At 55.9% G+C, this 230,686-nt stretch carries 171 protein-coding genes, 4 tRNA genes and 2 rRNA genes (1 of these 177 only partly in view); 73 read left to right on the top strand and 104 right to left on the bottom strand.

What is annotated here, in order from left to right; translation table 11 throughout:
* Nucleotides 1-62 precede the first annotated feature (62 nt).
* From RB_RS18375 to groL (RB_RS18340), 8 genes are all read right to left on the bottom strand, one after another.
* On the bottom strand, nucleotides 63-1,700 hold the full coding sequence (locus RB_RS18375; RefSeq protein ID WP_164922193.1) for an L-serine ammonia-lyase, iron-sulfur-dependent, subunit alpha: 1,638 nt from the start codon (nucleotides 1,698-1,700) through the stop codon (nucleotides 63-65).
* 250 nt (nucleotides 1,701-1,950) lie between these two features.
* Nucleotides 1,951-2,757, bottom strand: coding sequence for an MBL fold metallo-hydrolase (locus RB_RS18370; protein WP_007337436.1), 807 nt, complete (start codon nucleotides 2,755-2,757; stop codon nucleotides 1,951-1,953).
* A 130-nt stretch (nucleotides 2,758-2,887) separates the two neighbouring features.
* Nucleotides 2,888-3,166, bottom strand: coding sequence for an FmdB family zinc ribbon protein (locus tag RB_RS18365; RefSeq protein WP_007325406.1), 279 nt, complete (start codon nucleotides 3,164-3,166; stop codon nucleotides 2,888-2,890).
* Nucleotides 3,167-3,262: 96 nt separating this feature from the next.
* Nucleotides 3,263-3,865, bottom strand: a complete 603-nt coding sequence (locus RB_RS18360) for a nucleotide exchange factor GrpE (RefSeq protein ID WP_007337437.1) — start codon at nucleotides 3,863-3,865, stop codon at nucleotides 3,263-3,265.
* Nucleotides 3,862-5,037: a molecular chaperone DnaJ gene (dnaJ, locus tag RB_RS18355; protein WP_011122091.1), complete on the bottom strand. Its 1,176-nt coding sequence runs from the start codon at nucleotides 5,035-5,037 to the stop codon at nucleotides 3,862-3,864. Before dnaJ ends, RB_RS18360 begins: the two co-directional genes overlap by 4 nt.
* 169 nt (nucleotides 5,038-5,206) lie before the next feature.
* Entirely contained in the window at nucleotides 5,207-6,829 is a 1,623-nt protein-coding gene (groL, locus tag RB_RS18350) for a chaperonin GroEL (protein ID WP_007330146.1), read from the bottom strand.
* Nucleotides 6,830-6,874: 45 nt separating this feature from the next.
* On the bottom strand, nucleotides 6,875-7,180 hold the full coding sequence (gene groES, locus RB_RS18345; protein ID WP_007330007.1) for a co-chaperone GroES: 306 nt from the start codon (nucleotides 7,178-7,180) through the stop codon (nucleotides 6,875-6,877).
* A 78-nt stretch (nucleotides 7,181-7,258) separates the two neighbouring features.
* The gene (gene groL, locus RB_RS18340; protein ID WP_007330006.1) at nucleotides 7,259-9,241 is read right to left on the bottom strand and encodes a chaperonin GroEL; all 1,983 of its coding nucleotides are present in this window, start codon (nucleotides 9,239-9,241) and stop codon (nucleotides 7,259-7,261) included.
* A gap of 371 nt (nucleotides 9,242-9,612) precedes the next feature.
* On the opposite strand from groL (RB_RS18340), the gene RB_RS18335 reads away from it, so the two are divergent.
* Entirely contained in the window at nucleotides 9,613-11,601 is a 1,989-nt protein-coding gene (locus RB_RS18335; RefSeq protein ID WP_011122088.1) for a hypothetical protein, read from the top strand.
* Between the two features lie 113 nt (nucleotides 11,602-11,714).
* Here the strand turns inward: RB_RS18335 and RB_RS18330 are convergent, their stop codons facing one another.
* The 6 genes from RB_RS18330 to RB_RS18305 form a co-directional block, all read right to left on the bottom strand.
* Nucleotides 11,715-12,446 (bottom strand): hypothetical protein, encoded by a 732-nt coding sequence (locus RB_RS18330; protein ID WP_011122087.1) that lies wholly within the window; start codon nucleotides 12,444-12,446, stop codon nucleotides 11,715-11,717.
* A gap of 104 nt (nucleotides 12,447-12,550) precedes the next feature.
* Complete coding sequence (locus tag RB_RS18325; RefSeq protein WP_011122086.1) at nucleotides 12,551-18,742, bottom strand: hypothetical protein; 6,192 nt, start codon at nucleotides 18,740-18,742, stop codon at nucleotides 12,551-12,553.
* Nucleotides 18,743-18,915: 173 nt separating this feature from the next.
* Nucleotides 18,916-20,130 carry a DUF1559 domain-containing protein gene (locus RB_RS18320; RefSeq protein WP_231845768.1) on the bottom strand — a complete coding sequence of 405 codons (1,215 nt, stop codon included), beginning with the start codon at nucleotides 20,128-20,130 and terminating at the stop codon, nucleotides 18,916-18,918.
* Between the two features lie 59 nt (nucleotides 20,131-20,189).
* Entirely contained in the window at nucleotides 20,190-20,390 is a 201-nt protein-coding gene (locus RB_RS18315) for a hypothetical protein (RefSeq protein WP_037197948.1), read from the bottom strand.
* Between the two features lie 289 nt (nucleotides 20,391-20,679).
* Complete coding sequence (locus RB_RS18310; protein ID WP_164922192.1) at nucleotides 20,680-22,275, bottom strand: aldehyde dehydrogenase (NADP(+)); 1,596 nt, start codon at nucleotides 22,273-22,275, stop codon at nucleotides 20,680-20,682.
* A 148-nt stretch (nucleotides 22,276-22,423) separates the two neighbouring features.
* Nucleotides 22,424-22,771 (bottom strand): ArsR/SmtB family transcription factor, encoded by a 348-nt coding sequence (locus RB_RS18305; protein ID WP_011122082.1) that lies wholly within the window; start codon nucleotides 22,769-22,771, stop codon nucleotides 22,424-22,426.
* Between the two features lie 85 nt (nucleotides 22,772-22,856).
* On the opposite strand from RB_RS18305, the gene RB_RS18300 reads away from it, so the two are divergent.
* Nucleotides 22,857-24,539, top strand: a complete 1,683-nt coding sequence (locus RB_RS18300; RefSeq protein WP_011122081.1) for an FAD-dependent oxidoreductase — start codon at nucleotides 22,857-22,859, stop codon at nucleotides 24,537-24,539.
* A 24-nt stretch (nucleotides 24,540-24,563) separates the two neighbouring features.
* Here RB_RS18300 and RB_RS18295 read toward each other — a convergent pair whose 3' ends face one another.
* The gene (locus RB_RS18295) at nucleotides 24,564-25,778 is read right to left on the bottom strand and encodes an NAD(P)/FAD-dependent oxidoreductase (RefSeq protein WP_011122080.1); all 1,215 of its coding nucleotides are present in this window, start codon (nucleotides 25,776-25,778) and stop codon (nucleotides 24,564-24,566) included.
* Nucleotide 25,779: 1 nt separating this feature from the next.
* A complete protein-coding gene (locus tag RB_RS18290; protein ID WP_011122079.1) occupies nucleotides 25,780-26,589 on the bottom strand; it encodes a TIGR04282 family arsenosugar biosynthesis glycosyltransferase in 810 nt (269 codons plus the stop codon).
* Nucleotides 26,590-26,882: 293 nt separating this feature from the next.
* Here RB_RS18290 and RB_RS18285 point away from each other — a divergent pair, with 293 nt between their 5' ends.
* Genes RB_RS18285 through RB_RS18275 form a run of 3 tightly spaced genes read left to right on the top strand, consistent with a single transcriptional unit; the run spans nucleotide 26,883 to nucleotide 31,064 of the window.
* Nucleotides 26,883-28,382, top strand: a complete 1,500-nt coding sequence (locus tag RB_RS18285; RefSeq protein ID WP_231845767.1) for a serine/threonine protein kinase — start codon at nucleotides 26,883-26,885, stop codon at nucleotides 28,380-28,382.
* Entirely contained in the window at nucleotides 28,379-29,605 is a 1,227-nt protein-coding gene (locus RB_RS18280; RefSeq protein WP_007337450.1) for a lysophospholipid acyltransferase family protein, read from the top strand. Before RB_RS18285 ends, RB_RS18280 begins: the two co-directional genes overlap by 4 nt.
* A 34-nt stretch (nucleotides 29,606-29,639) precedes the next feature.
* Nucleotides 29,640-31,064: a cytochrome c gene (locus RB_RS18275; protein WP_011122077.1), complete on the top strand. Its 1,425-nt coding sequence runs from the start codon at nucleotides 29,640-29,642 to the stop codon at nucleotides 31,062-31,064.
* A 195-nt stretch (nucleotides 31,065-31,259) separates the two neighbouring features.
* On the opposite strand, the gene RB_RS18270 is transcribed toward RB_RS18275, so the two are convergent.
* Together RB_RS18270 and RB_RS18265 are read right to left on the bottom strand one after the other, a co-directional pair.
* Nucleotides 31,260-33,047, bottom strand: coding sequence for an aspartate kinase (locus RB_RS18270; protein ID WP_007329990.1), 1,788 nt, complete (start codon nucleotides 33,045-33,047; stop codon nucleotides 31,260-31,262).
* 78 nt (nucleotides 33,048-33,125) lie between these two features.
* A complete protein-coding gene (locus tag RB_RS18265) occupies nucleotides 33,126-34,367 on the bottom strand; it encodes a cofactor-independent phosphoglycerate mutase (protein WP_011122076.1) in 1,242 nt (413 codons plus the stop codon).
* A 436-nt stretch (nucleotides 34,368-34,803) separates the two neighbouring features.
* On the opposite strand from RB_RS18265, the gene RB_RS18260 reads away from it, so the two are divergent.
* Complete coding sequence (locus RB_RS18260; RefSeq protein ID WP_011122074.1) at nucleotides 34,804-35,985, top strand: acyltransferase family protein; 1,182 nt, start codon at nucleotides 34,804-34,806, stop codon at nucleotides 35,983-35,985.
* A 230-nt stretch (nucleotides 35,986-36,215) separates the two neighbouring features.
* Here the strand turns inward: RB_RS18260 and leuS are convergent, their stop codons facing one another.
* Together leuS and RB_RS18250 are read right to left on the bottom strand one after the other, a co-directional pair.
* Entirely contained in the window at nucleotides 36,216-39,068 is a 2,853-nt protein-coding gene (gene leuS, locus RB_RS18255) for a leucine--tRNA ligase (RefSeq protein WP_011122073.1), read from the bottom strand.
* Nucleotides 39,069-39,311: 243 nt separating this feature from the next.
* A complete protein-coding gene (locus tag RB_RS18250; protein ID WP_011122071.1) occupies nucleotides 39,312-40,253 on the bottom strand; it encodes a hypothetical protein in 942 nt (313 codons plus the stop codon).
* A gap of 135 nt (nucleotides 40,254-40,388) precedes the next feature.
* Between RB_RS18250 and RB_RS18245 the strand changes: the two genes are divergently transcribed.
* Together RB_RS18245 and RB_RS18240 are read left to right on the top strand one after the other, a co-directional pair.
* A complete protein-coding gene (locus RB_RS18245; RefSeq protein ID WP_164922933.1) occupies nucleotides 40,389-41,042 on the top strand; it encodes a phosphoribosylanthranilate isomerase in 654 nt (217 codons plus the stop codon).
* Nucleotides 41,043-41,117: 75 nt separating this feature from the next.
* Nucleotides 41,118-41,202 (top strand) — tRNA-Leu (locus RB_RS18240).
* A gap of 380 nt (nucleotides 41,203-41,582) precedes the next feature.
* On the opposite strand, the gene RB_RS18235 is transcribed toward RB_RS18240, so the two are convergent.
* The 8 genes from RB_RS18235 to RB_RS18200 form a co-directional block, all read right to left on the bottom strand.
* Nucleotides 41,583-43,265 carry a Na/Pi cotransporter family protein gene (locus tag RB_RS18235; RefSeq protein ID WP_007329982.1) on the bottom strand — a complete coding sequence of 561 codons (1,683 nt, stop codon included), beginning with the start codon at nucleotides 43,263-43,265 and terminating at the stop codon, nucleotides 41,583-41,585.
* A 574-nt stretch (nucleotides 43,266-43,839) separates the two neighbouring features.
* Nucleotides 43,840-44,661: a glycosyltransferase family 2 protein gene (locus RB_RS18230; RefSeq protein ID WP_011122067.1), complete on the bottom strand. Its 822-nt coding sequence runs from the start codon at nucleotides 44,659-44,661 to the stop codon at nucleotides 43,840-43,842.
* Between the two features lie 110 nt (nucleotides 44,662-44,771).
* Nucleotides 44,772-45,788, bottom strand: coding sequence for an NAD-dependent epimerase/dehydratase family protein (locus tag RB_RS18225; protein WP_231845765.1), 1,017 nt, complete (start codon nucleotides 45,786-45,788; stop codon nucleotides 44,772-44,774).
* Nucleotides 45,789-46,438: 650 nt separating this feature from the next.
* Nucleotides 46,439-48,031: a FlgO family outer membrane protein gene (locus RB_RS18220; protein ID WP_011122063.1), complete on the bottom strand. Its 1,593-nt coding sequence runs from the start codon at nucleotides 48,029-48,031 to the stop codon at nucleotides 46,439-46,441.
* 269 nt (nucleotides 48,032-48,300) lie between these two features.
* Entirely contained in the window at nucleotides 48,301-49,266 is a 966-nt protein-coding gene (locus RB_RS18215) for a hypothetical protein (RefSeq protein WP_007330175.1), read from the bottom strand.
* A 124-nt stretch (nucleotides 49,267-49,390) separates the two neighbouring features.
* Nucleotides 49,391-50,578: a sialidase family protein gene (locus RB_RS18210; RefSeq protein ID WP_164922191.1), complete on the bottom strand. Its 1,188-nt coding sequence runs from the start codon at nucleotides 50,576-50,578 to the stop codon at nucleotides 49,391-49,393.
* A 346-nt stretch (nucleotides 50,579-50,924) separates the two neighbouring features.
* The gene (locus RB_RS18205) at nucleotides 50,925-54,932 is read right to left on the bottom strand and encodes a PVC-type heme-binding CxxCH protein (RefSeq protein WP_164922932.1); all 4,008 of its coding nucleotides are present in this window, start codon (nucleotides 54,930-54,932) and stop codon (nucleotides 50,925-50,927) included.
* 501 nt (nucleotides 54,933-55,433) lie between these two features.
* The gene (locus RB_RS18200; RefSeq protein WP_007339980.1) at nucleotides 55,434-57,017 is read right to left on the bottom strand and encodes an alkaline phosphatase D family protein; all 1,584 of its coding nucleotides are present in this window, start codon (nucleotides 57,015-57,017) and stop codon (nucleotides 55,434-55,436) included.
* A gap of 396 nt (nucleotides 57,018-57,413) precedes the next feature.
* On the opposite strand from RB_RS18200, the gene RB_RS18195 reads away from it, so the two are divergent.
* The 3 genes from RB_RS18195 to RB_RS18185 all read left to right on the top strand — a co-directional run bounded on the left by RB_RS18195 (nucleotide 57,414) and on the right by RB_RS18185 (nucleotide 60,721).
* Nucleotides 57,414-58,859, top strand: coding sequence for an alkaline phosphatase PhoX (locus RB_RS18195; RefSeq protein WP_007324618.1), 1,446 nt, complete (start codon nucleotides 57,414-57,416; stop codon nucleotides 58,857-58,859).
* Nucleotides 58,860-59,223: 364 nt separating this feature from the next.
* Complete coding sequence (locus RB_RS18190; protein WP_011122054.1) at nucleotides 59,224-60,273, top strand: DUF1559 domain-containing protein; 1,050 nt, start codon at nucleotides 59,224-59,226, stop codon at nucleotides 60,271-60,273.
* Between the two features lies 1 nt (nucleotide 60,274).
* Nucleotides 60,275-60,721 carry a hypothetical protein gene (locus tag RB_RS18185; protein ID WP_164922190.1) on the top strand — a complete coding sequence of 149 codons (447 nt, stop codon included), beginning with the start codon at nucleotides 60,275-60,277 and terminating at the stop codon, nucleotides 60,719-60,721.
* Nucleotides 60,722-60,754: 33 nt separating this feature from the next.
* Here RB_RS18185 and RB_RS18180 read toward each other — a convergent pair whose 3' ends face one another.
* Complete coding sequence (locus tag RB_RS18180) at nucleotides 60,755-61,717, bottom strand: hypothetical protein (RefSeq protein WP_164922189.1); 963 nt, start codon at nucleotides 61,715-61,717, stop codon at nucleotides 60,755-60,757.
* A gap of 7 nt (nucleotides 61,718-61,724) precedes the next feature.
* On the bottom strand, nucleotides 61,725-62,663 hold the full coding sequence (locus RB_RS18175) for a hypothetical protein (protein WP_011122051.1): 939 nt from the start codon (nucleotides 62,661-62,663) through the stop codon (nucleotides 61,725-61,727).
* A gap of 516 nt (nucleotides 62,664-63,179) precedes the next feature.
* Here RB_RS18175 and RB_RS18170 point away from each other — a divergent pair.
* Entirely contained in the window at nucleotides 63,180-65,534 is a 2,355-nt protein-coding gene (locus RB_RS18170; RefSeq protein WP_164922188.1) for a CHASE3 domain-containing protein, read from the top strand.
* A 41-nt stretch (nucleotides 65,535-65,575) separates the two neighbouring features.
* Here the strand turns inward: RB_RS18170 and RB_RS18165 are convergent, their stop codons facing one another.
* From RB_RS18165 to RB_RS18145, 5 genes are all read right to left on the bottom strand, one after another.
* Nucleotides 65,576-66,391 (bottom strand): MIP/aquaporin family protein, encoded by an 816-nt coding sequence (locus tag RB_RS18165; RefSeq protein WP_011122047.1) that lies wholly within the window; start codon nucleotides 66,389-66,391, stop codon nucleotides 65,576-65,578.
* Nucleotides 66,392-66,453: 62 nt separating this feature from the next.
* Nucleotides 66,454-67,209, bottom strand: a complete 756-nt coding sequence (locus RB_RS18160) for an SDR family NAD(P)-dependent oxidoreductase (protein ID WP_011122046.1) — start codon at nucleotides 67,207-67,209, stop codon at nucleotides 66,454-66,456.
* Between the two features lie 54 nt (nucleotides 67,210-67,263).
* On the bottom strand, nucleotides 67,264-68,394 hold the full coding sequence (locus RB_RS18155) for an Mrp/NBP35 family ATP-binding protein (RefSeq protein ID WP_011122045.1): 1,131 nt from the start codon (nucleotides 68,392-68,394) through the stop codon (nucleotides 67,264-67,266).
* Between the two features lie 38 nt (nucleotides 68,395-68,432).
* Nucleotides 68,433-69,770, bottom strand: coding sequence for a hypothetical protein (locus RB_RS18150; protein ID WP_011122044.1), 1,338 nt, complete (start codon nucleotides 69,768-69,770; stop codon nucleotides 68,433-68,435).
* Between the two features lie 305 nt (nucleotides 69,771-70,075).
* Nucleotides 70,076-70,279: a hypothetical protein gene (locus tag RB_RS18145; protein WP_011122042.1), complete on the bottom strand. Its 204-nt coding sequence runs from the start codon at nucleotides 70,277-70,279 to the stop codon at nucleotides 70,076-70,078.
* A 292-nt stretch (nucleotides 70,280-70,571) separates the two neighbouring features.
* Here RB_RS18145 and RB_RS18140 point away from each other — a divergent pair, with 292 nt between their 5' ends.
* The 9 genes from RB_RS18140 (at nucleotide 70,572) to RB_RS18100 (ending at nucleotide 79,811) form a co-directional block, all read left to right on the top strand.
* On the top strand, nucleotides 70,572-72,044 hold the full coding sequence (locus tag RB_RS18140; RefSeq protein ID WP_007324631.1) for a prolipoprotein diacylglyceryl transferase: 1,473 nt from the start codon (nucleotides 70,572-70,574) through the stop codon (nucleotides 72,042-72,044).
* An 81-nt stretch (nucleotides 72,045-72,125) separates the two neighbouring features.
* The gene (locus tag RB_RS18135) at nucleotides 72,126-73,124 is read left to right on the top strand and encodes a 2-hydroxyacid dehydrogenase (RefSeq protein WP_011122039.1); all 999 of its coding nucleotides are present in this window, start codon (nucleotides 72,126-72,128) and stop codon (nucleotides 73,122-73,124) included.
* Nucleotides 73,121-73,876, top strand: coding sequence for a class I SAM-dependent methyltransferase (locus RB_RS18130; protein ID WP_007339994.1), 756 nt, complete (start codon nucleotides 73,121-73,123; stop codon nucleotides 73,874-73,876). Before RB_RS18135 ends, RB_RS18130 begins: the two co-directional genes overlap by 4 nt.
* Nucleotides 73,876-75,222 carry an NAD(P)/FAD-dependent oxidoreductase gene (locus RB_RS18125; RefSeq protein ID WP_164922187.1) on the top strand — a complete coding sequence of 449 codons (1,347 nt, stop codon included), beginning with the start codon at nucleotides 73,876-73,878 and terminating at the stop codon, nucleotides 75,220-75,222. Before RB_RS18130 ends, RB_RS18125 begins: the two co-directional genes overlap by 1 nt.
* Complete coding sequence (locus tag RB_RS18120) at nucleotides 75,219-76,322, top strand: type III polyketide synthase (protein ID WP_011122037.1); 1,104 nt, start codon at nucleotides 75,219-75,221, stop codon at nucleotides 76,320-76,322. The genes RB_RS18125 and RB_RS18120 overlap by 4 nt, the downstream gene beginning before the upstream one ends.
* Nucleotides 76,323-76,406: 84 nt before the next feature.
* Complete coding sequence (locus RB_RS18115; protein WP_011122036.1) at nucleotides 76,407-77,270, top strand: fumarylacetoacetate hydrolase family protein; 864 nt, start codon at nucleotides 76,407-76,409, stop codon at nucleotides 77,268-77,270.
* Nucleotides 77,257-78,207 (top strand): hypothetical protein, encoded by a 951-nt coding sequence (locus RB_RS18110; protein ID WP_164922186.1) that lies wholly within the window; start codon nucleotides 77,257-77,259, stop codon nucleotides 78,205-78,207. The genes RB_RS18115 and RB_RS18110 overlap by 14 nt, the downstream gene beginning before the upstream one ends.
* On the top strand, nucleotides 78,204-78,890 hold the full coding sequence (locus RB_RS18105; protein ID WP_164922185.1) for a class I SAM-dependent methyltransferase: 687 nt from the start codon (nucleotides 78,204-78,206) through the stop codon (nucleotides 78,888-78,890). The genes RB_RS18110 and RB_RS18105 overlap by 4 nt, the downstream gene beginning before the upstream one ends.
* A 72-nt stretch (nucleotides 78,891-78,962) precedes the next feature.
* On the top strand, nucleotides 78,963-79,811 hold the full coding sequence (locus RB_RS18100) for a hypothetical protein (RefSeq protein ID WP_164922931.1): 849 nt from the start codon (nucleotides 78,963-78,965) through the stop codon (nucleotides 79,809-79,811).
* Between the two features lie 72 nt (nucleotides 79,812-79,883).
* Here RB_RS18100 and RB_RS18095 read toward each other — a convergent pair whose 3' ends face one another.
* Complete coding sequence (locus RB_RS18095) at nucleotides 79,884-81,716, bottom strand: AAA family ATPase (RefSeq protein WP_011122032.1); 1,833 nt, start codon at nucleotides 81,714-81,716, stop codon at nucleotides 79,884-79,886.
* 198 nt (nucleotides 81,717-81,914) lie between these two features.
* Here RB_RS18095 and gyrA point away from each other — a divergent pair, with 198 nt between their 5' ends.
* Nucleotides 81,915-84,890: a DNA gyrase subunit A gene (gyrA, locus tag RB_RS18090; RefSeq protein ID WP_164922184.1), complete on the top strand. Its 2,976-nt coding sequence runs from the start codon at nucleotides 81,915-81,917 to the stop codon at nucleotides 84,888-84,890.
* Between the two features lie 114 nt (nucleotides 84,891-85,004).
* Here gyrA and RB_RS18085 read toward each other — a convergent pair whose 3' ends face one another.
* Nucleotides 85,005-85,289, bottom strand: coding sequence for an acylphosphatase (locus RB_RS18085; RefSeq protein WP_011122030.1), 285 nt, complete (start codon nucleotides 85,287-85,289; stop codon nucleotides 85,005-85,007).
* A gap of 34 nt (nucleotides 85,290-85,323) precedes the next feature.
* On the opposite strand from RB_RS18085, the gene RB_RS18080 reads away from it, so the two are divergent.
* A complete protein-coding gene (locus RB_RS18080) occupies nucleotides 85,324-86,343 on the top strand; it encodes an alkaline phosphatase family protein (RefSeq protein WP_164922183.1) in 1,020 nt (339 codons plus the stop codon).
* Nucleotides 86,344-86,347: 4 nt separating this feature from the next.
* Here RB_RS18080 and RB_RS18075 read toward each other — a convergent pair whose 3' ends face one another.
* From RB_RS18075 to RB_RS18060, 4 genes are all read right to left on the bottom strand, one after another.
* Nucleotides 86,348-88,210 (bottom strand): alkaline phosphatase D family protein, encoded by a 1,863-nt coding sequence (locus tag RB_RS18075; RefSeq protein ID WP_011122028.1) that lies wholly within the window; start codon nucleotides 88,208-88,210, stop codon nucleotides 86,348-86,350.
* A 76-nt stretch (nucleotides 88,211-88,286) separates the two neighbouring features.
* Entirely contained in the window at nucleotides 88,287-89,282 is a 996-nt protein-coding gene (locus tag RB_RS18070) for a cation diffusion facilitator family transporter (protein ID WP_011122027.1), read from the bottom strand.
* Between the two features lie 23 nt (nucleotides 89,283-89,305).
* Complete coding sequence (locus tag RB_RS18065; RefSeq protein WP_007324646.1) at nucleotides 89,306-90,259, bottom strand: ZIP family metal transporter; 954 nt, start codon at nucleotides 90,257-90,259, stop codon at nucleotides 89,306-89,308.
* Nucleotides 90,260-90,298: 39 nt separating this feature from the next.
* Nucleotides 90,299-91,870, bottom strand: a complete 1,572-nt coding sequence (locus RB_RS18060) for an ABC transporter permease (RefSeq protein ID WP_231845760.1) — start codon at nucleotides 91,868-91,870, stop codon at nucleotides 90,299-90,301.
* A 95-nt stretch (nucleotides 91,871-91,965) separates the two neighbouring features.
* Between RB_RS18060 and RB_RS18055 the strand changes: the two genes are divergently transcribed.
* A complete protein-coding gene (locus RB_RS18055) occupies nucleotides 91,966-93,672 on the top strand; it encodes an ABC1 kinase family protein (protein WP_164922182.1) in 1,707 nt (568 codons plus the stop codon).
* Between the two features lie 109 nt (nucleotides 93,673-93,781).
* A complete protein-coding gene (locus RB_RS18050) occupies nucleotides 93,782-94,900 on the top strand; it encodes a membrane protein (protein WP_011122024.1) in 1,119 nt (372 codons plus the stop codon).
* On the opposite strand, the gene RB_RS18045 is transcribed toward RB_RS18050, so the two are convergent.
* Complete coding sequence (locus RB_RS18045) at nucleotides 94,891-95,340, bottom strand: nucleoside deaminase (RefSeq protein WP_164922181.1); 450 nt, start codon at nucleotides 95,338-95,340, stop codon at nucleotides 94,891-94,893. The genes RB_RS18050 and RB_RS18045 overlap by 10 nt on opposite strands.
* A gap of 119 nt (nucleotides 95,341-95,459) precedes the next feature.
* Here RB_RS18045 and RB_RS18040 point away from each other — a divergent pair, with 119 nt between their 5' ends.
* Nucleotides 95,460-96,449, top strand: coding sequence for an alpha/beta hydrolase (locus RB_RS18040; protein WP_164922180.1), 990 nt, complete (start codon nucleotides 95,460-95,462; stop codon nucleotides 96,447-96,449).
* A gap of 215 nt (nucleotides 96,450-96,664) precedes the next feature.
* Here RB_RS18040 and RB_RS18035 read toward each other — a convergent pair whose 3' ends face one another.
* Nucleotides 96,665-97,465 (bottom strand): response regulator, encoded by an 801-nt coding sequence (locus tag RB_RS18035; RefSeq protein WP_164922179.1) that lies wholly within the window; start codon nucleotides 97,463-97,465, stop codon nucleotides 96,665-96,667.
* Between the two features lie 484 nt (nucleotides 97,466-97,949).
* A complete protein-coding gene (locus RB_RS18030; RefSeq protein ID WP_007330213.1) occupies nucleotides 97,950-98,705 on the bottom strand; it encodes an RNA polymerase sigma factor in 756 nt (251 codons plus the stop codon).
* Nucleotides 98,706-99,515: 810 nt separating this feature from the next.
* On the opposite strand from RB_RS18030, the gene RB_RS18025 reads away from it, so the two are divergent.
* Together RB_RS18025 and RB_RS18020 are read left to right on the top strand one after the other, a co-directional pair.
* On the top strand, nucleotides 99,516-100,424 hold the full coding sequence (locus RB_RS18025; RefSeq protein WP_011122014.1) for a ComF family protein: 909 nt from the start codon (nucleotides 99,516-99,518) through the stop codon (nucleotides 100,422-100,424).
* On the top strand, nucleotides 100,421-101,656 hold the full coding sequence (locus RB_RS18020) for a DUF502 domain-containing protein (protein ID WP_011122013.1): 1,236 nt from the start codon (nucleotides 100,421-100,423) through the stop codon (nucleotides 101,654-101,656). Before RB_RS18025 ends, RB_RS18020 begins: the two co-directional genes overlap by 4 nt.
* A gap of 35 nt (nucleotides 101,657-101,691) precedes the next feature.
* Here RB_RS18020 and RB_RS18015 read toward each other — a convergent pair whose 3' ends face one another.
* Entirely contained in the window at nucleotides 101,692-102,186 is a 495-nt protein-coding gene (locus RB_RS18015; RefSeq protein ID WP_007330217.1) for a 6-pyruvoyl trahydropterin synthase family protein, read from the bottom strand.
* 196 nt (nucleotides 102,187-102,382) lie between these two features.
* Between RB_RS18015 and RB_RS18010 the strand changes: the two genes are divergently transcribed.
* The 4 genes from RB_RS18010 to RB_RS17995 all read left to right on the top strand — a co-directional run bounded on the left by RB_RS18010 (nucleotide 102,383) and on the right by RB_RS17995 (nucleotide 107,490).
* Entirely contained in the window at nucleotides 102,383-103,237 is an 855-nt protein-coding gene (locus tag RB_RS18010) for a hypothetical protein (RefSeq protein WP_231845758.1), read from the top strand.
* Between the two features lie 131 nt (nucleotides 103,238-103,368).
* Nucleotides 103,369-104,757, top strand: a complete 1,389-nt coding sequence (locus tag RB_RS18005) for a Gfo/Idh/MocA family protein (protein ID WP_231845757.1) — start codon at nucleotides 103,369-103,371, stop codon at nucleotides 104,755-104,757.
* Nucleotides 104,758-104,941: 184 nt separating this feature from the next.
* Complete coding sequence (locus RB_RS18000) at nucleotides 104,942-105,865, top strand: dihydrodipicolinate synthase family protein (protein WP_164922178.1); 924 nt, start codon at nucleotides 104,942-104,944, stop codon at nucleotides 105,863-105,865.
* A complete protein-coding gene (locus tag RB_RS17995; RefSeq protein WP_011122008.1) occupies nucleotides 105,862-107,490 on the top strand; it encodes a sodium:solute symporter in 1,629 nt (542 codons plus the stop codon). The genes RB_RS18000 and RB_RS17995 overlap by 4 nt, the downstream gene beginning before the upstream one ends.
* Here RB_RS17995 and RB_RS17990 read toward each other — a convergent pair.
* A complete protein-coding gene (locus RB_RS17990) occupies nucleotides 107,457-108,152 on the bottom strand; it encodes a GntR family transcriptional regulator (RefSeq protein ID WP_011122007.1) in 696 nt (231 codons plus the stop codon). The genes RB_RS17995 and RB_RS17990 overlap by 34 nt on opposite strands.
* Nucleotides 108,153-108,355: 203 nt before the next feature.
* Between RB_RS17990 and RB_RS17985 the strand changes: the two genes are divergently transcribed.
* The 5 genes from RB_RS17985 to RB_RS17965 all read left to right on the top strand — a co-directional run bounded on the left by RB_RS17985 (nucleotide 108,356) and on the right by RB_RS17965 (nucleotide 116,531).
* On the top strand, nucleotides 108,356-109,711 hold the full coding sequence (locus tag RB_RS17985) for a DUF3748 domain-containing protein (RefSeq protein ID WP_011122006.1): 1,356 nt from the start codon (nucleotides 108,356-108,358) through the stop codon (nucleotides 109,709-109,711).
* 54 nt (nucleotides 109,712-109,765) lie between these two features.
* Nucleotides 109,766-112,111 (top strand): FG-GAP repeat domain-containing protein, encoded by a 2,346-nt coding sequence (locus RB_RS17980; RefSeq protein WP_231845754.1) that lies wholly within the window; start codon nucleotides 109,766-109,768, stop codon nucleotides 112,109-112,111.
* A gap of 165 nt (nucleotides 112,112-112,276) precedes the next feature.
* Complete coding sequence (locus RB_RS17975) at nucleotides 112,277-113,920, top strand: ribulokinase (RefSeq protein ID WP_164922177.1); 1,644 nt, start codon at nucleotides 112,277-112,279, stop codon at nucleotides 113,918-113,920.
* A gap of 20 nt (nucleotides 113,921-113,940) precedes the next feature.
* Complete coding sequence (locus tag RB_RS17970) at nucleotides 113,941-115,569, top strand: L-fucose/L-arabinose isomerase family protein (protein WP_011122003.1); 1,629 nt, start codon at nucleotides 113,941-113,943, stop codon at nucleotides 115,567-115,569.
* Nucleotides 115,570-115,703: 134 nt separating this feature from the next.
* Nucleotides 115,704-116,531: an endonuclease/exonuclease/phosphatase family protein gene (locus RB_RS17965; protein ID WP_164922929.1), complete on the top strand. Its 828-nt coding sequence runs from the start codon at nucleotides 115,704-115,706 to the stop codon at nucleotides 116,529-116,531.
* A gap of 86 nt (nucleotides 116,532-116,617) precedes the next feature.
* Here the strand turns inward: RB_RS17965 and RB_RS17960 are convergent, their stop codons facing one another.
* The 4 genes from RB_RS17960 to rho all read right to left on the bottom strand — a co-directional run bounded on the left by RB_RS17960 (nucleotide 116,618) and on the right by rho (nucleotide 120,908).
* Nucleotides 116,618-117,733 carry a Gfo/Idh/MocA family protein gene (locus RB_RS17960; protein ID WP_007329925.1) on the bottom strand — a complete coding sequence of 372 codons (1,116 nt, stop codon included), beginning with the start codon at nucleotides 117,731-117,733 and terminating at the stop codon, nucleotides 116,618-116,620.
* 154 nt (nucleotides 117,734-117,887) lie between these two features.
* Nucleotides 117,888-119,321 carry an L-serine ammonia-lyase gene (locus RB_RS17955; RefSeq protein ID WP_164922176.1) on the bottom strand — a complete coding sequence of 478 codons (1,434 nt, stop codon included), beginning with the start codon at nucleotides 119,319-119,321 and terminating at the stop codon, nucleotides 117,888-117,890.
* Nucleotides 119,322-119,438: 117 nt separating this feature from the next.
* Nucleotides 119,439-119,521 (bottom strand) — tRNA-Ser (locus tag RB_RS17950).
* Between the two features lie 52 nt (nucleotides 119,522-119,573).
* On the bottom strand, nucleotides 119,574-120,908 hold the full coding sequence (rho, locus tag RB_RS17945) for a transcription termination factor Rho (protein WP_007330229.1): 1,335 nt from the start codon (nucleotides 120,906-120,908) through the stop codon (nucleotides 119,574-119,576).
* Between the two features lie 842 nt (nucleotides 120,909-121,750).
* Between rho and RB_RS17930 the strand changes: the two genes are divergently transcribed.
* From RB_RS17930 to RB_RS17885, 10 genes are all read left to right on the top strand, one after another.
* A complete protein-coding gene (locus tag RB_RS17930) occupies nucleotides 121,751-123,370 on the top strand; it encodes an SPFH domain-containing protein (RefSeq protein WP_231845751.1) in 1,620 nt (539 codons plus the stop codon).
* Entirely contained in the window at nucleotides 123,367-124,959 is a 1,593-nt protein-coding gene (locus RB_RS17925; RefSeq protein WP_007340030.1) for an SPFH domain-containing protein, read from the top strand. Before RB_RS17930 ends, RB_RS17925 begins: the two co-directional genes overlap by 4 nt.
* Before the next feature lie 276 nt (nucleotides 124,960-125,235).
* Complete coding sequence (locus RB_RS17920; protein WP_007330234.1) at nucleotides 125,236-126,279, top strand: AAA family ATPase; 1,044 nt, start codon at nucleotides 125,236-125,238, stop codon at nucleotides 126,277-126,279.
* Between the two features lie 3 nt (nucleotides 126,280-126,282).
* Nucleotides 126,283-127,158 (top strand): DUF58 domain-containing protein, encoded by an 876-nt coding sequence (locus RB_RS17915; RefSeq protein WP_007330235.1) that lies wholly within the window; start codon nucleotides 126,283-126,285, stop codon nucleotides 127,156-127,158.
* A gap of 41 nt (nucleotides 127,159-127,199) precedes the next feature.
* Nucleotides 127,200-128,201 carry a hypothetical protein gene (locus tag RB_RS17910; RefSeq protein WP_164922928.1) on the top strand — a complete coding sequence of 334 codons (1,002 nt, stop codon included), beginning with the start codon at nucleotides 127,200-127,202 and terminating at the stop codon, nucleotides 128,199-128,201.
* A complete protein-coding gene (locus tag RB_RS17905; RefSeq protein WP_011121996.1) occupies nucleotides 128,198-129,271 on the top strand; it encodes a vWA domain-containing protein in 1,074 nt (357 codons plus the stop codon). Before RB_RS17910 ends, RB_RS17905 begins: the two co-directional genes overlap by 4 nt.
* Nucleotides 129,272-129,273: 2 nt before the next feature.
* Complete coding sequence (locus RB_RS17900; RefSeq protein WP_164922174.1) at nucleotides 129,274-131,409, top strand: VWA domain-containing protein; 2,136 nt, start codon at nucleotides 129,274-129,276, stop codon at nucleotides 131,407-131,409.
* A gap of 8 nt (nucleotides 131,410-131,417) precedes the next feature.
* Complete coding sequence (locus tag RB_RS17895; RefSeq protein ID WP_231845749.1) at nucleotides 131,418-134,378, top strand: BatD family protein; 2,961 nt, start codon at nucleotides 131,418-131,420, stop codon at nucleotides 134,376-134,378.
* 10 nt (nucleotides 134,379-134,388) lie between these two features.
* Nucleotides 134,389-135,507: a DUF1349 domain-containing protein gene (locus RB_RS17890; protein WP_011121993.1), complete on the top strand. Its 1,119-nt coding sequence runs from the start codon at nucleotides 134,389-134,391 to the stop codon at nucleotides 135,505-135,507.
* 197 nt (nucleotides 135,508-135,704) lie between these two features.
* Nucleotides 135,705-136,802 carry a DUF1349 domain-containing protein gene (locus RB_RS17885; RefSeq protein WP_011121992.1) on the top strand — a complete coding sequence of 366 codons (1,098 nt, stop codon included), beginning with the start codon at nucleotides 135,705-135,707 and terminating at the stop codon, nucleotides 136,800-136,802.
* Nucleotides 136,803-137,001: 199 nt separating this feature from the next.
* Here RB_RS17885 and RB_RS17880 read toward each other — a convergent pair whose 3' ends face one another.
* Genes RB_RS17880 through aroH form a run of 6 tightly spaced genes read right to left on the bottom strand, consistent with a single transcriptional unit; the run spans nucleotide 137,002 to nucleotide 142,239 of the window.
* Nucleotides 137,002-137,919: a dihydroorotate dehydrogenase gene (locus tag RB_RS17880; protein ID WP_007332287.1), complete on the bottom strand. Its 918-nt coding sequence runs from the start codon at nucleotides 137,917-137,919 to the stop codon at nucleotides 137,002-137,004.
* 6 nt (nucleotides 137,920-137,925) lie between these two features.
* Entirely contained in the window at nucleotides 137,926-138,582 is a 657-nt protein-coding gene (locus tag RB_RS17875) for a phosphopantothenoylcysteine decarboxylase domain-containing protein (RefSeq protein WP_011121990.1), read from the bottom strand.
* Nucleotides 138,579-139,019 (bottom strand): tellurite resistance TerB family protein, encoded by a 441-nt coding sequence (locus tag RB_RS17870; RefSeq protein WP_011121989.1) that lies wholly within the window; start codon nucleotides 139,017-139,019, stop codon nucleotides 138,579-138,581. The genes RB_RS17875 and RB_RS17870 overlap by 4 nt, the downstream gene beginning before the upstream one ends.
* Entirely contained in the window at nucleotides 139,016-140,821 is a 1,806-nt protein-coding gene (locus RB_RS17865) for a sigma-54-dependent Fis family transcriptional regulator (protein WP_007325003.1), read from the bottom strand. Before RB_RS17865 ends, RB_RS17870 begins: the two co-directional genes overlap by 4 nt.
* A gap of 4 nt (nucleotides 140,822-140,825) precedes the next feature.
* Nucleotides 140,826-141,809, bottom strand: a complete 984-nt coding sequence (locus tag RB_RS17860) for a hypothetical protein (RefSeq protein WP_193427741.1) — start codon at nucleotides 141,807-141,809, stop codon at nucleotides 140,826-140,828.
* 4 nt (nucleotides 141,810-141,813) lie between these two features.
* A complete protein-coding gene (gene aroH / locus RB_RS17855) occupies nucleotides 141,814-142,239 on the bottom strand; it encodes a chorismate mutase (protein ID WP_007325001.1) in 426 nt (141 codons plus the stop codon).
* A gap of 668 nt (nucleotides 142,240-142,907) precedes the next feature.
* On the opposite strand from aroH, the gene RB_RS17850 reads away from it, so the two are divergent.
* Entirely contained in the window at nucleotides 142,908-143,405 is a 498-nt protein-coding gene (locus RB_RS17850) for a DUF4430 domain-containing protein (protein WP_231845748.1), read from the top strand.
* 600 nt (nucleotides 143,406-144,005) lie between these two features.
* Here RB_RS17850 and RB_RS17845 read toward each other — a convergent pair.
* From RB_RS17845 to RB_RS17775, 14 genes are all read right to left on the bottom strand, one after another.
* Entirely contained in the window at nucleotides 144,006-145,082 is a 1,077-nt protein-coding gene (locus RB_RS17845) for a sugar kinase (protein ID WP_007338792.1), read from the bottom strand.
* 144 nt (nucleotides 145,083-145,226) lie between these two features.
* Entirely contained in the window at nucleotides 145,227-146,036 is an 810-nt protein-coding gene (locus RB_RS17840) for a D-mannonate oxidoreductase (protein ID WP_007332279.1), read from the bottom strand.
* 393 nt (nucleotides 146,037-146,429) lie between these two features.
* Nucleotides 146,430-148,229 (bottom strand): single-stranded-DNA-specific exonuclease RecJ, encoded by a 1,800-nt coding sequence (gene recJ, locus RB_RS17830; RefSeq protein WP_007338790.1) that lies wholly within the window; start codon nucleotides 148,227-148,229, stop codon nucleotides 146,430-146,432.
* A gap of 39 nt (nucleotides 148,230-148,268) precedes the next feature.
* Nucleotides 148,269-148,433 carry a 50S ribosomal protein L33 gene (gene rpmG / locus RB_RS17825; RefSeq protein WP_007324504.1) on the bottom strand — a complete coding sequence of 55 codons (165 nt, stop codon included), beginning with the start codon at nucleotides 148,431-148,433 and terminating at the stop codon, nucleotides 148,269-148,271.
* Nucleotides 148,434-148,614: 181 nt separating this feature from the next.
* Nucleotides 148,615-149,304, bottom strand: a complete 690-nt coding sequence (locus RB_RS17820) for a transposase (RefSeq protein ID WP_231845747.1) — start codon at nucleotides 149,302-149,304, stop codon at nucleotides 148,615-148,617.
* Between the two features lie 74 nt (nucleotides 149,305-149,378).
* Entirely contained in the window at nucleotides 149,379-150,236 is an 858-nt protein-coding gene (locus RB_RS17815) for a DUF1559 domain-containing protein (RefSeq protein WP_164922172.1), read from the bottom strand.
* Nucleotides 150,237-150,318: 82 nt separating this feature from the next.
* Nucleotides 150,319-150,645, bottom strand: coding sequence for a hypothetical protein (locus tag RB_RS17810; RefSeq protein WP_231845746.1), 327 nt, complete (start codon nucleotides 150,643-150,645; stop codon nucleotides 150,319-150,321).
* A gap of 299 nt (nucleotides 150,646-150,944) precedes the next feature.
* A complete protein-coding gene (locus RB_RS17805) occupies nucleotides 150,945-151,484 on the bottom strand; it encodes a hypothetical protein (RefSeq protein WP_011121976.1) in 540 nt (179 codons plus the stop codon).
* The gene (locus RB_RS17800; RefSeq protein ID WP_164922171.1) at nucleotides 151,481-151,906 is read right to left on the bottom strand and encodes a type IV pilus modification PilV family protein; all 426 of its coding nucleotides are present in this window, start codon (nucleotides 151,904-151,906) and stop codon (nucleotides 151,481-151,483) included. Before RB_RS17800 ends, RB_RS17805 begins: the two co-directional genes overlap by 4 nt.
* The gene (locus tag RB_RS17795) at nucleotides 151,906-152,979 is read right to left on the bottom strand and encodes a type II secretion system F family protein (protein ID WP_011121974.1); all 1,074 of its coding nucleotides are present in this window, start codon (nucleotides 152,977-152,979) and stop codon (nucleotides 151,906-151,908) included. Before RB_RS17795 ends, RB_RS17800 begins: the two co-directional genes overlap by 1 nt.
* A complete protein-coding gene (locus tag RB_RS17790) occupies nucleotides 152,976-154,064 on the bottom strand; it encodes a type II secretion system F family protein (protein WP_011121973.1) in 1,089 nt (362 codons plus the stop codon). Before RB_RS17790 ends, RB_RS17795 begins: the two co-directional genes overlap by 4 nt.
* On the bottom strand, nucleotides 154,061-155,269 hold the full coding sequence (locus RB_RS17785; protein ID WP_164922170.1) for a hypothetical protein: 1,209 nt from the start codon (nucleotides 155,267-155,269) through the stop codon (nucleotides 154,061-154,063). Before RB_RS17785 ends, RB_RS17790 begins: the two co-directional genes overlap by 4 nt.
* On the bottom strand, nucleotides 155,266-155,742 hold the full coding sequence (locus RB_RS17780; protein ID WP_007338782.1) for a hypothetical protein: 477 nt from the start codon (nucleotides 155,740-155,742) through the stop codon (nucleotides 155,266-155,268). Before RB_RS17780 ends, RB_RS17785 begins: the two co-directional genes overlap by 4 nt.
* The gene (locus tag RB_RS17775) at nucleotides 155,735-156,307 is read right to left on the bottom strand and encodes an RNA polymerase sigma factor (RefSeq protein ID WP_231845745.1); all 573 of its coding nucleotides are present in this window, start codon (nucleotides 156,305-156,307) and stop codon (nucleotides 155,735-155,737) included. Before RB_RS17775 ends, RB_RS17780 begins: the two co-directional genes overlap by 8 nt.
* A 339-nt stretch (nucleotides 156,308-156,646) precedes the next feature.
* Between RB_RS17775 and RB_RS17770 the strand changes: the two genes are divergently transcribed.
* Genes RB_RS17770 through RB_RS17760 form a run of 3 tightly spaced genes read left to right on the top strand, consistent with a single transcriptional unit; the run spans nucleotide 156,647 to nucleotide 159,875 of the window.
* Entirely contained in the window at nucleotides 156,647-157,042 is a 396-nt protein-coding gene (locus RB_RS17770; RefSeq protein WP_011121968.1) for a GntR family transcriptional regulator, read from the top strand.
* Complete coding sequence (locus tag RB_RS17765; protein WP_011121967.1) at nucleotides 157,039-158,034, top strand: ABC transporter ATP-binding protein; 996 nt, start codon at nucleotides 157,039-157,041, stop codon at nucleotides 158,032-158,034. Before RB_RS17770 ends, RB_RS17765 begins: the two co-directional genes overlap by 4 nt.
* Complete coding sequence (locus tag RB_RS17760; protein WP_011121966.1) at nucleotides 158,031-159,875, top strand: hypothetical protein; 1,845 nt, start codon at nucleotides 158,031-158,033, stop codon at nucleotides 159,873-159,875. The genes RB_RS17765 and RB_RS17760 overlap by 4 nt, the downstream gene beginning before the upstream one ends.
* Nucleotides 159,876-160,028: 153 nt before the next feature.
* Here RB_RS17760 and RB_RS17755 read toward each other — a convergent pair whose 3' ends face one another.
* The 4 genes from RB_RS17755 to RB_RS17740 form a co-directional block, all read right to left on the bottom strand.
* Nucleotides 160,029-162,437, bottom strand: a complete 2,409-nt coding sequence (locus RB_RS17755) for a serine hydrolase (RefSeq protein WP_011121964.1) — start codon at nucleotides 162,435-162,437, stop codon at nucleotides 160,029-160,031.
* 58 nt (nucleotides 162,438-162,495) lie between these two features.
* On the bottom strand, nucleotides 162,496-163,545 hold the full coding sequence (locus RB_RS17750; RefSeq protein WP_164922169.1) for a dipeptide epimerase: 1,050 nt from the start codon (nucleotides 163,543-163,545) through the stop codon (nucleotides 162,496-162,498).
* The gene (locus tag RB_RS17745; protein ID WP_011121962.1) at nucleotides 163,542-164,621 is read right to left on the bottom strand and encodes a DUF1611 domain-containing protein; all 1,080 of its coding nucleotides are present in this window, start codon (nucleotides 164,619-164,621) and stop codon (nucleotides 163,542-163,544) included. Before RB_RS17745 ends, RB_RS17750 begins: the two co-directional genes overlap by 4 nt.
* A 153-nt stretch (nucleotides 164,622-164,774) precedes the next feature.
* Nucleotides 164,775-165,149: a hypothetical protein gene (locus RB_RS17740; RefSeq protein ID WP_164922168.1), complete on the bottom strand. Its 375-nt coding sequence runs from the start codon at nucleotides 165,147-165,149 to the stop codon at nucleotides 164,775-164,777.
* 231 nt (nucleotides 165,150-165,380) lie between these two features.
* Between RB_RS17740 and RB_RS17735 the strand changes: the two genes are divergently transcribed.
* From RB_RS17735 to RB_RS17725, 3 genes are read left to right on the top strand one after another with little or no spacing between them, the layout of a single operon-like run.
* On the top strand, nucleotides 165,381-166,724 hold the full coding sequence (locus RB_RS17735; protein ID WP_276665344.1) for an MBL fold metallo-hydrolase RNA specificity domain-containing protein: 1,344 nt from the start codon (nucleotides 165,381-165,383) through the stop codon (nucleotides 166,722-166,724).
* Nucleotides 166,721-168,154: an NAD(P)/FAD-dependent oxidoreductase gene (locus RB_RS17730; protein ID WP_011121958.1), complete on the top strand. Its 1,434-nt coding sequence runs from the start codon at nucleotides 166,721-166,723 to the stop codon at nucleotides 168,152-168,154. Before RB_RS17735 ends, RB_RS17730 begins: the two co-directional genes overlap by 4 nt.
* Nucleotides 168,155-168,177: 23 nt before the next feature.
* The gene (locus RB_RS17725; protein ID WP_011121957.1) at nucleotides 168,178-169,065 is read left to right on the top strand and encodes an RAD55 family ATPase; all 888 of its coding nucleotides are present in this window, start codon (nucleotides 168,178-168,180) and stop codon (nucleotides 169,063-169,065) included.
* A 97-nt stretch (nucleotides 169,066-169,162) separates the two neighbouring features.
* Here RB_RS17725 and RB_RS17720 read toward each other — a convergent pair whose 3' ends face one another.
* Nucleotides 169,163-171,103 (bottom strand): TlpA disulfide reductase family protein, encoded by a 1,941-nt coding sequence (locus tag RB_RS17720; RefSeq protein ID WP_007325434.1) that lies wholly within the window; start codon nucleotides 171,101-171,103, stop codon nucleotides 169,163-169,165.
* A gap of 278 nt (nucleotides 171,104-171,381) precedes the next feature.
* On the opposite strand from RB_RS17720, the gene RB_RS17710 reads away from it, so the two are divergent.
* The 4 genes from RB_RS17710 to rrf all read left to right on the top strand — a co-directional run bounded on the left by RB_RS17710 (nucleotide 171,382) and on the right by rrf (nucleotide 175,531).
* A tRNA-Ile gene (locus RB_RS17710) sits at nucleotides 171,382-171,455 on the top strand.
* 77 nt (nucleotides 171,456-171,532) lie between these two features.
* Nucleotides 171,533-171,605, top strand: a tRNA-Ala gene (locus RB_RS17705).
* A gap of 818 nt (nucleotides 171,606-172,423) precedes the next feature.
* Nucleotides 172,424-175,315 (top strand): 23S ribosomal RNA (locus tag RB_RS17695).
* Nucleotides 175,316-175,422: 107 nt separating this feature from the next.
* Nucleotides 175,423-175,531 (top strand): 5S ribosomal RNA (gene rrf / locus RB_RS17690).
* Nucleotides 175,532-176,368: 837 nt separating this feature from the next.
* Here the strand turns inward: rrf and RB_RS17680 are convergent.
* From RB_RS17680 to RB_RS17670, 3 genes are all read right to left on the bottom strand, one after another.
* Nucleotides 176,369-176,629, bottom strand: coding sequence for a hypothetical protein (locus RB_RS17680; protein ID WP_007328183.1), 261 nt, complete (start codon nucleotides 176,627-176,629; stop codon nucleotides 176,369-176,371).
* Nucleotides 176,630-176,758: 129 nt separating this feature from the next.
* Nucleotides 176,759-178,240, bottom strand: coding sequence for a DUF58 domain-containing protein (locus RB_RS17675; RefSeq protein WP_011121952.1), 1,482 nt, complete (start codon nucleotides 178,238-178,240; stop codon nucleotides 176,759-176,761).
* Between the two features lie 248 nt (nucleotides 178,241-178,488).
* On the bottom strand, nucleotides 178,489-179,112 hold the full coding sequence (locus RB_RS17670; protein WP_007328180.1) for a peptidylprolyl isomerase: 624 nt from the start codon (nucleotides 179,110-179,112) through the stop codon (nucleotides 178,489-178,491).
* A gap of 274 nt (nucleotides 179,113-179,386) precedes the next feature.
* On the opposite strand from RB_RS17670, the gene RB_RS17665 reads away from it, so the two are divergent.
* Nucleotides 179,387-179,866, top strand: a complete 480-nt coding sequence (locus tag RB_RS17665; protein ID WP_007328179.1) for a DUF6960 family protein — start codon at nucleotides 179,387-179,389, stop codon at nucleotides 179,864-179,866.
* Between the two features lie 39 nt (nucleotides 179,867-179,905).
* On the opposite strand, the gene RB_RS17660 is transcribed toward RB_RS17665, so the two are convergent.
* A complete protein-coding gene (locus RB_RS17660) occupies nucleotides 179,906-180,385 on the bottom strand; it encodes an EVE domain-containing protein (RefSeq protein WP_007332253.1) in 480 nt (159 codons plus the stop codon).
* Between the two features lie 474 nt (nucleotides 180,386-180,859).
* Nucleotides 180,860-182,239 (bottom strand): PQQ-binding-like beta-propeller repeat protein, encoded by a 1,380-nt coding sequence (locus RB_RS17655; RefSeq protein WP_011121949.1) that lies wholly within the window; start codon nucleotides 182,237-182,239, stop codon nucleotides 180,860-180,862.
* Nucleotides 182,240-182,355: 116 nt separating this feature from the next.
* Here RB_RS17655 and RB_RS17650 point away from each other — a divergent pair, with 116 nt between their 5' ends.
* Nucleotides 182,356-182,862, top strand: a complete 507-nt coding sequence (locus RB_RS17650) for a SixA phosphatase family protein (protein ID WP_231845742.1) — start codon at nucleotides 182,356-182,358, stop codon at nucleotides 182,860-182,862.
* A complete protein-coding gene (locus tag RB_RS17645; protein WP_164922165.1) occupies nucleotides 182,859-184,085 on the top strand; it encodes a metallophosphoesterase in 1,227 nt (408 codons plus the stop codon). Before RB_RS17650 ends, RB_RS17645 begins: the two co-directional genes overlap by 4 nt.
* 128 nt (nucleotides 184,086-184,213) lie before the next feature.
* On the opposite strand, the gene RB_RS17640 is transcribed toward RB_RS17645, so the two are convergent.
* From RB_RS17640 to RB_RS17620, 6 genes are all read right to left on the bottom strand, one after another.
* Nucleotides 184,214-185,602: a class-III pyridoxal-phosphate-dependent aminotransferase gene (locus tag RB_RS17640; protein ID WP_007338764.1), complete on the bottom strand. Its 1,389-nt coding sequence runs from the start codon at nucleotides 185,600-185,602 to the stop codon at nucleotides 184,214-184,216.
* A gap of 512 nt (nucleotides 185,603-186,114) precedes the next feature.
* The gene (locus tag RB_RS28385; protein ID WP_315851300.1) at nucleotides 186,115-186,459 is read right to left on the bottom strand and encodes a Uma2 family endonuclease; all 345 of its coding nucleotides are present in this window, start codon (nucleotides 186,457-186,459) and stop codon (nucleotides 186,115-186,117) included.
* A 9-nt stretch (nucleotides 186,460-186,468) separates the two neighbouring features.
* Nucleotides 186,469-186,774 (bottom strand): PDDEXK family nuclease, encoded by a 306-nt coding sequence (locus tag RB_RS28380; RefSeq protein WP_011121942.1) that lies wholly within the window; start codon nucleotides 186,772-186,774, stop codon nucleotides 186,469-186,471.
* 104 nt (nucleotides 186,775-186,878) lie between these two features.
* A complete protein-coding gene (locus tag RB_RS17630) occupies nucleotides 186,879-187,349 on the bottom strand; it encodes a hypothetical protein (protein ID WP_011121941.1) in 471 nt (156 codons plus the stop codon).
* Nucleotides 187,346-188,407 (bottom strand): hypothetical protein, encoded by a 1,062-nt coding sequence (locus RB_RS17625; protein WP_231845741.1) that lies wholly within the window; start codon nucleotides 188,405-188,407, stop codon nucleotides 187,346-187,348. The genes RB_RS17630 and RB_RS17625 overlap by 4 nt, the downstream gene beginning before the upstream one ends.
* Entirely contained in the window at nucleotides 188,394-190,589 is a 2,196-nt protein-coding gene (locus RB_RS17620) for a carboxypeptidase regulatory-like domain-containing protein (protein ID WP_231845740.1), read from the bottom strand. The genes RB_RS17625 and RB_RS17620 overlap by 14 nt, the downstream gene beginning before the upstream one ends.
* Before the next feature lie 232 nt (nucleotides 190,590-190,821).
* On the opposite strand from RB_RS17620, the gene RB_RS17615 reads away from it, so the two are divergent.
* Entirely contained in the window at nucleotides 190,822-191,652 is an 831-nt protein-coding gene (locus RB_RS17615) for a phosphoribosylformylglycinamidine synthase subunit PurQ (RefSeq protein ID WP_164922163.1), read from the top strand.
* Complete coding sequence (locus RB_RS17610) at nucleotides 191,640-192,521, top strand: class I SAM-dependent methyltransferase (RefSeq protein WP_011121937.1); 882 nt, start codon at nucleotides 191,640-191,642, stop codon at nucleotides 192,519-192,521. Before RB_RS17615 ends, RB_RS17610 begins: the two co-directional genes overlap by 13 nt.
* Before the next feature lie 326 nt (nucleotides 192,522-192,847).
* Here RB_RS17610 and ccsA read toward each other — a convergent pair whose 3' ends face one another.
* The 11 genes from ccsA to hpf form a co-directional block, all read right to left on the bottom strand.
* Nucleotides 192,848-196,501 carry a cytochrome c biogenesis protein gene (gene ccsA, locus RB_RS17605; protein WP_164922162.1) on the bottom strand — a complete coding sequence of 1,218 codons (3,654 nt, stop codon included), beginning with the start codon at nucleotides 196,499-196,501 and terminating at the stop codon, nucleotides 192,848-192,850.
* A 67-nt stretch (nucleotides 196,502-196,568) separates the two neighbouring features.
* Nucleotides 196,569-197,801 carry a hypothetical protein gene (locus RB_RS17600; protein ID WP_164922161.1) on the bottom strand — a complete coding sequence of 411 codons (1,233 nt, stop codon included), beginning with the start codon at nucleotides 197,799-197,801 and terminating at the stop codon, nucleotides 196,569-196,571.
* Between the two features lie 408 nt (nucleotides 197,802-198,209).
* On the bottom strand, nucleotides 198,210-200,405 hold the full coding sequence (locus tag RB_RS17595) for an FdhF/YdeP family oxidoreductase (protein ID WP_011121932.1): 2,196 nt from the start codon (nucleotides 200,403-200,405) through the stop codon (nucleotides 198,210-198,212).
* 21 nt (nucleotides 200,406-200,426) lie between these two features.
* A complete protein-coding gene (locus RB_RS17590; protein WP_164922160.1) occupies nucleotides 200,427-201,764 on the bottom strand; it encodes a sulfatase family protein in 1,338 nt (445 codons plus the stop codon).
* Between the two features lie 34 nt (nucleotides 201,765-201,798).
* Nucleotides 201,799-203,364: a sulfatase family protein gene (locus RB_RS17585; RefSeq protein ID WP_007332236.1), complete on the bottom strand. Its 1,566-nt coding sequence runs from the start codon at nucleotides 203,362-203,364 to the stop codon at nucleotides 201,799-201,801.
* A gap of 5 nt (nucleotides 203,365-203,369) precedes the next feature.
* Complete coding sequence (locus tag RB_RS17580) at nucleotides 203,370-204,974, bottom strand: Rne/Rng family ribonuclease (RefSeq protein WP_007328924.1); 1,605 nt, start codon at nucleotides 204,972-204,974, stop codon at nucleotides 203,370-203,372.
* Between the two features lie 111 nt (nucleotides 204,975-205,085).
* On the bottom strand, nucleotides 205,086-205,787 hold the full coding sequence (locus tag RB_RS17575; RefSeq protein WP_011121928.1) for a TIGR03936 family radical SAM-associated protein: 702 nt from the start codon (nucleotides 205,785-205,787) through the stop codon (nucleotides 205,086-205,088).
* Nucleotides 205,784-207,604 carry a phosphoenolpyruvate--protein phosphotransferase gene (gene ptsP, locus RB_RS17570; RefSeq protein ID WP_007328922.1) on the bottom strand — a complete coding sequence of 607 codons (1,821 nt, stop codon included), beginning with the start codon at nucleotides 207,602-207,604 and terminating at the stop codon, nucleotides 205,784-205,786. Before ptsP ends, RB_RS17575 begins: the two co-directional genes overlap by 4 nt.
* A 344-nt stretch (nucleotides 207,605-207,948) precedes the next feature.
* Nucleotides 207,949-208,296 (bottom strand): HPr family phosphocarrier protein, encoded by a 348-nt coding sequence (locus RB_RS17560; protein ID WP_007332233.1) that lies wholly within the window; start codon nucleotides 208,294-208,296, stop codon nucleotides 207,949-207,951.
* Nucleotides 208,297-208,435: 139 nt separating this feature from the next.
* Entirely contained in the window at nucleotides 208,436-208,915 is a 480-nt protein-coding gene (locus RB_RS17555) for a PTS sugar transporter subunit IIA (RefSeq protein WP_007328918.1), read from the bottom strand.
* An 84-nt stretch (nucleotides 208,916-208,999) separates the two neighbouring features.
* The gene (hpf, locus tag RB_RS17550) at nucleotides 209,000-209,341 is read right to left on the bottom strand and encodes a ribosome hibernation-promoting factor, HPF/YfiA family (protein ID WP_007328917.1); all 342 of its coding nucleotides are present in this window, start codon (nucleotides 209,339-209,341) and stop codon (nucleotides 209,000-209,002) included.
* Nucleotides 209,342-209,601: 260 nt separating this feature from the next.
* Here hpf and RB_RS17545 point away from each other — a divergent pair, with 260 nt between their 5' ends.
* The 8 genes from RB_RS17545 to RB_RS17500 all read left to right on the top strand — a co-directional run bounded on the left by RB_RS17545 (nucleotide 209,602) and on the right by RB_RS17500 (nucleotide 218,429).
* Complete coding sequence (locus RB_RS17545; RefSeq protein ID WP_007328915.1) at nucleotides 209,602-209,892, top strand: hypothetical protein; 291 nt, start codon at nucleotides 209,602-209,604, stop codon at nucleotides 209,890-209,892.
* 104 nt (nucleotides 209,893-209,996) lie between these two features.
* Nucleotides 209,997-211,007 carry an agmatine deiminase family protein gene (locus RB_RS17540; protein WP_231846501.1) on the top strand — a complete coding sequence of 337 codons (1,011 nt, stop codon included), beginning with the start codon at nucleotides 209,997-209,999 and terminating at the stop codon, nucleotides 211,005-211,007.
* Between the two features lie 522 nt (nucleotides 211,008-211,529).
* On the top strand, nucleotides 211,530-213,281 hold the full coding sequence (locus RB_RS17525; RefSeq protein ID WP_164922158.1) for a hypothetical protein: 1,752 nt from the start codon (nucleotides 211,530-211,532) through the stop codon (nucleotides 213,279-213,281).
* A gap of 87 nt (nucleotides 213,282-213,368) precedes the next feature.
* Nucleotides 213,369-214,286 carry a sugar phosphate isomerase/epimerase family protein gene (locus RB_RS17520; RefSeq protein ID WP_007328910.1) on the top strand — a complete coding sequence of 306 codons (918 nt, stop codon included), beginning with the start codon at nucleotides 213,369-213,371 and terminating at the stop codon, nucleotides 214,284-214,286.
* Nucleotides 214,287-214,307: 21 nt separating this feature from the next.
* Nucleotides 214,308-214,691: a group I truncated hemoglobin gene (locus RB_RS17515; RefSeq protein ID WP_011121923.1), complete on the top strand. Its 384-nt coding sequence runs from the start codon at nucleotides 214,308-214,310 to the stop codon at nucleotides 214,689-214,691.
* Nucleotides 214,692-214,821: 130 nt separating this feature from the next.
* Nucleotides 214,822-216,453, top strand: a complete 1,632-nt coding sequence (gene gpmI / locus RB_RS17510) for a 2,3-bisphosphoglycerate-independent phosphoglycerate mutase (protein WP_011121922.1) — start codon at nucleotides 214,822-214,824, stop codon at nucleotides 216,451-216,453.
* A complete protein-coding gene (locus RB_RS17505) occupies nucleotides 216,453-217,772 on the top strand; it encodes a glycosyltransferase family 87 protein (protein WP_011121921.1) in 1,320 nt (439 codons plus the stop codon). Before gpmI ends, RB_RS17505 begins: the two co-directional genes overlap by 1 nt.
* 84 nt (nucleotides 217,773-217,856) lie before the next feature.
* Nucleotides 217,857-218,429: a hypothetical protein gene (locus RB_RS17500; protein ID WP_011121920.1), complete on the top strand. Its 573-nt coding sequence runs from the start codon at nucleotides 217,857-217,859 to the stop codon at nucleotides 218,427-218,429.
* A gap of 29 nt (nucleotides 218,430-218,458) precedes the next feature.
* Here RB_RS17500 and RB_RS17495 read toward each other — a convergent pair whose 3' ends face one another.
* The 7 genes from RB_RS17495 to RB_RS17465 form a co-directional block, all read right to left on the bottom strand.
* The gene (locus RB_RS17495) at nucleotides 218,459-219,994 is read right to left on the bottom strand and encodes a hypothetical protein (RefSeq protein ID WP_231845738.1); all 1,536 of its coding nucleotides are present in this window, start codon (nucleotides 219,992-219,994) and stop codon (nucleotides 218,459-218,461) included.
* A 14-nt stretch (nucleotides 219,995-220,008) separates the two neighbouring features.
* The gene (locus RB_RS17490; protein ID WP_231845737.1) at nucleotides 220,009-221,535 is read right to left on the bottom strand and encodes a serine/threonine-protein kinase; all 1,527 of its coding nucleotides are present in this window, start codon (nucleotides 221,533-221,535) and stop codon (nucleotides 220,009-220,011) included.
* Between the two features lie 7 nt (nucleotides 221,536-221,542).
* Nucleotides 221,543-222,178 (bottom strand): RNA polymerase sigma factor, encoded by a 636-nt coding sequence (locus RB_RS17485; RefSeq protein ID WP_011121917.1) that lies wholly within the window; start codon nucleotides 222,176-222,178, stop codon nucleotides 221,543-221,545.
* 130 nt (nucleotides 222,179-222,308) lie between these two features.
* Nucleotides 222,309-223,304 carry an NAD-dependent epimerase/dehydratase family protein gene (locus RB_RS17480; RefSeq protein WP_164922157.1) on the bottom strand — a complete coding sequence of 332 codons (996 nt, stop codon included), beginning with the start codon at nucleotides 223,302-223,304 and terminating at the stop codon, nucleotides 222,309-222,311.
* 210 nt (nucleotides 223,305-223,514) lie between these two features.
* Nucleotides 223,515-224,867: an acetyl-CoA carboxylase biotin carboxylase subunit gene (gene accC / locus RB_RS17475; protein ID WP_007332220.1), complete on the bottom strand. Its 1,353-nt coding sequence runs from the start codon at nucleotides 224,865-224,867 to the stop codon at nucleotides 223,515-223,517.
* A 3-nt stretch (nucleotides 224,868-224,870) separates the two neighbouring features.
* The gene (gene accB / locus RB_RS17470) at nucleotides 224,871-225,371 is read right to left on the bottom strand and encodes an acetyl-CoA carboxylase biotin carboxyl carrier protein (protein ID WP_007328900.1); all 501 of its coding nucleotides are present in this window, start codon (nucleotides 225,369-225,371) and stop codon (nucleotides 224,871-224,873) included.
* A gap of 91 nt (nucleotides 225,372-225,462) precedes the next feature.
* Nucleotides 225,463-226,569 carry an aminopeptidase P family protein gene (locus RB_RS17465; RefSeq protein ID WP_011121913.1) on the bottom strand — a complete coding sequence of 369 codons (1,107 nt, stop codon included), beginning with the start codon at nucleotides 226,567-226,569 and terminating at the stop codon, nucleotides 225,463-225,465.
* A gap of 222 nt (nucleotides 226,570-226,791) precedes the next feature.
* Here RB_RS17465 and alaS point away from each other — a divergent pair, with 222 nt between their 5' ends.
* Entirely contained in the window at nucleotides 226,792-229,629 is a 2,838-nt protein-coding gene (gene alaS, locus RB_RS17460) for an alanine--tRNA ligase (protein WP_011121911.1), read from the top strand.
* Nucleotides 229,630-229,695: 66 nt separating this feature from the next.
* Nucleotides 229,696-230,686 carry the 5' portion of a nucleoside monophosphate kinase gene (locus tag RB_RS17455; RefSeq protein WP_011121910.1) on the top strand. Its footprint extends 47 nt past the window's final position, so 991 of the gene's 1,038 nt are visible here — the first part of the coding sequence; its start codon is at nucleotides 229,696-229,698; the stop codon falls past the right edge of the window.

Genomic DNA, 230,686 nt, shown 5'->3' with positions numbered 1-230,686 from the left:
TCCGAGGCTAACGTCCATCGGCTTATTGTTGTCATTCGGTATGCGACTGAATCAACAGGCTGCTAGGTCGACACAGTCGCCTTGGCATTTAGCGCCACCGGCTGTGCCGCACTGCATCCGCATCCACTGCCGCATTGTTGCAGTCGTTTTTCGATTTGCAGCGATGTCGGCGTGGTGGCCAAACCGCCCAATGCCGTGCAGCGATGTTCTCGCGGCATTCGCTCGGAGACTCGGCGTGCCGCGTCGATGGTTTCGTCCAGTGGAATGACGGGATCAAATCCTGCCAAACACATGTTGGCACATGAAATCGCGTTGCTGGCGGCGATCACGTTCTTGCCCAAGCATGGGACTTCCACACGATTGGCAACCGGGTCGCAAATCAGACCCAGCATGTTTTGCAGTGCCATCGATGCGGCGCCGGTGGCTTGCGTGGTCGTCCCTCCTGCCATCGTGACCAAGGCGGCTGCGGACATCGCCGCGGCTGAACCACCTTCGGCTTGGCATCCACCGACTTCGGCAGCAAAGCTCCAGGCGGTCGCGATGAACACGCCGATCAATCCAGCTGCGAGAAACGCTTTGGCGATCTCTTCATCGGAGAGTGACAGCGTTTCGCCCATCGCCAAGCAAGTTGCTGGCAACGCGGCGCAGGCTCCCGCAGTGGGTGCGGCGATGATCACGCCCATCGAACTTTTCACTTCCATCATCGCGGTCGTGTAAAGCACGATTTGATTGAGTGCACCCGCATCAAGCAATTGTCCCGATTGCAGCTTGTCTCGGAAGCCGCCGGACTGGTATCCGAGCACTCGGTCGGCATACTCGGTTCCGTTCAAACCAGACTCAATGCTGGTGCGAGCGATTTGGACGATCTCGATCATGCGGTCCAAAACTTCTCGCTCGGTCAGTCCGCCTCTCTGCATTTCGTATTCAACCGCCCACTTCCAGAGTGGCTTGGAATCGACGTCCGCTTGCGATGTCAGTGTGTTGCAATCTTGGAATGGAATGTCTGCGTTGGGACGCGAGCGGATGGGCAGAACTGGTGCCAGACGAACAATTGGCTCAGGGCTGTCCCATGGAAGTGCTCTTTGTAGCGTCGAGGGTTCCAGTCGTTGACTGGATTGAATCTGCAGCATCACGTTTTGATCGGATGTCCGGACATGGACATGATCTGCCAGCAGTTCTTTCGCGAGCGATTCGCAATCCAGGGTTTGGATCGTATCGTCCGAGGCGGGTTCATTGAGACGAACCAGGGTCTCGTCGAAGCCACCGTCCATGGAGACATCAAAGTCGTCGATCGAGGTGACTTCGATCATGCCGCCGCCGGTGGAGATCGCAATCAGCGTGTGTGATTCTTGTTCGCCGCAAACGGTCAGGCGATACGTATTCGGGTGAGCGTCACCGTAGTCGCCGTATTCGAATTCAAACGCGATCCCATTGTCGATCAGATGCTGTCGCGAATTTGGTAAGCGTTCGTCGTGGGCTTCCCATCCGAGCAGCCCGCCGAACAATCCCATGTCGGACCCTTGGCTAGTGTGGGTCGCGGGAAGCGATCCCGATTCATCGAACTGAATCAGCACATGTTGCAGGTCGCCACCCACCAAGTCGCGGGCCAGACGTCCGATTCGCAGAGCCGCTGCGCAGTGCGAACTGCTGGGACCACGCATCACTGGGCCGATGACGTCATTGAAGATGCTGACGGTCATGGGATCGCTCAAATGCAGCAAGAAGTGAAAAGGAGGAAGCGGTGACTCTGACTCAATTGACTTGCTGCGTCAAATTAATCATGGAAAACCGAATGCGGAAGGAAGCTTGTTCGCCCTAACGGATTGATTCGGGAGTCGTCGGCGTTGTGCGTTTGGTTCTCGCACGCAAAGCCAATTGAAGCGGCGGAAATGCCATTTCGTCGAGATGTCACGCAAACCGATGATTTGTGCGAAAAATGCCCCGGCCGCTCTAGAAGAACATCTGCTGGGTGAGTTTCTGGTTCTTCGAAGGGGAGACCCGAAGTGGTTGCGTCGCTAGATGGCGGTCGGCACAGATCAGGTGCAGTCGATCGCCCAGACACTGGCGGTGGGTTCGCAGGGCGACGTCCGGATCATTGTTTTCATCAGACAGGTGAGCCAAACAGGCCCACTGCAGATGGTCGCTCGCGTGCGAGATCACTTCGGCGGCTTCGCGGTTGGAGATGTGCCCGCCGGATCCCGAGATGCGGTCGCGAAGAAATTCAGGGTAGCCCGAAGTGGCCAACATGTTTTCGTCGTAGTTGCTTTCAATGAACAAGGCATCGAGCGTGTTGACGCTGGCGAGCATGTCATCAAAGACGCATCCCAAGTCCGTCCACAATCCAAACCGAGAGCACCCGTTGTCGAGCGTGAAGGCGGCCCCGTCGACACCATCGTGTGGCGTCGGCATCGTCTCGATCGCGGTCTCACCGATCGTGAACGTTTCGCCAGGAACGAAATGTTGGATGTCGTGAACGGGGCCGAGTGGAACGCGACGCTCAGTTGATCGCAAGGTTCGGCGGCTGATGTGAATCGGCACGTTGAGCTTGCGATTCAGGACGCCTAAACAGCCGATGTGGTCGCGGTGATCGTGGGAGATCACGATGGCGTCAATTTCTGATGCGTCGCGTCCGGCTTCGTTCAGCCGAGTTTGCACTTTTCGGAAACTGATTCCCGCGTCAAAGAGCACGCACTCCGAGCCCGTGTCGACGAAGACACAGTTGCCGCTGCTTCCTGATTGCAAACACAGAACATCCATGCGAGCAATCGTAACAGGTTCTCAAGCGACGCAGGAGCGCTGTTTGTTGCCACCACGGTCAAAATCAACCGAGTGGTTTTAACGGGCCGTGGTTCGTTGCCGCACCGCCGGTGATTGTGGCGAACTTTCGTCAGTCCTTGGACTTTGGCTTCGACTTTTTCGCTTTGCTATCGCTCTTGGGTTCCGACTTGGGTTTGTCGGCGCTCTGTCCCTTTTTGTAGCTCTCGCTGCGATAGTCGGTTTGGTAGAAGCCGCTGCCTTTGAAGACGATCGCAGCCCCGGTTCCAAACTGACGTTGCAGTTTGTTCTTTTTGCATTCCGGGCACTTCTTCAGCACTTCGTCGTTGATGCCTTGGAACACTTCCAACTCGTGACCACAAGCTTCACACAAATAATCGTAAGTCGGCATAGGAAAGGATGAAAAGAAGAAAGGTGGAGGTGAAAAACGAAAGACGATTCAGGTGGGGTCCGTCGATTGATTAAGGCCGTCGACTGAGGTGGTGGGTTACGCCGAGCCATCGCCGGTGCTGACGACGACTTGAGCCGGACGCACAACGCGGTCGTGCATTTGGAATCCAGGCGTCGCCACGTGAGCGACCATGCCCGATGCAATCTCGGGGTGAGGCATCTGCGAAATGGCTTCGTGGAAGTTCGGGTCGAACAGTTCGCCTTCGGCGGGGATCTCTTTGATCGCGTGTTTGGCCAACACGTCATCGAGCTGTTTGCGAACCATCGAAACGCCTTCGACCAATCCGGCCGCCGATTCGCCGTCACCGGCGGTGGTTGCCGCCTCGATCGCCCGCAGCAAGTTGTCGCGGACTTGCAGGATATCGGTAACCAGTGGCATTCCAGCGAACTTCAATTGTGCTTCGGTGTCGCGGCGCAGGCGTTTGCGAAAGTTCTCCGCTTCGGCTTGCGCTTGCAAAACGCGTTTGCTGGCTTCTTCGACTTCACCACGCAGACGCGTCATTTCTTCGTCGCGAGTTTCTTCGCCGGCTTCCGCGAACGCTTCGTCGTTAGCCGCCGTTTCGCCTTCAAAGGAAACGGTTTCCTGCGGGTCGAATTGTTCGTCTTCGGATTGAAGTTCTTCGTTGGGTTGTTCGTTCATGAGTCTTTCTCCGTGTCGGTCGAGCCGGTGCCGGCTTCTTCCGGTTCGGGGTCAAAAAAGTGACGAAGTTTGTCGAGAAACGAGGTGCGTTCGGGAAGCACCGAATCGTGATCGAGTTCGGCCAGTTCGCGAAGCAGTTTTTGTTGTTTGTCGCTGAGCTTTTTGGGGACTTCGATGAAAATCTGAACCAGCAAGTCGCCGGTGCGTCCACTGCGAGGATCAACGATGCCTTGCCCGCGAACGGTGAAGACGTGACCGGTTTGTGTGCCGGCGGGAACGGTTAATTCGTGCGGCCCATCAAGAGTCGGCACGTTGATTGTTGCCCCGAGCGCGGCTTGGGCGTACGAAATGGGCATCTGCAAAATCAGATGCTGGCCTTCGCGTTTGAACAGGTTGTGTTCTTTGACGGAGATGAAGCAGTAGCAGTCGCCATTGGGGCCGCCATCGGGGCTGGGTTCGCCTTCGCCCTGCAAGCGGACTCGCATGCCGTCGTCGACCCCGGCAGGGATCTCGACGTTCATCTCGGCTTTTTCGTTTTGCGTTCCAGTGCCGCGGCATTTACCACACGGTTCGCCGATTTGTTTGCCGGCACCTTTGCAGGTTGGGCAAGTCGTTTGGACACGCAAGATGCCCGCTGACTGGATGACTTGTCCTTGTCCGCCGCACATGGTGCAGGTGACCGGTTCGCTGCCCGCGGCGGCACCGCTGCCGTCACAGGTATCGCACGAAACGCGGCGACGGAACACGATGTCTTTGTGGCATCCGCGGGCGGCTTCTTCCAGCGTCAGTGTGACGTCGCATCGAACATCGGCACCGCGTCGAACGCGACGTCGTCCGCCGCCACGACGGGAGCCTCCGCCAAAGAAGTCACCAAAGCCGCCGCCGAACAGATCGCCGAAAGCTTCGAAGATGTCTTCGACGTCGCCGTATTGTTGTGTGGCGCCTTCGACCCCGGCATGACCGTATTGGTCATAGCGAGCTCGTTTGTTCGCATCGCTGAGGACTTCGTAGGCTTCGGTTGCTTCTTTGAATTTCGCCGTCGCGGATCCGTCGTCTCGATTGCTATCGGGGTGATACTTGATAGCAAGTTTGCGATACGCGCGATCGACCTGCTGCTTCGTGGCCGTTCGTTCGACCTTCAGCACTTCGTAGTAGCAGGTTTTGGTGGCCATGAGAAATCAAACAGTGGAGTGTTCGTGGTCAGTGATCGCCTCGGCGTCGGTTGTTTCGCCGGTCCATTTGGGACCTGGCGAACGGACGCTTGGAGGGTCATGAAAACGGGCCGCTCACCGAAGGCGAACGGCCCATTAAAAATATGTCGTGCGAAGTTAGGTTCAGCGATTAGCTGACCATGCCTTCGACAGGACGCTTGTCTTTGTCTTCTTGCTCGAAGTTGGTGACCAAGGCTTCGGTCGTGAGCAACAAGCCTGCGATGCTGGCAGCGTTGGTCAATGCGGTGCGAACCACTTTGACGGGATCGATGACGCCAGCTTTGACCATGTCGGTGTATTCGCCCGTGTGAGCGTTGAAACCGATTTTGGGGTCATTCTTTTGCAGGACTTCGTCGACCACAACGCTGCCGTCGATGCCGCCGTTGTCGGCGATTTGACGCATGGGAGCGTCCAAGGCACCCAAGACAATGTCGACGCCGATCTTTTCGTCGCCCTTGGCTTTCTTCTTGGCAGCTTCCACCGCTTCGCGGCAGTGAACCAAAGCCACACCACCACCGGGCAGAATGCCTTCTTCGACTGCAGCACGGGTTGCGTGCAAAGCGTCTTCCAAGCGAGCCTTGGTTTGCTTCATTTCAGCTTCGGTTTCGGCACCGACGCTGATGACAGCCACACCGCCGGCCAACTTGGCCAAACGCTCTTGGAACTTTTCCTTATCGTAGTCGCTGTCCGTTTGCTCGATTTGAGCGCGGATTTGAGCGACACGTTTGTCGATGTCTTCGCGTTTGCCAGCACCTTCGACGATGGTCGTGTTCGACTTGTCGACGGTGACTTTCTTCGCGCGACCGAGGTGTTCCAAGGTGACGTTCTCGAGCTGCATGCCGAGGTCTTCGCTGATCAGCGTTCCGCCGGTCAGAGTTGCGATGTCGCCCAACATGGCTTTGCGGCGATCGCCGAAACCAGGAGCCTTGACCGCACACACGTTCAGCGTGCCACGCAGTTTGTTGACCACCAGCAACGTCAATGCTTCCGCGTCGACGTCTTCAGCGATGATCAGCAAAGGCTGGCCGGTTTGAGCGGTCTTTTCGAGCAACGGCACGAGGTCGCGAATGTTGCTGACCTTCTTTTCGTACAGCAACACGAGTGCGTCTTCGAGGCTCGCTTCCATCGTGCTGGAATCGGTGATGAAGTAAGGCGAAACGTAGCCTTTGTCGAACTGCATCCCGTCGACGTATTCGACTTCGGTGTTGCGGCTCTTGCCTTCTTCGACCGTGATGACGCCGTCTTTGCCGACTCGTTCCAATGCGTCAGCGAGCAATTCGCCGATCACGTTGTCGTTGTTGGCCGAGATTGCACCGACATGAGCGACTTCTTGTTTGCCGCTGACGGGGCGTCCCATTTCAACCAGTTGATCGCAAGCGGCTTCGACAGCCTTTTCGATCCCGCGACGAATCGCGGTTGGGTTGCTACCGGCAACGATGTTTCGCAGACCTTCTTTGAAGATCGCACGAGCAAGCACGGTTGCGGTGGTGGTTCCGTCGCCGGCCAAGTCGCTGGTCTTTTGAGCGACTTCGATGACGAGTTTCGCACCCATGTTCTCGAAGCGGTCTTCGAGTTCGATTTCCTTGGCGACGGTCACACCGTCTTTGGTCACGGTTGGACCGCCGAAGGATTTATCGATGATCACATTCCGGCCGGTAGGACCCATCGTCGTTGCGACGGCCTTGGCCAGTTTTTCCACGCCGGCCAACATGCGGGCCCGAGCGTGATCCTCAAAAAGCAATTGTTTTGCCACGACTGAATTCCTCGTAGATGTTTTGGGGTGAAAGAACGAACCGGATCAGCCGATCTTGGCCAAAATGTCACTTTCACGAAGAATCTTCATTTCGTGTCCGTCGACTTCGATTTCGCTTCCGCCGTACTTGCCGTAGATCACGACGTCGCCGACCGAAACGCTCAGTTCACCGCGGTTGCCGCTATCGAGCAATTTGCCAGGTCCAACAGCGACGACGGTGCCGCGTTGTGGCTTTTCTTTTGCCGAGTCGGGAAGCACGATGCCGCCAGCGGTGGTTTCTTCGGCTTCGCTGGGTTGAACCACAACGCGATCATCGAGAGGACGCAGGTTGATTTTTTTGGCAGTGGCCATGAGTTGATTCCTGTGAGTTGAAAGTTGATTTGAAATTGGGTGTGGGAAAAGGATTGAAAGAGGGACGCGGAAAGCGGCTTACATCATGCCGCCCATTCCACCCATGCCTCCCATTCCTCCCATGCCACCCATTCCCATGCCGCCCATGTCTGGCATTCCGCCACCCATGCCGTGATCGTGATGATCGCCACCGGCTGGTTCTTCTTCGACGGGGATTTCGGTGACCAAAGATTCGGTGGTCAACAACAAAGCGGCAACCGATGCTGCGTTGGTCAGCGAGGTGCGAACCACTTTGGCGGGGTCAACGATGCCGGCAGCAACGAGATCGCAGTACTTGTCTGCGTTGGCGTCGTAGCCTTCCGTCTTGCCCTTCATTTGAAGCACGCGGTTGACGACGACGGCTCCGTCGAGGCCAGCGTTGTTGGCGATCGCACGCATTGGCTGGTCGAGCACGTTGCGGATGATTCGCACGCCGAGTTTTTGATCGCCTTCGGTTGCTTTTTCCAGTTTTTCAACAGCAGCACGGCATCGAAGCAGTGCGGTTCCGCCGCCGGGGACGATGCCTTCTTCGAGTGCAGCTTGTGTTGCGGCACGAGCGTCGTCGATGAGTGCTTTGCGTTCCTTCATCTCGGTTTCGGTTGCGGCACCAACGTTGATTTGAGCCACACCGCCGGCGAGTTTCGCCAGACGCTCTTGCAGTTTTTCGCGATCGTAATCGCTGTCAGTCGCTTCGATTTCGCGACGGATTTGAGCGACACGGCCTTCGATGTCAGCTTTCTTGCCAGCACCGCCGACGATGGTGGTCGCTTCGCTGGTGATGCGAATTTGTTTGGCACGACCGAGGTCGGAAACCTTGACGCTTTCCAGGTCGATGCCGAGGTCCTTGAAGATCGCCTTGCCGCCGGTCAGGGCAGCGATGTCGCCCAAGATGGCTTTGCGGCGATCGCCGTAGCCAGGAGCCTTCACAGCACAAGCCGACAGGATGCCACGCATCTTGTTGACAACCAAAGTGGCGAGAGCCTCGCCTTCGGTGTCTTCGGCGATGATCAGCAATGGCTTCTTGGCTTTGCTGATGGCTTCCAGCAACGGAATCATCTTCTTGTTGTTGCTGATCTTTTCTTCGAACAACAGGATGTAGCAGTCATCCAGTTCAACGGTGACTTCGTCTTGGTTGGTGACGAAGTGAGGCGACAGGAATCCGCGATCGAATTGCATGCCTTCGACAACGTCGACGTAAGTCTCGTTGCTGCGGCCTTCTTCGACCGTGATCACGCCGTTCTTGCCGACCTTGGTGAAGGCGTCAGCGAGGACGTCACCAATTTGTGGGTCGTTGTTACCAGCGATCGTGGCAACTTGCTTGATGTCGCTCTTGCTCTTTTCGTTGATCGGGGTCGCCATTTTGGCGATTTGAGCGATCGCGGTGTCGACAGCTTTTTGAATGCCGCGCGAGAGTGCCATTGGGTCGGCACCGGTGGCGACCATTTTCAGGCCTTCGCGGAAGATGGCTTCGCTGAGCACAGTGGCGGTGGTGGTGCCGTCGCCAGCGACGTCGTTGGTCTTGCTGGCGGCTTCTTTGACCAATTGAGCGCCGAGGTTTTCGAATGGATCGTCCAGTTCGATGTCTTCGGCGACGGTCACGCCGTCCTTAGTGACTTTGGGCGAACCCCATCCTTTGTCCAGAACGGCGTTACGGCCGCGAGGGCCAAGTGTGCTGCGGACGGCACGGGCCAGCTTGCTGACTCCGGCAAGCAATGGGCCGCGTGCGTCATCGTCGAAAACGATCTGCTTTGCCACGATGTAGTTCTCCTGAGGTGGTTTGGATCCGAGAGGCTCGCGGTTGATGGGCGGATCGCAAAGGTGCGAGCCCGAGGCGGCCACGGATTCGATGCCAAGAGGGAAAGAGACGGGGGAATGTGTTCGGGTCGAGCGAACGTGTTCGGCACGTGTGCCGCACGATGAGGAACTGAGTCGATGGATCCAGTTCGGCCATTCGGGCATGAACGCGTTCGTTGGGGCTCGCAGGTAGCAATCGCCGTACCGCAGGCTTGTTTTTTGTTGCAAGTGTCGATTTCAGAAAGAGTTAGGCGAATTGTCGGTTTGTCGGCCGATTGTCGCTTGGCTCGATCGATGAGCGTTGGTTGCCAACGTGGCAGGGGGCATTCCGCGAGCGTGAAATCTCCACGTGTCCGGTCAGGATCTTTCCCAACCGATGCAATCGTTTCGACCGGCAGCTGACGGCCCGAAATGCTTGCCAAGCGAATAACTGCAGCTCAAGAATCATTGACCTTTTGGCTTTCAAAACCTTCACTTGTGGCAACTGCGCGTCGTTGCGTGGTGTTCGAAGAGTTGTGTTCGTGACTGTTCCGGTCCGCAATCTGCGGTGGCTTCAGTCCGTCCCGCCCAAAATGATTCAAACCTGATTGGTTGTGCCGATGCGTTGGTGTCATCGCCGATATGTCCTCCCGTTTGTCGTCCTGAGCCAGTTTGTGGGCTCGTTTGCCACGCCCTCTGTCAACGCTTGTTGTTTGACGGATTGGCTGTATGGCAAACAACCCGCTTACGTCGCCGGCTACGCACCGGTTGTGGGTGCGCCTGTCACGACGATCACGACCACACCCGGAATCACCACGGGGGCTCCCGCGATTGCGCCGCCTCCGGGTTACGCGGCCAACTACCCGGGCTACACCGCCGGTTACACGCCTCTGATGACTGCCGCACCCAATTCTTCGGTGTTACCGCTGAATCCTGCCAGCATCTACGCGCCGTCTCAGCCTTATTCATTGCAGCGACCTGCCTACGGAGCTGTTCCGCTGGACAACCCCTCGGTGTACACGGGACTGCCGACAGTGAGCTCGCCAGTCGTCGCCGGCTATCGCGGTGCGGTCTCGACCGGAAGTCCGTTCTTGGGAACGGGCAATGTGTATCCAAACAGCAGCTACGCGACGAATGTCGCTGGTGTCCAGCCTGTCACGGCCTACCGACCAGCAGCCGGCTATCCAGCGACAACCGGCTATCCGACTCCGATCCGAAGCGGTTTGTCTCGATTCTTCAATTCGTTGCTCGGCACCGGCTACCGCAGTTCGTATTACACCGCACCGATCACTTACTACCGGCCCGCCACGACTTTGGACCCCGTCACCGGGACTACCGTCACTGTCCAGCGTGCTTGTGAGTCGACGGTTCAGCAATTGCAACGAACGCCGTACACAACCTTCCAAGGCTTGGCATCGCAACCCGCCATGGTGCCGTCCACCACGATTGATCCGTGCATGACCACAGTCGATTCGTGTGGTGTCGCAACTTCGGCTGCACCGGTGACCAGCCCCTATGGCGCATCGCCTTATGCTGCTTCGCCATACACGCAGTCGGCACCTATCGATTCTTACGCGGCACAGCCAAGTTGGGGCAGTCCCTCCGCTTCTTCGATTCCGAGTTCGATCGATCCGGGTGGCTACGGCGGAGTGGCACAAACCAGCGACTTGCAACCAATGGCACCGCCGGTTTCGACTCCATCGAACTTGCAACCATTCGATGCTCAGCAACAAACGCTTTCTCCATTGACGGGTTCGCCCTATGCAAGCGAAGCTCCATCGGAGTCCCAGTCTTCGCCATCGGATCAGCCTCCGGCAACGCAGTATCGTTACAGCATTGAACCGCCCGCTCGGTCCAATAATCAGGCGGATGAACCAAGCCAAGCCGAAGACAACTATCCAAACGATGTCTACGACAGTTATCGCTATCAGCCTGAGCCAGAAGAGCAGGGCGATGCTGAAGAGAGCGAACAAAATTCGCTGGATGACTACCTCAGCCGAAGCCGACAAGAGGTTCTTCGCGATCGCGAAGATCTGCGTCGATTGACGTCTGGAAACGTTTCCGCAGATCCATCCGCCGCACCACGCGTGCGTCCGATCCCAGCACCGGAAGGTTACCGTCACGCATTCGATGACCGCAGCATGGATTCCGCTGCACCGGTTGCTCGTCCGAGCACCGCACCGGTTCGTTCGATCCCATCGCTGTCGCCACCATCGACTTCGGAAACGGGGCAGTTGCGAGCACCAGATTTGTTGCCAGCTTTGCCACCGCCGCCACGCACTGGTGGCGGAGCCTACGAACAGGCCCAATCGCGGCTGGATTCTTCGATGGAAGACGAAGGGCCGGTCCAGTGGGGATACAAAGTTCGCGAAGCTTCGTTGACCGAGCGTCGACCATCGATGCCAAAGACCGCTGCTTTGACAGAAACTGTTGGTGACTATCAACCTGTTCGTCAGCCCGTCCGTCAACCGACGCAGGAACGCCCTACTCGCGTTCAAACACGTCGACCTGCCATGGCGCCAGTCAACGCAGCACCCCGAGTTCAGCAGCCTGCTAAGCCAAAAGCTACTCAGCATCAAGAGTCGGGTTGGCACGCGCTGGATCGCTGATCGTCCGATGCGATGGTCTGGTTTGTTGATGGTGCAAACCGGATCATTCGCTTGCGAATCAATCGACCAGCGAATGTGAAGTTTGGTTTGGTTTTGGCAATCAGATCAGAGATTCACTCGGCGGAATCGAGCCGCACGATCGAGCTTTCTTCATCGAGCTCGATCTCTTCATCCAGCTCGAAGTCATCGAAGCTCTGGGCCCCCGACGTGGCCATTGCGAACTCAAAGTTGCCTTCGCCGAGGGTGTTGAGCATGCGGTTGTAGATCTGAGTTTGCCGGCCCATGTCGTCGTACGGGCCCGCGATGTAGGTCGGTTTCCCGTCCATGCCAAAGGAGATTGCATCTCCCACCGATGCGGGTTCGATGTTGTGCCAAAGTGGCGCGTACTTGCTGTAGTCGGGGTGCGGTTGCAGACCGCATGATTCGGCGTACGCGATCGCGGCTTCCACCACCCCGCGAGCGAATTCAGGCTCGCACGGTTGCAGCATCTGACGCGACTGCATGTCCGTGATCACATCGCTGTATTCGGTCAGGGTGCGGTAGTTCCCGGCCACGTCTTTAACGCCCATGCAGCCCAGGTCCACCAGGAAGAACGCCGTGGCGATTTGGCTGCCGGGGGCAATTCGCGAAAGCATCACGTGCCCAATCGCGGGAGTGGTTGGGTTTTGCATCAGCAGGTTACCGCTGATCATGCAGTCCTTGATTGTCCCGGTGGCGGCGGCTCGCATTTTGCCTGCCATCGACGCCATCATCTGCTGCTGGCGAGCGAGTTCCTTCTTTTTGCGTTGCTCTTTGGCTTTCTGTTTGGCCAGCTTCTTTTGCTTTTGTTGTTCTGATTTTGCCATCGTTGATCCTCCGTGTTTGAGCAGGTTTTTTTCACTCGTTCGAGCGCGCCGCTAGTCTAGCGAACTTGACTCGCCAGACGAGAGACCTGTTTTGCCTGATTGGACTAACTTTCCCAACTCGCCAGTTGGTTCGCCCATTGGTTCAGTCGCGGTCGATGCTTCTCGATCATCGCCAACCCCGTCAGCAGTAGCAGTCCCGTTGTGATTCCAAACGCCCACCAAGGCCAAACGGCATCGATCGCTTGAGTCGAATGCCAAACCATGCTGGTCACGCCGAGGAACACAAAGATCGTGCCCAGGTAGAGGAAAGGTTTGACTCGCAGAATCACGCCGAGTGCCATCCCCGCCAGTGCAAGCAGCACCAAAATCACCGGTCCCCAAAGCGAACGACCAACTTCCGATAGCAGCATGTCAGCCGTGCTGCTGAGATAGATCACCAAGGTGCACGCATATCGGATTGCCGATCCCATGGCCGCTTCCAAGCGATCGCGTTGCAAATGAGCGACCAGCAAAACGCAAACGGCAGGCGGAATCAGCCAGGCTTGCGGGTGAGTGATGAAGTCCCAGCCTGGCACCTGGGTCAACGTGACCCACAGCGCCGCGTTGGCGAGCACCACCGTCGCGACTCGCGGCAACCCGTTCTTCCACAGCAGCGACATCATGCCGTAATAAATCGCACCGACCAGCAGCAAGCCTTGATAGGAAGTCGTGCCTCGGAAGAAGGTCCACGACCAAGCTTCCGACTGTGTCACCACCGCGTACGAACCGCTCAGCCAGAACCCGACGACCGGAATCATCGGCAGGAACATGGAGGTGCGACGCATCACGTCGGCCAGCACTTGGTCGCCTCGACGGATCGCCCACTGAGTCAGGCCAACGCTGGCAAATGCGATCACCATCACCACGTATGGCCAGACTTGCCGCAGTCCCAAGAACGCGATTCCGGTTCGGCAGAGAAACAGATGCAACCAAGTCGTCGCTGCGACTCCTTGTGCGACATACAGCAACCATTTGCGTTGTGAGTCGGTGAGTCGCACGTTTTGGATTGCGTTTGGCAATCGTGAATTGGGGCCGGTCAAAACCGCCAACACGCCCGCCATTGCCGCCAGTCCGCCCAGCGTGATCGCGACCGCAATCACGACTGGCATGCTGATTCCAGGAATGCCAACCACCGATTTGCGAACCGCGGTTTCCAAAGCCAGCATGATGATCAGTGATCCGATGGAGACGATGCCTGATATCAACCCACCGCGGGTTGTCGCTTCGCTCCAGCGGTCCATGAACGGACCTTTGAACAACTTGGGAATCGCCAGCAGCAACACAGCCACCATCAAGACACCCGCGATCAGCAAACGCATCACGGCAATCAGGGCAGGGTGCTTCAGAGGCAGTCCAGTCAGCACGGCCATCAACGCGACCGACCAAAGCACGATGCCAACGGTGATGTGACGGCGTCTGGCAGTGGTCGCTGGATCGCTGGCGAGGTTCCTTTCCGACAATTCGAAGAACACCCACGCCAGGGCTCCCGTCGTGAGGATGCAAATGCGCGGCCATGGTTCGCTGATGTGGTCGACCAACAACCAGCACGCCAGCAGCGAACTCAAGCCGACCCAGATCAAAGTCACTCGTTCGAGAGAACCAGCCAACTGCAGGCGAGCTTGTCCGATCAGCGATGACCCATACGTCCAAGCCACCAATGTGGCCGAGACGGCCAAGTGAGTCACCGCGAAACCGAGGTTGGTCGTCAGGCCGGCTTGTGATCCGATCCAGAGAGCCACTTCGCTGACCGCAATACACGAAAGGACCAAACTGACAAACCAAACTGTGCGGCCGCGAGGACGCAGCCATGCCGAGGCGGTCACCAATCCAAGCGAAGCCAACGTCAGCGTGCCGCTGGTCACGCCAATCCAACCGGAACCAGCAAAGGCTGAACGGGGCAGTGCCAGGTGAGACTCGATCCAACACAACGCCGCGATCGGAATCATCGCACAAGCGGTTTCGATGTCGGCCAGTGGAGCCGAGCGATCGTTTCTCACGCTTCGCCAAACGATCACCCACAATGCCATCCAAGCCAACCAGATCGAGGTCGGATCAAACTTGGCCACCGCGACGATCGGATCCAAAGCGGTGTTCCAAAGCAAGAACCCGCCAACTCCAACCGTTGTCCATCCCAGCAATCGTGGCAAGACGAATCGCCAGTTCCATCCGGCCAAGGAATTGACCGAACCGATCGTTTGCCAAGAGAAGCGTCGTGGTGGGGTGGTGTCGGTTTCGGACTCTTCGTCGCTTGCGATCGTTCGTCCAAATCGTGTGCATGAAATCCCCGCAACGGCAAGGCCGACGACGGCGAGCGAAGACAGTGCCCATGGTGCGGTGTCGTTGTCGAACAAGCCGACCCAAGCCATCGCGAACGTTAGCAACGTCATGTGCCAAGCGTGCAACGGGATGTTTCGGATCCAGTGAAGGACTGCTGAGCCGATCGATGCGACGAGCCAAATGCTGCACAGCAGTGTCAGTGCCGAATCAGGATGAATCCACTGCATCCAGACAACCAAAACGGTTGCGTGTCCGGACAGCAGACTGATCGCGAATGGCCATGAATCACGAGCGGGAGTCACGTAACATCGCATCGCCACCATGACCGCGATGAGCGACACCAACCCACCAATGGGTAGCGTCCACAACGAGAACGGAGATTGCAGCATCGTTCCCGTCGACGAGTACGCGATGGATCCTGAGACAATGCAACACGCCAAGCCAACAACCAGGATCCAGACCCGCGAAAGGTGGGCACCGATGATGAAGCGTGAGGGAGTGTTGGCAACTGAGCCCGAAGCCTTGCTGACCAACCGTTCGAGCAGCCACCATACAAGCGATCCAAACACTGACATCTGCACCCACACCAAGGGCTGATTCACGAAAGGAACTCGCGTCGCAATCGCCGGGGTGGCAATGCCAACCGCCGCGGGAAGCAAGACGCTGGAAAATAATGAGTTGGATTTGGTTTCGCGTGCGGAGTCTGGCTTGGACCATAGCAATCCGATCGATGCGATGACCCACCAAGTTGCCACCGCGAGGGTGCTGAACCGATCAGGTGATTGGTTGTTCGACAGCGGTGCCAGCCAGCCCGTCCCGAGTAAGACCAATGATGCTGCGGCCACCAATCCTGCGATCATCGAGTGGATTGCAAATCGCTCTGACTGGCTCGGTGACAGGAACGTGAGCCATGGCTGAGTGGTGATTCGTGAGCGGAATTTCCAGGCGAACAAGAACGCACAGGCGAGCGTTGTCGTGATGACCAAGCACGTTGCAGCGGTGTCGGTCCATGCCAATCCAAGTTGGCTCGCCAGGTACAGACTGGCTGCCCCGAGCAAACCCAAGAACCAATCTTGCCAGTCGTTTTCTGACCAGAGCGAGTCTTCGGTGTGGCTTCGCGAAAGGACGAACAACGCGGAGGTGCCGGCGACCAATCCCAGGCACGCCGCTGATTCAAACCAAGCAAAGTTGGCCGCTGCGATCCAGTCGTTGGTGGACCACTGAGCGATCCCTTCCAAGGGCCCCGCCACGATCGCGGCGTACTGGCGAGCGACGGTGAAGACGATGGTGCCTGTCGCCAACATCGCGAACAAACCATCGGGCATTTGAGGCCAGTTCAGATGAGCTGTTTGGTGTTTGTTGCTCGGGAACCACGTTCGCAGTGGCGCGGTTGTTCGAACGAGCATCCACAGCGCCGATGTTGATGCGAAGATCGCCGCGACCCACCACGTCGCAATCCCGCCCAGCCAAGACTCCGAATGCCAAACCGTCACGCCCAAGAAAGCGGTGAGTGTGGTCGCGACCGTGATCGCGGACAGGCCCATCGAAGTTTGCAGCCAACCGCGTTCTCGCAACAGAATCGCGACTCCAAACAACGATCCAACGAGCAGCCAAAGTTGGCCGCTGGTGGACCACCACCCCGGCGCTTCGAAGCCGCCGGACGAGAGTGAAAACAAAGCGATCCCACCCAGGGCCGCGGCGGACAAACACGCCGTCACTCCCGCCGATGAAGCATGGCGTCGCATCGACTGATCCGCAGTTCGCGAAAGCGAGCTTGATCGTTCGAGGAAGCCAGGGCGTTCGAGAAGGCTAGATCGTTCGCCAGAGGTTGATGGACGATGAAGCAGGAATTTTGCGAGACCGGCAGCAACCATCAATGACATTGTGACCGCGAGCCCGATCCAAGGTGTCAGCGTGAGGTCCGCGTGAAGGCGACCGTCCGGCCAAGTCAACAATCCCAGTACGGAAGTCCAGAACGCGATCAGAATCACCGGTGTTGCCAGTGAGGCTCGCGAATCTTTGAAGGATCCCAGGATGCATCCCAAAGCGGATAGGCCCAACACCACATCGATCAACACCGGCGGCACCTGACCCAGCCAAGCGACCGGTGCAACGCTGAGTACCAACGCTTGGACAAACGCGAGTGCTCCCCACGCACAAGCAGCAAACCAGCTCGACGCGACGAATTCGCGAACCCACGTTTTCTTTTTCGCGATTTGGTTCAGGGTAAATCCGATGCCACCAAGCAACGCGGCGATGCCAAGCGATGTGACCATCGGTTCGCCACCCAGAACCAGACGCCATAGCGGCAGGTCGCCCCAGTTGATATCGCCCATCCAAACGGGCGACGACAGCATCGCGGCGATCCCAAGCGGCAGCGTCGCGCCGATGATGCGTGAAGGTTGTCGCAGTGCGATCGATGCCGCGAGCCATGAGGCCGCCGCAACCACCGCGTGCATCCACATCCAGTCCAGCCTGCGAAGCGAAGCGGGAAGGATCGCCAACACCACGCCCATCGATAGCAGCATCAAAACAGTTGCGATCAAGTTCGAGTTGGCCATCCAGCCACGTTTGTTCGAGAGCGACTCTGTTTGGCGAAGTTTCGTCGAGTCGTTGTGGCAGCTCGACGCAATCGCGATCCAAAACGGAATCGATGCGATCGCGATCTGAATCCAAGCGGCCTGAACCGCGAATTCGTTTTCGAGATCACTCAACAGGAACGCGGCGTAGACCAAAACACTGACCATCGCGGAAGAAGCGATCCCAAGCGATAACCAACGATTCTTCCAGTGCCTTCGGCCGCCAACCGAGTTTGTGCGTTCGTGCGACTGAAGATGTGTTTGTCGCGTGCGTTGGGGCCAGAGCAACGCTGCGGCCACACAGATCGCAGGGACCAAAACCGCCAGCCCGGCGTTGGGGCCAAGCAGCCGTGCGGCGGTGGGAAGCAGTGGCAGCGCCAGCGTGGGCGCAATGACGCTGGCCGTCATCGGCAATGCGTCAGCACGACCAACCAAGCTGCGAGACGATTGAAGCAGCAGCCAACCGCAACCGGCCAACCCAGCCACGATCGTGCCCAGCGTCGCTGGATCGGAAAGCGTGACTGAATCCAATCCGGCACCCGCCGCGGCCATGCCTGCCAGCACGCACAAAGGGACCAGCAGCGTCGCGATGATCAACACCGAGCGGCTGGTGTGTCGCAGTTTCCATCGCCGCACCGTGTACAGGCCGGCTGCAAAAATTGCCGCGTCGGCGGACATGAAGATCAACGAGGGCACGACTCGGTGGGCGGACGTCAACGTGTTCCAGAGACTGACGACCAAGCCGATCGAGCAGACCACGACCAAGAGCCCCGCAACCAGTTCGCCCCAGCGAATGTTGTTGCGAGCCAGGAACGAGGTGATGACTTCCGACAACGCTCGCTGGGGCGTCGTTGGGGCAGGTGAATCGTAGATGGCTTCGGCGGCAACCACTTCCGCAGTGACCGCTTCTTCTGCGATGGGGAGGGGAGGCGTGGGGCCGAGTTCAGTTCGCGACGTTGCGGTTGGATTTGCTTTGACCGGGACCACTGAATCCACGGTTGGTGGGGAACTCGCAACGGTTGTCGTGGGAGGCACCACGTCGACAACCGGATCGACGCTTGCCGGTGTCGAGGTCCGGGCCAGGTCTCGAGCGGACGCTTTCAGTTGGCTGGCGGTTCCTGCATCGACTTGGTCGTTGGCGGTCAGCGCATCCATCATTCTCGAAAACGCGGCCAAGTCGGCGGAGGCCGATGGTCGTTCGTCGGAAGCTGGCGAGCCTTGCTGGTTTTGGGTGGGAAAGCGTTGGGTTTCCGGTGTCTCGACCCGTGACGGCGGTGGCGGGTAGAGCGTTTTAGGAGCGAATGCCAGGCGAAAGATGGTCGCGAAAACGACCCAGGTCAGGTGGCCGGCCATCGTGACGATCAGCCACCCGATCGCGATGAAAAACAGCACTTCCATCATGGAAACCGCAGAGAAAAAGCAAGCGAAGGACCGAGATTGACGCGGTCGAGACCGACCAATCTAGGCCAAAGGATTCCCCACTAGAGACCGTCAGAGGGGAAACGCTTCGGGTTCGCTTGATTTTTGTGCGGAAGAGAATTCGCAAGCGACCGTTTGATCGGCCGCTCATTCGTTCAAAGTTCGGCTTCGTTCGCCCTCGTCTCTTGAGAGCTGGACGTGCCCAAAGCTCCCCAGACACCGAAGGGACTTTCCGAGCCGGCTGGGTGGACGGGCCCCGGGGCATAGCGTGTGACGGTCGTGTTGGAGTCCACGCCTTTGGTTGCTGAATCAATCGAGTCGGTCACAAATTTGATCGAACCATCGGTCATCAGGATGTGCGCGCCTCCCGGGTGACGGCTGGTGACGGTGTAGACGCCGCCATACCAGTCCGAGCCTGGTCCGGTGCTGTAGGTGCAGCTGACTCGATTGGGGGCAAAAATCGTGTTGACCGCAGTGTTGCACGCGATCGGATCCGTCCACCAACGCCCTCGGTTGGATTGGCCAGCAAAGTTGCCGAAGCCGATCAGTTCTTGTCCAGGCTTATAGAATTGCGGACGTTCAGGATCATAAGTGCTCGCACACTGTTGAAGGTCGGTTTGAAATTGCCGGTCATCAAACACCGCTGCGGTCCCGATGATCGAGCGGTCATCCAAGAATGTCGCCATCTCGCCCATCAGCATCGTTTGGCTGGTTCCATCCTTGCAGTCGCGAAATCGTTTTCTTTTATTCCATGTGAACATGCCGCGGTCGACGGCCTCGTCACCTAACCAGTCGTAGGCGGGGTCGGAACGATTTTGATCGGGATGAAACCAATAGAAGGAAATGTAGCGAGCCGCATCGCCGTAGCAGAACCCATAGTTCAAACGACCAATCGTTTCGTTTTCTGCTGGATCGGAAGGGCAACGAAGCGAAGGGATTTGGATGCGGTTGGGCGTGTAGTCTGCCGTCCAAGGAAAACCACCAAATGCGACGTATTGGTTGCCGCTGTCGCTGGTATGAGGATGAGAGATCATCTCCCAAGCGGCTTGTTGTTCCATGAACGGAAGCATGCCAACGACCGGACCATAGCCACGCCAGTTCGTGTCATTGACGATGCGGCTATATGGGAAGTTGTTGTAGGCGGCGTGGTAGTTATGGAGTGCCAACCCCAACATTTTGAAGTTGTTGTTGCAGTTCATTCGCCGAGTTGCTTCACGAGCCGCCTGGACGGCCGGTAGCAGCAATCCGGCCAGGGCGGCAAGAATCGCGATCACGACAACCAGTTCGACCAGCGAAAATGCTTGCCGATTGAGACGTTTTGGTGAGCGTCGCGAGCGTGCGTGCTCAGGTAGCGGAGTGGAAGCGAACATGAGGACACCTTGAGATGTTTGGCCAACGGGCAATGAAAGGTTTCTAGGTGATGCTGTGTTCATTTGAAATCACATTCACCCGGCAACTGAGTCACCGCTGTGTTGGCTCGTCCCATGGTTGCTTCGATAGATGCCTGCTCTTCATCCATTGATGCGAGCGGAATGATCTTCGGTTGGGGGACGCCGCAACCGGTCAATGCCGAGAGAAGCAGACCGGCGGTCATCCATTTGCCCACTAGGCCTAATCGTGCAGTCATCATTTGGTCCTATAAGGTGATAAACCAAATGGCCGGCAAGAGTTTGAATGCTCCGCCGTTCTCTTACTCAGCCACTGCAATGACCATAGGCACTTTTTTCAGGGCGCCAAATATCAAACGCGATGGGGACAAAGCCCCCATCGCGAAAATTGACGGAACCGGTGCATGGTGACAAACTCAACTGTCGGCATGTTTCCGGAAACGAGAGCGAAGGGCGGGTTCCTAGACACTGGCCTTTTTGAGATTTTTTTGAAAAATCTTGAGATTCAGGCCAGGGAATTCGTTCTCTTCTTTAAGAAATCGCGTCTTTTGTCCAAGCTCCGTCTACCAAACGCCATGTGTCAGCGGTTGGTGGAGTGGATTGCAACAAAGCGGGAAGGCGAGATTCTCGGACGTTGTCGAAACTGGTGAGCTTTCCAAATCGGATCAACGATCCGGGGACTCCCACGGCGGTGAAGCCCGGGTGACCAGTCGCGGGATAAGGACCGCCATGATTCATCGCGGCACTCACCGCGACTCCGGTTGGCATTTTGTCATTCAGCATTCGACCTACTTTGGGTTCCAATTCAAACGCAATTTGTGAGTATGCGTCTTCGTCGCCGCCGTTGGTCGAAGTGTAGACACAGCCGGTCAGGTTGCCTTCCAGATGACGGATGGATTCACAGAGCTGATCAAGGTTGTCTGCCACCACGATCAAGGATGCGTTTCCAAAGGCTTCGGTTTGGAAACCTTCTGGGTTGCCGAGGAAGTCCGTGCCACTGGTTTTGAGAAGAGTGTTGGCCATCGCACATCGGTCCGATTCGGCTTCGCCACCGCCAGCTAGCAGTTCGGCACCGAATCCAACCAATTGTTCGATGCTTTTTCCGAGGGAAGATGCCACGGCGGGAGACAGCAACGTTCCGGCCGGAGCGGCAGTGAAGCGTTCCTTCACTGCGGCAATGAACTTGTCCGTCGCTTCACCTTTGACGAGCATCACCATGCCGGGATTCGTGCAGAATTGACCCGTTCCCATCAGAACACTGGTGATGAACTCGTCGACAATGGCATCGCCACGTTCTTCGAGTGCCGCGGGGGTGATGACCACGGGATTGACGCTGGACAGTTCCAAGTAGATTGGCTTTCCTGCTTTGTCCGCGGCGGATTTCAGCGTCAGTCCCGCACCGCGACTGCCCGTGTAGCCGGTCGCACCGTTACGCGGATCGGAAACCAGTTTCTCGCCATCGGCGTGGCTGGTTCGATAAATCAACTGCACCGTTGCGGCGGGGAGTCCGGTTTCGGTGAGGGCTTCGAGTGCCAATTCTGCAAACAAACGTGTTGTGTCAGGATGCGAACTGTTGGCTTTGCCGATCACCGGGTTGCCGGCTGCGATGGCTGCAGCAAAATCGCCACCGGAAACGCTGCCGAATGCGAACGGAAAGTTGTTGGGACCGAACACGCAAACGGGGCCCAGTGGTCCCAGGCAGGAACGGATGCCCGTTTGAGTGTCGATGGTTGGCATGGCCCAGTTGCCGGTCCGGCATGCTTTGGCAGCCGCACGCAATTGATTGCTGGTCCGAGGCAATTCGACATCGGCCAAACGTGGTGAACGAGCCAAACCGGTTTCGGCGAATGCGGTTTCAACCAATTGATCTTTCGCAGCATCAATCTTATCCGCGTACGCTTCCATGAAATCAGCGATTTTGGCCGGGCCGAGTTTGCGAAGTTCAGCGGCGGCTTCCACGGCGGCGTCGAGTGCTTCGTCGCAATCTTTCCAACTGCTGACGGGAAACGCAGCGTCGAGTTTTTCGTTGCGATTGGGATCCGTGGCCTGGAAGGTGGACTCGGCGTTGGCTTCACGCCAAGTTCCAGCGATCAAAACAGGGTGCGTGGCGGGAGAAGCGATGGACATAGCAGGCAATCTTTCTGCGACGAGGTGGGACGGACGCGAAGGAACTCCATTGAGTTCGACCTGTATCGTCAATCATTCTCCCAGATGCCTCAAGCGGTCACGCATCAGTTGTCACTTGGGATTTCCTGGCAAAGTCACTTGTTCGGAATCATTCGCCGGTCAGAAATCTCGATTCAATGCACGCCATCAATTGGCTCAGATGCGGCTCGACCACCTGATAGTAAACGCGGCGACCTTCTCGTTCGCTGTCCAAAAAACCACATCGCTGCAGCAAGCGAAGGTGCTCAGACGCCAAGTTATCCGCGATTTCGCAATCCGCGGCGATTTCTCCGACCGTGTAACGACTGTGCAGAAGCAATTGCACAATCCGTAGTCGAACCGGGTGGGCCAGTGTCTTCAGGCATTCCGCAGCCTCGGAGAACGATTGCACGCCCCCGGTCGGTTTGCTGGGTTCTTCCGGGGCACGTTTGCTGGTGCGAGGTTTTGGAGAGGCCATTGCGAAGGAGCAGTTGCACTGAAGAGGGGGAATCGATATTTATGTGTCGTGATGTTACGAGGTAACGACTGAAAAGGAAAGTCAAATGTCGGTGGAACACAATGCACCCGTTCGCTTAGTCATCGTCGGCGGTGTCGCGGGAGGAGCTTCGGCGGCCACTCGAGCCCGACGGATGAACGAACAAGCAGAGATCATTCTGTTTGAAAAGGACGAGGATGTCTCCTTTGCCAATTGTGGTCTGCCCTATCACATCGGGGAAGAGATTAAAAATCGGGACGCCTTGGTGGTCGCTTCGGCTGATTTTCTTCGGCGACGTTTTCAGTTGGATGTGAGAACCCGCGAGGAAGTCGTTTCAATCAATCGTGAAAAGCGATGTGTGACCGTCGTCCGACATGGTGCGACCTCGGAAAAAGACAAGACGTACGAGCAGCCATACGACAAGCTGATCTTGGCACCGGGAGCTTCTCCAATCGTCCCGGCGCTACCGGGCGTAGATGCCAGCAACGTGTTGACCCTGCGCAACTTGGTTGACATGGACCGGATCAAGGCCCGCGTGGATTCCGGATCGGTTCGCCGAGCGGTCGTGGTGGGTGCCGGTTACATCGGATTGGAAATGGTTGAGCAACTGCGGCGTCGCGAGATGGATGTCGATCTGATTGAGCTTCGCGAGCAGGTGTTGCCGTTGCTCGATCACGAGATGGCTCGGCCGATCGAGGACGCACTGCGCCGAAACAATGTTGGTATCCACCTGGGCGTCGGGTTGGAATCCATCCAGCTTGATGGTGACCGGGCGACTTCGGTTCGGTTGAGCGATGGAACGGAACTGTCAACTGATTTGGTGATTTTGGGGATCGGTGTTCGCCCCAATTCGGAACTGGCCAAGGAAGCTGGTTTGGAGATTGGAAGCACGGGTGGGATCACCATCGACGAGTTTTCACGCACGAGTGATTCCGATATCTATGCGGTCGGTGATGCATCCGAGCCCGTGTACGGTCCGACGGGAACGCCTATGCGAGTTCCGTTGGCTGGCCCGGCCAACCGATCCGGTCGATTGGCGGGTGAGCATGCCGTGACCGGCCAATCTGCTGCCGCGACGCCCGTCTGGGGAACCAGTGTCGTGCGAGTGTTCGATGTCTCGGTTGGCATGACTGGTTTGACGCGAGCCTCTGCGAAGCGGTTTGGAAAAGATGCCACCAGCGTGACGATCGTCGCGAAGCATCACGCGGGATACTTCCCCGGTGCGGAGGTGATGACGCTAAAGCTGGCCTTCGAACCAGCCACCGGCAAGGTCTTGGGGGCTCAGTGCGTCGGTGGTGAAGGCATCGACAAACGCATTGATGTGATCGCAACGGCGATGCACTTTGGCGGCACGGTTCGCGATTTGGCTGGGTTGGATTTGGCTTACGCACCCCCGTTTGGTTCGGCCAAGGACCCGGTACATATGGCCGCATTCGCAGCGTGCAACGCGCTGGACGAAATCGAGTCGTTTCGCGATTCGGACGATTCTTTGGACGAAGTCCAGGTTGTCGACGTTCGTGGTGCCGGCGAGATTGAGAAGACTCCCCTTCGCGAAGCATCGGGGGCGATTCATATTCCGGTCGATGAGCTTCGAGAGCGATTGAGTGAACTGGATCGTTCCAAGCCCACGGTGGTCAGTTGTGCCGTTGGCGTCCGCGGGCACATCGCCGCTCGGATTTTGCGTCAGAACGGATTCGATGTTCAGAACCTTTCCGGTGGGGCAACGGTTCGCAATCGCTGTTTTGAGTGAGTCGCGGCTTCAACGCGAAACAGATCAGCGCGGAACGGTTTGTTGCTTGCCGACGGAGAAGTCAGACAGTTCCATGAACGATCGTTTGCCTTCGATCACGTCGGCCATTGCAACAGCGGTTCCGGATGCCAAGTGAATTCCGCTGCGGTAATGGCCACCGGCAACGAACACGTTTCGTTGATCAGGCACGCGTCCGATCATCGGAAACCCGTCGAATGTCATGGGACGGTGCCCTGACCACTGCGACGCGACCGTCGCTGATTCCAGTTCTGGGCAGACGCGATTTGCAAAGCTTCGTAGGCCGTCAATGACATCGTCGGTAGTGCCTTGTTCAAAGCCAACTTCTTCTTCGCAAGATCCGACCAGCACGTTTCCATCGCCGCGAGCAACCAAGTAACGGTTGCCAACATTGAGAACGATTGGGTCGGTGAACGTGTCACTGTGCAGCAGCAGGATCTGGCCTCGAATGGGTATGACGGATGATTCCAAGCGGATCTCTGGACAAATGCTGCCGATCGCCGCGCCACCGCAAAGGATCGTCCGGTCACTGCGTAAGCAATGTTCCACCGCATCCCGAGTCAACGTCTTCGCGGTGCATCCGGAGTTGTCGGACGAGACATCGAGGATTGTCGTGTGCGGCAATAGTTCCACGCCCAGGCTTTGGCACGCCGTGGCCAATGCCGTCAGCAATCGAGATGGACGGATTTGATATTCGTCGGGTGTCCACCAAGCGGCGCTGTCTGGATGCGACTGAATCCAAGGATTGGTTTGCGACCATTCTGTCAGTCGAGGTTGCCGACAAAGCAACTCCGTCAATTCGATGCGTTGGCATTCCACGGCAAGGTCGTCCCAGTATGACATCATGCCGGTCAGGGCGGACGCCTCTCCAACCGTTTCGGCCAGGTAGTAGCCACCGCATCGGATCAGCCCGGGATCGATACCGGTTTGATCCACGAGTTGTTTGCACCACAGGGGCCACAGCGTATGGCTGAATCCGCGAAGGCGATCGATTGGGTCGGTTGCACGATCAAAGTTCGCGGGCGGAAAGATTCCGGCGGCCGCCCAAGACGTTCCGTGCGCGATCGGGCCACGGTCGATCACGGTTACTTTTTCGCCTCGACGAACCAATTCCCAAGCGATGGAAAGTCCGATTGCTCCACCCCCCACAACCAGCGTGCCTGTGGACTCTTGGTGAGGTTGGCTGACGCGATCGCTGGTGCAAGATGGAGGGACGGACAATTCAGATCATGGGTTGAGATAGGATGCGGCGAATGTCTCGAGCGAGTTCAATGTGATCAGAGGACACGTCCGTATTGTCGACTGGATGTTCAATTTGATGAAGGAGGGCAGTCAGATCCTCTTCTGTGTCGACATCCGAACGGACTGGAAGCATGCCGATCCGCAGCCCAATCGCTTCGGCCGCCGCCACCGTGCGATCGAAAACCTCATCCGTGCTCCAGGGGATGTCGTTCCACAGGGTGTTCAAAATTGTGCGGGACGGGAGCGTGGCCCGGTTCGGGGGATTGTTTTCGTTCGGCGAATCGGCGGGCACAGATAGCCCGATTAGGTAGTAGCCACCATCAGTCGCGGGGCCCAGTACCAGGTCGCAATCACGAAAGAGTCGATCGGTCTGGTCCATTTCTGCGGGACTCAGCAGAGGACAGTCGGCGCCTATCAGAATCGCATGGGTGCGGGGCAGGGCAGGGTGGCTGAAGGCGTGGTTGGCAAACCATCGCCGCATCCGATCGCCCAAATTTCCTCCACCTTGGTCAATGATTTGCCAATAGGAGCTTGCTTGGGGCGCCGTCTGCGAAATGGATTCGATGGGGGAGACGACCCAGTGCCGCTCATCGCCCCAATGTTGGAACACCTTGAACAGATGATCGAGGAATCGCTGGTGAATCTGGGCTGATTTGTCGAAACCAATGGTGTTGCCGAGCCGTGTTTTGACCTTGCCCTCGGTCGCAACTTTGGCCATCACGCCAAGCTTGCGGATCGGCGAGGCAGAAGCGGTGAGCGGGCGAAGCGGAGTCTTCGACGAGTTGGGCATGAAAAATGATTCGACGGAGTCAGGAAACGGCCACGCATGCGACCACTCAGCGATGTCGGATTCGTTTACAATTCCGCCCTTGGCGTTCGGCAATCCAGCAATTTCGTTCTGTCGAACGCGAAGTTTTGGTTAAACTTAATTGAGCGGGCGATCGCGCGGGGATACCTTCGCCGCGTCGCTCACTTCCTTTGAAAGGCGTCTCTTCCACCGAGATGTTCAGCAACGGACTTGTCTTCTAGCGGGATTTCTTTCCACACGCCATGGCTTCGATCACATCGGAACGATTTGTCGAGATGGTTGCACGTAGCAACTTGGTCGACGAAGCCACGCAGGAACGGTTCCTGAAAAAGGTCCGTGAGAAGTGCGAAGGCAACCTACCGGCCAGTTCGAAGAAGTTGGCGTTGGCCTACAAAAAGGCCGGCCTGCTGACGGATTGGCACATCGAGAAGTTATTCACCGGGAAGTACAAGGGATTCTTCCTCGGCAAATACAAACTGCTCGGTCACATCGGTTCGGGCGGGATGAGCAGTGTTTATCTGGCCGAGCACATTGGCTTGGGAGACAAGCGTGCGATCAAGGTGCTGCCGAAGAAACGCGTCAACGATGCTTCTTATCTGGCTCGCTTCAAACTGGAAGCGAAAGCGATCGCGTCGCTGAACCACCCGAACATTGTGTTGGCGCACGACATCGACAACGACGGCGACGTTCACTACATCGTGATGGAGTACGTCGACGGAGTGGATTTGCAGGTGTTGGTGCGGCGAGACGGACCGCTGGATTTTTCAACCGCCGCTGAACTCATCTCTCAAGCCGCTCGCGGATTGGCGCACGCGCACAATCGCGGCGTGGTGCATCGTGACGTTAAACCAGCCAACTTGTTGATCGACAGTGATGGCCGCGTTCGATTGCTGGACATGGGATTGGCGCTGGTTTCAAAAACCGGTGACGATGAATCACTGACCGTCGCCAACAACGAAAATGTTCTTGGCACGGCCGACTACTTGGCACCTGAGCAAGCTCTGAACAGTCACACGGTCGACCACCGTGTCGATATCTACGGTCTTGGTTGCACGTTGTATTTCTTGTTGACCGGTCGTCCGCCATTTGCCGAAGGCACGCTCGCCCAACGCATCGCGAAGCACCAAAACGAAATGCCAAAAGCGATTCGAGAATTGCGGCCGGAGTGTCCCGGCGAACTCGAAGGCATCGTGGTGAAGATGATCCAAAAGGATCCTCGCTATCGCTATCAAAACGCCACCGACGTGGCCGAGGTTTTGGAAAAGTTCGCAGCCGCGGTACCCAAGGGCGAAGCGATTCGAGTCGGGTTGGGCGAAGGTCCGGATGAAGACAGCAGTTTGTCTTCGATGGATTTCGATAGCAGTTCGGGGTCGATGGTCACGCAGTCCAACCAAGACACTCTGACGAACAAAAACGACGACACGCTGGCGAGTAGTCGTTCGAAGCTGATTCGAGAGCAGAACCAAGCGGCCAGCGAGAGCGGTCGATTGGTGAAGGTCGGTTCGATGGGAACACCCGCCGATATGTTGGAGGGAAGTTTTCTCGATCTGGAAGTCGAGTCCGGGTACAAGGGACCGACGGCACGGGCTCCCAGTTCAGGAAGTCGACGCGGGGTCGGTTCGGGCATCGATCGCGGCAAGCCTTCAGACACTCGCACACAACTTGCTGACAACCGGAGCAAGGGCATCGATCCGGTCTTGTTGGGCACCGTGGTGACTTCGCTATTCGTCGCCGCATTGGCACTGGGATATTTTCTCGCGAAAGTGACGTCTTGACTGTAGTTCTTGATCGGCCCTACGAATTTGTCCCGCCCTATCGCGGAAATCTTTGGCCCACCGCGATTCAAAACTTTCGCTTGATCGATTGGCACCTTCGAACGAAGGAGGCCGTTCTTAGTGGCGAGTGTCGCAATGCGGAACGATTTGCCGAATCGTTGAAGGCCGGTCACGGGATCATCCTCGCGCCCAACCACTGCCGCTACGCCGATCCAATCGTGCTGGGGTGGTTGGCTCGTCAGGTCCGCACGCATTTGTATGCGATGGCATCTTGGCATTTGTTCAACACGAACAAGTTCGAGCAGTTTGCACTTCGGCGGATGGGGGCCTTCAGCATTTTTCGCGAAGGCAATGATCGCAAGGCTTTGGAAACAGCGATCGATATTTTGGTCAGTGGCGAACGACCGTTGGTTTTGTTCCCCGAAGGCACGACCAACCGGACCAACGACATTTTGAAACCTTTGCTCGACGGCGTTTCATTCATCGCTCGATCCGCCGCGAAGAAACGAGCCAAGCAAGAGAAGGGGCAAGTTGTCATTCACCCGGTTGGATTGAAGTATTTGTGCTTGGAAGACGCTCACGAATGGGCGCATGTGCAATTGGCCGAACTCGAGCGAACGCTGAGTTGGCAACCGGCTTTCAACCCGGGATCGATCGGCAAACTGATTGAACGATTGCTGCGAGTTTCGCAGGCCTATTTGGCACTCAAAGAGATCGAGTTCACCGGACACGCCTCTTCGGGCGAACTCAGTCCTCGACGAGATCGGTTGATTGAGCAGTTGCTTGTGCAGGCGGAAGAACGGTATAGCTTGGTGGCGAAGCCCACTGAGGATGTGCGGGAACGCGTGCGTAAAATTCGCGCCGCGGTGTCCGCCACTTACTTCGCGACCGATGATGCGGATCGTGACCCTGCGACTTTTCGTCGCGACGCGGAACGCGCGGACCTGGCACAGTTTCTCCTTTCGTTTCCCGATGAATACTTAACACCGGGGAAAATCACCGACACTCGCATCGTGGAAACGATTCAACGCATCCAAGAAGCGATTTTTGGGAAAGCGAAGGAGTCTCTTTCGATGAAGGTTGTCATCGATGTCGGAGAAGCCATTCCGGTTCCGGTCGGCCGGCCACCTCGTGGAGAAGCCGATCCGGTGCTTTGCCAATTGCGGGAACAACTGCATACAATGGTGACATCGTTGTCCCAAGAGGCCAAATTGTTGGCCTGAGTCGCATTTCAACTCATCTCACGCCAACACGATCATGCCGTCCAAATTTCTTCATTGCCTGAAATCCTTTTCACCTTTGGCCGGGGCGTTCACGATCGCGGCAGGTTCGGTATTCATCAGCGGTTGCAGCGAACCGAAACCGATGACGTTCGAACCCAACCTCGTGCATTCAATGAAGTACGAGTTGAAGGAAGGCATCGAAATGGAACAAGCTTCCAAAGATGCGTTTTGGATCGTGACTGAAATGTTTGGGACTCCGGAGCAACCCAAGTTGCCGGAAGTCGCCATGGAAGACGAGGACTTTGCATCGCTTGTGTCGCTCGACAACCTGATGATGGCATCAGGGCCTGCCGACGCCGAAGGCCGTGGGCTCTATCAAAAACACTGTGCCATTTGTCACGGGATCAGCGGTGATGGACGCGGTTCATCATCGGCGATCTTGAACCCGTATCCTCGCGACTACCGCAAGGGTATTTTTAAGTTCAAATCGACAGAACGTGGTGAGAAACCCACGCGACAAGACTTGGCCACGCTGATCAAAAACGGCATCCAAGGGACTGCGATGGTTGCTTTGCCCAAGCTGACCGACGAACAAATCGAAGCCCACATTGGCAAAGCGATCGATACGCTCAGCGACGACGAAGTCGAAGCGATCAACGAAGAGGTAATCGATCAACAAACCGAAGCTTTGACCGACTACGTGATCTATCTTTCGTGGCGAGGTGAGTTGGAACGAACTTTGATCGACGACGCAATCTTCGAGTTGGACTTGGAGGGTGGTGATCGGGTCATCAATCCTGCTCACAAGAACTCCGCCGACGAAGAAGAGAAGGAACTGTTCGAAGAAGGTTGGGAGATTGCCGAAGACTACGCGCTAGAAATTGCCGACGCTTGGTTGGCCGCTCCTGATGCAATTGTCGAAGTTCCTGAGCCACCCGCGGACCTGCCTGTCGCTGACAATTACGAGGAATTCGTCGCTTTCCAAAACGGTGAGCAAGCCGAGGCTTTGGCTGAGTCGATCAAGCGAGGACAAGAGCTATACGTTGGCAAGATCGCCCTGTGCAGCAAGTGTCACGGAGTCAACGGATTGGGCGATGGTCAGACGACCGACTTCGACGATTGGACAAAGGAGTGGACGCTCGGCATTGGCATCAAACCTGAGAACCGCGATGCATTGATTCCCTTGCTCGCTCGCGGAGCATTGCCACCCATCAATGCCAAGCCACGAAACTTCACCACAGGATTGTTCCACGGTGGTGGAACCGCGAACGATTTGTACATCCGGATCACGCAAGGCATCGAAGGTTCACCAATGCCAGCGGCGACGTTTGTTGATGGCGAGTTCGAAGACGACGACGTGTGGCACTTGATCAACTACTTGCGTTCGTTGCAAACGCCACCGGAACCGGAAGAAGAGTCCACCGAAGAGCCCAAGCCAACCGAAGTTGCCATCCGGTAATACGTAGGCCAAGTCACACCTGGCCGGGTAAAATGCGAGGCGGTGATGCGGACGCGAGGGATTTTGGGTCGCACGTCTCGCTTTGTTCCAAAGCATCGTGCGTGGTTGCCAGGTACAAGCTGGCCTACGAATCGGGATGAATGGGCGTAGCCGAATTCGCCGGAACTTCGACGTTGGCCATCAATCGAAATGACTTCAGTGCAGAGCTTCGGCGAAGGCTTGCTTCAATCTCGTAGCGGCGTCGCCGGCTTGGTCGCTTTGGATGACCACGTTCACCTGAAGTTCGCTCGTCGCAATCATTTCGACGTTGATTCCGGCGCTGGCCAATTGTTCAAACAGCACCGTGCCGACTTGCGTGTGGCTTCGCAATCCGATCCCACTGACGCTGAGTTTGGTGATTCCTGATGCACCGCGGACGTCTCGCATCGAGTGCTTGCCGCAAATCTCGCGAGCAACCTTTTGTGCGGCATCCAGGTCGGCTTGTTCGACCGTGAAGCTGACGCTCGTGCTTCCATCTTCGCCGTCGTAGCCTTGCACGATCATGTCGACGAAAATGCCGGCTTCACCGATCTGTTCGAACATGTCCGCTGCCACGCCGACTTGGTCGGGCACACCATCGAGGGTCACGCGGGCTTGAGCGGGAACGATTGAAATGTCGGTGAGCGTGAGAGCTTCCAACGCATCGTTTTGCAGACGTGCGACGACATCGGCCACATCGGCTTCCTTCGCGTTGCTCGCCTTGATCTCGTTCCATGTTTTCGCATCACTTGGCCGTTGGTCCAACGAGAACGCTTCGTGAACCGCCCGCAAAGCTTCGTTCGCTTGATCGCGAGGGACCAAGCACGAAATTTTGATCTCGCTGGTTGTGATCATGTGGATATTCACGTTGGCTTCGGCCAAAGCACGGAACATGCTGGCGGCGACGGCCTTTTGGTGAGCCATGCCCAAACCAACGACGCTGACCTTGGACACTTGATCGTCATGAGTAACGCCGTCGGCACCGAGCGAATCCAAGATTCCTTCGAGTGCAGCGAGAGTCTTTTTCAGTTCGCCGCCGGCGACGGTGAACGAGACATCGGCTTTGCCTGACGTCCCGACGTTCTGGACCACCATGTCCACGGCGACTTTCTGAGCAGCGATTGCCGAGAAAATCTTTTGGCTCATGCCGGGAACATCCGGGACGCCCAGCACGGTCACGCGAGCCTCATCTCGGGTCAGTGCAGCGCCCGATACCGGAGCGGTTTCCGATTCGGGTTGGGCGACGATCATCGTGCCGTCTTGGTCCGAGAAACTACTGCGAACGTGAATCGGCACCTCGAATTTCTTGGCGAATTCGATGGATCGCGAGTGCATCACTCCGGCACCCAGAGATGCCAGTTCCAACATTTCGTCGTAGCTGATCACGTCCACGCGACGAGCTTCGGCCAACAGTCGTGGATCGGTGGTGTAAACGCCATCGACGTCGGTGTTGATCTCGCAAGCGTCCGCGCCCAGAACAGCAGCCAGCGCCACCGCGGTGGTGTCGCTGCCGCCTCGTCCGAGCGTCGTGATGTTCAGGTCATCGTCGATGCCTTGGAAACCCGCCGCAACAACGATGTTGCCTGCGTCGAGCAGGCGTTCGATGCGACCGGTGTCGATCGATTGAATCCGTGCCTTGCTGAAGCTGTTGTCGGTTTTCAATCCGATTTGGCCGCCGGTCAGACTGACCGCTTTGGATCCCATGCTATGAATCGCCATCGCGACCAATGCGACGCTGACCTGTTCGCCCGTGCTGAGCAACATGTCCATTTCGCGTGCCGGTGGTTCATCACTGATTTGCGACGCCAGATCGAGCAAAGTGTCGGTGTTCTTGCCCATTGCGCTGACAACCATCACGACTCGATGGCCGGCTTTTTGAGCACGAATTGCCTTCCGAGCCGCGGCGCGAATCTTTTCGGTGTCGGCAACGGACGTACCGCCAAATTTTTGAACGATCAGGGACATGGAAGTGACGAAGCGAAACGGAAGGAAGCGGAGTGGGGAAGGGGATAAGCAATCGACGTTGCACTCGAACCCGGTGAATCAGCCTTTTTGAATGTAGGCGTCCATCATGGTCCAACCGGGATCGAACACCCATCCCGATGCATTGGCGGAAACCTCGTCAAAGGTGGTCGCCGAATCAGATTCGATGCCGGTACCGGCCATGGTCAGTGGGACCGGACCGTGCGTGTGTTTCTTGGTTCGGCAGAACGTTGGGTGATCGGGCAAGATCAACATGCGGTGTTCGTCGTACTTGGAAAGGGCTTCCCAAAGCGGAGCGACGATGTGCTGGTCGATTTGCTGGAGCGCTTCGATCTTGGCTTCGACGTTGCCCTCGTGGGACGCTTCGTCGGGAGCTTCGATGTGGACGCAGACGAAATCATAGTCAGCGAGAGCTTGGATTGCCGCTTCGCCTTTGCCCGCATAATTCGTATCGAGGTATCCGGTGGCTCCTTCGACTTCGATCCGTGGCCAACCAGCCAGGGCACCGATTCCGCGAAGCAGGTCAACGGCAGTGATCATCACGCCGCGAATCCCATAACGTTCCTCGAACGTCGACAATTTGGGTGCTCCGCCCGAGCTCCACAACCAAACATGAGTCGCGACGTCTTTGCCGGCCGCTTTGCGAGCGACGTTGATCGGATGTTTGGCCAGAATATCGGCCGACGCGTTCATCAGATCGACCAAGATCTGGCTGCCGGGACCACGCGGGAAATCGTCCATCACGCTTAGATCGGTCAAGTCGTGCGGGGCGCTCGACCGTGTCGCGGTGGTGAATGGCGACGGATGATCCGCGTCGCCGCGATACAGCATCAAATTGCGATAGCTGACTCCGGGGACAAATTCCAATCGGCCGGCCAAGTCGCTGTCGCTGAGCGGTCCGTTTTCGCCGAACAATTCCTTCGACAGATCTTCCAGCAATGTCGTCGCTTCTTCGGTGCTGATGTGATCGGCGGTGAAGTCGATCATCGTCTGGTCGCGAATGGTGACCAGATTGCATCGCACGGCGCAATCGTGAGGCCCCAGCTCGATGCCCTGGGCAGCGGCTTCCAAGGGAGCTCGGCCGGTGAAGCAAACGTTCGGATCGTATCCCAACAGGCACAGGTTGGCGATTTCGCTGCCGGCGGGAAAGTCAATGGGCGTGTTGTCGGTCACCCCAACACGACCCCGCGAAGCGATTTGATCCATCGCAGGCAGATTCGCGGCTTGCAGCGGTGTGCGGCCGTTCAGTGATTCGAGGGGCTCGTCGGCACAGCCGTCGGGAATGATCAGGACATATTTCATGGCGAAGGCTCCGCCTGGATGGTCGAAAGAATTGCGGCAGTTTCGTTGAACGCCCGCGAAAACGAAAGGGCCCGATAGAAACCAGCGTCGCAAGAACCGGCAAAATTGATCCGATTGGCGTCATCGTTGACTTCGGACTGATCCATGCAGTCTTCCACGCAGAGGATCGGAGTTTGACCAGACGAGTAAAAATTGATGGTGCAGAGGGAGGGGCTGACCCATCCTTGAGCGGACACAGAGATCCTCTTCGTTCCCGGTCCATTTTTAAACGATGCAATCTGCCCCATCCCCATCGGATTCCGACTCGGCGAATGGCCCTTTTTCAGGTCATTTTCCGCCTGAGCATGCATGGGACAATCCGCCCGTTCAGGAAACCTGGGAAGAACCGTCTGCACCGATACTGCCCGCCGTCCGGTCCTCTTTAGAGGTTCGCCAGTTGGCACGTGCGGTTCGCAAAGGCCGTGATGTGTCTCTCGCTGGTTTCTCGCCGGCAGATTCTGATCAAGACACGAGCGAGGCTGACGCCGTCGAAACGCCGTCCACCCTGAAGCCGCATCGCCGGATTTTAGAGCTGGACGCATTGCGAGCGATGGCAGCCATCAACTTGGTGCTGTTTCACTTCACGCACGTCTATGCGGTCAAGTTTGGCTTCTCCAGTCCGCTGGGCGGGGAGTGGCCTTATGGTGCCTACGGAGTCGAGCTCTTCTTTATCCTCAGCGGTTTCGTCAACAGCATGTCGCTGATGCGTCGTGGCAAGCCTGTTGATTTCGTGGCTGCTCGATTGATTCGAATTGTGCCACTGTTCCTGATGGTGATCTTCGCGAACCTTTGGATCGTGACGTTCGCTCCGCTGAACGGCCAGCCCGTTTCGACGCAGCAGTTCCTGGCTAATTTGACGTTGATGCCACGTGTCTTTGGATACGAATGCATCGATCCGGTGATGTGGACCTTGCAAGTCGAGATGATGTTCTACTTCGTCTTGGTGACGCTGTTCTGCAAAGGCTACTTGCATCGCTACTTCGTTGGTTGGGGATCGTTGTTGGCCGCGTCCTTGGTATTGTGCCCGGCATTGGATGCGGCACAGGCCAGCTATGGACACACATCATTGTTCGCCGCACTGTCTGCGGTCAGACATTTGCTGGTACTCGATTTCGTTCCATTGTTCGCGATCGGGTTCTTGCTCTACATGATCAAGACCGGAGTCGGTCCAAAGTGGAAGAACTTGCTCGGCATCGTGGTTGCCGCGGGTGTCTTCCACAGCATTGATCACGGCAAGCACAACCCAGCCGCGACGGCGCTGATCATTGGTCTGGTCACGATGGCCGCGTACGGAAAGATTCCCGTCCTGCGATTGAAGCCTTTCGTGACTATCAGTGCGATCTCGTACGCGTTGTATTTGTGTCACAACAACCTGGGCTGCGTGTTGTTGAACACGTTCGATCAAGCCGGCCTGCCACCGTTGGCATGTTTGGCGATTGTGATCGTGTTCTCGTTCGCATTGGCGTTGGTAATTACCAACCGGATCGAGCAACCGATCACAAAGGCTTTGCGTCGTTTGTATGCGAAGGTGTCCGAACGAACGCGACGACCATCAGTCGCTGAAGCCGTGGCCGGTTAAGTTGTTCGCCTCAGAAACGATATTGCCGAATTCGCCAAAATTCGGCCATCAACCTGTAGCTCGGTGGTCCCCCACCGAGAGCTGATTCTCATTCACGGCGGAGACCGCCGTGCTACAGGAGGTTATTTGCCGAGCAGGTTCGCCAGAATGCGGCCATCAACCTGTCGCTCGGTGGTCCCCCACCGAGAGCTGATTCCCATTCACGGTGGAGACCGCCGTGCGACAGGAAGTCACTTGACGACCAGGTTCACCATGCGGCCGGGGACGGCGATCGTTTTGACAACCTTCTTGTCGCCGATCGCGTTTTGAACCGCAGGATCTGCGAGCGCTGCTTCGCCCATCTCGTTCGGTTTCGCATCGGGTGACAACGAGATCTTCGCCTTCACCTTCCCGTTGATCTGAACCGGAATCTCGATGCTGGACTGGACCAATGCGGCTTCGTCCCACTTCGGCCAAGGCTGTAGCGAAATCGATTCGTTGTGACCGAGATGCTTCCACAGTTCTTCGCACATGTGAGGTGCGTAGGGAGCCAGCAAGATTAAGAACGATTCCATCGCTTCACGCGGTCGCGTTTCGCAGCGTGTGAAGTGGTTGGTGAATTCCATCATCTTCGCAATCGCGGTGTTGAAACTCATCGCTTCGTTGTCTTCGGTGACCTTGCGAATCGTTTGGTGCAGCACGCGAAGTTGTTCTTCATCGCAGGCCGTGTCCACCACCGCGTCGGAAACCTTCAGCTCGTCCTCGGGCTCGTCGATGATCATCCGCCAGACGCGATCGAGGAAACTGCGAACGCCTCCGACGCCGTTCATCGCCCAGGGCTTGGTCGCCTCCAGGGGGCCCATGAACATCTCGTACAAACGCAATGAGTCCGCGCCATAGTCGCGAACGACTGAGTCCGGGTTGACCACGTTGCCGCGGCTCTTACTCATCTTAAAAGCGCGACTGTCGACCTTGATCGAGGCGTCCGATGCCAAGACAAAACCTTCGCCTTTCTTGACGACTTGTTCTTCCGTCAACGAAACGATCTCGACTTGTTCGCCGGTGGCCTTGTGAACGCGGTTGCCCTCAGCGTCTTTCTTGACGTCTTTCGTGGAGACATGTTTGCCGGACGGATCCACGAAGCTGGTGAATTCAACCTCTCCCAGAATCATGCCTTGATTGACGAGTTTGCCAAACGGTTCGGGGCAAGTCACATGGCCGCGATCGAACAGGACTTTGTGCCAGAACCGTGAGTACAGCAAGTGCAACACAGCGTGCTCGGCACCACCGACGTACAAGTCGACCGGCATCCAATCCTTTTCCTTTTGCGGATCGATCAATGCGTCGCTGTTCTTGGGATCGATGTATCGCAAGTAGTACCAGCACGAACCGGCCCACTGCGGCATCGTGTTGGTTTCGCGGCGGTAGCGTTTGCCGTCGAGCTCCACGATCAACCAATCGTCGTCGGCTTTCGCGAGCGGTGGTTCGGGGCGTCCGTGAGGTTTGAAGTCCGCGAGTTCCGGCAACGTCACCGGCAATTGATCGTCGGGGACCAAGCGACGCACACCGGTCGCGTTGCCTTCGGAGTCAATTTCGTGCAAGACGGGAAACGGTTCGCCCCAGAAACGCTGGCGGCTGAACAACCAATCCCGCAGCTTGTAATTGACGGCTTCGCAGGCCAAGCCTTGTTTGGCCAATTCAGCGGTCAAAGCGGCTTTGACTTCCGCGGTTGTTTTGCCATCGTATTCACCGCTGTTGATCGCAACGCCTTCCGCAGCGAAGCAAGCTTTGCCAGCCAAAATCTCTTCGCGTTGCTTGTGGTCCGCGGGAGGATCGACGACCGGGATGACAGGCAAATCAAACGCCACGGCGAATTCAAAATCGCGTTCGTCGTGAGCGGGGACGGCCATGATCGCGCCGGTTCCATAACCTGCCAACACATAGTCCGCGACCCAAATCGGGATGCTGCGTCCGTCGGCAGGGTTGATTGCGTACGAGCCCGTGAAGACGCCCGTTTTGGCTCGATCGCCATCGGTTCGTTCACGGTCGCTTTTGAACGAAGCCTTTTCGCGATAGGCGTCGACTTCGTCTTTCTGTTCGGGTTTGACCAACACATCGATCAACGGATGTTCGGGCGCGACCACCATGTAGGTCGCTCCGAACAGTGTGTCGGGACGTGTCGTGTAAACACGCAAGCAATCCTTGCCGGGATCGGTTGGAAAGCCTTCACTTTCGCGAGCTCGCTTGAATGCAACAAACGGACCGGTGTCGTCGCCGGCGGCACCGCGTTGCAAGTAGAAGTCGACTTCGCCACCGGTGCTGCGGCCAATCCAATCGGACTGCAATTTCTTGATGCCGGTTGGCCAATCGAGATCGTCCAAACCGTCCAGCAAACGTTCGGCGTAATCTGTGATCCGCAACATCCATTGCCGCAGGGGAATCCGTTTGACCGGGTGCCCACCGACTTCACTTTTGCCATCGACCACTTCTTCGTTAGCCAACACCGTGCCGAGTTTTGGGCACCAGTTCACCAAGGCGTCATCGAGGTAAGCCAATCGCTTTGAATCGCGATACTGCTCGATTTCCAACTCGCCTTCCGCGGTGACTTCGGCAGGGATCGGCAACTCCGAGATCGGCCGGCCTTTTTGTTGGTCGTGGTCGAACCAGGTGTCGTACAGCACGCCGAAGATCCACTGCGTCCAGCGGAAGTACTCTTCGTCGGTGGTCGCCAAGACTCGGTCCCAGTCGTAGCTGAAACCGAGCATCTTCAATTGGCGAGTGAAGTTGTCGATGTTGCGTTGAGTTTGAACGCGAGGGTGCTCGCCCGTCTTGATCGCATGCTCTTCGGCAGGCAATCCAAACGCGTCGAATCCCATCGGGTGCAAAACCGATTCCCCGCGAGCCCGTGCGAATCGCGAAACGATGTCGGTCGCCGTGTAGCCTTCTGGGTGCCCGACGTGCAATCCGTCACCACTGGGGTAGGGGAACATGTCCAGCACGTAGCGCTTCTTTTTGCCGACTTTTTCGGGCGTGGCGAAAGTGTGGTGTTCGTCCCAGTAGGCTTGCCAGCGAGGTTCGATTTCGTTGGGGTTGTAGCGGACCATGTCGTCTTAGCGATGCGGGGAAGGGCAGGGCAGAGCGGGGCAGGGCACTAGCAATGAAAAAGCGACCACTCCGCGTTGCAAACAGGTTCCCTCAGAGGGCGTTTTCGGGCAAGCGGTCTGGTGTGGGAGCTGGTCTGGCAAGCTCGCTTGCGTTGCCAACTTCCTGTCAAATGACGTCTGTGCATTTGTCCAAGTAGGCCGGATCAAGCCGCTTCGGCGCTGCTCCGGCAAGTCCGCTGCCTGCTAAACAATGCCAAGCACGCGGACGGCAACCAGAAGGCTCGCCGCGATGACCAGGCATACGGCAGTCGTTCGCCGCAACCAGACTCCCACGGGTTGGGTCACCGCGACCCATTCGGCTCGAAACGCCATCTCCGTCCAATTCTCGCCCTCGTCTTGGGCCCGCGACGCTTCTTCTTTCTGTTCGCTGATGCCCAGCGACGCCAGTTCCAACCGACGGGCAGGGCAGGTCTCGATCCAGGTCCAGCCCGTGATGGCGACCATGAGAGCCACGCCGATCGCCCAGGTCCAGGCGCGAATCGGCCACGACATTGGCAGCGCGCTCACCTCGATGGAGTTCGCAAACATCGCGATGCGATCCGCGTTGGCCCGCTCGTATCCGGCCAACCATTCGTTGGTGCGTGCCGTTTCGCTCTGCCAAAACGCGATCCACTTGGACGCCGCGGTGGACTTTTCTAAAGACTGCTCAGCCGACGAATCGGGCATCGAGTGGCTGGCCAACCGAAGTGGTGATTCCCGATCGCTCTCTTTCAAAGCGACTCGGTTCTGTTCGGCTTTCGCGTAAAAGGCTGCCACTTCGCTTCGCCAACGCACCCATCCCACATTGGCTGATGCTTTGGGTTGTTGAGCGTCCAGCAGACGATTGCGAAACCCATCCACATTATCGCTGGTCACAATTCGGTGCGACCATTCGGTAGCATTGAGATCAGCCGCCGACGTTTCGTTGCGAACCGCCTGCGGATAAGAAACCCGATGCTGGGTTGGCCTCGGCGGCCAGATTGCCATCACCAATGTGAAACTGGCGATCGAAGTGACCGCGATGCCGACGTGCGGGTTGCGTGTTAGGATTCTCAATGCAGCGAACTTGCCAGACACGAAACGATGCCACTGAAAATGCGAGGGATCGGCGGTTTGAACGTGCCCGAAGATCTCGAGACCGTCCATCTTGATGATCGGTCAGTTCCACTTCGGTGATCCAGGAAACTTGAGACAATTGTGACAACCTTGCCTCCCGTCGGCCCCAGCGATCCCCCCACCACGCAGCCATTTCGGTCGCCGTTTGCGATCAAAATCTGCGGCATGCGAAGCGTGCAGGATGTGCGATCCGTTGCCGATGCCGGAGCCGACGCGGTGGGATTGAACTTCTACGAACCCAGCGTCCGTTCGCTCAACCCCGATGCGGAGGAAACCATCCGAATCAACGAAGTCGCTCGAGAAGTGGGGCTGACGCGAGTTGGATTGTTCGTCAACCATGACTTGGAGTTCATCCAGCGGGTGGCTGGTTCGTTGCAGCTCGATTGGATCCAGTTGCATGGTGATGAACCTGTGTCGTTGGCCGAAGATCTGGTGCGAGCTGGCCAAAGTATCTTGCGAGCGATTCGGTTGCCCCGCGGGAAACTCAAGCTGGGACAGATTGATGATGTCATCGGCAAGTGGAATGAGGTGGATGTCTCGTACTTGCTCGACGCGGACGCGGGAGCCTCGTTTGGAGGAGGCGGTCAGCCTTTGGATTGGCCGAGCATACGAGCGTGGGCGGATCGTCGAGGTGATTCGGCGGCAGGATGGGTGTTGGCCGGAGGTCTCAATCCCGAAAACGTACGAGAAGCGATTCAGGTCAGCGGGGCGACCGGCGTTGATGTCGCCAGCGGGGTCGAGCAGCCCAAAGGTCGCAAAAACGCCGAGAAAATCCGCCAATTCGTCGCAGCCGTCCAGCCCGGTCAAGCGACTCGATGATTCCAGCATGACTGGGCGTTGACGCCAGACAGATTTGTGCCAAACTTTCCCGTCCAGCAAAGACCAACACAGCTCGCGGCCGTGGCGGAACTGGCAGACGCGCTAGGTTGAGGGCCTAGTGGGAGTTAATCCCGTGGAGGTTCGAGTCCTCTCGGCCGCATCCAAAGAACCCCGTGATTCACGGGGTTTTTTCATGCGCGGACGGAATTTCCCGTCGTCGGCATTCCCAGCAGAATGGTCAGGAATGGACCCTGATTTACCACGGTTGCCTGAATCAGGTGCAACCAGTGGTGCAACCGTTCATGTGATGGTGGGTTTCGTTCGAGATTCTGTGGCCACCAGGTCTTCCCCGCCAAGCTCGGTGGTACGAGGTGTCGCGCTGGATCCGAGACGAGGTAGCGTTCGACAACATCTCCTGTTCGTCGAGCGTCGTCTTGCTTCTGTGGTCGGCGGACAGCGACGATGAACCGGACGCCAGTGCGTTTCGGCTGATGGGGGTGAGTGGCAGCATCCGCTGTTCTGAAGTGCGTCTGACCAAGATCACTTTTCGAGAGCGATTGTCTCGGCGATATTTCTGGCGTGGTCTCGAACACGAATGTATGCATTCAGGGCGGCCATGAATGCGACGCTGACCACGGGCGGGATCGTGCCAGCGGAAAGTTCTTCCAAATGTTTCCGACGTAGAGCCTTCACCTGATCTCGGATGCGTTTGCCGCTGGCATCGGTGCTGGTCAAGATGTTGGGGTTGGAAGCTGATAAAGCCTCGTGAATATCATGGGTGTAGGTTTTCACGTGGCGATTGAGTGTTTCCAAGTCCGCTCGCTGAGACTCGGTGAAACGAAATCCGTCGCGTCTTAGCTTTCGGTCAAACTTGTCTAAGTTGACGATGTAGTCACTGATGGATTCGTATTCATCGGCCAGTCGCAATTGCCGGCGTCCCTCTTCCGCCGTCGCGTGCGAGACGTTCCCAGAGAGCAAGTTGGTGATGAACGCAGCGACTTCGTCTTGGACCGAATCCAACACTCGTTCGCGTTGTCGTAGTCGGTCGCCGAGTTGCTTGTTGGGTTCGTCGGCTTGCATCAGTTCCAAATGCCAGTCGAGCATTTTTAGGCAACCGTCGCCCATCTTGAGGATCTCTTTGCGGGATTGCTCGATCGCGAGAAGTGGCGTTTCCAAGATACGGATGTCTAGATCCGTTAGACGCGGTTTTTCTTTGTAAGACAGCGACGGAATGATCCGTTCCAGGAAACGCACCATCGGCGTCAAGAATGGCATGAACAACAGTGTGTTGCACACGTTGAAAACGCTGTGTGTCGCCGCGATGGCTGCGACCGTATTGGGATAGGTTTCGTTCCCATCGACCAGGACTGATTCAGTTACGTCGACACCGACGATGCCTTGAATCAGTTGGATGTACCACTGGAAGATCAACGTGATCCAGAACACGCCAATCAGATTGAAGATCACGTGAAAGTATGCGGCACGTTTTGCATTCGTAGTGGTTCCTAGCGACGCTAGAAAAGCTGTGATCGTTGTTCCGAGGTTTTCACCCAAGATCAAAGCAGCGGCGGTCGGGTACGAGATCACGCCCTGGGTCGCTAGCGAGATTGTGATGCCGAGCGTCGCGGAAGAGGACTGGACCAACGTCGTGAGGACGCAGCCGACGAGAGCGCATTTCAGAACACCCACGTACGTGTCGGCTTGGAAACGTGCGAACCAAGCTTCGAAGTCAGGCATCTCTTTGATGATTGAACAAGCGTCCTTCATCACTTCAAGCCCAAAGAACACCATGCCGATGCCCATCACAAACATCGCCCAGTAACGCCAGCGATCGTTGCGGGTGAACAGGTACATGAATGCCGCAAAACCCAGCAGCGGCAACCCGTATTTGCCGATCTTCAAAACCAGAATCCAGCCGGTGATCGTCGTGCCAATATTGGCTCCCATGATCACGCCGACCGCCTGTGACAAACTCATCACGCCACTGTTGACGAATCCGACAACCATCACCGTTGTGATCGAGCTGGATTGAACGATACAAGTCACGATAATGCCGACGGTCGTGGCGAAAACCCGATGGTTCGTGACCGCGCCGACCAAACGACGAAGGCTGTTCCCAGCGACGGCCTGCATTCCGTCGGACATGTGCTTCATGCCCAACAGAAAAATGCCTAGGCCGCCGGCCAGTTCGAAAATCATCTTGATCAGCGTGGAAGAATCCAAGGGTTTCCCGTTCCAAATCTTCGGAATTGGACTGTTAAGATCGCGTGAAGACGCGGCGATGCGGCGGGATTGTAACCTGATAGACCACTTTTGGGGTGCGTTCGATTGAATTTAACGGCGAGCGTGAAGGTGGGTGGTTGCCCCGGAATAGCACTGCCAGCCGGCGCTGTACCGCAAGAATTGCCACCGCCGAATCAGCTGATTCGATTTGCTTTCAATATCCGCACCGCCGCCTAGACGCGGCCTTTTCATTTGTTGCGGTGTCAAAAGCGAGGGCTTAGTTCTTGTTTGGTCGATTCGATGGACCGGCCCCGCTCTAAGCGAAGGGCACCAGAAGGTTGATTGGCAAACGTTTCAGTGTGCCGAGAATCTCGCACCTGTGGCTCGCCGGTTTTGCGTGTCAACCAATGTGTCGTTTTCCATCGCAGCGAAGCCGATTCGAGGCTGGGGATTTCAGCTCGATCATGCTGCCATGATTGGTTCATATGCTAGCGTAGGCAGGCAGCGCGGCGGCCGTTTTGTATTTCATCGGGGGCGTTCTTCGGAAAGCAGAAGAGTTGGCGAGGACCCGCGTCTACGACTTCTCTGCTTTCACATAGTCGCCACGGCTGAAGTATTTCTCGAGCCAAACGTACGCAACGATGAAGAAGTAGCGACTTCCCATCTCTCGGACTTTAAGTTTCGCCAGTCCAGTGCGTCGATTCCGCCATGTAATAGGAATGACAGTCCATGAATAGCCACGTGCGATGGCCTTCAGTGGTAATTCGACAGTCAGATTGAAATGAGGCGAAAGAAATGGTCGGCATCCGTCCAGCGTTGTCCGCCGATATGCTTTGAAGGCATTTGTGGTGTCGTTCAGCTTGATTCGAAAAAGGAAGCGGATCAAATGATTGGCTGTTCGATTCAAGAACAATTTCAGCCAGGGATAATCGACAACACCCCCACCTTTCACGAATCGACTTCCGAAGACGGCATCGAAACCTTCGTTCAATAAGTTCCAGTAGCGGACGACGTCACGGCAATCATCGGATTCATCGGCCATCATGATGACAACGGCATCGCCTTCGGACTGATCAATTCCATACCGAATTGCAAGTCCGAAGCCGTGTTCGCCAACGTTTTGCACGGGCTTCAAAGCGGGGAGCGTATTTGCCATTTCGGATAGAATTGCCCAAGTTCTGTCTGAGCTTCCGTCATCGACGACGACAATTTCGTGAGGTACCTCTTTGAGTCGTAGTTCCAAATGCAGGTGTTCGACACTGGAGCGAATGCAGCCTTCTTCGTCTCGAGCAGGAATAACAACCGAAAGAAGCTTCAATTCGTCTACGCCTTTGTCCGGAGAGGCACTTTCCATCTCAGGGCCTGGGATCGCTTGTTCTTTTTGTTCTTCGGGCACCGGGTTAAACCACTTTGTTTCGCATTGATTCCACGGGTGAATCTATCTGAGGTCGTGATTGAGGGACAGGAAGATGGATTCGTTGCAGTGTGAGGCATGGCTGCAGGCTGTCATGATGAGATGTCAAGCCAGTCAGGGTTTTGCTCCGCATAGTCCGCGATCTCCGCGAAAATTTCCTCTTTCTCTGTTTCCGGACGCCATCCCCAAGTCTCTTTCGCCAGCTTATTGTCTAGTACCACCCAAGGGAGGTCGAAAGGCCGATTGGTATGCTGAGATGAGACGGGGTGAATGCCAAAACGCCTGTCGCACCAAGCGGTGAGTTGCTGCAAAGAGACTGCTGATTCGACCCCACCGGAAACGTTAGTAATCAAGGGCATCCCATGAAGTTCCGATTGCATTTGACGAGTAATGAGTGCCAGCAAGTCGCGTGGGTGGAGGCAATCACGAACCTGATGCCCGAGCGCGTCGAAACCAGTGTAGTGCAACGAACGACGGGCCTGATGGCTGTGGATCCAGAACGCGATGATTCCTTGGTCCGGCCGTCCAAATTGTCCAGCTCCCGCCAAAATGCCGCAGCGATTGACCAAACAAGGAAATCCAAAAGTCGCCGCGTATTCGAGTGCGATCTGTTCGGAGGCACGCTTGGTCGATCCATAAAGTGATACGGGTGGAGTGGTCGAGAAGCTTTCGCTGATACCAGCCTCGGTCATACCTTTGGGGAACGGTAGCTTGGGAACGTACGCACCGTCTCGAATTTCGATCGAAAGTTTCGCTAGTGGATGGATCGAATAAACACGACTGCTGCTTAGCAAAACAAGACCGGCCTGCGAGCGTTTGCAAAGCTCCAGCACGTTGAGTGTGCCAATCAGATTGTGCTCGACAAGCTGTCGACTGCTTGTTTGGCCATCAACACCAGCTAAGACGGAGGGCTTGGCCGCCGCATCGATCACCCAGTCGATGTCCCCAATGCAATCGAGGTCGGACGAGTTTCGTAAATCGCCGTGCACCACGTTGATACCACGCGACATCAAATCGCGACGATTGATGTCGCTTCCTGGACGAGCGAGGTTGTCGATCCCTGAGATTTCCCAATCCAGGTTATGTTCCGCGGCCAGTTTGGCGAGCATGTTCCCAACGAAACCACAGATCCCTGTGATAAAAACTCGCGTCGCCACTCGATTCTCCCAATCCCAAAAAAACTTCGCACACATGTCCGAGCAACCGATCGCCTTGGTTCCATCATAGTCTGCAAGCGATAGCGAGGGCGATGCGGCTTAATGAGTAATCAGCCGGCACGGATCGTCAGTTGAGGCAGTGTTCAATTCGATTTGAAACAACAGCAAGCGAATGAAGACGGTGAGAAGCTCGTTTACGCGGCGGGCGGATTGTTCGTCACGGTTGCTCGGCAAATGAATAGCTGCCGACGATCATCGACTAAGCGGAATGCCTGGTGCATTAGAGGCTGATTTGGAAGAGACGATCGTAGAGATTGGGATATCAATTGGACCGTGGGGGGGGGCTGTTGGCTATGCATTGCCGACGCACGAGTCGGGGGAAGAGTTTGGGCGGGCGTCGCGAAATATTAACGGCGTGATCTATTGCGGGGAACCATTCGCTTCACGGGGTGGGTCCGGGAAAACGAAGGAACATGCGAACGCAATCGGCTGAGGCGGCCTGTTGCCTTTCCGCTTGTTTCCCCCTCTCTGGCAGCGTCGCGTAGGACACCAGAGTTTAAGAGGGCGATGATTGGTGACTCAGTGACCAATCTGTTGGTGGTTCACTTTGAAAGCGAAACGCGGATGTATTCTCCAGCACCTGCAAAGAACAGAGGGGAGTTTTTCGAATGAAGGAATGGTGCAAATTCTTCAATGTCGGCGATGGTGGTCTCGAAGTCATCGTCGGTTGGACCGTCGTTGCCTGAGTCCACTTGGAATGTGACCGTGTTGCCTTGTTTCGTGATTCGTACCAGGTGCGGACCCGCGGTGGCCAATTCTCCAACGTTCTCCTCTCCTAGCTTGAAGCGATTCAGTTCGACCAAGCCCGGTTCAATTCGCATGTACGGTGAATGCAGCCGCAAATAAACAGAGTCTTTCAATCCGTTGTAACTGCGGTCGGCGACTCCGTATCCAATCCCAATGTTTGCCACCATGTCCTCGGGGCCGAATTGAAGAACCGTTTCGAAAGTGAAATCTCGAGATACACAACCGATGTCTTTGGTGAAGATGACACCCTGGTTTCGATATGTGAATTCATCGTATCCCTGAATGCGAATGCCGCCCGCTTCGCCTTTTTGGTAGCGAGATCGGGTTGTGAGAAATGATGGCAGTGCCCGTGACTCACCCAAGGTCTTGCCGTTTCGGGGCATCTGAGCTGGACTCGGACGTCTCGACGCAAGACCGGGTTCCGTGTCTGCCATCGTACGAGGCAGGCTGATTGAGGTGGAAGTTGCAACGACGATTCGTCCGGTTTGTACATCGATCAATCGGACGTAAACGATGCCCCGCGTGCGGCCATTGGCGACGATTTTGCCCGCCACAACATGAGTTGCTCCTGACAATTCGCCAAGCTTTTGAGCGGTTTTCGGATCGAAAAGAATGGAGTTTTGTGCGAGCAATTCATCCAAGACTGATCCCAGTGATTCGCGATCGACGACAGGGACTCTTCGGTTGACCAGCCTGGTCGTGAGATCTTCGGCCATGACAAGTGTCTCATCAGCCGTGTTTCCGTTCTGGTCACGAATGGGGCAAACCGCGATTCGCAGATCGAGATTGGGTTCGACCTCGTCGCCGACTTGCAGATCGGGTTCTAGGTTTCCGACTAGTTTCGCTTTGCAGTACTTTTCGTGAGTCTCGACGACCTGGATCTCTGCGATCTTAGGACGTTCGACTGCAATCACCTCGCCGCTCACGGGATCTTTGATTTCGCCTTCATTGCGGAAGACGTCTAGCTTGGCGTCTTTGCGAATGCCGCTGTTGGTACCAAGCGTGACATAGATGACCTGCGACGACACCTTGGCGATCCGGCCTGGTTGTTTCCTTTGCGACGCAATTTGTGCGACCTTCCAGCTCAGCATTTCTGCCAGCCCGATTGATTCCACCGCATCATCAAAGGCAAATGGTGTGACCACCTCTTTGACATTGCTCCGCTCGAAATTGACATCCGTCTTGGTGTAAATGTCTCGGATCGTCACGTTGTTTGGGTCTTGGTCGAGGAGCGTTCCGATAATGGGATTGGAGTTGTCCTTTAGAAGGACTTTGAACAACGGTGGCGATGAAACCTGTGCTGAGACCGATGAGCAGGCAAAGGTTCCGAAGATAACAACGAACAGATATCGGCTGAACGCAAGCGAGCGGATGGTTTGAGGAACCATGGAGCGATTGACTTATCAGAGCGAATGAAATGGAGGGCATCTGAGACGACTAGCGATTCAATTGCAGAATGTCCGCCATGGTAATCCCAGATAAAATCCGGTTTCGGGACGAGCGGGGGTCATCGTACCAGCGTGGTTGGGAACGTCAAATTTGCTGATGATGCGGAGAGATTGACGAGTGCCGGATTGGCATTTTCTGGCATTCCCAGGTCTCTTTGAAGCCAATCTCGCCTGGATGAATCAGACGCGAAGTCGCGAAAGGCGAAAAGCTATATCTGCTCGGCGAATTGTTGTTGCATCGTGTCGAGAAACTTCTGCAGTTGGTCGGCAGGAAGTTGGTTGATGCCAGCTGCAGCTTTGCGGCCGCCTCCGGTTGGGAATTGTCGGACCAGTTCGTCGGCACCGGTCTTGGTGGTCAAAGGAGCGCGGACGCTGACGAGGTAATCGCCCGAAGGCAGTTCGCTGAGCAACGCATGGGCTCGGTTGGGATTTTCACGGGCGAGTTGGTTGCTGTAGACGCCGCTGACTCGCCGTGAAAAGGAATCGTTGGGAAACAGGAACGCGGCGCAGGATTCGGTCGCCATCTTGGGTTCGATCGAAGCGGCTCGCTTCATGTCGCTGTCGAAACCATCGCGAAGTGTTTCGAATGTGGTGTCCGCCGCGATGAACTCAAACGGATCCGCATAAGGTTGGACCTTGCGATACAGTTTGTCAGGAGCGAAGTAAAGATCGTCGAGCGTTCCCCCATAGCCGTTGTAGTTGAGCAGCGTGCCGAGTTGTTCCAGTTCTGCCAGTTGCGAGTCGCTGAGTTGAAGTGGTTCGGCGGCGGATTTGGCCGCATCGTGCAAGTTGTCGCCGTACAAAGCGGTGACTGCCCAAGGCAAGAATTGACTACTCAGGAATTGATTGACGAGCAGTCCAGTGCACACGTCGCCGGCCGTGTCGATGTGAGTCGACAGCAGAGGCGACGAAGGAATGTCGCCAGCGAAATGATGGTCGAAGTAGGTGACAGGGACATCGGCAGCCAAAATGCGGTGGAGCTCATCGCGGTTCTTGTCGAGCGAGACGTCGAGCACGGTCACAGAATCGCCCGAGCTCGCGGGGACTCTTTTGAGCAGGTTGATGTCCCGTTTGACGCCAGTCACCAGCGTGCTGTCTTTGGGGTCTGCCAGCCGCAGTTGGTGCAATGCGCAAATGCCATCCGCATCGCCATTGAAAACGTCAAAATGAGTCACGTCGGTATCTCAGTGAGAGTGGTGGGTGGAGGCCGCGAGCGATTGAGGCTGTGAGACTCTTTGCTCGTCAGATTTGATTCTAGTTCCACATCCCGAAAGCGAAACCGTGCCTGGGGTGCAAGGCTCAAAGCCCCAGTTCATCCAGTGCGATGGTTTGGAACTCCAATTCGGCCCGGGAAGACTCGTAGAGGATTCCGAGGGTCGTGTCGTCGACCATCACGAGCGAGCTGTAGGCGCCGCCGTCGTTGTCCAAGACGACCTGTCGATTGGACGGCCATGTCAAACCGTCATCCAGGCTGGCTCGCACGGTCATGTTGGCACGTCGGGTTTTGTGATGTGGGTTGCTGAAGATCAGAGCACGGCGGCCATCGGTCAATGAGTTTGAGATCAGACTGGCCATGCAAACGGGTTCAGGTAGTGCGCCATGATCACTTGGGTGAATCGTCCAGTTTTGGCCCAAGTCGCTCGTCACGCTGATGGCTCGTCCATTGGTGTCGGATTTGTCCTTGCGATTTCGGTTGTCTCTCATGTTCAACATCAGAGAACCGTCGGTCAACTCGGCAACGGCACACTCGGTCGTGTCGGAGCGTGCCGGATTGGAAACGGTCCAAGTCTTTCCGTGATCGCGGGAGTAGATGACGTTGGAAAAGGGAAGCCCAGTTTGGTCGCGGCCCTGCGTGGGGATCACCAACGTGCCATCGGTCATTGTGATTCCGTTGCCTGGCGCGGGAGCGAACAGGTACCACTTGGGATCCTTGAGTTGCTTCGTCCAGTTCTCGGGTGACGACCAAGTTTGACCGTCGTCGTTGGAACGGACGGCGAGGAATTGGGTGGAGGTGGCAATGTCCAGTCCAGGTTCAGATCCATTGCCTCGCCATTGATGCGTGCCTGGTTTGCCGTGAGTCCAGACGGCGGTGACGATGATTTCACCAGTTTGTGTGTCGACCAAAATGTTGGGATCGGAGCATCCGTTTTGGTTTTCGGGCAATGCTCCGTGGGTGCCCATGTCCATGATCGGACGCGGGGCGGCCCAAGTCTTTCCGCCATCTGTAGATCGCGAGAGTCCGATGTCCATGTGACCTTGAAGATCGCGACGACTGTCATATCTCATGTCGTAAACCGCCAGCAGAGTTCTCGCGTTGGAGCGAGCGATCCCGGGAATGCGAAATGTATGGCAATCGTGTTCGCCTTGGCGGTGAAGGAGCACCGATGTTCGTTCGTCCGCCTTGGCAATGGATGCGAGCAAACAAGTCAAAAAGATCGAAGTCAGGAGCGTTGCGACGCAACGTGGGGAGATAAAACGCTGGGACATGGGAGGGAGCTTGGCGGGGCGGTTTTGGCGGGAGGCAAATAAAAAAGCCGACGCGAAACTTGATGGCAAGTTTGCGTCGGCTTCAAGATAGTCGGCTTTGCAGCCTAGGAGTTGCTGGTGAAGGTGGCTTCTGAGCTCGTTTACCCCTCACCCCGAGTCCCTCTGCCCAAGGGAGGTCGTGCAGTTTCTAAATTGCCGTATTGCAACGCGTTTATCATCACCCTCCGAAAGGGAGGGTAAAGTGAAACTGCATAACCGCCGAGGCGGGGCGAGGGGAGTCTGTTGTTATTTGGAAACGAAAGTTGCTTCCGAACGGGGCAGGGCCCCAGACGAACTTCCTTCCGGATCAGTTCTTGATCTTCGCTTTCTTCTTCAGCTGATTCAGCGTCTTCGCACCGCCTTGGTTGACGTCGAAGATGAACTTGGCGAGATCCAAGAACTCTTGTCGATCCTTCAGCATGTTGACGAGGCCGGGTGGCATGGTCGAGTTTTGCGACTCGAGCACGTCTTCGACATCGTCAATTGCGATGGTGCGGGGTTTGCCTTGATCAGCCGCGATGCTGAGTGTGATCTTGTCATCGGTTTCTTCCACGAGGAAGCCGGAAAGGATGGCGCCGTCGACTGTGATCACGTTCACCGTCTGGTAACCTTCCAAGATCTTCTCGGATGGTTTCAGGATCGATTCGATCAAGTGCTCATGCGTTATGTCCTCACGTGTTTTGGTGAGGTGGGGGCCAAGTTGATAGCCTTCGTTGACGTCGTGGCAAGTCGCACATGCGGTCTTGGAACCGTAGAAGTACGTGGCACCACGAATGGCATCACCCTTTTCATGAGCGTCTCGAACCAAGTCGCTGAGTGATTCCGCAAGCAGTTCGGTTTCGAGCTGGTTGTTTGCCGGTTCGTCTTCGATCATCTCCGGGCGGCTGTCCTCGGGGAACGGATGCATTTCGATCAGTTCCTCGGGGCTGTAGAAACGTTGGCGGTCTTCCGTCGCGGCGCGAACGCGTTTGACTTCGTCCGGTTTGATTTCGCTGGCGTCATTGCCCCAGCTGTTGCGAGCATAGGTCAGCGCTGCAGCGATTTCCGCATCGGAGAACATGTTGCCAATGGCGGTCATTGGCGGCACACCTTGAGTCGGTTCAAAGACTTTGCCACGAACGCGAATTTTTCCCCAGATGCCGTGAAGGGTCAGCTTGATCAGCCGCTCTGAGTCACCGGTGACCCATTCACTGCCGGCCAACGGTGGATAGATCCGTGCGATGCCTTCACCGTTTTCACGGTGGCAAGCGTAGCAGGAGCCTTCTTCGAAAAAGACTTGCTGGCCCAGGTTGTAGGTCTGAGCAAATGCTTTGTTCTTGAACTTGTCGGACTTGGTTCGGTAGTCCTTCGGTTTGGCCGCACCTTCCAATTTGCCGGCGAGCAATTGCTTGTACTCCACCAACAAGTTGTCTGGATCAAACTCTTTGGCCTGAATCTCTTTCTCAACGTCTTCTTTGAGCAGCGGCATGGCACTGTTGAGTGCGTTGCGAATCCAGCGGTCGGTCTTGTGGGAGGCAACGGTTAGCAACACTTTCGCACCGGATTGGCCGCCCAGCCATGAACCGGCTGAGAGAGCTTCCAAGCGAACGCGTGGGTGTGTGTCCGCAGCAGCGGTCAACAAGTACGTCTCGGGATGGTCGAGCAAGTGCAGGCAATGCCGGACGACTCGAACCGCTGCGGAGCGGACCCGGTGATCTTCGGCTTGCAAGCATTGGTTGAGCAATTCGGTGGACGGTTCTTGATGACCCCAGGTTGCCCAAAGAGCTTCCAAAACCAAGCGTTCGTTGTCTGCGTTTTCACTGGCGAATTTCATCGCAGCAGCAACCACGGCTTGTTTGTCACGACCACGCAATTCGAGGTGCGAACGTTTGCGAGCGTTGAGTTCGGGCAGCTTCATGTTCTCGAACAGTTGCTCGATATCAGCCCCGGCAACGGTCGGTGGTTCGACCAAGTCGCGGTCCGCGTAGGTGATGCGATAGATGCGACCGTATTCTGAATTCCGCATCGGGTCACGAGCACTGTGTTGCATGTGACCGATCAGCGTGTTGTGCCAATCGATGAAGTACAAACTTCCATCGGGGGCGACTTCTAAGTCACAGGGGCGGAAGTTTCCGTCGGAGGACTGGATCAAGTCTTGGCGGAATTTGCCTTTGATCTCAACTCCATCTTCAACGGTCTTGTACTGTTTAATTCCCAAGAAGCCAATCGTGTTGGCGTACATGTAGTCGCCTTGGACTTCATCGGGGAAGTGACGGCTGTAGAGGAACTCCGATCCCGAAGTGGGGCGAGCATGGTGTTCGTAGTTGAACTTCGAAACCTTTGGGATTTCTTTCGAATGCGGGACCTTGATCGAGTAACCCAGCATCCAGTACTGGGCACCACCGGAGGCATCGTTGACGAACGTTTGGCCATATTCGTCATGAGCGACACCCCATGGGTTGTTGACGTCAGATTGCATGACGCGTTCCACCTTCCATGACTTTGGATCGAAACGCCAAATGCCACCATCGGTCATGCGTTCGGGGCCCCACGGGGTTTCGACTTGCGAGTGAAGGAAACGGCCTTCGCACATGTAGATGCCAGCACCATGGTCGACATCAAATGCTGAGATGGCGTGGTGGGTGTCGTGGGGATCGAAACCGTCGAGCAAGACTTCCATCTTGTCAGCATGATCGTCGCCGTCGGTGTCCTTGAGCAGCACCAAGAAAGGTTCTTGCGAGAGGTAGACTCCTTCGGGGGCCAATTCGAAACCGATCGGCATGTGCAATCCATCGGCAAAGACGGTTTCTTTGTCCGCGCGTCCGTCGCCGTCGGTGTCTTCGTAGATCAGGATCATGTCGTTGGGTTTGGAGTCACCCGGTTTGTAGTGTGGGTAACTCGGCAGGGTCGAGACCCACAGACGACCTTTGTTGTCAAATCTCATTTGGGCTGGGTTGCCCAGGTTCGGGAAGTCTTGCTCGGAAGCGAACATGGAGACTTCGTAGCCTTCCGGCAACGTGAACGTCTTGAGAGCTTCTTCCTCGGCTTTGAGATAGTCCGGATTGCCGTTCTTCTCGCTCATGCGAAAGTTCGTTTCGACCGACGACAAAGGCCGAGTGATCGAATCGTCGACTTCGAGGGTGGACGATTTACCTTGTGCGATTGCCCAAATGTTCCGGTCACGCAAGACCGTCATCTGACGGATCTTCTCGATTTCTTCTGGATAGTTGAAGTTTCCGTAGGGAGCCCAACGCCGACCGTAAGCGTGCACGCCGTTGAGCATGCGGAAGTCATTGCGCCAGAACCACGCTTTGTCTTGGACCGCCGCGTGCAACAACGAATCCCTCGGGGCGACACCGGAGTCGGCACCGAACAGTTGTTGCATGATGACAGGAGCAAGCTTGCGATAGCCCTCTTCGGACAGGTGCACGCCGTTGATCGTCAAAGCTTCTTTGGAACTTTGGAACCATTCCAAGGTCGGTGTGTAGAGATCAACGAAGCCAACATGCTTTTCATCGGCGACCGCACCGACGGCGTCCGCGTACGCCTTCAAAATCGCGTTTCGATCATCCGCATTCGGAAGATTGAACTCGGGATGCTGCTCCATCGCGATCGGAGTTGCCAAGACGAGGCGAGGTGGTTTGGATGCGTCACGTTCGTAGGAACGCGAGAGGGTGTGATCGACGAAGGCTCGCAGTTCGTTCTTGAAATTTTCGACTCCGTCCATGCCGTCGAAGGATTCGTTGAACCCGAAGAAGGCGACAATCGTGTTGGCTTTGACGATCGTCAACCATTCGTCTGGTTTCGGATAATGGCCTTCGCCGTAGTGGCCTTGGATTTCGGGACGAAACTTTTCGGCACCGGGAAATGCCCAAGGATCTTTCTTGCCAGCTTCTGGACGATAGGCCGGGGTGTGGCCCGGAAATCCCATGTTGCGGAACGTCAAATCCTTCTCAGGAAACTGCTGGTAGAGTGCCGTTTCAAAGGCATTGAACAGTTCCATTCGCGAAGCCAGGCCATTGCCGAGGAAAGCGATCGTTTCGCCTTGGGTCGGTTTCAGCGGCAGCGAGGTGGCGGGAGCATCGCCATCCACTTCGACGGGTTGCAAGTATTCCGGACGAACTCGTTTGGTTTGCTGAATTTCGTTGTCGGTGACGGTCGTGATGACTTCGGGGGCAACGGTTTCGTCGGCGGACTTGTCATCCGCGTGCGATCGCGAAAGTCCTCCGGCGAGCAGTAGAGTGGCACAAGCGAGGCCAACGCGAGTCAGTTTCGACGTTGAGAGTCGCATTTGATTTGCTGGCAGTCGCAAATTGTTTTTGGCTAACAGTTTCATTTTGAGGCAGGTTCTTAGCAGCGAGTTTTGCTCGCCGAAGAAGGTGAGAGGTGGGGAGGTGGGTGAACGTCGCATTCTAGTTCATCGTCTTAGCTTATGGATCATCGAAGCCAGCGGTAGTCCGACGATTTGTCGCATTTGCCGCGTCCATAGACCTTCGACGTCTATGGAGTGAGATCGGTTGCTTGATCGGTTGCAATCGGTCCTGGGCCTCAGAAGCCGAGACGTCATCTGCTCCATCGGACGTGGGGAACTACCGTCCGGCGGCTTCAGGTCTCGATCGCTACACGCGGGGCCTGTGTTCTATCCCGCGACTACGTTGGTGAGGCAACTGCAAAGGATTTCAGGTTCAATTGCACAACCATGTAGATAGAGCCAATCGGGCGGCTCGTGAGGTGATCGCTAAACCTCTCACAAGAAAGTGACCGCGGCAAAGCATCAAGCGATCGGCCGGTGACTGTTGAAGTCACCGGCGAGAGTGCGAAAAGATCATCTCAGTGGTCAGGCTTGGTTCAGTTTGGGTGAGCCTGATTCGACAACGAAGGAATTGCGAGTGAATGTTTTGCCGCCTGGTTTCAGCACGTCATCCACAACCATGTAATCGGACTTCCAGCTATTCGGTGTGACGTCGCAGCGGATGTAGCCGCGTTCGGTGTTGTGCCATTTGACGCAAGCGTTTTCTGCCAGCACCGCGTCGAGATTCTTGGGTTTGTCTGGACCGTTTCCTCCACTGGATAGCGAAGTGGCAACAAACTCAGTGGCAACGAGACCTTGTTCGGTTTGTCGGTCGTCAACGCGAAGTTCGTTGGCCCAGTTGGAATGAATGTCGCCGGTCAAGACAACGGGATTGCTGACTTGTCGATCTCGAATGTAGTTCAACAGTTCCATCCGTTCGTGGGAATAGCCGGGCCATTGATCCATCGAGAACTGATGGTTGTCGGGGTCGCCGGAACGGTTGACCATTCCCATCATGACTTGCTGTGCCAGCACATTCCAAGTGGCGGTTGATCGGATCAGGTTGCGAGACAACCATCCGCGCTGCTTCGTTCCCAACATCGACTGAGTTGGATCCAAGGCAGCTTCGTTCAGTGGGCTTTTGCGATCGCCGTTGGGTTGGTCGGTTCGATACTGGCGAGTATCCAAGATCGAGAACTCGGCCAGTCGTCCAAATTGAGCCGAGCGATACAGACGCATGTCGCTGCCGCGGGGAATCTGACGCAATCGAAGCGGCATCATTTCGTAATAGGCTTGGTAGGCGTTGGCTCGTCGCGAAAGGAATGAAAGTGAGTCGACGCCTGACTCTTCTGAGATGTCGCAAGCGCAGTTGTTGTCAAACTCATGATCATCCCATGTCAGCCACCATGGACACTGAGCGTGCATGTTTTGCAGCAACGGATCGGATCGATACTGAGCGTGGCGGACGCGATAGTCACCCAGTGACATGATTTCAGATCCATGATGAGTTCGGACCTTCCCATTGCGACCGGCTTCGTATTCGTAGATGTAGTCGCCTAAGTGAAAGACCATGTCGACGTTGTCAGCCGCCATTTGCTCGTAGGCGGTGAAGAGACCCTGTTCGTAGTTTTGGCACGAGGTCACGGCAAAGCGAACTTGGTCGGGCAGTTGATGCGGCAGTGGCATGGTGCGGGTGCGACCGATAGTGCTTTCAGCGTCGCCGCATCGGAATCGATACCAATACCAACGGTCGGACTCGAGTTGGTTCAGTTCGACATGGATGGAGTGACCAAGTTGAGGGGTGGCCAGTTGAGTGCCGGATGCGACGACGTTTCGCATCGAGTCATCCGTTGCGACTTCCCAAGTCACTTCAACGGTTTGGGCAGGCATACCACCATCGGGAAGCAACGGTGAAGGTGCCAAGCGAGTCCATAGGACCATCCCGCGGTGATCGGGATCTCCAGAAGCGACGCCTAGGCTGAATGGATTGCTTGAAAAAGAAATCTTGCCGTCGGCCCAGGCGTGTTGAGTCGACAGCACGTAGGCGGGCAGCGCGCCGGTAAATGCTAGGAACCGTCGACGATTCCAGGCGGTGGAAGTGACTTGGTCAGCGTGAGTTGGTCGTGACATGGTTGGCTCGTTGTGTGTCAGGCGGGATCGGCTAAACGAAATTCAAATGGCATCGCGTCAGCCGGTGAGGACAGGAAGGCAAGCTCGATCGCTCCCGCGGGCTCTGGCGGCCATTTTGCGGGAAGTGTATCGACCGCTCATTTTGAACCAATGTGATCCGTGGTTGCATGCTCAGATTTCAAGAAAACTTCACAAATTTGGACGGCGGCATTTATGAACAAACCATGAAGTTTGTTGCTGGATGCAAAACAGTGAGATGCGTTTGAACACAAATTCGATACTCTGTCGCGAAATCTGCCTTGGGCAATCAAGCATTCCGGGGCCGTGTTCCATTCAAGCCAGTTTCATTGGATCGATCGGGCTGATTCGCCTCAATTCGATCCCTCTTCTATAGGAGTGGTCTGCATCGTGACCGATCGCAATCGTCGACAATTTCTAAGCGACAATTTTTCAGCCTTGGGGTCTTTCGGTGTGACCGCTGCTTTGGCGGGATTGGGGCAACGCGTGGTTCGAGGCGAGCAGCCCGATGCGGCATCGACCTTACGACCGACATCGGATGACACGACCGGATTGCCGCTGTTGCGACTGCCGGAAGGTTTCCGGTACCGCACGTTTGGTTGGACCGGTGACATCATGGCCGATGGAACTCCAACCCCGGCCGCTCATGACGGGATGGGGGTGATCTCCAGTCAGGGCGATGTGTTGACGCTTTGCCGCAATCACGAAATCAGTGACGACGGTCGAGCGATCGCAATCAAATCGGGACGTGCCTATGACAATCGAGCTCAAGGCGGTTGCACCGAGTTGCGGTTTGACAGTGCCAAAGGTGAATGGCTCGATAGCCGTGTGGTGTTCTCCGGATCCAGTCGCAACTGTGCCGGTGGCGTCACACCGTGGGGAACGTGGTTGACCGCAGAAGAGACCGTGCTCGGGCCTCTCGATGCAGACCATTACAAAGCGGACAAGGTTCGTACATTCGAAAAGACTCACGGTTGGGTATTCGAAGTTGGCCACACCGATGCCGATGGCAACCCGGTTCCTTTGAAAGACATGGGACGCTTTGTTCACGAAGCCGTCGCGATCGATCGAAACAGCGGCATCGTGTATCTCACCGAGGATCGTTCCACATCGGGCTTCTATCGTTTCTTGCCCAACACGCCCGGCAAATTGGCGGATGGCGGACGTCTGGAAATGGCGGAAGTCGTCGGGCAGTCTGACCTGCGGGGTGGCTTTCAAAACGGAGCCCAGTTCGATGTGCGTTGGCACTTGATCGATGATCCAACATTGGCCCACAGTCCCGAGTCGCTGAAGAACGTTTCGAAAGAAGGCGCAGTCGGTGACGAGTTGGGTGTCTTTCAACAGGGACAGAAGAAAGGTGGGTCGACCTTTTCGCGGCTCGAAGGATGTTGGTTCGGCAATGGCGTGGTGTACTTCGACGCGACCAGTGGTGGTGCGGCGGAGGCGGGGCAGATCTGGCAGTTCGATCCAAAGCAGCAAACGTTGACGTTGTTGTTCGAATCGCCCAGCAAGCCGACTTTGAACATGCCCGACAACTTGTGTGTCAGTCCTCAAGGTGGTTTGGTGCTGTGCGAAGACAATGACTATGGAGCCAACGAGTACCCGCAGCGTGCCTTCACGCTATCGCAAGATGGGCGATTGAAGTTGTTGGCTGAAAACAATGTCCAGCTCCATGGAGAAAAGAACGGCTTCCAAGGTGACTTCCGAACCAAAGAGTGGGCCGGAGCGACGTTCAGCCCTGACGGAAAATGGTTGTTCGTCAATTTGCAAAGCCCCGGCATCACTTGTGCCATCACAGGACCCTGGAAAGACGCTTTCGCCTAAGTCCCCAGACGTGGTGGCGAAGTGAGATGTCCTGATTCGAATGGTTGATCTCGGCTGGTCTCGCCAGCCGGTGCGATCAATTGCGTCGTGTTCTTCCTCCTTTGAGGACGGCAATGTTTCTCGGGACTCCATTTCGGTGGCGGAGTTGGATTTTCGCGTCTTTTGAGCTTCGGGGGGCCCCAAGGCGGTGTATTCTGAGGTCTCTTCATGGTTTTTCACCTTGAACATCGTAGGCATCAGAACAACGAGGCTTCCAGGGTTCGCGACGCTAGTATGCGCGCGGCTGGGGTGCTTTCGGAGGGTGAGTGGCGTTTGCGATCGTCTGTGGTGAACACATAGACACATTGCAGACAGGCACGAGGCAATGAGACGAACGACACAGCCGATTGGCAGCACAGATGGCGAGAACACTGGCGACGTAGCGAGGCCATCGCGTCTTGGATTCACGCTGGTGGAGTTGCTGGTCGTCATCGCGATCATCGGAATGCTGGTGGGGCTGTTGTTGCCCGCGGTCCAGGCAGCTCGCGAAGCAGCTCGTCGAGCTGATTGCAGCAATCGATCGCGGCAGCTTGCCCTGGCAATTCACAATTACCACTCGGCATATCGCAAATTGCCAAGAGCGTGGTGGTTGGAGACTCCACCCAAGGCGTTCAACGGTGGCAACTGGATGATGTCCATATTGCCGCAGTTGGAACAACAAGGACTGTATGACCAAATCGATCGAAGCATTTTGCCGGTCGATCAACTCAGTCCCGACAACGTGGCCGCTTTGCAAACGCCGATGTCGTTGTTCATCTGCCCGTCCTCGCCCGGTGGGATTGAATCGCGACGCTACTTGTTCGATTCCAATCCGGCTGGACTGCCGTTCACGGCGACGAACTTGGCCCCGGCGGATTTCTCGCCGACCACGGGTGTGCGTGGCACGTATGCCAACTTCGCCTATGGCGCGACGTTGAGTGGCGGCCGCGAAGGCGCTTTGCAGGTCGTCAGTCCAATTTTCGGTGGCGATCAAGATGGCCGTTTTGCGGACATCTTGGATGGATTGTCTCACACAACTTTGTTTGGCGAACGCACGGGCGGCAACGTTGTCTACAGCGCCGGTCGCGAAGACCCGGTCGCCACTGCCGCGTTGATCGGCGTTGAAGGTGGAGGGTGGGGAGATCTGCTCAACGGCGAACATTGGCTACAAGGTTCGCTGCGAAGTGGCTTGAGTTGGCCGCCGGTTGGCGGGCCTTGCGCGATCAACTGCACAAACGCTCGTGGGTTCGGATTCCACAGCTTTCACGCAGGTGGATGTCACTTTGCATTCGCCGACGGATCCATTCGCTTTATCAACACCAGCATCGAACCGCTTGTGTTTTCGTCCAACATCACGCGACGTGGCCGGGAAGTGATTGCTGAAGATGGAATTTAGGTTGTTAAAACGGCGAAGGATCGTGATGACGGCGATTGGTCAACAGTTGGGTTTGGTTTTGCTGCTCGGGCTAATGGTTGGTTGCACCGGCAAAAAACCAGACGATGGAATGGTTCCGGTCAGCGGTGTCGTGGAAGTGGACGGCGAGCCAGCGGTTGGCGTCGTCATTGAGCTGCATCCTCCATCCAAAGCACCATCGCTCGCAATGGGAATCACATCGGAAGGTGGGCGTTTTGAAATCAGCACGCTGACGCAAGGTGATGGGGTGAAGCCGGGAACCTACGACATCACCTTCGTATGGAGCGAGTTCAACATTGTCACGCGTTCTCAAGAAGGCGATCGATTGAACGGACGCTATGCGAAACCGGACCAGGCGTCTATTCAGTGGACGGTGCCGGACGAAGAGTCCTGGGACGCCGGTACAATTCAATTGTCCAGCGAAAAGTGACTGCTCTCCAAATCGACGCCAATTGTGTCGATGTCACTGCGCTGCGGCCACTACCACCAAAAACAACAATGCCAAGGCGATCGCACCGCAGATCGTGAGCACGATTTTTGCCGTGGAGTAGGGGGCGGTTCCCGTTAGGTCTTGTGCGTTTTGTCCGCTAATGACGACCCGGTAAAGCTGGTCGTGGTAGCGATACGCCATGACATAGGCGGGCAGCGACAATCGCCGAGTGGTCAGCCCTTTCACGACGGTTTCGACGTGAACGTTGCGAAAGCTTGAACCGGGGATTTGAGTTTCCTCGACGTGCTTTTTTGCCATCAAACGCAAGGCGTCACGGACTTGCCGTCGAGCCTGAGATCGCTGGACGTCAAACTGCTCTCTCGTCACACCGTCTTCGCGGTTGGGAGTCGCTCGCGCGGTGCGAAGATCCAGTCGCCGGCTGACGGTAACTGCTTCCGGTTGCGACAGTCCACGTGATGCGGACACGAGGATGTTTTGAAACACCACGTCGGTTTGTCCGGAATGAGGTGCCCAGCTTGATCTTCGCGAATTGGCGTTGGAGTCCGCGGCCCAACTGATTTTGCACTCGGTGTCGAAGACCCATGCGACCCAGTACAGCGGATGCAGGTCATCCACGTGCGAAGCGGAGGTCAGATCGCTGGGGCGGAACCAACCAAGTGAACCAAGCCATTGCCGAAGTGCACGCTGAGCATCATCGGGAGTCAGCAGAAAGGGTAGGTAGGCTTCGGTTTGTTCCATCGGGTCGACGATGGTTTCGATCTCTACAATTCCGTCGCAAAACGAACATCGCAGGGCTTGATGCTCTGGGTCGAACGCGACCGCAGCACCGCAACCTTTGCAACGAAGGATCTTCGCGGAGACGTTCTGTTTTGTGGTTTCGTTTGGAGGTGACGATTGACCACAGATCGAGCATCTCAAGTCACCGTGTTCGAGCGGCGTGTCGCAGCGAGAGCAAACGGAAATGATTTCAGGCATCGTCAGCTCACTGCATGGCGGAAAGAAGAACGATGAATGCAATGAACAATAGCACGGCACCGACAACCAACGCGATTTTGGTGGTCGATGTGGGCACGCTGCCGCCGACTCGCCCCGTTTGTCCGTTGACCAAAATTTGCACCGGAGGTTGGTTTTCGTCGTAGCGGACGGCGAAACACCAAATGGGCAAAAGCACGAGGTCGATCACTTCGCGAGAGAGTTGCGTGCGATGTTCCAGGTTCCGATGGGAGTCGCCGGGCATGAAGTTTTTCAGTTGCGAACCAACTTTCGCGATTGTTTCACCATGTGCCAACTGAAAACAAGTCGCTTGGTCTCTGGACGGGAGCTCCGCCAGCCACCCCGTGATGATCGATGGCGAATACCGACGAAGCGCTCGCAGGTCAAACGGTTCGATCGCTTCTAGGGAATCATTGTCGGTGCCTTTGGATGCGGTCACGATTACATCCAGGACATAACACGAGTGTTGCCCGGTGAGACTCCGCCACTCGGTTTTTGTGACAGTTCGAGTTCGTGTGACTTGTTTGCCGTTGGAGTCGGTCGTCGTATAGGTTTCCGTCTCCGTGTAGTTCTCGCCGATGCTGGCGGAATACTGTGTGTCGGCAACCGCGCCGTACAAATACGCTGGAAGATACACCCCGCGAGTGCAGTTTGGTGCGGCTCGTTTGAAATCGGAGCGAGCGAACCAGTGGGCTCGACCGATCCATTGTTTGACGAGCTCGGTGGCTCGTTCTTGGTCCACGACAAAGCCGATTGCGAATGTCGGCGTGGGGCGGTTTTTTGACGGCGGACGTTGGATCACCGATGGTGAGGCACAGTACGGACAAATTGTCGCTAGCATGCCCGACAGACCCGTCAACGCAGCACCGCATGATTGACACGCAATCTCCTGCAGTTCAGGTTCGGTCGTCAATTCCGCGGTAGGCATTCCGGACAGGTCTCGCTTTGTCTAATAAGGTCGTCGGTGAAGAGGTCGCCAGTGGACAGGCGAGTTCTTTCGTGGATCGGGGCGCAGGATGTCTGCTTTGATAGCAACAAAAACCGGCTCGATCGACACGAGAGCTCTCCAGGTGTCGCGGTCGGCTGTGCCGGGAAGGTGTACATGCTTATGGCGGTTCATCAATGCTTTCGCGAATGACGGCTTGACGATCAGCTTGAGAGGATACACTCAAAAGGACTCGTGGTTTTCGAAGCGGTCCATTGTCCATTCGATGCAATGGGTCAGCGGAATTGACCAAACTGCGAGGATGGATTTCAATTCCTTTCTGACAAGGAAGACAATCTAAGTAAGTTCCACTGGATGGGGAGCGGAAGAGTTTTTTAGCTTCCGCCGGTAAGCTGTGTCCCTTGTCTCCGCATTGAAGTGGCAAACAGTCGGTGACATCGACGCATCGTGGCCCGTCTCGGTGACGCCGCCCATTTCGAAGCGCTCTTTCACGCGAGGATGGAAGCACGGGTGAATTCGACCGCAACGACCGAAAATCAACGAAGCCTGACTCGCAGTTTGGTCAACCCGCTCGCGGTGGCCGTGGTGATGATCGTGTTGATCATCAGTGGGGTGATCGCATTTCATAACATTCGTGAACTGCAGGAAACGCGACTGAAGGTCGGTTTGACGCTGAAGGTCTTGGCTTCTTTGGCTGAGATTGAGGGTGCCGTGATGGATGCCGAACGTGGGCAACGGGACTACTTGATCACGGACGATCAGCGGCATTTGGAGCCTTTCAAGGAAGCCGTCAAACGCACCAGGGAGAGCCTCGATCAATTCGAGAAGCTGACTCAAGACCATGCGGTCCAGCGAGCCAAGTTCAACTATCTTCGAGAGAACGTCGAAGAACGAATCAAGCATCTCAATGCCGTGTTGGATATTCGAGCTGAAGAAGGTCCCGAGGCCGCTCGCGCCGCCGTGATCCAGAATTTGGACCAGAACTTGATGGGGAAAATCGACGATCTGGCCATCTCGATGCGGAAGATTGAAGAGGACCTGTTGGTTGTTCGCGAAGCGATGGCGACGCGAGCCTATCGCAGCGGGATCGTAACCTCGGTGTCATCCACTTTGATTGGTCTGATTCTCGTCGGCAGCGTGCTGTATCTGTTGGAACGCAATCGCCGCAAGGCGGAACGGGATGCGTTGATGTTGAACGCGACTCGAGAACGAGTTCAGTTGGCATTGGATGCGGCAGAGATGGGAGCATGGAACATCGACCCCGAGACGAACACCCTGCAAACCGATGAACGGTACCGCCGAATTCACGGTGTCGAACAGGAAGAGATGACGTTTGAGGATTCTTTGAAACGAATTCACCCGGATGATCGAGCGAGGGTTCGACAAGCCGTGCGAGCATCGATGTCACCGTTGGACCCATCGCCCTATTCGGTTGAATACCGGGTCGTTCACCGGGACGGGTCTATCCGCTGGGTATCGAGCAAGGGGATCGCTCGAGCCAGTCGCCGCCGCGGGAAAGCGGTGCTGACCAGTTTCGATGGCACGGTTGCGGATGTGACCGAACGCAAACGCCAAGAGGAACGCTTGCAACGCAGTGAGCAAATCGCGTTGGCGGCCAATCAATCCAAAAGTGAGTTCTTGGCCAACATGAGCCACGAAATTCGGACTCCCATGGCGGCAATCCTCGGCTACGCGGACGTCTTGCTCGGCCATTTGGAAGATCCCGACAATCGCAATTGCGTGATGATCATCAAACGCAACGGCGAGCACTTGTTGTCATTGATCAATGACATACTCGACTTGTCTCGCATCGAGGCGGGCAAGCTCAGCGTGGACGCAGAGTCGGTTCCATTGCCCCGGTTGGTGGGCGATATCCAGTCTTTGATGCAGGTCCGAGCGGACGAGAAAAACGTCGACTTTCAAGTCGAGTTCGAGGGCCGCGTGCCACAGTCGATCGAAACTGATCCAACTCGCCTGCGGCAGGTGTTGATCAACTTGATTGGCAACGCGATCAAGTTCACCGACGAAGGCAGCGTGAGATTGAAAGTTCGTTTTATGAAAGGTGCCGATCCTCCGGTCGTCGAGTTCTCGATTGTCGACACCGGAATCGGGATCAGCAAAGAACAGCAGGATCGGTTGTTTAAACCGTTTTCGCAGGGCGACGCTTCCGTGACCCGAAAATACGGCGGCAGTGGTTTGGGGCTGGCCATCAGCCAGCGTTTGATCGAGATGATGGACGGCGAGATGTCGCTGGAAAGCGAACTCGGCGAGGGGTCGACATTTTTTGTCCGGTTGCCCGTTCATTCGGTCGAAGGCATCGAGTTGGTGACACCCGACTTGGTCAAACAACCATCGCGGCCGGAAGAGTTGCTAGCGGAAATTCCAAAGTTGGACTGCCGTGTTTTGGTGGTTGATGATCGCAGAGATGTCCGTCACATCAGTCAGCACTTCCTCGAAAAAGCGGGAGCGAAAGTTGATACGGCAGAAGACGGCCAGCAAGGCGTGGATGCTGCCATCCAGGCTCGTGACTCGGGGCATCCATACGATTTGATCGTGATGGACATGCAGATGCCCGTCGTTGATGGGCTGCAAGCGACCGCGTTGTTGCGATCGGCTGGGATTGATTGGCCAATCATTGCCCTCACCGCTGACGCGATGAAAGGTGACCGTGATCGGTGCCTCAACGGCGGGTGCGACGACTATCTGTCCAAGCCCATCGATCACATTCAATTGGTCAGCATGGTGGCCAACTACACCCACGAAATGGATGTGAGCGAGTTGGTTCAACGCCGGCATTTGCGTGCGGATCAGTTGCAAGAAAAGATCGAACGCGAGGACCGGTCACGGTCCTGATGGCGATACCAACATTGCCGCGACGATTGGCTCGCGGTGGTCTACAAAAACGAGTTGACGACAACGGCCAGGGCGGCACCGGTGAGCGGACCAAGCACGGGTACCCAGGCATAGGACCAATCGCTTCCTTGTTTCCCTTTGATTGGTAGCAAGGCATGAATCAATCGCGGGCCGAGGTCTCGGGCCGGGTTGATCGCGTAGCCGGTTGTTCCTCCCAGCGACAAACCGATGCCGAAGACAAGCAAACCGACGGGTAGCAACCCGATCGAGCCCAGTCCGAGCACGGGGTCAGTGTCGACCGGTTCCGGTCCAGAGCTGAAACCGGGGGCAACCATCAAGAAGATAGGCAGGATCAATGCGAACGTGCCAATCATTTCACAGACAAACGCTTGCGGAAGTTTGCGAATGCTAGGTGCTGTGCTGAAACAGGCCAACATGCCATCCGGGTCGTCCGACGCTTCTCGAAAATGTTCGCGGTAAAAGACGTAGACCAACGCTGCCCCAGCCATTGCACCCAACATTTGAGCGCCGATGTACCCGCCACTGTCCAGCAGACCGAATTCTGTGTCCGCCCAGTACATCGCGAAGGTGACGGCAGGATTCAGATGTGCCCCACTGAATTCGCTGGCACAGAACGCTCCGATGAAAACGGCGATGCCCCATCCCGCGGCGATCACGATCCAGCCACCATTGTTCCCGTTGGTCTTTGGCAGAACGACGTTCGCGACCACTCCATTGCCAAACAAGATCAGGAACATCGTCCCAACAAACTCTGCGACGTACGGATGCATGGTTCCACCTTTCTTCAGTATTCGTTTGACCGCCAAGACGCTGGAATGCGCGGACTTGGTCGCCAAATCGCATCACCTCCAACGGTTCACTGAACGAGAGGCCGCCTCAGGTTTTTGGTGAACAGGCACTAACCTAACGTTTGGCCGCCATCGACGGGGAGAAGCTGGCCGGTTGTCATGCTGGTTCCCGTCGCAAAAAACAGCACCGCGTCGGCGATATCTTCTGGCTGAGATGCCTTGGGAATCGGGTAATCCGCGACCATTTCCTCAAGATCCCAGTTCGGATTGCCCTGTCGAATCCAACGGCTGTCGATTGGGCCGGGGCAGACGGCGTTGACGCGAATTTTGGGGGCGAGAGCACGGGCCAGCGATTTGGTGAGCGTGTTCAATCCACCTTTGCTGGCACAGTACGCAATCGACGAACCCGAACCGGTGATTCCCGCAACGGAACTCACGTTGACGACGGAGCCACCTTCGCCCTCGCGAAGCAATTCGGCGGCGGCTCGTGTGACAAAGAAGGGACCTTTCAAATTCACGCCGAGGATGCGGTCCCACATCGGTTCGGTGAGCGTTTCGAGTTCAGAATGTTCAATGAACTCGGTGGTAGCCGCGTTGTTGATCAGGCAATCCAGCCGTCCAAAGGTTTCGCCAATCTGATGGATCATCGCGCGGACATCTTCATCGATCGACACATCACATCGGACCAACATGGATTTCGCGCCGAGGGCTTCCACGTCGGCGGCTGTTTGTTTGGCCTCTGCTTCACTGCGTGAATAGTTGACGATGACATCGTGACCTTGCCGGGCCAGTCCGATTGCGCAGGCTCGCCCCACACCAGTGGCGGCGCCAGTGACCAAAGCAACGGGACGTGATGAAGAAGACATCGAGGACTCGGTGGGGAATGGAAAAAGGTGGTCGAGTTCAATCAGCCCGTTGGACTACAGCGTCGGCAGCGAAGCTTTAGGCGGTGCCGAAGCGGCTTTCGCGGCCAGATTGCGAACCAATGAACGAGCGACTTGGTCAAACGGTGCGCGGGCGCGATGATCGTTCGCGAGAACCTCGGCCAATTTGCCCGCGTCACCGGCTTCACGAAGTGTGATGTCGATGGGCAATCCACCTAGATAAGGAACGGTGAGTTCTTCGGCTTTGTCGCGAGCACCACCACGACCGAAGATGTCGTAGGTCTTGCCACAATCCGGGCAAGTGAATCCGCTCATGTTTTCCACCATGCCCGCGATCGGAATGTTGACTTTGCGGAACATGCTGATGGCTTTGACCGCGTCCAGCAGGGCGACTTCCTGTGGGGTGCAAACCACGACAGCACCCGTGATTGGGATCGCTTGCGACAGCGTCAATGCGATGTCGCCGGTGCCCGGTGGCATGTCAATGACCAAGTAATCCAGTTCGCCCCAGGACGTGTCACGTAGGAATTGTTGGATCGAACCGTGCAGCATCGGACCACGCCAAATCACGGCTTGGTCCGGTTCCAGCAGGAATCCCATCGACATGACGGGCATTGCGCCTTCGGTTTCGGGTGGGACTCCTGATTCGCCATTGGGGCCGAGGCGAATCGGTTCAATTTTTTTGTCTTCGGAGATCGCGGGACGACCGGACAATCCCAGTAAATGCGGGACGCTGGGGCCGTAAACATCGGCGTCCATGAGGCCGACAGTCGCACCCAATCGGCGAAGTGTCAGTGCCAAAGACGTTGCCACGGTGCTCTTGCCAACGCCACCTTTGCCGCTGCCGACCAGGATCACGCTTTTGGCTTTCAAGCCAACCTGACCCAGTCGAGCTGGTGGGCGAGCATGAACAGGTGTTTGCACCTGGATGGTTTTTCCCGGTGCCACCGTCAAAGCCAGATCGCGAATCGTGTCCGCGATCTCGTCGGCGATGGGTTGGCAGTGGGACGTGATTCCCACAGACAGTTTGATCGTGTCGCCATCCAGCGTGATTTCGCCCAATTGCCCGGTGCTTTCGATTGGCCGTCCGGTTTCAGGATCCGGGTGTTGGCCGATTCGTTCGCGAAGAGAGGCGATCAGGGCGTCGGGTTCGACGGGAGTCGTCATTTCAAAAACCAGGGGCGATCAAGACCAGGGAAGTGGTGTCACGAGTTGGCATCCAGCAATTCGCCGATGTCCAGCAAGTGAACTTGGCGTCCGCCTTCGTTCTGGTCAACCGCGTGCGGGCTGTCGATCGCAACTGTACGTCCATCAGGGCTGCATCGTGGGTGCGTGTCGCAACGCCATTCGCCGGTGTAGCGTTTGGGCGATGGGAAATGCCCAAGATCAAATCGTCGGTCGCTGGGAGCGTGATACAGGTAAACCGTTTGACGTCGGGACTTGCTCGGGTAGGTATCGTTGAGAATCCAATCCCCGTAGTCGCCCGCCAGGTAAGTGTTGTGCCCGTTGGTTGGCATCTTGCCGGCGCCAACCGGACGAACAGCATCGGTTTGATCGTCAAAGACATAGAAACCATTGGGTTTGCCGGCGGGCCGGGTCCACATGGTCACGGCATCGTCGCCTTTCCAAATGAAGTGCGATGTGTAGCCGGATGGATCGAGCACATGCAGATCCGAGCCGTCCATGTTGGCGGTCAACATACGCGTGACAAAACCGCCTTTGTACTGCAGTGTCGACGGATCGAATTCAGGACGATACCGGTGCAGCACAATGAAGCGGGTGCCGGATGGGTTGATCAGAAGGTGATTGAAATAGTGCCACGCGTCGGCATGTTTGTCGCCATCGGGCCAAGGCAATTGAGCGACCTGGGCCAGGGACAAAATCAGTTCGCTGCGGCCGGTTTGCAGGTCCACTCGCCAAACGCCGGATGCCTCCGGGGCTCGCTCGTCAACGTGCGGATCAGCAAGTCCGGAATAACCGTAGCCAGGTCGAAGGTTGTTGATCCGCCGGAAATCAGCGGACAAACCAGTCCGTCCGTCTTGGCTGATCGTGTAGATCGGTCGATCAATCGTTTTCGTCTGGCCCGACGTCAGGTCACGGATGCGGCACACAAACCGATCGCCATCTTGGTCGTTCCAAAGAACGCGTTTGCCGTCTTGGCCGACGAACTGCAGCATGCATCCTTGTTGCCACCCCCAAGCCTGACTGGTGCCCAACGGGATCCATTGATTGTCGTTGGCGGTGTCCACGTATCCAACTCCAATGCGATCCTCGGCGTTGGGGCTGCGGCCTTCAAAGTCGACTTCGTTGGACAGCACGAAGCGGCCGGTGGGATCGAATTCTTGTTTGTCGTAGTAGCCAAACCAGTGAAATTTGGGCCCGTGAGTGATCGTTCGCGCCGGAACAAAGGTTTCTAGCGGACCGGTTTCGCTCGCGGTTTCCTTCGCGAAAGGCAGCGAGGAGGAACTCGCAAGCAAGGCGGATCCGGCGGCGAGATTGGTTGCGAGGAATTGGCGGCGGGGGAGCGGATTGAAGCGTGGCATCGGAGCGACTCCGGTGGGGAGGGTGGGGGAGGGAGCTGAGGCGGGAGATGGGCGGCGCGATGAGCCGAGGCGATGCGAGGGCCCAAGCCAACGAACCGGCCCAGCAGTTTAGTTGATTGGCGGTCGCCACCGTGGCGTGATCGCTCGGGTCAGCGAAGACTCGAGCGTGCAGCAACACGGGGCTGCAACAACGCGGGCTACGTTAATCGCGGAGCCAGCCGCGAGACTAATGCCTTAGCCACGAGCGTTTCCTAGAACGACTCGGACGAAATCGGCGGACAAAAGACGTCGCCGAGGGGGCTTCGCTACCGCTGTTCGCGGTAGGTGGTGAAGCTGAGGAAGGCCAGCAAACCAGAGAAAATGACGAAACCGAGGTTCATCAGCATGCTGGCGGATCCGAGCGGAGCCATGTCGCTCATTCCAGCCACGCCCAACAGCAAATCGGCTCCAAATAGCACCAACAGCAAGATGGACGCCACAAGGCTAACTAGACAAAGAGCCTTGGGCATGGACGGGAACCTCGATCAATTTCGGAGAATCAGGATGCAATTGGAGCGGGACACAGGTCCCGGTTTGGGCGAGACGATCCGCTCGCGTGGCAAGGATAACAAACTCGCCTTCTAGGTTTGGCCGTCAGTATAGTTCAACCAAAAGAAAATACCCAAGTTCCCGTGATTTCGCCATTTCCCCGCGGCACTTCGGTCGGTCTGGACCGGTTGGAACAGTTGTCACGAGCCAATTCGCCTATCGTTTCAGGCCGAACGATGCGACGATAAAGGCAAGTGCCACCGGAATTTGGAAGTGGCGAGAACCGTGCGAATTCCGCACGCATTTGACGGACTGACCCTCTCTCGACAGGCAACCATGCGTCGGACGCTGTTTTTGATCCCTCACGAATTCGCGGGCTGGCCCATTTTTGGGATTGGTTGGGCGTTGCTGTTCTTGTTGATTGCCGTTTTGGCCTATGTCGGCTGGGAATCCCGCCGCGGTGGTTTGGGTGCTTCCACCGCCATTCGTCAGATCGCAGGCTTTGCCGTGATGGCCGCGGTGATTCTGGTGGTCGTGGTCCCGAGAACCGAGTTGGTCAACACTTTGGGCGATCCGGTCGGTGTCGCGGTCCGTGGCTACGGAATGTTCTTGATGCTGGCCGCGATTGCGTCGGTTGGCTTGGCGGCTTGGCGAGCCGAGCGTGCCGGGTTGGGAGCCGACTCGATTCTGCAATTGGCGCCCTGGACGTTCATCGGTGGGCTTTTGGGGGCTCGTGTTTTTTACGTCACGCAGTACTACGAAGATTTCCTGCGGCCGACCTGGGGTGAAACCCTGATGGCAATGGCGGCGCTAAACCAAGGCGGATTGGTCGTCTATGGCGGATTCATCGGTGGGTTCATTGCATCGTTGATCGCGTTGAAGCGACATCAAACGCCGATCTGGCGAATCGGAGACGTGATCATCCCTTGCGTGTTCGTAGGGTTGCTGTTTGGTCGATTGGGGTGCTTGATGAACGGATGCTGCTACGGTGGCGCGTGCGAAGCGGGACCATTGGCGGTTCAATTTCCGGCGGGCTCACAGGTCCATGCTGAGCAGTTGTTGTCGGGCGAATTGCTGGGCATCGAAGGGCATCCGGTCGTGTCGGACGAGGAGCCACCCGCCGGTCAATCGCAGATGGTTGTGGATTCGGTGCGTCCAGATTCGTTGGCCAACCAAGCGGGAGTGAAGAAGGGCGAAACGCTGACGATCGCCCTGGATCCATCCTATCGGGACCAAGTGCCGTTGGATCGGCCCGCGGAAGAAGCTTTACCAGGCGTTGTCGTGCTAAGAGATGACGAAGTTGTGGCGAGATTTTCGCCGCGTGATTTGCCCTCGATTGCGGATCCCGTTTGGGGCACGCAAATTATCAGTTCCGTGTTCGCCGCCATCATGTTTGTTGTTTTGCTGATTGTGGAACGAATCCTGCATCGGCCGTCCAAGCAAACGGATGACGCCGTGACGGAGCGAGCTATCACGGGAGGACGTCGGCCGGGTGTTCTGATGCTGGTCGGCTTCATCGCCTACGGTGTGCTTCGAATCGTGTTGGAGTGGATTCGCGTCGACGAGAAGGGTCAATTTGGCACTTCGTTGTCGATCTCGCAGTGGGTCAGTTTGGTCGTTATCGCGGCCAGTTTGGTGACACTGTTCATTCGTTGGCGTGGTGTGGACTCGACGTCGGAGCAAACTCCTGGTGGCGGGAACACGAACGTGGTTGGCGGATCGGATGCGGCGGCGGCCGGATTGTGATGAGTCGACGACAGACTGTTTTTCGTCCTCATCGAAACCCATTTAGATTGATTGAGATACTTTGAATATTGAGAGCGGTTCATGAAGATCGCCTGCTTCAGCACCAAGCCCTACGACGAGCAGTTTTTGTCAGCGGCTTCGGAAAAGTTCGAGCATGAATTTGTGTTCCTGGAACACCGGTTGGATGCGTCGACCGTGGTGTTGGCGGAGGGATGCGATGCCGTGTGTGCCTTCGTCAACGACACGTTGGATGCTTCTGTGCTCCAGCGAGTCAGCGAGGTTGGAATCGGCTTGCTCGCCATGCGATGCGCCGGCGTCAACAATGTCGACTTGGACGCCGCCGCGAAGTTTGGTGTTCGCGTTGTGCGAGTTCCTCGTTATTCGCCGTATGCGGTGGCGGAGCATACGATCGGATTGATTTTGACTTTGAATCGGAAGATTCACAAAGCATACAACCGAGTGCGTGAGAACAACTTTTCGATCGATGGGTTTTTGGGTTTCGATTTGCACGGCCGAACGTTTGGCGTGATCGGTACCGGTGCGATCGGTCGTACGCTGGCTGGGATCGTGGGCGGTTTTGGTTGCCGCGTGTTGATGTACGATCCTTATCCGAATGACGAGGCCAAAAAGCTTGGCGAATACGTTGATCTGGATCGATTGCTGGCCGAGTCTGATTTGGTTTCTCTGCAGTGCCCGCTGACCCCGGACACATATCATTTGATCGATGCCGAACGACTGAGCAAAATGAAACGCGGTGCGATGTTGGTCAACACATCGCGAGGTGGATTGGTCGATACTTCTGCGGCTATTGAAGGTTTGAAGTCCGGCCAGTTGGGCGGGTTTGCCTTGGATGTCTACGAAGAGGAATCAGGCGTGTTCTTTGAAGATCTGTCACAGCAGGTCATGCAGGATGACGTGCTTTCGCGTTTGATGACATTTCCAAATGTCTTGATCACTTCTCACCAAGCCTTCTTCACACGAGAAGCACTGGAAACCATTGCGGAAACGACGCTTCAAAGCATCGATGCGTTCAGCCGCGATGAAGAGTTGGTCAATGAGGTGGTTGCCACACCATCATGACCTTTGCACGCATTCGCAGTGATGAGTGGATGGACGATCCCGGTTTGGATCCAGATCGACATCGGCAGGCTTTGGCTGGATTGGCTCGGTTGAACCGAATCAGTTTGGTCTCGCGTGTGTTTTACCCTCGGTTGGTTCGATTGGCGTCGCAGCAACCGCGTCGACCTCTGCGCATTTTGGATGTTGCCAGCGGCAGCGCGGACCTGCCGATCGATTGGTTGTGCCGGGCCAAGCGACAGGGCATCCAGATGGAGGTCACCTCGCTGGATCGCAGTGAAACCGCCATGGATTTTGCTTTGGAGTCGGCCAAGGCTGCTGGCGTGACCTTGGGCACTGTCGTGCGGGATTGCTTGGTGGATGGATTGCCGTCTGGATTTGATGTCGTGACCAATTCCTTGTTCATGCACCATTTAGAAAACTATCAAGCGGTCCGGTTGATCCAGGAAATGTGGCGCGTGAGTGAACGCTCGGTGCTGATCTGTGACCTGGATCGATCATCGGTGAACCTTGCTTTGGTCGCCGCCGCATCGCGGTTGGTCTCGCGCAGCGACATCGTTCACCACGATGCAACGGCCAGTGTTCGAGCTGCGTACAGTCGCCCTGAGTTTTCGTCGCTTCTTCGACAAGCGATGGGATACGACATTCCCGTCCGCATTTCTTTTCCCTGCCGATTCCTTGCAGCGATCGATCAAGCCTGCGTGGCAGAAAGGGTGGGGGCACCTTCACCAATTCTGTCGGGTGCCATTCCGTGATGAGCCTCGCCGAATCAGGTTCCTCGATTGAAACTCGGGACTTGGGCAAGGTCGCAATCATTGGTGCGGGCGTGGCAGGTTGTGCTGCGGCAATTCGGTTTGCGCAACGTGGTGCCAAGGTCACCTTGTTCGAGCGATCGGTTTTTCCTCGCGAAAAAGTTTGCGGGTGTTGTTTGGGGGCTGCGGGATTGGCTGCGCTGGATGCAATCGGTGCCGGCGAATCAGTTCGCGATCTCGGGCTGCCGACCAAGTTCTTTCGTGGCTACTTTCAAGTGACGAAAGCTAGCTCAGCGGTGACACAGATGGTGGGCGAGAAAGCGTCGCGTGTTCCCCCGGTACGTATTCCAATTCGTGAGGGCATCGCACTTTCGCGTGCGGAATTGGATCAGCATCTTTTGACGTTGGCGATCGAGGCCGGTGTGGAAGTGCGGCAGCCATGCGAAGCCACCATCGTGGCGGAGTCCGACAAAAGCGTTTCAATCGACATCGGAACGGGATCGCCAGAGGCTTTTGACTTGATGGTTGTTGCGGCGGGGCTGACCGGACGTTTTCGGCAACGCGATGTGGCGGATCTTCGGTGGGTTGAAACGCCCAATGGCCCAATGGGTTTATCCGCTCATATGAGTCGCGATGACGCAAATCAGATTGATTGGATTTTGGAATCTGGTGAAATCCAAATGCACTGTGGGCATGACGGCTATGTCGGGATCGTCTGTCTTCCGAACGGAAATCTTGACATCGCTGCCGCTGTTCATCCCGGCAAGAAGGGTGCCTCTGGAGAGGGGGTTGGTAGGATGGCGATCCAAATGCAAACGCTGGCATTGTTATTGGATTCGGGGCTGTTTGATTCGTCACAGTCGCGAAAACTGGAGCATTGGTTTGCGGAAGCGGCACGCTGGCAAACCACCCCACCGCTGAGGCGAAGAAGGGTGAGCGGCCGAGGCCGTGTTGTCGCGATTGGGGATGCGGCAGGCTATGTTGAACCGCTGACGGGCGAAGGAATGACGTGGGGGATTGAGAGCGGTTTGGTGGTGGCTGATTTGTGGGCTTTGTATCGGTTGGGGCAGATGACGCCTAACGGTGAAGCCGATTTTGGTGCAAACTGGGATCGTCGAGCAGTGAAGTTTCAAACCCGCCGTCGGCATTTATGTCGTTGGGTCACCGGGATGGTTCGGTATCGTCCGGCTCGCTGGTTAGCATGTCATGGTCTACGACGTGCTCATTGGTTGGCGACTCCTTTCACTCGTAGTCTCGCAAACGGACCGCGTTTCGACGCAACGTCCTCCATCCATCGCACCGCAATGAGCTTCGCGGACGCTTCTCTTCGGACTCACGTCTCTTCATGACTGCCCAGATCTTATCGATTGCGACGGCTCAGCCAACGCACAAGGCCGACCTTGCGTTCTCAACTCACTGCGCCCAAAGCATGTCATGCGAGGACGAATCGCAGGCTGTGAAATTGGCCAAGCTGTATCGTCGAACCGGGGTCGATACTCGCGGAAGTGTGTTGGTTGAAAAAGGCGATGCAGGCGAGCTGACTCAATCTTTTTATCCACCCATGCAAGATGGTTGCGATCGTGGCCCGACGATGGCCACTCGCAACGAACGCTTTGCTGAGGAAGCACCCGCACTAGCGTGCCGAGCCGGGCAGGGAGCGCTCGATGGCAGCGGTATATCGTCGGACGATGTCACGCACGTGGTCACCGTCACTTGCACCGGGTTCACCGCGCCGGGGATCGATGTGCAATTGATTGACAAGCTCGGTTTGCCGATCACGACCCAGCGAATTCAAGTCGGGTTCATGGGCTGTCACGGTTTAGTCAACGCGCTCCGGACCGCACGCGGTTTGGTCGCGGCCGACTCCGACGCGGTGGTGTTGATCGTTTGCATCGAACTTTGCAGTCTGCACTATCAGTACGGATACGATGCCCAGCGGATCGTGTCAGGATCTTTGTTCGCCGATGGTTCGGCGGGTTTGATTGTTGCCGGCGATGATTGCCCCGCATCAGGTGTCGATACACCGCTGGGTGAAATCGTCTCGGTCGGTTCGTGTTTGATTCGCGACAGTCATGACGCCATGACTTGGCGGATCGGCGACAACGGATTCATCATGACGCTTGAAGCCAGCGTGCCTGGTTTCATCGAAACGAACCTTCGTGAGTTTCTCGTGCCGTGGTTAGCCAAGTCAGGATTGGATTTGGATTCGATCGGTGGTTGGGCGGTGCATCCCGGCGGCGTTCGGATTTTGCAGTCGGTTGAAACCGCGTTGGAATTGCCTTCGGGCGCTCTCGATGTTTCGCGGGAAGTGTTGCGAGAACACGGCAACATGTCGTCAGCCACACTCGGGTTTGTTCTGCAGAAATTCCAGCAGCGAAACGTTCCTGGTCCTTGGTTGATGCTTGGATTTGGCCCGGGGCTCGAAATCGAAGTCGCGGTCGTCCGCTGAGTGGTCTTGGTCGATTTTTCTGCAAGGATGTCTTTTGCCCCCTGAGGTCTTCTGACGGGGCGTGAGGGCGGTTATCTTGTCGACATGAATATCACCAAATGCATTGATTCAGCCGGCCAAACTCGCGTTGCTTTGGTCGAAAACGACAGTTTGGTTCCGTTGCAGATGACAGCGGAGCTTCCGACTTTGTCGGCCATTCTTGCCGCAGAGAATCCCTTGGCCGCGGCAGACTCGCTGGGACGCGACCAACCCATCGCCATCAATGATTCGACGCAGTGGTTGCCGCCGATCGATCAGCAAGAAGTCTGGGCGGCAGGTGTGACCTACAAACGCAGCCAAACGGCTCGAATGGAAGAGTCCGAAGCAGCCGCCTCCTGCTACGACCAGGTGTACAACGCCGATCGGCCGGAGATCTTTTTCAAGGCGACGCCTTCGCGCGTCAGCGGCCACCATCAACCGCTTCGCATTCGAACCGATGCCAAGTGGAATGTGCCGGAGCCCGAGATCACGTTGGTGCTCAGTCCCTCTTTGAAAATCGTCGGATTGACGGTCGGCAATGACATGAGTTCGCGAGACATTGAGGGCGAGAACCCTTTGTATTTGCCTCAAGCGAAGTGTTACGACCAGTGTGCGGGGTTGGGGCCTTGGATCACATTGATGGATGAACTGCCTTCGGTCGATGCCATCACCGTGGATCTGAAGATTGTCCGAGATGGAAACGTCGTTTTCGATCAGGCCACATCAGCGGCTGAGATGGCCCGGAAGTTTGAAGATTTGGTGCAGTGGTTGGGGCGTGACAACACGATGGCCGACGGGGCATTTTTAATGACCGGGACCGGGATTGTTCCCACCAGCGATTTCACGCTGCTTCCTGATGACGTTGTGAACATCACCATCGGTGGCGTGGGCACGTTGTCCAACCGGATTGTTCAAGGTGCGGCCTCCTGAATCGAACTCGCAGGTTGAATCAGCACCCACGCCGGTTCGGCAGTCGGAAACGCCGGTTGAGCGATTGCCGCTTGCGTGTTGGTTGAATGTGCTGTCGCTGGATGCGGTCTTGGTCGCGTTGCTTTGGCAGTTCGTTTTTGTTTTCTCTTTTTGTGGTCGTGCGCCGCGCTGGTACGAATCCTTTGTTTTGGCGTCGGTCGTTTGGTTGATTTACGTCGCCGACCGGTTGCTTGATGGGGCGCGATTGGATCTGTCGAAACCACACTTGGTTCGGCATCGAATGCATCACCAATTCGCGCCCATTTGGGTGACGGCTTGGATCGTGGTTTTGTTAATCGCCAGTTCCGTCGTGGTGCTTTGGATGGACGCGGCCGTGATCCGGATCGGGTTGCTCATTGCTGCCTTGGTTTTGGCATATGGTGCTGGCGTTCACTTCTGGCCGGGACGTGCCACGGTCAGACATGTTTTCGCGAAAGAAGTTCAGGTCGGTGCAATCTTCGCGGCCGGCGTGAGTTTGATCGCTTGGTCGGAGGCCCCCAGTGTTTCGTTGGGATTGGCCTGCGTCGCTTCGGCAACGCTATTCACGGTGAACTGCTGGGCGGTGGCGGAGCGAGAATCGGTCGCAGATCAGAACTACGATGCGTCTCGAGCCGGAAAGCCTCGTCGTGAACTGATGGCAATATGGAGCGTGGCGGTGGTGGCCGGAATCACTGGAATGACCGGTTGGTTGCCTGGGTTGGTGGTGGTTTGCTTGATTGGCGGTTCGATGGCCCTGTTCGCGACAACTTGTTTTTGGAGATGGAATGGGAGGGCTCTGATCGAATGGAGTCGTTTGGCATCGTCGGCTGATGTGCGACTGCCTTGTTTTGAACGATTGGTTCCGATGGCTGATTGGTCGTTGATGTTATCGCCGATGATCTGTTGGGCTGTCGTTTGAGCGACTCAGCCCAAGGTTATGACCGATTGGCTCGGTGGTATTGGTTGCTGGAAAAGCCGGTCTTTCGCAACGACCTGCAACTCGCTCGCACGGCTCTGCTGCCTGAGTTGCCTCCGGTCCATCAAATGTTGATCCTGGGCGATGGTGATGGGCGTTTGTTGGCGGAAGTCTTGCGGGTGCAGCCGCAGACGCACGTGACCAGTGTCGAGCAAAGCCCGGAAATGATTCGGCTCCAGCGAGAGCGGGTGAGCCAGATGGGTGCCTCTGCTCAGGTTACCTTCGTTTGCGCAGATGCAACGCGTTGGGATACCGGCGGAAAAACGTTTGATTGTGTCGTTGCGGCGTTCTTCTTGGACTGTTTCACCGAAGCGGAATTGCGACTTCATTTACCGCGATGGTTGGATTGGGTCGCACGGCGAGGTTGGTTCTATCACGTTGATTTTGTGATGCCCGCGTCAGGATGGCGGCGGAAGAGAGCAGCGTTTTGGAGCCGGGTGATGCATGTTTTCTTCGCCTGGCAAACCGGTCTTTCATCAAAATCTTTGGTCGCGGTGGAGCCGTTCTTGGACTCCGACCAGTGGAAAGTTCATCGAACCAAGTTCCTCAATCATGGTTTTCTCCAATCGCGGCTGTATCGACGTTTGGCGGTCGACGACATGGAGGAAGACACCGGGATCGCGTAGTCGTCGGAATTGGACGTTGAGGATTGCCACTTGCGAGTTTGCGACTCAGCCCCGACGATACGCGACCGCTGGTTGGCGGGATGTGAGTCCTTTTTGCTTTCGAAACGCTTTGTTTTTGCCGAGAACCGGCACGTGTTCATGAATGATTCCACCCTTGATCCTCCTGGTTCTATCGTTGTGATTGGCACCACGGAGTTGGGGATTGAAGCGGCTTTGTATGGTCGTTTCCTCGGGTACGATGTGACTTTGGTCGGCGGCGCCGATGCGTGGGCGGACCGTCCCGACGCGGATGGTATGGTTCGCCGAATCGGTCCGACCTTCCGGCGCGATTGGTTTGACCGACATTGGTTGGACGGTCGTGAATTGGCGGAATGTTGGGACCTTGCATCACCCATGCTGCCCGATCGCAGTTTGTCTTCTTTAGCGTTCAACGCGATCGCGGCCCAGCGTGGCGACGAGATTCCCGCGGCTTTGCCGGTGACGATTGGCGAATGGATTCAAGACGGCTTGCTCGCGGTGACCCGTTCGGACTTGCTGCGAGGTCGTGTGTGGCCAAACGTCATGGTGACTTCCGTCGAAACAGTGGACGTTGTCGAGGAGCCCGATGAAGAGGCGGAAGCCGATGACGAGCTGGATGGTTCGATCCCGCCTGATTACCTGTTGCAGTATCAGAACGTTGGCGAAGCGGATGACAACGCACCTGAATCGCAGCAATGCGAATGTGTGATTGTGGCTGGGTTGCCGGAGAGTGCTCGTGGCTTCAGCAAACCCGCCGCGGATGAGTATTGGTTTGAGCTGACAGAGCCGGAAACCAACGATGCGGAAGAGATGTTGCGGGAAGGCCGACGCCAGATTGCCGCCATCTATTCGCAGTTGATGGGCCGTGAAGAGTTGGATCTGTATCGCCCGCTTCGCGGCTGATCGGTCGCGGATGGCTGCTTTGATCGACGCGAGTCGTTGGTGCGGCCGTTGGTTTGCAGAGCCGTTTCGACGTTAGCTTGGGCTATCCTGCTCGGGGTTTGATTCGGCGGGGGCTTTCAGGTCGATCACCGGGCTGCCCCATTGGACTTCCATCGGTTCGCTGCAGGAATTGCAGTTGGTCGTTGTGCCCATCAGGGTGTCTTCGATCACCTGAGGCGTGTCGCAGTGTGGGCAGGTGACTCGGATCATCCCGCTTGGTTCGGTCATCGCATCGAGCTGCGCGTCCGTCAGATCTGGGATCTCGATGTCAGATGGCTCAAGCGTTGTCAGCAATTCTCGCGTGATTTCCGTCGAACCCGCGATGCGGTTTGCCAGTCTCCGGACGCTGCGTTCAAACGAGTTGCGAGACGTTCGGCCGTTGCCGAAGTGCCGATCGCGATTGAAGTAGAGGTGCGTGAAGCCTCGCAGTAGTCGTCGTCGGCTTTCGGTTGGAATGACGTACTGAGCCTTCGCGGCAATCAGTTCAAAGATCCGGCACAGGGCCTCGGGATCGTAATCGTCGAAGTGCATCGTGGTGCCGACCCGAGAGCTCAGTCCCGGGTTGCTGCGGATCATCTTGGTCATTTCTTTGGGATAGCCCGCCAAGATCACGACCAATCGATCGCGTTGGTCTTCCATTCGTTTCAGCAGCGTTTGGATCGCTTCGCGGCCGTACTGGTCTTGGCCGCTTTCATCGATCAGCGTGTAGGCTTCGTCGATGAAGAGAACACCATCGAGTGCTTCATCGATTTTGGCATTTGTTTTGGGACCGGTTTGGCCGGCGTACTCGGCAACCAAGCCGCTGCGATCGGTTTCGACCAAGTGGCCTTTTTCGAGCACGCCCAGTCCGCCGTAGATTTCGGCGATGATTCGTGCGACGGTGGTTTTACCGGTTCCCGGGTTTCCAACAAAAGCCATATGCAGGCTGGGTTTGGTCGTTGGCAAACCTTCTTTGGCGCGGTGGCGTTCCATTGCCAGGAAGTTTGCAAGCGTTTGGATTTGATTCTTGATCGCGTCCAGTCCGATCAAGCGATCCAGTTTGGCTCGCGCTTCGGCCAAGCGTTCTTCCGGGGTGCGATCGTCTTGCTCAGCGGTTTCTTTGGTGGACGGTTTGGCTGGCTCGGTGGATGCGGGGGATCCACCGCCGGCGCGGGTGGGTGTGGGCTTGTTTGCGGCGTCGTGGCCGGTTCCTTCCCGCAGTCGTTTGGCTTCTGAACGCAACCACGAAATCGCTTCACGTGCGTTGTCCAGGTCGGCTTGATGATCCACCGTCGGTGAATCGGATGGCGAGGTCGGCGCGGTGACGCTGGTAGGTGACTTGGCGACCTGTTTCGCGTTTTCGAGCCCGTCGAGCATCGATTGCAAACGCGAGCGTTCGACGCTGCTGTCGTCGCCGTCGACCATCGCGATCAAGTGCGCCATGCGGGTGGCGGCGGTGATGACTTCACCCCATCGATCGCGAAGCGAAGGCAGTTCCAGGAACGGCCGTGTGACTTCGTACCAGGAGAAACCTTCGGCGGTGGTGATCAGCCAATCGATCGCTTCATGCAGTTTGCTGCCTTGGACGGTTTCGCCCCAAACGTGTTCCAGCAGGATGCGACCGAGCTGTCGTTGTTCCAAATTTCGAGCGCTGCTGGCGGGCACCATCGTTGCGAAAACCTTCATCACGAATCCTTCGTGCAGGTCGGCCATCTGTTGTGGCATGTTGCGGTTGTCGACGGACGCGGAGGCATTCTCGCCGGCCAGCCAACCGTAGCTGCCTTCGGCGATTTCACCCGATTCGACGAACAGATTCAGCGTTTGCTGAAGGGCTTCGCGATACAGCCGAATGGATTGCAGGATCGCGTCGTCGCTGGGGGAACTCATGGCTGGAATCCGAAGGGGACAAGGGCATCAAAAAGACCGTCGTAAGTATTTGGAAAACAATGGCTTGCGTCAATGTTCAGAAAGCCTCGCGGCGTTGTGAAAAACGCGTGAACGAGGTAAAATGGACATTCCAATTTTGGGCCTTCGTATCATCGATCCGTCTTGGCCCGCTTCCCCCGTGATAAACGAGCAAATCCCTTGGCTGAAGACGGCGAAAATCAGGAACCAGGCGACGAAAACGCGGGCGAAGTGAACGGATCCACCGGGGATAACAACGGCCAAGAAAACGGGACCGAAAACACCGAAACCGGTGCTGGTGGCGGGGCGCAGGTTCCTCCCGGTGGCGGCAAACCTCCCGGTGGCGGCAAACCTCCCGGTGGCGGCAAACCTCCCGGCGGTGCGGAACCACCATCGGGTGGCGGTCCCACGGGCGGTTCGGGCAATCCCGATCCCCACGGAGGCCATGGAGCACTTCGGATGGTGGATCTACCAATCGAAGACGAGCTTCGTGAGAGCTATCTGACCTACGCGATGAGCGTGATTGTCAGCCGTGCATTGCCCGATGTGCGTGACGGATTGAAACCGTCGCAGCGTCGGATCTTGGTGGCGATGAATGACCTGAACCTCGGCCCAGGCAGCAAGCGGGTCAAATGCGCCAAGATTTCCGGTGACACCTCGGGTAACTATCACCCTCACGGTGAAAGTGTGATTTATCCGACGCTCGTTCGGATGGCCCAAGAGTGGAACATGCGATGCTTGTTGATCGACAAGCAGGGAAACTTCGGTAGCGTCGCGGGTTTGCCTCCGGCTGCTATGCGATACACGGAAGCTCGAATGGGGGCCGTCGCAGCAGCAATGCTAGACGACCTCAAACTTGACACGGTCGATTACATTCCGACGTACGATGAAGCGAGAACCGAACCAACGGTCTTGCCCAGCAAGTTCCCCAACCTGCTCATCAACGGTTCGGGCGGTATCGCGGTCGGGATGGCGACCAGCATCCCGCCTCACAACCCAACCGAAGTTTGCGATGCACTGATCAAGCTGATTGAAGAACCAGACACGTCGATTGACGAGTTGTGCGAGATCATCCCCGGTCCTGACTTCCCAACCGGAGGCATCATCTGCGGCCGCGCCGGTGTGCGTCGAGGTTACAAGACCGGACGAAGCACGATGGTCGTGCGTGCTCGTTGCCAAATCGAAGAGATGAAGGGCAACCGGCATCGCATCGTTGTCACCGAAATTCCGTACCAGCAATATCGTGACCGGATCATCGAAAAGATCGCGGCGCTCGTGAATGGAGACCGAATCAAGGGAATCTCCGGAATTCGCGATGAAAGCGATTTGAAGGAACCCGTTCGGTTGGTGGTGGAACTGAAGCGTGGCGAAGATCCCGATGTGATCTTGAACCAGCTGTACCAGTTTTCGCCGCTGCAAGACACGTTCTCACTGATCTTCCTGGCGCTCGTCGACGGCAAGCCTCGCGAGTTGACGCTGAAGGAGATGTTGGCCGAATTTCTGCGTCACCGCGTGACCGTGATTCGTCGCCGAACTCAGTTCTTGTTGGCCCGAGCACGTCGTCGCAAGCACACCGTCGAAGGGTTGCTGCTGGCACTCGCCAACATCGACGAGATCATTCAAACGATTCGCACCAGCCGCACTCAACCCGAAGCCAAAGAACGCTTGATGGGCATCGCCTGCCCAGCATCGATGATGCAGCGGGCTCTTGGCGACGAAGGGTTCAAGCAGTTCCAATTGGAACGCGGCGAAGCCGATTCTTACACGCTGACGAGCGTCCAAACCGACGAAATCCTTCGCATGCGTTTGGGGCAATTGGTCAACCTGGAACAGGAAAAACTCTCCGGCGAGCATGCTGAATTGCTGAAGGAAATCATCGACTACATCGATATCCTCGGCAGCCCAAGCCGCATCAACGGCATCATCAAAGAAGATCTCGAAGAGATGAAGCGTCGCTTCGGTGACAAGCGTCGAACCGAGATCAGCCACGAAGAACTTGGCAACATCGACCTGGAAGATCTGATCACGGAAGAGACGATGGTGGTTTCCATCAGTCACCGTGGTTACATCAAACGCACACCGACCAGCGTTTACAACACGCAGCGTCGTGGTGGAAAAGGCATGAAGGGTGCCAAGAGCGATAACGAAGATCCAATCGAACACTTGTTCGTCGCCAGCACGCACGCTTACCTGTTGTTCTTCACAACGGCAGGGAAAGTTCGTTGGCAAAAGGTTTATGACATCCCGCAGCTCGCTCGCGATGCCAAAGGCCGTGCGATCGTGAACCTGTTGCAGATGGAAGAAGGCGAACAGATTGCCGAGTGCTTGGCCGTTCGCGATTTCAACCAGCCCGGTCATACGATTGTGATGACAACCAAAAGCGGCTTGGTGAAGAAGACTCCGCTGGAACAGTACAGCCGACCGAAACGGGGTGGCATCATCGCCATCAAACTTCGCGAAGGCGATGAGTTAGTCGATGCCGCCGTGGTTGGTCCTGGTGATGAAATCATCATGGTCACGTCCGATGGCATGGCGATTCGTTTCCGCGAATCAGATTCTCGCCCGATGGGCCGCAACACGTCCGGCGTGAAGGGAATCTCGTTGGTTGGCGACGACGCCGTGGTGGGAATGGTTGTGACCGATCCCGAAGCGACTTTGCTGACCGTTTGTAAAAATGGTTACGGCAAACGCACGCCGTTCGGACCCAATTTGGCGGATGTTTCCGAAACCGACGCGGACGAGTCCAGCGAAGGTGGAGACGACGAAGCGGCAACTGCCAGCGGTTCGGCTCGCTACCGCACGCAGAAACGCGGTGGTAAAGGGTTGCGAGACATCAAGACCAGCAAGCGGAACGGCAAGGTGATCGGAATCGCTCGCGTCAACGATGATGACGAGTTGTTCTTGATGACCGCAAAAGGCAAACTGCAACGAATCAGTGCCGGCGACATCAACGTGATTGGTCGTAACACGCAAGGTGTTCGCATCATGAACGTGGACGAAGGCGATGAGCTGATTGCCGTTGTCCGCGTGCCAGCCGAAGAGAACGCAGAAGAAGCGGCGGAAGCCGAAGCCACCGCAGTCGCGGAGCCAGTTGCCGAAACGGATGCCAGCCCTGAAGCAGACGCGGGATCCGAAACTGACGCTGCTCCAGAATGAGGTAATTCAGGTCCCATCTGACAGGCTTCAGCTTTGTCAGATGTTGCTGTCATCGACGGGCTTGGATATCCGTCGCGTGGTTGTCCGGCACCCAAGGTGTGTGAAGCGGATGAACTAATACCGGATCGAGAATTTTTCTCGGTCCGGCAGTGGCTCTCGTTCGTCGATCAATGTCTCGTTGATCTTTCTTTCCATCGAGCTGCCGATCCGTCGTAGCAGTTCCTTGAGGTCGTTTGTCGGCCCTTGCACGTCTAGAAGGACGTCTCCATCGGGCTCGTTGCGTACGAAGCCTTTGATGTTGAGGCCACGACCCTGGTGAATTGCGTTGGCTCGGAATCCAACTCCTTGCACGTCTCCACGATATCGGACGACCTTTCTGGTTTGTTTGATAGCATTCATTGGATTATGGTGGCGGCCGCGTTCAATTTCGACAATGCAGATCACACCACACGGTCGCTATATGAGTTGGTTTCGTTTGAATTCGGTTGGCGTTGTTTGGGTTTGTTTGGCATCCATATTTGCGTCGACCGCAAATGCGGGCGAACCCAAGGTGTTGACGATTGGCATTGATGGTTTGAGGCGAGATGCATTTGTTGCTGCTAACACACCTCACATGGATTCGCTCGCTGAGAACGGCACGTTGTGTTTGGAGACCCGAGTGACGTCCGATGATGTTACTGACAGTGACACTGTCAGTGGACCGGGATGGACCACTTTTTTAACGGGTGTTTGGGCGGATCGACACGGCGTGCTCGACAACTCGTTCAAAGGCCGCGATGCAAAGGCCGCACCACACGGTTTCGCATTGGCCAAGCAAGTCAAACCGAATCTGAGGACTGCGTCGTACCTGTGTTGGACACCGCTGAGAACTCACGTGACAACGGACGCCGACATCGATGTTGTTGTCACGCCCGGCAAGAACGCCACGGCCTCAACGGTTTGGAAGGCAGCCGACCAATCATTGGCCTGGTCAGCGATCCCTGTCTTGCGAAACGATGACGTGGATTGGACGTTCATCTACTTTGGGTCGACCGATGAAACCGGTCACTCCTACGGTTTTCATCCTAGCGTGCCGCCTTACGTCGCAGCCATCGAGAACGTAGATCGAATGGTGGGTGAGTTGATCGCTGCGGTCAAAGAGCGGGAGACTTACGCCGATGAAGATTGGCTGGTTCTCATCAGCACCGATCATGGTGGCGAAGGAACTGGCCACGGCGGAGGCCGTGAAAATCCGAACGTCTTCACGGCGCCGATGATTGTCAGTGGAGATGCTGCGATGAAGAGTGACGGAATCGAACGGGCCAAAGGATTATCATCACCAGCGACGGTGGATTTGGTCACCGTCGCGTTGACTCATCTTCAGATCCCAATCAATCCGAAGTGGCAACTGGCCGGCAGTGCGGATGGTTGGCTAGAGACAACGCCCACGACTGCCGAAGCCAAATCCGAATGATGGATCATTCCCGCGGCAAGGAAACAGACTCAGCGTAAGCCAGTTCGCCAGTCCAGCCGTCGTAGTACTGGAAAACAACCTGCGGATGCGGGTAGGCGACCAGCCGTTTGTCGCCTTGCTTGATCGGCATGTTGAAGACGTTGTTGACCTGCACCACGCAGAAATGTGGGTACAGTCGTTCCAAGCGTGGCAGGTCGGCCAGCACGTAACTGCTCCAGCGGATGTCGCATTCCCGTGGCCCAAATTGAAATCGTCCGGTCGCCGGTCGATTGCTTTCGTCAAGTTCAGGCACGTGATTGACGCTGTTGTGAGGCCCGCAGCAGAATTCCCAAACGTTGTCGGTCACACGAATTGCGAAACTGTTGTGAAGATCGCCGGTCATCACGAAGACTTGTTTGTCCATTTCGTCCCAGGCATCGATCAGTATCTCTCGCTCGTCGAGAAAGCCCGTCCAGGCTTCTTCTTTGTTGGCGTCGTCGGCTTCGAATCCACCGGCGCCACTGTGCGGGATCATCATCGGGACGCTTGAAATCAGAAACGTAAATTTCGCGTCGCTGGCTCGCATCTCACGCAGCAGCCATTCGCGTTGATGTTTGCCGAGCATCGAAACGCCCGGTTTGTCTCGCTGCGAAACATCGTGCATGTCGCGGTCGCCGCGCGTGTCGAGCAAAAAGAAGTCGCAGTTGGAGACACTGAATTTGCCATAGCTGCGTTGGCCGATGGAGTAGCTGACTTGGCCGTCCGCCTTGGCAGGCATGTGAAGTCGAACCGTGTGTTCGTCCACCACTTCCACGATGTCATAGACGTATGAGTTGGCTTCCCCGTCGTCGGTGTCGTAAATCATGTCGTTGACGCCAGCGGTATCAGTTCCCCAGTGAACGTGCAGGTTCAGCATCTCATTCAATGGCAACTGTCGAAAGTTGGTTTGGCGATCAACCAGCAGATCGCTGCCGGCGGTTAGCTTCGCAGTTCCAACGTGCAAACGTTGTTTGGATTCGAATGGGTTGGCCCAGCCGAGGTAGTCGTTCCAGGCATAGGTTCCAATGTCGCGAAAGACAGTTCGACGGTGGCGTTTGCCCGCTTCGGAGGCTCCCCAGATGTCGTTGACCAACTCGTGGTCATCGAAGGTGAACAGCGACGGCACGTTGCGATGCCAAGTCGAGAGGGCATGGTTGCGGGTGAGATAGAGTTTGTAGTTTTCCCACACACCGGTCACGGTTGGCATGGTTTGGACCACTTGTGGCAGTTCATCGATGCCTTGGGTGAGTCGCCATGCTTCGGCTGGGTATTCTCGCAGTTCTTCGTACAACCAGTCACCATTCATGATGTGGAAGTGAACTTTGTCCGCCCAATCTTGATTGAGGTGTTTGTACGTGGGGCTGTCGTGTCCGATTCCATGCAGTGGGTTTTGGTTGGCACAGGAACCAATTTGAAATCGAAAGTTGAACAGTCCATCAGGATTGTGTTCTGACTTGGATCCCGCTTCATCGGGCAACGTGCGGAACGTTCCCGGTTCACCCTGAGGACGATCGTTCACATAGATTCTGTAGTGATAACGCGTGTCGGGTTTGAGATCGCGTAGGAGCGTCACACCGGTGTTGTCGTGTTCGATGCGTGTTTGTCCCGGTTCGCTGACGTGGTCCGACAAATCCCCGCCATGGTTTTCGGGTGGACGGGTTCCATAGTGAACGGTGAACTCGCCGGCGTCCGATGTGCGAGCCCAGACGGCGACGCTGGTGGACGACGGTTGACCCAACATCGGGCCGTGGGTCATTCGATTGGGGTCGCGTTGGGCGAATGCGGTCGACGAAATTAAGGCCAGAGCAACAAGTGCGAAGGCAAACGCGGTCGATGGGAATCGTGTCATGGGGCAATGCGTGATGATGGTCGGAAGGATAGTGGGGGTTCCCCAGTGTACCTGCCGTGCACGCCGCTAGTGGCTTCTATGAGCAGCCGTCATGGATCAGATTGCCGTCGGAATCATGGCAGTCCGATGTGCCAGCGAATTCAAATTCCAGCGTGGAATGACGGATGTTGTGTTCGCTGGTGAGATACAACTTGATCTCGCGTTTAATTGTTTCAAGATCCTCAAACCGTGTGGGCTCAATCACGACATGCGCTTCCAACGCCCGATGTGATTCATCCAGTTCCCAAAGATGGACGTGGTGAATACCCGATACGCCATCCATCCCACCGAGATCGGCCATCATTTCATCGAAATGGAAGTTGGCGGGGGCACCTTCCATCAGAATTCGAGTTGCTTCTGGAAGCATCTGCCAGACTTGATAGAGAATGTAGGTCGCAATCAACAGCGTCAGAATCGAGTCCACCCAAAGCCATTTCAAATAGATCACGGCTGCGGCCCCGATGAGCACCGCAACGCTGCCCGCAGCGTCGACCAAGTTGTGAATAAAGGCGGCCCGGACGTTCAGCGAACCTTTGCTCATCGCCCACAGTAGAAACGCAGTGCCAAGGTCGACGACCAAAGCGACCGCAGCAGTCACCGCCATCAGCCAGCCGATGATCGGTTGTGGGTCAAAGAAGCGATGGACCGCTTCATAGACCAGGTAACAACCGACGACGGCTAGAAGTGTGAGATTGATCGTGGCCCCGATCAGTTCGGCTCGGCGGTAACCAAACGTGTAACGCTGGTTTGCTTCCTTGCGGGCAATCCGCCGAGCGATGTAGGCGATCAGCAACGAGTTAGCATCGCTGAAGTTGTGGGCCGCATCGGACAGCAAGGCAACACTGCCTGACAGAATACCGGCGATGACCTGGGCAACCGTAAGGGCTTGGTTTAGCAACACCGACCAAAGCAATCTTGAATCACTGACCGAGTCAAATTGACCGGCGGAGGTCAGGCCATGATGATGCAAGCCTCCACAGTTTTCATGATTGTCCGCCGAATTTTCGGAGTGATTTTGATCGCAACTTCCCATGAGATTGATCTTGGGTAAGTGGACTAGGGATTCGCGTTTGGCACGTTGCTGCTATCGACGATCGGGGCAGGTTGCCCAAGTGGAGTGATTGAATGGTTGTGCCCAGGCAGACTTTCGATTCCAACGGCCAGGGCAACGCCGAGCAAAAGTGCGGTGGTCAACTTCAAACGATCGTGGTCATGAAACGCGACTTCAGGAAGCAAGTCCGACAGCGATATGCAGATGAAGAATCCAGCTGAAAGTGCCAGGCCCCAACCAAGCAATGCTTCGGTGTTGGCAAATTGAGTGGCACCAAAGTAAAACGCGATCGCGCCAATCGGGCAGGCCATTGAAAAGGTCAGGTTCACCATCGTGCGTTGGGCGGATGTCCAGCCGCCCTTGCTCATCACGGATGTGATCGCGAACGCGTCCAATGGCTTGTGAAGCGCAACGGCGAGGAACGTGCCCAATCCTGCCAACCCCAACCAAGGCGAGTGTTGGGACTCGGCCGCGATACTGGCCGCCAAAGCGACTCCGTCCATCAGTGTGTGAAGCCCTAAGCCAAACAGCATGCCGAGCCAACCGAGTGGTTTGCTGCTGACGCGTTTGGCATTGGTATGGGAGTGCGGGTGGCTGTGATCGTTGGGGTGTTTGTGGTCCTTCGAATGGTCATGGTCGTGCTCATGAGCATGGTGATGATGATCATGCGATTCGCCGTGGCCGTGCACGTGCGTGTGGAACGCGCGGAGCAGAATGAACATCGTGATGATGCCGACCAAGACGCCTCCGCCAGCCTGGGACGCGGAACTGATCTTGTGCAGCGAATGCGGCAACAAGTGCAGCATCGCGATCCCCAGCATCAACCCGGCGACAAAGCTCATCAAAAGCTGAGTTCGCAGGTGGGTCATCCGCACCAAAGATGGCAACCATCCACCACTGACCGAGGCCGTGATGATGAGTACGCAGTACACCGCGAGCAGGGATTCGGGGACAAACAAGGCAATTGCCGAAGCGGGGTACGGACGCGGCGAAACGTTTCAATCTACGCCTTTGCTTGAACGACGCAAGTGGAGTCGCATGGCCGAGATCACCCCGCACAGCAGGATCACCATTCCCGTGTGAACGATTGCCAGCGATGCCTCCTGGTATCGGGCTCCGCTGTGAAGCAATCCGAACAATCGCGTGCCCGTCGTGGTCACGCCGGGGGGCAAAACCGGCATCGCCGCCGGCACGTCGCCCGCCGAAACGATCGCAACCGCCAATGCCGCAATACCCAATCCGCGTCGCAGCAAGGGGATCTCCAGGTGCCACCAACGCCAAGCGACCGAACCATCCATTTGCCCGGATCGCCAAGTGGCATCATCAATGCCGTCATAGGCATTACGCAAAATCGCGTAGGAGACAAGAACGCTTCGCACGCCAACGGCGAGCAATGTCGGCACCAAGGTATGCGTTGCGAGCCGATCCAGTCCCGTCAACGGTAGGCGGAAAAATGCCGCGACCGTCATTCCAATGACCGGTCCGGGGACAAGGAATAACATGGTTCCCAAGACGTCGATGACGAGGCCAGACGCTTTGGACGAGCGAGCCAGGCGAGCCAGTCCCATCGCAATGGGCAGTGACAGGATGATGGAGAAAAAAGCGAGCTGAACGGTCCAGGCGATCTCTTCGCCAAAGAGCTTGGGAGCCTCGGCGATTGCTCGGACCGATGCCTGCCAACGGAAGGTCGCTTGCCGTTGACCGTCCACCACTTCGACCGCGTGGCCGGTTTGGACAATCAATCCGGCGAGTGGCAGGATCAACAACAGCGTGCAAGACATCACGGCCGCCATCGCGGTCAGGCGAATTCCGCTCGTCGCTGTATCAGTCGTTATCGATGGTGCGTCCACGGGCTCAGCATCCCAGTCGGACGCGACTTTCCATCGGCGACGTTGCAACCAAAACCACAATAAAGTTGGGATGCCTCCGACCAACATCGGGACCAACGTCGACACCAACACGGACGTCGTGTTTGGATCCACCGAATAGAAAAGATAAAACTGATCGGCGACGGTTCGGACGCTGTGCAAATCCGCGACGCTCATCTCGGTCGACGCGAGTACCATTACGCCGATGGCCGACGCAATGATCCATGGCAATGCGATCGGCAATCGCACACGCCACCAAATTTGGCAGGGCGAAAAGTCTAAAGCGGCTTGTTGAATCGCAACCGGAGAAATTCGACGTGTTGCCCAGACCGTTGCCAGTGACACCAAAGCAACACCGTGCATCCCATGAATCCATCCAACCCAACCCAGGTTGCCTCCCGTCATGGTCGTAACCAACCATCCAAATTTGCCAGCGGTTGATTCCCAGGCTGCCGCCAACAAGATCAATGGCATTGCCAAAGTCACGAACGCGAAGAACGTCCAGATTCGGACCAACCAATGATTCGGTCGCAATTGGCTGACGAAGAAAGCCGTGGGCACGCCAATCAGAACCGCGATTCCGGCGGACACCAGTATCAGCTCAATCGTCGTTGTGATCGCTGTTGCCCAATCGTCGGCAAATGTCGGATCGGGGGCCGGCAATCCGGGCGGAACCAACGCTGCGAGCGGAATATTGGGCATAAAGGGAAGGTTTTCGAGGCCGAAAATTCGTCCTGCTCGACGATTTGCCAAGCCAGCGATCACAATGGAGCGACCAACCACCTTCACGGAATCTCATGAAGCTGACATCGATCCCCCAGTTGTACCGCAATCTGCGTCGAGGACGCGAGATCCTGAGGGTGCTGCGCCGGTACGGATTGGCGGACTGGATCAGTCGCACGAGGCGTTTGCCGCTGCAGAACTGGATCAAGGATCGTTCGGGCGTTCCGCTGACGCAATACACCCGGTCGCAACGGATTCGGATGGCGATCACCGAGCTGGGCCCCACATTCATCAAGGTGGGTCAAGTCCTGGCGGCACGGCCTGACCTCGTCGGCAACGAAATCGCGGAAGAGTTGAAACAGCTTCGCAACGAAGTTTCGCCAGACAGCATGGAAGTCGTCGAAACAACGCTCGCAGAAGAGCTCGGCCCGAACTTCCGCAAACACTTCCGTCACATTGAACCGATGCCGCTTGCGACCGCATCGATTGGGCAAGTCCATCGTGCTGAGTTGATGGACGGCCAGCGAGTGGTGCTGAAGGTCCAACGTCGCGGCATCGAGAAAATGATGCGCGAGGATCTGGATGTTCTCGAGGGATTGGCCCAATGGGCTGATCATGTCGAGTCGCTCGCTATCTGGGGACCATCGGACATGGTTCGGCAATTGATGCCGATGATCCTTCGCGAGCTGGACTTCAATCGCGAACGCAGCAACCTGAAGCAGTTCGCACAAATTTTGGAGGCGGACAAAGCTGAAATCGTCATTCCGTCCGTGTTCGACCAATTGTGCACGCGGCGTGTTTTGGTGATGGAAGAGATGGTTGGCGAACCATTGGCAAAAGTTTTTGAGCGTGATGTTCACTCGCCCTCTCGTGAGACAGGCGAGATGACTCGTGCGGACCTGCCTCCGGAACTTGGCCGAACGCTTGCTCGAACCTATCTGCGAATGGTGTTCGAGGACGGGTTCTTTCACGCCGATCCACACCCGGGCAACCTGTTTTGCTTGCGAGACGGTCGCTTGGCGATTCTTGACTTCGGGATGACCGGCCGCATTGATGAAGCGATGCGTGAGTCGATCGAGGAGATGTTGGCGGCCATCAACGCGGGAGATTGTCGACGGCTGACCCGATTGATTCGTCGCGTGGGCAACCCGCGAGTCGACTTGGATCAGTCGGCTTTGGAAATCGATGTGGCTGATTTTGTGGACACCTACGGCCGACAAACGCTGGACCGCTTTGATTTGTCGGGGGCGTTGAATCAGCTCAGCGAGATTCTCCACCGGCACGGGATCGGTTTGCCCAATCAGTCGGCTCTGCTGTTGAAGATGTTGATCTCGCTGGAGGGAACTTTGCGAGAAATCGGTGTTGGATTCGATTCACTGGACATTGTCCGCTCGTATCTTCGCCGAGTGATGATCCGCCGTTTAACTCCGGCAAGACGACTTCGGCAGGCCCGACGGATTTACCTGGAGAGCGAAGCGTTCATGGAGAACGCGCCGGAGCAGTTGCTGTCGCTGATGAACCAAGCCCGACTGGGGCAGTTGCAGGTGCGTTTGGAACCCAAACGATTTGCGCCAGTGGTCAATCGCTTGGTCGTTGGGTTGATGACCAGTGCGGTGTTCCTCGGGTCGGCGCTGATGCTGTCCTATGAAGTCTCGCCGGTGTTGTTCCCCGATCAGCCAATGTTCGGGATTCAGCGAGTCAGTATCCTCGGATTGGTGGGATTGATCGCCAGCTTCAGCGTGATGGTCGCTCTCTGCCTCGCGATTTTGCGAAGCGAATGACGCGATGCCTCGTCTAGATCTAACTTCGCGGGATTTTCGCGAAGAATCTCGAAGGAGTGGGCTCTACGCTTAAGAGGGCACCCACCAACATTCGACTCGAGGCGAATCAATGAAAACGAAGAAACATCGCGGATCGTTCGTGCTTCGATTCATGGTCTTTGGGTTCAGCGTCGCGGTAGGGCTGCTCGCATTTTGGTTGCTTGGCTACATCGTTCGCGACATTGATCGCGTGCAAGGACCGAACTACAGCCAGATGTTGGAGGAAGGGTTGCCACAGGAGTTGCAGGACGAACGCCAGACGCTCGCCGCGCAGCTGTTGGATTTGAAACAGCAGATCGCGTCGACCGAACGACGCCGGCAACTGACGGGGCAAACGACTCGCGATTCGCAGCAAACAATCAACCAGTTGCTAGAACTCAAACGCAACGCGGATGAGAACGCGACGTCTTTGAGCGATGAGCAGAAGTTGGCACTCACGGATAGTTTGCAGTTGTTTTTGGCGAATCAAAGCCAGACGCAAACGCTCAACGCTGAACTTTCCAATCTCAATGACCAACTGGACGATGTCGAGCGACAACAACGGGAGAATGAAGAAGCTATCACGCGTGTTAGTCGCCCAATTGCGGATGAGTACGAAGAACTTGCGGAACAGCATCAATGGAAACTCGCTGCGTACAAGCTCGCATTGTTGATCCCTTTGTTGCTTGTTTGCGGATGGTTGTTTGTGCGTCACGCTGGTGGCACCTATGCGATGCTCGTGTATGCACTCAGCGGTGCCGTGGCCGCTCGCGTATTGCTTGTGATGCACGATCATTTTCCCGCGATCTACTTCAAGTACATCCTGATCTTGTTGTCTTTGGCCATTGCGACGGGAGTCCTGGTGCGGTTGCTGCGTCTAATTGCCAAACCCAGTCGCGATTGGTTGCTTCGTCAATACCGGGAAGCTTACGCTCACTTCTTTTGCCCGATATGCGATTATCCGATTCAGCGCGGGCCCCTGAAATTCGCGGTGTGGACGCGGCGAAGTCTGAAGAAACGTACGCCCGTCACGGTCGATGGGGATGCGGCCACATTCGACCAGCCTTATACATGCCCGTGTTGCGAAACGACGCTTTTCCACGCATGCAAAAAATGCGGTGGAGTCCGGCATTCGCTCTTGCCCGCTTGTGAAAAGTGTGGCGCTGGATCGGTGCTTGAGCAGGAGGCTGCGACGGGAAGTCAGGATTGAGTTGGTAGGCCGATGTCTTCGTTCCAAAGCGTCGGGTTGTTTTGAATGAAGGCACGCATCAGCTCGATGCAATCCGGATCATTGACGATCTGCAGATCAACGCCCCGGCTGCGGACGTAGGACTCCGGTCCTTGAAACGTTTGATTTTCTCCGACGATGATTCGTGGGATTTTGTAGAGCAGGGCGGCACCACTGCACATGTCACAGGGTGACAACGTCGAGTACAGCGTTGATCGAGAATAGTCGTTCGCGGTCAGGCGGCCGGCACGTTCCAAACAATCCATTTCGGCGTGCAGGATCGAACTGCCATTTTGAATGCGGCGGTTGTGACCACGGGAAACGATCTCATTGTCGATCACCAACACCGAGCCGATCGGAATTCCGTGTTCGTTGAGCCCCAGGCGTGCTTCATTCAGAGCGGCTTGTAAGAACGGATCCATCGTTAAGACGCTTGGTCGTGGAAGGAGATGTGAAGAGGGTGTCGTGTTAAACAACGGTCGCAGCTTGGAATAGTATAGTGGCGTATCCCCACCGAATCTCCCCGCCCTGGACATTGCTCATGCGTCACGTTGTCTGTTTGGTTCTCAGTGTATCGTTGCTCGCGGGAACCGTCTCGTTCGCGGGATCACCTCAGACGCAGTCCGGGGATAAGTCGACATCGGAAGCTAACAAGAAGAACGCATCGCGAAAGACGAAGAAGAAAAAGCCGGCTCCGTTCGCGTGGGTAAACCCCATTCCAAAGCAACGGGAACATCCATCACTCAAACACGCAACGTTTCAAAGCCCATCGCTGAATTGCGACGTCGGGTACGCGATTTTGATGCCGCCGGGATACTCTGATGGTGATGCGGGCAAGCGATTTCCCGTTGTCTATTACTTGCATGGCGGGCGACCGGGTAGCGAATCGAAGTCGATCGCCTTGGTTCCGCAGATGCATTTGGCAATGGAATCAGGCCAAGTTCCGGGCATGATCTACGTCTTTGTCAACGGCGGCCCGGTCAGTCACTACAACATTCCCAAGGAACCAACCAAGCAGGGTGCGGACGTGTTCATCAAAGAACTGATCCCACACATCGATGCAACTTATCGAACGATTGCTGATCGTGAGCATCGTGGAATCGAAGGGTTCTCGCAGGGCGGACGTGGGACGATGCGGTTGTCGCTTCGCTACCCGGATCTATTTTGCAGTGCAGCCGCAGGCGGTGGCGGATACGAAACCGAACGCAAAATCAGTGAGTCAGGCGGCCGCGAATCAGAAACCTTGGTATTCGCAGAAGGCGACAATGTGTGGGATTTGGCTCGGGAGTATTCCAAACAGAAATCGCAAAAGGTGGATTGGATGATCTATGTCGGGACCAAAGGTTTCAATTACCAGAATAATCTGGAGTACATGGCCTTCTTGAAATCACTTGAGATTCCATTCGAAAGCATTGTTGTTCCGGAGGTCCCCCATTCTGCGATGAAGATCTATGAGCAGCGATGTGTCGACCTAATGCGATTCCACGCCGAAAATTTTGGCTTGATCGATACCTCGATCGAGCAGGAGTGATTTCGGTGGCGTCGATTTTGAAACTAACGGGGCACTGAAGCGTCTTGCTTCAGCGACCCGCGATCGGTTTGTGTCAAAGTAAAACGATTGTCGTACTTCACCCTCGTCCATGAGACTCAAAAGCAATTCTTGAATACAAGCTTCTTGAACACAAACCTTGAGTGCGAGTGACGATGAGAACTCGTGGCGACAATCGATGTGATCTGCAAACCAGGCTAGCAGGCCAATGGCTTGATGCTGTTTTCATCGGATTGGATGTAACGCAGCAGACCGTCCGTATTGAGTGGCTTTGCAAACCAGCGATCGAATCCCGTTGGACCTTCCGCGACTCCATAGTCGCAGGGAGACTTTCCGCTGGTCGCAACGATTCGAATGTTCTTTGACGCTTCGCATTGTCGCAATTGTCGGATCGTCGAGGCACCATCGCCGTCCGCCATCTGCATGTCCAGCAGGACGTAATCGGGTGATTCGTTACTGTTCAGATAGCTGATGGCGGCATTGCCACTCGCGACGCAATCGACAACGCAGCCACGCATTGAAAGGATGCCAGCCAAAAAGTCACGTTCGTCAGCATCGTCTTCAACCAGCAGCAATTTGACCGAACTATGGAGGTTCAAATTTTCCATCTGTGCGTCGATGGCTTCGGCGCGCTTTCCGAAGTTTCGCTCAAGACAATCGAGTTGATGCATGACCTTCAAAAACGTTCGGTCCGCTGCCTCTTTCAGCCCCGCATCCATTTGCTGGCGATAGAGTTGAAGCCCCAAATTCAGCGTGTTCAAATGATTTCGAAGCTGGTGCAGTTCGAGCTTCACGTTCCCGAAATTTTGCTCGAAACTTGCAACATCAAAGGCTTCTTCAACTGCCCAGTTGCATAGCTCTTTTCGAAGGATGCGAATCTCGGGCGGCGCGTCGATTCCGATCGTGGCCGTTCTTGCAGATGCCCGCGTCACATTGATCGTGATTCCCAAGCTTGGGAATACGATGGCTTCGCCCGGTTTTCGTGATAGTAACAACATGCCTGGAACTCCGTCTCGTTGCGTGGGCATCGACTGTATAAGTCGACCCCCAAAAAACCTCGCGAATCCCGCCGGATCACGTCAACCTTGCTTGAAGATTCGTGAGAAGAGTTGCCCCATTCCATTGACAGTTTTTTGATCCCAATCCTGGAATCACTGCTACCTCTCCATGGGAGTAGATGGGTTTACTCCATTGGAGTCAACGGAGATTTAAAAAATGTTTTAGTGGGGTGGGGGCCACATCCAGTTGCAAAATGAAGGGCAGAGGCAATGGTTGCTGATTGTATGTTCAGCGTCTGGGGCCGGGTGCACCAAGATTGAAACTGTTGACCATGGACTGAGTAGCCAGCCTCACCGCTCGCGCTTCGTTACGCGACACATAGGTTTATTACCCCAGAAGAGCGACGACCGTCGGTCGCCGCTCAATTGAAGTCTTTGGTTTCCATCGCACCACGCGGTGAAGCAAAGGAGTAAACGTTTCGCATCAAACCGCTTGAGCGATCAGGGTGGAATCACCGATCGAGTCATCCGACCGTTCACGAGCCGACGGCATCGGCAAGACGGCGGGGGATTCGTCGGCGCTGTTGTCCGCCGAATCCCCAAACGCCATTTCGTCTTGCAGTGTTTCTGCCAATCGGCGTCGCGCGGTGTGCAGACGCCGCTTGATCGTTCCGACTGGAGCGTCGAACGCATCGCTCATCTCGATCAACGATTGTCCATCGAGGTAGAACGCGTTGAGCGTTTGACGATCCAGACTTCCCAGACGTGCGATGCCACTTCGAACCGCCGCGGCTTGCTCGCGATCTTGAGCCACGTTGTCAGGCGTGATGTCATCCACGCAAGTTGCTTCCAGGGTTTCTGGATCGCACGCGGTGGCGGTTCGTTGCCGGCTGAATCGATTGATTGCCATCCGGTGAACGATTTGACGCAACCATCCGCCGAATGCTTCGGGCACGCGAAGTTGATCGAGCTTTTGCATCGCTTGGATGAAAACGTCTTGCGTCAATTCTTCGGCCTCGTGCACGTTGCGAACTCGGCTGATTGCCAATGCGACAATGACAGGACGATAGCGTTCGAACAAATCACCGAATGCCAATTGGTCTCCGCCTTGGGCGGCGATCACTAATTGGGCAACCGTTTGACCGGAAGCGGATGCGGAAGTCGAGTTGCGAACGATTGCGTTGCCGTCGCTAGGCGACACGGTGGTCGTGAAATCAGGGGTGATCTTCATGGTGTCCATCCTCCCGGAGTTCCGGGATTACTTTCCTGTTCAGGCCAGCCAATTGGCTGCCTGCTGAATTGTTTCAAACCAGTTGGAAAACCCGATCGGTGAATCAGCTCAATCGGCGAGCCCCGTGGACGGACGAGATTGCTTCGCTCAATGCAACAACGTTCTTGTCAGAAGTCTGGTTGAGAGACTTCCGCCATCGATTGGATCGATAGACGAAGATGCAGGCGAAGTTCTGATCCGAGCGGGGCGCTGCCGACGCGAAACGCGATGGGCGGCAAACGAAAAGTCGACGGCGTGACCCGAGGGTCAGTCGTGCCAGAGACTTTTCGCGGCGTGCTTCAGTTCAATGCGAGGAAAAGGCTGGGGCCTTATCGCATGGACCTGTGACACGTTTGGTCTGTGGCAAATGAAAACCGCCAGGGTTTTATTGCCGCAAAACTGGCTGCCAGAGGCTCCGGGGCGCTGGACCCCGGATAACCGAGGCCCTCCCACTGCAATGAGCAGGTATGGATGACGACGCACAGAGTCTCGGCAGCATTGGTACGCATGACATCCACGATGTGGGAAATGCGGACAACACGTTGAGTCGAGATCAGGTTACGCATCGAATCCTCCCTGCGCCGATTTTCTCGGTGCGGTGATGGAGCTCAAAAACGGAAAGTAAGGACACCGAATTCGTTACAATCACGAACCGGTCAAGGGAATCATGCCCGAGACCGACCGCTTCATGCAACGTCCCCGCCCGTACGGGGTGGTGATGTCGCTGACTGGTTAGAGGATTATTTCAGCAGAAGGTTCGCGGGAACACAAAGTTATTTTGTGAAAAGCTCTGACTTTTTGACCGAAAGTGTGCAAAACACCAGCGAATTGCTGGCTCCGCTGCTTTTTCCGCCCGTTTGCGTTCTTTGTGGTGAGCTGACGGGAATCGCATCCGGCCGCGATGGTTCAGCCAAGGTTCCGTTGGTCTCCCGGCGGCGCTTCGCATCCTTTTGTCGGCTGTGTGAAACCTCCTTGGTCCAGTCCGCCCCGTCGATGCAGGCTGCTTGCGTGCGATGTGCTTGGCCCGCGACGGGACATAGGCAAAGGTCTGCTAGCGAGGATTCAGGGCCAATCGATGACGCGGATAGCCAATTGGATGATCTGCCTTGCCAGGAGTGCGTTCGTCGTCAAACACCTTTTTCATTTGAGACCGCCACGGCGGTCTATCGTTATCACGAAGTCGTCCGGCATGCGATCATCGCGGCGAAATACCCTCGCAATACCGCGATTGCTCGCGAATTGGCCGTTCGATTAGCGGATCGCTACCGCGAGAACGCGGCGATTCAGGCGAGAACGGTTTCCGATGGATCGGAGTCGTCCCCCTTGGTCACTCACGTGGCGAGCCCGTTTTGGCGCCAATTTCGTCGGGGCGGTGTCGGGACAGGATCTCTGGCAAGCCGATTCGCTCGCGAGATGAATTTCTCGTTTGGATCGCTTTTAGAAACCACGCGTTCGGTGCAAAAACAGGCGTTGTTGGACGATGCAGCCCGTCGCGAAAACGTGCGGGGAGCCTTTCGAGTTCGTCGACGATGGAGAAAACGCTTGGCAGGCGAACATATTCTTTTGGTCGATGATGTGATGACAACCGGAGCGACCGCCGATGAAATCTCTCGGGTGTTGCTAGATGCTGGTGCCGCCCGAGTCGATCTGCTGGTTGTCGCTCGGGCGATTCGTGACGCACAAAAATGAAGCCAAACCCGTATCCATCCCTTTGGAATGGGACGGTTGGGCGGAGTTTGCGGGTTCGTGAATCGGCATTCCGTGTTAAAGTCTGTCGTGTGGTTGGACGCGGCGGCGGAAACAACGTCCCATTTCACGATGGCTTCTTCTCCATTCGGAGCGAAGTCCTTTTGGCGAGCGATCGTTCCACTGATATTCTCATCCGGTTTTCCCGCACGATGACTGAATCGACCGACACTCCTCTCGAAGTCCAAGCTGATGCATCCGCTCCACATAAAGGTGGGGCTCGCCGCGCGATTGTTCGCGGGTTGGGTGTCGTTCTGCCACCATTGTTGACGATCGTGGTTTTGATTTGGGCTTGGAATGCGATCGAAAATTACGTTTTGTTGCCGGTTGAAACTGGTATTCGACGCTTTGTTCTGATTCCGGCGGTCAGTGAAACGTACGATCGTCCACCCGAAGGCGCGATCATCAACGACGCACCCGAAGGCTCACTGAGTAAGCCGAATCAGCGTGGGTTTACCTACAAAGGGTTGTCGTACGTTCCCGATCCGACCGGCCGACGCTATCTGCCCGGGTATGTGGTTCAACGAGTTGATTCCGAGATCGATGCGTTTGGTCCGTATTCGGTTCCGCCGAACAGCGCGACGGCGTATTGGGACCGTTTCGTCCAGCTTCAGTACATGCCACGATCGGTGGTCGTTCCGGTCTTTTTGATCGTGTTCTTTGTGCTGCTGTATTTCCTGGGGCGTTTATTCACGGGCGGGATTGGTCGTTGGTTTGTGACGACTTTTGATGCCACGATTTTGCGGATCCCGATCGTCAACAAGGTCTACGGTAGCGTCAAACAAATCACCGATTTTGCCTTTGATGATCGACAAATCGAATTCAACCGTGTTGTCGCGATTCAGTATCCACGTGATGGTATTTGGTCGCTCGGGTTTGTAACCGGCAATGGCATGCGTGAGATTTCAGAGGCTGCTGGCGAACCAATGTTGAGCGTGTTGATGCCGACCAGTCCAATGCCAATGACTGGATTTACTGTCAGCGTTCGACGCAGCGAAGCGATCGATTTGAATTTGACAATCGATGAAGCATTGCAGTTCATCGTCAGCTGCGGTGTGGTCGTTCCTTCCACCCAGCGATATGACCTGCCTGGCGGCAAGGCACCCAAGCAGATCGTCGTGCCAGCGATTGGTGAATCGGTCTCCAGAGACGGTGCCACCTCACCGAGTGCCTGATGCGGCCGCATCAAAACGGTTGATCTGAGAAGCGATCATTCGTTCCAGGGCAATTTGCAAACGCCCCATTGGCCCGCGTTTTCGTCGACCGCCACTTCGATGGATGACAACGCTTTGCCGAATTGTTCCTTTGTTTGTTCGCGAACGTTTTCCGCAATCACGCGAGCAATTTCTTCGGCCGTGGTATTGATGACTGGCATGATGATGCAGTCTTCATTGGGGAACACCCAGCGGCGTTCGCGAAAACGTGCGGTTGTCTCCGTTTCGTCTTGCGTCACCAAGATTTCTTTGTGGTCACGCGGCAAAATCACGTGGTGATCGAGTGCTTGCGTTTGCTTTAGCACCGCATCTCGAAGAGCAATGAAGTCGACCACGTATCGATTTTCATCCAGTGGTCCTTCGACGCTGACGCGGACACCGTAGTTGTGCCCGTGGATACGTTCGCAGATGTCGCCCGCGAAAGTGATGAAGTGTGCGGCCGAAAAAATGAACTGCTCTTTGGAAACGTCGACGCGAAAAGTGGCTGACATGAATTGGCGACAATGAGAGTGGGGACGGACCAATGATTCGATGTCGCAATGATAGACGAGCGTCCAATCGAGGGCACCTGATCTGTCATTCTCGATTGCTCCGAAACCCGTGCCTGGTTTGCGCTGTGCTAACTTATCCCGGCAAGCTGTTGGTTGCAGTTTGCCGCTGGTCAGTGTTTTCGCGTGGATGGGTTGGATGGAAGCTTTGCTGGAATGGCTCTCCGAGATGGAGTGGCGACGTGTCTTTCCGGAATTGGTCGGCAAGGCCGCAGGCGTGCTGCTTGGTATTGCGATCAGCTGGTGGGTTTTGTTTCGCAAGCGATTGAAGTACTTGGACAGACTGCGTCGCGGCGATTCAGACGAGCTGCTGTTTCAAGCTCACTATTTGCTGCCCGTCGACGGTGATCAAGGACCGGACGGAACGGTGCAGTTGCTATTTCGCAATGTCGCTCCGCGGCGCACAATCGACGATGCCTATGACAATCCATCCGCCCGCGAAACGTTGAGACAATTGGCTCGCGCGACAACGTTGAATGCACCGATCGTTCCAACGGAGGGTCGTGTTGGCTTTGAGATTCTCAACGATGCCGCCAGTATTCTGACCGGTTGGCTTGCGACTTCGTCGATGCCGCGAAAGGTTTGGTTGTTCTGCATGACTTGCGAAGACCGAAACGTGGTTCGCAAGGAATGCATTCGATGCTTTCTGTTTCAGGAAGACGAGTTGCTTCGATTCGCCGATTGGAATTGGTGTCGCAAGCACGTTCGTGTGGAGCGTCCGTGGCATTGGTTGCGCGTTGTGACGCTGCACCGAATCGCTTGCTATCACCAGGATGAGCAGATTGCTTTGCCGGTCGCTTTGGATCGCAGCATTCCCTTCGTGGATGATCAGCGTCAGCATCGACGGGTCATGCGATTGGCGTTGGGGATTTGTGATTCGGAAGTGGCCACCAGCGAACCCTGCGAAGTTGATTGGGACGACAAAGAGCCCGTCCTTGTCCAGCGAGGCGTTTTAATGTCGTCGCCTACGCCTTCGTCACCACCAGCGGGGTAAGGGGCTTTCTGAGGGCCACAGGTGCTCAATTTACACATTACAATGTCAGCTCGTTCGGTTTCGGAGCATGCACGGCGGCGAAGGTGTTTGGTCCAGCCGATCTCAACGCAATTGTTCAACGAGGACCACCGATGAAACCTGCCCGCTCTGTTGTCTCGTCCGCTTCCGACCAAATTTCCAGTCCTGGTCAACCACCGCTGGGATCATCCATTGATCGCCGCCGGTGGATGCAGTGGACGGGGGCCACGCTGGGGTTAGCCGCCTCTTCACACGGGATCGTTTCTTCGGCCAAAGCGGCCGAGAACATCGACCCCAATCGACCATTGAACTTGGCGGTCATCGGAGTCGCCAATCGTGGTTCAGCCAACTTGGCCGGAGTGCAATCGCAAAACCTAACCGCACTTTGTGATGTTGACGAAAACTACTTGAAGGATGCCGGCAAACGTTTTCCGAAAGCAAAGTTGTATCGCGACTATCGCGAGATGCTGCGAGAGGAAAACGATTTAGATGGTGTGGTGATCAGCACGCCGGATCACCATCACGCACCCGCCACGATTCGTGCGATTGAAAAAGGGTTGCACGTGTATTGCGAGAAACCTTTGACTCATACCGTTGCCGAAGCACGTGCCATTCGAATGGCAGCTAAGGAAGCTGGCGTCGTGACTCAGATGGGAACGCAGATTCACGCTGGTGCAAACTATCGCCGTGTCGTGGAGATGATTCAGGATGGTGTGATTGGTAACGTCACCCGAGTTCACGTGTGGGTTGGGAAAGGCTGGGGCGCGACCGAGTTGCCAGAGCCTCAGGGCGAAGCACCGTCCAATGTTGATTGGGATCTCTGGCTCGGCCCCGCACCCAAGATCGCCTACACGCCGGGTTTGCATCCCGCCTCGTGGCGTCGTTATCGTGCGTATGGTGCTGGCACACTCGGTGACATGGGATGTCACTATGTTGATTTGCCGTTTTGGGCACTGGGTTTGCATTTGCCATCCAGCATCGTTGCGGATGGACCGCCGCCTTCGGATGACTATTGCCCAACCGGATTGAAGGTTCGCTATCACTTTGACGCGACCGACAAGCACGACGAGTTGGATCTGACTTGGTATGACGGCGATCGATCACCCAAAGAACTCGAAGGCATTTCGGTGCCCGGCAGCGGCGTGTTGTTTGTGGGCGACAAAGGAATGATGATCGCAACGTATGGCGATTACACGCTGCTACCCAAAGACAAATTCGCGGACTTCAAGCCGGCCGCACCACGCATCGCCGACTCGATCGGGCATCACATGGAATGGATGCAAGCGATTCGCGGTCAGGGCACGCCGCTTTGCCAATTTGATTACTCCGGGCCATTGACCGAAACCGTTCTGCTCGGAACGGTCGCACATCAGTGCGGTCGCGAATTGAAGTTCAACGCTTCCGAAATGGTTTGTACCGGGGACGAACAGGCCACTTCGCTATTGAGCAAAAATTATCGCGAGGGATGGTCGGTGGATGCGGCCGCCGCCGCGAACGTTTAGGCTATCGTCCCTCTTCGCGGATCGGGCCTTTTCGATTCGCAAGAAAGTCATCGGTGAGCGGTCGTTCGATACTGGACGATCGATCACCGTTTGAGCCTTGTGCCTCGCCCCTCCCCACCTCCCACCTATTTTCGTCTGTCCCCACTAGATGAAATCTTCCTCCCCCATAGCCGACGCTCGCGATATGTCCCGTCTGTTCACTGCAGGCAATCGCTTGCAAGGCATCGTGCCTCCATTGATCACTCCTTTGCGTGCTCGTGACGAGCTTGACCAAGAGGGTTGGGAGCGTTTGATCGAGCACGTCATCGACGGTGGCGTTTCAGGAATCTTCATTCTCGGAACGACGGGTGAGGCGCCCAGTTTGAGTTACCGATTGCGCCGTGAGTTGATCACCGCCACAACTCACTTGGTCGCGAAACGCGTTCCCGTGTTGGTCGGAGTGACGGACACGGCATTTGTTGAATCGGTATCGATCGCCCATCATGCCGCCGATGCGGGAGCGGACGCAGCGGTCCTGACGACGCCCTATTATTTTCCGGCAGGACAAACGGAGCTGACCGCTTACGTCCAGAACATCGCACCGGAAATTCCGTTGCCGTTGATGCTGTACAACATGCCGGGTTTGACCAAGGTTTGGTTTGAAATCGAAACTCTGAAGACGCTTTCTGAGATCCAATCGATCGTGGGTGTCAAAGATAGCAGCGGTGACCTGGACTACTTCCGCCGTTTGTGCGATTTGCGAAATGAGGTGCGAGAGGATTGGTCAATCTTGATCGGTCCCGAGGCCATGTTGCCGGAAGCTCATCAGTTGGGTGGCGACGGAGGAGTGGCCGGCGGCGCCAACGTGATGACGCGTTGCTTTGTCGATTGCTACGAAGGCTTGACGGCGAACGACTCAGCGAAAACGGAAGCTGCTATTTCGAAGATTCGTCGTTTCCAAGACATCTACGATGTGGGCAAGTATGCATCTCGTCACATCAAGGCGACCAAATGTGCCGCGTCGTTGCTAGGAATTTGCAGCGACCTTCCTGCGGATCCTTTTCACCGGTTCTTTGAACCTGAGCGGGAGAGAGTGGCTGCGATTCTTCGTGATCTGGACATTCTATGATTGCGGCGATGGCATTCACCGGCTTGGACTATGCCGTCCTAGTCGGTTACTTCATCGCGATCATGGCGATTGGGTTTTACTTCTGGGCGCGTAACCGTTCCGCTGATGATTTCACTGCTGGTGGTCGGTCGCTTCCGGGGTGGTTGTGTGGGTTGTCCATCTTCGCGACTTATCTCAGCAGCATCAGTTATCTGGCGCTGCCTGGCAAAGCGTTTGTCGACAATTGGAACGCGTTCATGTATTCGCTGGCGATCCCCGTTGCCGCTGCGATTGCGGTGCGATGGTTTCTGCCGCTCTACCGAAGCAGCGGCGAGGTGTCAGCGTACTCCTTGCTGGAACGCCGCTTTGGACTCTGGGCTCGTTTGTTTGCCAGTGGATTCTATTTGCTGTATCAGATCGCTCGCATCGGCGTTGTGATGTACTTGATGGCACTGCCAATGGCGGTGTTGTTCGGTTGGGACATTCGAGTGGTCATCCTGTGCACCGGAGTCGTGGTCACGGTGTACTCGTTTGTCGGCGGGATCGTCGCCGTGATTTGGGCCGACGCAATCCAAGCAATTGTGTTGTTGGCGGGGGCCTTGTTGGCACTGGCGATTCTGTTGATGGGGATGCCGGGTGGTCCAGCGGAAGTTTTGGCGGTGGCAAACGAGAACGAGAAGTTTTCGCTCGGAGACAGTTCCTTCCTCATTTTGTCAAAGCCAACGATTTGGGTTGTGTTGGCGTTCGGTTTGTTTGACAACCTTCGCAATTTTGGCGTCGATCAGAGCTATGTCCAACGCTACATCGCTTCCAGTTCTGACAAAGAAGCGGCTAAGAGTGTTTGGGTCGGGGCTTTGTTGTATGTGCCGGTCAGCGCGTTGTTCCTTTTCATTGGATCGTCGTTGTATGCGTACTACGAAGGCCATCCGCAGGACCTCGCCGAGGTGCGAACGATTGTGGCCGAGCAAAAGTTGATGCAGGACGGTGTGAGCAAAGAGGATGCTGATTATTCAACCCTTTTGTTGGAAACTTCGTCCAAGCTGAAAGATGAAGATTTGGGCGATCGGGTGTTCCCGCATTTCATCGCGGCAAATCTTCCGCAAGGTGTTCGAGGCTTGTTGATCGCCGCCGTGTTTGCTGCTGCGATGAGCACGGTGTCCACTTCGTTGAACTCATCGGCGACGCTGGTGATGAGCGACTTTTACAAGCGTCTGTTTCGCCAGGACTCAACGGATGCCCAGCACGTGGGGGTGCTGAGGATGTCGACGGTTGCTTGGGGAGCGATGGGGACGGCGATGGCTCTTGCGCTGGTGCGTCTGACCGACAGCACGCTTGATGTCTGGTGGACATTGTCCGGTGTCTTAGGAGCCGGAATCGTCGGGCTGTTTTTGCTAGGGGTCACCGTGCCTCGCTTGCACGGCGGGCCGGCCATTACCGCATTCGCGATAGGTGGAGTGGCAATCGCGTGGATGACCATTTCTCAAACCAATGCTTGGCCCGAAGGTTGGGAAAGATGTGCCAACCCGATGGACAAGCTGATGACAATCGTCGTCGGCCCATGCTTGATGATCGCAATCGGATCAATCTTTGCTGCCACGGGATTGGTTGGCGATCAAACTTCGCGAAAAGATTGGAGCGAAAGTTGAAGACCCTTCAGGATGTGGTTCGACGCTGCTTCGTGCGCCGCTTCGGCATTCCCGTTCTGAATGGCCGTGAAGATCTTTTCGTGTTCGTTGCAGGTGTTCTCCATCACGTCGGCACCTTGGCGATGCATCCAAATACCAAACACTCGAGTCAAAATGTTGGACTGGGTAGACGTCCGGACGAGCGTGTGGTTACCGGTCGCTTCGACGATTCGCAGGTGGAAGTTGTGATCCGCCTGATTGAATTGGTAAGCGATCTCTTGGCTTTCTTCCGGCGAATTGGTTTGCTTCTGACGCTCGACCAACTCCCGCATCGTGTTGTATTCCTTTGCAATCAGCTGAATATCTTCCGACGTCGAACGTTCGGAAGCACGTGCCGATGCGAAGGGTTCAATCAGGTTGCGGACCTCGTAAAGTTCCTGCACCTCAGGTTCGTTGATCGAGCGAACGACCGCGCCAATTTGCGGAACCAGCTCAACCATGCCTTCGGTCGCCAATTGACCCGCGGCTTCGCGAACGGGAGTAGCGGACACGCCGATTTCTTTCCCGATCGGACCATACAGCAATCTGGTGCCGGGCTTGAATTCGCCCGAGATCAGTTTTTGACGCAGGTGATGATAGGCACGGCTAGCGTGCGTTTCGACTTGGTGACGCCCTGGAGTCATTGTCGTGAAGTGGGTGTGGGGAGGGACGAGATGGATCCGGGGCCGATGAGTTGGAACACAATCGGGGAACTCATTCTACCAGTGACGCAACATCGGTCCTATGCGTCTATAGATGCGGACGCCCAAACGCATTACTGCGAAGTCTATGCACTCAGGGTGTCGCAGGACGATGCAATCGGCTTCTCTTCCATCTGCTTTCAATCGTGGGTGGCGGCATGACGCGTCAGCTTACCCGGCAAAGGCAGCAACATCATCTCACCAATACAGGTATTTGGTCTTGGGACGGGAACTGGATTTATTACGACATCCGTAGCGACACAAACGGTTCGGTTTTTGATGGAACGCGAATCGAACGTGTGCACACTGGGTCGGGCGAAGTGGAAGTGGTTTACCAAGCTCAACGTGGCGTGTGTGTTGGTGTTGTGACGGCCAGTCCCGTCGAAAACAAAATCGCGTTTATACATGGACCGGAAGACCCAACCGCGGACTGGAGCTACTGCGCCTATCATCGACATGGCGTTTGTATGCGTCCGGGGCAAGATACCCAGGTTCAGCATCTCGATGCTCGGGATGTTGTGGATCCCTTCACTCCTGGAGCACTTCGTGGCGGGAGTCATGTTCACGTGTTTGATCAAAAAGGTGAGTGGGTCAGCTTCACCTACGAAGACCATGTGTTGGCGATGAACCCGGAAAACGGGCAATCCAACCAACGAAACGTGGGCGTCTCTATCCCAAACAACACTGTCACCGTGCCGAAGACTCATCGTCGCAATCACGATGGGGATTGCTTCAGCGTCGTTGTGACTCAAACGCACGACGATCCGAAAATTGGTACGGACCAAATTTGCAAAGCCTACGAAGATGCTTGGATCGGAAGTAAAGCTTGCGATCAGCCAGTTGGAGTTGGGCAGAGTAGGGCATTGGCATTCATCGGTGATGTGTCGGTCGACGGCTCACCGAGCGGTGATGAAGCAAGTCGAGCTTCATCGAGGAAGCAAACCAAAACAGTGCCAGAATTGTTTGTGGTGGAGTTGCCCGCGAATTGCATGATTGCCGGATCGGAACCATTGCAAGGCACTGCCCATTCACGACCTGCGCCGCCTGCCGGAACGGTTCAGCGGCGATTGACTCGAACCACGGATCGAGCGTATCCGGGTTTGGCAACGGATGTTCGTCATTGGCCGCGAAGTAAACCTGACGGAAGCAAAATTGTCTTCCTGATGCGAGACGACAACGGAGTGGTACAGCTTTGGTCGATTTCGCCAAACGGAGGATCGCCTCAGCAAGTTTCTTTTGGAAGCGAAACCGTTGGTTCCGCGTTTTCCATTCATCCGAGCGGTGATCTGGTTGCTTGTGTGATTGGCAACTCCATTTGCGAAGTCAGTTTGGATGACGGAAGCGTAGAGATAGTGGCAGAACAAAATGATCGGCTTGTTTGCCTTCCGTTTGCGGTGGTTTATTCACCAGACGGAAACGAAATCGCATTCGGTGGAGCGGTGGAAGATGGTGCGGCAACATTCAATCAGATTTTCATGACGGAATCGAAACATTCAAAGTGACATAATCAAAGACAAGTGTTCAATAAAAGCAACCTGATGAGAGAGAAAGCAACCATGAGAATTCACAGACGGTCGTTGAAACCGATTGCGTTGGCTGTCGGATTGCTAGCCACGTTGACGTTCCAGTCTGGTCAAAGAGTGAGTGCGCAGGACAATCCAAAGTTGGTGCCACTGAACTACAACTATCCGGGGTTAGAAGTGGACTTGGGTGTGGGGCTCTGGGCTTATCCTTTGCCAATGGACTATGACGGCGACGGCGATTTGGACTTGTTGGTTGGCTGTCCGGACAAACCTTCGAACGGAACGTATTACTTCGAAAATACAACTCAGGACCCGAGCGTCAAAATGCCGGTCTTCGAAGCACCGGTTCGTCTCGGCCGCGCGTTCCACAATATGTTGGCGAGTGAAGTCAACGGCGAGGCCAGAGTGTTGATTCCTGGTAAGTACTTTGCACAGGATCCCTCGACGGGAAAATTCGACTTCGACAAACCGACAGGGATTTCTGCTCCTGGGAAACCGTTGACCACGCCGGGAGCTCGAATTCGCGGCAACATGTGGCGGTATGTGGACTATGACGGCGACGGTGATCACGACTTGGTCGCCGGTGTTGGAGATTGGGCTGACCTGGGGTGGGACCACGCTTACGACGAGAACGGCACTTGGCAAAACGGTCCATTGCACGGCTACTTGTTTTTGATGACGAACTCGGGCAATGACTCCGCCCCAAATTACAAAAAGCCGGAGATGATTTCTGCGGGTGACAGCGTGATTGATGTCTACGGGTGGCCGTGTGCTAGTTTTGTTGACTTCGATGGAGACAAGGATCTCGACATTGTTGTCGGTAACTTCTTGGACTATTTCACTTACTTCGAAAACGTTGGCTCACGTAAAGAGCCTCGGTATCAATCAGGCAAAGAGCTTCAAAACGTTGATGGCGAACGTCTGACAATGCATTTGCAGATGATTACCCCGACCGCGATTGATTGGGACCGTGATGGTGATGCGGACTTGATCGTGGGCGATGAAGACGGCCGCGTTGCGTTGATCGAAAACACGGGTGAGCTGCGCGATGGACAACCCGTGTTTCAAAATCCGGTTTACTTCCGGCAAAAAGCTGACACGTTGAAATTCGGTGCGCTTGCAACACCGTACGTGTCCGACTGGGACCAAGACGGCGACGATGACATTGTTTGTGGTAATACCGCAGGCAACATCGGTTGGTTTGAAAATCTCGGACAAGGAGCCGATGGATTGCCCAAGTGGGCTGAACCAGTGTTGTTGAATGTTCGCAATGCGGACGGAACGGAAGAGCCGTTTCGAATCTTGGCGGGCGAGAATGGTTCGATTCAAGGGCCATGCGAAGCCAAGTGGGGCTACACCACATTGTCGCTCGCCGATTGGGATGGCGATGGGGATGATGACATCGTTTACAACTCAATCTTGGCAGAGGTTGGAGTGTTGCTCAATGAATCAGGCACCTTGGTTGAACACGAATTGAAATCGGCTCCGGTCGAGAATCCACCGGCTTGGTACCCCTGGAAGTCCGCCACGAATAATTCCTTGACGCAGTGGCGGACGACTCCGGTCGCGGTCGATTTCGACGGCGACGAAACACTTGATTTGGTGTTGATGGATCAAGAAGGCTATCTAACACTTCGTCGTTCAGCGGGAGAAGCCGAGCGATTGTTTGTTGATGAGTCTGGTCAGCCAATCCGTTTGGCTGCTGGAACCGCCGGGCGTTCCGGACGTGTGAAGCTCGCCGTTGGCGATTGGGATTCAGATGGACGATTGGACATATTGATCAATTCCGAAAACGTCACTTGGTACCGCAACGTCGCCGATCAAGACGGCAAGGTGGTTCTTAAACGCATCGGCAACTTGGCTCGGCGCAATGTCGCGGGGCATACCGCCAGCCCCGCGGTTTGTGACTTCAATCGAGACGGGAAATTGGATCTGATCGTTGGTAGCGAAAACGGCCGGATCTATCACATTTTTCATGATGATTGCATTTCGTTTTCAGAAGCCGACTTGGCCGCGGATGTCCAGTTTCAGCGTGCGTCGCCAGCGAAACCCGTTGATCCGGAGGTGGACCGGGATGATGCAATCACTTTCGATTCGACGCGGGGACGCATCGCGGCCTGGATTGAACCGGGAACGGATGCGACAAAGTCCGACGTCGTGCGATACCGCTATCATGACGGTACTAAATGGTCGGGACCGATCACCGTTTTGTGGGAACAATCTAAGCCTGGAAAGGTGGACTGTTCCAAATTGCGGTTCGATGACAGCAGCGAAGATGAACGGATCGAGCTGAAGTTTGAAGCACACGTCGATGGTGCGTCGGAAACGGTATCAAAGATCAGTTACGATCGTGGTCGTTCCTTTCGCGATGCCCAGTGATCGCCTTCAGCGGTGACAGTGGTGCTTGACCGATGACGCTGGGGCTCACGTTCTGAGCTCACTCGGCAATCGGTTTCGTCACTTCACCTCGATCGGGAGATAGGTGTTAGTCACTTGTTTTCCTCGCATTCGTTACTCCTTGTTTTAAAAGACTTCATACGATCCATGTCCATCATCGCTCTAGGTCTCGATTTCGGAACGGAGTCCGTGCGTGCCATCTTGGTGGACGCCGATGGTCGCGAGGTTGGGTCCGCGGTCAGTTCGTTTGAACATGGCCAGATGCTTGATACTTTGCCCGGCAGCGAGACGCCGTTGCCGGATCGGTATGCACTGCAATGTCCGGCCGATTGGATTGAGTCGGCGGCAGTGGCCACCAAGGAGGCGTTGACGTCTGCTGGTATGGTTGGCGACGAGGTTGTTGGCATCGGCGTGGACTTCACCAGTTGCACAATGTTGCCCACCCAACGCAACGGCACTCCGCTTTGCGAATTGGACGGTTGGAAGTCGAGACCATTGGCTTGGCCAAAGCTATGGAAGCATCACGGTGCTTTGGAACAAGCCGATCGAATGACGGCCATCGCGAAAGAGCGAGGGGAGTCATTCTTGAAACGATATGGTGGTGTGATCGGATTGGAATGGTTCTTTCCCAAGATGCTTGAAACGATTGAATGTGATCGTGATGTGGCCGAAGCGGCCGAGGTGTGGTTGGAAGCGGGGGACTGGTTTGTTTGGCAACTTGTCGGCGGCGATTGTCATGCACTCGTTCGTTCGACTTGCCAAGCCGGCTACAAGGCGATGTGGTCGGCTGATGAAGGCTACCCGTCGCAAGATTACTTTCAGGCCGTCCATCCGAAGCTCGCCGAAGCGGTTGCCAATCGGATGCCCGGCGAAATGCGTTCACCGGGACAGGTCGCGGGTCACTTGACCGAAAAGATGGCAATGCGTTTTGGATTGCCAGCGGGCGTTCCCGTCTCGGCAGCAATCATTGATGCGCACTCGGGCGTGCCCGGTGTCGGCGCCGCTGAACCCGGTGCTTTGGTGATGGTGTTGGGGACCAGCAGTTGTCACATGCTCAACGCCACCAAGATGGTGGACATTCCCGGAGTAGCCGGCGTCGTCGAGGGTGGGATCTTGCCTGGGTTGTTTGGTTATGAAACGGGCCAGGCTGCCGTCGGTGATGCTTTCGCTTGGTTGCTGAAATTACTGAACCGCGACTCGTTCGATGATTTGGCCAAAGAGGCGATGGCTTTGCCTCCCGGTGCCGCGGGCGTCACGTGCTTGGATTGGCTAAACGGTTGTCGAACACCATTGATGGACGGTGCGGTTCGCGGTGCCTTCACAGGACTGGGAATGCAGCACGGTCCCGCTCATCTTTACCTCGCATTGATGGAAGCGTCCGCGTTCGGGGTGCGTTGGATCACCGAGCTGCTGCGTCATGGTTCCGCTGATCACTCGGCATCCGGTTCGGATGAAAGCGGTGTTCCGATCGATCGTTTGATCGCCACGGGTGGGTTGCCGCATCACAATCGGGCGTTCGTGGAGGTGTATGCAGACGTGTTGGGAATGCCCATCGAAATCCATCCCTCCACGCAAGGGCCTGCGGTCGGGGCCGCTGTCTTGGGAATGGTCGCCGCCGGGCCGGAGAAGACGCCATTTTCCAGTATTGCTGAAGCGGCGTCCGCGATGGCGGCGGTGCCCGAGGATCAACGTGACCTGATCATGCCTCGACCAGAGCGAACGCGTGCTTACGAATCGCTTTATGATCGCTATCGTCAATTGGCCGACGCGGTCGCACAGCAACGAATTTAATTCACTTTTCTACTACTTCATTGGCTGACGAGAAGATGCCTCAAACGATCACATTGATTGCCTCCGGAGACCTGCGAGATTCCGCGAACCAAGTTTGTTGGGAGGCCCAAAAGGACATGGAGTCGCGATTGATCGCGGCGATTGAATCGTTAGGACACCGTGTCGTTCGCGGTCATCAGTTCGATGAAGCACGCGGCCACGGTTTCATCCGTTCCCAGCGTCAAGGGATGGATGTGTTTCGTGATATTGACCCTGACGCTCCGCTCATTGTTGCTGAAGCGGTGTGGCAATATTCACATCACGTTTTGGCCGGTTTGACGACGCACCGTGGTTCCATTTTGACGGTGGCGAATTGGTCCGGCCAGTGGCCTGGTTTGGTGGGATTGTTGAATCTCAACGGTTCGTTGACCAAAGCCGGAGTGCAGTACAGTTCGCTGTGGAGCAAAGAATTCGCCGACGCCGTGTTCTTGGATAAACTGAAAAGTTGGTTGGACACCGGGTCCGTCGCTCACGAAATGAGTCACGTGACTCCATATGAAATCACCAGTTGCGACGCCAACACGCGAGCATTGGCGTTGCAGATTGCGGAAACGTTGCAGCGTGAGAAGGCCATCTTGGGTGTCTTCGATGAAGGATGCATGGGTATGTTCAACGCCATCATTCCTGATCATCTTTTGCACGCGACTGGCGTTTTCAAGGAGCGACTCAGCCAATCGGCACTCTACTTCGAATCTCAGCAAGTGAGTGATGAGGAGGCGCAGTCGGTACGCGACTGGTTGGACCAAGCGGGAATGAAATTTCACACCGGCACCAACCACGAGACCGATCTCACCGACGATCAGATTCTTGGGCAATGTCGGGTTTACATCGCAGCGATGCGAATCGCAGATGACTTTGGCTGCGACGCGATTGGGATTCAGTACCAACAAGGATTGAAAGATCTGTTGCCCGCAAGCGACTTGGTCGAAGGCATGCTCAACGACTCCGTTCGTCCCCCGGTCTTTTCTCGCGACGGTTCGCGTGAGTTGTATGCGGGAGGTCCCCTGACGCACTTCAACGAAGTCGATGAGTGTGCGGGTTTGGATGGATTGATTACCAACCGAGTCCATTCCGCTTTGGGGCAACCGGTCGAGAATACATTGCATGATTTGCGATGGTCAGATCGCGACGCGAGCGGCACGACCGCTGAAGAGGTTTGGGTGCTGGAAATCAGCGGTGCGGTCCCGGCTTCCCACTTTGAAAACGGTTGGGCGGATGCTGAAGGTTTCCGGCAACCGCCGATGTACTTTCCATCGGGCGGCAGCACGATCCGAGGTATTTCCAAGCCAGGCGAAGTGGTTTGGTCGCGGATCTTTGTGGCGGATGATCGGTTGCACATGGATTTAGGACGCGCGACCTCGATCGAATTGCCAGCCGAAGAAACGCAGCGACGCTGGGATGCTACGACCCCACAGTGGCCCATCATGCACGCGGTTCTTCATGGGGTTTCGCGAGACGAAATGATGGCGCGTCACAAGGCCAACCACATTCAAGTTGCTTACGCGAAATCAGCGGACGAAGCGGACTTGGCCATGCGAGCCAAAGCGTTGGTCGCCAATCAGTTGGGCATGGTCGTCAACTACTGCGGCGTGCGTCCCGATGCTCCTTGAGTCAACACACAGCAATTGGTTCCATTCGCGAGCATCCATCCAGGGGCATCCTGGGTAACCGGAGAAACAAAATGACTTTGAGACAATTCGCTTCCGCAACAAATCCAGCTTTGTGGCTTGCCTTCGTTTGCGGCATGCTCCTGTTCGGCGGTATTGGTGCAAGGACGGTCGTTGCCGATGAATCTTTCACCGCGATGACCTACAACATTCGTTACTTAAACACACACGACCGGCAAGATCTCTGGTCGATGCGACGATCCAAGGTCATTGAAACGATTGCGTCCGCGGACGTGGTAGGACTGCAGGAAGTCACGGTGCAGCAATTACACGACATTCAAGAAGGCACACCCGAGTGGACTTGGTATGGCGTCGGGCGAGACGATGGAAAGGAAGGTGGTGAATTCGCTCCTATCGGATACCGACATGATCGATTCGAAGCGATGGACCACGGGACGCTTTGGTTGTCAGAGACACCCACCGTGGTCGGTTCGAAAGGTTGGGACGCAGCCTTGCCTCGGACGATGACTTGGATGGTGCTGCGTCGCAAATTGGATCGAGCTGAGTTTCTGGTTATCAATTCTCATTTCGATCACCGAGGCCAAAATGCTCGTGAGCAATCTGGTCGCTTGGTTGCCGCAGAAGTTGATCAACGAGCGACGGATTTGCCCGTGATTGTGATGGGCGATTTCAATGCGATGCCAGATTCGGCTCCGCTGAAGGCATTGCAATCCGGTGAAAAGGTGAAGTTACTGGATGCCCGAGACGAGGTGGATGGAAAACCCACGGGCCCGACCGGAACTTGGAATGGATTCAAAGCCATTCAGCCTGATCGGCGAATCGATCACGTCTTGGTCAATGACCGAGTTGTGGTCCAAGAATACCGAACACTGGATCCTCGAACGGAAGCCGGCCGCTACGCGAGCGATCACTTGCCGATCGCGATCCGGATTGATCTGAAGTAGGACGGATTCCTCGATGATCACGTTGCAAAAAATAAGCCCGTTCGAGAAGAGCGGGCTTGATGAAGTTTGGAGCTTTTTGCAGCGGATTAGCTGAAGTCGGGAAGGCGAACCAGTTCGCCGCCCTTCATCGCTGATTGATGAGCGCACAAACCGGTGCAGGTCCAGTTCGCAGCCGTGGGAGCGTTGGGCCATGGATCGCGATCTTCTTTCACTGCCGACACAAATTCGTGCACCATGTGTGGGTGCGATCCGCCGTGTCCGCCGCCTTGGACGAATGACAGGTGATCGGCATCATGAATTTCGGCTGGCAAGGTGAAACGCTGAATTGGTTCTGGCAGCAAGTGTGCGAAGTCAGGGATCTCGATCTTTTCTGGGATCTCGTGTTCAGGTTTCTTTGCCGTGTGCAGCACGTGCGGTTCGTTTTCAATGAGTGTCCACTCGAAGCTGCGTTTCGTTCCGTAAACGTCAAAGCTCTCACGGTATTGTCGAGCCACGTCGTGAAGGAAACGCCAGATGTGTGCCGTGATGTCGCTGTCTTTTAGTTTGATGTGACAGCTTTGAACGGCGAACGGGCTGCCTGATTTCTTGGCGATCTCCTCGCGAACGGTGCCCGATCCGAAGCAACTGACCGATTCTGCCAAAGCGTTTGTCAGACCCAAGCAGGGGCTGACAACGTGCGTGGCGTAGTGCATTGGGATCATCTCTTCCCAGTAGCTCGGCCAGCCTTCCATGTCTTGTGGGTGCGATGCGGCAAGGTGCTGGATCTTTCCCAGTTCGCCTTTTTCGTACATGTCCTTGATGAACAAAAATTCGCGGCTGTAAACGACGGTTTCCGCCATCATGTATTTTAAGCCGGTCTCTTTGACCTTGTCGCAAATTTGCTGGCACTCTTCGATAGTCGTTGCCATCGGCACGGTGCACATCACGTGTTTGCCGGCATCGAGTGCCTTCAGTGACATCCAAGCATGATCAGCGATGGGACTGTTGATGTGCACGCACTCGACTTCTGGGTCAGCCAACACGGCGTCGAAGTCGGTGTAGCGTCGGTCGATGCCAAATTGATCGCCAGCCTTGTTCAGTTCCGTTTCGTTGCGCCGGCAAATCGCCACGACGTCAGCGTCCGGGTGAGCTTGATAGATCGAAATGAACTCCGACCCGAAGCCCAAGCCGACCATTGCCATCTTCACTTTGCCATCACTCATCGAAACGTTTTTCCTTTGCCGTCGAATCTTTCTGGGGACCTGATTTCGACCGTCAGTATAAAGCCACCGAAATTGGATTCTATGTGAAATAAAGAATCGCGTGTGTGTTATTTGACGAGTGCGGAAGGCGGCGGATCATGTTGTTCGTGGAGAGTTAACATTCGCTGATGTTGACGGCCAAACCGCCGCGGGAGGTCTCTTTGTAGCGAGCTGACATGTCGGCGCCTGTGCGTTTCATCACCCGAATGACACGGTCAAGGGAAACGAAGTGCTTGCCATCTCCGCGGAGCGCTAAGCGACTTGCGTTGATCGCCTTCACTGCTCCCATGGCGTTGCGTTCGATGCAAGGGACCTGAACCAAGCCTTTGATCGGGTCGCACGTTAGACCCAAGTTGTGTTCCATTCCGATCTCGGCGGCTTCTTCGACTTGGTGGGGTGTTCCGCCCAATGCTTCGGTTAAAGCTCCGGCGGCCATCGAGCATGCGACGCCCACTTCGCCCTGGCAACCAACCTCTGCACCGGAGATTGACGCGTTTCGTTTATACAGCGATCCAATCACCGCCGCGGTCAGTAGAAAACGTTCGATGGTTTCGTCGGTGACGTTTGGGCAAAAACGTTGCAGGTAGTGCAGCACCGCGGGGATGATTCCCGCGGCGCCATTGGTCGGCGCGGTCACGACGCGCCCACCGGCGGCATTCTCTTCATTGACCGCGAGTGCATACAGATCGACCCAGTCCAAGACGCACAGCGGGTCGCGATCCAGTGGTTCGCTACGTTCGGTCAGTGTTTGAAACAAGTCTGGTGCACGTCGTTCGACGTTCAGTCCTCCGGGCAAGATTCCTTTGGTTCGGCACCCTTTCTCGACGCATTCTTGCATCACTTTCCAGATTCGCTGAAGTCCCTCACGGATTTCTTCGGAAGTTCGAAATGTTAGCTCGTTTTTGAGGGCGAGCTCGTGGATCGAAATCTGATGCGTGTCGCATTGATTCAGCAGCTCGCTGGCTGATGTGAATGGGTGAGGCACATCGGAGGAGCAATTCGTTTTTGTGTTGTCCTTTTTAGAATTGCTGGTTTGTCCTTCGCGGATGATGAAGCCACCGCCAACGGAAAGGTAGGTTGCTTCGATTGCGGCGGTCTGGCTGTCGATGTCCGTGAATGCAGAGAACCGCATCGTGTTGGGGTGCATTCCTTTGACTGTTCGACGATGCAAGATCAGATCGGTTGATTCGCAAAAGTCGATTGGCCGTTCGCCGTTGAGCAGCAACCTTTTTGATTCGCGGATCGACGAAAGCTTCTCGCCAATAGTTTCGGTGTCGATTTGGTCGGGGGTTTCGCCCAGCAATCCCATCAACAATGCGACGTCGGTTTGGTGTCCCAGACCGGTCAGCGCAAGCGAACCGTAGAGATCGATTTGGACCCGCGAAACGCTTTTCAGCAGGTCGGAATCATCGAGCTCGGTGAGGAAGGCTTCCGCAGCCCGCATTGGGCCCACCGAGTGGGAGCTGGAGGGGCCGATTCCGATTTTGAACAGGTCAAAAACGCCAAAGTACGGAACCACAGTGTCGACGGATTCAGCGGGGCGATTCACGAGGATGAGCTTCCTGTTCGATGGACGCAGCCACGGCACGAGGCCGTGGTGCTGGGCGAAAGCGGGCATCAAAAAAGCCCCGTCAAAACCATGTTCTGACGGGGCTTTTGGGCTCAGCGGAGGACACGGGACTCGAACCCGCAGCCCCTTGCGGGGTACCTCAGTTCCAGTGAGGCCGCTCACCAATTCGCTTATCCTCCGTAGCGGATCAGCAGTTTCGTTGATCCGCTTGTTTTTGGCAACCATGCCTGATCAGGCGAGTTTCGCGCCTGAGATCAGCTTCAGGAAGCCTTCATTGTCCTCGAACCGACCAAGTTGCTTGGTCAATTGTTCCATCGCGTCGACAGGGTGCATCTCACTGAGAGTACGTCGCAGCATGGAGACGGTTTCGTAGGTTTCTTCATCGAGCAACAGTTCTTCGCGGCGGGTGCCCGACTGCGAAATGTCGATCGCAGGATACACGCGCCGGTCGGCGAGGCGTCGATCCAGGATGACTTCCATGTTACCGGTGCCTTTGAACTCTTGGAAAATCGCATCGTCCATTCGCGAATTGGTGTCGACCAAGCAAGTGCCGACGATCGTGAGCGAGCCACCTTCTTGGAACGCACGTGCGGTTGCGAACAATTTCTTCGGAACATCCATGGCTCGAATGTCCAAACCACCAGTTCCCGTCGCACCACCGCGGCCGGATTTGCCGACCCACTTGTTGAATGCACGGGCCAAACGGGTGATTGAGTCGAGCATCAAGAAAACGTCTTGACCCATTTCGGCCAATCGTTTGGCTCGATCAATGACCAGTTGGCTGAGTCGAACATGGCTTTCGATGTCCATGTCCAAGCTACTGGCGATCACTTCGCCACCCTTGATGCTACGTCGCATGTCGGTGACTTCTTCTGGTCGTTCATCGATCAGCAAAACCATCATCGTCAATTCGGGATGGTTCTGAGAGATGCCTTCAGCGATGTGCTGAAGCATGATCGTTTTCCCGCTGCGTGGCGGTGCGACGATCAGTGCACGTTGTCCTTTGCCAAGCGGTGCCAGCAAGTCGATGACTCGATTGGTCAGAGGCAGCTTGCCGTGTTCGAGCTTAAGAGGTTGCTCGGGGTTGATTGGTGTTAGTTCATCGAAGCTGGCAACGTCGGCGTAAGACTCAGGCGACATGCCGTCGACATCGAGGATTTCTCGAACCCGAGGCCCTTGCTGTCGCTTAGCCTGCTGCACCATGGTTTTGAGAATCAGGCCCTGCCGGAGCCCGAATTTCTCGATCATCGTGCCGGGCACGAATGGATCGGTGCGTTCGCGAGAGTAGTTGTTTTTGGGACTGCGAAGAAAGCCGTAGCCATTGGGGTGCAGTTCCAGGATGCCGTCCCACTCTTCGAGTGGTGCATCGCTTACGAAATCGGCTGGTTCGCCATTGTTGCCACCACCGTTTCCGCCTCCGCCACCGCCGCCACCGCGACGCCGACGTCGTGAACGTGATTTTCCACCACCGCCTTGGCCACCACCGCCACCTTGGCCTTGGCCCTGACCGCCATTTTGGGAACCAAAACCACCTCGACCACGCGGGGCACGTTTTTTCTTCGCCATCTGTTATTCCTGTTGTCGTTCGCAAGCATCCCGAAAGGGATCAGCTTGGTTTGTCACGCTCGAACAGATCGAAAACGATCCGAACCATGTGGCAGAAGCCCATGGCGGTTTCCAAGCACCAACTCGCTTTGACAACCAATCAAGAGTAACCGCGTTTGAAATACGAGGTCTTGTGCGTCGAGGGTTGCGGTAACACCAACAACGCGACCGTTGGACATTGCTTGTGAGTCAAACTGCGTCTGAGCCAAACTCATCGCGACAGGCAATTCCTTGCCGTGGGGAGATTCCCGTTGGACGAATCCATGACTCGCCATGAAACATCACCGACTTGGGCGATACGAAACAAATTCAACCCAATGTCGAATTCACTTCTTGCCCGAATGCGGATGGCGACCCAATGGTCGTGATTCAGTTGCACGAGGGTTTACCTGAGTCACGGCAAAAATACCACAACGCGGGAGAAACCGGCCTCGCACCACATCGAATCATTGGGGGGCCTGAGGAAGGGGGAACGTTTGCGACATCAGCGTTTCGATGTCTGAACCACCCAACTTTCGACCGAACTATAGGCTGAATTGAGCTTGTGTCAAGTGAGTTTCACCCCGCTGCCTCGGTATGGCCACGAAGAAGCCTCTATTTCGCACGAAATGGCTACAAATGGGCGGGGAAAGTGGCCTGGAGATCGAAACGTGGTGTCATTTTGATCGCTTTTGGGTTAGCGAGCGCCCTGCATGCTAGCTTTTGGCTGCCTGGGCTCTCTGCTTGGTCATTTGTTCATATCGTTTCAGGTTTTTCCCATGGAATCCTCCTCGAATTCCAACTCTCCACTGAATTCGCCCGCAATGCGTCGTCTGTTGCGACAGGGCTTGATCGGCACCGCCGGTCTTGGCTTGCTCGCCGCCGGATTGCTAGGCGTGATTTGGTTTTACATGTTCTGCCGCATCGAAGTACCCAGTGGTCACATTGCGGTGTTGCTGAAGAAAACGGGCAGTGAAATCGAGAACTCCACCGAAGTCGTCGCGGAAGCTGACTTTGGCAAGTTCAAAGGCTTGCAGGAAAAAGTGCTGACCGAAGGTCGGTATTTCTACAACCCATGGAATTGGGATTGGGACATCGTTCCCCAAGTCGAAATTCCCGAGAACCGTTTGGGTGTTCGCATTCGCTTGTACGGCGATGACTTGGGCTACGGCAACTTGATTGCCTACGAGCCCAACCAGAAAGGAATTGCCGCGGAGGTGCTTCGTCCCGGTCGTCACCAATTGAACGCGGTTGTCTACGAGGCGGGGCAGGAGGTTCCTCGTTACCGAGACAATTTCATCGAGCTGGTGGAATTGCACGAACCGATTGTGATCCCCGCTGGGTTCAAAGGAGTCGTAACCTTGCTGTCAGCTCCACCCGCGGAAGATCCAAATCAACTTCTCGTTGAAGAGGGCAAACGTGGTGTTCAGGAGAAGACTTTGGATCCCGGCGTCTACTACATCAATCCCTATGTTCAGCGCGTGAACTTAGTGGATTGCCGCAGCCAACGATTCAATCTTTCCAATGGCGGCGAAATGGGGTTCCCCAGTCGTGATGGATTTTGGGTTCGATTGGACGGTCGGATCGAGTTTCGAGTGGATCCAGAGCGAGCCGCAGAAGTTTTCGTGACCTACAACGATTCCGGCAACGATGATGGATACGATGCCCGGGTCGAAGAAGAGATCATCGAAAAAATCATCTTGCCCAATGCACGTTCGTTTTGTCGTCTTCGCGGAAGTGATAACTCCGGCCGCGATTTCATCTTGGGTGAAAAACGATTGGCGTTTCAAAAAGACTTTCAGCAGACGCTGGGTGAAACCTGTCGCCAACAAGGCATCGAGATCATCCAAGCTTTGGTGACTCGCATCTCACCGCCACAGCAAATCGCGTCGCCGGTTCGTGATCGTCAAATTGCGACACAGCAAGCTCAGCAATACGTCAAAGAGATCGAGCAGCAAACCAGTGAGCAGCAGCTCAAGATCGAACAAGAAATGGTCAAACGAAAGGAAGCGTTGGTCGAAGTTGACCGAGAGGTCATCAAGCTGACCACCGAAGCGATGCGGCAACAAGAAGTCGCGGTGATCGAAGCGGAACAAAGAAAGAAGGTCGCTGAGGTGGAGTTGGCGGCGGCGAAGGACCAGTCCGAAGCCATTCTGGCACAAGGCAAGGCAGAAGCCGAAGTCATCGGATTCGAAAACGAAGCGGAAGCCGCCGGGTGGGTGAAATCAGTCGAGGCCTACAACGGCGAAGGTGATGAGTACGCCCGCTGGGTGATGCTTCGCAAACTAGCCCCGAGCTATCGCCAAATGATGGTCAACACGGCTGACAGTTCGCTGATGAACATCTTCAACGAATTCAACGAGGAGTCATCCAATGACAAGGATCCGCCAACCGCTGAATTGAACAACCCATCGAATCAAGACCAATCAGGAGAATCAGAATGAGCCTTCGCCGTCATAAATCTTGGATTGGTTTAGCGTTCAGTGGTCTGTGGATCCTGGGCGGTTTGTATTTCGCGTTTTTGTGGTTCTTTTGCCGCGTCTATGTTCCCGAAGGACATAGTTTGCAGCTTCGATACAAAGGGCCATTGGTGTTGACGGCTCCCGAAGCCGAGCCCAATCGATTAGCCGGCGACGGTGAGGTTGGCGTGCGCGCGAAAATGATGGGGCCGGGCCGACATTTTTACAATCCGATCTACTGGCAGCGAAATGTGGTGCCAGACACGGTGATTCTTCCCGGCGAAATCGGTGTGGTGACTTGCAAGGTTGGCGAGAGCTTGCCCAAGGGGGAATTTCTCGTCGATGGTGATTTGGACGGCGACAATCAAGCGACCCAGCGAGGCATCTTGCGAAAGGTCTTTGGTCCCGGCCGTTACCGTGCCAATCCATACGCGTACGAATTCAAAATTGTCAAACGCGAAGTGAAGCGATACGGCAACCAAGAGAAGAACAGCGGTTGGGTTGAAATTCCAACGGGATACGTCGGCGTGGTCACATTGCAGACAAACAACGAACAAGCCGGTTTGCAAAAGGGTGTTCAGTCGAAGGTGTTGCAGCCGGGGTTGTATCCGGTCAATCCGAACGAGCAACAAATCGACATCATCAATGTTGGCTACAACGAGTCCAGCATTGAAGTTCAAAAGCAAGTCGATGCTCAAGGCAACCCAATGCATGACGAACATGGTGAGCCACTGGCGACACTGGACACGGGAATCAATTTCCCCAGCAACGATGGTTTTGACATTCAATTGGACTTCTCAGCGATTTGGGGCGTGATGCCCGAAAACGCTGCCCAAATTGTTCGCGTCTTTGGCAACTTGGACGCAGTGGAACAGAAGGTCATTGAACCTCAGAGCGAAAGCATCTGTCGCAACAATGGTTCCAAGATGGGAGCGATTGAGTTGCTGATCGGTGAAACTCGTGAACAGTTCCAAACCGATGTCAGCGAAGATTTCCAAAGCGTGCTGTCGGAAAAAGAAATCTCGATGCTCTATGGCTTGGTGCGACACATCTATATCCCCAAGAACGTTCGTGAACCGATCCAAAAGGGATACGTCAGCGACGAACTGAAGCTGACCCGCGATGAGGAAACCAAGACGGCTCGGATCGAGGCAGACTTGCGAGAAGCGGAACGCAAGGTCGATTTGGAAGCCGAGCGAGTTCAGGTGGACACCGAACGATTGCGTGCTGGTGTTTTGGCCGAAGGCGAAAAGAAAGCCAAAGAGATCGCTGCCGAAACAGGGCGTCTGATCGCACAAATTGACCGTGAAACGGCAGAGTTGGACGCTCAGCGATCGGTCTTGCTCGGGCGTGCCTCGGCGGAAGCCAAGCAAATGGCGGCCGAAGCCACGGCGGACAAATTTCGGTTGGCGGTGCAGGCGTTTGGATCGCCCAGTGCTTTCAATAAGTGGGAGTTTGCTGAGCAGTTGCCGACGTCGCTGGATTTGAAAATGTTCTACGCCGGCGAAGGCACCCTGTGGACCGACCTGGAAAGTGTCCAGCCGACGCTGCCTCTGAAGTCCGCTCCAAAGTAGCGGCCCACGCCGGGACTCGCCCGGTTTGACTCATCTCGGTGGGGACTTCGGTTCCCACCGTTTTTTGGTTGCTGCGGGACACTTCGCGTCGCGTACTCTGCGGAAAGTTGGGGCTGAATCACCTCTCGCTTCCGACCGCACCAACCGCCACCTTGTCGCGTACTGCTGTGGACCGGCCCGGCGAGATGGGTATCTTCGTTTGGATCGGACGCCCGAGTTCGTTGCGAGACTTCGCCGGTCGGGCACATTTCACGTTGTCCTTCCAAGCAAGTTTCGATGAACGAACTGAACGAACACGCTGAGTTTTTGTCAGACGCGGAGCTTTCCGAAGCTGCGAAGCAACAACGGCACCTGACTGAACGCATCGCTCACGCCAGCAGTCCCTTTCGCGAAATCGTGACCCAGATCAATCACGTGCTGGTGGGGCAAAGTCATCTTGTCGACCGCATGCTGATCGGCTTGCTGACCGGTGGGCATCTGTTGATCGAGGGTGTGCCCGGATTGGCGAAAACGACCGCGGTGGCGAGTCTGGCCAAAGCGATCAACACCGGATTTCAACGCCTGCAGTTCACGCCAGACCTTCTGCCAGCGGACTTGATTGGAACTCAGGTCTATCGTCCGCAGGATCAAACGTTCGTTGTTCAGAAAGGACCGATCTTTTCGAACTTGGTGCTCGCAGACGAGATCAATCGCGCTCCAGCAAAGGTGCAGAGCGCTTTGTTGGAAGCGATGCAAGAACATCAAGTCACGATCGGTAGCGAAACATTCCCACTGCCCGAGCCGTTCTTGGTGATGGCGACGCAAAATCCGGTCGAGCAAGAAGGCACCTACGCGTTGCCGGAGGCTCAAACAGACCGATTCATGCTGAAGGTCATCGTCGACTATCCCAACCGCGAAGAGGAGTTGCTGATTCTTCGTCGAATGGGAAAGACAGGTACAAAGTTGGAAGTCGACGCGGTTGCGTCGCCGGAAGATATCTTGGCCGCCCGAACGCTGCTCGACGAAATTCGCGTCGACGAGAAGGTGGAGGGTTACATCGTCGATCTGGTGATGGCGACCCGTCGTCCAAAGGCTTACGGGTTGGAATTGGATGGATTGATTCAGTTTGGTGGTTCGCCGCGAGCGACGATCAATCTGACGCTCGCAGCCAGGGCGGCCGCATTTTTAGCGGGACGAGCGTATGTGCTGCCGACCGACGTGCGTTCGATTGCGTTGGATGTATTGCGGCATCGTGTGATGATCACCTACGAAGCCGAGGCGGAAGATCTGACTAGCGAATCCATCGTGCAGCAAATTCTTGATCACATTCCGGCACCGTAAGCGATGACTCCCAGCGAAATACTTCGCAAGATTCGTCGAATTCAAATTCGAACCAGCCACCGTGTCGACGAGATGTTGGCGGGGACATGGCATTCGGCATTCAAAGGTCGAGGTATCGAATTCGAAGAGGTTCGCCCTTACCAGGTCGGTGACGATGTTCGCACGATCGATTGGAATGTGACCGCTCGCCAGGACGCACCCTTCGTCAAGCTGTTTCGTGAGGAACGCGAATTAGCGGTGATGTTGATGGTGGATTGTTCTGCTTCTCTGGACTTCGGGACGCAATCGCAAACCAAACGCGAATTGGTGACCGAACTGGGAGCGACCCTGGCGATGTCGGCAATCAAAAACAATGATCGAGTTGGTTTGACTCTGTTTAGCGAAGACGTTGAAAAAAGTTTTCCCCCACGCCAAGGTTCACGTCATGTGCTGCGATTGATTCGCGAAATGTTGACGCATCCATCCAGTGGATCCGGAACCGATGTTGGGGCTGCGCTTGAACATTTGCAGCGGACGGCGAAACGAAGGACCGTCGTTTTTTTAATCAGCGACTTCCAATCCAAGGACTACGAGAAATCGCTTCGCGTCGCTTCTCGAAAGCATGATCTGATTCCTGTCGTGGTCACGGACGTTCGAGAAATGGAGATGCCCGCGGTCGGTTTGGTTCCGCTTCGCGACAACGAAACTGGTGACATTCGGTGGATCGATACCTCCAGTCGCAAGCATCGTGAACGGTATGCACAGATGGTTCAGCAACGAGAGGAGCAGCGTGACGCTTTGTTTCGACGTTATCGAATGGAGCCACTGCACTTGAGAACCGGAGAAGACTTGGGTGAACCTTTGCGTCGCTACTTCCATCGACGGGAGAATCGACGATGAGGATAAAAAACGCTATGAGCCAAAGACGCAGCCCCCAAGTGATGTCGACACGATGCAAATGGATTGCAGCCCTGCTGTGCGTGGCGACGACGACCGCTGCACGCACCGATGAGATTGTTCAGCGGCAAAGCGATGGTCCAATTGAACTTGGACTTCGTGTGTCCGATTGCGAAACGCTGATCGCAGAACCCCTGCAATTGGAGTTGGAGGTCGTCGTTCCGAACGAGTTGCAAGTTGTCCTGCCTGCGCTGGACGAGTCTCTTGGCGATTGGGAAATCATCGAGAAAGAAGTCCGAGAAGACTTGCCTCACGTCGAAGCGGCAGGTCCCAACATGCGTCGATGGTGGATGCGATTGACGCTTGAAAGTTTGAGAACGGGTGAGGTCATCATTCCGGGTGTTGATGTTCAAACGTTACCAAGGCAATCAGAGAATCGGCGTGAGGATGATGCCATCGATTGGGACAAAGCCGGATCTCTTGTGACTCAGCCAATATCCATCAATGTTGTCAGTGTTCTTACGGAAACTGCTGATCCAACAAAGCCAGAGCCGATTGTCGATGCAATCGCGTTGCCGATGGAGCAAACACGTTCGAGGTCGTTGCTGCCCGGCGTCATTGTTGGTTTGATCGGAGTCTTGATTGCCGGAGCGGTTTTGATGCGCCGGATTCGATCTCGCGGTGAAGTGTCCAATGTGGATTGGGCGCGGCGTCAACTGACTGATTTGCGGTCCCAATGGCACAAACAGCGTCTCACGCCTGACGAATGCGCACTTCAGTTGTCACCGATCTACCGCAATTGGATTGGTTCGATGATGGGACGCGAATCGGCGGTCACATCGGACAAAGCTTCGGCTTGGCTGCGGGAGTCAGATCCGGCGGTCAATGGCGAACTACTGGCAATGCTGACTCGAGCGGACGAGGTTTCGTTCGCTGGGATTTCAGCGACTTCCACGGAAGTTGACTCCTGGCTCAGGCAATCTGACGACTGGTTGAAACAACTGGAGAGTTTACAAAATCGAATCACGCAAGAGGCAAATGCATGACCTTTGCATGGCCTCACGCATTTTGGTTGCTAATGTTGATTCCACTGATGGCATGGTGGATGTGGCGTCGCCGAGGCACGGCCTCCATCGCATTCAGTTCGGTTGCCGCGGTTGATGAACTTCCACCCAGTTTGCGGCAACGTTGGATGTGGTTGCCAAAAGCATTGACGCTGATTGCGTTTGCATTGTTGGTCCTTGCGCTAGCACGACCACGCGAAGGACGCGAACAGACGGTCTCGCAAACTGAAGGGATCGCCATCGAAATGGTGATTGACCGTAGCGGCAGCATGCAAGCGCTGGACTTCAACATTGACGGCGAGCCCGTTGACCGATTGACCGCGGTGAAGAACGTGGCCAGCAAATTCATCACCGGTGGCGAAGATTTGGAAGGGCGTTTCAGTGACCTGGTCGGTCTGATCACCTTCGCGGCGTATGCCGATGCAGAAACGCCGCCGACGCTGGACCATTCGTTTGTGGTGTCACGATTGAACCAAACGGAGATCGTCAGTCGGAGGGATGAAGACGGAACCGCAATCGGAGACGCGATCGCATTGTCGGTCGAGAAACTGAACGCCTTGGATGCGAGGCAGGAAAGAAAGGTGCAAAGCAAAATCTTGATTTTGCTGACCGACGGAGAAAACACCGCCGGGGAGTTGGATCCGGTTCAAGCGGCCGAACTGGCTGAGACGTTGGGAATCAAAATCTATGCGATTGGTGTTGGCACAACGGGGAAGGCTCCCGTGCCGGTCCGCGACCCGTTCACCGGTCGTCAACGGTTGCATTACATGGAGGTGAACATCGACGAAGCGACATTGCAGAAGGTGGCGGAAATTACCGGCGGCAAGTATTTCCGTGCGACCGACACGGATTCGCTTGATGCAATCTATCGCGAAATTGATCAACTGGAAAAAACGGAAGTCGAAACCCAGCAGTATGTCAGCTATCGAGAGCTGGCCGTTCAGTCTTGGTATTGGCGTTCGTTCACTGTTCCACCTGTCGTTGCGATGGCGTTTGTTGTCTTGATCCTCCGTTCGCTATTGGAACACCTTTGGCTGAAGGAGTTGGTGTGAATATGTCCGACATTCAATGGGGGAATCCCGAGGCACTTGCGTGGCTGATCGTCGTTGTGGGCATTGCGTTGGTGATCGGCTATGCCGGCATTACGCGGCGGATCGCTTGGAGACGCTTTCTCGGAACGGGCCTGGCAAACCGGTCCGCGAATCCATCGAGATGGAATCGTCCCGTTCGTTCATTCCTATTGTTGGCGGCGTTGGTGTCGATGGTTGGTGCATTGTCCGATCTGCGTTGGGGCAAGGCATGGGAAGAAGTTCCCCAGCGTGGAATCGAAGCGGTTTTTGTGCTGGATGTTTCTCGCAGCATGTTGGCAGAAGACGTTTCGCCAAACCGACTGGGAAGAGCCAAGCAACAAATCAAGGACATGGTCGATGAGATGCCGGGCGACCGAGTTGGGTTGGTGGTCTTTGCAGGCGAGACGCGGCAAACGCTGCCGTTGACTCGGCATGTGGAAGATTTCAAGCAAACATTGGACTCCGTTGGTATCCACTCGGTGCGTCGAGGCGGTTCGCGTTTGGGCGATGCCATTCGAGTTGCGTCGGATGCATTTTTGGACAAAACCACCGACCACAAAGCCATGGTGATTTTGACTGATGGTGAGGATCAAGAGAGCGATCCAGTGTCCGAAGCCAAGCGGGCTTACGAGGAACAAGGCATTCGGATCTTTACGATCGGTTTGGGCGACATGGATGAAGGCTCGCGAATTCCGAATGTGGATCCTGAATTGCCTCGTCGGCAGAGCGGTCGCTATGTGAAGCACAAAGGACAGACGGTGATCTCAAAGATGAACGGAGCCATCTTGAAGGAGGTCGCCACGCAATCCGACGGGGCTTACATCCCCGCAGGAACCAAGCGAGTGGATATGTCCGATGTTGTTCACGGATACATTTCAAACGTTGACAAAACGGATTTGCAAACGGCCACAATCAATACATACATTCCTCGCTTTCATTGGTTCCTCATCCCAGCAATTCTGATGCTGGTCCTTGATGTGCTGCTTCGAGGATGGCCTGACAAACAATCCGTTGGGGAGGATGACGTACCCGTTCGTTCCATCGAACCTCTTCACAAGAATGTCGCGAAAGTGGCGTTGGTTCTGCTGGCGGGAACACTGAACTGGGGTGGTGTGATACATGCTCAGGACGATTGGCGATCACGTGTGGGGACGATAACGCCGGTCGATCGCACCGGTCGCGAACAGTTCAACGAAGGCGTGGAGCACTTCGAGTCGCGAGAGTTGGAAGCGGCCGAACAAATTTTCGCGGATGCGGCGAGTTCGCTCGACACGGCTCTCGCCTTGCGGGCTCGTTACAACCTCGGGAATTGCCAGTATTTGCGAGCATTGGCGGGTATGCAGGTTGAGCCGGCCGCTGCAAAGGAGGCATTGGATGCTGCGATTGCGAATTATCGATCCGCGATTCAGGTGGCTCGATCCATGGATGATGCTGCGAAGTCAAACGAAGATTCGGTAGGTGACGTGGTGCGGCGAGCTCGCACGAATCTGGAATTGGCGTTGCGGTTGAAGCAGGAAATGGAGCGGCAGGAGGAATCGCAATCGGCACAGTCGGAGGACGAATCTTCCAAGGATGAGGCCAAACCCTCAGAAGACAACTCGTCCGAAAATCAACAGGATCAAAACGGAGAAGAACAATCGGCTTCGGGTGACCAAAACGAAAGTGAATCCGCGAGCGATGGAGCCGAGTCGCAAGAGAATGATTCGCAGGAATCTTCCGCTGGCGAGCAGCAAGAGAACCAGCAGCAAAACGGCGACGACGGCAACGAGAGTGAGTCGGCAGAATCCGAACAAGCTTCTGCCCAATCCGGAGATGACCCAAATCAGATGCCGGAAGAGGATTCAACGCAGGACGAGTCTACTGATGGTGAAACATCAGCCGACGATTCCAATGGAGCGGCTCCCGAAGGTCAGTTGCAATCTCAATCGGAAGGAACTGACGAATCTGAGTTCCAGGAAGGAGAAAAAAATGCGATGACACAACAATTGATGCAGCAATCAATGACTCGCGAGGAGGCTTTGAAGATGCTGCAGGCCGTTCGGGACCGAGACATGCTGCGACGTTTCGGAAGAGAACAACGCGAACGATCACGACAGATTCCAGTGGAAAGAGATTGGTGAGGTCGATCATGCAATCCATTGAATGTGCGAAGCTGAATTGGCAATGTGCAAACTCCGTTGTCCGACTGATTTTGGTGTTGATGTTCGGCGGTTTGTTCGCGTGTGCTGGCGTGGCAGACGCGGCGGACGTGACGGCGAAATTGTCGTCCAAGGAAGCGTATGTGGGTGCCTCCTTGACCCTGCAGATCCAAATTCAAAACGCGGAAAAGTATGAGCTTCCGGAACTGCCAATTGTCGAAGGTGTCGAAATTGTTCGCGAAGGGGCACCTCAACAAAGTAGGAAAGTAACGGTCGTCGACGGGCGAATGACGCAGGAACAAAGCGTTACGTTTCTCTATCGGGTGACGCCGACTGAAGCGGGGTCTTTTGAAATACCGACGATGAATATTCGGGCTGATGGCGATGTGTATCGGACCGAACCGATGACGTTCGTTGCCACGACGAGCGAAACTGGCGATCTGCTGTTTGTAGAGATCGAAGGCGAAGAAAGATCGGTGTACGTCGGTGAACCCATTCGATTGACGCTCAAAATTTGGCTTCGACCGTATCGGATGATGGACCAGGAATTGACGCTATCGGACGGCGACATGTGGTCCATGCGTTCTTCTCAAACCGAGTGGGGCGAATTCACGAAGGCGTTGGAAGAAATGCGTGGGATGAACCAACGTCCTGGTGGAAGGTCAGTTCTGCGCGAAGATCAAAACGGTCAATCTCGTGAATACTATTTGTATGAGGTTGATGCGGAGATTTATCCGAAGAAGCCAGGAAAGGTTGACGCGGGCGGTGTCGAAATCATCTTCAACTATCCCACCGAAATCGGCCCGGCATCGAGACGAAATCCACTTGGGATGGGATCGATGTTTGACGACGATTTCTTTCGCTCTCCATTTGGGCGACCGCGGTTTGCAGTGAAAAAGTCCCGGCCGATACGAGCGCAAGCTGAGATTGATTCAATTGATGTTTTACCCATTCCCACAGAAGGTCGACCGGATGGATACAACGGCGCAGTTGGCGAATACACCATCGTCACTCAAGCGACCCCGCAGTCGGTTGAGGCCGGTGACGCGGTCAAGTTGAAGATCGGAATCACCGGAGACGGGCCGATGGAGTTGGTGCGATGCCCTCCGTTGTCGACCATGCCAGAATTGACAGCAGATTTCAAAGTCTCCGACCAACCGCTGCCTGGTTTCGTTCAAGACAACATGAAGGTGTTCGCTCCAACGATTCGGCCTAAGCACGAAGGTGTCACTGAGATTCCGCCGATCGAGTTTCATTTCTTCAACCCGGAAACGGAATCGTTCGAAGTTGTCCGAAGCAAACCGATTCCGCTGCAAGTGCGAGCGTCGGAAACGCTTCAGTTGAATTCCATCGTTTCCAATGGTGATCGTTCCGTTGATCAAGACTCTGCGGACGGGGCAGGGCAGGGCGGTCAGGAGGCCAAGGATTCCTGGGCGGCTTCGCTCTGGGAAATTCACACATCCTCGGATGCTCTTGAGAATGTTCCGGTCCGGAAATCTCATTCGAGTTGGTGGTTGCTGACCGTGTGGCCAGGGTTGGTTTGGCTTGGTTTGGTTGTTTGGCAGAGTCGTGGCCGCTGGATGACTTGGTTGCCTGAGTGGAAGTCACCCGCGCAAAAAGCCGTTCTCGCAATGCAACAAGCTGACGACGAGTTCGCGATTGGGCAGGCCATGGCGATGTATTTGCACCGACAGTTTGGAAGCGATGAAGAATCCTCGAGTTGGTTGTCTGGGGTCGGTGGAGTGAGAGCAGCGGGCGGGTATGGATTGGCCGCGGAAGTGGAATCTTTCTTGGATCGTTGCGAACGGGAAGAGACCGCCATTGCTTCGGAGTCAACAACCACAATCAAGGAAATGCGCTCTCGCGGCATGGCATTGATCGAGCAGTTGGAGAGCTTTCGGCAGCAACAGCGCCCTTCGCGAAAGTTCCAGGCGAAACCCATTTCTGCTTTGCAGTCACAAAGTGTTGCGAGGATCTTGGCGTGGGTGCTGGCGGGAGCGTCCTTCGTGTCGGCGGGCAATGCCTTGGCAAGCGAAGCGGTGGAAGGCATGGCACTGGATCAGCCATCCATGGCGGTGTTGTTCCAAGAGGCCAACCAGGCCTACGAACGCGGGCTGCAGAGGCTCGAACAGTCTGAATCCGATGCCGCACCCAAGAAGGACTCGGCTGGCAAGGGGGATTCGGGGCAGGCGGCTGCCAAGGAGGAATTTTCACTGGCGGCCACTCGCTATCAAGCGTTGGTTGATGCCGGAGTGGAGAACCCGCAGTTGTATGCGAACTTGGGCAACGCTTGTCTGCAGTCCGGCCAAATCGGACGAGCGATTGTGGCCTATGAACGAGCGCTGAAGTGGGATCCGGAAAACGATTCCATTCGCACTCGTTTGTGGTTGGCTCGTGATCAAGTCAACGAGTCAACGGATCTTGCGTTGTCATGGATGTGGCAAGCACAGCGAGCGATTGCCCCGGTGTTGTTCCGTTATTGGGGTTCGAGTCATCTGCGGTGGAGCGTTGTCGGTTTCGCATTGGTCTTCTGGGCCATTTTGATCTTGCTTCGGCTCCGAACATTGGCACCCGAAACACGTCGCATGGCACGTTCGGCCGCGTCTTTTTTCGCAGTGGTGGCTTTGTTCGGCGGCGTCATGTGGTGGCTGGCAATCACCGGGATTTCGAAAGAATCAACTGGTTACATTGTCGTCGATCAGGTCACCGTTCGGACCGGCGATGCGGAGTCCTTTTCAACACTCGTGGAGTGGAGCGAGGCGGATGGTCGAGCAGTCGAGATCGCTCAATCACGAGGCGATTGGGTTCTCATTCGCACCCCGTCCGCGACAGGTTGGGTTCCTGCGGACACAATCGAAAGCGCTGACGCGACTTCCTCCTTCCACCAATTACCAACCTCGTTGGGTAGGTTAGGTATGTTAACGGGAACGGTTTTGTTTCCTTTTGAGTGAGTTGATCTGAATGTCATGCGAGCGCTTTCGATGTGAGATCTTCGTTATTACCTGGATTGCTTTGGGGGGCGGGGGCATTGGGTCCCAGTTGGTTGCCGATGAACCCAAACGCCCGTTAGTCGCGGAAGAGCCCGAGGTGTTGTTCGTCGATGAATTCGATGGGCAACTCAGTGAGCAGTGGAATCCAGTTCGACCGGATCCAGAACGTTTCTTTCTCAACAGTCATCCCGGTAAACTCACGTTGGTGACACATCACGGAGACATCGTTGGCGATGTCCGCAAGCGTCGGGCTCCGTTGGCAAAGAATCTGTTTCTGATTCCTAACCCCGCAGAAGGTGACGGAGATTTTGTGGTCACAACTTGTGTTGATTCGTTTCGTCCAACAATGAAATACCAGCAAGCCGGATTGTTGATCTACGATGGTGACGACAATTATTTGAAGTTCGATTTGGAATCGAACGGGAGCACGCCGGGTTTCAAGCACATCCGAGAGCAGGATGCCTTTCGTCTGTATGATACGGATCCGAAAATCAAACCTGCTGATCGCGTTTGGTTTCGGTTGGTCAAGCGTGGGAACGTTTACGAACGAGCCTACAGCACAGACGGCAAGAAGTTTGAGGTCTTTGGGGAGGCGGTTTGGGGCGATGGCAGCCCGCTGCAGGTTGGGATCATCGCGTTCAATGGACCGAGGGAAGCCGATGAGATTGAAGCATCGTTTGATTTTTTTCGTGTTCGAAAGTTGACGCGAGAAGAACGCGAGGATCCAGCGTATCTGCAACGTCAGAAGATTGCGGGTTCATGGAATGTGGTGAAGACGAGGGCCAGTGGTGAAGATTTGGTCGAGGGACCGATCTCGGAGTTTCGTTTTGATGGTGGCGACGTATCGTTTGTTATTCAGGGCGAACGCACCGAAGTGGACTTTATGCTGGACATCGAGTCCGAGCCAAACGGTTTCACGATGTCGTCTTTGACCGTTGGAGCAACGGATCCCGTCCACGGGAACTATGAGCTCAATGAAGACCAGTTGGTTTTGTGTCTGTCCTTGCCACCGGGGACTCCCGCGCCTCAGGAACTTGAATCATCACCAGGCGATGGCCGAATTTTGATGACGCTCAAACGTTCCAATTGAGGAACATTAAGCAGGTTGGCAGGTGTCATCGGGTATATTAGCCGCTTGGTGTTAGCCACGGTTTCCACGCACAACCGGGGCTTACGCCAAAACGGATCATTTATTTAGATCCACTCATTCCTGCGTACCAATGGCGAGGATCAACTTGGCTATATTGTCGGACGTCGTATTAGTTCCTTTTTGATGGGGTGATTTGAATGTCACGTAGGCGGTTGCGTTTTCGATTTGGAGTCATTGTTGTTACCTCGATCTTTCTTGGGACTTGGGTTGCTGGTTCTGACTCGTTCGCCGAGGAGCCCGATACGCTTTTCTTTGATGGCTTCGATGGGAAGGTCGATACCCTCTGGAATCCGCTGAGGCCTGATCCCGATCGTGTCTCACTGACCAGCCATCCCGGCAAGCTCACGTTGAAAACGCATTTTGGTGGTCTCGGTGGCAATGCTCTGACTCGTCGAATGCCACTGACAAGGAACCTGTACTTGGTGCCGAATCCAGTCGAAGGCGACGATGACTTTGTGGTCACAACCTGCGTTGAGTCTTTTCGGCCGGTCAAGAACTATCAGCAAGCTGGAGTGATGATCTATGACGATGACGACAACTATCTCAAATTTGATTATGAACACAGCGGAGCGGAAGCTGGATTCAAGCACATGCGAGAGAAGGACACCTATCGGCTGGTCGATACGGATGAATTCATGGAGCCTGCCGATCGACTTTGGTTGCGTGTGATCAAACGTGGAAACGTTTATGAGCGAGCTTTCAGCACCGATGGCGAAAAATACAAGGTCATCGGCGAAGCAGTTTGGGGCGATGGCAGCCCTCAGCAAATTGGGATCATGGCTTGCAACGGAGCGTTGCGGGACCACGAAATCGAGGCCCAGTTCGACTTCTTCCAAATTCGAAAACTGACAGCCGAAGAACGCCAGGACCCGGTTTATTTGCAACGCCAGGAACTTGCCGGTGCATGGGATGTGGTTTCAACCAAAGTGAGTGGGCAAGATTTACTTGAAAGCCCAATCACGGAATTCAATTTTGATGGCGGTAATGTTTCATTCGTGATTCAGGGTCAGCTCACGGAGGTGGACTACTTGCTGAACGTCGAATCCAAACCGAAAGGTTTCACAATGTCGTCTCTGACGGTGGGGGCCAAAGAACCGGTCAATGGCAACTATTCGATTGACGATGGTCAACTGATCCTGTGCCTGTCACTACCACCAGGCACCCCCGCACCGAACAAGCTGGAAACGCTCGAGAATGACGACCACATATTGTTGACCCTCAAACGCTCCCGCTAAAAAGGTGTCAGGTACCTTTTTGGCAGAATGGGTGATTTGTCGGCAGGGGGGACCTTGTTTGCGCCGATGCCAGAATGCGTTTGAGGAGTTTCAGCGACGTTCATCGGCGACTGTTTATTCGGCGAGCTTAAGCCACTTGGTGAAGGGAAGTCATGCAGCAGTTTCTTGCCTATCTTCCCAAAAAGGTACCTGACACCTTTTATGCGAGGGTGCCGACGATGTCGGAGAGGTTTGTGGCGTTGAGTTCCTCGAGAGCGGCGGGGAGTTGGTCGATCAGCCGCATGGAGACCGTGGGGTCGTAGTAGTTGGCGGTGCCAATTTGCACGGCGGAGGCTCCCGTGACAAGGAACTGCATCACGTCGTCAATGTTGGCGACGCCACCGATTCCGATGATCGGAATGTCGACGGCTTGGCGGACTTGATGCACGCATCGCAAGGCGATCGGCTTGATCGCGGGGCCGCTGAGTCCGCCCATGCCGTTGCCGAGGATCGGACGACGTTTCTTCCAGTCGACCGCCATGCCGAGGACTGTGTTGATCAAACAAACCGCGTCAGCGCCTCCGTCTGCTGCACCTTGAGCGATGTCAGCGATGCGAGTCACGTTGGGTGTGAGCTTGGCCAGGATCGGCACGTCGCAGGCATTGCGTGCGGAGGCGACGACTTCGCGGCATGATTCGGCGTTGGTGCCAAAGTCGATTCCGCCGCTGACGTTGGGGCAGGACAGATTCAATTCAATCGCTGACACGCCATCGCACTGACCGACTCGGCGAGCGAGTTCGGTGAAGTCCTCGACCGTTCGCCCAGCAACGCTGACGATGATGGGAGTTCCGAGACCAGCCAAGTACGGCAGGTGGTGTTCGAGGAAGGCGTCCACCCCATCGTTGTCGAGCCCAATCGCGTTGAGCAAACCAGCCGAGGTTTCGACGGTTCTCCAGGGTGCGTTGCCGATGCGTGGTTCGGCGGTGATGGTTTTGGGCAGAATGCCGCCGAGACGAGGAAGGTCAACAATGCCTTCCATCTCGCGAGCGTACCCGAACGTTCCTGATGCCACCAAAATTGGGTTGGGGAGCGTCAGGCGACCGAGTTTCGTTTGCAGATCAGTTTGCGTGGTGGTCATGAGGAGTCAGGAAGAAAGCAGGCGGTGATGAATTTGGTGAAGGAGTCGCTGAGCGACATGTTCTTTGGTGCCGCGAATGTGTTCGATCACGTCGCCGGACGGATCCAACAGTTCGACTTGATTTTCGCTGGAGTTGATTGCTTCAGGACCGTTGCTGACCATTAGATCGCAGTGTTTGCGTTCCAGTTTGACGGTGGCGCGAAAGCGGCGGTCATCGGTTTCGAGTGCAAATCCGACGACCCATTGGTCATCCCGTTTGCTTTGGCCGAGGGTGGCGATGACATCGGGCGTTTCGATCAATTCCAATTGAAGCGGTTCGCCGGTCTTGGACAGTTTTTGAGTCGAGACATGTCGAGGCATGTAGTCGCACGGTGCCGCCGCACCGATGGCACCGTCGCAGTCTTTGAAAGCCTCGCCGGCGGCCTGCAGCATTTCTTGCGTGGTTAGCACGTTGATCAGTTCGACACCCTCGGGATAGTCCACCGAGACCGGGCCTGAAACTATGACGACATCATGTCCGAGTGCTAACGCGGCACCGGCAAGTGCGGCGCCCATTCGGCCGCTCGACGCGTTGGTGAGATAGCGAACCGGGTCGAGGTACTGCCGAGTCGGTCCGGACGTGATCAAGATGCGACGACGAGAGGTGGAGGTAGCGTCTGTCACGTAGAGCGGCCCAGTTCGAGCTGAACGGATTGTATCAAGGTCTGCAGTCGTTGTCCGGTCAGTCCCATTTTCGCGGCAGCCAAAGCGAACAGTCGTTTCTCAGCTTCGACGAATTGACCGTCGGCCGCCATCATGCGGATCAAATCCTTGAGCAATGACTCACGGACATCGGGCTCGGTCGGCAAGTGCAATTTGGCACTGTCGCTGATCCCAAACGCGAGAGCAGCCTCGAGTTCAGATTCGTGCAACCCCAGTTCTTCGCAACGCTCAGCGACCAAGTGGACTTCACGGTGGCTGAGTGAGCCATCGGCAAACGCCATCACGACCAAATTGCGAAGATGTTGTTTGCGTTGGTTGCAGGCGTGATCGTGGTCGGACGCGATTTCGTTCGCGGTTTTGGATTTTTCAGGATCGGGGGCGGGCGATGAATCGCTCATCGTTCGATCTCATATTCGGTGATCTTGCGATACGCGGTCGCTCGGCTGATCCCGAGTAACTTCGCGGCTTCGGGCACGCTGCCATCGCAACGATTGAGTGCCTTTTCGATCAAACGCTTTTCCCAGACATCAATTCGAAGCGTATCGATCTGAGTCAGCCCCGCGTCGCGAAGGCCAAGGTCGTCTTCTTGGATCATGGGCTCGTCGGCCATCACGACAGCGCTGTCGATGACGTTGCGCAGTTGGCGGACGTTGCCTGGCCAAGCGTAGTTTCGCATCCGCTCGCGAGCAGGATCGCTGAGTGACAATTTGGGGCGACCATGTTGGCGAAGGAAATGGTCCAGGAAGTGATCAATCAAAATGTCGATGTCTTCGCCGCGTTCGCGAAGCGGTGGCACAACGAGTTCGAACACGCTGAGTCGATAGTAGAGGTCTTCGCGAAAACGGCCGTCGCGGACGAACTCGGTGAGGTCTCGGTTGGTGGCCGCGATCACACGAACGTCGACGCTAACTTGCTTCGTCGCCCCGACCGGAAGGAACGGGTGACCTTCCAGGATCCTCAACAGTTTGGCTTGTCCTTCCAGGCTCAGTTCACCGATCTCATCGAGAAAAAGCGTGCCCTCATTGGCTTGTTGAAACAGACCGTCGTGATCGTTATCGGCACCGGTGAAGGATCCCTTTTTGTGACCAAACAACTGGCTTTCCAGCAGGTCACGAGGAATCGCGGCGCAGTTGACGGTCAGCATGGGGCGATCGGTTCGCGTCGATGATCGATGGACAGCGCGGGCAACCAATTCCTTGCCCGAACCGCTCTCACCACGAACCAGCACCGAACCATTGGCGGCACCGACGCGTGAGATCCGCTCTTTGAGCCGCAACATGGATTTGCTGCTGCCGATCAATTCGCCTTGGTCCGCATTTCGATCAGCGATGCGTTGGTTTTCCAATCGCAGGTTCTCAGTCAGTGTTGACTGAGCGATTCCTTTTGTCAGCAGGCTGCCTGCACCCACGGTCAGGTCGAACAAACGTTCGTCGTAGGCAGCACCGCTGCGATGCAGGACCAGCACACCAAGGGAAGTTTCGCCATCTAGAATCGGGACCATCATGCAGGCGTCTTTGCCTGATTTGCCATTGTTTTCGGGAGGGTCGCTGATGTAGGGCTTTTGTTCGTTGCTAACGTGACGCAGGCGACCGCGATCAAGTTTGATCGGTTGCGAATCCTTGGGGAATTGTCGTCGGATCTTCCACCGACCATCGCCTAAGTCAGCGACAAGCGTCACGGTTTCGGATGCGGTACGATCCAGCAACAACTCAAGAGTTGTATTGATGACTTCGTCGGCACGTTTGCCGCCCAGCAACGAGAGGCTGAGTTGGTAAAGGTCCAGCAGATCATCGGGGTGATCGACCAGTTGGCCTGGTTCTCGAACGCGATCGGGTTGGCGAGTGCGATAGGACTCGAGTTCTTCGTAGACGGTTTGTGATAACGCGTCTTCGTTCAGCGAGTCTTCGTCGAGATTGATCATCTGCATGATCGTTTTCCCAATGACGACTTGCGTGTCATTGTTCAATCGAGCTGTGCTGACTTTTTTTCCGTTGACGAGCGTACCGTTGCGGCTTTCTGTGTCGCGAAGTTGCCAGTTGTGGTCTTCGTAATAAATGACCGCGTGGAATCGACTGCTGTTGGGATCCGTCAACATGATTTCGCAGCCCGCAGCGCGTCCGATGTGCATCGGGCGTTCTGGATCCAAAGGGAATTGAGTTCCCTTTTCGTTGCCGTCTTGAATGGCGAGGTAGGCGACCATCAATTCAAGCCGTGTGAAAGTTGGTGGATGGATCGGATGAGTTGTGCGCCGACAGCGCGGCAGCAAGTTGTTTCAGTGCGATGGGCGTTGGTTGACCGGTCAGTCCGACTTGTTCCCACCATCGTTCAACGATGGGAGCTTTGGCGGAGGGCAGTTCGGGTTGCCACATCGACAATGCTTTTGCCAGGGGAAAGCGATTGCTTGGGATCATTCCCGAATCGGCCGCCTTGGAAAGAATCAACGGAACGATCGCCGTTGTCCATGGAAGTTCCGACGATGTGCCAGCTTCACCTGTTGCTGTGTCGCTGCTTGTTCGAGTTCCACTGCTGCTGTTGTGCGTTCGTGTATGCGAGCTGATTGCCATGCAGGTCAGTTGGTAGACCAAACGCAACCATTCGGGAACGTCAGGATCCATGTCGGTGAGGACCGCTTCGATCCACACGCTGGCTTGTTGAGAACTGGCACCCGCTGCACCGTTGGCGATGGGTTGCACCGCATGAACGCTGACCCGCGACGGCCACCAGTCGGTCGGAGGACTGCCGTTCCAGATCGCTTTTCCGACGGAGCGAACCAGTCCGGGGCCGTAGGACTCGTAAGCCTGTTTGAGAGGCGCGTATCGCAGTCGAAGCTGGTCCGCCAATCGAGGCGATCGCGCTGTGAACGCCCGCCGACATGTTTCCAAACCACGATGAATCGCCATCGCAATTTGATCGGATTGCAGGTCGGAATGCCCGCCGCGAATCAATGCGATTTCGCAAAGTGCGGGCGAGAGTTCCACGTCGTTGTCTTGGGCGATGGCTTCATCGATCAAGTGTTCCCAAATGACTGCGGGATCAATGGAAGCGTTGACCAATCGTGTGCAGACGGACTGGACCGTGGGCTGAATCGCTTTCTGCAGCGATGCGTCCTTCAAATCACGTTGCCAACTGATCCACTGGACCATTCGCAAGAGACTGAGGGTGGTGGAGGGGATCCACTGCAATTTCACGGTTTCAGTCCTCTTTGAGGTGTTCCGCGATCCATCGTTCCAATTCCTCAATGTCCACCGCGGGAACCTTTGACAGGTCGGGCCGCAACTTCACCGCATCACGAATGTAAACGTGCTGGATCTCGGACTGAGACTTTGTCGTGTTCCAGTGAAGCAGGACTCGAATGCAACGTGGCAGTGAGCCTTCGACCGAGACTTCGTACCCGCACAGCAACGGAACTTCGAGCCACCCGAGTTGACGAGCGGCGAGGGCAGGGAACTCGCTGTGCAAATCCTTGGTGACCGTGAACGTCGCGCTGGCCAAGTCCGCGGAATCGATCTCGTTGCGGCGGATCATCAGCGCCAGCAACTGAGTCGTTGCTTTGAGAATCTCTTCGCGGTCATCCTGTTCGACGGTGGTGGCCCCGCGAACTCCCCGGCACATGGTCATTTCGTTGCAAATCCTGTTTTGAGACGAGCCTCTTTGTTTCGTTACCATAGTCGTAATCTCAATTTGCGACTACTGGGGATCTCCTGCTTTCACCTGGCGTGCGATCGTCCTGGAGCGACTTGCAAGAGTTTCACGGAGCAAATTGGAAGACGCCAGGCGACGTGTAGCCGACGGAGGCCCTCCGTCGGCCTGAGCGCCGATGATCGCAGCCGGTGGCGGGTTTTCAGTAGGGATGAGGTGATGGGCGCGCGGGTGGTTGGTGCGTTGCAGGGGTGTTTTTGCCGACTGAGGGGCCTCAGTCGGCTACGGTTGCTGTGGGATGGAATGCGGTTTTGCACTGGTTGAGGGTGGGTTCATCGTTGGCCTCGTCGAGTGCGGTGGTTGGAATTGGAAGGTGCTAGGCGACCTGTAGCCGACGGAGGCCCTCCGTCGGCCTGAGCGCCACCGATTGCAGCCGGTGGCGGGGTTTTCAGTGGGGGCGAGGTGATGAGCTTGCGGGTGGTTGGTGCGTTGCAGGGTGTTTTGCCGACTGAGGGGCCTCAGTCGGCTACGGGTGCCGGATGGGTGTGGTGATTGGGGGTTCCCATGACTTGGGCGTGTTTTCGCGGTAAGTTGTGGGAAATCATTTTGCGAGGTTCGCTCGCTACCACGTTTCACAGGCAAACATTGTGTTTACAAAAACGACACGGAAGTCATCGCTGGCAGCGAGACACTTTTTCACGCAGGCGAGTGAAAGCCGTTTTCGTCCACTGTTCTGCGTTCTGCTGGGGACGGTTTTGCTGAGCCTCAGTGGGTGCGGTGGATCCACCGCGCCAGTCGCTCCCCCGGTGATCGAGGACTACATCCCAACCGGCGAGGTCACGCTCGAGTTCGTGATCGACGACGATACGACGAAGTCTTACGTTGTCGACAACGTCGCCGAAGGATCCACATTGGAGGATTTGATGCGGAATCTAAGTGCACCGAAAATGGAGATCGGTGGCGAAGGCACCACCGCGTTTGTCAATTCGATCGAGGGAGTTGCCACCAACGCAACGCGAGGATGGACCTACACGGTTGACGGCGAGTTCGCGACAAAGGGGATCGGCACGATGGAACTGAATCCACCTACCAAGATCGTGTGGAAGTACACAACCTTTGAAGAGGCCACTGCCGAGAAAGAGTGATCGGTGTGTGGAAGGTCGACCAACGCTCGGTAGGCCATGTCTTTTATGGCGATGTTCATTGGTGAGTTGGCGCAGGTCGTTCGTTGATCGGCTCGTGACCATCGCCAGGCACAGCCTGGCCTACGGCTGTCCAGCCGCATTGCCCGAATGTCGCGGAACGCTTCGTTGGGCCTGTCTGTCCAGCGAGGTCGTCCAGTTTGTTGATCTGGCGGCGACTTTCCGAGGCACTTCACTTCCCGCCGCATCATCGACGGCGGCCCCTACCGGGCCGGCATCCTGATCTTCATCCACGTTCTTGGGGCTTCCACCCAATGGCACTACTTTACTAATTCACCCTCCTCCCTGGGAGGGTCGAGCGAAGCGAGGGGAGGGGCGAGCATCGGAACCAGCACGCAACCCTCCCCGGCCCGAAGCGGGCCGACCCTCCCAAAGGGAGGGTGAAATAAAACCGGACGACCTCTTCGCAGGCGGGGCTCTCAAGGCGTTGCTGGCACAGCACTTAAAAACTGCTCGAACCTCCCCGAGGGAGGGTGAAGGAAGTGGAGCTTTCTCCTCGGTGAGGAGGAGGTTTCAAAAGAATTGGAAAACGTCCTGCGGAGCTTAGCGTTGGACGCGGGCGTTGCCCTTCCAGATGCTCCAGACTTGGTCTTCGTCGGCGGGTTGGCCGTAGTCGGTGTAGAGCGTTGCGGTCAAAGCACCGGTTGCCCATCCGAATTGCGAGCTCTTCTCGGCGTCCCAGCCTTGCAGCACGCCGTAGAGCAAGCCACCGACGAATCCGTCACCGCCGCCGATGCGATCGATCACGCCGATTTCGCGAGGCTCGATGACGGCGAACTCGGTTCCGTGCGAAACGATCGCGCCCCAGTGATGCAGGTTGGCGCTCTCGACTTCACGCAGGGTGGTCGCGAACAGAGTCGTGTCGGCGTATTCCTTTTTGACGCGATTGATCATTTCCTTGAAGCCATCGATCTTCGCGGAGATGTCACTGCCGCCGGCTTCGGGGCCTTCGACGCCGAGGCACAGTTGGAAGTCTTCTTCGTTGCCGATCAGGATGTCGGACAGGCTGGCGATTTCTTTGAACTGAGCGGCCAGTTGGTCTTCTCGACCTTTCCAGAACGAAGCCCGGTGGTTGAGGTCAAACGAAATTCGCGAACCGTGTTTCTTGGCCGCACGAGCGATCTCCAAGCAGAATTCGCTGGTCTCTTCCGACAGTGCAGCGATCAGGCCAGACAGGTGAACGATCTTGGCACCATCGGTTCCGAAGATGCGATCGAGGTCGAAGTCTTTGACGTTCAGCTTGCGGCCGACTTCACCGGCGCGGTCGTTTTGCACGCGAGGTCCACGCGAACCCCAGCCGCTGTCGGCCATGTTGATTTGGTGACGCACGCCCCAAGGATTGTCTTGAACGAATTCAGGGCCTTCGTAGTCCATGTGACGGCCAGCCAAGTCATCTTTGATGAACCGAGCAACGGGGCTGTCTTTGACGAACGCGGTCAAAATTTTGACGGGCAATCCCAAGAACGATGAGATGCTGCCGACGTTGGATTCAGCGCTTGTGGCTTGCATCTTGAACGTGTCGCTGCAGTGGAACGGTTGGTGGTCCACTGGCGTGAGGCGAATTCCCATGCTGGTGGGAATGACCATGGCGTATTTGGCGTCGCTACGTAGTTCAATCATGGGACAGTGTGGATGGGGAAAGTTGGGATGAAGGGATGAGCCGTTGTGAGCGGGCTGTCGCGTTGAAATCGTTTCTGTGATTTGCGAATCCGAATTCTGGTGAATCCGGCTACCGACAATCCGGGAAGTGCCTTTGAAGCAGCGCTAGATCGTGACGGATGCGAATCCGCCGTCGACCGCGATGTTTTGACCGGTGACAAACGAAGAGGCTTTTCGTGAAGCCAACCAGATCGCGGCACCGGCGAGCTCTTCGGGTTTTCCGAAGCGAGCCATCGGGGTGTGCCCGATGATTTGGCCGCCGCGTTCGGTGTACGAACCGTCGTCGTTGTAGAGCAGTTTGCGGTTTTGTTCGGCGGGGAAGAAACCGGGGCTGATCGCGTTGACTCGCACGCCGGTGGTCGCCCATTCGCGAGCCAGCCACAGGGTCAGGTTGATCACCGCGGCTTTCGCGGCCGAGTAAGCCACGACGCGAGAAAGTGGGATGATGCCCGACATCGAGGCAATGTTGATGATGCTGCCGACGCCGGCTTCGATCATGGCGGGGGCGAACACTTGGCTGGGCAACAAAGCTCCGCCGACCAAGTTCAGGTCGAACACGTGCTGCCAAGCTTCGCGAGGCAACCCGCAGACATCGCCGCCTGGTGGAATCGTCGCGTCGGGATGGTTGCCGCCCGCGGCGTTGACCAGAATCGTTGGCGTCCCGGCCCAAGCCGTTATCGCGTCGCGAGCTTCGGCCAACGAATCCGCTTGCATCCCGTCGACGGCGAAGAATTTGGCTTCGCCTCCGCCCGAGGTGATGGCTTTGACTTTCTCTTCGCCGCGTTCCGCGTTGCGTCCCAAAACTGCCGTGCGAGCTCCGGCCGATCCGAGTGCCTGGGCCATGTGGCCGCCGAGCTCGCCTGTGCCGCCGATTACGACCGCGACATCATCGTTCAATTCAAAAAGAGTATTCATAGTGGCGGTACTTTACTCGCAACGCGACGCAGAGAACAGCACGCGAAACAGGGAAGTTTTGCCAGTCGAACGACGCAGGGTCTATGGAGGGCGTGCAGTTTTTTTGATTCCGCTTTTCGGCCGATTTCCACATGGCCTACCTCTCCCGGAACGAAGTTTCAGGAGAGGTCGAGCGACGCCGTTCGGGCGTACGCGAGGGTGAGGGCCGAGCATGGGAAACGGCGCGGACAGCCCTCCCCGGAATTCTCGCTGGACGCTCGCATTCCGACCCTCACCAAATACGTTCAGGAGGGTGAATTCAACCTTGCGAGCACTGAGATTCAACCTTGCGATCACTGAGCTTGTAAAACTGCACGACCTCTTATGGAGGAAAGTGGCAGCTTCTTGTCCGCCTCAGGTTTGTTTTCGCCAGTCCACCAAGTGAACTTCGACACTGCGATAACCGTTGAACTCGTTGATGACGGGCCGGTAGGCGATCTCGATCGGGCCGTTGTGTTGGTTCAGCGGTTCGCACCAATCCGCGGCACCGAAGGCGACCCCGCGAATGACGCGTTCGCCTTGTTTCAGACGCACGGACAGGTGGTTCTCGCCCTTGCCCATCTTCTTGGCCGGTTCGTTGAGCTCGATGTCGCGGCCCATCAACACCGGACGCGGGTTGCCGGCGCCAAACGGAGCCATCGTTTCGATTTGCTTCATCGTTTGCAGGTTCAGTTGACCGAGGGGAGCCTCCGCATCGATCTGAATTGCCGGTGCCAGTTCCTGTTCGGACCACTGCTTCGAAACCGCTTCGCAGAAGTCACCTCGAAAGGCTTCGATGTCGGATTCGCGAATGGTCAGTCCGCCCGCGGCTGGGTGACCGCCGTAGCGAACCAGTCGGTCCTCGCATTCTCGCAGGGCTTCGTAGAGGTTGATGCCTGTGCCGCCGACGCGTCCCGACCCGGTCGCGTCGACTTTGCCCGCGGTGTCGAGCGAAAGAATGATCACGGGTTTGGCGTATTTCTCGGCCAGTCGTCCGGCGACGACTCCGATGACTCCGGTGTGCCAGCCAACTCCAGCCAAGACCAATGCAGGATCGTTTTCAGGATCGAAGTCTGATTTGGCTTGTTTTTGGGCGGCCAGTTGAACGCTTCGCTGCAGCGTGTCGCGGGTTCCGTTGAGCTGGTCGATGTATTGGGCCAGAGCGACGGCGCGGTCGCCGGCTTCGATCGTCAGCAGTTCGATTCCCAGTTGGGCTTGGCCGAGTCGTCCGGCGGCGTTGAGCCGAGGAGCCAGGCCGAAGGAGATGTTTTCGGTCGTCAATTCGCTGGCTTGGTCGAGTTTGGTCAGCTTCATCAGCTCCCACAAACCCGGCAGCGGTTCAGTCTGCATGACTCGCAGGCCGTGATTGACCAGCACGCGGTTTTCATCCAGCAACGGGACCACATCGGCAATCGTTCCGATGGCGGCCAGCGAGAGCGATTGCATCAGGAATCGCTTCATCGGCGGTGTGACTTTTTTCTGCCCGCATTTGGCTTGGCACAGTGACCAGGCGAGTTTGAAGGCCACGCCGGCGCCGCAGAGTTCGCCAAACGGGTAAGCCGTTCCGGGCAGTCGCGGGTGGACGATGATGTCGGCGTCGGGCAGTTCGTCGCCAATTTGGTGGTGATCGGTGATGATCAGCGTCACGCCAAGTTCGCGACAGAGTTTGGCGCACTGCAGGCTGGCGATGCCGCAATCGACCGAGATGATCATCTGCTTGCCGCGAGCGACCAGTTTGCGGATCGAGTCCTCGTTCAGGCCGTAACCTTCTTCGAGCCGGTTGGGCACGTGGTAGCTGACCTCAGCCCCGATCAGTCGCAGGCAATTGACCAGGATGGCGGACCCGGTCATCCCGTCGGCGTCGTAATCGCCGTAGATGACGATCGGCGTTTTGGCTTCTGCGGCCGCCAGGATTTTTTCCGTCGCGGCAGGCACGCCGGGCAGCAACTGCGGGTCACGCAGGCTGGTCAGTTTGGTGTCCAGGAATGTTGCGGCGTCTTCTTGCGAATAAACGCCGCGACTGACCAACAACTGAGCGACGACCGGAGGCAACCCCGTGGTGCGAATCAATTGTTCGACCAACGGGGCGTCGTGTGGAGTGATCCGCCATTCCCGCTTCGTCCCGGAATCAACAAGCTGGTTGGAATCGGAAATCGAGCTGGAATCGGTACTCAAATCGACCGTCGTCCTTGAATAGAGTCGGCGCTGAAACGCTTACTTTTTCTTTTCAGCGTGCCAGGTGTGCTTGCGCAAGTTGGGGTTGTACTTCTTCAAGCGAAGCTTTTCCCCACCAGGCTTTTTGCGGAGGGTGTAGTTGTATTGTCCGGTTTCTTCGCAGACCAGGAAAATGGTTTCTGCTTTTTTCTTGCTCTTGGACATCAGACGTGCCGGCGTGGTTTGTCAGGGAAATGAATTTTCGAGCCCCAGAGTATGACTAGCCAGGTGCGATTTTGGCAAGTCGTACTTTTTTGGGGGGAATCGGGGGTGTGATTGTCGCCCATCGACTCCGCTCGATGGAGAAAGGGCCTAGATCCGGCGACCCTCAACGTAAACCTGAGTGTCATCCATTGGGGCTGACCCAATGAAGAAACTGGCCCTCGCAAAGGTTTGCCTTCTCCGGGTTTTCTTCGATGTACCGACGCAGATATTCGTATTGCTCACCTGATCGAACAAGATGATCGAAGGCATCGGATTGCCAGAGCTTTCCGCGCCGTTCCAACGCAGCGTTGATTTTCTTGGCGGTGAAATGAAGCCACGAGAAGCACTGTTTCGACATTGAGTCAGGATCAGCGAACGACGCCAGTAGATGCACGTGATTGGGCATGACGACGAAATCACCGAGTCGATAGCGAATTCCGTCGAAATGGTGCAATGCATCGGCGACAATGCAAGCGATCTCAGGACGTTTCAAGACACACGCACCGTGACAATCATCAAGAAAACGTTCGTGCGTCTGCCTGAATTGTCTCTGGAACGTGTCTTTGAGTTTTTGTTCCAGGGAGTGGGCAATCGATTTCCAGTTCAGCGTCGTGGCCTCGGGGTGGCCTGCTCGATGCAGCCAGTCGACCCGTTCACGATCCCATCGATCGATTACGACCGCGGGGATGGAATCGGCCAGTCGAAAGGTGATGAACACGATTGCTCCCGCTTGCGACCAGTGCGGTTTGCAGCGTTCCTGGATAGAGAACTCGGCGGATGGGTCGAACGGTTCGCCTAACATGCTGTCGTTGTATGTTCGGGGTGACTCCATTGGACGGAGCCAATGGGCGACTGTTGGTGCGAAGTATATGACTCCATCGGGCGGAGCCGATGGGCGACAGTCAATCACATCTCTTCGTCGACAAATTCTCCGTCGGCTCGGTGACCGAGGTAGGTGTAAATTTGTGGGTCGATGTTTTGAGATAGGAATCGGACCGCGCCATCCGCAAAGCCGAAGTTGCCGCCGCCGGGATGTTCACTGGCGAAGCCTCCGACGAACTCGGGAGGATTCTCGTCCACGGTCGCCGCACCCATCGCTCGGATGCCACCACCGATCATTGTGCCGGTGTTTCGTAGTGTGCTTCGTGTTCCAGACGCCCATCCAAGTGATCTGACGGTGGGAACCATTTCGCCAATCAGGATCGTGTGACTGCTGCCGTCATAGATGTCGCTGTAGCGAACCTCGCTGTTGAGAAACAGCAGTCCGTTGTTGTCTTCGTCGATCGAAGCTTCCACGTCGTGATGGCAGCCGGCGTAGTTGGAAAGTCCAGCCGTCTTTTCGTCGTTGGTTCCGAATGGAAACGATGGGCACAAGAACGCGGAGATCTGATACGCGCGAACTTTTGCATTGGCCGGAGCATAGACGCTGGCGGTCAAATCAAAGTCGTCGGCGGTACCCTGCTGTTCGATGTAAGGCAGCAAGCGAACCAGGAAGCTGATGTGCTCGCCGTTGGGCGTGTTGACGATCGGACCGGTTGGGTTGGTGGTTCCCGGCGGCAAGTGCTCCATCGAGAATTCGTAGTTGTGAGTCGCCAAGGTGAGCTGAGCGATGTTGTTGGAACAACTCATCCGCCGCGCCGCTTCCCGTGCGGCTTGCACCGCCGGCAACAGCAAACCGACCAAGACGCCGATGATGGCGATCACCACCAAGAGTTCGACCAGCGTGAATGCACGCCGTGACGAGGGAGGGAATTTCGTTGCCATGATAGATTCCTGGGTTCGAGGTGGGGCCGGTTGAAAAGGTCGGTGGAGCAATGGATTGAGATCAGGTGAGTGTCGTGGTCGGCTAGAGCTCGGAAGCGATTTGCCAGGTGTTGGACCGCTGGATGCGACGTGGGTTCTCGGGATCTTGTTGGCCCAATCGAGCTATCACCCGAATGGTCAGGGAATCCTCCGAAGCGTCGTCTCGCGTCACTTCGATTTCGATTTCGGCCGGTTCATCACCGCGAATCGCGTCGCTGACCGACCAGGTTTCTCCGGTGTAGGCATTGTCTTCACGAAGTTGTCGGTGGGCTCGGACCAATCCGGCTTCGAGCAGCCAATCGGTTTGTTCCACTCGAAGCAGATGGTTGGTTTGCCGACGGTGTGTCAGGCTGCTTTTTAGCGAGGTCATCACTAGTGAGATCGAAATGCCCAGGCACACGAGCACGTAGATCAGGGCTGTGCCTTTGCGCGGTTCGCGTGGGGTGTGGGGTTTGTGTGGGGTGTGGAGGCTTTGTTCAGGCTCGGCCCTCCCCTCGCTTCGCTCGACCCTCCCAGAGGGAGGGTGAAGAGGAAGGGAGCTTCGCTCAAACCTCCCGGCGGGAGGCCGGGGAGTGAATCTGTTTTGCTCGAGCTTTCCTGTGGGAGGGTGGAGAGTGGGGGTGGTTTGCTTGACGTTTTCGAAGGGCGGGTGAAGGGGGGATGTTTGTTTCATGGCTTCACTCCAAATCGTGCGTACCGATTCAGTTCCATTCGCAAATGCAAATCGTTGCGATCGGTTGTGTCCGAGTTGGTCGCACTGGGTTCGTTTGTTTGCGGCAGTCGACTTGGGATGGGAGTTCCGCTGGAACGTTTGATCTGCAGCGTGATCGCTTTGGGAAGCTCGGTGTCGTTCCAGATGACGCGTGAACCCGGTTGCAATTCAAAGACATCGGTTCGCGTGGTGCTCGCGTCGATTTGTTCGGTTCGCTGGATCACTGGGCCATCGACTTGATACACGACCTGCAGCGATGGCAGTTCCAATGTTTGGCCGTCAACGGAAGCGTCATTGGCGGTGCGCGCATCGTCCCGAATCATCCTTGTCAAACGTGTCAGGTTGGTTTGGTGAGCTTGCCGGGAATTCATTTGTTTGGAGAGTTTCATGGATTGGTGAATCCAGCCGATGGAAACAGTGATCAGTGATGAAAGCAGCGAAAGCACGATCATCAGTTCAACCAAGGAGTGCGCGTGGCGTTTGGAAGATCGGTTCATGGCGATGCCTCCTGTTGAGCGGTCGTGTCCAGGACCCAGCCGACCAGTTCGAGAGGCTTGCCCGGATGGCGGCGTTTCCAATCCAATCGCAGAGCGACACGCGGACCGAGTTCATCGTCGATCAAGTCACCCGACCATTCAGGTTCGGTCAATAAGTTTCGGAGTTCTTCGGATGCCTCGAGTTCGTCGAGCGTGGTCGCGATGTCATCCAGTGGCAGAGACGTGATCCGTTCGAGTTCGCTGGACACCGCCCAGGTCGCGATGCGTTGTTGATTGGTGTCTTGCCAGACCCTGTGAATGCGAAAGGTCAACGACGTCACGACTGACATCAACGCGATCATGATCGAGGCGGCGACCACCAACTCGATCATCGTGAAGGCATTTCGCGAGGGTGACGTTCGGCGAGTGGAGCGATGGTTCATCACGCGAGGGCTCCAATCAGGCTGGTGAGTACAAGGAAGATCGCGATGCAAACCCAAGCCACAACAGCGGCCAACAGAAACAGACTGGCCAACGAGATCGCTTGCGTCAGGAGGTGACGACGAACCGAACGCCGGTCGAATCGAGATTCTGCGAGCCATTGCAGCAGCCAGGCTTGGACATCGCTTGATGCGGCCACCGACAGGGCTTGCGATTCTCGTGTGGTCAAGATTTTTTCGCTGGCCAGCGTTGCCCAGGGATCTTCGCCTCGCTCCACCCGTTCACATGACGCGGCGAGTCGACGTCGTGTTTGGGGAATGTGATGACACTTCGAAAGGGTTTCGAGTCCCGAGGCGATCGGACGGCCGGAACCGACCACGATGGCGAGCAATGAAAGCAAATTGACCGCAGGGGGAACAAAGCGTTCGTGCCATCGAAACGGATTGAATCGTTGCGGGCGTTTCTCTCCAAAGAAGAACAAGCGTCCCAGGAGCATCATCGCGAAAATCGCGATGCCAAAAAAGAAGAACTCGCCACCGCGTCGGCTGACTGAGATCAACGCAATGGTGATCGGTGGGAGTTCCAGGCCAAACTCTTCGAACATCTTTTCGAACGTCGGCATGATGAAAATCATCATGAATGACAGGATGAACCAAGCGACAATGAATCCGAACAGCACACGGGTGAACTCCGATCGCGGGTTCCGCCAACTGGAGTCGGTTGATTCCGATTCCAGTCCCTGGTCGGAGATCAAGGCTTCATAGGTTTCACTCAGGGTTCCTGTTTCGCTTGCCAAGCGAATGGCCATCAAGCCGGAAGGAGCCAAGATGCCTGGTGTTTGTTCGAGTGCATCCGCGACGGGCGTGCCTGCTTTCAGGAGCATCGCCAAATGGTTCATTCGCATTCCAACGGGGCCGCCAAATTCGGCCGCGAGAAGATGCACCCACTTGGCCGGATTCGCGCGGTCTTGATGGGCGACAAGCAACGTTCGCACGAGGGCTCGTTGCGGGATCGATGAAAGAGCCAGCAAGCCGTCGGGTGTGTTGTTCTGCGGTTGTGTGGATGCTGTGCTCATGTCAATCCACTGATGAGTTGCACGAGGGGCATGAAGAGCGCGACCATCACCCAGCCAATGGTCATCCCCAGCATGCAGACGATCATTGGCGATACCCATATCAAAACGTCGCGGCGTCGGTGTCGTTCGCGATCGCGATAGATGGCGGCGACATCTCGCATGCAGTCGGATTGCTGTTGAACCGGTTCGGTTTGCACGGCGTGCACCATCAGATGGCACGGTTTGCCGTGGAAGTGTGTCGGTCCTGTTAAAGGTGTTCGACCGTCGTCGATTGATTGAACGCATCCTGCGCTGAGATTCGACATCCATCCGGATGAACTGCTCTCACCAGCGATCTGGTAGGCCTCTCGGCGCGTTAAGCCGACGTCCAGCAACATCGCAACATGCTCCGCCCACGATGCCCAAACCAATCTGGCGGGTGTGAATAGGCGACGACCCAGTCGAACCCACGGCGGGTGTTGACCGATCCGGCGAGAGCGATAGCGAATCAACTGCACGGCCAGGAAAACCAAGATGACGCTGGTCAGCAACACCAGGCCATAGTCGCGAGTGAAGTGAGAAATCGCGAAAACCACTTCGGTTGCCCACGGCAATTCCAAGCCGAATTCGTCCATCATCTCTTCAAAGGCTGGTACCAACAGCACGCAGATGATCATCAGAATCGCGATGCTGGCGAAGGCGAGAACCAGTGGGTAAACGAGAATGATCCAAAGGCGATTTCGAGTTGGCCGGCCCGACAGTGTGCTTTCCCACCGCCGAACCGCGTCTTCGAGTCTGGTTTTCTCATCGGCAACCTCGGCGGAGTGGTTGTCTTGAGGAGCCGCTAGCATCGGTTGGCAGATCGCAAGTGCTTCGGGGTGATGCAGCACGTCGTCCGCGGTCACTGGTTGATCGAACCAGCGGCTCATCAATTCCATCTGCTGAGCCACGTGGCCAACGGATTGTTGAGCGGCTTGATGCAGTTGCAACGCGATCATGGATCGTCGCGAAAGCAGTTGTTCCATTTGTTTCCGAACGTGCTGCAGCCCAGGTGTTCCGGGGGCAACCAGTTCAGGCGTGACTTCTTCATCCGGAGTGTCATTCATGATGTCACTCCTGGCTGGACGAAAGCTTTCGTCACCGGGGTGTTGGCCCGTTGTGGTCGACGGACTTGGAAGTCCATCGTACGGTCGCCTTGCTCGCGTTGTGATCCGGGAAGCTCAGATCCGGGAAGCTCCCTTGCGAACACGTTCGTATGCCGGGGTGAGACTGCACCAACGAACGAGCCCACCTCATTTAGATCGTTTGTGTTTCGCGCAATGGGTTGAGGTGCAGCGGGCGGCGTTGGAGCGAGCGTTTTCGGCAGGTTGCCAGCGGGAAGGTCCCGAGTGGGCTTGGAGAGGTCGTGGATCAATGACACCAGCGGATTGAACAAGGCAAAGCTGTATGCCATCACTCCAGTGCCGCCGATCAAAGCCGTCAGCACAATTGGAAGCACGACTTTCAGCACGCTCATGCGATTGGCGGCACTTGTTTGGAAGTGAGATCCCAGTCGCAGCAACGTGGTTTCGGAGGAAGCGTTGAGAACACGGCCGCGAAGCGTGGTTTGCACTTGGTTGCGAGTGTCTGGAGCACTGTCGAGAAGGTCGCAGCTCAGATTCACGGCTTCTTCGGCTGGCACATTGGTCTTGGCCATCGCGGCGATCAATCGCATCGCAACGGCTGATGCGTTGTCACGAATGAAGGCTGAGCCTCCCAGTCGAGCGGCCCAGCGTGAGACACCACCGGTGATCCAGATCAGCAAGCAGATGCCGAGCAGGACAAAGGGAGCAACGGCCAGCACGCTGGGCAGCAAATCCACGATCGGATCTGAATGTGGAGCTTGCGGGGTGGAGGGAACCAATTGCATATCGGCACGCAGAGCGTTGACGCTGGGGCCGATGAAGTACGTGAAGAATGTCAAACCCAGGTAGCCGATCACCGCCAGAGTCAGCAGGTAAATGCATGAGCCCCACAGCAAACGAGAGAGCTTTTTCTCGGACCGTGTGTCGTGGGTCAAACCATCCAAGATGATCTGCATGTTTCCGGTGCGATCGAACACTTCTCGAGCGGCACGGTAGCGGGTCGGCCATTCTGCTGCGGGTTGGCGTTTCAGCAGTTCGACTTTGTCGAGCGTCAGTATTCCGTTGACGCTGCCGCCGTTTCCCAGATGGATGGGGACGCGAGCCATCACCGCGGCGGCGAGACCGTCATGGAAGACGTTGGATGGAGGATCGGAAGTTGGCGACGACGAAGAGGTTGGGTCGCTCATCGTTGGCGTCCCGAATCTGCGGTGGGATCGGCGTTTGTACGGTTTTGTTTGGATGGGCGCCGTTGATCCATCACTTCCATCAACGCCCAATCCAGCGATTGATTGGTCAGCGATGATCGCAGCATTGCTTCTTGTTCCACTTCATCACTGGTCACTCGCGGAAGCGGTGCGATGGATTGCATCGATTGGCCAACCCAAACAAACGACAGCATGGCAGCCATTCCCAAGCCGAGCATTCCGAGTGCTCCGCCGGTTTGTTTGCGTGTTTGGTTTTGATGGCGAACGGATTCAAGGACTCGTGGACGAAGTTCGGACGATGGGCGTACGTAGCGACCCGCGTTGCGAATCAAGTCCTCGACGGAATCGCCGTTTTGAAGTTTCCAGTTGTCCAATTCGTAGCCGTGGTTGGGTCGGTTGTATTCGCCGCCTGGATCAGATGAGCGGTCGTTCGGGAATGAGTTGCGATCAGCCATGCGTGGGCACCTCCGATTCGACGTCGCCGCGTAAGAGCTGCGTCATCTTTTGCATCCCATAGCGATAACGACTGGCTGATGTGCCAGGAGTGATCTCCAGGACGTCAGCGATTTCGAGGAACGTCATTTGTTCCCAGATTTTCAGCACGATCACTTCGCTCTGTTCGGTGGGCAATTTGCGAAGGGCTCGCCAAACCTCTCGGACCGTTTCTTCTTGTTCCAGTTCATCGACTCGCCGAACGGTCAGCAGGTCCGTCAGGTTGTCGACCAAGCTCCAGCGAGATTTGCGTCGCGTGATCAGGAGCGATTCGTTGCGGACCATTCGCAGCAAGTAATTCCACGGTTGATCGGCATCGCGAACCAATCGTGGCCGCTCAGCGACTTTCACCAGCACCGTTTGCACCGCGTCTTCGGCGTCGTGCTGGTTCCGCGTGATTGTCGTGGCAAACCGCACCATCCGAGTCGACGTCAGGTCGATCAGGCCAGCGACCGCGTCTCCGCCGTGAACCACCATGTGGTCGACGCACTGAAAAACGCGTTTCGAAAAGGGGATGGAATTGCTCATCAACCAACAGGATGCGCCCCGGCGAGTCATTTGTCTAAACAATTTGAAAAAATGTTGGCTGCCCCGCCCGCGCCCCCGCCCTCGCCCTCGTGCTCGTGCTCGTGCTCGTGCTCGTGCTCGATTGCTCGATTGCTCGATTGCTCGATTGCTCGATTGCTCGATTGCTCGATTGCTCGATTGCTCGTGGTTTCGATTACGAGCACGAGCACCGGTCTTCGACCTGAGCACGAGTTTGGTTGCGAGTGCTGGTCTTCGACCTGAGCACGAGTTGAATTTCAAAAAAACAGTTGACTCGCCGCCTCGGCAGTTGTATTAATGCGTTAACACAAGGGGTCAGTTGTGAAGATTCATTTATCCGACGACGGCGTGCCGCTTTACCAACAGGTGGTCCAGCAGATTCGACATCGAATTCTGTCGGGGCAGCTTTCTGGTGGAGACGAGATGCCCGCCATTCGAACGTTGGCGGAGCAATTGCGCGTCAATCCGAACACCATCGCGCGAGCTTATCGCGAACTCGAACAAGCGGGCTTGGTCGAGAAACGTCGCACCCGAGGCACGTTTGTCTCGTCATCGCCAACGTCGATGTCCGCGAAAGGAAAGCGGGAGGCGATCGAGCCCGCGATCGATCAATTGCTCGTGCTCTCGCAAGGGCTGGGCGTGGATGCCAAAGAATTGTCGCAATGGATTCTCCGTCGCGATGAAGAGTTGCAACGCAAACGGGGAGAAACGTCATGAACGCTGTTCAAGAGTCGTCGGTGCAAGATGCCGTGGTGGTTGAGAATCTGAGTCAACGATTTGGCCGGACGGAAGCACTCAACGATGTTTCGCTGAAGATCCCGCAGGGAACCGTGTTTGGGTTGTTGGGGCTCAATGGCGCCGGCAAGACCACTTTGCTGCGTCACTTGTTGGGGTTGCATCAACCGCGAGTCGGCAAGGTCCGCGTGCTGGGATGCAACCCGATCACCGATCGCGAAAAAGTGATGCGGCGAATTGGGTACCTTTCTGAAGAAGACAGCTTGCCGACTTGGATGCGAGTTCGTGATCTGACCCAGTTTTGCGAAGCGATTTATCCGGCTTGGGATCGAGCGTACGCGGCGGAGCTGTGTGAATGGTTTGAGTTGGCACCGGATACCAAGCTTCGATCGCTCTCCAAGGGCGGTCGAGCACGAGCGGGTTTGATTGCCGCGATCGCTCACAAGCCGGATCTGTTGGTTTTGGATGAACCCGGCAGCGGGCTGGACCCGATCGCTCGCGATGACATTTTGCAAGCGATCATTCGAACGGTCAGCTTGGAAGGCCGGACCGTGATCTTCAGCAGCCACTTGCTCGACGAGGTCAGTCGGGTGTGTGATCAGGTCGCGATCATGCATCAGGGCAAACTGATTGAATCCATGCCGATGATGGCGGTCGACGAACGCTACGAAGAATGGATCTTGCGATCGCGTGACGAGACGATCACGACACAACACGCTCGGAGAGATTGTCCGGTGGAAGCAGGTTTGGGCTGGCATCAGGAAGACGGTGAATGGTCGCTGTTGGTGCCTCGGCAATCGGATTTGTCGCCGGCCGCGTTGCCGCCGGATTGGCAATGGATTGAAAGCCGTCATGTGACGCTGAAGCGTTTGTTCGAAGCTCACGTGCGAGCCCCGCGGCAGTCAACGATGGCTGGGGATCCTTCAGGCCAAACGCCAGGTCGTGCGGCTGCCACGATGGAGTCGTTGTCATGAACGCATCATCCATTCAGCAATCGACCATTCAGCAATCGGTGGCGACTGGTTCATCCGCGAATGACACGTTCGACACCGAACGTCGCAGCGATTGGCAAAAGGACTGTCTTGCTGCGGCGAGATTGCTTTGGGCCCGCTGGGGCGGAGTGTGGAGAAAGCTTTGGTTGTTGTCACTGATTGGTGTCGCTTTGGCCGCGTGGATACACCGATTGTTTGGAACGGATGTTTTGCTCGCTTCCAACGCGATTGTGGCGGTGATGGCGGTGACGCACAGCCCATTGCTGTTATGGTCCATCTTCGCGGTTGATTGGTCGGGTCCAGACATCGAGCGGAAAGCCTCGGGGTTCGATGCGTTTCTGCTGCGCAGTCCAATCCCATCGAGCCGATTGTTGTTCGTCGCTGCTGTGGCTCGACATGCGGCGATTGCGATCTCGTTGATGATGATTGCGATCGCGATTGAGTTTTCACTCGCGGACAAAAACCAGCATGAGTTTTGGGTCTATCCGGCGCTATGTTTGTCGCTTGGTACGGGGTCGATGGCAGTGCTAGCGTTCTGTTGGCGGCCTTTCTCGTGGAACGGGTATCGAGTCCTCACTTTGCTGGTGCTGATCCCGGCCGGTTACATGGTGATGTGTTGGCCACTCGTAGCACTGGATTCGGGGCATCCGAAATGGTTGCTGCTCGTGTATTTTCCATGGCTGTTGCTCTCGCTTTGGGGAGGAACTCTTTGGATCACGTATCGATCATTGGAGCTTGCCCGTGCCAACTCGTATGGCTTGGATGATGCCGGTTCGATCACGGCGAGGATTCGTGAGTTTGCATCATCGATCGGCGAGTGGATTCTCGGTGTGGGGGCGTCGGTGCGGCGAAGTGGACAAGCGTCGGCGCTGGCCTGGTTTGACGGTCGTCAGTCACGGGCAATGCGGTGGTCGATGATCGCGTGGATTGGCTTGCCGACGCTGGTGTTGCTGGCTTGTTTGCCGCTCAATTTTGCTTCCGTGGTGGTCGCTGGTTTGATCGTGCTGACGTACACCGCGTTGTCGACGGCGGGCGGTTGGGGGGAAGTCAGCGGCATGCGACGAGGGTCGCAGGGCAGGGCGATGCCATTGTTGTTGGCGGTCAGCCCGGTTTCGCGAGAAGTTCTGGCCGCGATCAAAGTGTGGCGAACGATCCGATTGGTGTTGCTGGCATCGTTGGTCACGTTTGGCGTGCTGGGGGCCTTTGCCATCCCGGCCAATCAGCCGGTGTGGAATCAATGGTCCGAGTCGATGGCGTCGGGTACTGGTGTGAGTTCTTTTGCGATGGGAGTTCGAGTGTCACTGGCGATTGCTCTGTTCTCAACCATGGTTTTGGTTGGACGCGGTGTGGCCATGCTGTGGTTGGCGTTGATGGCCGATCGCCGAGTCTCTGCCGCGGTCACTTTTGTGGTCAGCGTTGGTTTTCTCTGGGGGGCCTTTCGATTGGGATCGTGGTTTGCCAGTCAAAGTGAGTGGGAGGTCATGTTGCAAGAGTTTCGACTTGGCGTTTTGCAGATTCTAACTTGGGTCACGTGGTTGCTGTGGGCGAAGCTCGCCACGGTCGTGGTGGCGTTCGTGCAGGCCATTCGGCAACCGGGAACGCCCAAAGCTTGGATTGCAAAATCAGTCGCGGTGTGGTGTCTCACCGTTGTGTTGCTTTCCGCTGTTTTGATGGGGGTGTTGCCCCAGCAAATCGTCTTGAGCGAATCGTGGGGAACCTGGAGACCCACTTTCTTACCGGTCGCGATGGTGATCGCTTTGGTGATACCGCTGGCGAGAGTTTTGATTCTGCCATGGGCCGTCGGGCGTGACCTTCACCGATGAGTTGTGGTCGACGCAATGGAGGTCGTGCAGTTTTCAAATGTTGTGTTGCAATGCCTCCCCCAAAACTTCGTTTCGGGAGAGGTGCTCAAATGCTGAAACCCGCTAAAACGCGGCCTCGATCAACGGCAAGACCTCAATGGAGTGGTGTGGCCTTCAGTTGGGAATCGCTTCGAAGGGGAGATTGCCAATTCGGTATTGTTGCCAGCCATCAAAATCGAAGTGCCACCATTCGAACTCGTAAACTTGAAAGCCTGCGGTCTCCATCGCTCGTCGCAGCAAGCCTCGGTAGTAACGTTCTCTTTGGGTGCCACCCGGATACAAGGGAAACGATCGTGCGCTGAACTCGTCATAACCTGACACCATCGGAATGACTTCTTGGGTCGTGCGGTCGAAGAGCGTCAGGTCCAAGGCGCAACCGCGATTGTGTCGTGAACCCTGTGCTGGGTTGGCGACAAAGTTCTTCATTTCGCTAGGAGTTGCGTCCCAGAACATCTTGGTGACTCGCCACGGTCGGTAGGCATCGTAAATGAGCAGACCCAAGTTTTGCTTTGCGAGTTCCTGGTGCACTTTCACGGCGGCTTCGGCGGCGGGACGTTGAGCGAACGCTCGCGGTTGCTGGTAGAAAACCGTGTCCATGAAGTTGTTGGTCGTCGCGTACCGAATGTCCAACTCGATGCTGGGGTCAAGCGAAGTCAGTTCGGTCAGATCCGACGGGCGGAAGTTGCCTCCTTCATGAGGAGGTTTCGCGGCATCGGCGAGCTCACGCAGTTTGTCGACCGGAAGTTCCCGCTTGATTTTGAAGGTCTCGCCAGCTTTGGTTCCCACCTCGCGTTTTTGAAAGGCGACCTGGGCGGCAATGACTTCTGTGATTTCGCCTGAATCATCGCGGTTGAAGATCAATTCTTCGCCGTGATAGAGCCCGTGATCGGGGAACGCGAAGCGATCCTGGCTCACTTGGGTGAGCGGGTAGTAATAGAACCACTCGATCAATGCGTGCAGTTGTCCATGGCGTTCGAGGATGTAGAGCGTGTTGTGGTCCCAGCCGTATTCACCGATGAGGTCGCGCCATTCGTCGCGAATTTCTGGTGGGGGAGCGTTGGAGAGCCGCGTGTAGGTCGCATCGTCGATGACCAGGTACGTTTGGTCTTGTTGAATACGGGGGCCAAACCCGAAGCGATCGTCCAGGACCAATTCGCCAGTGTCCGATCGGCTGCGGATTTCTCGTTGGAATGTTCCTTTCCACAGCAGCAGTCGATCGCCGATCCAGTCCACGGTCACCGTTCGAGAAGCGTCGCCGGGCATGGAGGAGTAGACCCCAGCCAAACTGCGGGCTCGCGAGCGGGGCACCGGTTCGGTTGAAACGGGCGGAGTCAGTTGTTGGTTGTTTCGAACGGCAAGCATGCCCTCCAGTGCCTGGTTACAGATTCGCGTGATCCAGTTGTTCGTTCCGTCCAGCGAACTGGCAGCGATGACGGCGATGTTCTCGTCTGGCAAGATCTCGAGCTGGGTTGAGAAGCCATACACGGCTCCCCCATGACCGACTCGGCGATGTCCTTGGAAGTCGCTGACACGGAAACCGATTCCGTAGGGCAGTGGTTTTCCGTCGGAGGTCTCGCCGGGTTGGAGCATCTCATTGAGAGAAGCGTCCTCCAGAATTTTCTCGGGATGTTGCCCCATCACGAACAAGCTGAACTGGGCCAGGTCTTCGACGCTGGAATACAGGTTCCCGGCCGGACCGGTGCCGAGCAGGAACTCGGGAGCGGCAAACGCGGGACGGTCATAGCCCCACATCCAGCCATCGGCGGTGTGTTCCAACAAGGCTTCGTTCTTTTCGAAGCTGGTGTGAGTCATCCCCAGTGGTTCGAGCACGTGTTGTTGGACGTATTCCGGATGCGACACTCCAGCGGCCTCTTCAACCGCCAATCCGATGACCGATACCCCCGCGTTGGAGTATTTGGTGCGAGAGCCTGGGGCGTAAACAGGCGGAGTGTCCGCGAGGCTGGCGACGGTTGCTTTCAGATTTGGTTCGGTGGGATCGAAGTAGTTGCCCACCGGTGATTCGCGAACGATGCCGGCGCGGTGCTGAGTCAGTTGCCGTAGCGTGATTTTCTCGCTGTGCTCAGCATCGGCGATCTTGAATTCGGGTAGCACCTTTTGAACAGGGTGATCCAAATCCAGTTCGCCTTGTTCGACCAGTTGCATCAAGGCGACGTCGGTCAGCAACTTAGAAATCGAGCCAACTCGGTAGACCGTTTTCCCGGAAGCAGGGGTGGTCTTGTCGGCATCTTGAAATCCGAACCCTGCGGACGAGACAACCTTTCCATCTGCCACCAACGCGATTGAGAAGCTGGGGATTTGCTTCTGTTCCATTTCGGAACGAATTGTTTGTGATAGTTGCTCGATGAGTTGGCGATAGTCATGGTCGTCCGTTTTTGATGCGGCGGGCGGGCCGGCATGCAGAGATGTCGAAGCCATGAGTGCCAATGCGATTCCTGCGAACCAGTTCTGGAAAGCGGGGAATCGTCTGGAAGCGAAGTGACGGGAGAGCGGGTTGTGGTTCATGATCGTGTGGTGTGGCTTGATGAAACGACGCTCAGGATGCAGAGAATTGCTGAGTGGTTCACTGGATCAGGAAGTGGGGCAGGGCGGTGGAGACCAGTTCCGCACCGGTTCCCAGTTCCGCAGGCATTTTGAGATGCCCGCGGGTGACTTCGACGCCGCGGGCAGGGCTGTCCGAGATCAGGTTCGCCCCGTCCAAGTCAGCGAAATCGAGCAACGGTGTGAGCTGTGCTGCTCCACTGATGCCAACGGCGGATTCCACCATGCAGCCGACCATGGTCAGTTTTTCGCGGCGTTTGGCTTCGGTCAGCATCTTGCGAGCTGGGGTCAGCCCGCCGCACTTGCAAAGTTTGACGTTGATGCCGTGGAAGAATTGGAAGCATGTTTCCAGGTCAGCTTCGGTTTGGCAGTCTTCGTCGGCGATGATCGGAAGCGAAGATTCTTCGAACACCCGTTGTTTGTCAGCGGGATCGGCGGAACGGGGCAGGGGTTGTTCGATGAATTGAACACCCAAGTGCCGGAGTTCTTTGGAGTAGTCGATTGTCTGTTGGGCCGACCAAGCACAGTTTGCATCGACCCGGAAGGTGGCTTCGTTGCACTGACGAAGCTGGCGGATGATTTCCAGATCGTGGTCAGTGCCCAGTTTGATTTTGTAGAGGTCCCAACCGGAGTCGGCATCCAGCTTTCGCCGCATCTCTTGAACGGTATCAATTCCGATCGTGAAGCTGGATTGCAAATCGGGGTTCCAGGTCAGCCCCCAGTGATGCCAAAGCGTCGCTCCCGAATTTCTCGCGTGCCAATCATGGCTGGCCATGTCCAACGCTGACAGCGAGAACATGTCACCGACGAGTCGTTCTGAGAGGCGATGCCAATTGTTCTCGGGCGTGTCCTCAAAGCACATCGCGAGATCGTTTGCACTCAGGCCGTTAAGAGCATCGCTCATCGCGGAAATGGTGTGCCCGTAGTAGTCGTTCGCGGTGACTTCGCCGTAGCCCGTGATTCCATCGTGTTCCAACGCAACGATCAGGCTGTCTTGGTGAGTGATGGTTCCTCGTGAAATGGTGAAGGGATCACGCAGCGGCAAACGAACGGCGTAGAGATTCAGCTTCACGCTCCGGTCTCCTGCAAGACGCGGGGAGCACACGCGGCTCGCAGTTCCAAGGAGGTTCGAACCAGTTTGTCCGCACCGTCGCGGTAGACGTCGCAGGCTGGCAAGCCAAATCGATGTTCGGCTCGTTCGACTTCGAGTTTGGCTTCGCCGGGTGACAGCTTTCGAGTGTTGATCGAAATGCCGATGAACTTGCACGGCCCACGCAAATTCGCGAGTTGTTCGATGGCCTGCATTTGTTTTTCAAGCGGTGGGATGGCGCAACCATCGAACCCTTTGACTTCGGTGCGACCGGCTTCATAGCAGAACACCAGACCTTGCGGGGCACATCCATGAAGCAGACCGAGCGTGACCGCGGAGTAAGCCGGATGAGAAATGCTGCCTTGCCCTTCGACGAGCAAGAAATCAGCGTCTTCGTTGTCTCGAACCAAGTATTCGACGGCTCCGTTGACGAAGTCGGAAACGACGCAGTCCGCCGGAACGCCGCGACCGGAGATCATGATTCCGGTTTGGCCGGTCGCGAGAAAGCGAGACGATTTGCCAGCGGCTTGAAGACCACGGTCGATTTCGACCGTGGTGACCATTTTGCCGATGCTGCAATCATGCCCGACCGCATGGATGCGAATGCAGTCTTCTCGAAAGGGTTTGCCGGTGGCGGTTTCTTTCCAGTGGTTCTTTCGAACGTCAACGATTTGCGAACCCGACTGCTGGGCGAGTTCACGCCACTCGTTGTCGTCGGACAGAAAATCATGCAGTCCAGAAACAACGTCGACACCGGCGCGAATGGCCGCTTCCAATTGCGGACGCCAAGCCTCGGGAAGCTTGCCACCGGGAGGTGCGATGCCGATGTAGATCGCGTCGCAGTTCAGTTGGGGAGACCACTGTGCGACCACTGGCGCGTCGCCCGCGCTGAAAAGCTCGGCTGATGTCTTGCCCGCATGTTCGCGATCGATCACTGCGGCGATATCCGCGGTTCGATACCGCAGCAAGCTGATGGCTGTCTTTGCCAAAAACGGGGTGGAGGCGCCGTCGGTGAGGAGAGCGATGCGTCGATGCTGGGTCAGCAGTTGGTTGTTCATCGATCGACTGTCAGAAGGGGAGGGCAGAACTCAAATGGAAGTGGTTCGCTGGTGCCAGCGAGGGTTCCAATAGGCTAGCGACAGACTGATTTGAAGTCTTGCGCGGGTGCGTAAATCTGTTGCGAAAACGCGCAGGCCCGGCCCGGAGGGGGATCACCCATGCCGCATCATTTGTTGCAGGCGATCGAGGGTGAGCACCATCTGGTTCCACTCCGCGACAACTTCCATGGTTGGCATCTCCGCACAGTCGTTGCGATCGTAACCGCGTTCACTGATGCGGACTCGGCCGTCCAAGACCGCGACCGGCGTGGATCCGGGGCGCTGGCCGGATGCGTCGCCAGACGGAGGGCGGTTGGTGATCGTGGGCGAGTTCTCGTTGGTTGCCGATGCGGACAGCGAATCGTCGTCTTCATCGGTCGGCATGACTTGCTGCATGACTTGGTGGACTGCCCACAGAGCGGCTTTGCGAGCCGAATCGGCGGCGACAACACTGCGGAAAGTACCTGATTGCACGTAAAACTTGGCCATGAGAGGTGTCCTCGGTGGTTGAGAGGGGGAGAGAAGCGGCGACACCCATGACATCGGACGGGTGCGTGACACGTTTGGTCATCGAGGCGGACGCCCTGGCTGGATTGGTTGCACTGCGGGCCCTCGACGCGTTCGCCGCGTGGTTGCGGACCCTCGACGCGTTCCCCGCGTGGTAAAGTGCTGCGGTGGCGTGACGGACCGCTCGCGTTGTTTCTCCTTGTCTTGCTTCTGATGTCGCTTATGAAATTGGTTCACCACGGTGCGCACGAAGGTGTCACTGGTTCTTGTCATCAACTTTGGATCGACGATTCCCAGAGCTTGTTGGTTGACTGTGGCACGTTCCAAGGCGAAGACGCTCGGAAGAAGCCCAACCCCGAGATTGAGTTTTCGCTAAGAGGGATTCAGGCGTTGTTGCTGACCCACGTGCACATCGATCACGCGGGTCGGATTCCGTATTTGTTGGCGGCTGGTTTTGATCATCCGATTCTGTGCAGTGCACCCACGGCGAAGTTGTTGCCGCTGGTCATGGAAGACGCGTTGAAGATTGGATTCACGCGTTCCAAACGGTTGATCAAGAAGTTTCTCGGTCAGATTCGGAAGTTGTTGGTGCCGCTTCCGTACCATCAATGGCATGACTGCCCCGGCGGGGTGAAGGTCCGCTTGTTGCCGGCCGGTCACGTGTTGGGCTCGACGATGTTCGAGATCGAATTGAAAGACGGGCGGCGAGCGGTTTTCAGTGGCGATGTGGGAGCGGGAACCAATCCTCTTTTGAATCCACCGGTCAGTCCCGAGCGGGCGGACTTGTTGGTGCTGGAGAGCACTTACGGTGATAGGTTGCATCCCCCGAAGGCTGATCGGCAAGCGGAATTGGAGGCGGTCATTCGGCGAACGCTGGATGATTCGGGCGTGACAATTGTGCCCGCGTTTTCACTCGGACGTACCCAGGCGTTGTTGTATGAGCTCAACGCCATCTTCGAACGCATTCAAGAAACCGAGCATCGAACGCTGATGAAGCGGGTCGATGTCATCGTCGACTCGCCGCTGGCCACTCGCTTCACCGCTCTTTACAAGGAAATGAAATCACACTGGGGCGAGGAGGCTCAGGTGACGTTGGAAACCGATGATCAACCGCTGGTGTTTGAAAATTTGACCACGGTGGGCAGCCATTCGGAGCACAAGGAAACTGTTCGGTACTTGGCCAAACACAATTTGCCCGCGGTGGTGATTGCCGGAAGCGGCATGTGCACGGGAGGTCGGGTGGTCAATTACCTCAAGGCGTTCATCGGGCAGGAGGAAACCGACATCGTGTTTGCTGGCTATCAAGCGGGAGGCACGCCGGGAAACTACATTTCGCGGGGGAGCGATTGGGTGCGATTGGACGGCCGGCGATACGATGTTCGTGCCAAGACTCATCAACTGACCGGGTACTCGGCTCACGGTGATCAGGAAGATTTAATCGCGTTGGTGGAGGGAATGACCGATGCACCGAAGGAGATTCGTTTGGTGCATGGCGACTACGCCGCCAAACGGGCATTGACTCAAAAACTGACAGAAAAAGGTTACCACCTGATATGAGTGGTTCGGAATCATCCGTCGAGCAACCATTCACGGAAACATTGATCATCGGTGGCGGATTGGCGGGGCTGACATGCGGCCGCGTCTTGGCGGACGCCGGTCGCGAGTTTCGGATTTTAGAAGCAACCGATCGCGTGGGCGGACGCGTTCGCAGTGACGTGGTCGATGGCTTCACGCTGGACCACGGTTTTCAAGTTCTGTTGACGGCGTACCCGGCGTGCAAGCAGTTTTTGGATTACGACGCGTTGCGGCTGTGCCGGTTTGAACCCGGGGCTTTGGTCAGGCAAAACGGTCAGTTCCGGCTGCTGGGAGATCCTTGGCGACGGCCGACGGCGGCGATTGCTTCGGCGATGAACCCCGTTGGTTCGTTGGTCGACAAGTTGCGAATCGCGAATCTGCGTCGGGCCAGCAACCGCGGTTCCCTGCAAGATTTGTATGAGCGATCAGCATCGCCGACGCTCGAACGTTTGCGTGCAGATGGCTTCAGCGAAAGAATCATCGACCAATTTTTTCGACCGTTCCTTGGTGGAGTCTTCCTGGACGAATCGCTTTCGGTGTCCAGCCGGATGTTGGAATTTGTCTTTCGAATGTTTGCCGGTGGCGACATTGCGATTCCCGCCGATGGCATGGGGGCGATTCCGAGACAACTGGCGGAGCGATTGCCGCGAGGGTCGATTCAGTATCAAACCACGGTGCAGTCGGTCGAACCGCTTTCCGAATCGGAGCGGTCCGCATTTGGTGATGAGCCGTCAGGTCACGTCAGACACCGCGTGGTGTTGTCCGATGGAACGGCGGTGATGTGCCGGCACCTGGTGATCGCGACTCCCGCGGGGGCGGCGGCCAGGTTGTTGGGGATGGAATCGATGGCGACGCCGTGGTTTGGAACGACCAATTTGTATTATGCGGCGGAACAATCGCCGGATTCGAATCGATTGTTGATGTTGCGGGGCGATGAGTCGGGGCCGATTCAAAGTGCGGTGGTGATGAGCGATGTCGCGCCGTCGTACGCGCCGCCCGGCAAGGCGTTGGTGTCGGTCAGTGTCGCTGGTGATCAGGAGCCGCCGGATGGTTTGGACGACGAAGCGCTTGATTGTCGAGTGCGATCGCAGTTGAAGGATTGGTTCGGCGATGAGGCGATGCGTTGGCGGTTGCTGCGGGTTTTTCGAGTTCCTTATTCACTGCCAAAGATGTCGCTGAACACCGTGGTGAAGTCGCCTGCGTGGGAGGATTGGCGGCGGGCGAACTTGGAAGACGGCAATGTGTCTCTACCCGAAACGTCATCGGGTGAAGCTCCTTCCGCAGACGACCGCGGGGCAGGGCAGAGCAGGGCAGGGGTGTGGATCGCGGGCGACCACTGCCAAACGCCCAGCATCCAGGGGGCTATGGACAGCGGACGAATCGCTGCCGAGCATCTGCTTTTGAATCAGTGAAACCCCGCGAGAATGGACGCACCATGAGTCAGAGATTGCAAACTGGAATCACAACGTTGGACGAGATGCTGGGCGGAGGGTTGCTGCCCGGGACAATGACCGTCGTTCTGGGAGCGACGGGAATCGGCAAGACACAGCTCGGAATTCAATTCGCCAAACACGGGCAAACTCAGGAAGGCGAACGCGGCGTCGTGTTTGATTTGACCTCTCGTGGTGATTCACAGAACCATTCGGAGTACGCCAAACGTTTGGGTGAATGGCAGTTGTCGGAGGCTGCCGCGGATCAACCGGTCACGCTGAATGAGGTTTGGGATCGCGAAAAGACTCGTCGCGACAGCATGCATTTGTTTCAGGATTCGGGTCGGCGGGTGACGTCCTCGGACATGGACGCGGATGATTGGCGTCGTTGGTCGTCCGAGCGAGCTAAAAAACTGGACCGCGCGATCGCGTTTTTCTACGGCAATTTTGCTCACGGTGTCCGGCGGGTTGTGATCGATGGGGTGGAACCGGTCGATCGGGCGGCCGAGTCGATTCAGTTCGAACTGATCGAATACATCCAGAATCAGATCCTTCGCAAGGAGCACGATTGGCTGGCACGTGACCTGTTTCGTGTGCATTTCCGCGAAAACGCGGAACGAATCGAGGCTCATGCCTACGACCATCAACAGCTCGGCGGTTTGTTGCTGGCGACCTCGCACGAGGTGATGTTGGACGATTTGATCGCCCGGCCGATTCAAAGTGGCGACGTGTTGTCCAATGCCAACACCATCATTTTGATGGGCAAAACACGCGACGGGAACAAGATGGGACGCGCTCTTTGCGTCGCGAAACATCGGGGCAGTTACTGTGAGGAATCGATCGTGCCGTATCGCATTTCAGAGGACGGTTTGATCGTTGGCGACGACGTTTGAGTGGTGGAAACGTTTGAGTTTAGAGAGTCAGTGCGCAAAAAAATCGGTGAGCAACCCAGGTTGCTCACCGATTGAATTTGACTGCGTCGGTTGACGTCTACTTCAGCAATTTCTCAATCGCGTCGTCCAGTTCGGCAGCACCGATGTTGTGGTCGACCACACGTCCTTTGGAGTCGATCAGCATCGTGGTTGGCAGCGTTTGAACGCCAAATTGTTTGGCCAACGGGCTGCCTTCCAGCCCACCGTCTTCGTGCAGGTGCACCCATGGCAGAGCGTTCGTCTTCAGGAATTCAGACGCTTGTTCGAGTTGGTTGTCGATGTTGACGCCGACGATTTGCAGTCCGGCACGCTGGTAGCGAGCTTGCAGGCCACGCAGCAATTTCATGTCGTTCTTGCAGGGTTCGCACCAAGTCGCCCAGTAGTGAAGGACAACCGGACGACCGCGAAGTGCGCTCAAACGGAAGGCCTTTCCTTGGACAGTCCGGCCTTCGAGATCGACTTCTTTGCCTTCGGATTCCAGTCGGCGGACGGCGCCCGCGGCACGTTCGGCCGCTTCGGTGCCGCGGAAGTCTTTGGCAACTTCTTTGTAGAATCGAAGTGCTTCGGTTTCCTTGTCCTCGAATTCCTTGCTGAGTGCCAGCTGCAATTTGGCGGCGGCGGTTTCAGGGGCTTGTGGGTAGCGATCAGCGAATTCGGTGAGTTGTTCCAGCCACCAAACTTGGTTTTCGGCAAAGTCAGCGTCTTCGGTTTGGCGAGCGATGTACTCGGTCCCGATCAACTGGTATTCGGTGTAAGCACGCATGGCTTCTGACGCACCGCCCTTTGAGCTTTGCATCGATGCGGCCAAATCCTTCAGTCGTTTCAGGCCTCCCGGATAGGTTCCGCTCTGGGTCGCAACGCTGACGGTGTCGACCAATTGTCGGGTCCAGGTATCGCGTTCGGCGGGAGTTTCCGCGGCGGCGATCAGCTTTTCGACGATATCGGCGCGGCGTTCATTGAGTTTTGCGAGTGCTTTTGGGTCACCTTCGCCGACCATTTGCGAGTCGACTGCTTCGAGAGCACCGACCAGTTCTTGTGTCTTCGAATTTCCGGCGGATGAGACACCCGCACCGGCGGTGGAGGAGCCTCCCGGAGTGAAGAAATTGCCGTTGGACTGAGCGATTGGCTCGCCGGTTTCAGCCAGCACGGGCAGGTCGACCAGTTTCCACGCATCGTTGATTCGGATCACGGTTCCGACCAACATTTGTCCTGATTGGCCGCTGGTTTCGTACATTGCGACGGCATTCTCGTAAGCCATCACGTCCTTTTTAACACCGATGTCATCTGCCGGAACGATTCCGGGAGTCGCGGCGGCGAACTGGATCCATTGCGATTTCGGACCGATTGCTTTTTGGGTTGCAGCGAACTTTTTGAAGTTCGATGCCGCTCGGGAAGCCTTCTTGATCAGGCTCTCGAGACGATCGCCGGTCAATCCAGCGGACTGGAGTTCTTTGGGAGATGCCAACAGTGTGACAAAACGATTTCCGTCAGCATTTGCCAGCGACTGGACCAATTCGCGAGTGGTTTCTTCGGCTGAAATCATCTTCCAGCTATCAATTTGTCCATCTTCGTTCTCGTCGATGCCCCAGCGTGTCCCACCGGTTCCCATCCATCGGTACTGGTCTGCTTTTCCGTTGAAATTCGCGTCCACATCGCGATAGACCTCGACGCCGTATTGGAAATAGCACCATAGGTCGACCTTTTTGTCGCCGTTGGTGTCGGCAAATCGGCGAAGCAAAGTCCCATCGGCACCGGAAACTTCCCAGCCTGACCAATCATCGCGTTCTATATCGCGAACTTCGCATTTTTCGACGTCGCCCGGTTCGACTTGTTCATATTCCACGCCATCTTGCACCGGTTTCAGCCCCAATGCGGCGGCGGCCGATGGGGGAGCTGCGGACGAAGTTGTCGCCAACATGGTGGAAAGAACGAGCGAACCGCCCCCGAGGACAAAGCCTCGGACCGACCAGGACGCGGGAAAACGGTTGTGTTTACTCATGGCAGCTAAACAAATCCTTCTGATTGACTTGCACATCGAAATGGAACGAACGATCCGAACAAGGCGGACGTCGGAGCGACATTTTGCCGGAATTCGGGGGTTCGAGGGAACGTTGATTCAAGACTTCCCGGCCATGAAGACGAAAAAAACGCTCACGGAATCAGAGGAATTGGTCAAAAACATCGCCAAAGTGCGTTTGACAACAAACCAAAACTTCCTAAACTTCCGACCCGCCTCGCGAAAGCGAGGCAGAAACCATCAGGTCCTGTGGTCCTGACGGGCGTGTAGCTCAGTTGGTTAGAGCGCGTCGCTGATAACGACGAGGTCCCAGATTCGAGTTCTGGCACGCCCACTCGAGTGCCGAGGTGGTAGGGCAATGTTCCCGTTTTCAACGGAACGTCACCCTTCCTCCTCGAAACTCAAAATCACGGGGGTATAGCTCAGTTGGGAGAGCGTCTGCTTTGCAAGCAGAATGTCGTCGGTTCGAGTCCGTCTACCTCCACTTGGTTCAATTCACAATCTGGCTCAAGTCAGGATGTGCTGAGAACCGAAAGTTGAAGGACACCCGCTTCACTGCGGGTGACTGGAAACAAGCAGGGATGAGAAGTCCCGGTTTGCTTCTGGAACACTTCACTCAGAAACACTTCACGAAGAATCAAAACTTTCTTCAGAATTGCGACTGATTGAGGTTGACCAGAATCGCCGGCTCGCTATCTTTCCTGTCCCGCCGCTGAGCAAGGCTCTGCGAGGCTCTTCAAAAGAGCTGAACAGCGTTCTGTAACGCGGCAAACAAGTCGAAGTCAGCTCTGAAACTTATTTCAAATTTCACCGCTTCTTCCACTTGACTCGAAGTTAGCTCATCGCTAACTTCCTCGCTCGCTCAAAAGCGACCGACTGATCTCTAGCTCTTAACGCAAGAGATTGATCGGCTGTTTTTGGCAGCGTCTCTCGGGTCCTCGCCTAGCGAGCATCCGGGAACTTGATTTTTGAAAATTTGGTTGTTTGGTAGTTGGCATCTGAAAAGAGCACCATGCGACGGATGTGAGTGAGCCTTTTTCCGGGGTTCAGGAGCATTTGTCAGTAGGGTAATAAGTTCTTCGGAAGCGTCGCTGCAATAGAGTTTCGAAAGAAACTGATTGTGGTGATTTGATTCTGATTGGATTCTTGAGCGGTTCAGTTGTTTCTCGGTGAGAAGCTCTGAGCCACTGTGTGATATCGTTAACTAGATAGCACTGAAGCTTGAAACCAAGATGTTGTGCCTTTGTTCGCTTTCGCAAGGAAGTGTGGCTTAGGTATGCGTTTTGAGTTCGGGATTTCGGTGGCCAATCTATTAAGGGCACATGGGGGATGTCTTGGCGTTAGAAGGAGAAGGGCGTGGAAGTCTGCGAAAAGCCTGGGGAAGTTGACACACAAGCGATGATCCCGGGGTTCCCGACCACAGCACACTGAATACATAGGTGTGTTTGTAACAACCTGGTGAACTGAAACATCTAAGTAACCAGAGGAACAGAAAGAAAAATCGATTCCGTCAGTAGCGGCGAGCGAAATCGGAATAGCCCAAACCGAGGAGGTTTCCTTCTCGGGGTTGTAGGACTTCAATATGGGATTGAGACGTGTTAGTGAAACGACTTGGAACGGTCGGCCACAGAGGGTGACAGCCCCGTACGCGAAAATATTGTCTCACCTTAGAAGCACCTGAGTAGGTCCAGTCACGTGAAACCTGGACTGAATCCGCGGGGACCATCCCGTAAGGCTAAATACTCTCTAACGACCGATAGCGAACCAGTAGCGTGAGTGAATGGTGAGAAGAACCCCTGCTAGGGGAGGAATGTGAACCTGAAACCATGTGCCTACAAGCGGTCGGAGCACTATTTTAATGTGTGACGGCGTGCCTTTTGCATAATGATCCGGCGAGTTGTGGTAATCGGCTTGGTTAAGTTCTGACGGAACGAAGCCCAAGGGAAACCAAGTCTGAATAGGGCGTTGGTCGATTGCTGCAGACGCGAAACCTGTGTGATCTACCCATGGGCAGGTTGAAGCGCGGGTTAAACTGCGTGGAGGACCGAACCCACTTAGGTTGAAAACTGAGGGGATGACCTGTGGGGAGGACTGAAAGTGTAATCAAACCAGGAGATAGCTCGTTCTCTCCGAAATATCTTGAGGGATAGCGTCGAGTAAATTAGTGACCGGGGGTAGAGATACTGAATCGGATGGGGGCCCTTCCAAGGGTACCCCACCGAACCAAACTCCGAATACCGGTTCACCTTACCTCGGCAGTCAGTCCCTGGGGGATAAGCTCCAGGGTCGAGAGGGAAACAACCCAGATCGCCTGCTAAGGTCCCGAAGTACTACTTAGTCACTAAGGAAGTTGAAGTGCCGTGACAGCTGGGATGTTGGCTTAGAAGCAGCCACCATTTAAAAAGTGCGTAACAGCTTACCAGTCGAGCATTTCTGCGCCGATAATGAACGGGAGTAAGTAGTACACCGAAGCAGCGGATTCTAGATTTATCTAGAGTGGTAGGAGAGCGCCGATGATCAGATACGAGCCGTACGGTAACGAGCGGTGTCGGGGTCATCGGGTGATTATGCCGGAATGAGTAACGATAAAACAGGTGAGAATCCTGTTCGCCGAAAGCCTAAGGTTTCCTGGGGAAGGTAAATCCGCCCAGGGTTAGCCGGTACCTTAGTCGAGGCCGAAAGGCGTAGACGATGGATAGAAGGTCAATATTCCTTCGCCACATGGGTACTTCGATGCGGGGACGGCGTCCAGAAAGTGAGCGGTACGAATAGAAATGTCCGTAGCGAAAACTGAGGTGTTGGGGGATAAATGACCTGACATAAGCCAAGGTTGAGCTCGAGAGCATCCAAGTTCTCGAAGTCATTGGAAGGACGTCCAAGAAAAGCCGCTAAGTTATGTGCCCTGTGACCGTACTAAAACTGACACAGGTAGGCGAGATGAGAATTCTAAGGCGCTCGGGAGAACGGTGGTTAAGGAACTCTGCAAAATGGCCCCGTAAGTTCGCGATAAGGGGCGCCTCCGACGGTTCACGCTGTTGGAGGCCACAGAAAATCGGCTCTAACGACTGTTTATCAAAAACACAGGTCTCTGCTAACACGCAAGTGGATGTATAGAGACTGACGCCTGCCCGGTGTTGGTAGGTTAAGGAAGACGGTTAGCTCTTCGGAGCGAAGCTGGCGACCGAAGCCCCAATAAACGGCGGCCCTAACTATGAGGGTCCTAAGGTAGCGAAGTTCCTTGTCGGGTAAGTTCCGACCTGCATGAAAGGCGTAACGATTGGAGCACTGTCTCAACCACCGACCCGGTGAAATTGTAGTTGTGGTGAAGATGCCACATACCCGCGGTTAGACGGAAAGACCCCGTGAACCTTTACTGTAGGCTGCTATTGGGTTGAGATATGTCTTGTGTAGGATAGCTGGGAGACTTTGAACTTTGCACGCTAGTGTAGAGGGAGTCGTTGTTGAAATACCAGCCTGGTCATATTTTAATTCTAACTTTGATCCCCTGAAACGGGGCAAAGGACAGTGTCAGTCGGGCAGTTTGACTGGGGCGGTCTCCTCCCAAAGAGTAACGGAGGAGTGCAAAGGTACACTCAGCCTGGTCGGCAATCAGGCGTAGAGCGTAAAGGTAGAAGTGTGCTTGACTGCGAGACTCATAAGTCGAGCAGGAACGAAAGTTGGCCTTAGTGATCCGGTAATCCCGAATGGAAGGGTTATCGCTCATCAGATAAAAGGTACTCCGGGGATAACAGGCTTATCGCATCCGAGCGTCCACAGCGGCGATGCGGTTTGGCACCTCGATGTCGGCTCATCACATCCTGGGGGTGTAGAAGCTCCCAAGGGTTTGGCTGTTCGCCAATGAAAGTGGTACGTGAGCTGGGTTCAGACCGTCGTGAGACAGGTCGGTCCCTATCTGCCGTGGGCGTTCGAATCTTGATGGGATTCAACTTTAGTACGAGAGGATTTAGTTGGACGAAGCTCTGGTGTACCAGTTGTCGCGCTAGCGGCACGGCTGGATAGCTAACTTCGGAAAGGATAAACGCTGAAAGCATCTAAGCGTGAAGCCCGCCCAGAGATAAGGATTCGTAGACATTAGTCGAAAGCCCCCTGGAAGACTACCAGGTTGATAGGTTGGACGTGTAAGTGCAGTAATGCATTAAGCAAACCAATACTAACGGGCGAAAGTTTGGCCACCGATATCCCGCACTCATGCGGTCCAATCGGATCGGCTTCAAGAAGTTAACTTGTTCAACTACCAAACAACTGGCCTCACGGCGGCGAAACATTCGTCGTGAGGTCTTTCCGGCGATCATATCTTAAAGGTTATACCTGTTCCCATTCCGAACACAGCAGTCAAGCTTTAAGAGCCGATGATAGTGCCCACCAGCGTGAAAGTAGGTCTTGCCGGATTTTTAAAAACCCTTCTGAGTTTTCTCAGGAGGGTTTTTTTATGCGCAGTGTGAAAGTTGCTCAGGGCCACAGGGCCACAGAGACTCAGTTGCCAGGACTCGTGCTCTTGCTCGTGCTCTTGCTCTTGCTCTTGCTCTTGCTCTTGCTCTTGCTCTTGCTCTTGCTCTTGCTCTTGCTCTTGCTCTTGCTCGTGCTCGTGCTCTTGCTCGTGCTCGTGCTCGTGCTCGTGCTCGTGCTCGTGCTCGGACTCGGACTCGGACTCGTGCTCGGACTCGTGCTCGGACTCGGACTCGGACTCGGACTCGGACTCGGACTCGGACTCGGACTCGGACTCGGACTCGGACTCGGACTCGGACTCGGACTCGGACTCGGACTCGGACTCGGACTCGGACTCGGACTCGGACTCGGACTCGGACTCGGACTCGGACTCGGACTCGGACTCGGACAGTGTGGTTTTGGCGGGCAGTTTGATTCTGGGTTGCCTAGGCCTTCGAACAGGGTGAATTGCCGGCTGAATCGAGGCTTGGAGGGAGCTGGCTTGCACGGCGTTCTCCTCCGCGCGGCTTCCGGGATATCGTGCCTGGTCTTGGCGGTTTGGTGGTACGTCTTGCTTTCGTGTTCGTTTCGTCGTTTGGGGCTATTGTTTTGGGGGGTTCCGCATGATGTATCCCTCCTGCAGAAGCTGTTCAGGGGCCTCTTTGGAGGTGGCGTTTGGTTGGCCAACGGCGAACATCAACCATACGTGTTCGTTTGAATGAGGGCTTTGGCCACGAAAAAAGCCACGGTCATCGGAATGAGCCGTGGCTTTTTGGTTTTTGTTTCGTTGCGGGTGAGCTTTCAGTCTCCGCTTCGTCCCCAGCGTTTGGGAAGAGTGATGGCATAGAGAATGACAACAGCTCCCACGGCCAACATTACCCAAGGGAAACGTTCCGTCGGCGTCCAGACTTTCGTCGTCTGGGCAGGCGTTACTCCGGGATCAATGAATTCAACTGCACTGGAGTCTGCTGCTGCGTAGACCGTTGCGGAGTCGATGAGCATTGTTTCAACACCCAAGATCACCATCATGATTCCGACGGCTAGAAATAGGCTTCTCCACATTCGATTGCACTCCAATTTTCGTCTGTTGTAACAGTAGACGTTAGATCGGATCGGCGTTTTCGCGGGGGGCAGTGAGTGTTTGCAGTGTCGGCGTTTTGATCGCCGTTTTTCGATTCTTCGTTTCAATCATTACAGCAGGTGCTGTGCTTTTACTTGCAGGTATTGATTGACCATCGGTGCACTCAATTCGTCCGGGAACGCATCGACCACTAGAACGCCTTTGTGACGAAGTCCCGATAGGACTTCTTCTCGCCAAACCAGCATTTCTGCGGCAGCTGCGGCCCGATACGTTTTGGTTTCGTCGAGCGAAGTGGTTGCGATTTGTCCGTTCGTGGTTTGGAGAACTTCGGCGGGATAGTCTGCCGCATCAAACATTTCGCGATCTCGAAGAACCACAGCCAGTGGAAGGTGTGTTCCGGTAAGGTTGGAAAGATGGTCCGAGACGACTTCCGCATTCACTTCGTCAACGATGTTGGTGGTGAGTGTTACGAGCGACCGACGTTTGCAATGAGAATTGAGGTAGAGGAAGGCTTGGTCATATCTCGATTCGACCATTCTCGGGAACTGGTCAAATCCGGCCTGCAGCAACCGATTCATTTGGCTTGCCCCGCCGCGTGGCGGCAGATACGCATGAATCGTATCGCTGAAACAGATCATTCCAACTGAATCTCCCTGATGCAGTGCCACATAGGACATCATCAGGATGGAATTGAGGGCATGATCCAGCAAGGAATAGCCATTTCGCTGGTTGGTCATCATCCGACCGCAGTCGAGAAGGAAGATTAGGCGTTGGCTTTGGTCGCTTTGGAATTGCCGTACGGTGAGTTTGTTGCGGCGGGCCGTGCTTCGCCAGTCAATATGTCGGTAGTTGTCGTCGCGTGTGTAATCCCGCAAGCGTTCGAAATCGCTGTCTTGTCCAATTCGTCGAGTCCGGCGCACCCCGATTAGGCTCAGGCGGTCCGTGCGTGCGAGTAGCGCGTAGTCAGACAACTGCTTCATATCGGGAAAGACATTCAGCTGGCTGTGCAGTGAACGATTGATATGCCGTTGCCATAAACCCAGCGGGCTGAAGAGTTTGAGATCGACGCGATCAAGTTTGAACGCGCCTCGCCGGTGGGGGGTTAGTTTCCGACGCAACTGCAATTGCAGTCTAGGAGGCAAATCCAGATTGTGCTGAGTGGGCTCGGAAACGAAGTATTCAGGGACATCGTCTCGAATATCGCCACGCATTCTTAGTTGCGTGTGATTTCGCAGAATGAGCGAGCAGTCGAGCGGAACGCCCAGAGAACTCGTGCGAGAAACGGTCCGCTCGATCGTCAGTCCGTCACCAAGCATCTTTCGGGTGGTGATCACGAGCAGCAATCCGTCAATTGCGGTCACCGCGATGACTAGTCCATCGAAAAGTCCGAGAATGACGAGCAAGCTGGGGAAAAACACGACCGCGACACTGAGCACGACGCTGATTCCGATCATCGCGACCCAACGTCGGGTCGGGTAGATTCGCAGCCAAAATGCAGCCAAAACCAGCGGCAAGCTGGCAAGCACCAGTAAAAGCCACGGCCACTGGCTGGCGATTTCGAAGAGCGTTTGAAAACGTTTTCCGAAGCCCATGTATGCTCGGTCAGGTTGGAGAAATCGGCATTTGTCGTGTGGTCACAGTCTATCACGCTGCCGTTTGCTTCGTGTCACCTCATGTGATGACGCAGGTACTTTAGAAGACGCAGGTACCTTGAATTTGTAGGCGTGAGATGAAGCTGGCTAATGACACAAAAAAACGCGTCGCGAAATTGGAGTTCAGTTCCAAATCTGCGACGCGTCAGTTGAAAGGCTAGTTTGAGATTGGCTCAAACTGGTTGCTGTTACTCTTTAACTTCGCCGGCTTCGGTGATCTTGATCAACTTACGAGTCTGGCCCGATCCACTGCCTTGAGCTTCAATTTTCTTGACGACATCCATGCCCTCAATCACTCGCCCGAAAACGACGTGTTTTCCGTCCAACCACGGGGTTGGAGCGACGGTGATAAAGAATTGTGAACCATTGGTGTTACGACCACTGTTTGCCATGCTCAGCAGACCAGGGGTCGTGTGTTGGAATTTGAAGTTTTCGTCGGCAAACTTCATCCCATAAATGCTTTCACCACCGGTTCCGTTGCCGGCGGTGAAGTCGCCGCCCTGAAGCATGAATCCGGGAATCACGCGGTGAAATGCGCTGCCTTCGAAATCCAGAGGCACGCCCAATTTTCCTTCGCCTTTTTCCCCGGTCGACAGTGCACGGAAGTTCTCGGCTGTTTTGGGGACGTCCTTGCCGAACAACCCCAAGACGATGCGTCCCGCTGGCTCGCTGCCGATTGAGACATCGAAATAGACTTTATGAGTAACCTCGCCTTTGGCTGGATCAGCCGCGGAAGTCGAGGAGGCGGGGCCTGCAGTCAAACCGAAGGTTGCGATTCCAACCAGCGACAAAACGAAAGCACGAACAGTCATGGCAAACTTTTAAAGGGGAAAATGGTGGGAGCCGCTATGAGAAGACGGCTGACTTTACTCACATTGAACCAAATCCGCCGGATAGTCTCCAACCCCACAAAGCGCGGGTGTGCCGCTGGGCGATCTGACCGACAAAACGTTGGTCCACAAATAGATGGTCAACCTGTCTGACGCACGAAACGGCGGACTGGTTTGTTAAAATCGAGGTCTGAATTCCGGTTCTTTTACGATTTGTAGCGAACCGGCTTGTTTCATCGGACCCGAGAGCGACGTCTTGATCGAATTTCCACAGTACGGGATCTATCCGCGTTGGCCAGAAGACGGTCAGGGGTGGATTCATCCGGACGATGTTGCCGTCGTTTCGAAGCTCCTGCCCGGCGAACGGGTGGTGCGACGGGAATCATTCGACGGCACCTATTATCACTGTCGCTATGGAAAATGGACTTTTCGCTTGCGACCCGCGTTGTGGTTGCAGATCAAAGCTGAGGATCTGGATGTCGGTGACGAGGTCGAGACCGTGGGGCTCGGGATGGAACGAGATCTGTTTGTCGGCGAAGTGATCGGAATGTACTACGTCCGCCGAAAAGGTCGGATTGCCTATCGTTTAAGGCGGTCCGATCAGAACATTCCGCGACTGTTCTTGCGGGAGCATCTGCGATTGTTGTCAGACAAACAGCGAGTCCGGCAGGGCGAGATCGAGCATCCCACTCCCAAGTGGAACGGATCGGGGGAACGAATTGGATTCTCGGATTGATTGCGCGGTGGAGGTGCTATGAGCCGAGACCGCTGCGACTTACTTTTCGGAAAGTTTGACGACCCGGTCAAATTGCTTTTTGGAGACAGGCTGAACTGACAGACGGCTGCCTTTTTGAAGCAATACCATGTCGACCAAGGGACTGCGAGCTTTGGTGGCTTCTTCTCGCAATTCGGCCAAGGTAACCGGGCGTTCTAGTTTCTTGTTCAGTTTGATGTCGACCATGTACCAAGTCGGTGAATCCGGATTGCTTTTGGGGTCGAAATAGTGGCTCTTTTTGTCGAACGCGTGATGGTCGGGATAGCCACCGCGGCTCACCGTTGCCAGGCCAACAACAGCGGGCGTCTTGCAGGCCGAGTGATAAAAGAGAACTTGGTCGCCTTCTTCAATTTCGTCACGAAGCAAATTGCGAGCTTGGTAGTTTCGAACACCTTCCCAGCAGGTGATTTGCTCGGGTTGTTCAGCCAAGTCATCAATGCTGAACGTGTTCGGTTCCGTCTTCATCAGCCAGTACTTCATCAGTTTGCTCGAGGTGTCGTTGGGTGCGGGTGTTCGGTTGAGTCAATTTGTGCGGGCACGGCGATTTTTCGTCGAATTGTTTCGAAGGTGTGTCGATAACTCAAGAAGACGCACCGCAAATGTGTGTCGATGAAACGAATTCGTCTGCTCCCGCACGATTGCGGTTGCTTAATTCAGGCCATGGAAACGGCCTTGTATCCGTTTTCCATGCGCGGTCTCGTGTTTCACGCGAGGTCACGCTTTTGGCCTGAGGCAAAATATGAACGTCGACGCAATTCACACCGCATTGGGCATCGCATTCACCGCTGTTTGGCTTTTTGTCGGCCAGATCATTGTGGATAGCCATTGAAAATGCCCCGATGCTTGGGCACCGAGGCATATCGAAGCGGTCGAGCGGTCGTTACTCCGCCGTTGATTAGGACGTGTGCCCAATCATTCCTGCCGACGGTTTTGAAACGAAAGCAGTCGGCAAACTCACTCTGGTTTTGCCAGACTGTAGGCGACGATTTCTTGGTCGTTCCGAATGAAGACGGTTTGGTTTGCATAGGCAGGATGAGTCCATGCCACCGACCGACCAAACGCTTCTTCGGTGGGTTCGATCGCGTGAAATCGCCCATGCTCTTCGAATCCATCTTTGGAAAGCGTCGCGATCATCAGGTCGCCGTTTTCCGAGAAAACAAAGAAGCGATTGGAATCGCCGATTCGAGTCAGAAACGCAGTGCCATGTTTGATGAATCGTTTTTCGTCCGGTTGGGTGGCCTGGAAGGTTGACCAAAGACGATCGCCATTTTGGGCATCAAACGCAATCAATTCCCCAACGTTGCAATCGGTTCCGTAAACGACCCCATCGATGAAGACGGCGGGGCTGTTGCTAGAAAACACCGAGTGATCTCGTTCGCCACGCCAAAGTTCTGTGGCGGCGGTTGCGTTTTCGTTGAGTTCGAACATCACCGATTCGGTACGAATTCCACTGGCGTATACTCGGTTGCCATCGACGGCGGGGACAGCGATCGACATATCAAACATCGGACTGAGTTCGATGTTCCAGATCGGTTCGCCGCTGACCAAATTCAGTCCATGAATGCCGGTGGGCGAAAAGACCAGCAGTTGTTGTTGATCGCCACGCTTCAAAATGGATGGAGCACAGTAACCGGCGTTGCTATCAAGTTGCTTCCAACGAACTTCTCCCGTCATTTTGTCAAACGCAACCACGCCTTGTCCGTCGCCACCGACCATCGTGTAAAGCAAGTCACCTTCGATCAACGGATGTGCGGCGAAACCCCAGATTGGAACTTCGGCTGAGAAGTCTTTAGGGAAATTGCGGCTCCAAATCAGTTCACCATCCGTGACTGATAGGCAACGCAAATCGCCCTCACTTCCGAGGATGTAGACTCGATCACCGTCGATTGTGGGCGTACAGCGTGGGCCGGCAGGATACGAAATGCTGTAAGGACGTTCGTACTCGTGACGCCACAGTTCCTTGCCAGTTTCTGAATCCAAAACGATCAACCGTTCATCGCCCGTCAAATTCGCGCGTTTGCCGGGATCGTTGAACGCCTCGCCCTGGCGTCTCGCGTAATCAAACACAAACACTCGCCCGTCGGCGACCGATGGACCCGCGTAGCCGCCGGCGATGGAGACTTTCCATTTTTGTTTTAGCCCCGAATCCGGGATCGATTCGATGACGCCCGATTCGCGATAAACTCCATCGCGTTGATCTCCCATCCAACCCGACCAGTCATCTGCAGTAGCGAGCGGAGTCGTGGCAGCGACTATTCCGAGGACAAGCAGATTCGATCGAGCACAGGAAACCAAATCGAGGGGCGAGATGCGAAAAAGAGAAGAAGCACGCATGTTGTGAAGTCCGAGAATTGGGATGGGAACCTTTGCGTACTATATGTTCTTTTGCTGGTTCGAACCGCTTTGTCCCTCCACCTTCTGCTGATCCAACCCAAATGCGATTGATTTTGATGCGTCACGCCAAAAGTGACTGGGCCGACGCCAGGTTGTCTGATCACGAACGACCGCTGAACGCCCGGGGACGTCGCGATGCCCCGAGAATTGCGGGGTGGATGCAGGACAACGGTTGCCAACCTGATTTCCTGCTCTCTTCTGATTCCAAGCGGACTCGCGAGACGGCAGCATTTCTCAATTCGCGTTGGGATTCGACCGTCCCAACCTATTTTTCATTGGATCTTTATTTGGCATCCGCATCGGCGATTTTCCAAATGATCCGTTCGACCAAGCAGTGGCTTGCCGACGAAAATGGAACTTCGATCAGCACCCCGGAAACGTTGCTCGTTCTAGGACACAATCCGGGGATCAGTGCGGCGGCGAGCGAGTTGCTGGGGCACTCGTGTGGATTCCCCACCGCGGGGCTGGCGGTATTCGAGTGCGAAGTCTCGTCTTGGTCGGATGAGCTTGGCCCAGAGAATTGCGAAGTCTGGAAAGAGATCCGGCCGAAGCAACTTCCATGATCGATCTCATTCAACCACTGGCCAATCGCTTGGACACTCTTTTCGCGGAGCCGCTTTTTCGCATCTTGTTGCTGGCTGCAATTTTGCTTGCACACTTTGGATTGCGGCTGACGTTCTACAATCGCTTGAACTCGATGGGATGGAAGCGAGCCACGATCAAGCGAATCGAGAAGATCGCTTTTGCTGAAACCTGGATCACGCCTTTTGTTTTGGGATGGATTTTCTTTCATCCAATCTTGAGTTGGTTGCGCGGTGAAGCTCGTTTGGAAGTCCTGCCCGTTGGTGTGCTGGCTTATGCCGCGTTCTGTTTGGTGATGGGCGGCCTGTTTGGATTTCTGTGGTTGTTGTGGCGACCGATTTGGAAAATTCAACATGTTTCGGCGAAGCGTGATGTTCAGGTGCATGACGTTTCAAAACAAACCGGACTGACGTTGGCACGCACTCGCAAGTGTCGATGGGCGGCGAAGTTGCCGATGAACCAGATCTTCGAAATGGCGGTGGAGCAGATCGAGTTGCCCGTCGTTGGTTTGCCGGAGAAGCTGGATGGGTACAAGATCGCTCATCTGTCAGACATTCATTTGACGGGGCAAGTCGCACCTGACTTCACTGCTCACGCGGTTTCGATCGCCACAGATTGGTCGCCGGATTTGATCGCACTGACGGGCGACATTGTCGACAAACAACCCTGCGTGGCTTGGTTGCACGGTTTGTTTTCGCCCGCGCGAGCGAAGGACGGTTGTTACTTCGTGCTCGGCAACCATGACACGCGTGTTTCGGATCCTGACGTGGTGCGGGACCGAATGACGGACGCCGGATGGATTGATGTTGGCGGGAAAATCGAAACGGTGTCTTTGCGTTCGCTTGAGTGTCAGTTGTTGGGGAATGAGTGGCCCTGGTTCACTCGGCCGAACGACCCGTTCATCTCGGATGAGAGCATTGACTTTCGATTGTGTTTGTCACACAGTCCCGATCAATTCGATTGGTGTCGTCGGAACGGGGTGGATTTGATGTTGGCTGGTCACACCCATGGCGGGCAAGGTCAATTGCCATTGGCCGGTCCGATTTTGAGCCCCAGTTGGCACGGCAGTCGTTGGGCATCGGGAGATTTCTACCGATCACCGACGACGCTGCACGTTTCGCGTGGGCTCAGTGGAGTTCATCTGTTGCGTATTCGTTGTCGGCCTGAATTGTCGCTGATCACCTTGCGGTGCCCAGGTTCGTAATCCGCAACACGATCTCCGTCGCCGGATTCGCCAAGAATTTGGGCGCGATCTTCGTAGCCGGATTCGCCAAGAATTCGGAACCCAGGCACTAGGCTGGACTCATTGCTTCGTCCACGACGTTTCGATTCTTACTTTTGCGAAACGAACTTTTCGAGGGATCGGTCGAGCAACTTGATCGCCGCGTCGATGTGATCGTTGGTGGTGATCATCGGTGGCGGCAGGAAACGCAAACGTGCCGGTTCGGCACCGCAGAGGAATCCGAGCAAGCCTTCTTCGAACATCAAGTTCATCAGCAACTTGGCGTGATCGAGTGTGCCGTCACCGGGTGTGAACACGATCATCATGCCTTCGCCGAAAGGACCTGAAATCGACCCAGGATATTTGTCGACAAGCTTTTGAAGTTGCTCGGCAAAGTAGGCGTGGCGTTTCATGTTTCCGCCGTCCGCACCGAAGCAATGGGTGGATTGCAATGCATCCAACGTCGCCAGTCCGGTCGAAATCGCGGACGTCGATCCGGTGAACGTTTGACTGAGGATCGGTGCCTTGGGGTGGAAGTCGTTTCGGTACAGCGTCGCGCAGACCTGAGTGATCTTGCCAACGGTGACGATGTCGGCGAATTGGTCCAGGCCGTAATGTTGAAACGCAAATGGTCGGCTGGTTCTTGAGAACGTTTGCACTTCATCGAAGATGATCGGTACGCCCGCTTCCCGGAGTGGTTCGCACAGTGCGGTGAAGAAGTCGTGGCTGCCGGGGTAGTAGCCGCCTTCGCCAGCAATTGGTTCAGCCCAGAATGCCGCGTGTTTTCCTGGATAGCGTTTGAGCAATCGTTTCAATTCATCGACTGCCCATCGTTGAGATTTCTCAGGGTGATCTGGATGCAGGAAGGGCAAGTAGTCGACCTGGATCGCTTTGGGCAAACCGTTTCGGTAGGCGGGGCGATCGGTCAAAGCAGCCAACGCGATCGATCGACCGGCGAAGGCGTTGTCAAAGGCGATGATTCGGTCGGCGGGCTGTCGGTGGTGGAACGCGAGCTTCAATGCGTTTTCGTTCGCCATCGCGCCGCTGGTGGAAAGCAACACGTGTTCGAGCGGTGCTCCTGATTCGGACGCGAGCGAAACGAGTCGCTGCATCATTTCGATGCTGGCGGGGTTCTGTTGCAGATTCCCCTGCATGACCGTGTCTTCGATCGCAGCATCGATGCTGGCCGAGACCAGGTCGGGATTTGAGTGACCGCCGCCATGCACGCCGATTCCGCCGATGAAATCCAGTTTGACGCTGCCATCAGCCAGTTCGACGTAGGGACCGTTTCCGAGTCCGGACGCAAAGTAAGGCCAGATGGGTGGGCCGCCTCGGGCGCAGGTGAACCCGTCGATCAGGGATTGGTAGTTCGCCGATTGGTCGGGATCGCTGGGCGAAACATCCGTCATGGAAGCGGAATGATCACGCATTGCTTCGGCAATCAATTGCTTGGCTTGTGCGATTCGGGGGTCCTGACGAAGTGATTCGGCGTGAAGCATGTTCAAAAGCGATTGGCGAAAACGGTATCAAACGAGGGGGACCCCCGAGCTACAACAGAGAGCACGCATCTTGGTTCCCGGTTCGGTTCTTGGCAATCACAGACGCACTGTGTAGCCGGATTCGCCAAGAATTCGGACCCTCACCACTTCGTGCTTCTCACGTCCTTCGTGGTCTGAAAACGACAGCAGAGTCGAACATTTGTCTCCAAATGTTTGCTTGATGGGTGAGTGTCGTCGAAGCAGCGTGACGCGAGCGGTTGGCAGTGGGATGGGGGCGACGAGGCGTGGCGTTGGAAAAAGGCTTGACGGAACAACTGTTTTACTTTGGTGGCGTCGCCCCAGCCCCTGAAGCGACTCGGTTCGCAGCATGCCACTTCATTCCCCGAAGTTCCTTAACAGGCTGTTGATTTATTGAGCCGCACCGCGTTAGCGGCGGTTGATTAGACGCCAACCGGGGCTAACGCCCAACGGCTAATGATTGTCATTCGGTATGCGACTAAATCAACAGCCTGTTAAGCCAGGATCTGGGCGAGTGCCGCGAGGTTCTTCTCTTCGTCGAAGAGGGCTTCGACTTCCAGCTCCAGGCCGGTGACTACGGTGCTGACCAGGCGTCCCGAGGAGGATTTCATTCGCAAATGGTAGGTCCCCTTCTCGAGAACGAATTGCTCGACGGTCGCCTCTTCGGTGCTGATGATCCAGTATTCGCCGACCCTGTTGGCGGCGTAGTCTTCGAATTTGACGCCGCGATCGCGTGCCTCAGTTGATGGCGACAAGACCTCCACGGCTAAATCCGGTACCGGGAATTTCATCGTCTCGGGTTCAACTTGGGAAGTTTTTTCAAGGCCGAAAAAGACGATATCTGGTTCTTAATCGTTTCGAGGGAAAACGCAGAGGCACTTTTCCGCTTTGACCGTGCCCAAGCGATGACGCGCCACGAAGGTGTGGATCAGTTTTGCGACATTGAGCGTGGCGTCCAAATGACGGTTTCGAGCGGGGGAATGCAAAAGGACCTCTCCATCGATGAACTCGATCTTTTGTTCAGGCGTCATCTCGTCATAGAAACGCTCTCGAGCGTCGCGTTCGGCTTGAAGTTGCTGCGTCAAACGATCGACCAACAACGGCAGTTGCGGTGAATGACGAATCGGTCGAATCAGTTCGTCGAGGGAGTCCATCGGAGGTCCAATTGATCGGGGCAGAACGACGGTCGAACTCAACCAGTTTAGCTACGTCGCCGGATGGAGGCTACTTTCGATTGTCTTGCAATCGTGGGCACAGCTCAACGTCGATCGTTTTGCTGTTCTGTTCGCCCGAGTCCCGGTTGATCGCTTGCAGGTGTTACTTTGATCTCGAAATCCACCTGCTTCAATTCCTGGGTCCCGAAGCAGATTGTCCCCCTCCAAACGAACTCAGCCGATTGGTCCGGCATCGTGGCTGAACCCGGAAAGACGATTTGACCGTGCGATGGAACGATGCCTCGCGATGGTTCCATTTTCATGCCGCAGCAGGTGAAGATGCTCGCGATAGAAATTGGACGAGAAGACGGGTTATCAACCAGCAATTCCAATTGAAAATGCTCGCCCGGCGCGATCGATGTTGGAATGTTGTAGGAAACCAATGGCGTCGACGACGAAGGTTGAGCGGATTCGTAGAAGCTTACTGCGCAAGCAATCGCGACGAGCGATAGGCCGGCGATCAATGCGTATCGCGTTTGGCTTCGGGGACCGGTTGAAACATTAGTGGCATTCATGACGGACGTCGACGAGATCGAAGGAAGTGGGCGGCGACGAGCATGATTCCCGCCGCGGCGATCCAAAAGGACGTCCTTGAAAAAAGCGACGGCGATATTGATGCGTCCGATATCGGTTCAGGATATCCAAAAGAGGTCAATCGGTTTCCGTCGTCGGCAATTGCGGGTGAAACCTCAGCTAGCATCAAGTGTTTGGTGATTTGGTCCGCTCTATCTTCCGTTTGAAATTCTTCCACCAGTGTGACCGGCAACGAGGCCGATGGATCGCTAGCTTCATATTCGTAAGTAATTTTAGTGGTGGCTACGACGGCCCCCAATTCGTCTCTTGCGACCAGTCGGTGGGCAAGTGGATTGCCAGTTTGGATCGAAAACGTGTAGTCGCATTCGTAGAACCCACTGTCTTCACGCGTCCCATCGGAGAAGCCGACCCGAGGATCGATCGGCAATTTGAAGGATGCGACCACGCGATCGGGATCTTGCGGATCGAACTGAAGGGATTGGTGCCAACCTTGGTCCATCCAAAACGCCAGTGGCGGTACAACTTGGTCGGTGATCCAGGCGTAATTGGCTCTCCAGTCATCGCCTTCATTGATAAAGTCCAGCGTGGGCCGATCTCCGTCGGGGGAAAGGTAAGCTTCGTAGTCGGGATTGCAGATGTAGATTCTCTGATCTGAGTCGGATGAGTGAACGATTCGGTCTTTTAGATTCGCTGAGTCATCCCATTTTGGATGAGCGTCTTGGAACCTCTCCCATCCAGGATCGTCTTCGACTCGGAAGCCATCGGAGAATCGTGACCATCGCTCGTGAAAACGTGATTGGACGGGAGGTTTATCCGTTGGGACGCTGGTCTGTTCCTCAATGACATGAAATTGCACTCGTTCCAGTTGGCTGGATCGAGCAATTGCAGTGTCAAGCAAAGACCAATCGGCCGATTGCAACGTGGTGTGCGAGAGGACTAAGCAAGCAAGCAGACGCCAACCTGTTTGGAACCATGATTGGATATCGTTGACCACGTTCGACTTTGTCGATTCAGCGGTGAAGGTCTCATGGACGATCATTCGCATACCCGTCCCAGGACTGAATGGCGTGGTGGATCAATTCGATTTTGTGCTGACGCAGCGAGGCTGGGACGCCATCGGGAACTGCATCGTTGAGCAGGATGTTCCCGTCGGGGTCGATCAACAAGTAGCTGGGGTAGGAATCGACGCCCAGTGCCCGATACTCCTTTGAGATTTGGCCCCGCGAGTCGTCGACCACAATCGCGTAGGGCATCTTGTTTTCGTCCGCAAATGTTTGAACGACTTCGGGTTTCATCGAGTTGGTATGCACGCTGACGACGGCGAACTTGTCGCTCGGGAACGCATCGTGGGCGACTTTGATTTGAGGCATGTCGCGGTGACAGGGGCCGCAGCCGATGAACCAGAAATCGAGCAACACGAAACGCCCTCGGAATGCCTCCAGACTTGTCGCTTCCGTGTTCAGCCAAGTTCCGGATTTCATGAGTGGCGCCGGTTGTCCCACGACTCCGGCCGGGTATTGGTCCCTCAAGGCTTCGATGTGCTCTTGGATTTTCTCGTATCGCGACTGGTCGGCTACCTTGTTGATCTCCGTCAACCATTTCGGCTCGTCAGAGGTTAAGGTGACGATCGTATCGGAGGACGAATCGTGCTGGAGCAAATCGACGTCCGTGCTTCCTGTGAGCTTACCGTGGGGATCGATGGCAAGGATCGAGGCGTCAGGTTCCAGCCCTTCGCCTTCGGCCGCGTACGGAATCCGCGTCATTGTCAGTTCAAACCTGCCGTTTTCATCGGACAGAGCCACCGGCAAAGTGTCTCCTCGGCCGAGACTCGTCAGTTTCGCGATCACGCCAGGAACCGGTTTGCCTGTCGGATCCTGAACAATGCCGCGGATGATCGGAACGGGCAGCAGCACGACATCGGGCAATGTTTGATCAGCGTCCGGCGTGACTTCAAAATCGGGTATCTCGTCTTTGGTATAAAAACCATGGTGCATCGCTTCGATGGAAACCGCTCCGGGAGCGAGCTCGATTTCATAGTGGCCGGTGGCGTCGGTGGTTGCTCCTCCCGCAACCGTCATGGCGGCCGCTTTCTGAAACGGGGCAATCGTGTCGGCGGAGTCGCCGGAAGCTTCTTTGATCGCTTTCATCCGCTCCGTATCAATCAGCATACCTCGCACATGCACGTTTTTGATGCCATTGCCCAAATGGTCGACGACGCGACCCCGTACCTTTTGTTTTGGGTAGGCTTTGAGATCGATCGTGGAACTGTCCACGCCATTGAGGTTGAGTGGTTCAAAGGGCGAATCGGGAAAGTTGTATCGAACCGGACCCACGAAGTAGTCATCCATTGCGACGCGAATCTCACCGAAGTTCGTGGACTCGGCTTGGAATCGGATTCGATTGTCGTTTATTTCGAAGGGATGACGAATCGTCAGCCCGCCGAACGATCCGCTTGTGGAGGCCATCATCAAAACGTCCGCAGTCGTTCCATCGGGGATCGTTTGGCCGGTCCCCACAGGTTGCAGCACGACCTCGACCGGGACGCCTTTGTGCAGCGTCACGGAGGAAACCAATCCATCGACCGGTTCCAGTTCGGCGACCTTGGTCGGTTTCCAATCCGGATGGATCACCGTCAGCGACAATGAAACATTGGCGGGCATCGGCGGCAACTTCAGTTTGCCCGCCGCGTCACTGACTTGCCATGGCACTCCGGCACTGGCGGCGATGCCTTTGTAGAGCACGAACTCGGTACCGTCTTGATCGGTGTACTTCAAAACCATCAGTTCGGCACCGACGACCGGCTGGCCGTCTTCGCCGCGCACTTCAATCCATCCTTCCACAGGACGGTACATCGTGACAGTCAGGTCTCGGGTGGTTGCGGTGGTGAACGTGAGAGCAGGCGTTTTTCGAACGTAACCTTCCGCTGAAATTTGGACATAGAGGTAGTCGTCCAAGGGCAGACCGGCGAGTTCGGCCTCGCCATTCGTATCGGTCTGGGCTGTGTTTCCGAGGGGAGACATCTCTCCGGTCCACCGAAACGCTTCCACGCTCGCGTTTGGAATTGGGCCGCCGAATTCGTCTTGGACGCTGACCTTTAAAGTTGCCGGCTCCGGTCTGGAGTTTTCTTCCGCGTGCGAGATGGGCATCGCCAGTAGCGACATAACCAGGAAGCAGGTGACCGCGAGCGATCCAACCCAACATCTCTTTGACTGATACAGCATGGGATTTGTTTTCCACCAAGAACGTAGACGGCAAGGAGACGGCGCCATTGTATGAGCTTCGCCGACTGCCAAGGTAAAAAGCGGCCAAAGGAAGTGAACGCTGCTGTTTTCCGGTGCCATCCCCCAAAAAAATGGTTCTCTGGCGGGGCACACACTTCCGACGGATGACACGAAAAACTAAGCTTTGCGGATTGGATTTTGTTCACCTTCCTGCCTGAAAAGCTGCTTTTCCATGCCTCAGCCTCGCGTTCTCGTCCTGCGTGCTCCCGGTACCAACTGCGATGTCGAAACCGCTCATGCCTTTGAGTTGGCCGGTGCGGTCGCCGAACGCGTCCACGTCGGGCGACTGATGGAAAACGCGGCTTTGGCGAGCCGCTACCAAATCCTCTGTCTTCCCGGCGGATTCAGCTACGGCGATGACATCGCGGCCGGCCGAATCCTGGCGACTCGGATGCGGCGGCACTTGGGTGACTTGATGCATCACTTCGTCGACAGCGGCGACAACTTGGTGCTGGGGATTTGCAACGGGATGCAGGTCCTGATGCGCTTGGGCGTTTTGACCAGCGGCGTCGGGCAGTTGCAGACCGCGGGCGGACCCGCCGAATCGGCGGACGACTCCGTTCCACCCGCCACATTGACCTGGAACAACCACGGTCGATTCGAAGATCGCTGGGTGAACTTGGCCGTCGACAAAACGCCGTGCGTGTTCCTGCGAGACATCGAGCAAATGTATTTGCCAATGGCTCACGCTGAAGGCAAGTTCATCGCCCGCGACGCGGAAGTGTTGGAAGAGTTGCGATCGGCTGGACGATTGGCTCTACGATACTGCGAGCCATCCGGTGAAATTCAATCCGAAACGTTGCCGTTCCCAATCAATCCCAACGGTGGTGACGCCAACGTGGCCGGGGTGTGTGATGCCAGCGGCCGCGTATTTGGTTTGATGCCGCACCCCGAACGACACATTGATGCGACTCAACATCCGTTTTGGACTCGTCGCAAAGAGCAGCCCGAACACGGTGAAGGGTTGCAGATGTTCCGAAACGCGGTGGAGTGGTTTGCTTGAGCGAGCCCGTGACGCCCGTCGAAGAGTCGGAAACTCGGTTCGCATTTGGCAAGAACTGGGCGTCGTTCCTGGATCAGTTTGACGCCGAACGGTTGCAGCACGCGACGTCCTCTTTGAAGTCGCTCTTGCAAGTGGAATCACTGGCGGGCAAACGGTTGCTCGACATCGGATCGGGCAGCGGTCTGTTTTCTTTGGCGGCTGTTTCGATGGGTGCCGAAGTCGTCAGCGTGGATTTGGACGATGACAGCGTGGCTTGCACTCGAGAGCTTCGCGAGCGAGCGGTCGCGGAGAATCCGTCTGTCGCTGAGCAATGGCAGGTTCACCGAGGCTCGGCGCTCGATGCGGAGTGGTTGACTTCGCTTGGGACGTTTGACGTTGTCTACAGTTGGGGAGTGCTCCATCACACCGGCCAAATGAACACGGCGATTGAGGCAACCTCATCAGTCGTCGCACCTGGTGGTCAGTACGCGATCGCGATCTACAACGATCAAGGCGGAGGGAGCCGACGATGGTTGCGAATCAAGCAAGGCTATCATCGCCTGCCTGCATTTTTACGCCCGGCGTACGTCGTTCTGGTCGCAGGTTGCTACGAACTGAAGTTCGCACTCGCGAGGCTGGCCCAAGGTCGCAACCCGCTGCCGTTTGCGGATTGGCGAGCGAAGAAATCGGATCGCGGCATGAACGCCTGGCATGACTGGGTCGATTGGATTGGTGGCCTGCCGTTTGAGGTCGCCAAACCAGAAGCCATCATCCTACCGCTGCGTGAAAAAGGGTTTGTCCTCGACAACCTTACCACCGTTGGATCGGGCTGGGGCTGCAACGAGTACGTGTTTCGACGCCTGGAAGAATCGGCGAAGTCATTGCCGTAGGCCATGTTTCACATGGCGATGTTTGTTGGCTGGACGATTTACCATGTCAATGACATGCCCGACCGCGAACACGCCTCGCTTTGTTCCAAAGCATCGGCGTGGTCGCCAGGTGGAACCTGGCCTACGACCTGAAATGTGGTTGCCGGGTTCGCCAGAGTTCAGACGCCAACCTGTAACTCGGTGGTCCCCCACCGAGAACGAAACCTCGGTCACGGCGAGGACCGCCGCGCGACAGCACATCACTTGACGACCAAGCCCGGTTCACCCGGCATACGGATGCGACAAGGATTGCAAATTGATTCCCGCGAATTTTTGCAAAGAGGTTTTTATGATTCATCGGAGAGCGGACTGCGGGAAGGGATCAGCAGACCGGCGGCGATGAATGCGAATTGGGTGGCGAAGAAGATCGCCAGGTTGCGAAGCATGCCTTCGGTGAAGCCATAGCTGTGCAGACCGATACCCAGTTCGTTGGTGCCGAACCAACTCCAAGCCGTGATGATGTTGCCGCCGATCGCCAAGATGGCGAACCCGCGTGCCTTCACCATCCCGTCCCAGCGAGCGTGAAGCATCAAAGCGTTCCAGATGACGATCAACAACGCACCGTTTTCTTTCGGGTCCCAGCCCCAGAAGCGACCCCAGGAATCGTCGGCCCAAAGCCCGCCGAGCACGGTGCCGATGAAGCTGAACAGGATGCCGAAGCAGGAGGCTCCGTAGACACAGCGATACAAATCGCGACGGGCTCGATCACTTGCGTTGATCCAACCGGAGATCAGATACCCAATCCCGAGCAGGCCAGCGACAAGCGTTGCAACGTATCCGAGCGAAACGCTGATCACGTGTGTGCTGAGCCAGAACTGAGTGTCCAGCACCGCTTGCAGGACGCCCATCGTTTCCGCTTGGCCGACGTTCAGGGTCAGGTTGTACGCGACTCGCAAAGTCATCATCCCTGCGACCGCGGCGAGCATGTTGCCGGTGCCGTAACGGAAGATGCGTTCGACCACCAAACCAAACAGCACGGCCGCCCAGCCGATGAAAATTGCCGATGAGTAAAGGTTGATGACCGGAGCACGGCCGGTGATGTACACCCGAGACAGAATCACGATCGTGTGAATGATGAACGCGATCGCGATGGTTCCCCAAACCGCATTGCCCAGCCGAGGCGAATCCACTGCGAAGTAGATCAAACCCAAGATGATCGCCAGGATATAAAGCCCGGTTGCAATCGCCGTTGGGTTGGCGGCACCCAGCCATTGTTCCAGCGACACGGCAAAGTGATCGTAGCCGGAGATGTTGTAGGCCTGCACGGCAGCCAAATGCTCGTCGACAGCTTTGTTGAATGCGGCCGGGTCGCCTTCGCCATAATCGCGAATCAGTTCACCGAAGGTCCGAATACCGGGTCGGCTGTCTTTCGGGGCGATGCCCTTCTTGGCCATGTTGAAAAAGGCGGGAGCGAACGCGGTCCAGTCGGGTTGTTGTTCGCTGTTGGTGGCCTGTTCCATCGATGGTGGGATGATCGCCGGTGCAGGCATTTGTGCGAGGCTGTTCATCTGTCGTTCAAGTTGCCGCAGCGCGAACAGTTGGCGTGATTGTTCGCTGGTTCCTTCAGGGAAGAATTCTGCGGGAATGTCTTCGGGCACTGGCAAACGCATCGCAGCGGCGGCAACGGTGTATTGCCGGGTTCGCATGTCCAGTTCGATCGCCTTCTTGTCCTTGAAGTCTTGATCCAGCGATTCTTTTTCGCGCGCGTCCTTCACCATCTTTGTGAATCGCTCGAGGTTTTCGCCGATTTCATCCAGCGAATACAGTTTGCTTTCGCGACGATCGAGATCCAGCTCCGCACGAATTTCTTCGGCATCGATGCGGAACATTGGCAGGTAACGCAGGGCTGGTTCATCAATCGCAACTTCCATTAACCACTGCACTGCGGACAGTTTCTTGGTTTCAACTCGATCTTTGATCTCGCTCGGGGCGGCATCCAGCGGCAAGGAATCTTTGTTGGTCATCGCCTTCATTGTTTGCCGTGCATAGGCGTCCAACGGCATCACTCGACCGCCGTATTGCACTGGCACTTGGCCAAGAGCCGCCAGGTCAAACTCGCTGTCTCGGTCAATCGGTTTCAGTTTGTTCTTCAGCGACACGCTGGGGGCAAGGATCACGGTCACCAATGCCGCGACCGCAGCGAGATAAATGATGACGGGCAAGTTCTTCCGCGAAGCTGGTTCGGCGGTGACTTCGATGCCGTCCGAAAATTTGGAGGCGCCTTCTGATTTCTCGCTGCCAAATTCGGCCAACGCTCGTTCGTTTTCACGACGGCGACGGGAGATGAATCGAGTGAGTGTTCCCCAAAAGTGAACCAGCATTCCCAGCCCGGTGATGCTGCACGCGACATAGGGAATCAGCCAACCCGAGTTGCGGACGACTTGGATGCCGGTCAGCTCTTTTCCGCCGGGAAGAGGTGTGTAATTGGATTGATAGAACGTTTCGCCACGATAGCGAAGCGGGTTGTTCATCCAGACTCGTTCCTTGCGGTCTTCGCCGGTTTCACTGTCAACGATGCGGATGAAGGACGAGTAATCACGTGGCGTTTCGGTGCCGCTGTAGTTGACCCGCCGAACGTCTTCGAGCTGAACCCAGTACGGTTTGACTTCGCGGTGCAAACGCAATCCGATTTCGTATTCTTTGTCGCCCACGGTGATGGAATCAAACGTGTCTTTGGACGTTCCATCGGGGACCAGCATCTCACGGTCGTTGATCGACTGGCTGACCAAGAAGACACCAAGAGATTCGTCGGATTCGGGATCGATGAGTTCGACATAAGCGGCGGGGAGATTCATCGCCATGTCCGCACCGCCCGATTTGGGGCGTTCAGCAGCGGAGACTTCCAGACCGATTCCTTTGGTGGCGGGAGAGTCGTCCTGGTGTTCTTGGATGCCTGCATTTTCAAAGTATTCCAAGACTTTGATTTTGACAGGCAGTGATTCGTTCTCGATCGTGGACTCACTCGACGCGGCGCTGGCCAACCGCTGAGCCGGAACCGCGACGACGTTTTGAATGTCATCTTCGGTGTGAATGAACTGCAGTTCGATTTCGTCCAGGTTCACAAACGTGTTGGTGGATTGTCCTTCAACGAGACTGAGGCGTTGTTCCATTTGGCGGTCGCCAAACGCGAATTGCCCGACCATCAACAATCCAACACCGAGGTGCAGCAGCACATTGCCGCCTTGTTTTCCAAAGGCCAATTGGCATCCGATCAGCATGATCAGACCGGCGCCGACACCCTTGGCGAGTTGCCAGACGATGCGCAGTCCGGGATCGTCGATGCGAGTTCCCGTGAACAAGCAATACAACACCGTCAGCGCCAACGCCCCAGTCGCGAAGTAAGTCAGCCAACGCAGAATGGGGAGTTTAACCGAGGATGCTGCCATGCCCATCGCAATGGCACCGATCGACAAAACCGCCATGACCACTGCCCACAATCGATCGTAAGATAGCCAGCTGGGCGGTGTACCCTGCAGTCCATCGTCGTTGTGCCCGGTGAAGACAATCAGTCCGGCGACCAAGATGCCTGCGATCAAAAACGCCAGTCCGGCGGCCAAGCGGCCTCCGCTGGCCTGCAATCGGAACCGAGTGATCTTGGCCGCGATCAAGTTGATCATCAGCAACAGTCCAATCAACGCTCCGCCAGGAATACGCATAACACCTGGAATCGGCTGAGCGTGACGAAAGAACGCTTGCGGGAAGAAATCGTCGAAGTGCAGCTGCGCGAACCAGGTGAGGAAGTACCGTTGTTTGACCTCCTGCATGTTCAATTCGTCTTGAGCCAATGTGCCCACCAGCACGAGCACAATTGACATCGCGAACAATGCAACGGTGAACTTCAGCGACCCGGCCAGTGCGAGTAACCGCGAAGGGGCTAGCCAATCCGCGATGGATGAAACGCGATCGTCAGTGGCGTGGGTATCGTTGGTGACGGATGCCATCGAATGACTCTTGGAAGGTGGGTTCGCCAAATGAGCGGCGGTGAGGGCAGGGCGTGTGCTTTGAAAGTCAGTACTTCAAGGACTTCAAAAAACTTCGCATCGCTTCGTCTTGGTCCGCGATCACGTCGGCCGGACCAACCATTTTAATGAACAGGCTGAAATCATTTTCGAGCGGCACGATCGTCGCATCAATCGAGGAGGCTTTGTCGTCGCTCTTGTCTTTCGGTTGAAGAATAAACCGTTGGGCTTCGCGTCCGGCAACGGTCAGTTTTTCGGCGGATTCGAGAGCTTCGTCGACATCGGCGTCGTCGGGTTGGCCGCCCTCGACTTGTCCCATCCAACGAGCCACGTTGCCTCGCAAATCGCCACCGGCGGTGATGACTGTGATCTCGGCGGAGGATTCTTCGGGGCCTGCATTGAACGCCGCCATCCGCATCATGCTCATTCGTCCGTCACGCCATCCTTCAGGACGATCGAAGTCGAGGGCGGGGTCCGACTTGGGGGCGTCGTCGCTGTCGGATGCCTTTGGGAAGGCCCTCTCTTTTGGCGCTGGCATCGATTTGCCACTGGCCTTGGCTTGTTCAATCGCCTCCTGTGCATCGCGTGGCAAGCCGGCGTGAGGGTCAGACGCCGCAGGGGCGGTACTACTCGTCTTGGGACCGCCAGCCATCGAGGCAAATGGTGCTCCGCCTGCCATCATTGGTGGCCCTGAATCGGTGGGACGACCCGTGACATCCACCCAAATCGCGGGAGCGTCGGCGAACTCGTCCGATCCCGACCAAGTCATGGTCTCGGCGGAGGCCCATTCTTCTTTGCTGTCAGAAAGTCCGACCTGTTTACGCCATCGGTTGACGTTCATGACGACGAATTCGGACCAGTCGTCCATTCGGGAAAGTTGTGAAACGCTGAGGTCGAGTTGCTGAACAGGCGTGTTGATGTCGTAGGAGGCGAACCGCATCGTTCGGTCCGCACCTTTTCGCCAGTCCGAAGGAACTGAATCCAAATTGGGTTTGCCGTCTTCGAATTCGATGTTTTCAACAAACTCATGGAAGGTGTCATCGATCGAATCGACCGCTGATTTGCGACCCATGATTTTGAAGAACCAAGCTTGGTCCTTTTGCGGCAAAATCGCAGCGATCGTGCGAGTGTCTTCGGCGGCCAAAACCGCGGGCATCTTCGTTGGAACCTGGTACGTGATGATCGGTGCTTCTTGCGAGCAACCGGCCAAGACGCTCAGCAATCCGATGCACCAGAGGCTGGCGAGGATCGGGACGCATGACGTCCAGCGGGAATCAGGCATGCGACAAATAGGGGACGGCATAGGTGGGATGACGAAGAGAGTGGGGGAGGCGGGGAGCAGCCGTGATTGGACGCCGTGAAACTGCCAGAAGTGGGGCGTTTCAACAGGAATGCATTTTGAAATCCGGCATCCATCATGGTGACCGATTTTCCCGCAAATCCAAGATCAGATTAGCTGCTATCACTATTCAAACGCTGCTGCAGCCCGATTTGTTCTCACCGCGAAGTCGATGGACCGCTTGGGGGAACCGATTTCGACCGGCAGAAGCGACAAAGCGTCGCGGGGGTGGGATTGGACGCCGTTTTGGGGCGGTTTCGATTGGGGAGCCGGAATTCAGTGAAATTCCGCTACGAGAGCAAGCGGCAAGTTGGCGGATATCGCCGGATCCGCCATCAATTCAAGGTGTTTTCATCCAGCCACGACGCGGACGACAACGCCTTTGAAAGCAGGTGTCTTGCTCTGCGGGTCGGCATAACGGGCGACCAAAACGTTTGACTCGGGGTAATACATCAAAGCATTGCCCGGACGGATTTTCTCATAACCACGAGCCAGAATTCCGGGCATCGATCCGATTTCGTTTTCCACCGTCACGCGTTGGTCGTGAGTCAGCCCGAGTCGTTGCAGGTCGTCGGGGTTCATTAGGATGATGTCCCGGCGATCTTGGTTGCGGTACAGATCCTCTTCTTCATAAACGACCGTGTTGAACTGGCCCTCACTGCGAACCGTCATCAATCGCAGTTCGTTCTCGCCGGTGCCTTTCAGATCCGGAATCGAGTGGCAATGCAAAACCGCTCGGCCATCTTTGGTGCCAAATTGAGGTTCGTAGAAAGTACGCCCATCGATCTGGAACTCTTCTTTGGTCTTGTCGATGGCGGCGATCTTTCCGTAGCCAGGCACAACCCTTCCGATCCAATCTCGGATCGTGGATGTGTGATGCATTTGCTTCCAATCGATGCCCTTCGCATCTGGTAGCAAACGTTCGCCCAGTGTCGCGATGATTTCGACTTCGCTGCGAGGTCCAGGCAATCGTCGAGGACCACCGTCGCTCAGACGCACAAAGTTGAACATGGATTCTTGCGTGGTCGGTTCGGGTTCTTCATCCCGAGCGAGGACGGGCAAGATGATTGTTTCTTTGGCGAGCCCGTGAGCATGTCCCGTGTTCATCGTGGTGTTCATCATCACGTTGAGGTCGAGATTCGAAAGAGCTTCGCCGGCGAAGGTTGCATCCGGGTTGGACCCAAACAGGTTGCCGCCCAAGCAGAACCCGGCTTTGATCTTTCCTGACGCGGCGTCCTCCATGCAGGCGAGCGTGTCGAGACCTTCGGTTGTGGGAAGTTCCACGCCAAAGTGTTCCTGCAACGCATCGAAGATTTGTTGTTTCAATTTGGGTGTGACGCCGACACTGCCGATGCCCTGCACATTGCTGTGCCCGCGAATTGGCATCAGCCCGCTGCCCGGGCGTCCGACCATCCCGCGGCACATGGCGAGGTTGGCGATTGCTTGAACGTTTTCAACACCGTGTGCATGATGGGTGATCCCCATCGTCCAGGAGAACACCGCTCGTTCGCTCTTGGCGTACAGAGCCGCGATGGATTCCATTTCAGAGCGGTCGATGCCGGATTTGCGTTCGAGTTCTTCCCACTCAAACGCGTCCAACGCGGCGAGGTAGTCTTCGTGACCATTGCAATGAGTTTGCAGAAATGGCAGGTCGATTTGGTTGGTCTCATGCAGCGATTTCGCAATGCCCCACAACAACGCCAAGTCGCCACCAATGTGCGGCTTGATGTAGTGCGTCGCGACCTTGGTGCCTTTGAGCAACGAGATCGGATCGCTTGGAATTCGGAACGTCACCAATCCCGTCTCTTCGACCGGGTTGATAACAATGACCTTTCCACCACGGCGGCGGACATGCATCAAACTGGTCATCAATCTCGGGTGATTGCTGGCGGGGTTGCCGCCGATCAGAAAGACGCAGTCAGACTTTTCGAGGTCCTCGAGCTGAATGGTTGCCGTGCCACTGCCAACACTGCTTTGCAACCCGACGCCACTGGCTTGGTGGCAATAGAAGCTGCAGTTGTTGACGTTGTTGGTGCCGTACACGCGAGCGAGCAGTTGCAGCAAGAAACCGGCTTCATTGCTGCTGCGACCGCTGAAGTACCAAAACGTTTCTTCAGGCGACAGCGATGCTAGTTTGCCAGCGATGGTGTCGAAGGCTTCTTCCCAGGTGATCGTTTCGTAGTGTGAGTCACCTTGCCGGTAGCGAACCGGGTGAATGAGGCGGCCCAGGTGTTCCAATTCGCGGGGTGTCATCGCCGCGAGTTGTTCGATCGAAGTCTTTTTCCAAAATGGCGGTTCGATCCCGGGCTGCATGTCCGCGACCATTGCCTGCAAGCTTTTCTTGCAGACCTCGGGGAACGAGCCCGTTTCATTGACCATGCCGCCTTTTTGACCACCCATGCCGACCGCACAGGTCTTGCAAGAGTTTCGAGTCCGCATGGCTTTGTAGAGCTTCCAAACACTGCCGGTCTCACGCCCTTTTTTGAACGTGTACCAAATTGCTCGAAAGCCACCGCCACTGCCAACTTTCATCAAATCATCTTTCAAGACCGAGGGTGATGCAAGGAATCACGCCGAGTCCGGTGAATACCATTCATCCAACAAGGATTGCAGTGTTTCGACCTTCTCGGGCTGTTGATCCGCCAGGTTCTGATTCTCGTGCGGATCGTTCACGATATTGTAGAGCTCGGGTGACTCATCTGACATGCGTTTTGATGGATCAATCAGCTTGTAATCGCCTTGGATGACCCAGCGGTACTGCAAACTGGGAGACGGATCGTTCATGGACTGAATGTCGTGTTCAAAGATCTCTCCATAGATTGCGTCCCGCAGTTCCAGCTCATCGGAATCCAAGACGTCAATTCCTGGCAAACCTTCGGGGACTTCGAACCCAAGCAGTTTTTGAGTGGTCGGAACAACATCGATGGTGGATGCCAAATTCGTTGTATCCATCCGCGGTTCGATCACGCCAGGCAAACGGTACATGATTGGCGTGCGGGTGCCGCCTTCGTTGGGGCTGCGTTTGCTGCGGGGTGCATATCGACTCGCGTTGGTTTGGTTGATCCAACCGTTGTCGGTGACGTAAACGACGAGCGTGTTTTCGGCGAGCGAATGTTTATCGAGTAGACCTAGTAGCTCGCCACAGGTTTCGTCGAACCATTCGCACATCGCCCAGTACTTGGCCATCGGCAACGAGTCCGTTTTGTCTAGGTATTTTGCTAGCAAACGTTCTGGCGGATTGTGTGGCGTGTGGGGCAAGAACGGTGCGTACCACAAATAGAAAGGTTGTTTCTTGGATTGCGTGTCAGCCAGGAAGTCGTCGATGACTTTCAATCCCTCTCGGCCGATCTTCAAGCCGTCATCGCCATGGCGACCGTCGCGGGTGAAGTCACCATGGGTCATCGCGTCGGTGAAGCCAGCACGCGACGGTTTGCCTTCCCACCATTTTCCGGTTTGCAAACTGCGGTAGCCATGGGGAGCGAGTAGCTCGGGATGGCAATCCAGTTTGTCCACGTGCTGCAGGTAGTCCATCCGGTTTTGGACGTACGCGGGTTGGTTGTGTGCTGGCCGGCGATCGCCATTTTGCATGCCCGGCCATGGAGGATCATTTCCGACAATTCCATGTTGATGGGGGTAGAGTCCACTGATGATCGTGGCAAGCGACGGACGGCAAAGGCTGACCGGCGAATAGCCTCGAGTGAAAGTCAGACTCTCTTTTGCCAGCCGATCCAAGTTGGGCGTCTGGATGTGAGGGTGGCCCATGAAGGAGTAATCCGTCCACGCTTGGTCATCGCTGAGAATGACAACAACGTTGAGCGGATCATCTTGGGCGAATGCTTGTTCGCAAAACAACAGGGTGAAACAGATTACTGGCAACGCCAGCAGCAAGCGGTGGGGAGCGTTCATGATTGGTGGGGGTGGGACATGATGGAGGCGGGAGTCACTTTTCCGAGAAGTATTCTTTCGGGAAAGCGGCTTGTGGAGCTTGGTTTTTATCGCGAAGGGGAAAACGTGGGCCATGATCTTCCAACAAAGGCATCTCCATGCCGGCGCTGTTTTTCAGTAGCTGCCACAGTCGCTGGTTCAACGATTCGACGCGATCAGCATACCTGGAATCATCAATCAGGTTTTGCATTTCGCCCGGGTCTGATTCGAGGTCATAAAGTTCATCTCGATCCCACAATCCATGGCATCGGATGTATTTGAATCGACCGCCGATGACGGCATGCAACGTCGGCGTGTGGGGGTAGTTTCGTTCCCAGTAATACTCGTAAAGCAGCGTGCGATCGTTCAGGGACGAGGCGTCCGACGAACAGAGAGCTTGCCAAACGCTTTGTCCATTGATGTTCTTCGGCGCTGATGCATTGGCGGCTTCGAGCAGTGTGGGAGCGATGTCGATGTTGCCTACTAAGCCGTCAAATGGAACGCCCGCAGGAATCTTGCCTGGTGCGACGACCAGCAAAGGTACCTTGGCACTGGCTTCGTAAGCGGTGCGTTTGTCGATCAGACCGTGATCGCCAAATTGAAAACCATTGTCGCCCATGTAGACGACGATCGTGTTCTGATCGAGTTCTTGCTGCTTCAGAAATTCGCGAAGCTGACCAACCGAATCGTCCACTGCCAACAAGGATTCGCAGTAGCGACGGTAGTAAACTTCTGGACTGAAACCAGGCAGGTTGTAACCAAAATCAACCCCGTGACGACTGTTGCGTTGGTTGCGCACCCACATCGGTTTGTTGCCGGCATCCATCGCTTCGACGGTCGGGATCTCGATCGGCAACGCTTCGTTGTCATATCGGCCGCGATGCCGATCGGCGGGAACGAAATCTGCATGCACCGCTTTGTGGCTGACGTATAAAAAGAACGGTTTGTTAGGATCACGGCCCTTCAGCCAGTCCAGCGAGTATTCGGTCAGTTCATCCGTGATGTAGCCGCGTTGTGGAACTCGTTTTCCATTGACGTTGAAGCCGTCGTAGGTGGTTTGTGGGACTTCGCGAGTCGTGCCATGACCGTCGGGCCAATAAGTTCCTTGACCGCGGAACGAGACCCAGTGGTCAAAGCCACGTTGCGGGTCGTCGATGTCGCCACCCATGTGCCACTTGCCAATGAAGGCGGTTTGGTAGCCGGCGTCCTGCAATGACTCGGGGAAGAAAACCAGGTTTGGGTCGACGGCATGGTAGTTGTCGACCACGCGATGATTGTGTGCGTACTGCCCGGTCAAAATGGATGCACGACTGGGTGAGCAAAGCGACGTCGTCACGTAGGCTCGGCGGAGCATCGCGCCGTCGCGAGCCATTGTGTCGATGTGAGGCGTTTCTAAAAACGGATGCCCCGCAACGCCTAGACAATCAAATCGATGGTCATCACAGAGGATGAACAGGATGTTGGGCGGGGAATCGTTTGCTGCTGCTGCATCGGTTGGGATGCCCCAAGCAGCGACCAGTAGCGAAAAGAGCCCAACCACGAAACGAATTCGCGATTGGGCTTCGTTGACATCAATTTGCATTGGGTTCAAGAGTCGATTTCGACGCGTTCACCGTGCTCATCACGGCAATCCACTTCCAGGTGTTCCGGGAACAATCCTTCGCTGCCGAGAATTTGAACGGTCATGTTACCGCATTCTTCCATCTCGCTGACTGTTCGGCGTTTCTTGTTGTTCAAGAAAGCGGAAACCTCATCGTTGACACGAACGGTGACTCGAACGATGTGTTTGTTCTTCACCGCCAATGCCAGCATGCGGACGACTTCGATCGACATGCTTTCGGGAGTCTTGACCAGTCCGCGGCCTTCGCAACATGGGCAGTCTTTGTAGATGCTTCGTTTCAGGCTGGGGCGAATTCGTTGGCGAGTCATTTCGATCAAGCCAAACGGGCTGGTTCGAAGAATCTTCGTTCGGGCGCGGTCATTGGCCATCGCATCACGGAGGACTCGCTCAACCTTGCGCCGATAGCTCTCTTTTCGCATGTCGATGAAGTCATTGACGATCACGCCGCCCAGGTCACGCAGGCGAAGCTGACGTGCAATTTCTTTGGCCGCGGCAATGTTCAGTCGGAATGCGTTTTCTTCCGCCGACGCGTTGCCACGGAAGTTGCCGCTGTTGACGTCGATCGCCACCAAGGCTTCCGTCGGATCGATCACAATGGATCCACCGTCGGGCAGAGCAACCTGGCGTTGGTTGATCTTCACGATCTCCTCTTCCAAGTTGTATTTGTGGAACAGTGGTCCGGGCCCGTCGTAGTACTTCAAACGATCAACGACGCGAGGCATGACCATCTTTAAAAAGTCACGAGCCTTTTCGTAGGACTCTTTTTGATCGATCAAGATGTGGTCGATGTCATCGCTGTAGATATCGCGAATGGTGCGAATGATGAGATCGCTTTCTTCATAGATCTCGCCGGGTTCGGTGGTGTTTTCAACGCGGCGAACGATCGCTTTCCATAGTCGCAACAAGTAATCCATGTCGCGTTGCAGTTCGTCTTCGCTGCGACCGGCACCTGCCGTGCGGACGATGAAACCGAGGCCCTTTGGTGGGCTCAGCGATAGCAAACATTTTTTCAGACGCTTGCGATCGTCTTCGTCCTCGATCTTTCGGCTGACGCCAACACGCGACAGTGCGGGCATGAGCACCAGGTAACGACCCGGGATCGAGATGTAAGTGCTGAGTGTGGGCCCTTTGTTACCGATGCCTTCCTTGATGACTTGCACCAAGACTTCGTCGCCGCGTTTGAAGATCTCTTGGATAGGTGGTTTGTTGCGAGGGCGTCCGCCTTTGAACACGCGTGTGCTGCCACGACCGGATTCGCGATTTCGTTGAGCTGCCGCCTCGGCCATCTCGTCCGATTCCCGCATGATTTCTTCGGGATCGTAACCGCCTTGGCGGAAGTACTGCGGTTCAATGTCGCTGATGTGCAAAAATCCATTTCGGCCTACACCAAAGTCGACAAACGCCGCTTGGATGCTGGGTTCGAGATTGACGATCTTGCCGCGATAAATGTTGCCTGAATAATTCTCAACGCTCTTCCGTTCGACGTATAGCTCTTCAAGTCGATTGTTCTCGACCACAGCGATACGGCTTTCTTCGGGCTGAAGCACGTTGATCAGCATTTCACGTTTCATCTAAGTCACCTTTTCTTCGGTGTGAAATCGGCTTGATGTGATTGCCAACAAGGACATTCAAATGGACGCCGACGTTACGAAAGTATGTGGGTGCTCCTGAATCAGGAGCGTTCAATTCGGGTTCGGCCCTTTGAGTTCAACGCCGGTGCGAACAATCGTCGCGCCGCGTTCGGGCCAGTCGCTCAGGTCCAGCAGATCGAGGAGATCCTGCATTTTCAGCGACGCTCCATCGGCTAGGACCATACGAGCAAAAAGTTGGTTGTCTTGGAGTTCAATCGTGGGCAAATGTTCTTTCACGATTGCGGTGACCGTCTTGCCTTTCCGCTCGACGGAGACCGATTCTTTTTGTTTCAACGCTTCGATGTTTTGGTTGACTTGTTCGCGTTTGGATTCGTCCCAGTCGTCAGGCAGCGAAACGGTGTATTGGGTCGCCGCGATGCGAGCCTTCTTCACGCCGTCGGGAATCTTTTCAACCGAATGAATCGTGAGGCCGGGTTGCTCATCGCCACGGAGACGCTGCAACAGTTCGTCGGCTTCTATGTCTTCGCACAAGTCGATTTCAGCCACTTCATCGAGACTTTCAATCCCGAGTGGCAATGCCGATGGGAATGCAATTCGTGGTGTCGGGTGAAAGCCTTCGGTCATCGACAAGGGCAGGGCGACTCGTCGTGCAACGCGTTCGAACAACAAAGCCAAGTCGCGGTGGCTGATCCAACGCAGCAACCCTGTTTTCGCGAAACGAACGCGATAGCGGACCCGCAGTTGATCGGCGGGGTGCAAATTGGGTGATTGCCGAGAAGGCCGGGTTCTCATTGCATCACCAATTCAGGAGCCAAGTCGGACAGGCGATCCAGCAGATACAGGTCGACGTCGCGAGCGGCTTCCAGTTTCATCACGCGTTCGGCAATCGCTTTGCATTGATCGATCGAAACATTGCGTATGACTTTTTTCACTCGAGGCAGCGCCGACGGCGGCACACTGAGATTGCGAACACCCATGCCGAGCAACAACAGAGCGCGGCCAGGGTTGCTGCTCATCTCGCCACAAACGCTCACGGGCGTTTGGCTTTTTGCCGCCACATCGATGCTGTGTTGAATCAATCGAAGTACTGCGGGGTCGCTCGATTGATAGAGGTCCGCGACGTATTCGTTGCTTCGATCGACGGCCAATGTGTACTGAGCTAAATCGTTGGTGCCGATGCTGAAGAAATCGACTTCGCTGGCGAAGTGTTCCAACATCATCACCGCAGCCGGGACTTCGACCATCATTCCGACGGGCAAGTCGCTGCGGTACGGCAGGCCTGATTCCTGCAAGTCTTCGGCGACGACGTTCAGCAGCATGCGGGCCTGTCGAAGCTCGTTGATCGTGGTGATCAGCGGGAACATCACGCGAACGTCGCCATGCACCGCAGCTCGTAGAACAGCACGTAGCTGTGGCCGGAACACGTCGAGATTGCGAAGGGACAAGCGGATGCTTCGCAATCCTAGAAACGGATTGTTTTCGCGATGAGCCATGTTGCCACGGCCCATTTTGTCGGCACCCAAGTCGAGCGTCCGGATGACAACCGGGCGGCCGTCCATCTTTTGAACGACTTCGGAGTACGCCTGGTAATGGTCTTCTTCAGATGGTTCGTCATCGGAAGACAAGTACAAGAATTCAGTTCGATAAAGACCGATTCCGTCCGCACCGCGATCGATGCAGGCCACGGTCTCGTGTGGAAATTCAATATTCGCGTTGAGTTGAATGCGAACGCCGTCAGTCGTTTCGGCCGGTAGTTGGCTGAGTTCCGCCAACCGCACCGCCAAGGAACGCCGGTACTCCGCTCTTTCGCGGTAGTTTTCCAGAACATCGTCATCTGGATCGACAATCAGCTTCCCGCGGTCGCCATCGACGATCACACAGTTGGAGCCAGCGATTTGATGCAGGAAGTCACCGATGCCAACCACGGCTGGGATTTCAAGGCCTTTTGCAACGATCGCGGTGTGGCCGCCGGGACCACCGGTTTCGGTGCAGAATCCTTTGACGAATCGGCGGTCGAGGTTGGCCGTTTCGCTGGGCGTTAGCATGTGCGAAAGCACGATGACAGGTTCGCTGAGATCAGACAGGGGTTGGCGAGTGACAGCGCCGAGTTGCATCAGCAGTTGTCGCTCGATGTCCAGCACGTCCTGAGCTCGATCGGCCAGCAACGGGTTGTCGAGTCGGCGAAGAGCCGATGCGTAATTGTGCAGCACTCCGCTGACGGCAAACGCGGCTGATTGGCGGTCTTCGCCGATCCTGCGTTGCAATTCCGAGTGCAATCGCGGGTCATGCAGCATCTGCAATTGGGCTGCGAAGATGTCACCGGTAGAACGACCGGCGGTAGCAGTGGTTTCCAGCCGGCTGTGTTCCAGATGGGCGCTGACCAAGTCGACCGCTGTGTGCAGACGCGCGAACTCATCCTCGACGTCAGACGCCGGGACGATGCAACGCGGGATGCGGTATCCATCAGCGTCCAACACGAGGGCTGGGCCGATGGCGACACCCGGTGACACGGGAATGCCTTGCAATTCAAGCATCATGCTTCGATGCCGAATGACTCGATCCGATTGGTTTCTTCTTGTGCGTTCAGAGGTCAGGAATGTGCTAGGCACAAACCAAGTTTTCCAACCAACTGATTCTTCGTTCGCCGAGAGGCGGTTTCTTCACCACCCGCATGAATCGTCAGGCCGTGTGAATCACCGGGGCGTGGAAGTCGCTTGGTAGCGATCGATTCCACAACGCCAAATTCAAGCAGCCCGCCGTTGCAAAACGACTGGATGAGGCGACGCCAAAAACGATCAACGATGTCGCCAGGTTCGGGCGAGTGTCGGGTGATTTCGGCGAGTGGCTTCGTGACGAAGCTTCGTTGTTGGTTGTGGGAAAGGCTGTCTAAACGCGAACCGGCACCACCGGGCAATGGGAAACAAGGATCGGGAAAAACGACATTTGGATCTCTCTACGAGGGTGATTGGTCGGGAGAATCGCTGGTGCCGCCGGCCGAACAGGCAGGCGAACCAGAGTTCTCGTCAAGTTCGTGAAAACCGAGGTCAAACAAACGACCGACGGCTTCGAGGGCTTGTTCGGCGTCTTGTCCTTGCGCGGAAACCGTCAGGTCGGTTCCTTCGGTGGCACCGAGCGTCAACAGAGACAGGATGCTACGGCAATCCACCTTTTCAGATCCCTTTTGCAGGAAGATCTGGCATTGGAATTCCGACGCACAGCGAACCAGCAAATCGGCTGGCCGGGCGTGCAAACCTTGGCGATTGACGACACGAACAGAACGCTCGTGTATTGGGGCACTCATGCGATCACCGCGGTGCGGGTGACAGTGGAATCAACATTGCAAACGGCAGTTGGTAGCGCAGGGCCGACAAGCATCGGTGTTGGCTTGGTACTGCCTGGTTGTTTGTTCATGTTGAAGAATTGTTTCAGCAGGAAAGCGTTCAACCGGCGGCAAATTGGTTGTCGTCGGCTTCTTGCAGCAGTTGTTGGATATCGTCGGCAGTCTTGCTCTGTTTGAGGAAGCGGCAGAACGATTCGTCACGCAGTTGGCGAGAAATGTTCTCGAGAGCACGCAAGTGATCGCCGGGGCGTTCGGGCGGGCTGATCAAGAGGAAGAAAAGTTGAACGCGTTCACCGTCGAGCGAATCGAAATCGACTCCTTGCTCGCTGACACCCACGGTGCCAACAAGTTGTTGAACGCTGGGGTGTTTGGTGTGAGGGACGGCGACACCACGGCCGATGCCGGTGCTGCCGAGTTCTTCCCGCTTCATGATCGCAGCGACGATATCGTCACGCTGGTCAGCGGAAATTTCGCCAGCATCAAGAAGCGACTGGACCAGTTCGTCGATCACCGCTTCTTTGGTTGTGGCGGTCAATTCGGCGCGGATTGCGCCGGTTTTTACAAAGTCGGAGAACTTCATGGAACAAATTGTCTGAAATGCGAATGAATGGAAGCGTTTAGTTGAAATGCCGGCACGGATTCGCAACGAGGACGGGCCGAGGGCTCATTCGTCGTTGGTGTCGACGCTTTCGATGTGTTTGTGGGCGGTGGCGCGATGTTCTGTCTTTTTCTCTTTCAGCTTCCGCAACTGTTGTTCAGCTTTGGGGATGGCGGAGTCCAAAGCAGCGATGACGGTGGTCGCTTCGGCGTGCGCGATCAAATCATCAGAATGCTCGACGGAAATGCGAAATTCGACGTGGGGTTTGTCGAGATTTTCGAGGTCGATTGTGACGTCGATCGCATTCACTCGATCATAAAGACGTCGCAGTTTGAGGGCCTTTTCTTCGACCAATGCTTGGTCGCCGGGTTGCAATGCCCCGTGACGGGCGGAAACGTTCACCTGCATGCTCAACCTCTTGCTGTTTACTATTTGAGATTCGTGCGACCGAACCGGAAGGCCAATGTTAGCCGTGTCGGGCCCGTCGTCCACAAATCCAAGCGTAGCCGACTTTGTCGCACGCGAACAGCGATCCTTTTGGGCAATTTTTCACATTGCTTGCCGCTTTAGACGCTAGCCCCGTGACAAAACGCTGGTGAATGGATACGCTTCGCAGTTCGTCCATTGGTTTTTGATTGTTCACCCTCCAACCCCCACAGCTCTGATTTATGGCTCGAAAGGTCATCAGCCGTCAGGAAAAAGCTGCCGAAGCAGAAGCCGCTGAAAAGTTGGCCGCTGAGGCCAAGCGAAAAAAAGCGTCCAGCCGGAAAACCAAGAAGGCGGCCGCCGATGTTCGCTTGCGTCTTTATTGGGGTGTCTTTAGTCAAAACTTGAAACGGGTTGCCGTTTTCGAGTTTGACCAGAAAGACGAGGCGCTCAAACGTTCGGAAGAACTGAGCAAGGGAGGCAAGGCGCCTCACTTCGTTCAGAAGGTCAAAGAAGAGATCAAAGTCGAGTAAGGCAGTGGCGTTTGAACGTGCCTGATTCTTTGTCTTCTGCGGGCGCGTCGTCCTTTCGCAGCTACCGCTTTCCCGCCGAATGGGAGCCTTGCGAGGCTGTTTGGCTGGCTTGGCCGCACAATCGAGACACCTGGCCGGGCCATTTTGAGCCCGTGCCGGCAGCGTTCGCTCAGTTTGTCCGTGCGATCCACGAGTCAACTCCCGTGCGAATTCTGGCGACCGGTTTGGTCGCTGAGGATTGCCGCAAGCATCTGCAGCAAATTGGGTTGGTTGAGAGCGATTCCTTGCGAATCGTTGACGTCCCGACCAATGACTGTTGGATCCGCGATTACGGTCCGACGTTTGTTTTCGGCCCTGATTCAGAAAAAATCGCCGTCGACTGGCGTTTTAATGCCTGGGGTGGAAAGTACGAACCCTTTGATTCGGATGCTGCTGCCGGTGCCGAAATCGCGAAAATTGCCGGTTTGAAGCGTTTGGACGGTGGTTTGACGATGGAAGGCGGGGCGTTGGAAACCGACGGGGCAGGGCGGTTGCTCGTCAATCCCGGGTGTTTGGTCGACCCAGCTCGTAACCCTGGCGTTTCGAAAGAGCAGGTTTCTCAGCGACTGAACCAATGTCTTGGCGTCGAGGAGATTGTATGGGTCGACGGCGGTGCACCCGCGGGCGACGACACCGACGGCCACATTGATCAAATCGCACGGTTTTTGAACCGCGAAAACGTTGTTTGTGCGGTTGCCAGTTCCGAGGTCGACGAGAATTATCCCGGTTTGGAAGCCAATTACCGGAAGTTGCGACTGTGGTCTCGGCAGACGGAACCGGCGGTGACGATCCACCGCTTGCCGACTCCGCCACCCAGGGAAGTGGATGGTGCCGCGGTGCCGCAGAGCTACTGCAATTTTCTGCGGTTGGGGATGGATCGGATGTTGGTGCCAACATTTCGATCGACGGCCAGTGACCAGCATGCCTTGGCGTTGCTTCGCGAATTGTGCCCCGGCGTCGAGGTTGTCGGAGTGGATTGTTTCGATATTGCTTGGGGGTTGGGAGCGTTGCACTGTGCCAGTTGCCACGAGCCGGCTATCGCGAGGTCGCCCGCGGCGGAGTCATCCGGCGGCTAGTTTGGCGAGGTTCGCGGGTGCGCGAATTAGCAGTTCGCGAAATGGTTGAGCAATCCGCGGAATGGGCTGGTTGGCGATCCAGGGCGCTGCGGATGGCTGTTTTCAGTTCGGCGGGGCTTAGATTTCGGTTCGAAACCTTCGAAATCGGGCTGGGGACGTTGATTCACCCTTGGGCGAAAATCGTCCGAACGTTATACCTAGCGGCTTGACAATCCGACGGATCGTCCATTGATGCCGCGCACGCCGCGATGCCTCGCCGCCCCATTGCAAAATTGCTCGAGAAAATTCGGGTACCACAGGGACACTCTTGTAGAGAAAAGGGTGTCAGAGATGGGGAGCGAAGCCCGATCAATCGATGTCGGTCGGCCCACGAACCGGTTTCCTGCACGCAGGCAGAGTCCACGCCGCGATTGAAGCCAGTTCAGATCATTGCACACTTTTTGTCGACGCCTAGCTAACGCATTCCGAGCCATTTTTGATTGGCTCCATCGATTCGCTGGTTGGCGTCGCATTGGAAACCACATGCCAGACAATTGGAATATCCTCGCGAGTTTGTTGGGGACACCCAAGCCGCCGGATCGCCCCGCTGCCAAAGTCGAACCTGAAAAACCTGCTGCTGAACCTGAGCCCTCCGCGGAATCCTGCGAATCCAAAGAAAAGGAATCTGACGCAGCGCCCAAGCCAAAAGAGACGTCGGAAACCGCACCCGCGAAAGCCTCCGCTTTCTCGAGCGATGACGAAGGTGCCGATGACGTGTTGCAGGCACTCGCCGCCGTCAAACCACCGCCGAAGTTGCCTGGTTTTGGCGTTGCCGATGACGATGACTCAGATGACGTCCCATCTGGATTCGGCGTGGCTGAAAACAAAATCTCCAAGCGAGAATCGCAGCTGAAGACTGGTGGAGATGAGTCTCCCGCTTCCAAGCGTGATCGCAAGCACCGTGGCGGTCCCGATTTGGGCGAGCCTCCACGTAAAAAGGGTAACGGTGGCGGTGGCGGATTCGCTAGCGGTTTGCTCGGCAATGATGATTTCGACGACGAGGATGCTTCCGATGTAGAAGCCTTCGATGATGAGTCCGATCTCATCGCATCAGACACGGTGGAAATCACCGGTTGGGATGCCGATTCCGTCGACGAAGGCGATTCAGCTCCCGCCGCAAAGTCCGATCGAGATCGGAACGCGGGTGGCCGAGGACGTGGCGGACGCAGCCGACGTGGCCGTGATGCCGACGATTCACAGGACGAGTCCGGCGAATCGAAGCCAGCGGAATCATCGTCGTCTCGCGGAGGTCGTGGTGGCCGTCGTGGTCAACGACAAAAAATGTCCGATTCGGACGTCGTCGTAGAAGCTCGCTCGGAATCGCCTCGCGGTGACCGCGAAGAATCTGATTCCGATTCATCCGAAACTCGCGGCCGTCGTCGACGTCGCGGTGGACGACGTGGCGAACGTTCGGATTCCGATCGCGGCACTGAAGAACGCCCCAAGGCAGATCGAACGGATTCAGATCGATCTGGTTCAGATCGATCAAAGTCTGGACGTGGTGATCGAAGTCGCTCCGGCGGACGTGAAGAAACTCGTACAAAGGCTTGGGACGATTCCGATCTGGAATCCAGCGACGATTCCTTCGCGGCGGACTTGTTCGTCGACGATGGCTCGGTCGATGAGCCCGTTGCTGATCGAGACTCCAAGCGATCACAAGAAGATTCAGATGATGGCGAACCTCGCGCCGGCCGTCGACGTTCGCGTCGTGGTGGTCGTCGACGCGGTGGGCGCGGACGCGAAGAGCGTGATTCTTCCGAGGTGAAGGCTCGCGGTGGTCGCGGTTCGGAATCCGAAAAAGATGACGACTCGTTTGATGACGAGTTGCCACGATTCGCGTTTGCCGATGATGACGATTCGGTGGATACCGAACGCGAAGAAACCGACGGAGAGAAAGAAACTCGAGCCCGAGGTCGTTCGCGGTCTCGCGGTGGTCGCAATCGTGATCGGGACAATGACCGAGAACGCTCGGGCGGTTCCACACGAGATGGCGGTTCAGAGCGTTCGAGTAGTTCAGAGCGTTCCGGCGGCTCAGCCCGCGATGGCGAGCGATCTTCGTCGCGTGGACGTCGCGGCGAACGCAAGGATTCTCGCAAGAAAGATCCAGATGTTCCGACTTGGGACGAAATCGTGAATCAGATTGTCGACAGCAATTTGAAGGGCCGTAAGACTCAGCCTCCACGCGGAGGTCGCGGTCAATCAGGCGGTGGAAATTCTCGCGGCCGTCGTCGTTGATATTGATTGCGGCGTTGGTCGCCGCATTCGCTGTCCCAACCGTAAAACCATCCAAAACAATCCAAGCAAATCAATCAAGGAATCACCATGTTTAAAAACTTCTGTCCTTCCGCGCTCGGCATCAACGGTCGTCAAAGCGAGCTGATCGAACTGGCACTGACTTATGCCTTCCGTGGCATGGACGTCGACATGCACGACATGCTTCGTCGTTCGCAACGGACTTCGTTTGAAGACGCTTCGAAATATCTGAAGGCGTCGGAAATCAAGATTGGTTCGTTCCAATTGGCAATCGATCTGGACTCGGATGACGACACTTTCACCGCAGCGGTTGCTCAACTGCACCCGCTCGGCGAAATCGCTCAGCAATTGGGTGCCGAGCGTGCGTTGATTCGTGTTCCTGCTGCAACGAATCGCTTGCCATTCAACGAGTTCTTCGATGTCCAACGCAACCGTTTGGGACAAATCGCAGACGTGTTGGGGCAACGCGACATCAAACTTGGGATTGGTTTCCGTGCCGGTGCTGAGCTTTTGGAAGGCAAGGAATTCACCTTCGTCAACAACGTCGAAACCTTCCGTGCGTTGGTCGATGCGGTGCCGAACGACAACGTCGGCTATGTCATCGATACCTGGGATTGGGTTGTCGGCGACGGTGCAATGGATCAGCTCAGCGAAATCTCGGGCGAAAAGATTGTTGCTCTTCGCCTTGGCTCTGTTCCTGAAGAGGCTGACTTGGCAACTGTGAAGTCGACCGATCGTCTGCTTCCTGAAATGAATGGCATGACGTTGGATCACGTGAAGGTCGTCAGCCACCTGAACGAAACCAATTTCAGCGGCCCGATGAGCCCAACGGCATCGACGTCTCAGTACAAGGGACAGACTCGAGAATTCTTGGTGCAGAAGTCCCAGGAAGCGATCGATGGAATCTGCAAGGAAGCCGGCATGACCGTGGCTCCATTGCCCATGGATTTGATCGAAGACATTCCTTACGAACCGACCCCTATGTAATCTGACTGGAGATATTCCATCATGAGTCAATCTGAATCCGACTTACTGGACCAGCTCGGAGGAATGGATGGCGTCCGTCGTGTTGTCGACGAGATGTACGTTCGGGTTCTTGCGGATCCAGAGTTGACTCACTTCTTTGATGGAGTCCCGATCGAAAAGCTGGCTCGGATGCAAACCGAGTTCATCGCTTCGATCACTTCCGGAGATATCCAGTACACCGGTGCGGACCTGACGAAGGTTCATGCCGGACGTGGAATCACCGGAGTTCATTTCTCCAAATTCTGTGGCCATTTGACCGATGCGTTGGAAGCAAACAACGTCTCGTCACATGCCATCGATCAAGTGCTCGGCAAACTGGCGATGTACAGTGACAAAGTCACTGGTTCGTCCAACGTCGACGGCTAATTTGCCGTCGCCAAGCTTGATGCATTCATCTTTTGCGATTGGTTGATCCTGCCCGTGTCGGTTCCTGCCGGACGGGCTCCGATCCCTGGTGTGAACACTCGACTGGGATCGTTCCTGTTACGCACATTCTTTGGTTTTGACTTTCATGACTGCCACCCGTCGTCGTCCCGTTGTTTTGATCGTTCGTGATGGTTGGGGCCAAAACCCTGATCCAAAATGGAACGAGTCCAATGCTGTTCACCTGGCCAACACGCCCGTGGATGACAAGCTGACTCAGGAGTATCCCAGTGTGCTGATTCATACGTCTGGCGAAGACGTTGGATTGCCAGCCGGTGTGATGGGGAACAGCGAAGTCGGGCACCAAAACATTGGTGCTGGACGGATCGTTGACCAAGAGGTCATGCGAATCACTCGAGCGATTCGGGACGATTCATTCTTTAGCAATCCAGTCGTCACCGGCGCGATCGATCACGTCAAAAAGAGTGGCGGGCGGTTGCATTTGTTGGGGTTGATGTCCGACGGCCGAGTGCACAGTGATTTGCAGCATGGGATCGCGGTGATCGATCTGGCGAAACGAAACGGTTTGACTGGCGATCAATTAGCGATTCATGCGATCACCGATGGCCGTGACACTTCGCCTCGTGGCGGACTGAAGTTTGTTTCACAATTGACGGACCACTGCGAAGCTTCCGGCGTCGGCGTGGTCGCGTCCGTCATCGGACGCTTTTACGCGATGGACCGAGACCTTCGCTGGGAACGAGTCGAGGCGGCTTACAACTTGATGACTCAGGGCACGGGGCAAACCTTCCCGAGTGCCAGTGCTGCAATCGAAAGCTACTACGCCAATCCGACTGAAAGCAGTCGCGATGGAGACGAGTTCATCACGGCATCGTCCATCGTTCCTGAAGGTGGATCACCCATCACTGTTCAGCCCGGCGATGCAGTGTTGTTCATGAATTACCGAGGCGACCGGACTCGCGAAATTACCAAGGCGTTCACATTCGATGATGCGGCTTGGAAGGACATCCCTGGCGGTGGGTTTGATCGCGGTAAGAAGATCGACAATCTGTATTTCGCAACGATGACGGGATACGAGACTGGTTTGCCGGTCAAAGTGATCTTTGAGAAACCTGCCAAGATGCCAAACATTCTTGGCGAGTACGTCGCTTCCAAGGGGCTGCACCAATTCCGTTGTGCGGAAACTGAAAAGTACCCACACGTGACGTTCTTCTTCAACGACTATCGCGACAATCCATTCGAGGAAGAAGAATGGGGAATGGCACCATCGCCGCGTGACGTTTCCACTTACGATCAAAAGCCTGAAATGTCGGCGGAGGACATCACGGAAAAGGTGCTCAAGCAAATCAAGTCGGGCAAGTGTGACATGATCATCGTCAACTATGCCAACGGTGACATGGTTGGGCACACAGGGGTTTTGGAAGCTGCGATCAAAGCGGTTGAAAAAGTGGATGCTTGTGTTGGCCGAGTCGTGGACGCGACGTTGGCGGCAGGCGGATCACTGGTTGTGACTGCTGATCACGGCAACTGCGAACAAATGATCGATCCCGAAACCGGCGGACCTCATACGGCGCACACGACTTATCAGGTTCCGTTGATTGTGGTGGATCCGGAGTTCGTTGGTAAACCGCTTCGCGAAGGCGGGCGTTTGGCTGACATCGCACCGACCGTTTTGGCTTTGATGGGTTTGGAAGTTCCACCTGAAATGACTGGCCGTCCTCTGATGGAAACACAGACCGCCTGATGTCGGCTGCCCCGCGGGAAGGTTGGACCGTCGGGAATCGAACCGTCGCGATCATTGCTGCCATGCTGTTGCTGGCGGGTTTGGTGGCGACGTTCTCGCGCATTGTCGTGGACTATCAAACGCCTGGTCCGTTTGATCCCGAGAATCAGGGTTTGTGTGATTTTCACAACGGAATCTACTTTCCCACGCGAGCGGTGTTGGCGGGGGAAAGTCCGTACAGCGATGCTTATGCGGCGAAGTATCCAGTCGCGAGACAGATTCCATTCTTCTCGCCGGTGATTCTGTTGATGCACGCGCCGCTGGCGTTGTTGCCATTGCATGTTGGCGAAGTGTTGAACGTGATCCTGCAGTTGTTTCTGCTGGCTGCGATCGCTGTGTTGGTGGCTCGTGAAGCTGGGTATCCAAAACGATACGACGCGGTTCTTTGCATTGCCATGGCGATGGTCTACAGCCGGGGTGGGCACATCACATTGTTCAACGGCTACTTCACCTTTCAGTTGGTGTTGGCAACGTTTTTATCCGTCGTTTGGGCGGATCGCCGACCGGTTCGAGCGGCGTTTGCGTTGTTGGTGGTCTCGGCAAAGCCAACCTATATTCTGCCGCTTGGGTTCCTGATGTTGGCTCGCGGGAATTGGCGAGCGTTGATCATCGGTGCCGTGCTCAGCATTGCCGGCGCCGCGTTGCTGCTGGCTTGGATCGCACACCACGAAGGTGACGGCGACATCGTTGCAGGAGTTTCGATCCTGCAGCAGCAAATCGTCGACACGCAGGAAGTTCACCGTTCGATGGACGATGAGTCGCCCGTGTATTCATGGACGCGACTTGATCTCTTCGCCATCATCGCGAAATGGCGGGGAGAAGACCCAGGAGATCTGCCACACATTTTGGCGATGGCGGCGCTGTTGGTTGTCCCGATGTGGGTTCTGTTTGTGCGAGCCCGGCGTGGCGAGGACGACGGGATTGCTGGCGTGACCGGTGGCGTTTTGCTGACCGCGTTGTTGGTCAGTTTGTATCATCAGTCGTACGATTCGCTGCTCATGATTGCTCCGGTTGCCGGGGCTTGGATGGCGAGACTGGATGGCTGGTCAAATGTTTCGCCCAAACTGCGGTGGTTGTTGTGTGCGTTGATGGCGTTTCCAGCATTGAACTACTTATCGACGCGAACGTTCTTGTTGCGGTTTGATTTGCCGGAGGTTGTGGTGAGAGTTTTCACCAGCCTCAATGGGATCTGCTTGGCGATCTCGTTGGTGATCCTGTGCTGGATCGCGTTTCGAAAGCGAGCCGATCAGGAAAACCAGGTCAGCGGAAACGCCCAGTGAGCTAGATTGGGATGGAACTTTGGGGGAATGCATCCGTCCAAAGTTTGTTCATGGAACATCCCCCCATTGCTTAGGTTCGCTCAAATGCTCGATCGATTCTTCTCATGCGTCCGCTCGCGTTTTGCTCCGCTTGTACTTGCCGCCATTCCGGTGGCAATGTTTTCCGCGATTGAAGCTCAAGAAGTGGTTGCGCAGCAGCCGGTTTCGGCTGTCCCAGCTGGTCCGATCAAGGATGTTTCTTTTCAGGCTTTGTGGTTGATCGAATCCGACGATGCGAACCGGATTGAATATGCGGGGCCCGCGCGCGAGGCCTTGTCAACAGTCGGATTTGGCCGATTGGTTCCCGCGGGCAGTGCCATGGCATCTGTCACGGTCGGAATGGACGCTCGTGTGGATGGAGGCTCGCGATACGGTCAATTGCAGTGCCAGGTTCGGTTTCTGAACACGACGGAGTCGGGTGAAGTTCAGGCTCAGGTTGAGTTCCGAACAAAGCCAGAATTGGGAATGACCATCGCGACCACCGTCAGGGCACCCGTTGGAAAGTGGTTCCTGGTCGGGGCCGCTGACTCACGAACTGGATTGCCCACTCACGCGGATGATGGCAAGCGAGCGGTGATGATCATGAAAGTGACCAAGGATGTGATCACCCTGGAGTAGCCTGTTTTTCAACCTGAACCAAGCGACGTTCAAAAGCTCGGAACGGGCTCATTTGGCGTCGTTTCGACTTCTTCTGTTTCTAGGTTCAGAGTTGTGTCTTCGCTTGCTTTGGGGGCGTTGGTTGTCGGGTCCAGTTCAGATTCTGGCTGATCTGCACTTTCGTTTGGATTCTTTGGTGCATCGGATGGTTCCGCCGAATCCGTGTCGACGGGGATCAATTTCATCGCAGCCTCGAACTGTTCGAGTGTGGTCTTTGCATCTGTGATCGCGGCTTCGGCGCGTTGGCGTTCAAGTTGTGCAGACTTGGAGTTGGCTGAAGGATTTGTTTTTTGCTGCTCGTTCAGGGCAGCTAGCTCCAGTTCGGCTGCATTTAAATAGCGAGCCAAGTCACGCTGGATTGATTGAAGTTGCAGCTTCAGCAGGGCGGTTTGCTTTTGGGCGGATGCGTAGTCCAGTGTTGCTCTTCGCAATTCGGAGGCAGTGAGCGCGCCTTCTTCATGCAGTCGAGTGTATTCGTTGAGTCGTTCCTTGTTTGACTGCTCAAGCACTGCTGCGTCGCTTGCTTTCAATGCAGACTCGTAGGCTTCCATGAGTTTGCCGGGGTAAGATGGAGGGATTGGTCTGGACGCTGGTTTTTGCGGCGAAGGACTCGGGGGCCGGTTGGGGCTTGGTTGCCATGAACGGGTTGAACGAGGGGAGTTGCTTTCTGGGTATGCGTAAGGCGACTTTGGGTGGAAGTTATCGCTGATCGGGCTGCTGCCGTATTGATTTGAGGAATACGGCGACAGCGGGGCAAATGGAGTGTTGGGTGGTGTGTAGTTCCAGTCCAGCGGATCGCTGCGGCCGAGCAATTGGTCGATTCGTCGCTGAATGATTTTGTCTTGGTTTTCAGCACGTTGCTGATGGATCTCTTTGAGCGATTGGAGGCGTTTCTCAATCGCTGCGATCTCCGAGCCTTGCTGCTCGTGCATCCGCTTGAACTCCTGTTCCAGTTCGCTGCGAAATTCAGCCAGCTTGGCGTCCATCTCGTTGCTACTTGTTGATCCCCGCAGTTGGTTGACCAGTTGCTTGATTCTTTCGTTGTGTTTGGAATCCTCTGTGGTCATCAGGCGGCCGGTCAGTTGGAGGGGGATTCTTTGTCGAATATATTCTGTCGTGATTGAGATGTTTCCGTCTTTGTCCATGGTTCGACGCGTGACTGGTACATCGACTTCTTGGGCGGGTTGTGCTTGTTTGTCGATTCGCAGCGTCGTCTTGGATTGGTTGTTGAATCCTGGTTGCGATTGGTGATCGCTGTTGGGATATGCCTGATGTGAGAGGCTCAGTTCGCTTGCAATTTGCGCGCGCGACTCCTGGTACGGTAGATTGTTAGGTTGGGGATAAGAGTTCAAGCGTCGCGGTTGGTCGATGGATCGCGGATCCCGGGTTTGGGCCCATGTTGAGGGCAGGGAGGTCCACGACCAGACCAAGACGGCGGCCGTGGGGATCGTCAATGTTGCGATGAATGCAGACTTCCAAACGCGGCTTCGTCGCTTGGGCAATGCCGGAGTGGGAACCGAATTCATTTGAGCTACATCCTTCATTTTTGATCTCCATCGGTGAGGTCGGGATTGACTGTTGGGTCGGTGCCTTCGAGTTGGTTTGCCAGTTGCTCCAACATGAACTGAATCGAATGCAGTTCTGCGTTGAAGTGAACTGCGTCCCAGTCGTCGGTGGTTGGGGCGGGGGGCGCAGGGACGCTTGGTGCCATCGTCGTCAACCGTCGCGATTGTTCGATGACCGTTGGCAGCGACCGTTCCGTGTGAGAGTTTTCCTGCTTGCGGTGATTCCAAGTTGCAGCGCTGGCCACCGCCGTCAGCACTCCGGCGGCTGCGAGCGTCCATCGAAGGGAACGTCGCGGACGACGTTCTTCAAGCGAGTTCGGGAGTCGATTGCCAGTTGGGTTTCGGACATGGGCGTTGACTTCACGAAGCAGCGAGACCGCCTCGTCTGCGGATTCAATCCTGAGCGTGAGGTCAGGTTCCATGAAGCGAGCGACCAAATTGTCGAACCAACGGGGCATCCGTTCGTTGATCTCTTGAATGGGTTTGGCTCGTGTCTCGGTGATCTTTCGCAGGATTCCCAGCGGTGACTCGGCGCGGAAGGGTGCGCGTCCCGACGCCAAGGCGTAGAGCAGACTGCCCAAGCTGAACAGGTCGCTGCGGGCGTCCAGGGATTCGCCCCGAGCTTGTTCTGGGCTCATGTACTGGGGTGTGCCGGCGATCATTCCGCTGTTGGTCAGCGTGGCGTCATCGAGTGCCCGGGCGAGTCCAAAGTCGCTGATCAAGACACGACCGTTGCCCTCTTCGATCAAAATATTTGCGGGTTTGATGTCTCGGTGGAGCACGCTGTTTTTATGAGCGGCGGACAATCCTTCGGCGATTTGCAAGCCGATTCTGACGACCTCGGTCAGTTCCAGCGGGCCTTCGCGATCCAGGCGTTGTTGCAGGTTTCCGCCGTCGATGCAGGGCATCACCAGGTAGGGCAATCGAGCGCTCGGGACGACGCTGTAAATCGGCACAATCGCAGGGTGCACAATCGCCGCGGCAGCTTGGGCCTCTCGCATGAAGCGTGTCCGCGCCGCACCAACGCCAGCAAGGTGTGGGGAGAGAACTTTGATTGCAACCGGTCGATTCAGTTCCGGATCCATGCCTCGTAGCACGACGCCCATACCGCCTTGTCCGATCACACTGTGAATCGAGTATTGATCCAAGGTGCCAATTGCACGCGTGTCGTCGACGGCGTCTGAGTGTTGATCCCGCAGTGGTTGCAGCAGCGGACGGATCCAGTCCAACGACGCGTCGAAGGATCGCTGGGGCTGGGCTGGATCGCTTGGCGGTTGGCTAGTAGGCCGGCTGCTTTGGTCGATGAATGTGCTCTTGCTGAGGACTTCGACGGTTTCGTCCCACCACATCGGCTCGCCGGCGATTGCTCGCAATTGCGATCGGCAGCGTTCGCAATTGCTGAGGTGATACTCGATGCGATCCGCTTCGGGAACCGGTAATCGCTCATCGAGCAATTCACGCAACTTGTCCATTTCAAAGTGTGGGTCTTGCTTGGCAATCATGATGCGATCAATCACTCAAACGTTGGTGGACAAGTTCACGAATCCGTTTGAGGATTCGGCACCTGGCGACATAGACCGATCCCTCGGTAATGCCCAGTTCGGAGGCGACGGCCGCGATGGATTGGTCCTCCACGGCAGTTCTCCAGAACGCGATCCAGTTCTTTTCGCCCGTTCGCGATCGCACTTTGCTGGCGGCCCAGCGAAACAGCTGTTGCCGATGATCCCGATCGAACTCGTGGGACAATTCCGCATCCTGTTGGAAGCCGTCGAGGCCTCGTTCGTTGGACGCAGCGGCGTCGATGATTCGGACGATGCTGCTGCCGCCGGTCAGTTCGCGGCGAGATTGAACGGATCTCAGTCGGTCGATGGTTGCGTTCCGCGTGATTCGGCTGAGCCAACCGCGAAAGGATCCTTGGCCGGTCACGTCAAACCGCTCGATCGCACCAGCGACCGACATCAGGATCTCTTGCACAATTTCACGAGCATCCGCGTCCTGCACGCCACGCCGCTTGACCAAGCGGTAGATCACCGGCTCATAGATTGCGGAGAACTCGGCCCAGGCGAATTCGTCCTTGGAATCACGCAGTCGCAAAAGTAAGCTTTCGCGAGTGGTTGGTTCGGCGGCGGTGGAATCAAAATCCAAAACGCAGTTCCAGGTAGGTGGACCGACTGTTCAAAGAGTCTCACGGATGTCCGAGCCAAATATTACGCCTAATTTCAGAAGATGGCGAAAATCCTGGTGTTTGCAGTGGAGAGTGTGTTTTTGCCGGGCCTCATCGGTGATGCTGGCGGATCCAGTTGGCCGCGTCGGTGAGGCTTTCTTCGAAGGGGCGGATCTTGTAGTCGAGTTCGCTTTGGGCTCGCGAGCTGTCGTAGTAGTGGTATTGGCTCGACATGCCGACCGCTGCGCTGTTGAAGTCGACTTCATGGGGCAGCAATTTGCCGACGATGTCGCCTGCAACGCCCGCGATCCATCGCTGAGCTGGTCCGGCACGCATGATTGGCTGGCGGGCTCCCATCGCCTCGGTCATCGCCTTCCAAAGTTCGAGGTACCGCATGTTGTGGCCGGCCAAAATGTATTGCCGGCCGGACGGGATTTCATTGGCGAGCAACTTTTCCGCGGCGCGGATGGTGGCGGCGGCCACGTCTCGGGAATCGCAGGTGCTGTTGCCTCCTGAGGGAGAAAGAGGGCGCCAGGCCTTGCTGACTTCGAGAAGCATCCGACCGCTACTCGGTTTCCAGTCCCACGGTCCGAGCATGAATCCTGGGTGAACCAAGACGGCTTTCAAGCCATCTTTCACACCTTGCATGACGGCTTCGTTTCCGGCCCGTTTGCTAAGAACGTAGCTGCATGGGACTTGGCCGCCCGCGTGATCCAGCGGGGTGTCTTCGTTCGCGACGCCGTTGCGGTCGGCAATACCCAGTGTGTTGACGGTGCCAACGTGAACGAGTTTGCAATCGTGATGCAGGCATGCATCGACAATGGTTTGGGTGCCGTCGCGATTGACCGCCATGCTGTCGTCGAGCCGTTTCCAACCAAGGTGGATCATGCCGGCGGAATGAATGACGGCATCGCAATCGGACATGGCGTTTTCGATCGCTGTTTGATCGAGCAAATCGCCGTGGGCGAATTGGGTGTTGATCCCTTCGAAAACTTGGGGATCCGGTTCGCCTCTGACGAGCGCGATCAGGTCATGACCGGCGTCCGACAGTTGGCGAAGGATCGTGTTGCCCAGCAAGCCTGTGCCGCCAGTCACAAAGACTCGCATGGTTATTCCTTGGGGACCAACGGAATACAGAGTGACATAGGCTTCCAGTCTGTTGTGATGCAGGGAAACACAGGCTGGAAGCCTATGCCACATGAATCGACGTTTTGGGTAGCGGAACTCGTCAAGAGTTTCGATCTGCATCTTAAATTGCCGAAAGTCTTGGCGACTTCCGCTACGGCCAGGACCACATTTCCTAGCAGTGACGCAACACTAAGACGTTTGGCCTTTGTAGTTCCGGTCGACGAACTTGGTGTCGACGGTGCCGTTCACAAACGCTTCGTTCTGCAGGATCCAGTTATGGAATCCGACCGTTGTGGTGATCCCTTCGATCTGCAGTTCTTTCAAGGCTCGTAGCATCGTCGCGATGGCTTGTTCTCGCGTGGGACGATGGACGATCAGTTTGCCGATCATCGAATCGTAGTACGGAGGAACCACGTAGCCGGACTTCACGTGTGAATCAAAGCGAACGCCCATGCCGCCGGGCACAAACATCGATTCAATTTTGCCGGGACACGGTTGGAAGTTCTTGGTGGGATCTTCGGCGTTGAGTCGACATTCGATCGCGTGACCGGTGCATGTCAATTCGTCTTGACGGAACGACAGTGGCAATCCCGCGGCAACTCGAATTTGTTCTTGGATCAAGTCGACTCCGGCCACCATTTCGGAGACTGGATGTTCGACTTGGATCCGAGCGTTGACTTCGATGAAGTAGAAGTTGTAGTCCTTGTCGACGATGAACTCGACCGTGCCCGCACCGGAGTAGTCGGCACCGGCGATCATTCGCACGGCGGCGTCGCAGATTGCTTCACGACGATCGGCGGGCAAGTCCGGGCTGGGGGCTTCTTCGACGAGTTTTTGGTGACGTCGTTGGACGCTGCAATCGCGTTCAAAAAGGTGGCAGACATTGCCGTGCGTGTCCGCAATGACTTGCACTTCGATGTGACGAGGTTGCTGGATGAATTTTTCCAGGTACACGCCGCCGTTGCCGAAGGCCGCGATGGCTTCGTTGCGAGCTGCTTCGAGTTGGCTCTTGAGGACATCCTCGGTCTCGGCGACCCGCATGCCTTTGCCGCCACCACCGGCGGTGGCTTTGATCAAAACGGGAAAGCCAATTTCTTTGGCTGTGTCGATGGCTCGATCGAAGTCCGCAATCAATCCGTCACTGCCGGGAACGACCGGGACGTTTTGAGCGATGGCCATGGAACGAGCGGTGTTTTTGTCGCCCAATTTGTCCATCGCTGTTGGCGACGGCCCGATGAACTCAAACCCGCTGCTTCGGCATTGCTCGTTGAATTGAGCGTTTTCCGCCAGGAAGCCGTATCCGGGGTGGATGGCATCGACGCCGGCAACTTCTGCCGTGGCGATGATGCGATCGATTTTCAGATAGCTGTCCGCACTGCGATTGGTTCCGACGCAGTAGGCATGGTCCGCCAGTTTGACGTGCATGGAATCTTTGTCGGCTTCGCTGTAGACGGCGACCGACTCGATGCCCATTTCACGGCAGGCGCGAATCACACGCAGCGCAATCTCGCCTCGGTTGGCGATCAAAATACGTTCGAACATGGATCAGCCGTCCACCTGGACGCGGAACAAAGGTTTGCCGAAATCGACGGCTTGTTGATCGCCAACGAGCACTTCAACGATCTTTCCACGGCACTCGGCGGGAATCTCGTTGAAGACTTTCATGGCTTCGACAATGCACACCACGGTGTCTTCGCCAACGACATCACCAACCTGAACAAACGGCGGTGATTCTGGGTTGGCCTTGGAATAGAACGTGCCCACCATCGGCGAATTGATTGTGATGGTACCCGCCGTGTCAGCGGGAGCATCGCCGCCGGACGCCGCCGGAGCGGCGGAAGGTGCAGCGGGAGCGGCCGCGACAGGAGGTGCCGCAACGGGAGCGGGAATCATGGCCGGAGCCGTTCCACCACGCGTCAGTTTGATGCGATCTTCGCCCTGCTGCAGGTCCACTTCGTTCAGTTCGTGTTGTTCCATCAACTCGACGATCTGGCGAATCCGATCGATGTCAAACACATCCCCGCCGTCGGGTGTTTCCGATTTCATACGAAGTCCGATACCTGCAAAGTCCAATGTTTTTCGAATCCAGAACGGACCCGATCAACCTTTTCTGATTGAAGAGTAAGTTCGCAACGTTTTACACAACAAGGCGACAATCATCGAGACCCTTCGGAAGGGTGCTCAGTCGTTCAAATCCATCAGCTGTCACGAGGATGTCATCTTCGATGCGAATTCCAAATTCCCCCTCGAAATACACCCCGGGTTCCACGGTGAGGACCATCCCTTCGCGGAGCACATCGGTGGACATCGGTCCCATGCGTGGATCCTCGTGAATTTCCAAGCCAAAACTGTGTCCAAGCCCGTGTTTGAAGGCGTCGCCCAGGCCGGCATTCTGAAGGACTTGGCGAGCGGCTCGGTCGACTTCGATGGCTTCCACGCCATCTCGAATGGCTGAAATCGCGGCTTCTTGAGATTCCAGAACCGCCTGGTAGGCGGCTTCAAATCGATCGGCGGTCGCTGAACGCACGTCCGCTTTGTGCAGCGTTCGAGTCAAATCGCTGCAATACCCGTCGACACGGGCCCCCCAATCGATGAGCAGAGTCCGGCAATCCGCCAAGGCAATGTTGCGAGGGTGGTAGTGGGGCAGGGCACCGCTGGGCTCGGCACCTGCGATCACATCAAAAGCAACGCCGGACGCCCCCAGGCTTCGCATGGTCGCTTCCAATTCGTGAGCGATTTGCAGTTCGGTCATCCGCGGGGTCAGTTTGTTGGTGACGCTGAGAAAACTTCGCTCGGCAATCGAAATCGCTCGCCGAATGGTCGCCAATTCGTCGGCGTCTTTGATGGAACGCAGCGTTTCGACCAAACCGGACGTCTGTGTCCATTCCACGGATTCGATTTGTTCTTTCCACTGATGCATCGTGGAAACTTGCACGTGGTCGGCTTCGAATCCGATCGTTTTCAACGACGAATCAGCCAAATACTCGGCCAGCAGCGCCACCAAAGTTTGGCTGGGTGGCCGAATGGCACTTTCTAGAGCCGGGCATTCTTCGGCAATTTGTGTTTCGTAGCGACGATCGGACAGCAAGGTGGCTTTGCCGTCGGGACGGACCAGCAACCAAGTGCTGTCGCCGGTGAATCCGCTGAGATATCGCACGTTGACTTCGCTGCAGATCAAAATCGCGTCCATCGGTTGGTCCGAATCGGCGATGGATTGCACAAGTCGTTCAATACGCTGAGTCATGAAGTCGATATCCAGTGGTGAAGTTGAGTTGGTAGTTTCGCGGCGGAGCGTTTCGACTGGCCAGAAAAGCATCGCAGCAGCCGTCTGGCGGCCGGCATTGTGGGCCGAAATTCGGCACCTGTCACCCGTTGGGCATCGACTGATATCATGCCGACGATGGAACGCGAGCCCCCGTGGCTCAATCCCCGATCTTTTCCTTGTTGAATCCACCCGCACATCCTGATGAAAACTGACGAACTGCGCGAAAAATACTTGGCGTTCTTTGAGACCAAAGGTTGCGTCCGCCAACCCAGCGACGTGCTCGTTCCGGCTTGGGATCCATCGGTTTTGTTCACTCCCGCGGGGATGAACCAGTTCAAAGACCACTTCCTTGGAAAGGTCAAACTGGATTTCACTCGCGCGACCACGTGCCAGAAATGCTTGCGAACCGGTGACATCGACAATGTGGGCCGGACCGCGTTCCACCACACGTTCTTCGAAATGCTGGGCAACTTTTCGTTCGGCGATTATTTCAAAGAAGAAGCCATCCACTGGGCGTGGGAATTCCTGACCGACAAAAAGTGGCTGGGCATCCCCGGCGAGCGTCTGACGGTCACGGTCTACAAAGATGACGACGAAGCGTTTGGCATTTGGCACGACAAGATCGGATTGCCGACCCAACGCATTTCGCGAATGGACGAGGACGAAAACTTCTGGCCCGCGTCGGCACCCAGCGAAGGCCCGGACGGAGTCTGCGGTCCCTGCAGCGAGATCTATTACCAACTGGAAGACGGCAGCGACGTCGAAATTTGGAACTTGGTGTTCACCCAGTTCAATCGCGTCGGCACGCCCCCGGACAACTTGCATCCGTTGCCCAGCAAGAACATCGACACCGGCATGGGACTGGAACGAACCGCCAGCGTCCTGCAGGGAGTGCCAACGAACTTCCACATCGACAGTCTGTTCCCGATCGTCGAAGCCGCGTCGGAAGTCTGCGGCGTGAAGTACGAATACGAAAGTGACAATGGCCGACGCTTGCGCCGGATCACCGACCACGCGCGAGCCAGCGTTTTCGCGGTTCATGAAAATGTGTATCCCGGCCCCAAAGACGCTCGGTCGGTCATCCGCCGTTTGATTCGTCGCGCGGTGCTGGACGGCTATCAAATGAATCTGCGTGAGCCCTTCCTGTACAAGTTGGTCGAAGCAGTTGCGGACGCCTCCAAGGCCGCTTATCCAGAGCTCGGCCAAACGACTCAGCGTGTCAGCGAAGCGATTGAATCGGAAGAGAAGGCTTTCTTCTCAACGATCGACGGTGGGATGAAACGCATCCATCGTTTGTTCGAAGAGATGAACGACGAAGCATCCGTGATGGTGCCCGGTGCAGAAGCCGCTGATTTGCTGACCACCTATGGCGTGCCGCCCGAGTTGGTTCAAACCCTCGCCGCCGAACAGAACTTCACCTTCGATTGGTCTGGTTTTCGGGAAGCGATGGACAAACACGCTGACGAAAGCGACGGCGGACAACGTGTGCTGTTCCAAACTGGACCACTGGAAACGTTGAAAGAGGCTCTGCGAGAAACCCCATTTGTTGGTTACGAACAAACGGAAGCCACCGCGGTCGTCAAAGGCATCATCACCGGCGATGGCAAAGGCAAAGGCGACGACGGGCAACTGCTCAGTCATCTTGATCGCCCCGAAGATGCTGTCCTGCGATTGGTTCTGGATCATTCGCCGTTCTACGGTGAATCCGGTGGCCAAGTTGGCGACATCGGTGTGATTTCCAACGACAACTTTGAGTTCGAGGTCATCGACACTCAGCGGCACGCGTCGATGATCGTTCATCACGGTCGATTGATTCGTGGGAAGATCAACGAAGGCGAAACATGCACGGCAAAGGTTGATGTCGAAAACCGCACGGCGTTGGCACGAGCCCATAGTGCGACTCACATTTTGCACCACGCATTACACACTCATGTTGGACGGCACGCCGAACAACAAGGCAGCAAGGTTGAACCGGATCGCTTGCGGTTTGATTTCACCAACCCCAAAGCCATCGACGACGAGACGTTGGTCAAGATCGAACAAGACGTGCTTGGCATGGTCGGCAAAGGCGATGAAATTCGCTGGGACACCGTGTCGCTCGCCGATGCTCGTGAAGCCGGCGCGATGATGTTGTTTGGTGAAAAGTATCCCGACCCATGTCGCATGGTTTCGATGGGAACGTTCAGTCGTGAACTGTGCGGTGGAACTCACCTGACCAACACCAAACAAGTCGGTTCGTTTGAGGTCGTGGTCGAAGAAAGCGTTTCCACGGGAACTCGCCGGATCGAAGCATTGACGGGCGAGCGTGCCAAAGAACACCGCGAGCAAACGCAAGCGTTGCTGAACGAGGTGGCAGGCAAACTGAATTGCGATGCTTCGGTGGCTGCTGCGGCCACGGTGGCGTTGATCGAAGAAGTTCGCCGGCTGAAGAAAGAATTGTCGTCAGGCAAAGCTGCGGACTATCCCGCTGAATTTGTCTTTGATGCCAAGGCTGCGAAAGCGGAAACGACCGACATCAGCGATTACAACGCCGTGCGTGCGGCGGTTCGCGGTTTGACTCGCCGTTTGAACGTTGCGATCACCGATGTGCTCAGTCGCTTGGATTCGCTGTTGGCCGATCGATCGAAGCTGGTCGAGCAACTCAAACAGGTGACCGCGGGCGGTAAGATTTCCGCGGATGACTTGATCGCAGATGGAACCAAGGTCGGCGACACGTTGCTGATCGTTGCTGAAACGCCCGGTGCCAACCCCAACATCATGCGAGGTTGGATCGATCAAATTCGCAAGAAGAGCGACACGCCAACCGCAGTGCTGTTGGCTTCGTCGATGAACGACAAAGTCATGTTGGTCGGTGGACTGAGCCGAGATCTGGTTGATCGTGGTTTGAAAGCCGGTGACTGGGTCGGTGCGGCGGCCAAGGTGGTCGGTGGCAGCGGCGGTGGCCGGCCGGATATGGCTCAAGCCGGCGGCAAAGACGCCAGCAAGTTGCCTGAAGCACTCCAGCAAGCTCGCGAAACGATGACCGAAAAGCTGGGCTGAGAGCATTCCTTTTGCTCGCCTGAAACTGACCGCGTCGCCCAACGAATGTAGAAGGTTCTCCTCCTGATGACTGAATCGAACGAGCTGACTCCCAATACCTTCTACATCGAGGTGATCGGTGCGGGACTTCCCGAAGTGGATGGGCTCTTTGTTCCCTCTACTGCGCCGCCTGCGGAGTCGGAATCGGGCACCGTTTCCAGTCCAGGTTATTGGAACGGCAAGATGGCTTGGGATCGTGCGGATGGGAAATCAGCGAGAAGTCCTGCGCTGTCGTATTCCAATACGTATCGCTCATGGAGGATTTGTCGGCTGGATGGCCATCTCGCTTATGACATCACCTGCGAAGACGAGCTTCCTCCCACGGATCGACGTTGGCATGTCTACAAGAAAGGCGTGGCTCCTTCACCCAAGGTTGTGATTCATCACTCCGATCCACGATTGCCATGCCCCGAACCCAACGTGGTGTTTGTGCTTGGCGGTCCCGGTGCGGGGAAGGGAACGATGTGCGAGTTGGCCGAATCCCAACTGGGCTGGGTCCATTTGTCGACCGGCGATTTATTGCGAGCTGAACGCGAAGCCAATGGACCGCACGCGGCGGCCATTGAAGAGATCATTGCGGCAGGAAATTTAGTTCCCAGTACGATCGTGGTGAAGTTGCTTCGGGATGCGATGGAGAAGATCACTCGCGAAACCGGCAACCGGAATTTCTTGCTCGATGGGTTCCCACGGTCGGAGTCAAACTTGGAAGCGTGGTACGACGTGTTTGGCAAAGACACCGAGTTGCCCAAGATGCTGTTCTTTGAATGTCCGTATGACGTTCTGGAGAAACGCGTTCTGGCTCGAGCCAAGTACACCGGACGACAAGACGACAACTTGGTGAGCTTGAAGTCGCGGTTTGATACCTTCAAAAAGGAAACGTTGCCGACCGTCGAGTTCTTCAAAAGCCAGAATCGGTGCGTTGAACTGGACACCAGCCAGGATCGGCAAGCGGTCTACAGGCTTGTTTGTGAACAACTTTCTGAGCACACCGATTGTGAGCTGGCAAACAAACCGCTGT

Origin of the sequence: Rhodopirellula baltica SH 1 (genome assembly GCF_000196115.1) — a bacterium.
In the GTDB taxonomy this organism is placed as follows: domain Bacteria; phylum Planctomycetota; class Planctomycetia; order Pirellulales; family Pirellulaceae; genus Rhodopirellula; species Rhodopirellula baltica.
The sequence above is the reverse complement of the archived record's forward strand: the minus strand, read 5'-3'. Positions and strand labels throughout refer to the sequence as shown.

Bases quoted from the DNA above. Each gene is read 5' to 3' on its own strand.
- RB_RS18250 (WP_011122071.1), bottom strand. From the start codon at position 40,253: ATGGACGGTCTCGAGATCTTCGGGCACGTTCAAACCGCCGATCCCTCG.
- RB_RS18205 (WP_164922932.1), bottom strand. From the start codon at position 54,932: ATGAAACTGTTAGCCAAAAACAATTTGCGACTGCCAGCAAATCAAATG.
- RB_RS18005 (WP_231845757.1), top strand. From the start codon at position 103,369: ATGAAACCTGCCCGCTCTGTTGTCTCGTCCGCTTCCGACCAAATTTCC.
- RB_RS17615 (WP_164922163.1), top strand. From the start codon at position 190,822: ATGCCTCAGCCTCGCGTTCTCGTCCTGCGTGCTCCCGGTACCAACTGC.
- RB_RS18305 (WP_011122082.1), bottom strand. From the start codon at position 22,771: ATGGCCTCTCCAAAACCTCGCACCAGCAAACGTGCCCCGGAAGAACCC.
- RB_RS17500 (WP_011121920.1), top strand. From the start codon at position 217,857: ATGCTCGATCGATTCTTCTCATGCGTCCGCTCGCGTTTTGCTCCGCTT.
- RB_RS17740 (WP_164922168.1), bottom strand. From the start codon at position 165,149: ATGGCCAAGTTTTACGTGCAATCAGGTACTTTCCGCAGTGTTGTCGCC.
- groES (WP_007330007.1), bottom strand. From the start codon at position 7,180: ATGGCCACTGCCAAAAAAATCAACCTGCGTCCTCTCGATGATCGCGTT.
- RB_RS17505 (WP_011121921.1), top strand. From the start codon at position 216,453: ATGTCGGCTGCCCCGCGGGAAGGTTGGACCGTCGGGAATCGAACCGTC.
- RB_RS17495 (WP_231845738.1), bottom strand. From the start codon at position 219,994: ATGAATTCGGTTCCCACTCCGGCATTGCCCAAGCGACGAAGCCGCGTT.
- RB_RS17600 (WP_164922161.1), bottom strand. From the start codon at position 197,801: ATGCCTGATTCCCGCTGGACGTCATGCGTCCCGATCCTCGCCAGCCTC.
- RB_RS17480 (WP_164922157.1), bottom strand. From the start codon at position 223,304: ATGCGAGTCTTTGTGACTGGCGGCACAGGCTTGCTGGGCAACACGATC.
- RB_RS18010 (WP_231845758.1), top strand. From the start codon at position 102,383: ATGGAAGCTTTGCTGGAATGGCTCTCCGAGATGGAGTGGCGACGTGTC.
- RB_RS18180 (WP_164922189.1), bottom strand. From the start codon at position 61,717: ATGCCTGAAATCATTTCCGTTTGCTCTCGCTGCGACACGCCGCTCGAA.
- RB_RS18060 (WP_231845760.1), bottom strand. From the start codon at position 91,870: ATGCCCAATATTCCGCTCGCAGCGTTGGTTCCGCCCGGATTGCCGGCC.
- RB_RS18330 (WP_011122087.1), bottom strand. From the start codon at position 12,446: ATGGCAAAATCAGAACAACAAAAGCAAAAGAAGCTGGCCAAACAGAAA.
- RB_RS17795 (WP_011121974.1), bottom strand. From the start codon at position 152,979: ATGAGCACAGCATCCACACAACCGCAGAACAACACACCCGACGGCTTG.
- RB_RS17575 (WP_011121928.1), bottom strand. From the start codon at position 205,787: ATGAGAACCCGGCCTTCTCGGCAATCACCCAATTTGCACCCCGCCGAT.
- RB_RS17745 (WP_011121962.1), bottom strand. From the start codon at position 164,621: ATGAACAACCAACTGCTGACCCAGCATCGACGCATCGCTCTCCTCACC.
- RB_RS17520 (WP_007328910.1), top strand. From the start codon at position 213,369: ATGTTTAAAAACTTCTGTCCTTCCGCGCTCGGCATCAACGGTCGTCAA.
- RB_RS17910 (WP_164922928.1), top strand. From the start codon at position 127,200: ATGTCGACACGATGCAAATGGATTGCAGCCCTGCTGTGCGTGGCGACG.
- RB_RS18375 (WP_164922193.1), bottom strand. From the start codon at position 1,700: ATGACCGTCAGCATCTTCAATGACGTCATCGGCCCAGTGATGCGTGGT.
- RB_RS17915 (WP_007330235.1), top strand. From the start codon at position 126,283: ATGACTCCCAGCGAAATACTTCGCAAGATTCGTCGAATTCAAATTCGA.
- RB_RS17920 (WP_007330234.1), top strand. From the start codon at position 125,236: ATGAACGAACTGAACGAACACGCTGAGTTTTTGTCAGACGCGGAGCTT.
- alaS (WP_011121911.1), top strand. From the start codon at position 226,792: ATGAAAACTGACGAACTGCGCGAAAAATACTTGGCGTTCTTTGAGACC.
- RB_RS18095 (WP_011122032.1), bottom strand. From the start codon at position 81,716: ATGAGTTCCCCCAGCGACGACGCGATCCTGCAATCCATTCGGCTGTAT.
- RB_RS18275 (WP_011122077.1), top strand. From the start codon at position 29,640: ATGCCGTCCAAATTTCTTCATTGCCTGAAATCCTTTTCACCTTTGGCC.
- RB_RS18365 (WP_007325406.1), bottom strand. From the start codon at position 3,166: ATGCCGACTTACGATTATTTGTGTGAAGCTTGTGGTCACGAGTTGGAA.
- ccsA (WP_164922162.1), bottom strand. From the start codon at position 196,501: ATGGCATCCGTCACCAACGATACCCACGCCACTGACGATCGCGTTTCA.
- RB_RS18315 (WP_037197948.1), bottom strand. From the start codon at position 20,390: ATGATGACTGCACGATTAGGCCTAGTGGGCAAATGGATGACCGCCGGT.
- RB_RS18050 (WP_011122024.1), top strand. From the start codon at position 93,782: ATGAAAACGAAGAAACATCGCGGATCGTTCGTGCTTCGATTCATGGTC.
- RB_RS18175 (WP_011122051.1), bottom strand. From the start codon at position 62,663: ATGCCTACCGCGGAATTGACGACCGAACCTGAACTGCAGGAGATTGCG.
- RB_RS18035 (WP_164922179.1), bottom strand. From the start codon at position 97,465: ATGTTGTTACTATCACGAAAACCGGGCGAAGCCATCGTATTCCCAAGC.
- RB_RS18135 (WP_011122039.1), top strand. From the start codon at position 72,126: ATGAAGATCGCCTGCTTCAGCACCAAGCCCTACGACGAGCAGTTTTTG.
- RB_RS18080 (WP_164922183.1), top strand. From the start codon at position 85,324: ATGCAGATCACACCACACGGTCGCTATATGAGTTGGTTTCGTTTGAAT.
- RB_RS17625 (WP_231845741.1), bottom strand. From the start codon at position 188,407: ATGATCGTCCATGAGACCTTCACCGCTGAATCGACAAAGTCGAACGTG.
- RB_RS17845 (WP_007338792.1), bottom strand. From the start codon at position 145,082: ATGATTGAACTACGTAGCGACGCCAAATACGCCATGGTCATTCCCACC.
- dnaJ (WP_011122091.1), bottom strand. From the start codon at position 5,037: ATGGCCACCAAAACCTGCTACTACGAAGTGCTGAAGGTCGAACGAACG.
- RB_RS17995 (WP_011122008.1), top strand. From the start codon at position 105,862: ATGATTGCGGCGATGGCATTCACCGGCTTGGACTATGCCGTCCTAGTC.
- RB_RS18115 (WP_011122036.1), top strand. From the start codon at position 76,407: ATGAATATCACCAAATGCATTGATTCAGCCGGCCAAACTCGCGTTGCT.
- RB_RS18290 (WP_011122079.1), bottom strand. From the start codon at position 26,589: ATGCCCAACTCGTCGAAGACTCCGCTTCGCCCGCTCACCGCTTCTGCC.
- RB_RS17760 (WP_011121966.1), top strand. From the start codon at position 158,031: ATGAACGCATCATCCATTCAGCAATCGACCATTCAGCAATCGGTGGCG.
- RB_RS18200 (WP_007339980.1), bottom strand. From the start codon at position 57,017: ATGTCACGACCAACTCACGCTGACCAAGTCACTTCCACCGCCTGGAAT.
- RB_RS17620 (WP_231845740.1), bottom strand. From the start codon at position 190,589: ATGCTGTATCAGTCAAAGAGATGTTGGGTTGGATCGCTCGCGGTCACC.
- RB_RS17865 (WP_007325003.1), bottom strand. From the start codon at position 140,821: ATGGTCGCCTACCTCGCCATTCAAGACGGCAACGAAAAGGGAACTCAA.
- RB_RS18150 (WP_011122044.1), bottom strand. From the start codon at position 69,770: ATGCCACGCTTCAATCCGCTCCCCCGCCGCCAATTCCTCGCAACCAAT.
- RB_RS17960 (WP_007329925.1), bottom strand. From the start codon at position 117,733: ATGAGTGATGGCAAAGTGAAGATGGCAATGGTCGGCTTGGGCTTCGGG.
- RB_RS17880 (WP_007332287.1), bottom strand. From the start codon at position 137,919: ATGACCACCACGCAAACTGATCTGCAAACGAAACTCGGTCGCCTGACG.
- RB_RS17780 (WP_007338782.1), bottom strand. From the start codon at position 155,742: ATGGCTGATCGCAACTCATTCCCGAACGACCGCTCATCTGATCCAGGC.
- RB_RS17590 (WP_164922160.1), bottom strand. From the start codon at position 201,764: ATGAACGCTCCCCACCGCTTGCTGCTGGCGTTGCCAGTAATCTGTTTC.
- RB_RS17820 (WP_231845747.1), bottom strand. From the start codon at position 149,304: ATGGAGTCACCCCGAACATACAACGACAGCATGTTAGGCGAACCGTTC.
- RB_RS17965 (WP_164922929.1), top strand. From the start codon at position 115,704: ATGCTCCTGTTCGGCGGTATTGGTGCAAGGACGGTCGTTGCCGATGAA.
- RB_RS17640 (WP_007338764.1), bottom strand. From the start codon at position 185,602: ATGCTTCACGCCGAATCACTTCGTCAGGACCCCCGAATCGCACAAGCC.
- RB_RS18265 (WP_011122076.1), bottom strand. From the start codon at position 34,367: ATGAAATATGTCCTGATCATTCCCGACGGCTGTGCCGACGAGCCCCTC.
- RB_RS17725 (WP_011121957.1), top strand. From the start codon at position 168,178: ATGAGTCAGAGATTGCAAACTGGAATCACAACGTTGGACGAGATGCTG.
- RB_RS17545 (WP_007328915.1), top strand. From the start codon at position 209,602: ATGGCTCGAAAGGTCATCAGCCGTCAGGAAAAAGCTGCCGAAGCAGAA.
- RB_RS17660 (WP_007332253.1), bottom strand. From the start codon at position 180,385: ATGAAGTACTGGCTGATGAAGACGGAACCGAACACGTTCAGCATTGAT.
- RB_RS17525 (WP_164922158.1), top strand. From the start codon at position 211,530: ATGCCAGACAATTGGAATATCCTCGCGAGTTTGTTGGGGACACCCAAG.
- RB_RS17630 (WP_011121941.1), bottom strand. From the start codon at position 187,349: ATGAATGCCACTAATGTTTCAACCGGTCCCCGAAGCCAAACGCGATAC.
- RB_RS18285 (WP_231845767.1), top strand. From the start codon at position 26,883: ATGGTTGCACGTAGCAACTTGGTCGACGAAGCCACGCAGGAACGGTTC.
- RB_RS17815 (WP_164922172.1), bottom strand. From the start codon at position 150,236: ATGGCAACGAAATTCCCTCCCTCGTCACGGCGTGCATTCACGCTGGTC.
- RB_RS17790 (WP_011121973.1), bottom strand. From the start codon at position 154,064: ATGAATGACACTCCGGATGAAGAAGTCACGCCTGAACTGGTTGCCCCC.
- rho (WP_007330229.1), bottom strand. From the start codon at position 120,908: ATGGCGAAGAAAAAACGTGCCCCGCGTGGTCGAGGTGGTTTTGGTTCC.
- RB_RS17465 (WP_011121913.1), bottom strand. From the start codon at position 226,569: ATGACTCAGCGTATTGAACGACTTGTGCAATCCATCGCCGATTCGGAC.
- RB_RS17840 (WP_007332279.1), bottom strand. From the start codon at position 146,036: ATGAATACTCTTTTTGAATTGAACGATGATGTCGCGGTCGTAATCGGC.
- RB_RS17670 (WP_007328180.1), bottom strand. From the start codon at position 179,112: ATGACTGTTCGTGCTTTCGTTTTGTCGCTGGTTGGAATCGCAACCTTC.
- RB_RS17515 (WP_011121923.1), top strand. From the start codon at position 214,308: ATGAGTCAATCTGAATCCGACTTACTGGACCAGCTCGGAGGAATGGAT.
- RB_RS18160 (WP_011122046.1), bottom strand. From the start codon at position 67,209: ATGTCTTCTTCATCACGTCCCGTTGCTTTGGTCACTGGCGCCGCCACT.
- RB_RS17990 (WP_011122007.1), bottom strand. From the start codon at position 108,152: ATGACTCCAGGGCGTCACCAAGTCGAAACGCACGCTAGCCGTGCCTAT.
- RB_RS18270 (WP_007329990.1), bottom strand. From the start codon at position 33,047: ATGTCCCTGATCGTTCAAAAATTTGGCGGTACGTCCGTTGCCGACACC.
- hpf (WP_007328917.1), bottom strand. From the start codon at position 209,341: ATGCAGGTGAACGTTTCCGCCCGTCACGGGGCATTGCAACCCGGCGAC.
- RB_RS17895 (WP_231845749.1), top strand. From the start codon at position 131,418: ATGCAATCCATTGAATGTGCGAAGCTGAATTGGCAATGTGCAAACTCC.
- RB_RS17905 (WP_011121996.1), top strand. From the start codon at position 128,198: ATGACCTTTGCATGGCCTCACGCATTTTGGTTGCTAATGTTGATTCCA.
- accC (WP_007332220.1), bottom strand. From the start codon at position 224,867: ATGTTCGAACGTATTTTGATCGCCAACCGAGGCGAGATTGCGCTGCGT.
- RB_RS17675 (WP_011121952.1), bottom strand. From the start codon at position 178,240: ATGGGCTTCGGAAAACGTTTTCAAACGCTCTTCGAAATCGCCAGCCAG.
- RB_RS17930 (WP_231845751.1), top strand. From the start codon at position 121,751: ATGCGTCGTCTGTTGCGACAGGGCTTGATCGGCACCGCCGGTCTTGGC.
- RB_RS18325 (WP_011122086.1), bottom strand. From the start codon at position 18,742: ATGATGGAAGTGCTGTTTTTCATCGCGATCGGGTGGCTGATCGTCACG.
- RB_RS17765 (WP_011121967.1), top strand. From the start codon at position 157,039: ATGAACGCTGTTCAAGAGTCGTCGGTGCAAGATGCCGTGGTGGTTGAG.
- RB_RS18220 (WP_011122063.1), bottom strand. From the start codon at position 48,031: ATGGTTCCTCAAACCATCCGCTCGCTTGCGTTCAGCCGATATCTGTTC.
- RB_RS18320 (WP_231845768.1), bottom strand. From the start codon at position 20,130: ATGTTCGCTTCCACTCCGCTACCTGAGCACGCACGCTCGCGACGCTCA.
- RB_RS18085 (WP_011122030.1), bottom strand. From the start codon at position 85,289: ATGAATGCTATCAAACAAACCAGAAAGGTCGTCCGATATCGTGGAGAC.
- RB_RS18130 (WP_007339994.1), top strand. From the start codon at position 73,121: ATGACCTTTGCACGCATTCGCAGTGATGAGTGGATGGACGATCCCGGT.
- RB_RS18040 (WP_164922180.1), top strand. From the start codon at position 95,460: ATGCGTCACGTTGTCTGTTTGGTTCTCAGTGTATCGTTGCTCGCGGGA.
- RB_RS17655 (WP_011121949.1), bottom strand. From the start codon at position 182,239: ATGCGTGCTTCTTCTCTTTTTCGCATCTCGCCCCTCGATTTGGTTTCC.
- RB_RS18045 (WP_164922181.1), bottom strand. From the start codon at position 95,340: ATGGATCCGTTCTTACAAGCCGCTCTGAATGAAGCACGCCTGGGGCTC.
- RB_RS28380 (WP_011121942.1), bottom strand. From the start codon at position 186,774: ATGGACTCCCTCGACGAACTGATTCGACCGATTCGTCATTCACCGCAA.
- RB_RS18125 (WP_164922187.1), top strand. From the start codon at position 73,876: ATGAGCCTCGCCGAATCAGGTTCCTCGATTGAAACTCGGGACTTGGGC.
- RB_RS17490 (WP_231845737.1), bottom strand. From the start codon at position 221,535: ATGATTGCCAAGCAAGACCCACACTTTGAAATGGACAAGTTGCGTGAA.
- RB_RS17975 (WP_164922177.1), top strand. From the start codon at position 112,277: ATGTCCATCATCGCTCTAGGTCTCGATTTCGGAACGGAGTCCGTGCGT.
- RB_RS18120 (WP_011122037.1), top strand. From the start codon at position 75,219: ATGACTGCCCAGATCTTATCGATTGCGACGGCTCAGCCAACGCACAAG.
- RB_RS18030 (WP_007330213.1), bottom strand. From the start codon at position 98,705: ATGGACACCATGAAGATCACCCCTGATTTCACGACCACCGTGTCGCCT.
- RB_RS17980 (WP_231845754.1), top strand. From the start codon at position 109,766: ATGAGAATTCACAGACGGTCGTTGAAACCGATTGCGTTGGCTGTCGGA.
- RB_RS17810 (WP_231845746.1), bottom strand. From the start codon at position 150,645: ATGACCTCGCTAAAAAGCAGCCTGACACACCGTCGGCAAACCAACCAT.
- RB_RS18075 (WP_011122028.1), bottom strand. From the start codon at position 88,210: ATGACACGATTCCCATCGACCGCGTTTGCCTTCGCACTTGTTGCTCTG.
- RB_RS18155 (WP_011122045.1), bottom strand. From the start codon at position 68,394: ATGACGACTCCCGTCGAACCCGACGCCCTGATCGCCTCTCTTCGCGAA.
- RB_RS17560 (WP_007332233.1), bottom strand. From the start codon at position 208,296: ATGAGTGCCCCAATACACGAGCGTTCTGTTCGTGTCGTCAATCGCCAA.
- RB_RS17890 (WP_011121993.1), top strand. From the start codon at position 134,389: ATGTCATGCGAGCGCTTTCGATGTGAGATCTTCGTTATTACCTGGATT.
- RB_RS17720 (WP_007325434.1), bottom strand. From the start codon at position 171,103: ATGAGTAAACACAACCGTTTTCCCGCGTCCTGGTCGGTCCGAGGCTTT.
- RB_RS17870 (WP_011121989.1), bottom strand. From the start codon at position 139,019: ATGAGCGATTCATCGCCCGCCCCCGATCCTGAAAAATCCAAAACCGCG.
- RB_RS18190 (WP_011122054.1), top strand. From the start codon at position 59,224: ATGAGACGAACGACACAGCCGATTGGCAGCACAGATGGCGAGAACACT.
- RB_RS18055 (WP_164922182.1), top strand. From the start codon at position 91,966: ATGAAGCTGACATCGATCCCCCAGTTGTACCGCAATCTGCGTCGAGGA.
- RB_RS18360 (WP_007337437.1), bottom strand. From the start codon at position 3,865: ATGAACGAACAACCCAACGAAGAACTTCAATCCGAAGACGAACAATTC.
- RB_RS17785 (WP_164922170.1), bottom strand. From the start codon at position 155,269: ATGAGCGACCCAACCTCTTCGTCGTCGCCAACTTCCGATCCTCCATCC.
- aroH (WP_007325001.1), bottom strand. From the start codon at position 142,239: ATGACCATGTGCCGGGGAGTTCGCGGGGCCACCACCGTCGAACAGGAT.
- RB_RS18245 (WP_164922933.1), top strand. From the start codon at position 40,389: ATGCGAAGCGTGCAGGATGTGCGATCCGTTGCCGATGCCGGAGCCGAC.
- RB_RS18225 (WP_231845765.1), bottom strand. From the start codon at position 45,788: ATGCTCGCCAAACTGGCCGCGGAACATAACCTGGATTGGGAAATCTCA.
- RB_RS17800 (WP_164922171.1), bottom strand. From the start codon at position 151,906: ATGAACCATCGCTCCACTCGCCGAACGTCACCCTCGCGAAATGCCTTC.
- RB_RS17645 (WP_164922165.1), top strand. From the start codon at position 182,859: ATGATCGATCTCATTCAACCACTGGCCAATCGCTTGGACACTCTTTTC.
- leuS (WP_011122073.1), bottom strand. From the start codon at position 39,068: ATGGTCCGCTACAACCCCAACGAAATCGAACCTCGCTGGCAAGCCTAC.
- RB_RS17555 (WP_007328918.1), bottom strand. From the start codon at position 208,915: ATGAAGTTCTCCGACTTTGTAAAAACCGGCGCAATCCGCGCCGAATTG.
- RB_RS18170 (WP_164922188.1), top strand. From the start codon at position 63,180: ATGGAAGCACGGGTGAATTCGACCGCAACGACCGAAAATCAACGAAGC.
- accB (WP_007328900.1), bottom strand. From the start codon at position 225,371: ATGAAATCGGAAACACCCGACGGCGGGGATGTGTTTGACATCGATCGG.
- RB_RS18070 (WP_011122027.1), bottom strand. From the start codon at position 89,282: ATGGGAAGTTGCGATCAAAATCACTCCGAAAATTCGGCGGACAATCAT.
- RB_RS17580 (WP_007328924.1), bottom strand. From the start codon at position 204,974: ATGAAACGTGAAATGCTGATCAACGTGCTTCAGCCCGAAGAAAGCCGT.
- RB_RS17805 (WP_011121976.1), bottom strand. From the start codon at position 151,484: ATGAACCGATCTTCCAAACGCCACGCGCACTCCTTGGTTGAACTGATG.
- RB_RS18300 (WP_011122081.1), top strand. From the start codon at position 22,857: ATGTCGGTGGAACACAATGCACCCGTTCGCTTAGTCATCGTCGGCGGT.
- RB_RS17650 (WP_231845742.1), top strand. From the start codon at position 182,356: ATGCGTCACGCCAAAAGTGACTGGGCCGACGCCAGGTTGTCTGATCAC.
- RB_RS18335 (WP_011122088.1), top strand. From the start codon at position 9,613: ATGCGTTGGTGTCATCGCCGATATGTCCTCCCGTTTGTCGTCCTGAGC.
- RB_RS18145 (WP_011122042.1), bottom strand. From the start codon at position 70,279: ATGCCCAAGGCTCTTTGTCTAGTTAGCCTTGTGGCGTCCATCTTGCTG.
- RB_RS17585 (WP_007332236.1), bottom strand. From the start codon at position 203,364: ATGCAAATTGATGTCAACGAAGCCCAATCGCGAATTCGTTTCGTGGTT.
- RB_RS17900 (WP_164922174.1), top strand. From the start codon at position 129,274: ATGTCCGACATTCAATGGGGGAATCCCGAGGCACTTGCGTGGCTGATC.
- RB_RS18015 (WP_007330217.1), bottom strand. From the start codon at position 102,186: ATGTCAGCCACTTTTCGCGTCGACGTTTCCAAAGAGCAGTTCATTTTT.
- RB_RS17730 (WP_011121958.1), top strand. From the start codon at position 166,721: ATGAGTGGTTCGGAATCATCCGTCGAGCAACCATTCACGGAAACATTG.
- RB_RS17755 (WP_011121964.1), bottom strand. From the start codon at position 162,437: ATGAACCACAACCCGCTCTCCCGTCACTTCGCTTCCAGACGATTCCCC.
- RB_RS18000 (WP_164922178.1), top strand. From the start codon at position 104,942: ATGTCCCGTCTGTTCACTGCAGGCAATCGCTTGCAAGGCATCGTGCCT.
- RB_RS18370 (WP_007337436.1), bottom strand. From the start codon at position 2,757: ATGGATGTTCTGTGTTTGCAATCAGGAAGCAGCGGCAACTGTGTCTTC.
- RB_RS18210 (WP_164922191.1), bottom strand. From the start codon at position 50,578: ATGTCCCAGCGTTTTATCTCCCCACGTTGCGTCGCAACGCTCCTGACT.
- RB_RS17775 (WP_231845745.1), bottom strand. From the start codon at position 156,307: ATGAGCAATTCCATCCCCTTTTCGAAACGCGTTTTTCAGTGCGTCGAC.
- RB_RS17885 (WP_011121992.1), top strand. From the start codon at position 135,705: ATGTCACGTAGGCGGTTGCGTTTTCGATTTGGAGTCATTGTTGTTACC.
- RB_RS17925 (WP_007340030.1), top strand. From the start codon at position 123,367: ATGAGCCTTCGCCGTCATAAATCTTGGATTGGTTTAGCGTTCAGTGGT.
- RB_RS18020 (WP_011122013.1), top strand. From the start codon at position 100,421: ATGAAGCCAAACCCGTATCCATCCCTTTGGAATGGGACGGTTGGGCGG.
- RB_RS17680 (WP_007328183.1), bottom strand. From the start codon at position 176,629: ATGTGGAGAAGCCTATTTCTAGCCGTCGGAATCATGATGGTGATCTTG.
- RB_RS18310 (WP_164922192.1), bottom strand. From the start codon at position 22,275: ATGTCCATCGCTTCTCCCGCCACGCACCCTGTTTTGATCGCTGGAACT.
- rpmG (WP_007324504.1), bottom strand. From the start codon at position 148,433: ATGTCCAAGAGCAAGAAAAAAGCAGAAACCATTTTCCTGGTCTGCGAA.
- RB_RS17735 (WP_276665344.1), top strand. From the start codon at position 165,381: ATGTCGCTTATGAAATTGGTTCACCACGGTGCGCACGAAGGTGTCACT.